General features: G+C 42.2%; 212 protein-coding genes, 3 tRNA genes and 3 pseudogenes. 92 read left to right on the top strand and 126 right to left on the bottom strand.

All coding sequences use genetic code 11. The features are described 5' to 3' along the window. From IEW93_RS02265 to IEW93_RS02255, 3 genes are all read left to right on the top strand, one after another. On the top strand, window positions 1–501 hold a 501-nt coding region (locus IEW93_RS02265), incomplete at its 5' end, for an IS630 family transposase (RefSeq protein WP_188736507.1). A gap of 2 nt (window positions 502–503) precedes the next feature. Beyond that, window positions 504–2,366, top strand: a complete 1,863-nt coding sequence (locus tag IEW93_RS02260) for an ABC transporter ATP-binding protein (protein ID WP_229706555.1) — start codon at window positions 504–506, stop codon at window positions 2,364–2,366. 48 nt (window positions 2,367–2,414) lie between these two features. Continuing rightward, window positions 2,415–2,864 (top strand): TIGR02444 family protein, encoded by a 450-nt coding sequence (locus IEW93_RS02255; protein WP_188736505.1) that lies wholly within the window; start codon window positions 2,415–2,417, stop codon window positions 2,862–2,864. Between the two features lie 31 nt (window positions 2,865–2,895). On the opposite strand, the gene IEW93_RS02250 is transcribed toward IEW93_RS02255, so the two are convergent. Beyond that, window positions 2,896–4,482 (bottom strand): GMC family oxidoreductase, encoded by a 1,587-nt coding sequence (locus tag IEW93_RS02250; protein ID WP_188736503.1) that lies wholly within the window; start codon window positions 4,480–4,482, stop codon window positions 2,896–2,898. 28 nt (window positions 4,483–4,510) lie between these two features. Continuing rightward, window positions 4,511–5,017, bottom strand: a complete 507-nt coding sequence (locus IEW93_RS02245) for a TAT leader-containing periplasmic protein (RefSeq protein WP_188736501.1) — start codon at window positions 5,015–5,017, stop codon at window positions 4,511–4,513. 112 nt (window positions 5,018–5,129) lie between these two features. Here IEW93_RS02245 and IEW93_RS02240 point away from each other — a divergent pair, with 112 nt between their 5' ends. The 3 genes from IEW93_RS02240 (at window position 5,130) to IEW93_RS02230 (ending at window position 7,414) form a co-directional block, all read left to right on the top strand. Then, on the top strand, window positions 5,130–6,134 hold the full coding sequence (locus tag IEW93_RS02240; protein WP_188736499.1) for a hydrolase: 1,005 nt from the start codon (window positions 5,130–5,132) through the stop codon (window positions 6,132–6,134). 2 nt (window positions 6,135–6,136) lie between these two features. After that, window positions 6,137–6,385: a YheU family protein gene (locus IEW93_RS02235; protein WP_188736497.1), complete on the top strand. Its 249-nt coding sequence runs from the start codon at window positions 6,137–6,139 to the stop codon at window positions 6,383–6,385. 132 nt (window positions 6,386–6,517) lie between these two features. Then, entirely contained in the window at window positions 6,518–7,414 is an 897-nt protein-coding gene (locus IEW93_RS02230) for a phosphoribulokinase (RefSeq protein WP_188736495.1), read from the top strand. A gap of 177 nt (window positions 7,415–7,591) precedes the next feature. On the opposite strand, the gene IEW93_RS02225 is transcribed toward IEW93_RS02230, so the two are convergent. Further along, entirely contained in the window at window positions 7,592–8,371 is a 780-nt protein-coding gene (locus IEW93_RS02225; RefSeq protein ID WP_188736493.1) for a tetratricopeptide repeat protein, read from the bottom strand. Between the two features lie 323 nt (window positions 8,372–8,694). Between IEW93_RS02225 and crp the strand changes: the two genes are divergently transcribed. From crp to IEW93_RS02205, 4 genes are all read left to right on the top strand, one after another. Continuing rightward, window positions 8,695–9,330, top strand: coding sequence for a cAMP-activated global transcriptional regulator CRP (gene crp, locus IEW93_RS02220; protein WP_130598440.1), 636 nt, complete (start codon window positions 8,695–8,697; stop codon window positions 9,328–9,330). A 394-nt stretch (window positions 9,331–9,724) separates the two neighbouring features. Next, window positions 9,725–10,072, top strand: a complete 348-nt coding sequence (locus tag IEW93_RS02215; protein ID WP_188736491.1) for a PepSY domain-containing protein — start codon at window positions 9,725–9,727, stop codon at window positions 10,070–10,072. After that, window positions 10,053–10,727, top strand: a complete 675-nt coding sequence (locus IEW93_RS02210; protein WP_188736488.1) for a response regulator transcription factor — start codon at window positions 10,053–10,055, stop codon at window positions 10,725–10,727. The genes IEW93_RS02215 and IEW93_RS02210 overlap by 20 nt, the downstream gene beginning before the upstream one ends. Then, window positions 10,724–12,058, top strand: a complete 1,335-nt coding sequence (locus IEW93_RS02205; protein ID WP_188736486.1) for an ATP-binding protein — start codon at window positions 10,724–10,726, stop codon at window positions 12,056–12,058. The genes IEW93_RS02210 and IEW93_RS02205 overlap by 4 nt, the downstream gene beginning before the upstream one ends. A 60-nt stretch (window positions 12,059–12,118) precedes the next feature. Here IEW93_RS02205 and IEW93_RS02200 read toward each other — a convergent pair whose 3' ends face one another. From IEW93_RS02200 to orn, 25 genes are all read right to left on the bottom strand, one after another. Continuing rightward, a complete protein-coding gene (locus tag IEW93_RS02200) occupies window positions 12,119–12,919 on the bottom strand; it encodes a DUF1338 domain-containing protein (protein ID WP_188736484.1) in 801 nt (266 codons plus the stop codon). Between the two features lie 74 nt (window positions 12,920–12,993). After that, complete coding sequence (astD, locus tag IEW93_RS02195) at window positions 12,994–14,454, bottom strand: succinylglutamate-semialdehyde dehydrogenase (RefSeq protein WP_188736482.1); 1,461 nt, start codon at window positions 14,452–14,454, stop codon at window positions 12,994–12,996. A 9-nt stretch (window positions 14,455–14,463) separates the two neighbouring features. Next, a complete protein-coding gene (gene astA, locus IEW93_RS02190) occupies window positions 14,464–15,483 on the bottom strand; it encodes an arginine N-succinyltransferase (protein ID WP_188736481.1) in 1,020 nt (339 codons plus the stop codon). 118 nt (window positions 15,484–15,601) lie between these two features. Beyond that, window positions 15,602–16,819 (bottom strand): aspartate aminotransferase family protein, encoded by a 1,218-nt coding sequence (locus IEW93_RS02185; protein WP_188736479.1) that lies wholly within the window; start codon window positions 16,817–16,819, stop codon window positions 15,602–15,604. 336 nt (window positions 16,820–17,155) lie between these two features. Then, entirely contained in the window at window positions 17,156–18,298 is a 1,143-nt protein-coding gene (locus IEW93_RS02180) for an HDOD domain-containing protein (protein ID WP_188736477.1), read from the bottom strand. Window positions 18,299–18,399: 101 nt separating this feature from the next. Further along, window positions 18,400–20,910, bottom strand: a complete 2,511-nt coding sequence (locus tag IEW93_RS02175) for a S9 family peptidase (protein WP_188736475.1) — start codon at window positions 20,908–20,910, stop codon at window positions 18,400–18,402. A 434-nt stretch (window positions 20,911–21,344) separates the two neighbouring features. Next, entirely contained in the window at window positions 21,345–21,914 is a 570-nt protein-coding gene (locus IEW93_RS02170; protein ID WP_188736473.1) for an anthranilate synthase component II, read from the bottom strand. Window positions 21,915–21,988: 74 nt separating this feature from the next. Beyond that, window positions 21,989–22,459, bottom strand: coding sequence for a ClpXP protease specificity-enhancing factor (locus IEW93_RS02165; protein WP_188736471.1), 471 nt, complete (start codon window positions 22,457–22,459; stop codon window positions 21,989–21,991). Then, a complete protein-coding gene (sspA, locus tag IEW93_RS02160; protein ID WP_188736469.1) occupies window positions 22,459–23,088 on the bottom strand; it encodes a stringent starvation protein SspA in 630 nt (209 codons plus the stop codon). Before sspA ends, IEW93_RS02165 begins: the two co-directional genes overlap by 1 nt. Window positions 23,089–23,184: 96 nt before the next feature. Continuing rightward, window positions 23,185–23,883 carry a cytochrome c1 gene (locus IEW93_RS02155; protein ID WP_188736467.1) on the bottom strand — a complete coding sequence of 233 codons (699 nt, stop codon included), beginning with the start codon at window positions 23,881–23,883 and terminating at the stop codon, window positions 23,185–23,187. Further along, a complete protein-coding gene (locus tag IEW93_RS02150) occupies window positions 23,883–25,097 on the bottom strand; it encodes a cytochrome b (protein ID WP_188736465.1) in 1,215 nt (404 codons plus the stop codon). The genes IEW93_RS02155 and IEW93_RS02150 overlap by 1 nt, the downstream gene beginning before the upstream one ends. Continuing rightward, window positions 25,097–25,687, bottom strand: coding sequence for a ubiquinol-cytochrome c reductase iron-sulfur subunit (gene petA / locus IEW93_RS02145; RefSeq protein WP_188736463.1), 591 nt, complete (start codon window positions 25,685–25,687; stop codon window positions 25,097–25,099). Before petA ends, IEW93_RS02150 begins: the two co-directional genes overlap by 1 nt. 409 nt (window positions 25,688–26,096) lie before the next feature. Beyond that, window positions 26,097–26,975: a protease modulator HflC gene (gene hflC / locus IEW93_RS02140; protein WP_188736461.1), complete on the bottom strand. Its 879-nt coding sequence runs from the start codon at window positions 26,973–26,975 to the stop codon at window positions 26,097–26,099. 2 nt (window positions 26,976–26,977) lie between these two features. Continuing rightward, entirely contained in the window at window positions 26,978–28,138 is a 1,161-nt protein-coding gene (gene hflK, locus IEW93_RS02135; RefSeq protein WP_188736459.1) for an FtsH protease activity modulator HflK, read from the bottom strand. Between the two features lie 33 nt (window positions 28,139–28,171). Beyond that, complete coding sequence (gene hflX, locus IEW93_RS02130; RefSeq protein ID WP_188736456.1) at window positions 28,172–29,479, bottom strand: ribosome rescue GTPase HflX; 1,308 nt, start codon at window positions 29,477–29,479, stop codon at window positions 28,172–28,174. A 19-nt stretch (window positions 29,480–29,498) separates the two neighbouring features. Next, window positions 29,499–29,756, bottom strand: coding sequence for an RNA chaperone Hfq (gene hfq / locus IEW93_RS02125; RefSeq protein ID WP_188736454.1), 258 nt, complete (start codon window positions 29,754–29,756; stop codon window positions 29,499–29,501). A gap of 82 nt (window positions 29,757–29,838) precedes the next feature. After that, on the bottom strand, window positions 29,839–30,765 hold the full coding sequence (gene miaA / locus IEW93_RS02120) for a tRNA (adenosine(37)-N6)-dimethylallyltransferase MiaA (protein ID WP_188736453.1): 927 nt from the start codon (window positions 30,763–30,765) through the stop codon (window positions 29,839–29,841). Window position 30,766: 1 nt separating this feature from the next. Next, window positions 30,767–32,635, bottom strand: a complete 1,869-nt coding sequence (gene mutL, locus IEW93_RS02115; RefSeq protein ID WP_188736451.1) for a DNA mismatch repair endonuclease MutL — start codon at window positions 32,633–32,635, stop codon at window positions 30,767–30,769. Between the two features lies 1 nt (window position 32,636). Beyond that, complete coding sequence (locus IEW93_RS02110; RefSeq protein ID WP_188736449.1) at window positions 32,637–33,977, bottom strand: N-acetylmuramoyl-L-alanine amidase; 1,341 nt, start codon at window positions 33,975–33,977, stop codon at window positions 32,637–32,639. Window positions 33,978–33,979: 2 nt separating this feature from the next. Continuing rightward, window positions 33,980–34,438, bottom strand: a complete 459-nt coding sequence (gene tsaE / locus IEW93_RS02105) for a tRNA (adenosine(37)-N6)-threonylcarbamoyltransferase complex ATPase subunit type 1 TsaE (RefSeq protein ID WP_188736447.1) — start codon at window positions 34,436–34,438, stop codon at window positions 33,980–33,982. Window positions 34,439–34,612: 174 nt separating this feature from the next. Continuing rightward, window positions 34,613–35,068 carry a hypothetical protein gene (locus IEW93_RS02100; RefSeq protein WP_188736445.1) on the bottom strand — a complete coding sequence of 152 codons (456 nt, stop codon included), beginning with the start codon at window positions 35,066–35,068 and terminating at the stop codon, window positions 34,613–34,615. A gap of 1,225 nt (window positions 35,069–36,293) precedes the next feature. Then, window positions 36,294–36,369, bottom strand: a tRNA-Gly gene (locus IEW93_RS02095). Between the two features lie 128 nt (window positions 36,370–36,497). Next, a tRNA-Gly gene (locus IEW93_RS02090) sits at window positions 36,498–36,573 on the bottom strand. A 206-nt stretch (window positions 36,574–36,779) separates the two neighbouring features. Further along, window positions 36,780–36,855, bottom strand: a tRNA-Gly gene (locus tag IEW93_RS02085). Between the two features lie 274 nt (window positions 36,856–37,129). Continuing rightward, window positions 37,130–37,675 carry an oligoribonuclease gene (gene orn / locus IEW93_RS02080; protein WP_188736443.1) on the bottom strand — a complete coding sequence of 182 codons (546 nt, stop codon included), beginning with the start codon at window positions 37,673–37,675 and terminating at the stop codon, window positions 37,130–37,132. A gap of 112 nt (window positions 37,676–37,787) precedes the next feature. Between orn and rsgA the strand changes: the two genes are divergently transcribed. The 5 genes from rsgA (at window position 37,788) to IEW93_RS02055 (ending at window position 44,758) form a co-directional block, all read left to right on the top strand. Next, complete coding sequence (gene rsgA / locus IEW93_RS02075) at window positions 37,788–38,846, top strand: small ribosomal subunit biogenesis GTPase RsgA (RefSeq protein ID WP_188736440.1); 1,059 nt, start codon at window positions 37,788–37,790, stop codon at window positions 38,844–38,846. A gap of 59 nt (window positions 38,847–38,905) precedes the next feature. Further along, entirely contained in the window at window positions 38,906–39,772 is an 867-nt protein-coding gene (gene asd / locus IEW93_RS02070) for an archaetidylserine decarboxylase (RefSeq protein WP_188736521.1), read from the top strand. Window positions 39,773–39,985: 213 nt separating this feature from the next. Next, window positions 39,986–43,192, top strand: coding sequence for a mechanosensitive ion channel domain-containing protein (locus tag IEW93_RS02065; RefSeq protein WP_188736438.1), 3,207 nt, complete (start codon window positions 39,986–39,988; stop codon window positions 43,190–43,192). Between the two features lie 16 nt (window positions 43,193–43,208). Further along, complete coding sequence (locus IEW93_RS02060) at window positions 43,209–43,943, top strand: glycerophosphodiester phosphodiesterase (protein ID WP_188736435.1); 735 nt, start codon at window positions 43,209–43,211, stop codon at window positions 43,941–43,943. A 623-nt stretch (window positions 43,944–44,566) separates the two neighbouring features. Further along, a complete protein-coding gene (locus tag IEW93_RS02055; protein WP_188736433.1) occupies window positions 44,567–44,758 on the top strand; it encodes a bacterioferritin-associated ferredoxin in 192 nt (63 codons plus the stop codon). Window positions 44,759–44,866: 108 nt separating this feature from the next. Here the strand turns inward: IEW93_RS02055 and parC are convergent, their stop codons facing one another. From parC to nudF, 7 genes are all read right to left on the bottom strand, one after another. Continuing rightward, window positions 44,867–47,164 carry a DNA topoisomerase IV subunit A gene (gene parC / locus IEW93_RS02050; RefSeq protein ID WP_188736431.1) on the bottom strand — a complete coding sequence of 766 codons (2,298 nt, stop codon included), beginning with the start codon at window positions 47,162–47,164 and terminating at the stop codon, window positions 44,867–44,869. Further along, window positions 47,165–48,316, bottom strand: coding sequence for a PQQ-dependent sugar dehydrogenase (locus tag IEW93_RS02045; RefSeq protein WP_188736428.1), 1,152 nt, complete (start codon window positions 48,314–48,316; stop codon window positions 47,165–47,167). Between the two features lie 52 nt (window positions 48,317–48,368). After that, window positions 48,369–50,255, bottom strand: coding sequence for a DNA topoisomerase IV subunit B (parE, locus tag IEW93_RS02040; RefSeq protein ID WP_188736426.1), 1,887 nt, complete (start codon window positions 50,253–50,255; stop codon window positions 48,369–48,371). Window positions 50,256–50,324: 69 nt separating this feature from the next. Beyond that, complete coding sequence (locus tag IEW93_RS02035; RefSeq protein ID WP_188736424.1) at window positions 50,325–50,897, bottom strand: YqiA/YcfP family alpha/beta fold hydrolase; 573 nt, start codon at window positions 50,895–50,897, stop codon at window positions 50,325–50,327. 27 nt (window positions 50,898–50,924) lie between these two features. Next, the gene (gene cpdA / locus IEW93_RS02030; RefSeq protein WP_188736422.1) at window positions 50,925–51,764 is read right to left on the bottom strand and encodes a 3',5'-cyclic-AMP phosphodiesterase; all 840 of its coding nucleotides are present in this window, start codon (window positions 51,762–51,764) and stop codon (window positions 50,925–50,927) included. Between the two features lie 33 nt (window positions 51,765–51,797). Further along, on the bottom strand, window positions 51,798–52,235 hold the full coding sequence (locus IEW93_RS02025) for a DUF1249 domain-containing protein (RefSeq protein WP_188736421.1): 438 nt from the start codon (window positions 52,233–52,235) through the stop codon (window positions 51,798–51,800). Window positions 52,236–52,273: 38 nt separating this feature from the next. After that, the gene (nudF, locus tag IEW93_RS02020; RefSeq protein ID WP_188736419.1) at window positions 52,274–52,900 is read right to left on the bottom strand and encodes an ADP-ribose diphosphatase; all 627 of its coding nucleotides are present in this window, start codon (window positions 52,898–52,900) and stop codon (window positions 52,274–52,276) included. Between the two features lie 400 nt (window positions 52,901–53,300). On the opposite strand from nudF, the gene tolC reads away from it, so the two are divergent. Further along, window positions 53,301–54,599: an outer membrane channel protein TolC gene (gene tolC, locus IEW93_RS02015; RefSeq protein WP_188736416.1), complete on the top strand. Its 1,299-nt coding sequence runs from the start codon at window positions 53,301–53,303 to the stop codon at window positions 54,597–54,599. 69 nt (window positions 54,600–54,668) lie between these two features. Here tolC and IEW93_RS02010 read toward each other — a convergent pair whose 3' ends face one another. Genes IEW93_RS02010 through IEW93_RS02000 form a run of 3 tightly spaced genes read right to left on the bottom strand, consistent with a single transcriptional unit; the run spans window position 54,669 to window position 56,875 of the window. Beyond that, entirely contained in the window at window positions 54,669–55,403 is a 735-nt protein-coding gene (locus IEW93_RS02010) for a TIGR04219 family outer membrane beta-barrel protein (protein ID WP_188736414.1), read from the bottom strand. A 2-nt stretch (window positions 55,404–55,405) separates the two neighbouring features. Further along, entirely contained in the window at window positions 55,406–56,377 is a 972-nt protein-coding gene (locus IEW93_RS02005) for a DUF2333 family protein (protein WP_188736413.1), read from the bottom strand. A 12-nt stretch (window positions 56,378–56,389) separates the two neighbouring features. Continuing rightward, the gene (locus IEW93_RS02000) at window positions 56,390–56,875 is read right to left on the bottom strand and encodes a copper chaperone PCu(A)C (protein ID WP_188736411.1); all 486 of its coding nucleotides are present in this window, start codon (window positions 56,873–56,875) and stop codon (window positions 56,390–56,392) included. 36 nt (window positions 56,876–56,911) lie between these two features. On the opposite strand from IEW93_RS02000, the gene IEW93_RS01995 reads away from it, so the two are divergent. After that, window positions 56,912–57,649, top strand: a complete 738-nt coding sequence (locus tag IEW93_RS01995) for an enoyl-CoA hydratase-related protein (RefSeq protein ID WP_188736408.1) — start codon at window positions 56,912–56,914, stop codon at window positions 57,647–57,649. 37 nt (window positions 57,650–57,686) lie between these two features. On the opposite strand, the gene IEW93_RS01990 is transcribed toward IEW93_RS01995, so the two are convergent. The 4 genes from IEW93_RS01990 to dusA all read right to left on the bottom strand — a co-directional run bounded on the left by IEW93_RS01990 (window position 57,687) and on the right by dusA (window position 59,780). Beyond that, window positions 57,687–57,887: a PspC domain-containing protein gene (locus IEW93_RS01990; RefSeq protein ID WP_188736407.1), complete on the bottom strand. Its 201-nt coding sequence runs from the start codon at window positions 57,885–57,887 to the stop codon at window positions 57,687–57,689. Window positions 57,888–57,969: 82 nt separating this feature from the next. Further along, the gene (locus IEW93_RS22245; RefSeq protein ID WP_263283586.1) at window positions 57,970–58,101 is read right to left on the bottom strand and encodes a hypothetical protein; all 132 of its coding nucleotides are present in this window, start codon (window positions 58,099–58,101) and stop codon (window positions 57,970–57,972) included. Continuing rightward, complete coding sequence (locus tag IEW93_RS01985; RefSeq protein ID WP_188736405.1) at window positions 58,101–58,415, bottom strand: hypothetical protein; 315 nt, start codon at window positions 58,413–58,415, stop codon at window positions 58,101–58,103. Before IEW93_RS01985 ends, IEW93_RS22245 begins: the two co-directional genes overlap by 1 nt. Window positions 58,416–58,751: 336 nt before the next feature. Beyond that, window positions 58,752–59,780, bottom strand: a complete 1,029-nt coding sequence (gene dusA / locus IEW93_RS01980; RefSeq protein ID WP_188736402.1) for a tRNA dihydrouridine(20/20a) synthase DusA — start codon at window positions 59,778–59,780, stop codon at window positions 58,752–58,754. Window positions 59,781–60,257: 477 nt separating this feature from the next. Here dusA and IEW93_RS01975 point away from each other — a divergent pair, with 477 nt between their 5' ends. After that, window positions 60,258–60,728 carry a chemotaxis protein CheX gene (locus tag IEW93_RS01975; protein WP_188736400.1) on the top strand — a complete coding sequence of 157 codons (471 nt, stop codon included), beginning with the start codon at window positions 60,258–60,260 and terminating at the stop codon, window positions 60,726–60,728. Window positions 60,729–60,804: 76 nt separating this feature from the next. On the opposite strand, the gene alr is transcribed toward IEW93_RS01975, so the two are convergent. Together alr and dnaB are read right to left on the bottom strand one after the other, a co-directional pair. Continuing rightward, window positions 60,805–61,923, bottom strand: a complete 1,119-nt coding sequence (gene alr, locus IEW93_RS01970) for an alanine racemase (protein WP_188736399.1) — start codon at window positions 61,921–61,923, stop codon at window positions 60,805–60,807. Between the two features lie 120 nt (window positions 61,924–62,043). Further along, window positions 62,044–63,450, bottom strand: a complete 1,407-nt coding sequence (gene dnaB / locus IEW93_RS01965; protein ID WP_188736397.1) for a replicative DNA helicase — start codon at window positions 63,448–63,450, stop codon at window positions 62,044–62,046. A gap of 130 nt (window positions 63,451–63,580) precedes the next feature. On the opposite strand from dnaB, the pseudogene IEW93_RS21970 reads away from it, so the two are divergent. Then, window positions 63,581–65,761 (top strand): annotated as a pseudogene (locus tag IEW93_RS21970) (S46 family peptidase); the annotation flags it as partial. 1,315 nt (window positions 65,762–67,076) lie between these two features. Here IEW93_RS21970 and IEW93_RS01955 read toward each other — a convergent pair. From IEW93_RS01955 to rpsF, 5 genes are all read right to left on the bottom strand, one after another. Next, window positions 67,077–67,622, bottom strand: coding sequence for a hypothetical protein (locus tag IEW93_RS01955; RefSeq protein ID WP_188736392.1), 546 nt, complete (start codon window positions 67,620–67,622; stop codon window positions 67,077–67,079). A 476-nt stretch (window positions 67,623–68,098) separates the two neighbouring features. Then, the gene (gene rplI, locus IEW93_RS01950) at window positions 68,099–68,551 is read right to left on the bottom strand and encodes a 50S ribosomal protein L9 (RefSeq protein WP_188736390.1); all 453 of its coding nucleotides are present in this window, start codon (window positions 68,549–68,551) and stop codon (window positions 68,099–68,101) included. Window positions 68,552–68,593: 42 nt separating this feature from the next. Then, window positions 68,594–68,821: a 30S ribosomal protein S18 gene (gene rpsR / locus IEW93_RS01945; RefSeq protein WP_006083042.1), complete on the bottom strand. Its 228-nt coding sequence runs from the start codon at window positions 68,819–68,821 to the stop codon at window positions 68,594–68,596. A gap of 12 nt (window positions 68,822–68,833) precedes the next feature. Next, window positions 68,834–69,136 (bottom strand): primosomal replication protein N, encoded by a 303-nt coding sequence (gene priB, locus IEW93_RS01940; RefSeq protein ID WP_188736388.1) that lies wholly within the window; start codon window positions 69,134–69,136, stop codon window positions 68,834–68,836. A gap of 8 nt (window positions 69,137–69,144) precedes the next feature. After that, window positions 69,145–69,540, bottom strand: a complete 396-nt coding sequence (gene rpsF, locus IEW93_RS01935) for a 30S ribosomal protein S6 (protein ID WP_188736386.1) — start codon at window positions 69,538–69,540, stop codon at window positions 69,145–69,147. 215 nt (window positions 69,541–69,755) lie between these two features. On the opposite strand from rpsF, the gene IEW93_RS01930 reads away from it, so the two are divergent. Together IEW93_RS01930 and IEW93_RS01925 are read left to right on the top strand one after the other, a co-directional pair. Further along, on the top strand, window positions 69,756–70,508 hold the full coding sequence (locus IEW93_RS01930) for a DUF481 domain-containing protein (protein ID WP_373284853.1): 753 nt from the start codon (window positions 69,756–69,758) through the stop codon (window positions 70,506–70,508). 84 nt (window positions 70,509–70,592) lie between these two features. After that, on the top strand, window positions 70,593–72,002 hold the full coding sequence (locus IEW93_RS01925; RefSeq protein WP_188736383.1) for an MFS transporter: 1,410 nt from the start codon (window positions 70,593–70,595) through the stop codon (window positions 72,000–72,002). Window positions 72,003–72,065: 63 nt separating this feature from the next. Here IEW93_RS01925 and rlmB read toward each other — a convergent pair whose 3' ends face one another. The 8 genes from rlmB to zapE all read right to left on the bottom strand — a co-directional run bounded on the left by rlmB (window position 72,066) and on the right by zapE (window position 79,970). Then, on the bottom strand, window positions 72,066–72,809 hold the full coding sequence (rlmB, locus tag IEW93_RS01920; protein WP_188736381.1) for a 23S rRNA (guanosine(2251)-2'-O)-methyltransferase RlmB: 744 nt from the start codon (window positions 72,807–72,809) through the stop codon (window positions 72,066–72,068). A 4-nt stretch (window positions 72,810–72,813) separates the two neighbouring features. Further along, on the bottom strand, window positions 72,814–75,270 hold the full coding sequence (gene rnr / locus IEW93_RS01915; protein WP_188736379.1) for a ribonuclease R: 2,457 nt from the start codon (window positions 75,268–75,270) through the stop codon (window positions 72,814–72,816). Window positions 75,271–75,306: 36 nt separating this feature from the next. After that, window positions 75,307–75,924 carry a tetratricopeptide repeat protein gene (locus tag IEW93_RS01910; RefSeq protein ID WP_188736376.1) on the bottom strand — a complete coding sequence of 206 codons (618 nt, stop codon included), beginning with the start codon at window positions 75,922–75,924 and terminating at the stop codon, window positions 75,307–75,309. A gap of 146 nt (window positions 75,925–76,070) precedes the next feature. Continuing rightward, on the bottom strand, window positions 76,071–77,366 hold the full coding sequence (locus tag IEW93_RS01905) for an adenylosuccinate synthase (RefSeq protein WP_188736374.1): 1,296 nt from the start codon (window positions 77,364–77,366) through the stop codon (window positions 76,071–76,073). Between the two features lie 72 nt (window positions 77,367–77,438). Then, window positions 77,439–77,624, bottom strand: a complete 186-nt coding sequence (locus IEW93_RS01900) for a DUF2065 domain-containing protein (RefSeq protein WP_188736371.1) — start codon at window positions 77,622–77,624, stop codon at window positions 77,439–77,441. A 146-nt stretch (window positions 77,625–77,770) separates the two neighbouring features. Next, the gene (gene rpsI, locus IEW93_RS01895; protein ID WP_188736369.1) at window positions 77,771–78,163 is read right to left on the bottom strand and encodes a 30S ribosomal protein S9; all 393 of its coding nucleotides are present in this window, start codon (window positions 78,161–78,163) and stop codon (window positions 77,771–77,773) included. 17 nt (window positions 78,164–78,180) lie between these two features. Next, window positions 78,181–78,609 (bottom strand): 50S ribosomal protein L13, encoded by a 429-nt coding sequence (rplM, locus tag IEW93_RS01890; protein ID WP_188736368.1) that lies wholly within the window; start codon window positions 78,607–78,609, stop codon window positions 78,181–78,183. Between the two features lie 248 nt (window positions 78,610–78,857). Further along, the gene (gene zapE / locus IEW93_RS01885; RefSeq protein WP_188736366.1) at window positions 78,858–79,970 is read right to left on the bottom strand and encodes a cell division protein ZapE; all 1,113 of its coding nucleotides are present in this window, start codon (window positions 79,968–79,970) and stop codon (window positions 78,858–78,860) included. 299 nt (window positions 79,971–80,269) lie between these two features. Here zapE and degQ point away from each other — a divergent pair, with 299 nt between their 5' ends. Beyond that, window positions 80,270–81,619, top strand: a complete 1,350-nt coding sequence (gene degQ / locus IEW93_RS01880; RefSeq protein ID WP_188736364.1) for a Do family serine endopeptidase DegQ — start codon at window positions 80,270–80,272, stop codon at window positions 81,617–81,619. A gap of 175 nt (window positions 81,620–81,794) precedes the next feature. After that, window positions 81,795–82,874 carry an outer membrane-stress sensor serine endopeptidase DegS gene (degS, locus tag IEW93_RS01875; protein ID WP_188736362.1) on the top strand — a complete coding sequence of 360 codons (1,080 nt, stop codon included), beginning with the start codon at window positions 81,795–81,797 and terminating at the stop codon, window positions 82,872–82,874. Window positions 82,875–82,951: 77 nt separating this feature from the next. On the opposite strand, the gene murA is transcribed toward degS, so the two are convergent. The 7 genes from murA to IEW93_RS01840 form a co-directional block, all read right to left on the bottom strand. Then, window positions 82,952–84,211 carry a UDP-N-acetylglucosamine 1-carboxyvinyltransferase gene (gene murA / locus IEW93_RS01870; protein ID WP_188736360.1) on the bottom strand — a complete coding sequence of 420 codons (1,260 nt, stop codon included), beginning with the start codon at window positions 84,209–84,211 and terminating at the stop codon, window positions 82,952–82,954. 14 nt (window positions 84,212–84,225) lie between these two features. Beyond that, the gene (locus tag IEW93_RS01865) at window positions 84,226–84,477 is read right to left on the bottom strand and encodes a BolA family protein (protein WP_160052686.1); all 252 of its coding nucleotides are present in this window, start codon (window positions 84,475–84,477) and stop codon (window positions 84,226–84,228) included. A gap of 67 nt (window positions 84,478–84,544) precedes the next feature. Next, on the bottom strand, window positions 84,545–84,844 hold the full coding sequence (locus tag IEW93_RS01860) for an STAS domain-containing protein (RefSeq protein ID WP_188736358.1): 300 nt from the start codon (window positions 84,842–84,844) through the stop codon (window positions 84,545–84,547). Further along, window positions 84,841–85,455, bottom strand: a complete 615-nt coding sequence (locus IEW93_RS01855) for an MlaC/ttg2D family ABC transporter substrate-binding protein (protein ID WP_373284858.1) — start codon at window positions 85,453–85,455, stop codon at window positions 84,841–84,843. Before IEW93_RS01855 ends, IEW93_RS01860 begins: the two co-directional genes overlap by 4 nt. Before the next feature lie 68 nt (window positions 85,456–85,523). Beyond that, window positions 85,524–85,994, bottom strand: coding sequence for an outer membrane lipid asymmetry maintenance protein MlaD (gene mlaD / locus IEW93_RS01850; RefSeq protein ID WP_188736354.1), 471 nt, complete (start codon window positions 85,992–85,994; stop codon window positions 85,524–85,526). 41 nt (window positions 85,995–86,035) lie between these two features. Beyond that, complete coding sequence (gene mlaE / locus IEW93_RS01845) at window positions 86,036–86,794, bottom strand: lipid asymmetry maintenance ABC transporter permease subunit MlaE (RefSeq protein WP_373284857.1); 759 nt, start codon at window positions 86,792–86,794, stop codon at window positions 86,036–86,038. A gap of 13 nt (window positions 86,795–86,807) precedes the next feature. Then, complete coding sequence (locus IEW93_RS01840) at window positions 86,808–87,632, bottom strand: ATP-binding cassette domain-containing protein (protein WP_373284852.1); 825 nt, start codon at window positions 87,630–87,632, stop codon at window positions 86,808–86,810. Between the two features lie 188 nt (window positions 87,633–87,820). Between IEW93_RS01840 and IEW93_RS01835 the strand changes: the two genes are divergently transcribed. From IEW93_RS01835 to IEW93_RS01785, 11 genes are all read left to right on the top strand, one after another. Then, window positions 87,821–88,783, top strand: coding sequence for a calcium/sodium antiporter (locus IEW93_RS01835; RefSeq protein ID WP_188736348.1), 963 nt, complete (start codon window positions 87,821–87,823; stop codon window positions 88,781–88,783). 43 nt (window positions 88,784–88,826) lie between these two features. Beyond that, window positions 88,827–89,804, top strand: a complete 978-nt coding sequence (locus tag IEW93_RS01830; protein ID WP_188736346.1) for a KpsF/GutQ family sugar-phosphate isomerase — start codon at window positions 88,827–88,829, stop codon at window positions 89,802–89,804. A 14-nt stretch (window positions 89,805–89,818) separates the two neighbouring features. Then, window positions 89,819–90,370, top strand: a complete 552-nt coding sequence (gene kdsC / locus IEW93_RS01825) for a 3-deoxy-manno-octulosonate-8-phosphatase KdsC (protein ID WP_188736519.1) — start codon at window positions 89,819–89,821, stop codon at window positions 90,368–90,370. Beyond that, on the top strand, window positions 90,367–90,927 hold the full coding sequence (gene lptC / locus IEW93_RS01820; protein WP_188736344.1) for an LPS export ABC transporter periplasmic protein LptC: 561 nt from the start codon (window positions 90,367–90,369) through the stop codon (window positions 90,925–90,927). The genes kdsC and lptC overlap by 4 nt, the downstream gene beginning before the upstream one ends. After that, entirely contained in the window at window positions 90,914–91,492 is a 579-nt protein-coding gene (gene lptA, locus IEW93_RS01815) for a lipopolysaccharide transport periplasmic protein LptA (RefSeq protein ID WP_188736342.1), read from the top strand. The genes lptC and lptA overlap by 14 nt, the downstream gene beginning before the upstream one ends. Further along, window positions 91,489–92,220 (top strand): LPS export ABC transporter ATP-binding protein, encoded by a 732-nt coding sequence (gene lptB / locus IEW93_RS01810; protein ID WP_188736340.1) that lies wholly within the window; start codon window positions 91,489–91,491, stop codon window positions 92,218–92,220. The genes lptA and lptB overlap by 4 nt, the downstream gene beginning before the upstream one ends. Before the next feature lie 143 nt (window positions 92,221–92,363). Beyond that, complete coding sequence (locus tag IEW93_RS01805; RefSeq protein ID WP_188736338.1) at window positions 92,364–93,848, top strand: RNA polymerase factor sigma-54; 1,485 nt, start codon at window positions 92,364–92,366, stop codon at window positions 93,846–93,848. A gap of 25 nt (window positions 93,849–93,873) precedes the next feature. Continuing rightward, window positions 93,874–94,161 (top strand): ribosome hibernation promoting factor, encoded by a 288-nt coding sequence (hpf, locus tag IEW93_RS01800; protein ID WP_188736336.1) that lies wholly within the window; start codon window positions 93,874–93,876, stop codon window positions 94,159–94,161. Window positions 94,162–94,163: 2 nt separating this feature from the next. Further along, window positions 94,164–94,607, top strand: coding sequence for a PTS IIA-like nitrogen regulatory protein PtsN (gene ptsN, locus IEW93_RS01795; RefSeq protein WP_188736334.1), 444 nt, complete (start codon window positions 94,164–94,166; stop codon window positions 94,605–94,607). Continuing rightward, window positions 94,604–95,467: an RNase adapter RapZ gene (rapZ, locus tag IEW93_RS01790; protein ID WP_188736333.1), complete on the top strand. Its 864-nt coding sequence runs from the start codon at window positions 94,604–94,606 to the stop codon at window positions 95,465–95,467. The genes ptsN and rapZ overlap by 4 nt, the downstream gene beginning before the upstream one ends. Window positions 95,468–95,486: 19 nt before the next feature. Continuing rightward, on the top strand, window positions 95,487–95,756 hold the full coding sequence (locus IEW93_RS01785; protein ID WP_188736330.1) for an HPr family phosphocarrier protein: 270 nt from the start codon (window positions 95,487–95,489) through the stop codon (window positions 95,754–95,756). A gap of 313 nt (window positions 95,757–96,069) precedes the next feature. Here IEW93_RS01785 and IEW93_RS01780 read toward each other — a convergent pair whose 3' ends face one another. Then, window positions 96,070–96,261 (bottom strand): hypothetical protein, encoded by a 192-nt coding sequence (locus tag IEW93_RS01780; RefSeq protein WP_188736328.1) that lies wholly within the window; start codon window positions 96,259–96,261, stop codon window positions 96,070–96,072. Window positions 96,262–96,516: 255 nt separating this feature from the next. On the opposite strand from IEW93_RS01780, the gene IEW93_RS01775 reads away from it, so the two are divergent. From IEW93_RS01775 to IEW93_RS01760, 4 genes are all read left to right on the top strand, one after another. Further along, window positions 96,517–96,669, top strand: a complete 153-nt coding sequence (locus IEW93_RS01775; RefSeq protein WP_188736326.1) for a hypothetical protein — start codon at window positions 96,517–96,519, stop codon at window positions 96,667–96,669. A 19-nt stretch (window positions 96,670–96,688) separates the two neighbouring features. Beyond that, window positions 96,689–96,940, top strand: coding sequence for a transposase (locus IEW93_RS01770; protein WP_188736324.1), 252 nt, complete (start codon window positions 96,689–96,691; stop codon window positions 96,938–96,940). An 899-nt stretch (window positions 96,941–97,839) separates the two neighbouring features. Then, the gene (locus IEW93_RS01765) at window positions 97,840–98,847 is read left to right on the top strand and encodes an ABC transporter substrate-binding protein (protein WP_188736321.1); all 1,008 of its coding nucleotides are present in this window, start codon (window positions 97,840–97,842) and stop codon (window positions 98,845–98,847) included. Window positions 98,848–98,850: 3 nt separating this feature from the next. After that, window positions 98,851–100,179, top strand: coding sequence for a diguanylate cyclase domain-containing protein (locus tag IEW93_RS01760; RefSeq protein WP_188736319.1), 1,329 nt, complete (start codon window positions 98,851–98,853; stop codon window positions 100,177–100,179). On the opposite strand, the gene IEW93_RS01755 is transcribed toward IEW93_RS01760, so the two are convergent. Next, on the bottom strand, window positions 100,149–100,745 hold the full coding sequence (locus tag IEW93_RS01755; protein ID WP_188736309.1) for a hypothetical protein: 597 nt from the start codon (window positions 100,743–100,745) through the stop codon (window positions 100,149–100,151). The genes IEW93_RS01760 and IEW93_RS01755 overlap by 31 nt on opposite strands. Window positions 100,746–100,886: 141 nt before the next feature. Between IEW93_RS01755 and ubiD the strand changes: the two genes are divergently transcribed. The 3 genes from ubiD to IEW93_RS01740 all read left to right on the top strand — a co-directional run bounded on the left by ubiD (window position 100,887) and on the right by IEW93_RS01740 (window position 103,875). Beyond that, complete coding sequence (gene ubiD / locus IEW93_RS01750; protein WP_188736306.1) at window positions 100,887–102,368, top strand: 4-hydroxy-3-polyprenylbenzoate decarboxylase; 1,482 nt, start codon at window positions 100,887–100,889, stop codon at window positions 102,366–102,368. 112 nt (window positions 102,369–102,480) lie between these two features. Continuing rightward, window positions 102,481–103,179 carry an NAD(P)H-flavin reductase gene (gene fre / locus IEW93_RS01745; RefSeq protein ID WP_188736304.1) on the top strand — a complete coding sequence of 233 codons (699 nt, stop codon included), beginning with the start codon at window positions 102,481–102,483 and terminating at the stop codon, window positions 103,177–103,179. Between the two features lie 117 nt (window positions 103,180–103,296). Continuing rightward, window positions 103,297–103,875, top strand: a complete 579-nt coding sequence (locus IEW93_RS01740) for a nucleoside triphosphate pyrophosphohydrolase family protein (RefSeq protein ID WP_188736302.1) — start codon at window positions 103,297–103,299, stop codon at window positions 103,873–103,875. Window positions 103,876–103,924: 49 nt separating this feature from the next. Here the strand turns inward: IEW93_RS01740 and IEW93_RS01735 are convergent, their stop codons facing one another. The 4 genes from IEW93_RS01735 to uvrD all read right to left on the bottom strand — a co-directional run bounded on the left by IEW93_RS01735 (window position 103,925) and on the right by uvrD (window position 109,159). Then, window positions 103,925–104,944: a hypothetical protein gene (locus tag IEW93_RS01735; RefSeq protein ID WP_188736300.1), complete on the bottom strand. Its 1,020-nt coding sequence runs from the start codon at window positions 104,942–104,944 to the stop codon at window positions 103,925–103,927. Between the two features lie 167 nt (window positions 104,945–105,111). Then, window positions 105,112–106,047, bottom strand: coding sequence for an alpha/beta hydrolase (locus tag IEW93_RS01730; RefSeq protein ID WP_223419288.1), 936 nt, complete (start codon window positions 106,045–106,047; stop codon window positions 105,112–105,114). Between the two features lie 25 nt (window positions 106,048–106,072). Next, window positions 106,073–106,933, bottom strand: a complete 861-nt coding sequence (gene ubiA, locus IEW93_RS01725) for a 4-hydroxybenzoate octaprenyltransferase (protein ID WP_188736298.1) — start codon at window positions 106,931–106,933, stop codon at window positions 106,073–106,075. 36 nt (window positions 106,934–106,969) lie between these two features. Beyond that, on the bottom strand, window positions 106,970–109,159 hold the full coding sequence (gene uvrD, locus IEW93_RS01720) for a DNA helicase II (RefSeq protein ID WP_188736296.1): 2,190 nt from the start codon (window positions 109,157–109,159) through the stop codon (window positions 106,970–106,972). Window positions 109,160–109,359: 200 nt separating this feature from the next. Between uvrD and IEW93_RS01715 the strand changes: the two genes are divergently transcribed. After that, a complete protein-coding gene (locus tag IEW93_RS01715) occupies window positions 109,360–110,232 on the top strand; it encodes a LysR family transcriptional regulator (RefSeq protein WP_188736293.1) in 873 nt (290 codons plus the stop codon). Window positions 110,233–110,321: 89 nt separating this feature from the next. Here the strand turns inward: IEW93_RS01715 and IEW93_RS01710 are convergent, their stop codons facing one another. The 3 genes from IEW93_RS01710 to IEW93_RS01700 are packed head-to-tail and all read right to left on the bottom strand — an operon-like array spanning window position 110,322 to window position 112,701. Continuing rightward, entirely contained in the window at window positions 110,322–111,260 is a 939-nt protein-coding gene (locus IEW93_RS01710) for an SPFH domain-containing protein (RefSeq protein ID WP_188736290.1), read from the bottom strand. After that, the gene (locus tag IEW93_RS01705; RefSeq protein WP_188736288.1) at window positions 111,260–112,189 is read right to left on the bottom strand and encodes an SPFH domain-containing protein; all 930 of its coding nucleotides are present in this window, start codon (window positions 112,187–112,189) and stop codon (window positions 111,260–111,262) included. Before IEW93_RS01705 ends, IEW93_RS01710 begins: the two co-directional genes overlap by 1 nt. Window positions 112,190–112,239: 50 nt before the next feature. Beyond that, on the bottom strand, window positions 112,240–112,701 hold the full coding sequence (locus IEW93_RS01700; RefSeq protein ID WP_188736286.1) for an NfeD family protein: 462 nt from the start codon (window positions 112,699–112,701) through the stop codon (window positions 112,240–112,242). A gap of 375 nt (window positions 112,702–113,076) precedes the next feature. Between IEW93_RS01700 and IEW93_RS01695 the strand changes: the two genes are divergently transcribed. After that, window positions 113,077–113,829, top strand: a complete 753-nt coding sequence (locus IEW93_RS01695; RefSeq protein ID WP_188736284.1) for an outer membrane protein OmpK — start codon at window positions 113,077–113,079, stop codon at window positions 113,827–113,829. Window positions 113,830–113,927: 98 nt separating this feature from the next. Here the strand turns inward: IEW93_RS01695 and udp are convergent, their stop codons facing one another. Continuing rightward, window positions 113,928–114,686: a uridine phosphorylase gene (gene udp / locus IEW93_RS01690; RefSeq protein ID WP_188736282.1), complete on the bottom strand. Its 759-nt coding sequence runs from the start codon at window positions 114,684–114,686 to the stop codon at window positions 113,928–113,930. A 321-nt stretch (window positions 114,687–115,007) separates the two neighbouring features. Beyond that, window positions 115,008–116,183, bottom strand: coding sequence for a type III PLP-dependent enzyme (locus tag IEW93_RS01685; RefSeq protein WP_188736280.1), 1,176 nt, complete (start codon window positions 116,181–116,183; stop codon window positions 115,008–115,010). Between the two features lie 544 nt (window positions 116,184–116,727). Between IEW93_RS01685 and IEW93_RS21965 the strand changes: the two are divergent. Continuing rightward, window positions 116,728–116,871 (top strand): annotated as a pseudogene (locus tag IEW93_RS21965) (helix-turn-helix transcriptional regulator); the annotation flags it as partial. A gap of 63 nt (window positions 116,872–116,934) precedes the next feature. Here the strand turns inward: IEW93_RS21965 and IEW93_RS01680 are convergent. Next, window positions 116,935–117,813 carry a radical SAM protein gene (locus tag IEW93_RS01680; RefSeq protein ID WP_188736278.1) on the bottom strand — a complete coding sequence of 293 codons (879 nt, stop codon included), beginning with the start codon at window positions 117,811–117,813 and terminating at the stop codon, window positions 116,935–116,937. Between the two features lie 208 nt (window positions 117,814–118,021). On the opposite strand from IEW93_RS01680, the gene IEW93_RS01675 reads away from it, so the two are divergent. Then, complete coding sequence (locus IEW93_RS01675; protein ID WP_188736276.1) at window positions 118,022–118,279, top strand: hypothetical protein; 258 nt, start codon at window positions 118,022–118,024, stop codon at window positions 118,277–118,279. Window positions 118,280–118,312: 33 nt separating this feature from the next. Here the strand turns inward: IEW93_RS01675 and IEW93_RS01670 are convergent, their stop codons facing one another. Together IEW93_RS01670 and IEW93_RS01665 are read right to left on the bottom strand one after the other, a co-directional pair. Beyond that, the gene (locus IEW93_RS01670) at window positions 118,313–118,972 is read right to left on the bottom strand and encodes a thiopurine S-methyltransferase (RefSeq protein ID WP_188736275.1); all 660 of its coding nucleotides are present in this window, start codon (window positions 118,970–118,972) and stop codon (window positions 118,313–118,315) included. Between the two features lie 66 nt (window positions 118,973–119,038). Next, window positions 119,039–119,395, bottom strand: coding sequence for a hypothetical protein (locus IEW93_RS01665; RefSeq protein ID WP_188736273.1), 357 nt, complete (start codon window positions 119,393–119,395; stop codon window positions 119,039–119,041). A 193-nt stretch (window positions 119,396–119,588) separates the two neighbouring features. Between IEW93_RS01665 and IEW93_RS01660 the strand changes: the two genes are divergently transcribed. Continuing rightward, on the top strand, window positions 119,589–121,412 hold the full coding sequence (locus IEW93_RS01660; protein ID WP_188736271.1) for a protein kinase domain-containing protein: 1,824 nt from the start codon (window positions 119,589–119,591) through the stop codon (window positions 121,410–121,412). 43 nt (window positions 121,413–121,455) lie between these two features. Here the strand turns inward: IEW93_RS01660 and IEW93_RS01655 are convergent, their stop codons facing one another. The 3 genes from IEW93_RS01655 to IEW93_RS01645 all read right to left on the bottom strand — a co-directional run bounded on the left by IEW93_RS01655 (window position 121,456) and on the right by IEW93_RS01645 (window position 129,273). Continuing rightward, window positions 121,456–123,852, bottom strand: coding sequence for a zinc-dependent metalloprotease (locus IEW93_RS01655; RefSeq protein ID WP_188736269.1), 2,397 nt, complete (start codon window positions 123,850–123,852; stop codon window positions 121,456–121,458). Window positions 123,853–123,923: 71 nt separating this feature from the next. Continuing rightward, window positions 123,924–127,628 carry a response regulator gene (locus tag IEW93_RS01650; protein WP_188736267.1) on the bottom strand — a complete coding sequence of 1,235 codons (3,705 nt, stop codon included), beginning with the start codon at window positions 127,626–127,628 and terminating at the stop codon, window positions 123,924–123,926. A 250-nt stretch (window positions 127,629–127,878) separates the two neighbouring features. Further along, a complete protein-coding gene (locus IEW93_RS01645; protein WP_188736265.1) occupies window positions 127,879–129,273 on the bottom strand; it encodes a PhoH family protein in 1,395 nt (464 codons plus the stop codon). A gap of 351 nt (window positions 129,274–129,624) precedes the next feature. Between IEW93_RS01645 and rapA the strand changes: the two genes are divergently transcribed. Next, window positions 129,625–132,531 (top strand): RNA polymerase-associated protein RapA, encoded by a 2,907-nt coding sequence (rapA, locus tag IEW93_RS01640; RefSeq protein ID WP_188736263.1) that lies wholly within the window; start codon window positions 129,625–129,627, stop codon window positions 132,529–132,531. A 103-nt stretch (window positions 132,532–132,634) separates the two neighbouring features. Continuing rightward, window positions 132,635–133,507 carry a DUF3530 family protein gene (locus IEW93_RS01635; RefSeq protein ID WP_223419286.1) on the top strand — a complete coding sequence of 291 codons (873 nt, stop codon included), beginning with the start codon at window positions 132,635–132,637 and terminating at the stop codon, window positions 133,505–133,507. 65 nt (window positions 133,508–133,572) lie between these two features. On the opposite strand, the gene IEW93_RS01630 is transcribed toward IEW93_RS01635, so the two are convergent. Next, entirely contained in the window at window positions 133,573–134,379 is an 807-nt protein-coding gene (locus IEW93_RS01630; RefSeq protein WP_188736259.1) for a crotonase/enoyl-CoA hydratase family protein, read from the bottom strand. Between the two features lie 389 nt (window positions 134,380–134,768). Here IEW93_RS01630 and IEW93_RS01625 point away from each other — a divergent pair, with 389 nt between their 5' ends. Next, window positions 134,769–135,764, top strand: coding sequence for a response regulator (locus tag IEW93_RS01625; RefSeq protein WP_188736257.1), 996 nt, complete (start codon window positions 134,769–134,771; stop codon window positions 135,762–135,764). 16 nt (window positions 135,765–135,780) lie between these two features. After that, the gene (locus IEW93_RS01620; protein WP_188736255.1) at window positions 135,781–136,737 is read left to right on the top strand and encodes a sensor domain-containing diguanylate cyclase; all 957 of its coding nucleotides are present in this window, start codon (window positions 135,781–135,783) and stop codon (window positions 136,735–136,737) included. Between the two features lie 97 nt (window positions 136,738–136,834). On the opposite strand, the gene rraB is transcribed toward IEW93_RS01620, so the two are convergent. From rraB to IEW93_RS01590, 6 genes are all read right to left on the bottom strand, one after another. Further along, the gene (gene rraB / locus IEW93_RS01615; protein WP_188736253.1) at window positions 136,835–137,248 is read right to left on the bottom strand and encodes a ribonuclease E inhibitor RraB; all 414 of its coding nucleotides are present in this window, start codon (window positions 137,246–137,248) and stop codon (window positions 136,835–136,837) included. Window positions 137,249–137,326: 78 nt separating this feature from the next. Then, window positions 137,327–138,061: a 1-acylglycerol-3-phosphate O-acyltransferase gene (locus tag IEW93_RS01610; protein WP_188736252.1), complete on the bottom strand. Its 735-nt coding sequence runs from the start codon at window positions 138,059–138,061 to the stop codon at window positions 137,327–137,329. A gap of 197 nt (window positions 138,062–138,258) precedes the next feature. Next, window positions 138,259–139,026 (bottom strand): metal ABC transporter permease, encoded by a 768-nt coding sequence (locus tag IEW93_RS01605; RefSeq protein WP_188736249.1) that lies wholly within the window; start codon window positions 139,024–139,026, stop codon window positions 138,259–138,261. Between the two features lie 4 nt (window positions 139,027–139,030). Next, window positions 139,031–139,936, bottom strand: a complete 906-nt coding sequence (locus IEW93_RS01600) for a metal ABC transporter solute-binding protein, Zn/Mn family (RefSeq protein WP_188736247.1) — start codon at window positions 139,934–139,936, stop codon at window positions 139,031–139,033. Beyond that, window positions 139,920–141,128 (bottom strand): hypothetical protein, encoded by a 1,209-nt coding sequence (locus IEW93_RS01595; RefSeq protein WP_188736245.1) that lies wholly within the window; start codon window positions 141,126–141,128, stop codon window positions 139,920–139,922. Before IEW93_RS01595 ends, IEW93_RS01600 begins: the two co-directional genes overlap by 17 nt. A gap of 83 nt (window positions 141,129–141,211) precedes the next feature. Beyond that, window positions 141,212–141,502, bottom strand: coding sequence for an ABC-type zinc uptake system zinc chaperone (locus tag IEW93_RS01590; protein WP_188736243.1), 291 nt, complete (start codon window positions 141,500–141,502; stop codon window positions 141,212–141,214). A gap of 192 nt (window positions 141,503–141,694) precedes the next feature. On the opposite strand from IEW93_RS01590, the gene IEW93_RS22240 reads away from it, so the two are divergent. After that, window positions 141,695–141,820, top strand: coding sequence for a hypothetical protein (locus tag IEW93_RS22240; RefSeq protein WP_263283585.1), 126 nt, complete (start codon window positions 141,695–141,697; stop codon window positions 141,818–141,820). 19 nt (window positions 141,821–141,839) lie between these two features. Here the strand turns inward: IEW93_RS22240 and IEW93_RS01585 are convergent, their stop codons facing one another. Then, a complete protein-coding gene (locus IEW93_RS01585) occupies window positions 141,840–142,163 on the bottom strand; it encodes a hypothetical protein (RefSeq protein WP_188736241.1) in 324 nt (107 codons plus the stop codon). 162 nt (window positions 142,164–142,325) lie between these two features. Here IEW93_RS01585 and IEW93_RS01580 point away from each other — a divergent pair, with 162 nt between their 5' ends. Further along, window positions 142,326–143,942, top strand: coding sequence for a mechanosensitive ion channel family protein (locus IEW93_RS01580; RefSeq protein ID WP_428847850.1), 1,617 nt, complete (start codon window positions 142,326–142,328; stop codon window positions 143,940–143,942). Window positions 143,943–144,008: 66 nt separating this feature from the next. On the opposite strand, the gene IEW93_RS01575 is transcribed toward IEW93_RS01580, so the two are convergent. After that, the gene (locus tag IEW93_RS01575; RefSeq protein WP_188736515.1) at window positions 144,009–144,842 is read right to left on the bottom strand and encodes a MaoC family dehydratase; all 834 of its coding nucleotides are present in this window, start codon (window positions 144,840–144,842) and stop codon (window positions 144,009–144,011) included. Window positions 144,843–145,114: 272 nt separating this feature from the next. Between IEW93_RS01575 and IEW93_RS01570 the strand changes: the two genes are divergently transcribed. Next, window positions 145,115–145,897 carry a methyltransferase domain-containing protein gene (locus IEW93_RS01570; protein WP_188736236.1) on the top strand — a complete coding sequence of 261 codons (783 nt, stop codon included), beginning with the start codon at window positions 145,115–145,117 and terminating at the stop codon, window positions 145,895–145,897. Window positions 145,898–145,912: 15 nt separating this feature from the next. Here the strand turns inward: IEW93_RS01570 and IEW93_RS01565 are convergent, their stop codons facing one another. After that, the gene (locus IEW93_RS01565) at window positions 145,913–146,821 is read right to left on the bottom strand and encodes a TraB/GumN family protein (RefSeq protein ID WP_188736234.1); all 909 of its coding nucleotides are present in this window, start codon (window positions 146,819–146,821) and stop codon (window positions 145,913–145,915) included. Between the two features lie 51 nt (window positions 146,822–146,872). On the opposite strand from IEW93_RS01565, the gene IEW93_RS01560 reads away from it, so the two are divergent. Together IEW93_RS01560 and IEW93_RS01555 are read left to right on the top strand one after the other, a co-directional pair. Further along, the gene (locus IEW93_RS01560) at window positions 146,873–147,181 is read left to right on the top strand and encodes a prephenate dehydrogenase (RefSeq protein WP_188736232.1); all 309 of its coding nucleotides are present in this window, start codon (window positions 146,873–146,875) and stop codon (window positions 147,179–147,181) included. Between the two features lie 239 nt (window positions 147,182–147,420). Then, window positions 147,421–149,142 (top strand): GGDEF domain-containing protein, encoded by a 1,722-nt coding sequence (locus IEW93_RS01555; RefSeq protein WP_188736231.1) that lies wholly within the window; start codon window positions 147,421–147,423, stop codon window positions 149,140–149,142. 50 nt (window positions 149,143–149,192) lie between these two features. Here IEW93_RS01555 and IEW93_RS01550 read toward each other — a convergent pair whose 3' ends face one another. Next, window positions 149,193–149,717: a DUF3016 domain-containing protein gene (locus tag IEW93_RS01550; RefSeq protein ID WP_188736229.1), complete on the bottom strand. Its 525-nt coding sequence runs from the start codon at window positions 149,715–149,717 to the stop codon at window positions 149,193–149,195. Window positions 149,718–149,867: 150 nt separating this feature from the next. Beyond that, entirely contained in the window at window positions 149,868–150,377 is a 510-nt protein-coding gene (locus IEW93_RS01545; protein WP_188736226.1) for a DUF4240 domain-containing protein, read from the bottom strand. A gap of 66 nt (window positions 150,378–150,443) precedes the next feature. Here IEW93_RS01545 and IEW93_RS01540 point away from each other — a divergent pair, with 66 nt between their 5' ends. The 5 genes from IEW93_RS01540 (at window position 150,444) to IEW93_RS01520 (ending at window position 153,591) form a co-directional block, all read left to right on the top strand. Beyond that, on the top strand, window positions 150,444–150,848 hold the full coding sequence (locus tag IEW93_RS01540; protein ID WP_223419284.1) for a hypothetical protein: 405 nt from the start codon (window positions 150,444–150,446) through the stop codon (window positions 150,846–150,848). Window positions 150,849–150,938: 90 nt separating this feature from the next. Continuing rightward, window positions 150,939–151,736 (top strand): response regulator, encoded by a 798-nt coding sequence (locus tag IEW93_RS01535; protein WP_188736222.1) that lies wholly within the window; start codon window positions 150,939–150,941, stop codon window positions 151,734–151,736. A gap of 157 nt (window positions 151,737–151,893) precedes the next feature. Further along, a complete protein-coding gene (gene hbs, locus IEW93_RS01530) occupies window positions 151,894–152,166 on the top strand; it encodes a non-specific DNA-binding protein Hbs (RefSeq protein ID WP_011638950.1) in 273 nt (90 codons plus the stop codon). A gap of 324 nt (window positions 152,167–152,490) precedes the next feature. Continuing rightward, window positions 152,491–153,177, top strand: coding sequence for a TorF family putative porin (locus tag IEW93_RS01525; RefSeq protein WP_188736221.1), 687 nt, complete (start codon window positions 152,491–152,493; stop codon window positions 153,175–153,177). A gap of 237 nt (window positions 153,178–153,414) precedes the next feature. Next, window positions 153,415–153,591, top strand: a complete 177-nt coding sequence (locus tag IEW93_RS01520; RefSeq protein WP_188736219.1) for a PA3496 family putative envelope integrity protein — start codon at window positions 153,415–153,417, stop codon at window positions 153,589–153,591. Window positions 153,592–153,716: 125 nt separating this feature from the next. Here the strand turns inward: IEW93_RS01520 and IEW93_RS01515 are convergent, their stop codons facing one another. After that, a complete protein-coding gene (locus tag IEW93_RS01515) occupies window positions 153,717–154,694 on the bottom strand; it encodes a PDC sensor domain-containing protein (RefSeq protein ID WP_188736218.1) in 978 nt (325 codons plus the stop codon). A gap of 229 nt (window positions 154,695–154,923) precedes the next feature. Here IEW93_RS01515 and IEW93_RS01510 point away from each other — a divergent pair, with 229 nt between their 5' ends. The 4 genes from IEW93_RS01510 (at window position 154,924) to IEW93_RS01495 (ending at window position 159,402) form a co-directional block, all read left to right on the top strand. Further along, window positions 154,924–156,276 carry a flavohemoglobin expression-modulating QEGLA motif protein gene (locus tag IEW93_RS01510; RefSeq protein ID WP_188736216.1) on the top strand — a complete coding sequence of 451 codons (1,353 nt, stop codon included), beginning with the start codon at window positions 154,924–154,926 and terminating at the stop codon, window positions 156,274–156,276. Between the two features lie 84 nt (window positions 156,277–156,360). After that, window positions 156,361–157,320, top strand: a complete 960-nt coding sequence (locus IEW93_RS01505) for an HlyD family secretion protein (protein ID WP_188736214.1) — start codon at window positions 156,361–156,363, stop codon at window positions 157,318–157,320. Continuing rightward, complete coding sequence (locus tag IEW93_RS01500) at window positions 157,317–158,288, top strand: ABC transporter ATP-binding protein (RefSeq protein WP_188736212.1); 972 nt, start codon at window positions 157,317–157,319, stop codon at window positions 158,286–158,288. Before IEW93_RS01505 ends, IEW93_RS01500 begins: the two co-directional genes overlap by 4 nt. A 4-nt stretch (window positions 158,289–158,292) precedes the next feature. Beyond that, complete coding sequence (locus tag IEW93_RS01495; RefSeq protein ID WP_188736209.1) at window positions 158,293–159,402, top strand: ABC transporter permease; 1,110 nt, start codon at window positions 158,293–158,295, stop codon at window positions 159,400–159,402. Window positions 159,403–159,464: 62 nt separating this feature from the next. On the opposite strand, the gene IEW93_RS01490 is transcribed toward IEW93_RS01495, so the two are convergent. From IEW93_RS01490 to metB, 9 genes are all read right to left on the bottom strand, one after another. Then, window positions 159,465–159,863, bottom strand: coding sequence for a hypothetical protein (locus tag IEW93_RS01490; RefSeq protein ID WP_188736207.1), 399 nt, complete (start codon window positions 159,861–159,863; stop codon window positions 159,465–159,467). A 135-nt stretch (window positions 159,864–159,998) separates the two neighbouring features. Continuing rightward, window positions 159,999–161,363 (bottom strand): alanine/glycine:cation symporter family protein, encoded by a 1,365-nt coding sequence (locus IEW93_RS01485; protein WP_188736205.1) that lies wholly within the window; start codon window positions 161,361–161,363, stop codon window positions 159,999–160,001. A 193-nt stretch (window positions 161,364–161,556) separates the two neighbouring features. Next, window positions 161,557–162,093, bottom strand: coding sequence for an SRPBCC family protein (locus IEW93_RS01480; protein WP_188736202.1), 537 nt, complete (start codon window positions 162,091–162,093; stop codon window positions 161,557–161,559). 100 nt (window positions 162,094–162,193) lie between these two features. Then, entirely contained in the window at window positions 162,194–162,445 is a 252-nt protein-coding gene (locus IEW93_RS01475; protein WP_188736200.1) for a cysteine-rich CWC family protein, read from the bottom strand. Window positions 162,446–162,552: 107 nt separating this feature from the next. Next, window positions 162,553–163,437, bottom strand: a complete 885-nt coding sequence (metF, locus tag IEW93_RS01470) for a methylenetetrahydrofolate reductase (RefSeq protein ID WP_188736198.1) — start codon at window positions 163,435–163,437, stop codon at window positions 162,553–162,555. A gap of 306 nt (window positions 163,438–163,743) precedes the next feature. Then, on the bottom strand, window positions 163,744–164,229 hold the full coding sequence (locus tag IEW93_RS01465) for a VOC family protein (RefSeq protein WP_188736196.1): 486 nt from the start codon (window positions 164,227–164,229) through the stop codon (window positions 163,744–163,746). A 215-nt stretch (window positions 164,230–164,444) separates the two neighbouring features. Beyond that, window positions 164,445–165,035 carry a 3'-5' exonuclease gene (locus tag IEW93_RS01460; protein ID WP_188736194.1) on the bottom strand — a complete coding sequence of 197 codons (591 nt, stop codon included), beginning with the start codon at window positions 165,033–165,035 and terminating at the stop codon, window positions 164,445–164,447. 76 nt (window positions 165,036–165,111) lie between these two features. Beyond that, window positions 165,112–167,505 (bottom strand): bifunctional aspartate kinase/homoserine dehydrogenase II, encoded by a 2,394-nt coding sequence (locus tag IEW93_RS01455; protein ID WP_188736190.1) that lies wholly within the window; start codon window positions 167,503–167,505, stop codon window positions 165,112–165,114. Window positions 167,506–167,596: 91 nt separating this feature from the next. Beyond that, entirely contained in the window at window positions 167,597–168,760 is a 1,164-nt protein-coding gene (gene metB / locus IEW93_RS01450) for a cystathionine gamma-synthase (RefSeq protein WP_188736188.1), read from the bottom strand. A gap of 212 nt (window positions 168,761–168,972) precedes the next feature. On the opposite strand from metB, the gene metJ reads away from it, so the two are divergent. The 5 genes and pseudogenes from metJ to IEW93_RS01425 all read left to right on the top strand — a co-directional run bounded on the left by metJ (window position 168,973) and on the right by IEW93_RS01425 (window position 174,256). Continuing rightward, on the top strand, window positions 168,973–169,287 hold the full coding sequence (gene metJ, locus IEW93_RS01445) for a met regulon transcriptional regulator MetJ (RefSeq protein WP_188736186.1): 315 nt from the start codon (window positions 168,973–168,975) through the stop codon (window positions 169,285–169,287). A 65-nt stretch (window positions 169,288–169,352) separates the two neighbouring features. Next, on the top strand, window positions 169,353–170,093 hold the full coding sequence (locus IEW93_RS01440; protein ID WP_188736184.1) for a sulfite exporter TauE/SafE family protein: 741 nt from the start codon (window positions 169,353–169,355) through the stop codon (window positions 170,091–170,093). Between the two features lie 526 nt (window positions 170,094–170,619). Continuing rightward, window positions 170,620–170,949 (top strand): annotated as a pseudogene (locus IEW93_RS01435) (c-type cytochrome). Between the two features lie 144 nt (window positions 170,950–171,093). Further along, window positions 171,094–172,806, top strand: a complete 1,713-nt coding sequence (locus tag IEW93_RS01430; protein WP_188736182.1) for a DUF3373 domain-containing protein — start codon at window positions 171,094–171,096, stop codon at window positions 172,804–172,806. A 55-nt stretch (window positions 172,807–172,861) separates the two neighbouring features. After that, complete coding sequence (locus IEW93_RS01425; protein ID WP_188736180.1) at window positions 172,862–174,256, top strand: tetrathionate reductase family octaheme c-type cytochrome; 1,395 nt, start codon at window positions 172,862–172,864, stop codon at window positions 174,254–174,256. A gap of 73 nt (window positions 174,257–174,329) precedes the next feature. Here IEW93_RS01425 and IEW93_RS01420 read toward each other — a convergent pair whose 3' ends face one another. From IEW93_RS01420 to IEW93_RS01410, 3 genes are all read right to left on the bottom strand, one after another. Then, window positions 174,330–175,295, bottom strand: a complete 966-nt coding sequence (locus tag IEW93_RS01420) for a pseudouridine synthase (protein WP_188736178.1) — start codon at window positions 175,293–175,295, stop codon at window positions 174,330–174,332. Between the two features lie 76 nt (window positions 175,296–175,371). Next, on the bottom strand, window positions 175,372–175,950 hold the full coding sequence (locus IEW93_RS01415) for an LON peptidase substrate-binding domain-containing protein (protein WP_188736176.1): 579 nt from the start codon (window positions 175,948–175,950) through the stop codon (window positions 175,372–175,374). Between the two features lie 215 nt (window positions 175,951–176,165). Beyond that, the gene (locus IEW93_RS01410; protein ID WP_188736174.1) at window positions 176,166–177,224 is read right to left on the bottom strand and encodes a patatin-like phospholipase family protein; all 1,059 of its coding nucleotides are present in this window, start codon (window positions 177,222–177,224) and stop codon (window positions 176,166–176,168) included. Window positions 177,225–177,329: 105 nt separating this feature from the next. Here IEW93_RS01410 and IEW93_RS01405 point away from each other — a divergent pair, with 105 nt between their 5' ends. Both IEW93_RS01405 and IEW93_RS01400 read left to right on the top strand, forming a co-directional pair. Beyond that, the gene (locus tag IEW93_RS01405) at window positions 177,330–177,791 is read left to right on the top strand and encodes a NanQ anomerase/TabA/YiaL family protein (RefSeq protein WP_188736172.1); all 462 of its coding nucleotides are present in this window, start codon (window positions 177,330–177,332) and stop codon (window positions 177,789–177,791) included. Window positions 177,792–178,051: 260 nt separating this feature from the next. After that, window positions 178,052–178,975: a manganese-dependent inorganic pyrophosphatase gene (locus IEW93_RS01400; RefSeq protein ID WP_188736170.1), complete on the top strand. Its 924-nt coding sequence runs from the start codon at window positions 178,052–178,054 to the stop codon at window positions 178,973–178,975. Window positions 178,976–179,088: 113 nt separating this feature from the next. Here IEW93_RS01400 and IEW93_RS01395 read toward each other — a convergent pair whose 3' ends face one another. From IEW93_RS01395 to IEW93_RS01380, 4 genes are all read right to left on the bottom strand, one after another. Beyond that, window positions 179,089–179,493 carry a DUF1850 domain-containing protein gene (locus IEW93_RS01395; protein WP_188736168.1) on the bottom strand — a complete coding sequence of 135 codons (405 nt, stop codon included), beginning with the start codon at window positions 179,491–179,493 and terminating at the stop codon, window positions 179,089–179,091. Next, the gene (locus IEW93_RS01390; RefSeq protein ID WP_188736166.1) at window positions 179,493–181,550 is read right to left on the bottom strand and encodes a TRAP transporter permease; all 2,058 of its coding nucleotides are present in this window, start codon (window positions 181,548–181,550) and stop codon (window positions 179,493–179,495) included. Before IEW93_RS01390 ends, IEW93_RS01395 begins: the two co-directional genes overlap by 1 nt. A 105-nt stretch (window positions 181,551–181,655) precedes the next feature. Further along, a complete protein-coding gene (locus tag IEW93_RS01385; RefSeq protein ID WP_188736163.1) occupies window positions 181,656–182,609 on the bottom strand; it encodes a TAXI family TRAP transporter solute-binding subunit in 954 nt (317 codons plus the stop codon). Window positions 182,610–182,940: 331 nt separating this feature from the next. Next, window positions 182,941–184,218 (bottom strand): glycerophosphodiester phosphodiesterase family protein, encoded by a 1,278-nt coding sequence (locus tag IEW93_RS01380; RefSeq protein ID WP_188736161.1) that lies wholly within the window; start codon window positions 184,216–184,218, stop codon window positions 182,941–182,943. Between the two features lie 177 nt (window positions 184,219–184,395). Here IEW93_RS01380 and IEW93_RS01375 point away from each other — a divergent pair, with 177 nt between their 5' ends. The 7 genes from IEW93_RS01375 to IEW93_RS01345 all read left to right on the top strand — a co-directional run bounded on the left by IEW93_RS01375 (window position 184,396) and on the right by IEW93_RS01345 (window position 191,046). After that, a complete protein-coding gene (locus tag IEW93_RS01375; protein ID WP_188736159.1) occupies window positions 184,396–185,028 on the top strand; it encodes a DsbA family protein in 633 nt (210 codons plus the stop codon). A 159-nt stretch (window positions 185,029–185,187) separates the two neighbouring features. Continuing rightward, complete coding sequence (gene mtgA / locus IEW93_RS01370; RefSeq protein WP_188736157.1) at window positions 185,188–185,865, top strand: monofunctional biosynthetic peptidoglycan transglycosylase; 678 nt, start codon at window positions 185,188–185,190, stop codon at window positions 185,863–185,865. Between the two features lie 149 nt (window positions 185,866–186,014). After that, on the top strand, window positions 186,015–187,340 hold the full coding sequence (locus tag IEW93_RS01365) for a type II toxin-antitoxin system HipA family toxin (RefSeq protein ID WP_188736155.1): 1,326 nt from the start codon (window positions 186,015–186,017) through the stop codon (window positions 187,338–187,340). After that, entirely contained in the window at window positions 187,337–187,657 is a 321-nt protein-coding gene (locus tag IEW93_RS01360; protein WP_188736153.1) for a helix-turn-helix domain-containing protein, read from the top strand. Before IEW93_RS01365 ends, IEW93_RS01360 begins: the two co-directional genes overlap by 4 nt. Window positions 187,658–187,726: 69 nt before the next feature. After that, a complete protein-coding gene (locus IEW93_RS01355) occupies window positions 187,727–189,661 on the top strand; it encodes a B12-binding domain-containing radical SAM protein (protein ID WP_188736151.1) in 1,935 nt (644 codons plus the stop codon). 835 nt (window positions 189,662–190,496) lie between these two features. Then, entirely contained in the window at window positions 190,497–190,739 is a 243-nt protein-coding gene (locus tag IEW93_RS01350) for a type II toxin-antitoxin system Phd/YefM family antitoxin (RefSeq protein WP_188736149.1), read from the top strand. A 7-nt stretch (window positions 190,740–190,746) separates the two neighbouring features. Further along, window positions 190,747–191,046 carry a type II toxin-antitoxin system RelE/ParE family toxin gene (locus IEW93_RS01345; RefSeq protein WP_188736147.1) on the top strand — a complete coding sequence of 100 codons (300 nt, stop codon included), beginning with the start codon at window positions 190,747–190,749 and terminating at the stop codon, window positions 191,044–191,046. Window positions 191,047–191,242: 196 nt separating this feature from the next. Here IEW93_RS01345 and IEW93_RS01340 read toward each other — a convergent pair whose 3' ends face one another. The 4 genes from IEW93_RS01340 to IEW93_RS01325 all read right to left on the bottom strand — a co-directional run bounded on the left by IEW93_RS01340 (window position 191,243) and on the right by IEW93_RS01325 (window position 193,594). Continuing rightward, the gene (locus IEW93_RS01340) at window positions 191,243–191,482 is read right to left on the bottom strand and encodes a DUF4440 domain-containing protein (RefSeq protein ID WP_188736145.1); all 240 of its coding nucleotides are present in this window, start codon (window positions 191,480–191,482) and stop codon (window positions 191,243–191,245) included. Between the two features lie 164 nt (window positions 191,483–191,646). Then, window positions 191,647–191,922, bottom strand: coding sequence for a helix-turn-helix domain-containing protein (locus IEW93_RS01335; RefSeq protein WP_188736143.1), 276 nt, complete (start codon window positions 191,920–191,922; stop codon window positions 191,647–191,649). Between the two features lies 1 nt (window position 191,923). Continuing rightward, window positions 191,924–192,268, bottom strand: a complete 345-nt coding sequence (locus tag IEW93_RS01330; RefSeq protein WP_188736141.1) for a type II toxin-antitoxin system RelE/ParE family toxin — start codon at window positions 192,266–192,268, stop codon at window positions 191,924–191,926. A gap of 567 nt (window positions 192,269–192,835) precedes the next feature. Next, complete coding sequence (locus IEW93_RS01325; RefSeq protein ID WP_188736514.1) at window positions 192,836–193,594, bottom strand: DUF4437 domain-containing protein; 759 nt, start codon at window positions 193,592–193,594, stop codon at window positions 192,836–192,838. A gap of 336 nt (window positions 193,595–193,930) precedes the next feature. Between IEW93_RS01325 and IEW93_RS01320 the strand changes: the two genes are divergently transcribed. From IEW93_RS01320 to IEW93_RS01290, 7 genes are all read left to right on the top strand, one after another. Then, window positions 193,931–194,896, top strand: coding sequence for a LysR family transcriptional regulator (locus IEW93_RS01320; protein WP_188736139.1), 966 nt, complete (start codon window positions 193,931–193,933; stop codon window positions 194,894–194,896). A 106-nt stretch (window positions 194,897–195,002) separates the two neighbouring features. Then, window positions 195,003–195,437, top strand: a complete 435-nt coding sequence (locus IEW93_RS01315; protein ID WP_188736137.1) for a dCMP deaminase family protein — start codon at window positions 195,003–195,005, stop codon at window positions 195,435–195,437. Between the two features lie 485 nt (window positions 195,438–195,922). Then, window positions 195,923–196,285 carry a hypothetical protein gene (locus IEW93_RS01310; RefSeq protein ID WP_188736135.1) on the top strand — a complete coding sequence of 121 codons (363 nt, stop codon included), beginning with the start codon at window positions 195,923–195,925 and terminating at the stop codon, window positions 196,283–196,285. A gap of 508 nt (window positions 196,286–196,793) precedes the next feature. After that, entirely contained in the window at window positions 196,794–197,924 is a 1,131-nt protein-coding gene (locus tag IEW93_RS01305; RefSeq protein ID WP_188736133.1) for a hypothetical protein, read from the top strand. Next, window positions 197,924–199,600, top strand: a complete 1,677-nt coding sequence (locus IEW93_RS01300; RefSeq protein ID WP_188736130.1) for an IMCp domain-containing protein — start codon at window positions 197,924–197,926, stop codon at window positions 199,598–199,600. Before IEW93_RS01305 ends, IEW93_RS01300 begins: the two co-directional genes overlap by 1 nt. Beyond that, on the top strand, window positions 199,581–200,288 hold the full coding sequence (locus IEW93_RS01295) for a hypothetical protein (RefSeq protein ID WP_188736128.1): 708 nt from the start codon (window positions 199,581–199,583) through the stop codon (window positions 200,286–200,288). The genes IEW93_RS01300 and IEW93_RS01295 overlap by 20 nt, the downstream gene beginning before the upstream one ends. 16 nt (window positions 200,289–200,304) lie before the next feature. Next, entirely contained in the window at window positions 200,305–200,922 is a 618-nt protein-coding gene (locus tag IEW93_RS01290) for a protein tyrosine phosphatase family protein (RefSeq protein ID WP_188736126.1), read from the top strand. A gap of 222 nt (window positions 200,923–201,144) precedes the next feature. Here IEW93_RS01290 and IEW93_RS01285 read toward each other — a convergent pair whose 3' ends face one another. From IEW93_RS01285 to IEW93_RS01270, 4 genes are all read right to left on the bottom strand, one after another. After that, on the bottom strand, window positions 201,145–202,104 hold the full coding sequence (locus IEW93_RS01285; RefSeq protein WP_188736124.1) for a hypothetical protein: 960 nt from the start codon (window positions 202,102–202,104) through the stop codon (window positions 201,145–201,147). A 221-nt stretch (window positions 202,105–202,325) separates the two neighbouring features. Further along, the gene (locus IEW93_RS01280) at window positions 202,326–205,010 is read right to left on the bottom strand and encodes a TonB-dependent receptor domain-containing protein (protein WP_188736122.1); all 2,685 of its coding nucleotides are present in this window, start codon (window positions 205,008–205,010) and stop codon (window positions 202,326–202,328) included. Window positions 205,011–205,094: 84 nt separating this feature from the next. Next, on the bottom strand, window positions 205,095–207,911 hold the full coding sequence (locus IEW93_RS01275; RefSeq protein WP_188736120.1) for a beta-helix domain-containing protein: 2,817 nt from the start codon (window positions 207,909–207,911) through the stop codon (window positions 205,095–205,097). A 232-nt stretch (window positions 207,912–208,143) separates the two neighbouring features. Then, window positions 208,144–208,464: a hypothetical protein gene (locus tag IEW93_RS01270; RefSeq protein WP_188736117.1), complete on the bottom strand. Its 321-nt coding sequence runs from the start codon at window positions 208,462–208,464 to the stop codon at window positions 208,144–208,146. Between the two features lie 409 nt (window positions 208,465–208,873). On the opposite strand from IEW93_RS01270, the gene IEW93_RS01265 reads away from it, so the two are divergent. After that, window positions 208,874–210,082: a potassium/proton antiporter gene (locus IEW93_RS01265; RefSeq protein ID WP_188736115.1), complete on the top strand. Its 1,209-nt coding sequence runs from the start codon at window positions 208,874–208,876 to the stop codon at window positions 210,080–210,082. 111 nt (window positions 210,083–210,193) lie between these two features. Here the strand turns inward: IEW93_RS01265 and IEW93_RS01260 are convergent, their stop codons facing one another. Both IEW93_RS01260 and IEW93_RS01255 read right to left on the bottom strand, forming a co-directional pair. Then, window positions 210,194–210,370 (bottom strand): DUF3012 domain-containing protein, encoded by a 177-nt coding sequence (locus tag IEW93_RS01260; RefSeq protein WP_160056019.1) that lies wholly within the window; start codon window positions 210,368–210,370, stop codon window positions 210,194–210,196. Window positions 210,371–210,438: 68 nt separating this feature from the next. Then, window positions 210,439–210,804: a SpoIIAA family protein gene (locus IEW93_RS01255; RefSeq protein WP_188736113.1), complete on the bottom strand. Its 366-nt coding sequence runs from the start codon at window positions 210,802–210,804 to the stop codon at window positions 210,439–210,441. 252 nt (window positions 210,805–211,056) lie between these two features. On the opposite strand from IEW93_RS01255, the gene arfB reads away from it, so the two are divergent. The 4 genes from arfB to IEW93_RS01235 all read left to right on the top strand — a co-directional run bounded on the left by arfB (window position 211,057) and on the right by IEW93_RS01235 (window position 213,515). Continuing rightward, window positions 211,057–211,473, top strand: coding sequence for an alternative ribosome rescue aminoacyl-tRNA hydrolase ArfB (arfB, locus tag IEW93_RS01250; protein WP_188736111.1), 417 nt, complete (start codon window positions 211,057–211,059; stop codon window positions 211,471–211,473). A gap of 100 nt (window positions 211,474–211,573) precedes the next feature. Beyond that, entirely contained in the window at window positions 211,574–212,026 is a 453-nt protein-coding gene (aroQ, locus tag IEW93_RS01245; protein WP_188736108.1) for a type II 3-dehydroquinate dehydratase, read from the top strand. A gap of 3 nt (window positions 212,027–212,029) precedes the next feature. Next, window positions 212,030–212,422, top strand: coding sequence for a DUF3859 domain-containing protein (locus IEW93_RS01240; protein WP_188736106.1), 393 nt, complete (start codon window positions 212,030–212,032; stop codon window positions 212,420–212,422). Window positions 212,423–212,507: 85 nt separating this feature from the next. After that, window positions 212,508–213,515 carry a class I SAM-dependent rRNA methyltransferase gene (locus tag IEW93_RS01235; protein ID WP_188736104.1) on the top strand — a complete coding sequence of 336 codons (1,008 nt, stop codon included), beginning with the start codon at window positions 212,508–212,510 and terminating at the stop codon, window positions 213,513–213,515. 76 nt (window positions 213,516–213,591) lie between these two features. Here the strand turns inward: IEW93_RS01235 and IEW93_RS01230 are convergent, their stop codons facing one another. Continuing rightward, window positions 213,592–215,355, bottom strand: coding sequence for an alkaline phosphatase D family protein (locus IEW93_RS01230; protein WP_188736102.1), 1,764 nt, complete (start codon window positions 215,353–215,355; stop codon window positions 213,592–213,594). Between the two features lie 322 nt (window positions 215,356–215,677). Here IEW93_RS01230 and ohr point away from each other — a divergent pair, with 322 nt between their 5' ends. Further along, the gene (gene ohr, locus IEW93_RS01225; RefSeq protein WP_188736100.1) at window positions 215,678–216,100 is read left to right on the top strand and encodes an organic hydroperoxide reductase Ohr; all 423 of its coding nucleotides are present in this window, start codon (window positions 215,678–215,680) and stop codon (window positions 216,098–216,100) included. A 277-nt stretch (window positions 216,101–216,377) separates the two neighbouring features. On the opposite strand, the gene IEW93_RS01220 is transcribed toward ohr, so the two are convergent. From IEW93_RS01220 to IEW93_RS01205, 4 genes are all read right to left on the bottom strand, one after another. Continuing rightward, window positions 216,378–217,556 carry a tetratricopeptide repeat protein gene (locus IEW93_RS01220; RefSeq protein WP_188736098.1) on the bottom strand — a complete coding sequence of 393 codons (1,179 nt, stop codon included), beginning with the start codon at window positions 217,554–217,556 and terminating at the stop codon, window positions 216,378–216,380. A gap of 89 nt (window positions 217,557–217,645) precedes the next feature. After that, on the bottom strand, window positions 217,646–218,659 hold the full coding sequence (locus tag IEW93_RS01215; RefSeq protein ID WP_188736512.1) for an LLM class flavin-dependent oxidoreductase: 1,014 nt from the start codon (window positions 218,657–218,659) through the stop codon (window positions 217,646–217,648). A gap of 32 nt (window positions 218,660–218,691) precedes the next feature. Next, window positions 218,692–219,216 carry a DUF3087 domain-containing protein gene (locus IEW93_RS01210; protein ID WP_188736510.1) on the bottom strand — a complete coding sequence of 175 codons (525 nt, stop codon included), beginning with the start codon at window positions 219,214–219,216 and terminating at the stop codon, window positions 218,692–218,694. A gap of 190 nt (window positions 219,217–219,406) precedes the next feature. Next, the gene (locus tag IEW93_RS01205; protein ID WP_188736096.1) at window positions 219,407–220,174 is read right to left on the bottom strand and encodes an SDR family NAD(P)-dependent oxidoreductase; all 768 of its coding nucleotides are present in this window, start codon (window positions 220,172–220,174) and stop codon (window positions 219,407–219,409) included. 105 nt (window positions 220,175–220,279) lie between these two features. On the opposite strand from IEW93_RS01205, the gene IEW93_RS01200 reads away from it, so the two are divergent. Continuing rightward, a complete protein-coding gene (locus tag IEW93_RS01200) occupies window positions 220,280–220,615 on the top strand; it encodes a winged helix-turn-helix transcriptional regulator (RefSeq protein ID WP_188736094.1) in 336 nt (111 codons plus the stop codon). 45 nt (window positions 220,616–220,660) lie between these two features. Here IEW93_RS01200 and IEW93_RS01195 read toward each other — a convergent pair whose 3' ends face one another. Then, window positions 220,661–222,124: an MBL fold metallo-hydrolase RNA specificity domain-containing protein gene (locus IEW93_RS01195; RefSeq protein WP_188736092.1), complete on the bottom strand. Its 1,464-nt coding sequence runs from the start codon at window positions 222,122–222,124 to the stop codon at window positions 220,661–220,663. Window positions 222,125–222,574: the final 450 nt, after the last annotated feature.

Raw genomic sequence — 222,574 nt, 5'->3', positions numbered from 1 at the left:
GATGAGGCGCGTATTGGTCAGCAAAATACCACCACCAAACTTTGGGCTGAAAAAGGTACCCGTCCGCTCGCAGTGAGGCAACAGCAATTCGAGTATGTCCATCTTTTTGGTGCGGTTTGTCCGAGAAACGGAGCAACTGAGGCCTTCATTTCACCTTGCATCAATAAAGAGGTAATGCGACAACACTTGGGACAAATTTCCTTGGCGACATCAAGCGGGCGCTATGCTGTCGTGATTATGGATGGCGCGAGTTGGCATGCTAATGATATTGCAGATGATTTTGAGAATCTATCTATCGTAAAGCTACCGCCTTATTCTCCGGAATTAAACCCAATTGAGCAAGTGTGGAGTTGGTTGAGGCAGCATAAGTTAGCTAATCGTTGCTTTGAAGGTTACGAGTCAATAGTTGATGCCTGTAGTGAAGCGTGGAATGCATTCATTGAAGATAAAGAGCGTGTGAAAAAAATGTGCCATCGACAATGGGCAACAATGATCACTTAGTTATGCGGAATGGTATAACCATCTACCCAGGGCATAAAGTGGGATTAGTTGGCGCGAATGGTACCGGTAAGTCATCTTTGCTCGCGCTAATACTCGGTCATTTACACCTTGATAAAGGCGACTTTAGTTTGCCTGCAGGCTGGCAAATTGCCACCGTCGCGCAAGAAACACCAGCGCTTGATGTCTCTGCACTCGAATACGTACTAGATGGCGATGCTGAGTTTCGTCAACTTGAAGCTGAACTCAATCAAGCTCAACATGATAATGATGGCAATGCTATCGCGCTCATTCACGGAAAAATTGACGCCATTGGTGGTTATGCCATTCGCGCACGCGCTGGAGCATTGCTTGCCGGTTTAGGCTTTGGCGAAGCAGAACAAAGCAACCCAGTTAAAAGCTTTTCGGGTGGCTGGCGTATGCGCCTTAACCTTGCCCAAGCACTTTTATGTCGCTCCGATCTATTGTTGCTCGATGAACCAACCAACCACTTAGACCTAGATACCATGTACTGGTTAGAAGGCTGGATTAAATCTTATCAAGGCACGTTAATTCTTATCAGTCACGACCGTGATTTTATAGATGGTATTGTTGATGAGATTGTTCATGTTGAAAACCATAAGCTCAATTTTTACAAAGGCAATTACAGTGCCTTTGAACGTGTAAGAGCAGAGCGCATGGCGCAGCAACAAGTCGCCTATGAACGCCAACAAAAAGAACGCTCACATATGCAATCGTTTGTTGATCGTTTCCGTTATAAAGCCAGTAAAGCCAAACAGGCCCAAAGCCGTTTAAAAGCACTTGAACGCATGGCAGAGTTATTACCATCACAGGTTGATAACCCTTTCCAAATGGCATTTAGAGAGCCAGAAGCTCTGCCAAATCCACTTGTGGTCATGGAAAACGTCTCTATCGGCTACAATGACAAAACCATTTTACAACAAGTACAGCTTAATCTAGTACCCGGTGCCCGTATTGGTTTGTTAGGGCGAAATGGTGCCGGTAAATCAACTTTAATTAAACTATTATCTGGCCAACTGCATGCAAAAACGGGTAAGTACCAACCCAATCCAGGGCTTAATATTGGTTATTTTGCTCAGCATCAAATTGAGTTTTTAAGTTTAGATGACTCCCCCTTACAGCACTTAGTTCGCCTGGCGCCTGCCAGTACGCGCGAGCAAGAGTTACGTAACTTTTTAGGTGGTTTTGGCTTTAATGGCGACATGGCACTTGCCCCTGTTAGACCATTTTCTGGCGGTGAAAAAGCCCGTCTAGTATTGGCATTGTTGGTGTGGCAACGCCCTAACCTGCTGTTACTCGATGAACCCACCAACCACTTAGATTTAGAGATGCGTCATGCATTAACCATGGCGCTGCAAAGCTTTGAAGGTGCCATGGTAATTGTATCCCATGACCGTCACCTGTTACGCCTAAGTTGCAGCGATTACTACTTGGTTGATCAAGGTGTTGTAAAGCCTTTTGATGGTGATTTAGATGATTATCATCAATGGTTACTCGACGCCGCAAAAGCTGCACAAGCCAATAATAAGAGCGAGGCCCAAGCAAGTGCTGGCGATCAAATTGACAAAAAGCAACAAAAGCGCATTGAAGCAGAGCTAAGACAAAAAACCTCACCACTTAAAAAGCAACAAGCCAAGTTAGAAACTCAACAACAAAAGATCTCACAACGCTTAGCAGAGTTAGAAACAGAACTGGCCGATGGCAGCTTATACGAGGCTGAAAACAAAGCAAAAATGACTCAAGTGCTTAATGAGAGAACCCGTTTGACCCAGGATATGGACGAAAGTGAAATGAACTGGTTAGAGCTACAAGAACAAATTGAAGCAATTGAACAAGCTGTTCAATAATACCCACTTTGACTTTGGCGTTTAACCATAAACGCCCAAGGAAACCCAATGCCTACCACACTCAATCGCCCGATGTTCGACCGCACATTGTGGCATCAATGCGAACTCGCTTACAGCCAAAAGCCAAGCGCTTATATCCAGCTGCAAGATAGTTATCAGGTTAATGTAAACATATTACTTTTAGCACAATATCTTGATAAACATGCTTTTATGTTGTCTGTAGAACAATGGCAAAGCATGCTAAGTGTTATCGAAAAATGGGAAGACTCAGTACTAGTGCCTTATCGTAAATTACGCCGTATCGCCAAAAAGCATTTGCCAGAAGATGACTATCAAAAAATGCTTGAAGTCGAATTGATAATGGAGCGAAAGTCACAACAGTTACTATTACAAAAGCTGCATTTAATAAACGGACAACCTCTCACGACAAGCGCAGGAATAAGCAGCAATGTTAATACCTACTTGAGCATTTATGGATTAGATGACAGCGCCATCTAATCCTACCCCTGAATTAAAATTTCGGCATTGTTTATTTTGCTGTCAGCTTTTTCGCTAAGGCTGTCGCATTACGAGCCACAATGCCATAAATAGACAATTGTGGGTTAGCACCAAGGCTCGTCGGAAACACTGAACCATCCATCACCGACAGGTTTTCTAAGTAATGTGAATTGCCAAAGCTATCCACCATGGCTTGGGTTTTATCTTCACCCATGGCACAACCGCCCATCACATGCGCAGACGCAACAATGGTTTTAATTAATCCTAAATCAAGCTGGTTAATACCTTGCTTAGCATCATTCCAAGAATCGAAGAAACTCAGTCCGTCATGCATTGGCAGCACTTTTTTGGCGCCTGCTGCAAATTGTAATTCAGCCATCGATAAAAATGCACGGCGCGCTGCTTGCCAAAAACCGTCAGTTAACGGGTAATCCAGTACGAAACTGTCATCGGTTAAGCGTACTTGTCCACCTGGGCTTTGCTCATTAAAACCGTCGCGGACCAAGGCAATAGTGACTTGCATTTGATTAAAATTGGCCATTAACTGTGCATGACTCACACCATAACCTATGGTCTTTGAAGCGATCAGCACGGGGTGAACAGGGGCAACTTCAAGTTTATATCCCAAATCACCAACAGCGCCATCGCGCCAAACAAACTCATCAGAATAAATCGATTGCGGTGCACCGCTATGGCCATTAATTTGTTCTGCAAATAAACCACCAGACAACAAAGACGGATGCAAAAAGGTTTTACCGAGTTGTTTATGGGGATCTGGAGTATTAGAACGCATCAAAATGCTTGGGGTATGGATAGCACCAGCACTTAAAATATAATGCTTTGCACTAAATGTAATCTGTAAATCTGTTGGTTTAAATCCTTCACTCATGGCTTGTGCGGTAAGGCCAACAACCTTGTCACCTTTATAATCAAGCTTAACCACTTTTGCCCGCGATATTAAGGTCGCGCCATGTTCAAGCGCCCCAGGTATGGTAGTCACCAACATAGATTGCTTAGCATTAACTGGGCAGCCCATTCCGCAATAACCGGTATTCCAACACCCTTTAACATTACGTTTAATGACGGTGTATTCCCAGCCGAGTTTTTCACACCCCTGTCGCAGTGCAGCGTTATTTCGGTTTGCTTCATATTGCCATTGCTCAATATTGAGCCTCTGCTCCATTTTTTCAAACCATGGCTGTAACTCAATTGCAGACAACCCCTTAACAGATTTAGCCTGCTGCCAAAAATCCAAGGTCGGTTCGGGGGTACGAATAGAGGTTGTCCAGTTGATGGTAGTTGACCCACCCACTGTTCGCCCCTGAAATATACTGACACCTTTATCCGCTGTTTTTAATGCTGCGGCCTGTTGGTATAAATTAGGGTATGCATGACGCTCCTCCATGTCAAAATCAGTGGAAGATTTTAATGCGCCGCCCTCAATCATTATCACTTTCAGGCCAGCTTGCGATAAAATTTCAGCGGCAGTACCGCCACCAGCTCCCGTCCCCACAATAACCACATCGGCCTCAAAATGACGGTTCTTTTGCAATGTGCTGGCATCAATATGATGCCAGCCTGAACGTAACCCAGTAATAATAGGATCAATAATAGCCAAGAGAATACTCCTTCACACTGAGTTAATTTTAAGGGCTAACCAAAAAAGTTGGCTTAGCATAACGCAAGTTTCCCCAATGTTCAGGACAAGCATAATAACTGGCCATAATAAGCTCACGCAGCCCTGTGTAGGCTACTTTTAGCATATCGAGAAAGTTGAAGCGCCAAAACTCTAGCATATCGATTAATTGCTGAGGTTCACGCCCTAATAACGGCGTCATACTGCCACTAAGCAACAACAAACCCAAACGGCCTTCAAGCAAATCTAAGAGCTCCATTAGCTCATCTTGTTGGGCTTGCGGTAAATGGTTAATTGATTGCGTAATAGCATCTAAAGTGCGATTAATGGCTATTTCTCTGTGGCTCGGCACCTCAGGTAAACTGCCATCGAGGAAAATAGGGATGAACACACTAAAAAGCACACGATGATGAACATCATCAGGCGTGGTTGTTAATGTTGGCGAATACAGATTAACGCCAAGTGCTAGTGCAGCTGTTCCTGCAAAAGCACCTGTGAGAAAGGTACGTCGCTTCATTTACTTCCCCTTAGGGTTATTGTTGTCAGTAATTTTTATGTGCTAAAGTGGCATGAGCAACATTTAAACACACGTTTAAATATTCACAAACTATTGCAGAAATATGCCTTCTATGAACAAGATGTTTTCTCCACCATGGTGGGCAGCAAGTCCCCACATTCAAACGATTCTACCGTTTATTTTTAAAGTAGCCAAACCAGCAACGTTTAGGCAAAGACAAGAATTACCCGACGGCGATTTTATTGATTTAGATTGGTTAGGCCAAGCACAAAACGGTGAACCTATATTAGTCATTCTACACGGGCTTGAAGGCAACACAGAATCACACTATGCACGCAGAATACTGCTTGAGGCTAAAAAAGCTAAAATAGCAGCTGTTGTACATCATCATAGAGGATGCTCAGGAGAACCTAACCGCTTAGCACGAAGCTATCATAGCGGCGACGTTGACGACCTAGCATATACCTTATTGCAATTGAAACAATACTACCCAGACTCTGCGCTCTATGCTGTGGGGTACAGTTTAGGTGGAAATGTGCTGGCCAAGTATCAGGGCAGCCTGCAGCAAAATAATTTACTCGAACGGGCTGTAGTGGTGTCGGCGCCGCTAACTTTAGGCGCCTGCGCCAAACGCTTAGAAAGTGGATTTTCAACGGTTTATCAGCGTTTTTTAATTAAACGTTTACAGCGAAAAATGCTCGATAAAATCAATACGGCAAATCTCACAGAGCAAATGCCCATCACCAAAAAACAGCTTAAAATGCTCAATACATTTTACTTGTTTGATGACAAAGTCACGGCACCGTTACACGGCTTTACAAGCGCTCACGACTATTATGAAAAATCGAGCGGGATAGCCTATTTACAATATATCACTAAACCGACATTAGTTATCCATGCGCAAGATGATCCCTTTATGACTGACGATGTGATCCCAAGCAAAGATCAATTATCGCCCATGGTTGAATATGAACTCCATCGATTTGGTGGACATGTTGGCTTTGTTGAGGGCGGCTGGCCCTGGAAACCCCAATTCTATTTAGAAAAGCGAATAATCACCTTTTTATTGGCCAGCATCAATAAGCCGTTCACCCTCAAAGACACGCATAAGGAGTAACCATGCTGGTACCATACGATGCATTATTGTCATTACCGCAAGAAACGCTACAAGCAATGATAAAAGAGTATTTACTTTCGCAACTTGAAGATGGCAGCTTTAGTGACGTAGATGAGCAGCAACTGATAAATGCCACTGAACGCTGTAAGATTGCATTAAAAAAAGGCGATTTAGTAGTAGAGTATAGCGAAGAAGATGAGTCGATAGCGATCCGTCAACGAGAGCATGTTGCTGCGAGATTTAATGATTAAGCTGCATGATTACGCAATAATTTGTTATAAATATTAACATTATCACCCGTGAATAATTGACCCAAAGGTGATGATTACCGTATAACTAATGGCTCGATTTTCTTTGGTGAATCACAAACGTAGGCAAATATCATGTCAGCAAAACACCCTATTATTGCTGTAACCGGTTCATCTGGTGCTGGCACAACGACCACAACGACTGCCTTTACGCACATATTCAGGCAGCTTGGTATTAACGCAGCATTTGTTGAAGGCGACAGTTTTCATCATTTCACCCGCGCAGAAATGGAAGTATTAATCCGTAAGTCGCAGGCTGAAAATCGTAACATTAGCTATTTTGGTCCAGAAGCCAACAACTTTAAAAAACTCGAAGAGTGCTTCATTAGTTACGGTGAGACAGGTAATGGCCAAACCCGCAGTTATTTGCATACCTTCGATGAGGCAGTGCCTTTCAACCAAATGCCAGGCACTTTTACTCAATGGCGAGATCTCCCAGAAAACACTGACATGCTTTATTACGAAGGCTTACATGGTGGTGTGGTCACTGACGACGCAGACGTAGCAAAACACGTTGACCTACTCATTGGGATGGTACCTATTGTCAACCTAGAATGGATTCAAAAAATCATTCGCGACACCACCGAGCGTGGACACAGCCGAGAAAAAGTCATGGGCTCTATTGTGCGCAGTATGGATGATTACATTAATCACATGACGCCGCAGTTTTCACGAACCCATATCAACTTTCAACGAGTCCCAACTGTTGATACCTCAAACCCATTTAGTGCTAAAGACATTCCAAGCCTTGACGAAAGCTTTGTGGTTATTCGTTTTCGAGGCATTAATAACGTCGACTTTCCTTATTATCTTAATATGATCCAAGGCTCGTTTATGTCTCGCGTTAATACTCTTGTGGTGCCGGGTGGGAAAATGTCGTTAGCCATGGAACTTATCTTAACGCCGTTAATAAAGGACTTATTAGATAAGCGAATAGAATTGCAAAACATCAATGATATCAAGCCTAGTTAAGCTTAATTTAAGTCAATAACACTACAATTGTTTTATCGTGATTTCAGACGAAATAACGGCAGTTGATGTGCTTGAGCGCTAATTCCCCCTATTTTCTGTTAGCGTATCAAGCACATCAGCGAAAACTCACTCAAACCTCTTCATCGCACTCTTGTCTGTTAAACCATTTTGGCTTTACTACATCAATGGAATAATTTCTCGATATGCTTGGTTATTTTGGTACTGCTTTAATCGCATAATAAACTCATCACTGTGCGCCAGATCTGGGTTGTGTTTTAATGCTTGAATGGCTTTCTTTTGTGCATCAATGGCTGAGGTAAAGTCACCTATTTCAGCATAACCAGCAGCCAGATTGTCTAATACGGTTGGGTCATTTTGATTTTGCTCTAAAAGCTTTAGAGACATAGACACTGCCCTCGAACCATCGCGATACTCTGCCTCTGGACACGTTGCCAAAATCCACGCAACATTACCAAGCGACACATTATCACCAGCTGCATTAAATTGGCTCATCGCTTTACCGCAGTTACGAATGACCCCATCACCACCAGCAGAATAAATAAAACCTAAGCGAAAATTAGCCCATTTATCTCCCTGGTCAGCCATAACCAAATACCATTTTTCGGCTAGGGCTAAATCGCGGGCAAATAATTTACCTTCAAAGGCCAAATCGGCAATAGTTTGCTGCGCTTTAATATGATTTTGCGCCGCGGCTTGATTAACCCAATCCAATCCTAACTGGGTATTTTGACTGACAAATCGTCCAGATAAATGCATTAAACCTAATAAAAACTGCGCGTCTACATCACCTTGTTTCGCTTTTATTTGAATGTGCACCAGCTTACTGGCAGCCAAAGACTCCACTGTGGGGGGTACATAAAATGAATAAGCAGGTAAACTTAACACACTCACTGCCAACAGGCATGCAGCCCTTACTATTTGACTCAATCTGTTCACGCACACCTCTACAACAATCAGTGTTATTAATCACGGGTATTTAATAACAGTATCTAACTCGTCTATCCAATTCAATAGACACCCGCGTCAGCCAATAATTCAATCGGTTAAGCGACAAAAATAAACACAATATGCTTAGGCAAACAAAATAAAAGCTGACCTTGATCACAAACAAAATAAATTTAATCTAAAATTTAACAGGTTAATATACACTACTGACACTTCTAAATACGATCTCTATCAAAGTTTTTACGATTCGAATCGCGTAGAATGCTTAATTAGACATTACTTACTTTCATTTTTAATCAATCGAGGAATATCGTATGGCTCTGATTGGTAAGCCAAAACCTGACCCAACATTAGAATGGTTTCTTTCACATTGTCACATTCATAAGTACCCAGCGAAAAGCACGTTGATCCATGCTGGTGAAGACTCTGACACGCTTTATTACATCGTAAAAGGTTCTGTTGCTGTATTGATCAAAGATGAAGAAGGTAAAGAAATGATCCTCTCTTATCTAAATCAAGGTGATTTTATCGGTGAACTGGGTTTATTCGAAGAACAAGCTGAACGTACAGCTTGGGTTCGTGCTAAACAAGCATGTGAAATTGCCGAAATCTCTTACAAAAAGTTCAAACAGCTTATTCAAGTTAACCCAGAAATCTTAATGAAGCTTTCTGCCCAAATGGCATACCGCCTACAAAGCACAAGCCAAAAAGTGGGCGACTTAGCCTTCTTAGACGTTGCTGGCCGTATTGCACAAACATTATTACATTTAGCAAAACAACCTGATGCAATGACTCATCCTGACGGTATGCAGATTAAAATCACCCGTCAAGAGATTGGTCAAATCGTGGGCTGTTCACGCGAAACCGTTGGCCGTATTTTAAAAATGCTTGAAGAGCAAAACCTGATTCAAGCACACGGTAAAACTATCGTGGTTTACGGTACACGCTAGGGTCTGCTGGTCTTTGCTGGTTGAATTTTGTTCGAGTTAAAAACGTTTTAATCGAGACGAATGGATTGATGCCTAGCAATCTAAGCAACTCTTTATTTCAAAGAATCATTTAACAAAGAGTAAAACGTTTTTAGCCGAACCCTTTGGGCAGCGTTTGTTGGCCATTTTTACTGCGTTATCGACTTTTTATGTAGAGTAACTACACCTCAAAGTCTCTGCCTTGTAGAAATGGCCAACAATTCGCTGCAAAAATAACCTTGAAAGTTCAACAGACCCTAGGACATTTATAAACGCTATTTAAGCGGCAATAATGTCTACTTCAGCTTGATTTAAGCCAAGATATTTAAAGTGGTGTTCATACTCTGAACGCCACTTTTTTTATTTGGGAGCGAACATGAATAGCTTGTTCATCGCCACTATCAGCTTAATGGCCTTATCCATTGACCAACAAGATATTCCTGTTAATGAATTCCCACTTGATCATGATAAAGTCAAAAAATTAGTGACTTCTGGTAATATACGCCCATTAGATGATTATTTGACTTGGGTGTCGCAGTATTGTGATGGTCAGCTTGTTGATGCTCAGCTTTATCAATATCAAGATAAATGGCGCTACGATTTACAATTTAAACTCGCACAAGGGCATGTTATTAACCTGCAGTTAGATGCAGTCAACGGCATGAAAAATCCATTACAGCAATTACCGAGCGAATGTACTAAACATGAAACTGCTACTCGTTGAAGATAACCCATTATTGGTCGCTGAGCTTGAAAAACAACTTAAGCAAGCTGGATATATCACAGATGTTACTGATAAAGCGGTAGAAGCCGATTATCTTATGAGTGAAACCGATTACGATTGCGTAATACTGGACATAGGTTTACCCGACGGAAATGGACTCTCACTTGTGACCAAGTGGCGTGAGCGCGGAGTGAATACGCCCGTTATCATGCTCACAGCACGTAGTCAGTGGCACGAAAAAGTTGAAGGTTTTAACGCAGGGGCTGACGACTACCTTGGCAAACCCTTTCATGCGCAAGAGCTTTTAGCCCGTATTCAGGCGTTAATCCATCGCGCTCATGGCAGAGCAAACTCATCGTCCAAACAGCTGTGTTATGGCGGTATTACGCTAGATGAAAACGAGCAAAAGGTGACGGTTGGTGAGCAAGAATATGAGTTAACTTCAATGGAGTTTAGGCTGCTGAAGATTTTCTTAATGTCGCCCAAAAAATTACTGTCTAAGTCTCAACTTACCGATAAGCTTTACCAATTTGACGATGAAAAAGAAAGCAATGTGGTAGAGGTATATGTTACCCATTTGCGTAAAAAACTCGGTAAAACCACTATTGAAACCCGCCGCGGCCAAGGGTATATCTTTCACGGTCTAGCCCAATGATGTCAATTCGCTTTAAGCTCAGTCTGTGGCTTAGTGGTTTGATTATTATCGCAACTCTGATTGGGTTATTTTTGTTTGAATCCATGTTAAGAGATGCTTTTCATGACTCGATTATTAATCGTTTAGAAGAAGATTTAGAACACATTATCATTGCAACCCGTCTTGATGATGGCGAATTAGTTATCGATCAAAATCAGTTATCCAGCTTTTATCGCCCAGCCTATTCTGGGCGTTATTTTCAGCTAAATCTGCCAAATAAGACCATTCGATCACGGTCATTATGGGATGCTGAATTACACATCGTTAATTTAGAATCACAACAAAAGCGTGTATGGCAAGCCAAAGGCCCCAAAAATAATGATATGCAACTGCTATCAATTGGCATTGGTGCGCCCAATAGCAATAACACTGCAACCTTAACGGTTGCACAAGACCTCAGTATTGGCCGCAGAGTATTTAGCGAAGTCTTTGGCACCAAACTGGCAATTAATATTGGTATGTTATTAGCCATGATAGCCGGTATTTTCATCATTTTGCGTCAATCATTTAAACCGGTAAATCAAATTCAGGGAGCGCTAGCAAAACTTCGCGAGGGAGATATAGCTTCATTAGAAATTGCCCAAATACCAGCAGAAATCCGCCCGCTAGCAGAAACCTACAACCAGCTATTAGATTATACCGCTAAGCAAATTGAGCGAAGCCGAAATAACCTAGGTAACTTAAGCCATGGGTTAAAAACACCACTGGCGGTGATGCAGCAACAGGTCGAGACCTTAGGGTTATCTCACCCAGAGGCAGCATTAGCAATGCAACAACAGTTAGATTTAGTACATAAAATGATAGAACGAAAACTTGCAGCCGCAAGAATTACCGGTGATATGCTACCAGCGGCACAATTAACCGTTCCAAAAGATTTTGACAGCTTAATTAACACCTTACACAAGGTGCACCATAATAGACAAATCCATTGTACAGTAACTAACCCCGATCAAATCAGCAGGATCCCCATTCATCGTGAAGATGGTATGGAGCTATTTGGTAACTTGCTAGACAATGCATTTAAATGGGCTAACGCTCAGGTGAGAGTGTGTATTGAACAAACGCCAAATGGCGAAATATTGCTGCAAATAAAAGATGATGGAAGTGGTGTTGAACAAGACAAATTAGCCTTGTTGACAGCCAGAGGGACACGCCTAGATGAAGCCACCATGGGCCATGGGCTGGGGTTATCGATCGTAAAAGAAATCTGCGATCAATATGGGTTTACTTTACAATTTAGGCGAAGTGACTCTCTTAAAGGTTTAAGTGTCAGTGTACTTATGAGCCAATAAAACAACAATAAAAAAGGCCTAATTGATCACCCAATTAAGCCTTTATATGCATTCAAGACTTTACATCATTGCGTTAGTGCTTTCAAAAATCTTATCTGCCGAGGCAGCAACAAACCCAGTGTATAGCTTGCCGTTTTCCATTGGATAACGTCGAGCAAACTCGTAAAAACAACTCGGGATTTCAGCATCGCCATCAGTAAAATTAACGACCACTTTATCAGCCATGGTAGATGATTGCTCTAGCAACACCTCTGGCGTACCTTTAATTTCGCCGCCTGAAGTATTTAATACAAAACCGGCATCTTTAAGTGCCTGGTTAACATCTTCAATGCGCTCAAACTGCGGTAAATCATTGATCGAAACCGTAAAGTGGTTGGCACGGTACCCTAAAGCTGCAACCCATGCTGCATATTCGCTTTCAGCTAACAGTGATTTATAGGTTGCTTTATCTAATTCCCAGTGACGGCCAGAATAGATAAAGTTATCTGCAGTTGTGGCCGCGACATCCACTTGCTCAATCAAGCCCTGGATAGTTTTTTGCAGCTCTGGGCTAAACTCTTCTACCAATAGCTCAGAAATAAACACCTTAGGTTGTGTAGGATCAGGATGTTCAAAATGCTTAGCCACCAGCTTTTTTTGTTCAAACTTATAATCACCGCAATCTACATAGCCAATAGATGTGAAATGTTTTGCTAATACGCTTAAATTTACCTTTGCGATATTAAACGTGCGCAGTGCAATATGATCATTAATGATCGCCGCACCATGGCCAAGCAATTGATGGATCTTTGCCGCAGAGGGTGTCATCTTAATATAGTCTTGCCATAGCTCAGCAAACAAAGTATTTACGTCAGTATGCATGGTTAAATCCTTATAATAAGGCTGGTAATATCGCTTAGACATTACCAGCTTGGTTCATGCGATTGATTTATCGACTAAATTGATAAACCCGGGCTTAAAGTGGCTGGTAAACTGACGTTGTCAGCTTCCATTGACGCAACAGGATAAGCACAATAATCCGCGGCATAAAAAGCACTTGCACGGTGATTACCCGATGCCCCAACACCACCAAACGGTGCTGCACCAGAAGCTCCCGTGATTTGCTTATTCCAATTCACAATACCCGCACGAATACGCGCTAAGAAATAATCATAATCTTCACGACTGTCAGCAAGTAAGCCAGCAGACAAGCCATATCGAGTTGCATTAGCTAAATGAATAGCTTGGTCAAAATCGCGGTATCGAACCAACTGTAAGAGCGGGCCAAAATATTCTTCGTCTGGTAACTCAGCAATGTTCGTCACATCGATTAAACCTGGTGTAACCATACCCTTACCAGTTTCAACTTGTGTCAACTCAACTAACGACACGCCCCCAAGAGATTGCAATGTAGCTTGTGCTGCAACCATACCTCGAGCAGCGGTTTCTGAGATCATTGAGCCCATAAACGGCTGTGGTTGCGCATTCCAGGGGCCCACCTTAATTTGCTTAATAGCATTAACAAGCTCAGCAATTAATGCATCACCTTGGGCGCCTTCTTCAACATATAAACGACGAGCGCAAGTACAACGCTGACCAGATGAGATATACGCAGATTGAATAATGTCATGCACTGCGGCTTTAGTGTCAGTGACACCCTTGACGATAAGTGGGTTATTCCCACCCATTTCTAGGGCTAATATTTTCCCCGGATGGCCTGCATATTGCTGATGTAAAATGTGACCAGTACGCGAACTACCGGTAAAGAATAACCCGTCAATTTGCGGGTGAGAAGCCAGTGCTTTACCGGTTTCAACTTCACCTTGCACTAGGTTAACCACCCCTTTTGGCAAACCGGCTTTGTCCCAACACTTTAACATCAACTCTGCAACTTTAGGTGTGAGCTCAGAAGGCTTAAATACAACCGTGTTACCAGCAAGCAATGCCGGTACAATATGGCCATTTGGTAAATGACCAGGGAAATTATAAGGCCCAAATACCGCCACAACACCATGTGGCTTATGACGCAATACCGCGCGTCCCGCTGGTAAGTCGCTAGTTTCTGTCCCCGTACGTTTGTCGTGCGCTTTGGCAGATAACGCAATTTTGCCAATCATAGCACCCACTTCAGTGGCCGTTTCCCATTGTGGCTTACCGGTTTCTTGTGCAATTGTTTCAGCGATTTCGTCTTTATTTGCTTCTAGTTGTGAACGATACGCTTCTACAATAGCTAGGCGGGCGTCATAGCCCAGCATAAACCAATCAAATTGCGCTGCACGAGCAGCATCAACCGCAGCATTAACTTGATTTGGTGTAGCGGTTTTACCCTGCCAAATCACCTCTGCATTTGCTGGGTTGCTTGAGTTAACATCATGACCTTCACCAGCTAACCACTGGCCATTAATATATTGTGTCATTTCTTACTCCTACATTGCTAAAACACGGATCTGCTCGCCATCGCTAACCAGTAAACCAGCTGCAATTTCAGGGCTAAGCACAACATTATCGTGTTCGTCAGAGACCAACAGTTTTGCCGCTGATGCACGATAATCAGCAAGCGATGTGTTGGAAATAATAAATTGGTCATCTGTGTGAGGCATTTTGCCCACAGACACAGTTAATAAGCGGCTCTTCTTAACTGAGCGGATTTCACTCAAGGCACACTCTACCGTTGGACCACCATCAAAAATATCGACATAATTGCGGAACTTAAAGCCTTCGGCTTGTAATAAACGCAGTGCCGGCTTAGTATTTTTATGAACTTCACCAATCACTTTCTGCGCTTTTTTAGGCAGCATACAAACATACACAGGGTTGCGAGGCATCATTTCAGCCATAAAGGCTTTTTTGCCTAGGCCGGATAAATAATCTGCTTCGACAAAATCAATGCCTAAGAAATGATTTTGTAACCATTCATAAAATGGTGAGTCGCCTTTTTCATCACTCACGCCTCGCATTTCTGCGATAACTGTTTCACCGAAACGCTTAGGGTGTTGAGCTAATAATAAAAAACGCGAACGAGATAACATGCGACCATTATTGCCTTTGCGGTATGCATCTTTTAAAAACAAGGTACAAACTTCAGCAGCGCCGGTATAGTCATGACAGAGTGTGAGCGTTTCAACTTCATTACGCACAGCGATTTGCGACGAGTGATAAACCTCGGTACCTAAACGGTAATGATAAAAAGCATCTTGCATGCCGACGGCAGCTTCAACACCACAAGTACCCACAACTTGGCCAGTTTTGGTATCTTCAAGCACCATTAAGTAGCCTTCATCAAAAGGCTTATCAATTTGCTTAGTAAAAGATGCTTCTGCCCTAGCTATCTTTGCACGCAATAACTCTTCGTTAACGGGTAAAGATGTGAAACCGTGACCAGACTCAACTGCGATACTATAAAGTGCATCGTAATCACTAGCACGGATAGGACGTATGATTAACATCTTAATCTCCTCATTGCGCCACTAGGTTTGCACGCTGGAGAGCTCCCCCTCCAACGCTAACCAATGTGACGAACCCAAACAACACGAGTACCTGCAAGGCAGGTACTCGTGTTGTTCATTAACCTGCGACTACTTTTGCTACAGCACGTTCAAAACGTGCTAAGCCTTCTGTAATATCAGCTTCAGGGATCACCAATGACGGAGCAAAACGCACCACATTTGCACCTGCGATTAAGCTCATTAAGCCTTCAGAGACTGACGCAACTAAAAAGTCACGGCTACGGCCTTCGTATTTTTCGTTTAATACCGCACCAAGCAACAAGCCTTTACCGCGCACTTCACTAAAGACGTTGTACTTAGCATTAATGGCCGCTAAGCCATCGCGGAATAACTGCTCACGGTGTTTAACACCATCTAATACTTCTTTGGTGTTCACAACATCCATGACCGCGTTACCAACAGCACACGCTAATGGGTTACCACCGTAAGTAGAACCATGAGTACCCACTTTTAAGTGAGCAGCAATTTTGGCTGTTGTTAACATTGCCGCAATGGGAAAGCCGCCGCCTAAAGCTTTAGCACTGGTTAAAATATCAGGCACGATGTCAGTACCCATGTAAGCAAATAGCTCACCAGTTCGGCCAACACCGGTTTGTACTTCATCAAAAATAACCAATGCATCGTGTTTGTCTGCTAAACGACGCACGGCCTTTAAAAACTCTGGATCACCATTAATAATGCCACCTTCGCCTTGGAGTGGCTCAAGCATAATGGCACAGGTTTTATCTGAAATAACGGCTTCTAATGCTGCAATATCATTAAATGGTACGTGGGTTATGCTTTGTGGTTTAGGCCCAAAGCCGTCAGAGTAAGCAGCTTGACCGCCAACGGTTACGGTAAAAAATGTGCGGCCATGGAATGCTTTGTCGAAAGCGATAATTTGATCTTTATCAGCACCGTGATTATCTAATGCATAACGACGGGCTAATTTAAGTGCAGCTTCGTTTGCTTCTGCGCCAGAGTTGGCAAAATAAACACGTTCAGCAAATGTAGCGTTAACTAATTTAGTGGCTAATTCGAGCGCTGGCTCGTTGGTCATTACGTTTGATAAATGCCATAGTTTTTCACCCTGCTCTTTTAAAGCTGACACTAACGCTGGATGACAGTGACCCAAACAATTAACTGCAATACCGCCAGCGAAATCGATAAACTCTTTGCCTTCTTGATCCCATACTCGGCTGCCCGCTCCACGAACAGGGATCACGGCTGCAGGCGCATAATTAGGCACCATCACTTCATCAAATTGGGCACGGGTTAGATTCATTTCTAGACTCATTGCATTTTATCCTTCAGGTTAATTGCGACTTAAAAGCCGCTGTTTCCGCGGTTTGCTTTATATTCTGTAAGTGCATTGGCGGAAGCTTGTGTTATTTATGGGACATTATTAGCGAAAATGTGATCAAAATACCAGTTCTGTACAATTAACTTCTGCAACCGTTGCCACTGTTATGCATAAAGATTGAAAAATATGACCAAAAAAAGCGTTTATTCGGGGGAATGCAAGCATAAATAGTCATAAAAAAAGTTATTTGGTTGAGTTTTGTGTACCTATTCATCAAAAGTGAATAATTACACAATTTTAACATTTACCTCTATAGGGCGATCTAAACACTTAAAGTAAATCAAGTTTACGAAAATTTTGCGCTTTTAATCGCAGTAATTCTTGAGCAGAAAACTCGTAATAATCAAACATGATCCGTTTTTCTTGTGGGTCAATCAACTGCTGCTCTTCTAATAACAGCACTTTGGCATAACAACTTGCTTTGGCCACAATGGCTGCATCAGCAGACAATTCAGAAAAGTGATAATCATGATCAAGCTCTTTTAACACTCGTGTCATTGATGAATCTTCAAATTTGAGTAAATTAAGTAATTTCCAATTCAAAGTATGAGCATGTTGCATGACTTGTTCGAATATCGACTCTGCAGGAAAATCGGTGGCCATAATGGCATCATAAACCTGTTTGTCTCGACTATGGCTTGCCTCACGTAACCAGGTTCCCCACGTTTTATCAAAAATTCGTCCACTTTGGCTAAGCATTATTGACGTGGAAAACTGATACATTAATGAACAAGTATAGGTCAAACTCGGTTCTTTATTGTGCAACACAGCTAGGGCTTGCGCAGCGATGGCACTCATGATGCTATAGCGCCATAACTTTCGAGTAATCCAAAGTAAATTGGTATTGCCTGATGGCAGCCAATTACGCAAACAAAAATAAGGAATTAATAATCGTAGATTTTCTAAACCAATATAATTCAGTACCAATTTTATATCGGTAACTTGCACATCAGAGTTTTTAGGTCGTCTATGCCTCGATGAAGGGCTATTAATTAAATTAATTAAATCACGACATAGCCAGCTATTGTCTTCGATAATTGGTCTTAAACGATTTAAATTAAGATCTGAACTTAACAAAAGATCTAACAGCAATATTTGGCTTTCTGTGATACCAGAAGAATCAATAATCAGCTGCGGAATCGCCAGTTGATGTTCAATTGTATTATTGACGGTATGTGTTAAGTGGGTAGAGACCTCAAGATAAATTTGGCGCTCTTGCACTTGCTTTTCAATGCGTAATTTCAGTGCTTGTCGTTCAATATCAAGTTTGTTAGCACTTTCTTCTATTTCGGCATTTAGCTCATCGAGCATTGAGCTCATAGGCTGTTTACCCACAATAAGCTGATGGTAGAGCCTACGCTCTATTTCAATGACTTTTCCGGGTCTAACACCGCCTGCGACTGATATTGCCACTCAACACATTCCTTAATTTTAATTTGAGGTTAATCATAAAAATTAAGGCTCTCCAAAGAAAGCCTTAATGCCATTTTATTTACTAAATTGGAGCTTGATGGCTATTTTAGTTCTTGCTCAAATAATTTATAGATACGACGATACTCATCTAACCAGCTTGATGGCTGCACAAAACCATGTGGCTCAACGGGGTAAATAGCCGTTTCAAACATCGGTTTTTCCAGCTCAATTAGGCGTTGCACTAGGCGAACACTGTCTTGAAAAAACACGTTGTCATCTAACACACCGGTCATAATCAACAATGGTTTTTGCAACCCTTGAGCATGTTCTATCGGCGAGCTACGCTCATACGCAATAGGGTCGATATCAGGCGTATTTAAAATATTGGCAGTATAGGGCGCGTTATAATGCGCCCAATCGGTTACAGGACGTAACGCAGCGCCTGCTTGGAATAATTCAGGCTCATTAAACAATGCCATAAACGTTAAAAAACCGCCGTAAGAACCACCATAAGTGCCTACTCGCTGATTATCTACGTTGGCGTTTGTTGCAAGCCAGGCAACGCCATCTTTTAAGTCTTCAACTTCAGGATGGCCCATATTGCGATAAACCGCAGTACGCCAATCGCGACCATAACCTTTAGAACCACGATAATCCATGTCCATCACAACATAACCTTGTTGAGTTAATAAGTTATGAAACATAAATTCACGAAAGTAGCCTGAAAAACCATAGTGGGCATTTTGTAAATAACCAGCGCCATGGTTAAACACCACCGCAGGGTACTTATCAGCCTGTTTCGCATCAAAACCTTGTGGCAAATACACTCTAGCATAGATCTGGCCTGCGCCATGATTTGAAGGCACCGCGACAACTTGAGGTGCTTGCCAAGGATATTGCTTAAAGTCATTACTAGTGTAATCAGTCAACTGCTTGATTTCGCCACCAATGGCTTGAACATAAAGTTCATTAGGGCTAGTAGCCGTTGTGGCTGTTAACAATAGCGCACTACCGTCTGGGCTTAAGCTGTAATCTAATGTACCAAACCATTGGGTTAGTTGCTCATTTGTACCTGAAGCAATCTCAACTCGATAAACATTGTAAATCCCAGGATGTTCTTTGTTTGCTCGGTAATATAGGTGTTTTCCATCTGGTGACAAGGTCACATTATCGACCACATATTTACCGCTGGTTAACGCGGTTTTATTGCCTGATGATGACTTAACATACAGGTGTGAAAAGCCTGATTCTTCTGATAAATAGTAAAAAGTATCTGTGCCTGTTACCCAACCAAATTGGTTGTAATTATAATTAACCCAGGCATCATCATGTAAGCGATGCTCGGTGATAAGCTTACCTTTTTGCAGATCGACCCGCGCAATCCAGCGATCTTTATTATCAACCGCTTCAAGCATGACCAATAATTGATTATCGGTATCACGCCATTGCATCGCACTTTGGCTCCACTCCCAGTCTTGCATAAGCTGAATTAATCGTGGTGCATTTTCACTTTTATAGGTTTTACCTTGAGCTTTGGCATTTTCGGCCTTAACACTGGCCAGCACATCTTCATCGAATCCGGTTAACCCTTCAATCGTAATATCTTTTTTAGTGCGTTCAACAAGATCAAGTAACACTAATCGTTGGCCAGGAAAAGCATCTTCAGCAACACGCGCTCGGGCGGGTACCGCATCAACGTAGCCATCTTTACCTAAATAATTAGGCATGATGTCGTGTTCGGCGCGCCAACTGTAGTTTTTGTCGGTTAGAGCAAGCATCACATATCGACCATCTGGCGATAAGCTCATCTCTGAAATCACTTCCGAATCGCCAAGGTACCAGGGTTTTGCAGACAGTGTCGGGTCCGCTTTTTCTAATAACCCGCGGTATTGTTCTCGTTTTTTGTCATTTGTATGCTGCAACGCTACATAATCTATCAATCTATGCTGTTGCTTAGCGATATAACTGCTAGGCTCCTGCACACCTTTTGGCTCATTGCTCATTTCAATTGCAGCAATTTGTTCTGTCATGCCAGTAGCCTGGTGTAAGCGGAAAATATTGTTACCTTGCCAGTAAGCCAAATCACCATTATTTAAAAACCGAATACCATCAATCGCCATATTCTGACGCGTGATTTGAGCTACATCCCCTGTTTGGAGATCTTTTATAAACACGTTACCTTGATAAATAAATGCTTTTTTCGATTTAGCTTGATTAATCACACCATGCTGCTGGTCTGCTAAATGCAGCAGGGATAGGTCGAGTTGGTTAGCCTCACCGGCTGAAAGACTTTGCTGATAATAATCACGAACAGGCGACTGATGAGCTTGACGACTAAAATACACTGACTGACTGTCGTCACTCCAATATGCACCTTGGGCCAATATGCCCATCCAATCGGGGTTAGCCATAATTTGGTTTAAGGTGAGCGGTTTCTCAGCTCTCGGCGGTGTAACTAATGGCACAGAAATATTGGCCGGCGAAGAAATACTTGTCGCTGAGGAAGAAATACTAGGGGTTACTGGAGAGGTCGAATTGGTTGTAGTTGCACACCCGCCCAGCATGGCTAATGAAACTGCACTAATGGTAAAATGTCGCAAAAAGCTGTTCATGTTCATCCTTTTTATTATTGTTAGCGCTATTTTACGCCCTATTATACCAATTCCACTAATTATCTGGTCATACAGCGGGAATTCTGTGCCTTCTAGGCAAGTAATAGGATTGTAGGCATAGTTGCTCTACGTCAAAATACTATTAAGCAGCATAGAAGGTACAGAAACCCGCCTTGCAGGAGACGCTCAGACAGTCCATTTCTTTGTTGCATTGCCTTAGAAGGAACAACCATTATTTCAACAATGCGCCTCAAACTGAACAGTCTGAGCGACTCTGATTGGTCACATAATTAATGGAAATGGTATTATACTTAAGAATGAATGGTGATGAACGCAGAAGTTGTAACATAAAATACCTAGTGTCTGTTGATCTTTGCTGGTTAAATAACCTTGAAAGATAAACAGACCCTAATCAATGACCAATAACTCACGAGCTATTGCTGAAGAAAATTAGCAAGTAACTCATGCCCTTGCTGAGTTAAAATAGATTCTGGATGAAATTGAACGCTGTATATACGTAAATCTCGATGACTCATGGCCATAATTTCCTTGCCATGTTGTGGATCATCAAACCACGCATCTAGTTCAAAACCTGGTGGAATATCATCAATCAGTAGAGAGTGATAGCGAGTAACCTGCAAAGGTAATGCGAGACCTGTAAATAAACCTTGTTGATGGTGTTGAATTAAACTGGTTTTGCCATGCATAACCCGCTTAGCTCGGATAACATTTGCCCCAAACACTTGCGCGATGGCCTGATGACCGAGACAAACACCTAAAATAGGGATTTTTCCGGCAAAATGCGCTATAGCCGCAAGAGATATACCCGCTTCGTTTGGAGTGCAAGGACCTGGAGATATGACAAGGTGGCTTGGTGCTAATGATTCAATTTGTTCAATCGTTATTTCATCATTGCGCTTAACAATAATCTCTTGCTCAAGTGTTTGGAAATACTGAACAAGGTTAAACGTAAATGAATCATAATTATCAATCATCAATAGCATTATCGTTTCTCATGACTTTTTTGAGCTTAAAAAAAACCAGCCTTGCGACTGGTTTTTACCCTAACATAAGTTAATTACTTAACCACAGTTAGGTGACTTCTGCGTTTTGCTTTATCGTCAGAACTGGTCGACTTAGTCGTCTCAGGCGTTGTTGAAGGTTCTTCAACTGACTTCATCGATGAAGGCACTGATGAAAGTTCATCATGTTCATCTTCGATCATGTAAGCATCTTCCATATCAAACACCGTGCCAGCACCATTTTCACGGGCATAGATGGCAACAATAGACGCCATAGGTAAAAACACGTTTTGCGGTACTCCGCCAAAACGCGCATTAAACTCTACAGCATCGTTTGTCATGTGAAGATTAGCCACAGCGCCAGTAGCAATGTTAAGTACGATTTGACCGTCTTTAACAAATTGCTGTGGAACTTGGGTACCTTTAACAAAAGCGTCCACGACAACATGCGGCGTTAAATGGTTATCCATCAACCATTCATAATAGGCACGCAACAAATACGGACGATTAGGTGTTATTGGTTTCATTACATGCCCATGCGCATTTCGCGCTCAGCCTCAGTAAGCGATGCTTTAAATGATTCACGTTCAAAAATACGTGTCATATAAGCATTAATTTCTTTTGCTGTACGAGGATCTAAGTTAATACCCAATACTGGTAGACGCCATAATAATGGGCCTAGGTAGCAGTCAGATAAACCAAACTCTTCGCTCATAAAATATGGCATTTCAGCAAACACCGGTGCTAAAGCGACTAGGCTTTCGGTTAACTCTTTACGAGCTGCATCAGCTTTGTCACCTTTACGTATACGCTCAACAAGCGCATACCAATCAGTGTCGATTCTGTGCATCATCAAACGGCTTTGGCCGCGAGATACCGGGTAAACAGGCATTAATGGAGGATGCGGAAAACGCTCATCCAAATACTCCATAATAATACGAGATTCATACAACACTAGTTCGCGATCAACTAACGTTGGCACTGAGTTGTATGGATTGACTTCAAGTAAATCTTCAGGCATTTCACTTGGGTCTACCTGCAAAACATCAACGGTAACCCCTTTTTCAGCCAATACGATACGTACTTGGTGACTATATAAATCATCGGCACCAGAAAAAAGTGTCATGATAGAGCGCTTGTTGGCAGCAACAGCCATTGATACCCTCCAGAATCTTAAAAAAAACAAAACAAACGAGGGGCTAAGCCCCCCGTTTACAATATGCGGATAATGTATAATAACCGTTATTGATAGCTAGTGTACATCTTTCCAGTACTCTTTCTTCAACAAATACGCAATGATGAAGAAAATAAACAAGAATCCAAGTACCCACACACCTAAAGCTTTACGCTCTAATTGCACAGGTTCTGCAGAATAAACTAAGAAACCCGTGATATCACGAACCGCTTGGTCATACTCTTCAGGCGTCAGCTTACCACCAGTGGTAACAAAAGTGCCGTCTTCTTGTTTAACGGCAAGACCTTGTAAATCTTGCAATACATGTGGCATACCCACTAATGGGAACACTGTGTTGTTTACGCCAAATGGACGAGTCTCATCAGCATAAAAACCTTTTAGGTAAGAATATACCCAGTCTTCACCACGAACACGAGCCACTAATGTTAAGTCTGGAGGCGCAGCACCAAACCACTTAGCAGCATCGGCTGTAGGGATGGCATTTTCCATCAAATCGCCGATTTTTGCATCGTTAAGAATGTATTTACTACGCATATCATCGGTTGATATACCGATATCAGTAGCTACACGCTCATAGCGTTGGTATTGAGTACTATGACAACCAGAACAATACTGTTGAAATAAACCCAAACCACGTTCTAATGATGCTTTGTCATGTAAGTCAACGTTAGCGCTTTCTAAGTGAACATTATGCCCACTTGCTGCCATCGCCAAAGATGGCAACAAAGTAACTAATGCAATTAATAACTTTTTCATTAGTGTGTCACCCTCGTTGGTACTTCTTTTGTTTTCTCGTTTTTACTGTAAACCCATAGGGCTACAAAGAAACCAAAGTAAGTGAAAGTGAAAATACGTGCCGCAATTGTTAGCTCAGGAGTCGCCGGAACCACACCTAAATAACCAAGAATAATGAACGACACAGAAAATTGTGCAATGTTGATCTTGTGGATCATGCTGCGATAGCGAATAGACTTCACTTTACAACGATCTAGCCAAGGCAGAATAAATAATACTGCAATCGACAGACCCATACCTATTACACCCAATAACTTATCAGGAATCGCACGTAAAATGGCATAGAAAGGAGTGAAGTACCAAACCGGCGCGATATGCACTGGTGTCTTCATTGGGTTAGCCGCTTCAAAGTTTGGCTTTTCAAGGAAGTATCCACCGCCTTCAGGCATGAAGAACAACACATAACAGAACACGATTAAGAAGCCCGCTACACCCATAATGTCTTTTACAGTGTAATAAGGGTGGAATGGAATGCCATCAACTGGCCAACCGTTCTCATCTTTGTTCTTTTTAATTTCAACGCCGTCAGGGTTATTTGAGCCCACTTCATGCAGTGCGATTAAGTGTAAAAACACTAACACAACTAACACTAATGGAAGCGCAATAACGTGTAATGCGAAGAAACGGTTTAATGTTGCACCTGAGATAACATAGTCACCACGGATCCACAATGTTAGGTCATCACCAATAACAGGGATAGCACCAAACAAAGAGATAATTACCTGTGCACCCCAGTAAGACATTTGTCCCCATGGAAGTAGGTAACCCATGAACGCTTCAGCCATTAACACAAGGAAAATCAACATACCAAATAGCCATAAAAGCTCTCTTGGTTTTTGATACGAACCGTAGATTAAACCACGGAACATGTGTAAATAAATGACGAAGAAAAACGCCGACGCACCCGTAGAGTGCATATAGCGTAGCAACCAACCGTACTCAACATCACGCATGATGTATTCAACTGAAGCAAATGCGCCTTCAGCTGTTGGCACGTAATTCATGGTTAACCAAATACCGGTAAGTAGTTGGTTAACTAAAACTAAAAGTGCTAATGACCCAAAGAAATACCAAAAGTTGAAGTTCTTTGGTGTCGCATATTGACCCACGTGACGGTTATAAGTCGCCGTCATTGGGATGCGCGCATCAATCCAATCAATAATATTCTTAACCATTACGCCGCTCCCGAGTCTTCACCGATAAGCACGGTAGCATCATCGACATATTGATGAGGCGGGATCACAAGGTTCAATGGTGCAGGAACACCCTGGAACACACGACCAGCCATGTCGAATTTAGAACCGTGACAAGGACAGAAGAAACCAGATGTTACACCTTCAACCTGTTCACCAAATGAATCAGGTAAATAAGTAGGTGAACAACCTAAATGAGTACAGATACCGACTGCAATGAAGAATTCAGGTTTAATAGAACGTACAGGGTTTGCTGCATATTCTGGTTGCTGCATTTCTTCTGAAGCAGGATCGCGTAATTGACCGTCTAAAGATTTAAGATTCTCTAGTACAGCTTCTGTACGACGAACGACCCAAACCGGTTTTCCGCGCCATTCGACACGAATTAACTGACCTGGTTCTACTTTACTAATATTTACTTCGACCGGCGCACCTGCAGCTTTCGCCTTGGCGCTCGGATTCCATGACTTGATGAAAGGAACCGCTACAGCGACGGCACCAGCACCACCTACTACGGCGGTTGCGGCTGTCAGGAATCTGCGACGTCCGGTATCGACTGGCGCATTGCTCATCCACTTATCTCCCAGAGGGTGTTGGAATTTTTATATTTCAATACTTTAGCGAACCAAAAAGGTAGCACGCTAAAATCATAGTTTGAGGCGGTGCTCATTATAGCGAAAAATTAGAAGCAGATCATAGTGAAAACACTCATCTATGTTGAGGATATTCACTTTTTTTTCAAAAAAGCATATAAATCAGCATGTTTTTGACAATCAGCCGAAACAAAATAATAAAAAAACACTACTGATTCTTATAGCTAATCAAATGCTTATATACTTTTTACTGCCAAAACTAATTAAAGCCGCAAGTTCTGATAAAAGAAACTGATAATATGAAAAACTGAATTTGAATTGCAGATACAAAAAAGCTCAGAATAAACTGAGCTTTTTATCATTTATTGACGTTTAAACTAACTTAGGGTTATTTACCGTCTGAAGATTTCATATATTTAAAGAAATCACCTTCAGGCTCTAACACCATCACATCATTTTTGCCGGCAAAACTTTCTTTGTAAGCTTCTAAACTACGTAAAAAGTTATAAAACTCAACGTCTTTACTGTAAGCATCTGCATAAATCTTAGCCGCTAGAGCATCGCCTTCACCACGAATAGTTAATGCTTTACGCTCGGCTTCAGCAACTTTTACTGTGACATTTGCATCAATCGTCGCGCGAATAATTTCAGCTTGCTCTTTACCTTGCGCGCGATGCTCTTTAGCAACAGCTTGACGCTCTGCACGCATACGTTGGTAAATACTGTTACTCACATTCGCCGGTAAGTTGATTTGCTTAACACGCACATCTACCACTTCAATGCCAAGATTTTCGGCACTTTCAGAGGCGTTTTGTAATGCATCAGTTTGCAATTCATCACGTTTACCCGATACGATTTCTTTAATCGTACGACGACCAAACTCAGTACGTAAATCGTTGTTGATTTTTGCTTGTAACAAGCTTTCAGCGTTGGCCTTAATACCACCATTAGTTGAAAGATAATACTTTTCAAAATCACGAATACGCCATTTAACGTATGAATCAACCATTAAGTCTTTCTTTTCAGAAGTCACAAAACGATCTGCTGCGCCGTCTAGGGTTTGAATACGCGCATCTAGATAACGTACTTTATCTACTACAGGGATTTTAAAATGTAATCCTGGCGTAAATACTTTAGTGACGCCATCGTCTTTAAGGACCTTACCGAAACGAGACACAATAGCGCGCTCACCTTCGTTAACTACCATTAGCGATGAAAAACCAACACCTAAAATTACAACCAAAATGATCAGAGCAAATCTACCCATGATTAGTTCCTCCCTTGGCGAAGACGCTCTTCGCGGCTGAGACGCCCATCAGACGACATACTCGTTATAGGTGTATTTACGCTGTTGGTTGATACTGAGTTTACATGGCGTTCAACTTCAGGTTCCGCTTCTTGACGTGAACTGTTAGTCGCATCCATCAGCTTATCTAAAGGTAAATACATCAAGTTGCCATTATTTTTAGCATCAATAAGCACTTTATTGGTATCAGACATCACGGTTTGCATTGCATCTAAATATAAACGATTACGTGTCACTGCTGGTGCAGCTTTGTATTCAGGTAGCAGTTTTTCAAAACGAGCCACTTTACCTTGAGCTTCTAACACTTCACGTTCTTTATATGCATTTGCTTGTTGAACCATACGTTCAACTTGACCACGAGCTTTAGGCTCAATTTCACGGGCATACGCTTCGGCTTCACGAATAAAGCGCTGTTCATCTTCCTGAGCAGAAATAGCATCGTCAAATGCATCTTTTACTTCTTCAGGTGGACGTGCTGGTAAAAAGTTAACGTCACGGATTTGTAAGCCTAGTTTGTAAGGCTCAATAATACGCTCTAACTCTTTCCATGTATCACGACGAATGGCATCACGACCAGTCGTTAAAATGTCGTCCATGCGATTGTGACCAATCACATAACGCAGTGCACTATCTGTTGCTTCTCGTAAACTTTCGTTTGCTTCAACAGCACTAAACAAATACGAATAAGCATCTGAAACGCTGTATTGGACAACCAATTCAACTTTCACTACGTTTTCATCAGACGTCAACATGCTGCCAGAGGCAGGTATTGAACGAAACGTTTCTACGTCTACGGTATACACTTCATCAATGAAGGTGGCTTTCCAGTGCAAACCAGAACTCACTTCACCAATATGTTGACCAAAACGAAGTAACACGCCACGCTCAGCTTCTTTAACTGTGTATAAACCTGATAACCCCCAAATAATTAGGGCGATAACAGCAAACACAATCAATATTGATGCGTTAAATGGTTGGCCAGATGCGGAGTTACCGCCCTTACCCCCAAAACGTTTTGATAAGTTTCGAAACACTTCGTCGAGATCTGGTGGCCCTTTATCGTTACCACCTTTATTTCCCCAAGGGTCTTTATTTCCCTTGTTACCGGGCTCATTCCAAGCCATTTAGCACTCCATAATTGGATGAAATAAATGAGATTAACAAGTGACGTCTATTTCTGAAGATTCAAAAATAAATGCCTCTAATTCCCCCTGACTCTGTTTAGCTAACCGACGCCAATCAGCATCGGATAAACGAACAGATAAAATACAGTTCCCCAGATCGTCATAGTCTTTCTGCTGTATTGCATCCAGTCGATAAAACTGGCCAAGATAATGCCCTGCCGATGCGGGTATCTTCAAAGTAAGCTCGCGGATTACCTCACCGATTAACTCGGTAATCGCTTTTAACAGCAAATCAAATCCAATGCGTTTTTGAGCAGATACCCAAACTCGTTCAGGTTTTCCGTCTTCACCGTAATCAATACGGGGCGCAAAATCTTCAAGCAAGTCGATTTTATTGCATACAACTAATTGGGTGATTTCATCAGCATCAATTTCTTTGAGTACACTTTGTACCTGGTCAAAATTTTCAGCCATATTTTCATCAGCACAATCAACAACATGCAACAGAATTTCTGCTTGACGAGTTTCTTGCAAAGTCGCTTTAAATGCGGCGACTAAGTCATGCGGTAAATGACGAATAAATCCAACGGTATCAGCTAAAATAACCGCACCGTCAGGCAATGCTAACTTACGTAATGTTGGATCTAACGTAGCAAATAACTGATCAGCGGCGTAAACATCCGAAGAAGTCAACGCGTTAAATAGGGTCGATTTTCCCGCGTTGGTATATCCCACTAATGATACAGTCGCTAAGTCGCTTCGATTACGAGCACGACGACTTTGCTCACGCTGTTTGTCTACTTTCTCGAGACGACGATTAATATTTTTAATCCGCCCGCGAAGTAAACGACGGTCTGTTTCAAGCTGGGTTTCACCCGGCCCTCGCATCCCAATACCACCTTTTTGTCTTTCTAAGTGAGTCCAACCACGGATTAAGCGAGTTGACATGTGGCGCAGTTGCGCTAGCTCCACTTGCAACTTACCTTCATGAGTTCTTGCTCGTTGAGCAAAGATATCAAGAATTAGCGTAGTTCTGTCTAAAACACGACACTGACAAACCATTTCAAGATTACGTTCTTGAGCTGGGCTCAAAGCATGATTAAAAATCACGACATTAGCTTGTGTGGCCGCTACCATTGCTGCCAATTCTTCAGCCTTACCTGTACCGATAAAAAATTTACGGTCCGGTGAGCGTCGACTACCGGTTATCACTCCTACAGAGCGAGCACCAGCGGACTCAACTAAAAGCTGTAACTCAAGTAGATCTTCTCGACGTTCCTCGTCAGAAAAGTCGATATGAACCAGTACCGCTGTTTCACCCGCTTCATAACGATCAAACAAAAAGTATGTTCCTTTTCAATTATTCAGCAGCGCCGTCTTCACTATGGCTTGCACCCTGATGACTAGAGACATTGAATGGGCGTGCTGGTACGACTGTTGAAATCGCGTGTTTGTAAACCATTTGGCTTACTGTATTTTTAAGTAGGATCACAAATTGATCGAATGATTCAACCTGGCCCTGTAGCTTAATACCATTCACTAAATAGATAGAGACTGGTACTCGCTCTCGACGCAATGCGTTCAAAAATGGGTCTTGTAAAGATTGCCCCTTAGCCATTTTAATTTCCTTTTTTATTTTAAAATATATTGAATTAAGTTTTATTGTTTAGTTTTAGTATTATACAGCAACGGCTAATAAGCTAGCGGCTTTGTCGCATAAGCGTAACTAAATTCCCTTCCACACCACTTTCAAGCCACTGTAAATCAGGCCAACTCCTCAACCATGTTAATTGACGTTTGGCCAATTGCCTAGTAGCGGCTGTAGCTTTTTCGACCATAGTCGCATGATCAAATTCATTATCAAGGTATTGCCAGCACTGCCTGTAACCTACGCAACGCATTGATGGCAACTCTAAATGTAAATCACCACGGGCTTTTAGCGTAGCAACTTCATCGATAAAACCTTGCTCAAGCATGATATCAAAGCGCTTGGCAATTAAGTTATGTAATACTTTTCTATCATTGGGTGCAATTGCAAATTGCACTACATCATACGGCAAAGCAGCCGACTTTGTTTGCGTTAACTCAGTCATTGTTTTACCGCTGATGCGATAAACCTCTAACGCCCGCGATAATCGTTGCGGATCATTTGGATGAATCCGTTGTCCGGCAATGGGGTCAATTGCACACAACTCTTGATGTAATGAATCCCAACCCTGTGCTTCTGCCTGTAACAGAATTTGCTGTCTTATGGCCTCATTTGCACTGGGCAAAGGCGATAATCCATCTAACAATGCCTTAAAATACATCATTGTACCACCAACAAGAAGCGGTGTTTTACCCTGGGCAATAATATCTTCAATTGCAGCAAGCGCATCTTGGCGGAAATCTGCTGCAGAATAACTTTCACTCGGGTCAAGGATATCAATCAATCTATGTGGTGCAACGGCCAGCTCTTGCGCCGATGGCTTTGCAGAACCGATATCCATACCGCGATAAATTAACGCTGAATCAACAGAAATAATTTCGCAATTATATTGCGTTGCCATGTCGATAGCTAATGCCGTTTTGCCTGAAGCCGTAGGCCCCATCAAAAAGATCACTTTCGGCCTGTTGATGTTATGCACGTTAATTATCTTTCATCCAAGTTTGCCAAGGTAATTCAGTGGCCTGGGCATAAATAGTTTGCTTTGTCTGCTCATTTAAACAACAAAATTGCTGCCATATACTTTGGGCTGATTCAAATTGCACCACACTTTGTTTTGCTAACCAGCCAGCTATAGCTGTGTCGTTAGGTTGCTCTAATGCGATCCAATGTAATAACTCAGGTATAACAATTGCCAATTGGCTTTCCCTCAAATATGGGGGCACTTTTTTAATTATCAACTGTTGATAACGAATACTTAGTTCAATACCCATTTGGCGCAATAATAGATCACGATTGACTATTGTGTCGTTCCAGTCGGGATCGGCAGCAATAGCCACTGGCATCAATAAAGGTTGAGCAACTAAACCATTAACCAACTTAGCAGTAACCTCTGCTTTTCTCACCGCCATTAACACCAACGAAAATGGCAATAATGATAAGGTATCATCTTGGCAGATAACCCAATGTGTTCCAGAAAGCAGCGGTGGCATACTCGTTTGCAAACTGGCTTCACCAATCTGTTTTTCAGGCCGTTCTGACGGTGTTTGCAGTAGCTGACCATAATTTGTTATTGCCGCTTTAGTTGCAGCAGAATGTGCAGTTGCAACAGGCTTTTTATCATAATTTGGCTTAACTGCAGCTGAAGAACCAGCAGAAAATAAACTATTTTTTCCAGGAACATACATAGTGCCGAACTGGCTGGCACTATTTACCGTGTGCTGACGCTGCGGTGGAGGTATTGAATCACCATGAGATAGTGAAAATACCGCTTTAGTTTGGCTAGAATGAATTATAGGCTCATCATTGTCCTCACTATCAATAGCCTCAGCTATTTGAGGTTCGACAAAATCCAATGCAGGCATTTGCGATAGAGCCGATTGTATAGCTTGCAAAATAAAGTCATGAACATAACGTGATTGATGAAAGCGCACCTCGTGTTTTGCAGGGTGAACATTAACATCCACCTGATGAGGATCTAGCGTTAACATCAATACATAACCGGGTTGATGTTCAACACCCTGCTCTGCAAATGCCTGTTTTACTGCATGATTAACCAATCTGTCTCTCACCAGCCGGCCATTTACATAGAAATAACTGGTGTCTGTTATCACGCGATCATGAGGCGATTGTAAATAACCACTTAACGATAACCCATCGTGCTCACATGCAATACTTAAGGCTTGATCGGCAAATGCACGGCCACAAATTTGCGCAAGCCGTTGTTGGCTTTGTATCTCGGTATTGGCTGGCCGATATTGGCGAATCACTTTGCCATTGTGTGTTAAAACAAAATGGATATCACGACGTGCTATTGCGATACGTTTGAGCCATTCGTCAATATGAGTAAACTCAGTTTTATCGCTTTTTAAAAATCGACGTCTTGCAGGTGTATTAAAAAATAAATCCACAACTTCAATGGTTGAGCCTTGCGGATGCGCAGCTGGGGTTACTTTTACCTCCATTTGCGAACCTTCGGCGTATGCCTGCCAAGCTTCTGACTGCTCGGCGGTTTTAGACGTAAGCGTTAATCGTGATACCGAGCTGATACTTGCTAACGCTTCACCACGAAACCCAAAACTTAAAATCGCTTCTAAATCATCTAGGGTATGCACTTTAGAAGTTGCATGACGCGACAACGCTAAGGCCAATTCTTCTTTGGCTATTCCTGCACCGTTGTCACGAATACGAATAAGTTTGCTACCACCTTTATCGATATCAATATCAATACGTGTGGCACCAGCATCTAGGCTATTTTCAACCAGCTCTTTAACCACAGACGCTGGGCGCTCAACCACTTCACCGGCGGCTATTTGATTAGCTAATTGTGGAGGAAGCAGTTGAATTGCCATATTAAGCCCTAGGGATAACTAATGTTTGCCCAATACGAACCACATCAGACTTTAAATTATTGGCTTGCTTAAGGCTACTAACAGAAACGCTGTAACGCTGAGCAATAATTGACAATGATTCACCACGTTTTACGCTGTGCTTAATGCTAGATGAACCAGTTCTTTTAGCCATTTGGGTGTCCGCTGGCGGATTATTTTCAAAATAACGCAGCACCCCTTTATAAATGGCATTGGCAAGCTTTTCTTGGTGGTTACCATTAGATAATAAGCGCTCCTCACCAGGATTTGAAATAAAGCCTGTCTCAACTAATATTGACGGGATATCTGGTGACTTAAGCACGGCAAAACTAGCTGATTCAGGTTTTCTTTTGTGCAAATGGGTGATTGAGCCTAAATCACGTAAAATATCACCCGCGACAGAATGACTAATAGCCATAGAGCTGTTCATCGACATGTCGAGTAACGTCATCGCTAGATACTGTTCGCTGTCGGTATTCTGAATAATTTCGCCCGCTCCGCCTAGCAGTTCAGAATGTTTTTCTTTTTGCTCTAACCAACGACCAATCTCACTGTTTGCGCGGCGCATAGATAACACCCAAACAGACGCACCGCGAGGTTGAGGCGAAGTAAATGCATCTGCATGAATTGATATTAACAAGTCAGCTTTACTGTTACGAGCCAGCTCAGAGCGTTTGTTTAAATTAACAAAGTAGTCACCACTTCGAGTCATCACCGCACGCATACCAGGCGTTGAGTCAACTTTACGGGCTAAGCGTTTAGCTATTTCAAGCACAACTCGCTTTTCATGCATACCTGATGGGCCAATAGAGCCGGGATCTTCACCACCGTGCCCAGCGTCTATTGCAACTATAATATCTCGAGAAGATTGATTAGCCGATCGGCTAACGACCTGCTGCACTGAAGATGAGCTGCCTGTGGCGTCCTCCAAATCAACCACCAATCGATTACCGTATGGTGCCGTAGGTGGCAAGGTAAACAGGTTGGATTTAACTGGCTTGGTTAAATCCATCACTAGGCGCAACATCCCTTTTCTAGGAGGAGTGCTAAAGCGTACTTTTTTTATAATACTGCTGTTGTTGGCAATCGTGTCTAAATTGAATCTTGAACCCGCATCTTCGATATCAACCACTAAACGATGAGGGCCCGTTAAGCTAAAACTGTCGTATTTTGGGGCTTGAGTTAAATCAAATACTACCCGCGTTGATTCTGGCGCAGCCCAAATACGCACGCTATCTAATTGATTTGCAGCCCAACTAGCATTGGGTAGCAAAAGTAACAGCGTGGTCACTAAGGTATAGAAAAATGTATGTTTTAAATTCATTATTATTTTATTTTATTTAAAATTGCCTGCCCAGCAGGGGATAACGCTTGTATTTCGACTTGTCTTTGTGAGTCTTTATATCGCAAATGCAAATGGATGTCAGCCTTAGGTAGCAAACCATGACCATTGTCAGGCCACTCAACTAAACAGACGCTTTTGTCAGTAAAGTAATCACGGATACCCATAAATTCTAATTCTTCAGGATCGCTCAATCGATATAAATCAAAATGATATACATCTAGATCAGGTAACTCATAGGGTTCAACCAAGGTATAGGTTGGACTTTTTACTGCGCCTTGATGACCTAAGCTTTGAATAATCCCACGGCTAAACGTAGTTTTACCCGCACCTAAATCGCCAGTAAGATAAATAGTTAGAGGTGGCACAATCCACTGCGCAATTTGTTGACCAAGGGCAACAGTAGCTTGTTCATTTTCAAGGGTTTTAAGCAGTGATGTCATCTAGAAAGTCAGCTTCCGCATAAAAGAGTTACAAGAATGCTAAATATACCAGAACTTACCTATTAACTCCCACTGTTATGGCGGTTATTTTTTGTTAATAAAAAAAAGCCAGCTATTGGGGATAGCTGGCAAAATCACACTTTAGGAAGATATCTTACAATTTAAACCGTTCGATTAAATGTCATCCATACGAATTGTGCTATGAACAAGGCGTTTTTGTTGTGTTTGAGCCACACGAACTAGGTCCATTAATGCACTTTTTATTTCATCTGTTGGGCTGCTAAGTGCCGTTTTTTCCAATAATGCAATTAATCGGTTTTCTAAATCCAGATGAAGCTCAAGCACCTGATCTTCATGCATGTTTGCTGGCAACGTGGCCTCTGCACAACGCTTTGAAAAATCTTCGAAAGTAATGTCTTTATACCAAGTGTTTAATATTCTTTCAGGTGCATCTTCAATGTAGCTTTCAAGAGTGTCGTATATATGTCTCTGATGTTGTTGAAAATAAGTCAACATCATTTTTACGCGTGAAGAGTCTGCATTACGATCCAAGCGCTTATACAATTTTTCCATATCAAGGTGACATTTAGCGACATAATCTAATAGCTCGCTCAGTTGTTGAATACGCATAGCACTTACCTCGTTTAAAGCTCTAACAGCTTAGGAAAATTTATCTTGGGTTGATTATTGAATATCTCGAGCGCAATTTATTTGAGCAATGTCATATTTTTTGTTCTCTAAAAGCTTCTAATTTAGAGATTCATGAAGAAGTGGGCGATAGATCACGCGTTTTGTTAGATGGACTGTCTTTTTAGATGAATAAACAGAAATAACGCATATAACGCTGACTCTGAAATGCTATTACTGCTCATCGATAACCGATGTCGCTGTTATCTCTTCTAGCTTGGAAAAAGATGGGTATCGACTCTTATAATTAACTCAACTGAGCTAATGTCGCAAATCGCAAAGTTTAGTCATTTTCAAGCTGGAGATTTTAGAGTTTGAGATTTGAAGCAATAAAAGTGATTTGGAGCGACCTTCTCTTAACAAAGAGAGGTTCGAACCGATAACCTATACCTTGGAAAAAGATGGGTATCGACTCTTATAATTAACTCAACTGAGCTAATGTCGCAAATCGCAAAGTTTAGTCATTTTCGAGCTGGAGATTTTAGAGTTTGAGATTTGAAGCAATAAAAGTGATTTGGAGCGACCTTCTTTTAACAAAGAGAGGTTCGAACCGATGACGCTGTTATCTCTTTTAGCTTGGAAAAAGATGGGTATCGACTCTTATAATTAACTCAACTGAGCTAAGTGTCGCAAATCGCAAAGTTTAGTCATTTTCGAGCTGGAGATTTTAGAGTTTGAGATTTGAAGCAATAAAAGTGATTTGGAGCGACCTTCTCTTAACAAATAGAGGTTCGAACCGACAACCTATACCTTGGAAAAAGATGGGTATCGACTCTTATAATTAACTCAACTGAGCTAATGTCGCAAATCGCAAAGTTTAGTCATTTTCAAGCTGGAGATTTTAGAGTTGGGGATTTGAAGCAATAAAAGTGATTTGGAGCGACCTTCTCTTAACAAAGAGAGGTTCGAACCGATAACCTATACCTTGGAAAAAGATGGGTATCGACTCTTATAATTAACTCAACTGAGCTAATGTCGCAAATCGCAAAGTTTAGTCATTTTTAAGCTGGAGATTTTAGAGTTTGAGATTTGAAGCAATAAAAGTGATTTGGAGCGACCTTCTCTTAACAAAGAGAGGTTCGAACCGATGACCTATACCTTGGCAAGGTATCGCATTTTCTAAGAGCGCAACTGAGCTAATGTTGCATTTCAAACTAGGGAAGTGATTTGGAGCGACATATCGGGTTCGAACCGATGACCTATACCTTGGCAAGGTATCGCTCTACCAACTGAGCTAATGTCGCAAATCAAAATCATATTTGGAGTGACCTTCTCTTAACAAAGAGAGGTTCGAACCGATGACGCTGTTATCTCTTTTAGCTTGGCAAGGTATCGCTCTACCAACTAAGCAAATCTAACATCGTCTGTAATTTGGAGCGACATATCGGGTTCGAACCGATGACCTATACCTTGGCAAGGTATCGCTCTACCAACTGAGCTAATGTCGCGTACTGTTTGCTTCATTGGTAACAATCAACAAGGTATCGTCTTTCTACCTGTGCCAACTGAGCTAATGTCGCATTTTCAAATTACCTGAAATTTGGAGCGACCTTCTTTTAACAAAGAGAGGTTCGAACCGATGACGCTGTTATCTCTTTTAGCTTGGCTAAGGTATCGCTTTACTAACTGAGTCTAACTCGCATCAACTAAAATTTGGAGCGACATATCGGGTTCGAACCGATGACCTATACCTTGGCAAGGTATCGCTCTACCAACTGAGCTAATGTCGCGTACTGTTTGCTTCATTGGTAACAATCAACAAGGTATCGTCTTTCCACCTGTGCCAACTGAGCTAATGTCGCGTACTGTTTGCTTCATTGGTAACAATCAACAAGGTATCGTCTTTCCACCTGTGCCAACTGAGCTAATGTCGCATTTCAAATTTTCAAATTTCATTTTTACTTTCTAGGCTCAGAGTTTGGTGCTCTGTAGAAAGTTGAGGCCGCATTATAGGTAAATTTTACTACGCTGCAACCCCCTTTTTTAAAATATTTGTTCGATTGGTTAAATTTTAAATACTTCTTTGCGATAAAACTGCAATTCTGCAATCGACTCTTTAATATCTTCGAGTGCTTGGTGGGTATTTTTTTTGCTAAAGCCATTCATGGTTTCAGGGTTCCAACGACGCACTAATTCTTTAATGGTGCTTACATCGATGTTGCGATAATGGAAATACTCTTCAAGCTCTAACATATACTTGTTTAAAAAGCGGCGATCTTGACCAATGCTATTGCCACACATAGGTGATGCCCCTTTCGGCACATACTGAGCTAAAAATTCAATGGTTTGTCTAATAGCGTCTTCTTCTGTGCATTTGCTGGCACGGACGCGATCAATTAAGCCAGACTCGCCATGATGTTTTTGGTTCCAATCGTCCATTGCTCCAAGCACCTCATCACTTTGATGTATCGCCAATACAGGGCCTTGGGCAATGATATTCAACTCCTGATCAGTCACCAAAGTGGCAATTTCAATCACTCTATCGACATCAGGTTCTAAACCTGTCATTTCTAAATCAACCCATATTAGGTTATTCGCATCAGCAGCCATTTATGTCGCCTTATGTTATCTATTGCCTAAATTCAGGCTTTTTTATAAAAGAATGTGTATCATACTGTTTTTTTGAGACACAAAAAAACACCTATTTAATGAAGATAAGCCTGTGAGTAAAAAGAAACCCCTAAGCCAAGGTCAATTGCGCCGAATGCGAGCCAACCAGACTAAGCGACTCAAACGAAGCGACGATAACGACGCACCTGAATTACAGGACAATTTATTAGGCCCTGAACAATCTGGCGTTGTGATATCACGTTTTGGCCAGCACGCCGACATTGAAACCAGCGACGGCATAGTGTCACGCTGTAATATTCGCCGTGCGGTAACCAGTTTAGTCACAGGCGATAACGTTATTGTACGTTTAGCCACCGAGGTACAAGCAGGTTCAAGTATTGGTGGTATTGTTGAAGCTGTCCACCCCCGTAAATCTTCACTCACACGCCCAGACTTATATGACGGCGTAAAAATTATTGCGGCCAATATTGACCAAATTTTAATCGTGTCATCTGTATTACCCAGTTTTACCACTCAAATTATTGACCGATACTTAGTTGCATGTGAAGACACAGATATTCCGCCGATCATTATTTTAAATAAAATTGATTTACTTAATGATGACAACCGCGAAGAAATCGAACAAGCCTTAGCGCGATACCAAGCTATTGGTTATCCCGTATACCGCGTCAGCAGTCATACGGGTGAAGGTGTAGAAGACATCAAAGCATTATTAAACGAAAAGGTCAGCGTATTTGCAGGCCAATCGGGTGTTGGTAAATCATCACTGATTAATGCGCTGATGCCAGAAGCTGAGTTATTAGTTGGCGATGTGTCAGATAACTCAGGCTTAGGTCAACACACCACCACAACAGCAAAATTAATCCATTTTCAAAGTGGCGGCGATTTAATTGACTCTCCAGGTGTTCGAGAGTTCGCGTTGTGGCATTTAGATGCCACTCGAGTGGGTTGGTGCTTTATTGAATTTAGAAATTTTTTAGGCACATGTAAATTCCGTGATTGCAAACATGGTGATGACCCAGGTTGTGCATTACGTGATGCGCTAGAAGCCGGACACATTACTCAAGACAGATTTAACAACTATCATCGTATTATTGCCAGTTTAGATGAACAACGTCATGCAAGACATTTTCGTGCTATTGACGAATAATAGTCACTAGAAATAAGGCTATCACTATGATGCAACAAGATAAAACAAAGGGAAACACATTGGACTCAATTAAAATTGCTTTGCAATATATGCTGCCAAAACACTTTTTATCACGTTTAGTGGGTAAATTTGCGGCCGCACAGGCAGGCTTTATCACCACAGCTGTCATTAAATGGTTTATCAAACAATATAAAATTGATATGTCTGAAGCTAAACAACCAGCCCCTGAAACGTATAAAACCTTTAATGACTTTTTTACTCGTGCATTAAAGCCAGAACTTCGCCCGATTAACCAAGATGCACATATTATGGCGCATCCAGTCGATGGCGCAGTTAGCCAATGCGGTCCAATTGAAGCGGGCAATATCTTTCAGGCCAAAGGCCACAGCTATACTTCTGAAGCCTTGCTTGGCGGTAATAAGGATGATGCGGCACGTTTTGATGGTGGCGATTTTGCCACGATCTATTTAGCTCCAAAAGACTATCACCGTATTCATATGCCGATCACTGGCACCTTGTCTAAGATGACTTACGTTCCAGGAGATTTATTTTCTGTAAACCCCTTAACCGCTCAAAATGTTCCCGGATTGTTCGCCCGTAATGAGCGCGTTGTAGCCATTTTTGAAACCCAAGCTGGCCCTCTTGCCATGGTACTTGTAGGTGCAACCATTGTTGCCAGTATCGAAACCATTTGGGCTGGTACAGTGACCCCACCTGGTGGCAAACAGGTATTTAGCTGGGACTACCCAACCACAGGACCTGAAGCCCTTACCTTAGAAAAAGGCGCTGAAATGGGCCGGTTTAAACTTGGAAGTACTGTGGTTATGTTGTTTGCTCAAGATGCAATTGAGACATTTGCTGATGGCGTAGAACCTGGCGAGACAACACGGATGGGACAGGCATTTGCTAAATTAACGCAGGCATAATCCGCCCTAAAGTCCGCTGAACGTCATAAAGCCGTATTTTGTTAAGATACGGCTTTCTTTTTTAGCAGCTTGTAGCCTAGAGGTTAAACATGACTTTATTTCATATAATTTCAAACAAAAGCCATGGGTTATGACGCTTTAAAACACTAAAAAAATAGAACATATTTTAGTAAATTTGTTACCATTGCCAGACTCCAACTTGAGCCTAGTATTATGTTACATTTAACGTCTTTTTTACTGTGTTTTATTATTGCAAACATCGTGTCGGTGCCAGGTTATGCAAACACGCCTGTCACACTCGACAAACGTCTTGGACTTAATACTCAAGCAAACAATCAAGCATTTGATATTCAAACACAGATAACTGAACTCGAAAGCAGTATTAACGAGCTAAAAGTTGAGCAAAAAACATACAACAATATTGAGCGTTCACACAGCGAAACCAAACGGTCGTTAAACCAACAATTGCGTGATGCCCAAACCACTCTCGAACTTGATGCCGATATCGATCTAGATCAGCAGGCGTCTATGGCATATTTTCACCTTTCTGAATTAAAAGAAACTGAGTCATATTTAACCCAACAACTCAGATTAATTACCCAACGCCAAATCCAATTACCTGACTTGATTATCCAAGCCGAAAACGCATTAAACCAGCACAATAAAACTCAACAAGCCCCAGCCGATACGCCACTTGGCAAACGCAATATGTTGCAAGCAGAATTACTTGCTCAACACATTACAACCTTGCAAGCAGAGCGTTTAGCTAACCCCAAACAGCTCGAAATAACCCAACTACAGCAACAGGTTAATCGGCTATCATTAAGCCAGCAAGAACGCTTTATTGAGTTAATTAACAAGCATAATATTGAGTTTCGTCAGCAACAAACCGCCGATACAATAGCGAATAATTTAATTGATGAACAAGAATTAGCCGATCCGTTATCACAAGAACTGAGCAAAGCTAACCAACAATATGCCCAACAATTACAAAACTTAACCAGTGAGCATAATTCGGTTATCGAACGCCAACAACGGATTGAAAAACGATACCAATCTCAAAATACGCAATTGTCTAACGTACTTGAGCAAATCACTTGGGTTAAAACGAACTCCGCTTTTGGGGATCGTTTTTTGCAAATGCTTCAATCGTTACCTAAACCACCAAGCCTAGATAAACTGCAAACAGAGTTAGCTGATGCCAGACTAAAACGTTATCAGTTAGAACAACAACAAGCATTAAACGCACAGCAACTTGATAATCAATCACAATACAGTGAAACCCAAATAAAATTACTGCAATCTCAACAAGTATTGCTAGAACAACTGCAACAAGGATACGACCAATACTTAGCCGAGTTTGCCAAATTACGCATTGGATACGAGCAATTAATCCAGTTACACCACACACTAAAAAACACCCTTAATGAACACCTGTTTTGGGTGCCTAATGCGCCTAGAATTGGCGCTTTATGGCTAATCGATTTAACTCAAAGCAGCTTATGGCTGGTACAACCTAGCCAATTAAAAGCCATACAACAAGCATGGACGAATCAAAGCGACTTATGGGCCTGGTGGGGCATTTTATTATTGTGCTGTTTAATGGCACAAGACATGTTAACGCCAAAATTTAAACATGCCATTGGGCGTTACTCCGTGTTTGTGGGTAATGTCACCCAAGATAAATTCAAATACACCATCAAAACACTAATCATCAGTACGGTTTATGCCTTGATAAAACCATTACCAGTCATTATTGCCGGAGTCATTTTTATGCGCTCCGAACAAAATGTGGTTTACGCGCTTGGCTCTGGTATTACGGCAATTGGCATTTGCTACCTTATTTACCGTTTTTTCTATTTATTGACCGTCGACAAAGGGATTTTAATCAGTCATTTCAGACGCCCAAAAGATATTGTCCAACAAGCACAAAAAACCATGGCATCGTTTGTTGCTATCTCAGCCCCTTTGATAGGCTTAATGGGGTTTACTGAAGTACTCGACACATCTCTGGTACGTAACAGCCTAGGCCGTGGAGCATTTATTGTATTTTGTATTGTGCTATTTATGCTCTACAAAGATGTCATGGTGTTAATGGATAAATATCGCAAAGGTAAACCCAATGCGAATAACTTGGACGTTGTGCAAAAATTAGTTTGGGCTACTCTGATTATCACCCCGATATTTAGCGCTATATTAGCCTGTATTGGTTATTACTTTACTGCGTTTCAACTCTTACTCCAGTTACAAATTTCCGTGCTCTTAGGGTTGGGATTTTTACTGGTTTACCAATTAATTAAACGGTGGATGCTGATAGAACGCCGCCTTATTGCTTTTGATCGAGCAAAAGCAAAACGTGCTGAACGCCTAGCCCAACGTGAAAGAGGTGAACTGAATAATGACCCAATTGAAACCTACGAAGAACCCATCGTTGATTTAGAAACCATCTCTAGCCAATCTCTAGGGCTGGTGAGATCAATTTTAATTTTAGCGTTTTTTGCCAGCTTATTAGGTATATTGGCGCAAACTCATACGGCTGTATTTTCATTTTTAGATGGCATTACACTGTGGACCACCAGCAGCACTCTCAATGGCATTGAACAGCAAGTTCCAATTACCTTAAAGTCAGTGCTATTTGGTATTATTTTGGTTGGTTTTTCAGCCGTTATTGCTAAAAACCTACCCGGATTACTCGAGCTAATGCTATTGCAGCGCCTTGATTTATCACCCGGTACGGGTTTTGCTATTACCACTGTTAGTAGCTATCTAGTGGTGTTTTTTGGCATGCTGTTTGGGTTTTCAACATTGGGAATGGAGTGGTCTAAATTACAGTGGTTAGTGGCTGCACTCTCGGTCGGTTTAGGTTTTGGTTTACAAGAAATTTTTGCTAACTTTATCTCTGGTCTGATTATTTTATTTGAAAAACCCATCCGCATCGGTGACACAGTGACCATTAGAGATCTCACTGGTACCGTCAGTAAAATTCAGATCCGCGCGACCACCATTGTCGACTGGGATCGCAAAGAGATCATTGTGCCAAATAAAGCCTTTATTACCGAACAATTAGTAAACTGGTCATTGTCAGATCCCATTACTCGCGTCATTGTCAAAGTATCGGTATCTCGCGATGCAGATCCAACCAAAGTAGAAATGTTGTTACACCAGGCTGTACGTGAATGTGATTTATCACTAACCATTCCTGAGCCCGAAGTCTGGTTTGCCGGTTTTGGTGCACATACTCAAGACTATGAAGTACGCTCATACGCTAAAGACATGTCTGCTCGCTGGCCCTTGCGGCATAATCTTCACAAACGTATAAGTAAAAAGCTAAAAGAAAATAACGTCGAACTTGCTTACCCTCAAATGGAAGTGCATTTAAATCAGGGTAAAAAAGAATCCACAGGGCTATTTAAAGGCTAATTAAGTAGGAGTTGCAATGCTTGTATTTGCTCATCGTGGTGCCAGTGGCTACGCACCTGAAAACACCTTAAAAGCTATGAGTAAGGCTATCGAGTTAGGGGCGAAAGCCATCGAGCTCGACGTGCACTGTGTCGCCGGTGAGTTAGTGGTTTTTCACGATCGCCGCCTTGAAGGCAAATCGAGCGGTCATGGCCTTATCCACCTAAGTACTCAAGCTGATTTAGCCAAGATAACTGTAGCAGGCGAACCGATCCCAAGCCTGTGGGAATTACTAATCCTCCTAGATACCCTCACGGGCGGTGATTGTATCGTTAATATTGAACTCAAAGGTGTCGGTTGTGTTCCCCCTTTTGTGGCTATGTACCCACACATTTTGGAAAAACTGCACTTTACTCCACAACATTTGCTTATTTCATCGTTTAATCATTTATACATAGCTCAGGTAAAGCAACAACTGCCTCAGGCTTTTGTCGCTCCACTACTAGGCGGTATTCCCTTAGATTTAGCCCAAGTGGTTACCGATATAGCAGCTTACTCCCTTCATCTTGATGTTGCGTTTGTTAGCCAAGCCATAGTCGATGACGCTCATCAGCGTGGAGCTAAGGTATATGTGTATACTGTCGATAACAGCGATGATATTCATGCATTAAAAATGATGGGGGTTGATGGTATTTTTAGTAATTACCCAGACAAGGCGATTGCTACCGCCGCATTACCACTGCCCGCTCAAACACAAATATGGTTTGACTGACACTAAGCCGCCCACTTACCATTTATATTAGCTAAGCCCATGGTTGTGCGCCCCCGCGCTGTAAAAACCACTCACTGCAGACATAATACCATTTCCATTAATTATGTGACCAATCAGAGTCGCTCAGACTGTTCAGTTTGAGGCGCATTGTTGAAATAATGGTTATTCCCTTCTAAGGCAATGCAACAAAGAAATGGACTGTCTGAGCGCCTCCTGCAAGGCGGGTTTCTGTGCCTTCTATGCTGCTTAATAGTATTTTGACGTACGACTGCATGGATGCAGGAGGTAGAGCAACGCAGGAGCAGTTGCCGAGAGTAACTATGCCTACAATCCTATTACTTGCCTAGAATGTACAGAATTCCCGCTGAATGACCAGATAATTAGTGGAATTGGTATAAGTACTTCTGCCCTTGCTTAACATCGTAATATTCTCGAACAAGGTTAGCCGGGTTAATGCAAGCTCATTGCTGACATGTATCAACATCAAAAAATATGAGAAGCAGATCAAAGCGTATTAAAAATGATCAATATAATGACAAAAAGTAATTGCCAATGATAACGGTTTTCATTTAGAATTAGATTACATTGTTAAGTTATGATTTTTTGTGTGATGAGGCTTCTTTATGTACGTTTGTCTTTGTAATGCCATTACCGATTCTCAAATCAAAGCAGCTGTTAGCTTAGGTGACAGTTCATTGGCAGATGTAAAGAAACGTTTAGGCGTAGCAAACCAGTGTGGCAAATGCGCACGCATGGCCAATGAAATTATTCAAACACAACTTGAGTTTGAACCTAATTTTTATGAAGTAGCTTAATTTTTATAAGCCGTATCGCATAAAAAAATGCAGCTCCTAGGGGCTGCATTTTTTATGGCATAACATTAATTATTACACTCAATTGTGTTTATCTAAGATAAACACAACCTATTCTTCGGTATTTAACATATCCTCTTGCGAGCCATCTTCTAACAAGGGTTCAACGTCTACACTATCAACACGCTGTAATCCTCTTGGTAATTTAGCCCCACGACGCCCACGCTCACCACGATAATGCTCTAAATCGCTTGGTTTTAAGGTTAGCTTGCGCTTGCCTGCCCACAAGGTAACTGCAGTATTGTGCGGCACAACATTCAAATGCAACAGTAACTCTTCGCGATTTTTAGCTCGCTCGGTCGGAATGCCAATGATTTTATTACCTTTACCCTTAGATAACTGAGGTAACGCATCGACACTAAACATCAACATGCGCCCTTCTGAGGTAATGGCCAGCAAAGACTGTTCACTGCCTTTATGAATAAGCTTAGGAGCCAATGCCAGCGCATTAGTCGGCAAGCTCAATAACGCTTTACCTGCCTTGTTCCGGCTAACCATATCTGAATAAGCACAAATAAAGCCATAACCCGCATCGGTCGCCAACAAGAAAAATTGATCATCGCTGCCCATTAGCACGTGCTGCATGGTCGCACCAGGAGCCATATTAAAGCGTGTGGTAATCGGCTCCCCTTGGCTTCTAGCTGAAGGAAGTGTATGGCTATCGGTTGCAAAAGCACGACCTGTGGAGTCTATAAATACAGCGGCTTGATTGCTTTTACCCATTGCACTACATAAAAAGCTATCTCCTGACTTATAAGATAAGCCTTCTGCATCGATATCATGTCCTTTTGCACAACGAACCCAGCCTTTATCAGATAACACAACAGTTACCGATTCGGTTGGAGTGAGTTCTTGCTCAGTTAAGGCTTTTGCATCAAAGCGTTCAATGATGGGTGAACGGCGGTTATCACCATAAGTCTCACCATCTTGAAGTAACTCTTTTTTTACTAAGGTTTTTAAGCGGCGATCAGAACTTAACAATAACTCTAGTTTGTCACGCTCAGCGGCTAACTCGTCTTGCTCTGTCTTAATTTTAAATTCTTCAAGCTTGGCTAAATGGCGAAGTTTTAATTCTAATATCGATTCAGCTTGCTTATCAGACAAGTTAAAGCGTGCCATGAGCTCTGCTTTGGGCTCATCATGAAAGCGAATGATTTCAATTACTTCATCAATATTTAAAAACGCGATCATCAACGCTTCTAAAATATGTAACCTTGCCAATACTTTATCTAAACGATATTGCAAACGACGAGTCACAGTACTGACACGGTACTCAAGCCATTCCGTTAATAAGGTTTTTAAGCCTTTAACTTGTGGTCGTCCGTCTAAACCCAGCACGTTTAAGTTAATCCGATAACTTTTCTCTAAATCGGTAGTCGCAAACAAGTGCGTCATTAACTGTTCACAGTCAATGCGGTTTGAACGCGGCACAATCACTAAGCGAACAGGGTTTTCATGATCAGACTCATCACGTAAATCAGATACCATAGGCAACTTTTTAGCCTGCATCTGGCTGGCTATTTGTTCTAAAATTTTACCACTACTGGCTTGGTGCGGCAGAGCAGTAATCACAATTTCGCCCTGCTCTTCACTAAATACAGCGCGCATTTTAATTGAGCCTTTGCCACTCTCATAAATCTTAGCAATATCAGCTTTTGGGGTAATAATCTCGGCTTCAGTTGGATAATCAGGGCCGGGTACAAACTCCATTAAGCGTTCAAGCTCTGCCTTGGGATTATCTAAAAGCTCAATACAAGCAGACACTAATTCACGTGCGTTATGAGGCGGAATATCTGTTGCCATACCCACAGCAATACCGGTAATACCGTTAAGTAAAATATGCGGCAGTCTTGCGGGTAAGGTTTTAGGCTCTTTCATGGTGCCGTCAAAGTTGGCGCCCCACTCCACGGTACCTTGGCCTAATTCAGACAATAAAACTTCAGAGAACTTAGATAATCTGGCTTCGGTATAACGCATTGCCGCAAATGATTTAGGGTCATCTGGTGCACCCCAGTTACCTTGGCCATCAACCAGCGGATAACGATATGAAAAAGGCTGTGCCATAAGCACCATGGCTTCATAACAAGCACTGTCACCATGAGGATGGTATTTACCCAATACATCACCGACTGTACGGGCCGATTTTTTATGTTTAGATTGCGCAGAAAGGCCCAGCTCGCTCATGGCATAAATAATACGGCGCTGAACCGGTTTTAAGCCATCACCAATGTGTGGTAAGGCACGGTCCATAATGACGTACATTGAATAATTTAAATAAGCCTCTTCGGTAAAGCGCCTCAAGGGCATTTGCTCTACGCCATCAAGGCTTAATTCAATCGAATCACTCATTTAATTAGATTCCTGTGATTGTTCGGGTGCGTTATAAAACAAGCGGTAAACATTACCTTTTAAGTCATCTGATATATACATTGCCCCATCGGGTGCATTGATAACATCAAACGGACGGGCGACGGGAAACTCTCCATCTAAAAAACTCACCACGGTTTCACGTTGATTAATGTTGTCATTCTTTACATCAAGCATGACGATTTGATAACCCACTTTACTCGACCGATTCCATGAACCATTTTCTGCCACAAAAAGATTATTTTGGTAACGTTCAGGAAATTGCTCTCCACGGTAAAAGCTTAACCCTGTAGGGGCTACATGGGCAGGTAATTCGAACTCAGGCGCAACCACATTCAAGTTTTTAGGCTTATCGTAGGCAGGCTCTACCACGTCACGACCATGCAAATAAGGAAAACCAAAATGGCTGCCTTTAACGTCGATCCGGTTAATTTCATCAGCAGGAATATTATCCCCCATCCAATTGCGGCCTAAGTCTGCAAACCAAAGTTTTTTATTATCTGGAGACCAGTCAAAACCGGTCACACTGCGTAAACCGAATGCAACCTGCTCGCTGGCGCCGGTATCAACATTAATCGCCACAATACTGCCAAAAGGTGATGAAGCTTCGCATACATTACAAGGTGAGCCAATAGACACATATAAGCGACCATCGGGCCCAAAACGCATTGAGCGCGAGTGCTTTTTATCTAAACTAGGCAAATTAGAATACACTTCACGGGCTCGACTAGGGCGACGTAAACGAGACTCTATTTCGTCAAATCGAATAATACGATCTTCTTCAGTCACATATAATGAACCATCATGAAATGCTAATGCCTCTGGGTATTCTAATCCTCGAGCAATGAGATAACGCTTGTCAACTTGACCATTTTGATCACTGTCTACCAGCGCATAAATAGTACCGCTTTTTTGTGAACCAACAAATAAGGTGCCATTGTCACCCAGCGTCATTTGTTTAATATCACCCAGGTCCGATGCATACAGACTAAGCCCAAAACCTTTAGTGACCGTAATCATCACCGACTGGGATGCCAGTGCAATTGATGCAGGAAACACGCCTAAAAGCATTATCCCTAGAAAGGTAAATTGATTGCCCAACTTGAAATAAGATCGAAGTCTGAAATACTGCATGTTAATTCTCTATTGCCTTATCTTAATATCGTTATTGGCATTTAACTGCGTGTTAAAGTAATGCTAAATCACCTTTGCTTTCTAACCAATCTTTTCGATCAGAGGCACGCTTTTTAGCGAGAAGCATATCCATCAGCGACAACGTTTCTTCGGCATCATCTATGGTGAGCTGCACAAGACGACGAGTATTAGGATCCATCGTCGTTTCACGCAGTTGTAATGGGTTCATTTCACCCAACCCTTTAAATCGGGTCACTTGTACTTTGCCTTTTTTATTTTCAGCGACTAAACGATCTAAAATGCCGGTTTTCTCTGCTTCGTCTAACGCATAATAAACGTCTTTGCCAATGTCGATACGAAACAGTGGTGGCATGGCAATATACACATGGCCTTTTTCAACCAGTACGCGATAATGTTTTAAAAATAATGCACACAACAAGGTTGCAATGTGTAAACCGTCTGAGTCTGCGTCGGCTAAAATACAAATTTTTCCGTAACGTAGCTCAGAAATATCATCACTGTCGGGATCGCAACCTATTGCAATTGAAATGTTATGAACCTCTTGCGAACCCAACACTTGTGATGCATCCACTTCCCAGGTATTTAAAATTTTACCTCGCAGAGGCATAATTGCCTGAAACTCACGATCGCGCGCTTGTTTTGCACTGCCCCCCGCTGAGTCACCTTCCACTAAAAAGAGTTCGCCGCGCATTGGATCTTGGCCACTGCAATCAGTTAATTTACCGGGTAAAGCTGGACCAGAAACCACTTTTTTACGGGCTATTTTTTTGGCTGCTTTTAAGCGTCTTTGTGCATTAGTAATACACATATCAGCCAATTGCTCGGCGAGTTCAGTATTTGAGTTTAACCACAACGAAAACGCGTCGCGCACTATACCAGAGACAAAAGCAGAACTTTGACGACTAGAGAGTTTTTCTTTGGTTTGTCCGGCAAATTGCGGGTCTTGCATTTTGATAGACAAAATAAATGCAGCACGATCCCAAATATCATCGGGTGATAATTTAATTCCCCGAGGGATCAGGTTACGAAATTCACAAAACTCACGCATTGACTCAAGCAAACCTTGCCTAAAGCCATTAACATGAGTACCACCTAGCGGTGTAGGAATAAGGTTTACATAACTTTCATTGAGGCTTTCGCCGCCTTCTGGTAACCAGGTTATAGCCCAGTCTGCGGCTTCAAGCTCGCCTTTAAAACTACCAATAAAAGGTTCTTCAGGCAGCATCATCGAGCCTTTAACAGCTTCTTGAAGATAATCAGTTAAGCCACTTTCATAAAACCATTCGTGCACTTCATTTGTGTGCTTATTGGTAAATTTAATCCGCAACCCAGGACACAATACCGCTTTAGCACGTAATAGGTAAATCAGCTTACTTACAGAAAAATTAGGTGAATCAAAATAGCTAACATCAGGCCAAAAATGCACACGAGTACCGGTATTACGGCGCCCACATGTCCCCGTCACGGTCAGTTCTTCAACTTTAAAGCCATTTTCAAACGCCATATCGTACACTTGTGCATCACGGCGCACGGTAATCTCAACTCGGGTTGATAAGGCATTCACCACCGAAATACCTACGCCATGCAAACCGCCCGAAAATTGATAATTTTTGTTTGAAAACTTACCGCCAGCATGCAACTTGGTAAGAATAAGCTCTACCCCGGGAATACCTTCCTCTGGGTGAATATCAACAGGCATACCACGGCCATCATCCGTGACCTCTAACGAATTATCGGCGTGCAGTATCACTTCTATTTTAGTTGCGTGACCAGCCAGTGCTTCATCGACACTATTATCAATTACTTCTTGCCCAAGATGGTTTGGTCTGGTGGTGTCGGTATACATACCAGGACGGCGCTTTACCGGGTCAAGTCCATTAAGGACCTCAATAGCATCTGAAGTATATTGGTTGGTCATAATCCACACATTTGGAGTTAAAAGGAGCCAAAGTTAGCTCAAATTGATCGTTGTTTATAATGTAAAACGTTACAGCTGAATAAAACGACAAATTTTGTCTAATAGTTGTTCATAGCCGACAAAACTGTGGTCACCGCCGGGCTCTAAATGTAATTCGCAGCTGTGGTACTTATGTAATGCTTGCCGATAATCTAACACTTCGTCGCCAGTTTGCAACAGCACTAGAAAACGATCTGGATATCGAACCACTTGCGTATCAAACTGAGCCACATCATCTCGATGTTGTGGCAAGACCTGATAATGCTCGTTGGTATAAGGATTATATTGAGGCCCGATAAACTGTTCAAATAATTCGAAGGGTTTTACCGCAGGATTAACCAAAACGGCCTTTCCGCCATAGGTTTCGGCTAAATACGTTGCAAAATAGCCACCTAACGATGAACCAATAAAACGCAGTGCCTGCCCTTGCGCTTTGGCCTGTTCAGTTAATTCACATAATAGTGTCATTGCCGCATGTGGCGAAGAGGGCAATTGCGGTTGATGGAACGCGACTTGAGGATAATGTTGTTTTATATACTGAGCGGTTTGAACGGCCTTATCCGACTGCGGAGAACTATTAAAACCATGTATGTAAAGCAGCATATTTCCTCGCGAGACACGACAGTTAAATTAGTACCCACTCGCCTCGTTATCAGGTGAAAATCGATTTCCAGGCACACGGTACACGTTAGTACGAATGCTACCATCGCCAGCTAACTCCAGCAAACGATAACCGGGTTGCAGGTGGTCTAAGGCAAAATAAGGTGAAAGTGGCTTAAATTGAATACATGTAGATGGGGTTGCCATTAATGGAATATCACCATGTGGCCCAGTATGCAACTTATCAACCTGTTGATGAACATGTCCCCACAACACGCCTTTAACTTGCGGATAAAGGCTGGTTCGGGCCAAAAAGTCAGCGCCATTCATCATGCAATGTTGATCAAGCCAAGCACAATCCATAACAATAGGATTATGGTGCATCACTAATAATACGTGCTTATTGGGATACGCTTTAATGGCAGCATCAATCAATGCAAATTGTGGCTCACCCATATATCCACCGGGTTTACCACGCACGGTAGAGTCGAGCATTAAAATAATCCACGCGCCAATCACAATCAGCTGTTGCCCAAACACATGCTCACCCTGCATACGAATCGCCATTAAACGCGGGTCATCATGATTACCAGGTAAATAATGGCATGGCAGATTCAGCGCCTCCACTTTATCAACAAAATGTTGATAAGACTCTGGCGAATAATCTTGGCTAATATCACCTGTTGCAAGTAACAAGTCAGCTGGATATTTTGTTGCCATAAACGTATTTAATACGGCTTGAAGGCTATTAGTAGTATTAACCCCTAAGAGCTGACCCTGAGGATCGGCAAAAAGGTGCGGGTCAGTCACTTGGACTAACCGCACAGGTTCATTCGCGGCAACAGAATAATGTACTGCGTCTTTAAGCACTAAAGATCCCTAATACAATAAAAATTAAATAATCTAAGATTGGCAAGCCACTCTCCTAACACCAATCTTCAACAGCTCTTCAAGAAATGCATTCACCTGAAACTTCTCATCACTATGATGCATATGTATATTAGGATAATCATACACTGGCTTTAAGCGATAAATCTGTTGGCTAGTTAACACTTCTGCTAATTGGGCGTCATGGTAGATACGAACAAGTGCTTTTGGGGATTTAAAAAAATGTCCATTTGGTATAGGGCGAGTAATTTCGACTAACTGAGTGTATTTAGTGTTTTCTATAATATTGACCAAAAGCGAGCCAAATTCACCCTCAACTTGCCAAGGCTCGTTGAGGTTAAATTGCTCTGGTAACCATTTTAAAATATGTGCGTAATTTCTACCGCATACCGCCAAAAATGCGCTGACGTTCGGTTGATATTTTTGCTTTTTATTATGGTTCGACACAGTCACTCAATCTTTCCTATCTGCAAATCTTTGTTTCTAAAAAGTTAACATTGTTCACGAATCGTTTGGTAATTCAGCATTAACCACTGAATACCTAATACAGTAGAGGCGTTGTCAATACGGCCATCATTTACCCAATCATAGGCTTGTTGGCGGCTAACGACATGCACGCGAATATCTTCATTCTCATGATCTAACCCATGCACACCAGATGCTTTCGTGGCATCGACATGACCCCAAAACAAATAAAAACGCTCGGTAGTGCCACCTGGGCTTACTAAGTAGCTGTTTATTGGCGTTAAACTTTGTAATGTTAAGCCTGCTTCCTCGGCAAGTTCACGGGTGGCGACTTGTTCAGGAGATTCGCCCGGCTCAATCATACCTGCCACTAACTCAAGAAGCCAGATTGATTTAGTAGTTGCTAATGCAGGAACCCTAATTTGTTCAATTAATACCACTTCATCACGAATAGGATCATAAGGTAGTACCACAACAGCACTGCCGCGCTCGAACACCTCACGGGTCACCACTCCACTCCAACCACCTTTGAATAATTTATGCTTAAAAGTGTATTCATCTAATTGAAAAAAACCTTTATACAGCACTTTTTTAGAGATAAGTTCGAAATCAGAACTTGCATCAAATGCCGACACTTGGAGATTGTTTGACATACTTTTCCTTGCAGATTAAACAAACGCTTAACATCAGCGTATTTTAATAGGTTAAATCACATCATTACCGAGATAAAAGCTACCGCTGTAACGTATACAAACGGATTAAAAAAAATAAAATCTGTTACACTTCAAATTTGACTTGAAAAACAAAAAATCAATACTATTTAGAGTGCATGGTAGATATAAAAATAGTGCACAATGCAATTGGGTAATGCATTTGGTATTGTGAAGTATTTTTACAACATTGAGCACTTAAAACATCGAGCACACAGCTTTGACAGATTGCCACGTTAAGATTGCTTTACTATCTACCCTAACCTTAATCGTGCAGCATGACCAAATTAATCAGTTATTTAACACCTCTCTATGATGAGGCAATGTCTAAAAAGGGCAGCAAATGAAATTCAAAATTGGATCATTATACGCAGCATTAGCATTCGCTATTGCAGCTCCAGCAGCACAAGCTGACGATTTATTACAAATTTATCAGCAAGCACTGACTAGCGACCCTATCGTATTACAAGCAAAAGCGCAGCGCGATGCATTATATGAAAGCATCGAAGAAAACCGCGCGCCTTTACTGCCAACAATTAGTGCTAATGTTGGTTATGCCAAAGCGTGGAACGACCCGACAGTAGACACTGACGGATTAACCGGTGGTGTTAGCCTTAGCCAAGTCATATACGATCATAGTGCATGGGTTGGTTTAAATTTAGCTGAAATGGCGGCATCACAAGCCGATTCTGCTTATGCATCAACATTGCAATCGCTAATTACTCGTGTAACCAGCGCATATTTTGATGTATTAACCGCTAAAGATAACTACGAGTTCCAAGGCGCAGAAAAAGCAGCTATCGAGCGTCAACTAGAGCAAACTAAGCAACGCTTTGCAGTAGGGTTAACGGCAATTACTGATGTACACGAGGCGCAAGCACAATATGATTTAGCCTCAGCACTCGAAATTTTAGCCTTAAACACCCTAGATAACAGCTATGAAGCTTTGCGTGAAATTACCGGCATAGATCATAAATCGATTAATGTGTTAGACACAAACCGTTTCTCTGCGGGCGCACCAATGCCAGCTTCTTCTGCAGAATGGCTAAAAATGGCTGAAACCAACAGTATTGATTTAATGACTCAGCGCATTGCCAAAGATATTGCTAACGAAACCATCAGCCTTTACAAAGCAGGTCATATGCCATCGTTGAGTTTATCTGCAGGATATAACAAAGGCGTAGACCAAACCCCTGGCCCTGATTATGACAACACCAATATCGGCGTAACGTTAAGCGTGCCACTATTTGAAGGTTTCGCAGTGTCTTCGCAAGTTAAGCAAGCTCAATTTGCATATGTAGAAGCAAGTGAGTTGTTAGAACAGACTCACCGCAGTGTGACCAAAAATGTTCGTAATAACTTTAATAACGTTACGGCGTCTATTAGCTCTATTAAGGCATATGAGCAATCGGTAATTTCATCTGAAAGCGCGTTAAAAGCAACACAAGCTGGTTTTGAAGTCGGTACCCGTACGATTGTAGATGTACTAAACCGTACTCGCGACTTGTACGACTCTAAGCGCCAATTGTCTGATGCTCGTTATGGCTATATAAAATCAATCCTAGCACTTAAACAGGCTGCTGGTACATTGAACGAAGATGACATTATATCGATTAACAATGGATTAATTGCCCAGCAGTAATGGCTTGATTAACCATAATCGTAAATAAAAAAACCGCCAATTTGGCGGTTTTTTAGTGTACATTTTAACTTAAAAACGCAACTCAATACCTGCAAACGCACCTTTAAACTGAGTGTTTTGCGACACATCAGAAAAATCGTTTACATCAAAATTAAAGTCACGATATCCGACACGTACCAAGGTATCAACCGCAAGGTTATCAAACTGCCACCCCAAACCCAGGCCGTAGTCATAAACGTTTGACTCATCAACACCAAATAACACATCTGCAAAACCAAACAGTCCTAAACCTGCAACGCCAACCTGGGCACTGGCATAGCCCATAAACACACCACTGTCTATGTCAATTAGCTCAGGGTGGCCGGCATCGGCAACGGTTAATGACCCATTCATTTTTTTGTAAGCAGCACCAAGATCAACAGACACTAAATCGTTGTCTAAAATCTCGTAGTAAAGTACAAAGTCGGTATTATTAAGCTCATTGATAACCGACACCTCACCTTCAAATGCATTACCATTAAATGTAAAGTCCACATTATCTAGGTTTGCACTCGATTCAAGGCGATTTTCAAGGATTTTAATATTAGGCACAAACGGTAAAGGATGCTCAACAGCAATCCACACACTGCCTTGTGACGAGTCATCTGAAAAACTGTGCCCAACGCCATCGTCATCATTAAATGAATTAGTCGTATCTGCGAGCCAATAATCAGCGCCAATTTTAAAACCTACAACATTTGCCGCATGCGCCGATGACATGCTGAGTAACCCCACAACGGCGGTGGCAAGAAGCGTCTTTTTCATCTTTATCCTTGAGAAAGTAAGTTAGTTAAATCAATAACCGCAGCATTAGCACGCGAAATATAATTTGCCATCACCAATGAGTGGTTAGCCACTAAACCAAAACCATTTCCGTTAAGCACTATAGGGCTCCATACGGTTTGCTGGGTTGCTTCAAGTTCGCGAATAATTTGGCGCAGACTCACCTCAGCATTCTTCTTTTCAAGCACATCAGCAAAATCAACCTCAATCGCACGCATAAAGTTTAATAAAGCCCATGCAGAACCACGGCTTTCATAAAATACATCGTCAATTTTCCACCAGCTCGTTTTAATTTCACTGCTCGATAAACCCGGTGTAGATTGACGTGCAGAGCTGTCGCCTGCTAAATCGGTATTAAGTCGTTCTTGTCCCACACTTGCCGACAAACGTTGCGACATACTGCCTAAACGTTTTTGCACTTCTTTAAGCCATTCGTTCAAGTTGTCTGCACGAGCATAAAATTGAGCATTATTGTTGTTAGCATCACTAATCTTAGCGCGATAAAGTTTCAGTAATTTTATCGCTTCACGATACTCGCCTTCAGCGCTAGGAACTAACCAACTGGTGTTTTCAATGTTTAACTTAGAGTGCGCAGCAAGCAAATCATTGTCTGCAGTAGACTGAGATTGTGAACGGCTAAATTCTTTACGCATAATTAAGGCTAAATCACGCACTTGTTCTAAAGCACCAAACTCGAATGCGGGCATGTTATCCATCATAAGTGACGGTGGCATAATATCATTTGACAACCACCCACCTTGTTTATCAAGCAGTGCCTCCATGGTTAAAATCAATGAGCTGGTAGTACTGTAACCGACAATTTTTTGCGTATTATCTGTTTTTGCTGAAATAGGCTCAATGGTGTCAGGTTCAAAACTCCACCAAACGCTAATCACATAGAGCACTAACGAAAATATCCCTAGTACGCCTACTATTTTATTCCTTGAAACTTGCATCAATATCACTCCTTAATGATGGTGATGATGGTCTGCTTGTTCACTACGTTGAGCAGCCTGCTTTAAGACAGGCAACTCAATAATAAGTTGCTGACCATCTTCAAAAATTAATTCTAGTGGTACTTTATCATCTACCACCAATGGGGCCGTTAACGACAATAACATTATATGGTCACCGGTAGGTTGAAGACTTAACGAACCATGAGATGGGATTGAAAACCCTGTAACCTGGCGCATTTTTACCATGCCATTTTCTTCAATAATCGTATGCAACTGTGCCTCTTTGGCTACGCTAGTATTAACGCCAATCAAAGTGACTGCATTTGCAGTATGATTTTCTAACGTAAAATAAGCCGCAGTATTGGGCACACTCGCAGGCATTGCTCTAACATATCCATCAACAAGAACTACGTTAGCTGATGCTGCGAATGACAATGATGATAACACTAAAAAGTTAAACAGGTGTTTGAATATTACTTTCAATGTCTTAAACTCCATGTAAACCCCACTCGCATTCACTATAGGAAGTCACGAATGAGTTATATTCAGGTAAGAGATGATCAAGGTGTACGCATCATCAGTTTTAATCGTCCAGAAAAACGTAACGCCTTCAATCTAAAAATGTATCAGCAGTTAACAGAATACCTGATCCAAGGCGAAGCCGACAATGACATTCGTGCCTTTATGTTTCATGGCACAGACGATTGTTTTACGTCAGGTAATGATATCGTAGATTTCCTGCAAAGTGGTGCATTAGATGATAATCACCCAACAGTTAAATTCTTGTTTTGCTTGGTTGATCTAAAAAAGCCTGTGGTTGCGGCTGTAACCGGTGCAGCGGTAGGGATTGGCACAACATTATTGCTCCATTGCGACTTAGTATATGCAGACAACAAGGCCAAATTCCAAATGCCTTTTGTCAATTTAGCTTTAGTACCAGAAGCAGCATCAAGCATATTACTACCATCGATCGTAGGCCAGCACAAAGCGGCTGAACTCATTTTATTAGGCGACACTTTTGATGCCGAAACCGCAGCGCAATTAAACTTAATCAATCGTGTTGTTCCACACAATGAGTTGATTGATTTTAGCCTAACACAAGCAAAAAAATTGGCGGCCCAGCCACCTTTATCCATGCAAGCATCAAAACAACTTTTACGTCATAATCGAGCTCAAGTAAAAGCTCAAATGAAATTAGAAATTGTACAATTTGCTCAGCGTTTACAAAGCGATGAAGCTAAGCAGCGATTTAAGGCTTTTTTAAATAAATAATCATCTATGCTCACCCCTCTACCTTCCGGGGTGGGCATTAAAAACGTGAGGTTTTTTGGCTCATGACAACGGCCACAATAAAATATGCCGCTAAGCTAATACCTGGATTGGTGATCACTAACCCCATCGTCACAACGCGGGTCCACAGTAATGACCAGCCATACTGCTTTGCTAAATTAGCAGATACACCGCACACTATCCTTGCTTCATCTTGCAATCGACTCATTAAACGACTCATCGTATTCTCCTAGTTTAAAATTGATAACAAGATTGATGTTAGTCACTTGCTTATCAGTATACTCATATTGATTATTGGATTCTTAAGCTTGGTCATTAATGTTAGGCCATTCGAGCTGGCTGACTAACATAGCAAAAAATGCAAAACTGATTACCGGCAATAATAGCAACGACATTAATGGCAGCACCAAGCCCAAATTTAACAGCCAATCCATTACTTATTCTCTGCAGTTTTTGCTGCAATGGCGGTGTTGTTTTCTTCGGTTCCAACTAATGACACTTGCGCCAAACTTGAATTGACCTCGTAAACTTGCTCAGCGATTTGAGTTTGTAACGACAACAGAAACTCTTGTTTAGCCGTTGAAATCATTTCTTGGCTCGCTTGAGCGATGTTCTGCTCAAGTGAATTAAGCGTATTGCTCAAAGAAACCTCATCCGCTTGTGCTGAAACACTTGCCGTAACGAGCACTGCGGCAGCAACAGATAATTGAACAGTACGACGAACGATATTTGAAGTTAATGTAAACATGGTGGCATCCTTTCTTGTGTTGGTTAATGGCAACTAAACACCCGTCTAGTTGATTACACCATGGGTATTACAAGCTACGTGCCAACTTTTAAAAAACACAAAAAACCACTGATTTACCTAGCTATTATTTAAGCGCCCACCCTTTTTTAATGAACAGGACTCACGTACAAAAAACCAACAGGTAGTAAAAATAACCACCAAGTTGGTTAAAATGACCAGTACGTTTAATATCAAAATTATTTACAGGTAAAAAAAATGTCTGTGGAAGGATTAACACTAAAAAAGCGCCTAAATTAAGGCGCTTGGGGAAAAGAATACCTATTGGGATAAAACGTACTAAGCCTGTGACTCAGCAAGAGCCTGGGGCTCAACAAATTCAGCGGCTTTTAAAACCACATTGATATCAGCATTCGGCTTGTGGGCATTTTCACTTAAATGGCGTCGCCAGCCACGCGAACCCGGTAACCCTTGGAACAAACCAATCATATGACGAGTGATATGATTCAAACGACCGCCTTGAGCCAAATGCGCTTCGATATAAGGCAGCATTTTCTCAATCACTTGCTCACGAGTAATGATAGGGCTGCTTGTACCGCATAATTGCTGATCTACCTGAGCCAAAATATACGGATTTTGGTACGCTTCGCGCCCAACCATCACACCATCAAGCTGTGCTAAATGCAGTTGGGCTTCCTCAAGGGTTTTAATACCGCCATTAATACTAATATTAAGCTGTGGGTAATCTCGTTTAAGCTGATACACGCGCTCATAATCTAACGGCGGGATCTCACGGTTTTCTTTCGGACTCAAGCCTTGCAACCACGCTTTACGCGCATGAATAGTAAATGCAGTACAGCCTTTTGCATTCACGATTTCAATAAAATCTGTTAAAAATTGATAACTGTCTTGTTCATCAATACCAATGCGGGTTTTAACGGTTATGGGAATATCAGTAACTTGCTTCATCGCATCGACACACTGAGCAACTAGCTCAGGCTCAGCCATTAAACAGGCACCAAAACGACCATTTTGCACGCGGTCAGACGGGCAACCTACATTAAGATTGACTTCATCATAGCCTCGCTCAGCAGCCAATTTGGCACAAGCGGCTAAATCAATAGGATTAGAGCCACCTAACTGCAAAGCCAACGGATGCTCTTCATCGTTATAAGCCAAATAGTCACCCTTGCCCTGCAATATAGCCCCAGTGGTGACCATTTCAGTATAAAGCAGTGCTTTAACTGACAATAAACGTGCAAAGTAACGGTAGTGGCGATCCGTCCAATCCAGCATAGGTGCTATAGAAAAGGTGCGATCGAGCGTGTCTGGCTTTGGTGTAATATTCACTGAATTATTTATACTCATAATCTACGGCATTGATAAACACATCTTTCGACAGTGTTATTGAATCGAACAACAAATGTTAATTATTACTACGGAGTGTAACTGATGATGGGTCAATATGATTGTGACCTAAAATAGTCTCTTTTGCTGATTGAGCTGATTATATCACTAACCCATCAACGAGAAACACCATCAATTTTTACGCTAGATTTGGTCAGTAACCACAACTAAACCATGTAAGATTTTTTAACCTCTATTCATGTAGCTTGCAAAATTGAAGCTTTCAAGATTGTATTCAATCAAATATTGAGCCACCAACACTAAACCGCCGTATTAAACTATCTGTGCCAGTAATGTCGCTTTCAATTTCATTTTTGTGTTCTAAGCTTAAACCTGTATTTCAGTTTACTGATATAGTGTACATTAATGCTAATAAGCTGATGTGATCATGCTTAATGTGTCTATTGCAGTTTTGAATGTAGAAGGATTGTTTTGCCTATGAACGTTGAATTCATCAACCCATTTCTAGTTTCTTTGATCAATGTGATATCAACAATGGCAACAATGGATCTCAAGCCGGGTAAACCACAATTAAAAAATCATGATCTCGCTAAAGGTGATGTTTCTGGGTTGATTGGGATGGTGGGGCCTAAAACTCGTGGCTCGCTGTCTATTACTTTTGAGCAATCCTTAATTCTTGAAATAATGAACAAAATGTTAGGGGAAAAGCCTGACACCATTAATGATGAAGTAACAGATTTAGTAGGTGAAATAACCAACATGGTTACTGGAGGCGCTAAAAATTTACTCAGCGATAAGGGCTATGATTTTGATATGGCAACTCCCGCTGTCGTGTCTGGTAAAAACCATACCATTTCTCATAAAGCGCGTGGTAAAAAAATTCTGATGCCTTTTACCCATGACCACGGTAATGCTTTTATTGAAATCTGTTTTGAAGATGCGCAATAGCCTAATGAGCTATGCGAAACAAAAATGCCCAAGACACTGAAGTACCTTGGGCATTTTTATTTATTTATATTTATATTTAGTCGAGTAACTCAACCACAACTCTTGGAGTGAGCTTAGTCACTAACTCATATGCAATTGTGCCGATATGCTCAGCGACTTCTTCTACCGCTAAAGCTTTCCCCCAAAGTTGAACACTATCTCCCACATTGTCTTGCGCATCGGCACCAAGATCGACAGTTAACATGTCCATCGACACACGGCCTACAATAGGGACACGGCGGCCATTAATCCAAACTGGGGTGCCCTCTGGCGCGTTACGAGGATAACCATCGCCATAGCCAATGGCCACAACACCTAAACGGGTATCTTGTTTGGCTGTCCAAAATGCGCCATACCCTACGCTGTCACCCGCTTTATGATCGCGTACTGCAATCAAATTAGACACTAATTCCATTGCTGGTATAAGTCGATGATTAACGCCTCTATCACCCACTACAGGTGAAATACCGTATAGCGCAATTCCCGGTCTAATCCAATCTGCTTGGCTTGTTGGCCAAAATAACGTGCCAGCAGAATTGGCTAAAGTACGGTCGCCGTCGAGGCCATCAATAAGCTGCAAAAAGGCGTTCATTTGGTCTTGCGTCATCTGGTTATCAGGTTCGTCTGCACAGGCAAAATGAGTCATTAAATGGATGGGTTTAGCCACTTGTGGGCAGTGAAGTAAGCGTTGATACACCTTTTCAAACTGATCCAAAGTAAATCCAATCCGATGCATTCCGGTATCAATTTTTATCCACACGGTAACGGGCTTATCCAGCTTGATGGTTTCGAGCATGTGCAATTGAGACTCATGGTGAACCACGGTATCAATATTATGAGTAACTAAAGTGGCCAAATCTGATTGACGAAAAAAGCCTTCTAATAAGAGTAGTTTTCCTTTCACTCCACCTTCGCGTAATTGCAGCGCTTCTTCTAATCTAGCTAAACCAAACCCGTCGGCGCCACCATGGTATTTCCCCACGCTTTGGACATAATTTAAAATGCCTACGCTTTCAGCCACATTTAATAAACCATGGCCATAACCATTGGCTTTAACCACAGCCATAATTTTACTTTTGGGTGCAATAAGACGCAGCTGTGCCAGATTACTTTGCAAAGCACAACGGCTGATTTCTGCACGAGGAAACGGTTTCAATAGAGTGCCTTAATTAAACAATAAAAACATAACCCATTTGGCTAGCCCAAAAAGTCATATATCGCTAACGGAAGATCATAAACAACCATAAAATATAATTAAATACAGGATAATAAATAATTAATCTTCCTCGAATTGAGGCCCTGCATAATTATCAAACCGTGAGAATTGCCCCTGGAATACCAAGCGGACACGACCAATAGGGCCGTTACGCTGTTTACCAATAATAATTTCAGCGGTGCCTTTATCTTCAGAGTTGTCGTTATACACTTCATCGCGATAAATAAACATAATTAAGTCGGCATCTTGCTCAATAGCTCCCGATTCACGTAAGTCTGAGTTAACCGGACGTTTGTCGGCACGTTGCTCTAACGAGCGGTTAAGCTGCGACAAAGCAATAACCGGGATTTCGAGCTCTTTGGCGAGCGCTTTTAATGAGCGCGAGATTTCTGAAATTTCTAACGTACGATTATCTTTTAACGAGGGTACCTGCATTAACTGCAAGTAATCGATCATAATCATCGACAAGCCACCATGCTCGCGTGCAATACGTCTAGCACGGCTGCGAACTTCGGTAGGCGTTAAGCCTGAACCATCATCAATGTACATTTTGCCTTGCTCAAGCATAATACCCATGGTTGATGACACGCGCGCCCAATCCTCATCATCTAATTGGCCCGTACGAATTTTAGTTTGATCAACCCGGCCAAGTGAGGCCAACATACGCATCATAATCTGTTCTGACGGCATCTCGAGGCTGAAAATAAGCACGGGCTTATCTTCATTCATTGCGGCCTGTTCGCATAAGTTCATCGCGAAGGTGGTTTTACCCATCGATGGACGTGCCGCAACGATAATTAAATCGCCTGACTGAAAACCTGCGGTCATTTTATCTAAATCGTTGAAGCCACTCGACACCCCAGTAACCCCATTATGTGGGTTATTATAAAGCTGCTCGATTTTATCAACGGTTTTTTCAAGAATGCTTTTGATGTTTTCCGGCCCTTCATTGGCATTGGCACGCATCTCAGCAATTTTAAAAACTTTGGTTTCGGCTAAATCAAGCAAAGCGCTTGAATCGCGCCCTTCAGGGTTATAGCCGGCGTCTGCAATTTCATGAGCGACCCCAATCATGTCTCGCACAACCGCTCTCTCACGTACAATATCCGCGTAAGACAAAATATTGCCGGCACTGGGGGTATTTTTTGCAATTTCACCTAAATAGGCAAAACCGCCAGCATCTTCTAGTTGGTCTTCAATTTCAAGTTGCTCAGAAACGGTAATTAAATCAAGCGGCTGGCCTGACTCCATCAACTTTTGCATTGCGGTATAAATCATGCGATGTGAACGAGAATAAAAATCTTCAGGTACCACCGCTTCAGAAACACGGTCCCACGCTTCGGCGTCGAGCATTAAGCCGCCTAAAACGGACTGTTCAGCTTCAATCGAATGTGGTGGCAGTTTTAATGCATTGACCTCTGCATCTTTTTGCCTATTTCTGGCTTTAAAAGCACCTTGTTGTGACATTCACGCTCCCAATTTACAACGACTTTATAAAATATGGTATAACACCGTGTCTAAGCTTTATTTGCTGTCATTTAGAATGAAAACGACGACTCAGTCAACGGTTAATCAATTAATACATTAAGGAAAATACATGCGTATTGCACTTGTTGCAGCATTAGTGCTGACATCTTGTTTTGCTCTTGCTGATGAAGGACAGTGGCAGCCTTATCAAATGCTGTCTATAGCCGACAAATTACAACAACGTGGTATTGATATTCCAGCATCACAGTTAGCCGATTTAGGTCAATACCCGATGAATGCCGTTGTTAGCTTGGGCTATTGTACCGCCAGTTTTGTGTCGCCCCAAGGCCTAGTTGTCACAAACCATCATTGTGCATATCGCGGGATCCAATATAACAGCAAAAAAGACCATAATTATCTCGCAAATGGCTTTTTAGCTAATACCCAGGCAGAAGAACCGTCGGCAGGCCCCAACGAACGACTTTATATCACCGAAGAAGTCACCGATGTTACCGACCAAGTCATGGCAAATTTAAGTGATGACCCGTTAACGCGTTTTGAAAACATTCAAGCCAACAGCAAAGCATTAGTTAAAGCATGTGAGGTCGACAGTAATTACCGCTGCGAAGTAGACAGTTTTCATCATGGACTTGAGTATTATCTCACTAAAAAGCTCATCATTCGCGATGTACGCTTAGTCTATGCACCACCAGAAACCATTGGCGGATTCGGTGGAGACATTGATAACTACGAATATCCTCGCCACTCTGGTGACTTTACCTTTTTACGGGCTTATGTTGGCAAAGACGGAAAACCTGCAACCTATAGTAAAGACAATGTGCCATACCAGCCTAAAAGCTACTTAACAATCAATGCTGATGGCGTTAAAGCCGGTGACGGTATTTTTGTTGCGGGCTACCCAGGCTCAACCAGCCGCTATAACCTCACGAGCGAACTGCAATTTGCCAGCGACTGGATGTACCCTACATTTGCAAAACGCTATCAATTACAAATTGATACCATCACATTTATGGGCGCAGTTGACAAAAGTATTGCATTAAAATACGCCGGTACTCTGGCCTCTATGTCCAACCGCATGAAAAAGTATAATGGTTTACTCGATGGTTTTAACGCCACCGATATTGTCGGTATTAAACAACAGCGTGAAAACGACTTTTTAGCATGGCTTAAACAAGATCCGAATGCCAATCAAAATATTATTAGTGATTTAGAAGCATTGATTGCTGAACAGCATCAACAAATGCAAACCCATTATTATTATAAAAATGCCCTATCGAGTGAACTGCTTAATGCGGCGAGTAAATTGTATCGATTAGCGCAAGAGAGAAAGAAACCTAACGATCAGCGTGAGCCAGGGTATCAACTTCGTGACATGAAAATGTTTAAAGCAGAGTTAAGACGGATCAGTAGTCGCTTTGATCCTGCGGTAGACAAAACTCTGTGGTTGCAAGATTTACAAGCCTACGTTAGACAACCAAATAAAAATGAAGTGTTTGACAAGGCGCTCAGCATTACCGACAACTTTGAAGCCTTAGAAGCAAAAGTCGAAGCCTTATACGCGTTAACTGAACTAAAAAGTCAATCAAAACGCGTAGCCTGGATGACCAAAAAAGCCATTGACTTTGAAACAAGTGAAGACCCATTTATCCGATTAGCGGTTGCCATTCATGACACAAATATGGCATTAGAAAAGAGTGAAAAAATTCTAGAAGGTAAGCTCTCATCTGCTCGCCCAGAATACATGAAGGCAATCATTGACTACTACAAATCAAATAATTGGCCAGTATACCCTGATGCAAACAGAACATTACGTATTACTTATGGCATGGTAGATGGGTACCTCTCTAAGGATGCAATTTATAAACAGCCATTCACCCGCCTTGAAGGACTTGCAGCAAAACATACGGGTAAAGAACCCTACAATGTCCCCACTAAATTACTCAACGCCATAAAATCAGATGATTTAGGCAAGCACCGTGTCGCATCGGTTTATCGAGACTTCAACAACTGTCAGTTTATGTCTTGCTTAGACAAGCCTGCTGATTTCAATTCTGTACCCGTTAACTTTTTATCCAGTGCAGACACCACTGGTGGTAACTCAGGCTCGCCAGTATTAAACGGCAAAGGCGAATTAGTGGGGCTTAACTTCGACTCTACCTATGAAGCAATTACCAAAGACTGGTTCTTTAACCCTACCATTACTCGAGCGGTACATGTCGATATTCGTTACATTTTATGGATGATGGACAAGGTTGACCATGCGGATAATCTTATCAAAGAGTTACAACTAGATGATAAATCCCATAGCATGCCAACGAGTACTGAAAGTGCAGGCTCAGAAACTAAGCTAAATGAACCAACAGGTTTAGCGCCTGAGTCAAATACCGACGCTGTCCTAGAGTCGACAGAAAACGCGACCGGTGACGCCTTGGAAACGCCGCTAAACAGTGAAGAGCTTGAAGTTCCACAAAAAGTATTAGAAATTGAGGCTGAAGCTAAGTCTTTAAATACCGAATCACATTCTGATACTCAGGACATCATAGATGAAGATGTTATCGATGAGCCAGCCAACACAACGGAGTCTGAAAACCCACTACCAACTGAAGCTGAATTGCCATCTGCAGCCTTATTAGACTCGTCAGTTGACACTAAACAACAACCTCTCAACACAACACCAGCAGAGACTCTTCTTAATAATGATGAATATACATCAGACAATACAGAGGATGTTACCGACAAGGCGACAAATGAGGCTTTAAGCCCAACATCAGCGCAAGCCTCTCAAGCGGCAGAGAACGCTACAACACCAGCTAATGTTGAGCCTAAACCTGCGAGCAAGCAGTTACCAAGCGAGCCGGTAGCAAGCGAGCCGGTAGCAAGCGAGCCGGTAGCAAGCGAGCCACTAGAGAGTGCTGTTGCTGAAGATAACCTGACTAACATTAGCAAATCTGTGCCTGAAACAGAAAATGTTACCGACAAGGCGACAAATGAGGCTTTAAACCCAACATCGCCGCAAGCCTCTCAAGCGACAGAGCACGCTACAACACCAGCTAATGTTGAGCCTAAAAATGCGGCGCCTCAAACAGTAAGCGAGACGCCATTAAACGAGCCACTAGAGACTACTGTTGCTGAGGATAACCTGACTAACATTAGCAAACCTGTGCCTGAAACAGAAAATGTTACCGACAAGGCGACAAATGAGGCTTTAAGCCCAACATCAGCGCAAGCCTCTCAAGCGGCAGAGAACGCTACAACACCAGCTAATGTTGAGCCTCAAAATGCGGCGCCTCAAACAGTAAACGAGACGCCATTAAACGAGTCACTAGAGAGTGCTGTTGCTGAAGATAACCTGACTAACAATAGCAAACCTGTGCCTGAAACAGAGGATGCTACTGTTACCGGCAAGGTGACAAATGAGGTTATCAACCCAACATCGCCGCAAGCAACAGTGCCAAAGGCTGTTACAGACGCGAATGACGCTCTTAAACAAGAACTAAAAACGGTTACAGATCCCAAAGAGGAAGACACACCACAAGCTGTAGTTGATCAAACCGAATAATGCTCTGCAATGCAAAGGTCAGCAAAATCAACTGACCCTAGCTAGGCTATTTAAGCAACTCAACAAACTTGTCTGATCTTACAATATTACCGATCAAATTTTGCACCGCCCCCATATAAGCCTCTGCCGTCTGTTTACAGGCGGTATCTGCAATAAAACCACTTTCAAATTCATACGCTTCAACCATATTTAAGGATGCGCCATTTGATGAGTTTAAGGTTAAATCAATATTCCACTCCCCACCGGTTAAGCCTTTACTCGACGAAAAAACCAAAGAGTTCAAGGTACCGGTTAACGTCACTCTTGGCGAACTGCCATCATTATATAAATCAGCCACTTTTAACTCATCAGCAAAAGCTTCGCGGATATACTGGGCAAAAGTCACTTTATCCGGCGGAGCAATTGGGCCCGCTCCACGACACTGGCTACTCATTTTTGCTGGATCGGTAAAGTTTCCAACAGCAATATCACCCAACTCGATTTTTCTTAATGCTACAGTGTTATCAGCATCGATGGAGTAACGCGGTGGCGTAAAAGTAGAACAACCAGTAAGCGCAGAGATACACAAAATAGATAATAAAAACGTTTTCATTTTAGTCCTTTATTTAACTCAATCTAGTTGAAGGAGCTTGCTTTGAGCAACACTTTACACGCTTTTAAGTAAGGTATTGTGGTTGGTAATGATTATTCCCTTTCCAATATAGCTAAATTAACAAGTGCCAAACCATAAACACGTATAAACTTAACCTTTGGAAGTTTCACAGTTTTCCCTGATGTTACATCAAGAGCACTATTTCGCTAATTTATAAGGTACTTAACATTACCGAGCCAACGCATTTAGCATTAAAAACACGGTGAAGCTCTAAACATGCGTCTTCAGATTGATTGAATATTATTGTTATGAGTATGTAAAAACATGAAGTTAACAATCTATAAACTAAAACGCAATCCCTTTGAAATTTATAATCTAATACCAATATTAAACTCTGCGGTCTCTGAGTATAAACGTGATAATCACCCAAAAAAAACACCGCCCTGAGGCGGTGTTCTTTTTGGAGCTAAAGGTAATTAAGCTTCTGCAACAACAGATACTTTAACTACAGCTTTAACTTCAGCGTGTACTTGTACTTCAACTTCGAAGTCACCAGTAGTGCGTAAAGCACCTAAAGGTAAACGAACTTCAGATTTAGCAAGTTCAACGCCAGCTGCAGTTACTGCATCAGCGATGTCACGGTTGCCAACTGAACCGAATAGTTTACCTTCATCACCTGCTTTAGAAGCAATAACAACTGATTCTAATGCAGTTAATTTTTCAGCACGAGCTGTCGCAGAAGCTAATTCAGCAGCTAATTTAGCTTCTAATTCAGCACGACGAGCTTCAAATACTTCAGTGTTTGCTGCGTTTGCTACAACTGCTTTACCGTATGGTAAAAGGAAGTTACGAGCATAACCAGCTTTAACAGAAACTTGATCGCCTAAGCCACCTAAGTTTGCAACTTTATCTAGCAGAATAACGTTCATTATCAAATCCTCTTTATTCGATTAGGAATTAATACTGCAATATTACTGATGTAAATCAGTATATGGCAGTAGAGAAAGATAACGAGCACGCTTGATAGCGCGAGCTAGTTGGCGTTGGTATTTAGCACTAGTACCAGTGATACGGCTAGGAACAATCTTACCGCTTTCAGTGATGTAGTTCTTTAAAGTAACGATATCTTTGTAATCAATCTCTGCAACACCTTCAGCGGTGAAACGGCAGAACTTGCGACGACGGAAATAACGTGCCATTTTGACAGTCTCCTAAGTTTTCAATTCGACATTTTCAGCATGCAACACTAAACGGTTTTGACCATTTCGTCCTTGTTGTAGTGAAAGAAACCCTTCAACTTCAACTTGCACACCTGCTTGTAATTTATCTGTAACGCTATTAAAGCGTGGGCCACTTAATATCACCTGTATAATGCAATATACGTTTCGTAATAACTCTGCTTCATAACGTTGTGACTTATGCTCTACCGTAATAACCGTATGGTTTATCCCGCTAGGGCTGTTTAATTGTTTGGTCCGGATAACCGTGCCAGACAAAGTTAAGTGGTTATTCACAGAAAAAATTATTCAGCGTTTTCTTCAGCGCTTTCTTCTTCATTGCTACGGTCATCAGAAGATGAACGACGTGAATCACGTTCGTCTCTTGCTTTAGCCATAGGAGAAGCTTCAGTAACGGCAACTTTAGTGCGCATTACCATGTTACGCAGAACAGCGTCGTTGAAACGGAAAGCTGTTTCTAACTCTTCGATAGACTCTGCAGTTGCTTCTACGTTCATAAGAACATAGTGAGCTTTATGTAGGTCTTGAATTGGGTAAGCCAATTGACGACGGCCCCAATCTTCTAAACGGTGAATTGTACCGTTAGCAGCGGTGATGGCACCGGTGTAACGCTCAATCATACCTGGGACTTGTTCACTTTGATCTGGGTGAACCATAAATACGATTTCGTAATGACGCATTTATTGCTCCTTACGGTTAAGTAGCCTCTTTTCTGGCTCAGTCAGACCAATGTGGAGGCAAGGAACGAATTAAAGTGACTGATTTGAGCGCGCGATAATACAGAAACAGAAACAGAAACTCAAGTAATAACTCTCTTTTCACCAAACTTGATTGCAGGTATGATGTCGGCAGTCAAAAACCTTGCGTTTACGCCATCACAAAATAAAGCAATTTAATGATGACCATGAAAAATCTACTTACCACATGCTTTCTCCTCTTATTATCAGCTCCGGCATGGGCGTTAGTTCCACCTGATTATCAAGAACCTGACACCAGTTTTAACGCAGAAGTTGAAGCGGGTTTACAGCTCAACAGCGGTAATAATGAAACCAAAAACTTTAACGGTCGTACATACCTTACTTACGACTCGCTCAAAACTAAGCAAGAAGGGACAGTAAAAGTCTACTATGCCGCCGACGGTAGCGAATCAACTGCTGAAAAGTACGAATTATTTTTGCAGTCTAACTATAAATTAGACCGTGGCTATGTTTTTGGTCGTGGTGAATTTACCTGGAATGAATTTGGTTCATATACTCGAGTCACAACAATTTCAACGGGTTATGGTTTTGACTTAATTAAAAATTATAAAACCAAATTAAGTCTTGAAGCGGGCCCCGGTTATCGTTATGACCAGCCTCAAGCCAGCACCGAAGAGCCTTTTCCAGATGAAAACCGTGATGTCATTCTCCGTTCTGCAGCAAAATACACAGTAAAATTGCAAGAGTACACCAGCTTTAATGCCGATGTAACAGCTGAAACAGGTTTAGACAATAACACCTTAACCCTTGATATGAGTTACAAAAATACCTTTATTCAAGATTGGGCATTTAAAATTGGTATGAACATCAAGTACACTGAGGTAGTTCCTGACGACAGTAGAAATACCGACACAGTGACAACATTCAACTTGTTATATACGTTTCAATAATGATTCAACACAGATGAAATGAAGCGAAACAAGACATTCATTCGGTAAGTGAATATGCTTTACTGAAATTTTAGAGGCGCAGTTATGGACAGCCCACTACGCAGTTTTGCATCATTGTATAGCACCACATTTTTAATGGTGCTGGCTGCAGGTTTACTCACCACCTATTTAGGTTTAAGCCTAACCAATATGGATGTACCACAAATATGGATAGGCGGCATGATGTCTGCCTACTATATTGGTTTGGTGTGTGGCTCTAAAGTAGGTCATAAACTCATTGCCCAAGTGGGCCACATACGTGCTTTTGTTGCTTGTGCAGGCATAGTGACAGCCTCTGCACTGGGGCATGCACTCATTGATAACTTAACCGTTTGGTTGATACTACGCCTTGTTGTAGGTATGGGCATGATGTGTCAATACATGGTGCTAGAAAGCTGGTTAAACGAGCAATCAGAAACCAATCAGCGCGGTACCGTTTTTGCAAGCTACATGATTGTCTCATACTTAGGCTTAATGGCAGGTCAAGGTGCCATTAGCCTGTATCCAGAGCTTGGTATTGAACCTTTACTGTTAATTGCCATTTGTTTTGCGCTGTGTATTGTGCCGATTTCAATTACTCGACGAATTCACCCTGAGCCACTGACTCCTGCCCCGTTAAAAATGGGCCACTTTTGGCAACGCGCACCACAAGCGTTATCAACGATTGCCCTAGGCAGTATGATAGTAGGTTGTTTTTATGGTCTGGCGCCGTCATACGCAACAGCAAAAGGGATAGATCCTGAACACGTTGCGATGTACATGTCATGCACTATTTTGGCTGGCTTATTAGCACAATGGCCTATGGGTAAACTGTCAGATATTATTTCTCGCAGCCTACTGATCAGAATAAATTGTACATTGTTAGGCATATTAGTGTTAATTATTACTCTAGTGCCATTTCACACAGTTTATTCGCTCATTCTCACCAGCTTGTTTGGCATATTAGCATTTACGCTATACCCATTAGCCACCGCATTAGCCAACTCTCGAGTAGAACAGCATGAGCGAGTCGGACTATCAGCTACCATTTTAGTCACCTTTGGTATCGGCGCCAGTATTGGGCCGCTCATCGCATCGGGACTCATGCAGGTAATGGGCGATCAAATGCTTTATGGCTTTATGGCAATTTGCTCCTTTACCTTACTCGCTAGGTTAATATGGGTTAATCAGCGCCAAAAAGCAGAACAGCACTCTAAGGGTGATTATGTTATGGCGGGTGGTGACTTAGTAAGCTCACCTTTAGCGGCATCACTAGATCCAAGGGTCAATGTTGAAATGGTAAACGAGCAGATGATTTTCCCTGCACAGGATGCCTTTGATAGACTTGACGAGCCCCTAGATGATGGTTCTGAAGACGATGAGCAACCCGATTATGATTCGGCATATGCACATGACGACGAAGACACTGCCGATATCGATCTTGAAGATGTTGATAATGAAATAAGACGCCGATAACCAAATAAAAAACGGCGATATCACATCGCCGTTTTTATTATCGCTATTGGGTACTGTTAATACTTAAACACTAAGACGTTGTCTTACCGCTTCAAACAAACAAACCCCAGTCGCAACAGATACGTTCAAACTAGACACACTACCCGCCATAGGGATCGACACTAATGAATCGCAGCTTTCACGCGATAAACGACGCAAGCCTTTATCTTCAGCGCCCATAGCAATCGCTAATGGGCCTGTTAAGTCAGCTTGATACACGTTACCATCAGCTTCACCTGCTGTGCCGACAATCCACACACCTTTATCTTGTAAATGACGCATGGTGCGAGCAAGGTTAGTCACTTGAAACAACGGAATGATTTCGGCTGCGCCACAAGCCACTTTGCTCACGGTTGAGGTTAAACCCACTGAGTTGTCTTTGGGTACAATTACCGCATGCACACCGGCGGCATCAGCATTACGTAGGCAAGCCCCTAAATTATGTGGATCTGTTACCCCGTCTAAAATAAGTAAAAATGGAACCGCTGTGTTTTCTAATAGTGCATCTAAATCATGTTCAGTTAGCGCTTTAGCCGCTTTTACACGAGCAACAATGCCCTGATGTTGAGTACTAGATGCTTTTTCATCTAACACTTTACGCGCAGCACGCTGCAAGGTAATGCCAAACTCTGAAGCGCTATTAATTAATGGCATTAATCGTTCATCATCACGGCCTTGCAACAACCATAATTCAATCACACGTTCAGGACTGTTTTCTAATAAGGCTTTAACAGCATGGATGCCAAAAATAGTATCTTGTTTTTTCATTTAATTACTTTCTCTTGCTGCGCTTGGCAGGGGTTTTCTTTACTGTAGATTTGGTTTTAGCAGCATCCGAGCCTTTGGTTTTGGGTGATGACTTTTTCGCACCAACAGGCTTTTTAGCGACTGTAGATTTATCACCTGAACGACTTTTACGCGCTTTGGGTTTATCCGACTTTTTATTAGATGAATTGCTTGCTAATTTTGCGCCTTCAAGGTTAGCACGCTCGCGAGCGGTCAGCGGTTTATTGCCTGTTCGTGGTTTTTTGCCACGGCCTTTACCACTATCACCTTCCATCAACAGGTCAATTTGACGGTCATCTAAATTCACGGCAGCAACTTTAACCGTCACCTCATCACCCACTTGATACACTTGACGAGTGTTTTCACCAATTAAACGCTGACGCATTGGATCAAACTGATAGTAATCACTCGCTAAGCTTGAAATATGAACCAAACCATCAATAAACAGCTCGTTTAAGCGAACAAACAAGCCAAAGCTAGTGACTGAGGCAATAACGGCATCAAATGTGTCGCCAACATGATCTTGCATGTACTCACACTTTAGCCAATCGCTCACATCACGAGTGGCTTCATCTGCACGTCGCTCTGTTGTTGAACATTCTTCACCGAGTAAATCGAGTTCTTCAAGCTGATATTGGTAGCCACCGTCTGATGTCCACTTATCTTTAATTTCACCCTGTTCTTTTGCGAGTAAATATTTGATCACTCTATGCAATATTAAATCAGGGTAGCGACGAATTGGCGAGGTAAAGTGCGAGTAGGCTTCTAAGGCTAAACCGAAGTGCCCTTCGTTGTCTGGCGTGTAAATGGCTTGGCGCATTGAACGCAACAGCATCACTTGTATCAGCTCAAAGTCCGGCCTATCAGCAATCTTTAACATCAAGTTTTGATAATCTGTTGGCGTCGGTTCTAAGCCACCATCCATGCTCAAACCACGCTCAGCAAGAAACTCTTTAAAGTTTGCCAGCTTTTGCTCAGACGGTGCTTCGTGCACCCGATATAACACTTCACCTTTGTGCTTTTTAACAAACTTAGCTGATGCCACGTTTGCCAAAATCATGCATTCTTCAATAATTTTATGTGCTTGATTACGAGCCCTTGGAACAATTTTTTCAATTTTACGTTGTTCATTGAAAATAAACTGAGTTTCCAAAGTTTCAAAAGCAATAGCTCCACGTTCAGCGCGGCGCTCATCTAACGTAAGATACAAGGACTGTAAGCACAATAAATGCGGAAACAATGCTTCATGCTCAGGAGCAATAGGCCCCCCTTCAAGCATTGCGGCGACCTGAGTATAGGTAAACCGAGCATGAGAATGCATCACAGCAGGGTAAAATTTAGTACCCGATAATTTTCCAGCGGCAGAAATAGTCATCTCTGCAACCATGCACAAACGATCAACATGCGGCTTTAATGAACATAAACCATTAGAGATTTTTTCCGGCAGCATAGGGATGACTTGTGACGGAAAATACACTGAATTACCACGAGCTCTAGCTTCAATATCTAGGGCCGAGTCGGTTCTAACATAATGACTCACATCAGCAATCGCAACCCATAAACGCCAACCACCACTTGGTTTGACTTCGGCATAAACCGCATCATCAAAGTCACGGGCATCTTCACCGTCAATAGTCACCAGAGGTAAGTGGCGTAAATCGACGCGACCTTCTTTGTCAGAGTCAGGCACTTCGTCTGGAATTCGCTTAAGCTTTTTCTCAATCACGGCAGACCAGGTGTGTGGTAAATCGTAATTACGCAGTGCAATTTCGATTTCCATGCCTGGCGCCATCGTTTTCCCAAGCACTTCAGTCACTTTAGCTGCAGCTTTAACAAAACGGCCTGGACGGCGGGTGAGTTCAACTACAACGACATCACCGGCTCTTGCACCATTACGATCGTTGTTATCGATTAAAATTTCTTGAGTGATGCGGCGATCATCGGCGATCACAAAGCCCATGCCACCATCGACATGATAACGCCCAACTAAAGCAGCCGTTCGTTCTTGTACCAAACGAACAATACGTGCTTCACGGCGTCCACGACGGTCGGTACCGGCTTTTTGTGCCAAGACTTTATCGCCATGAAAATACATCAGCATATCGCGATTATTGATAAACAGGTCGTCACCGCCTTCGTCCGGTTTAAAAAAACCAAACCCATCGCGATGACCTATTACGCTGCCTGATAATAAGTCCATTCGCTCAGGTAAGCCGTAGCTTTGTCCGCGAGTAAACACTAATTGCCCGTCACGTTCCATGGCGCGCAAGCGTCGACGGAGCGCCTCTAAAGGTTCTTCGTCGGTAATATTAAGCGCTTCGGCAATTTTATCGCGGCTAACAGGAGACTTTTGCGCACGCAAATACTCTAAAATGTACTCGCGGCTAGGAATAGGGTTGTCGTACTTGTCTTGCTCTCTCTCAAAATGAGGATCGTTGATCATTCAATTTCCAAATAATTCGCTCCATTCTATGGAGCCTTAACGTGTATACAGCTGAGACTGCTGCGCCCTGGCCACAATACTGGCGGGCATTTTTGCAGCTAACACCTGCAATAAAGATGACGCTTTTTTCTGCTGAGCATCATCATCAAAAATACTGTTATATAACCAATGATAACCCATTTCATAGTCAGTCGGGCTACCGTAACCCTCACCAAACAAACGCACGAGCATCATTCTGGCGTCTAAATGGCCATTTGCTGCAGCAGGCAATACGTATTGAACTGCACGGTCAGGGTTTTTCAACACTAGTTTACCGCGATAATAGTAATCCGCCAATTTAACCATCGCTTCTGAGCTACCTTGCTCAGCTGATGTTTGCAATAACCTCATGCCTCTTGACGGATGTGCTTTAACACAAACACCGTGATTGAGCATCTCAGCCCATAAAAATTGATATAAAGGCTGCTTTAACACTTCAGCTCGGGCTTCGATATCTTGTACTAATTGGCACTCATCTGCCTGTACGCGCTGTAAATATTGATTTGATTGAATAAGTGAAATCAGTTGTTTATCGCTATAAATATCGACAGCCTCAGTCAACGCAAAGGCATTTATAGAAAGCAGGCTTAAAAGAACTAACGATATACGCAACATAAGAATTCTCAATAACACTATGATGACTTATCCATCGGCAGTATAGCGCATTTCTTGAATCGCACATGAACCCAATTTATATTTTAATCATCACAACGGCAAATGCACGGCGATAAAAAAAGGCCGCTTAGCGCGGCCTTTTAGTCTTACTTGAACGGATTAACCAAAATCATGGTTTCATTTCTATCCGGACCAGTAGAAATAATATCAACTGGCGTTTCTAAAAGCTCTTCGATACGCTTGATATAATTGATTGCCGCTTGAGGTAACTGCTCAATAGAGGTTGCACCAAAAGTGACTTCACTCCAACCAGGCATGGTTTCATAGATTGGCTTAACCATCTCATAACCTTCAGCAGCTAAAGGGGTTACCTTTGAAACTGTACCATCAGGATATTCATAACCAACACAAATTTTAACTTCTTTTAGACCGTCTAAAACGTCTAATTTAGTTAAACAGAAACCGCTTACGCTGTTAATTTGAACAGCACGGCGCATTGCCACTGCATCCAACCAACCTGGACGACGCTTACGACCTGTTGTTGCACCAAACTCTTGGCCTTTTTCTCCGATGTAATCACCGATTTCATTGGCAAGTTCTGTTGGGAACGGACCTGCACCAACACGTGTGGTATATGCTTTCATAATACCAAGCACGTAATCTAAGTGACGAGGACCAAATCCTGAACCTGTAGCAACACCACCGGCAGTGGTATTTGATGAGGTCACAAAAGGATAAGTACCGTGGTCAATGTCCAACAATGTACCTTGTGCGCCTTCAAATAAAATTGGCTCACCAGCTTTGCGCGCAACGTCTAACATTTCTGTTACGTCAGTACACATGCTCTTTAGGTAATCAGCAATCGCTAATGCATCATCTAGGGTTTGCTGGTAATCAACCGCTTCCGCTTGGTAATACTCAGTTAGCATAAAGTTATGATATTTCATAACTTCTTGTAACTTAGTCGCAAATAACTCTGCATTAAATAAATCACCAACGCGTAAACCACGACGTGAGATTTTATCTTCATATGCAGGGCCAATACCGCGACCAGTAGTACCAATAGCTTTATTACCACGCGCTTTTTCGCGAGCGATATCAAGTGCACAATGGAATGGTAGAATAAGCGGACATGCTTCAGAAATAAGTAGACGCTCTTCTACAGGTACACCGCGCCCTTTTAGCATATTGATTTCTTTCATCAATGCATCAGGAGCCAGTACAACACCATTACCGATAATACATTTTACGTTATCACGTAAAATTCCTGACGGAATAAGATGAAGAACGGTTTTTTCACCATCAATCACCAAAGTATGACCGGCATTGTGGCCGCCTTGGTAACGAACTACGTATTTTGCCTGTTCTGTTAAAAGGTCGACAATCTTACCTTTGCCTTCGTCACCCCATTGGGTTCCGAGTACGACTACATTTTTGCCCATTATTAGCTGCAACGTCTTGTGGTATAAAATAGAATTTTAACAGATTTTAGGGGGTTATAGGCAAGTATTTTATTAAAAAATAATCAATAAAACGACACCTGCGGTAACAAGACTTCCACCTAAGCGTCTGAGAACATTTTGCTTTTGTGTAGAAAGCTCAAATAAATATTTTTGCCATTTGTTAGGAAAAAGTAATGGCCCTAGCCCTTCAATAATTAAAACCAAGCCAAATGCCGTCATTAATAATTCTAAACTCATGCTAATACCTCAAATATAAAAATGTTGGCCATCTTAAGATCGGCTTATTGATATGGATTATGCACAAAAATAAACAATTTATTCAGCTTAATTTTAGGTAATAAAAAACCCAGCATAAGCTGGGTTTTTTGAATCCAATAAACGAATTAACGCTTAGAGAATTGTGGTTTACGACGTGCTTTACGTAGACCAACTTTCTTACGTTCAACTTTACGAGCATCACGGGTAACAAAACCAGCGGTACGTAATGTAGGACGTAAAGCTTCATCTAGTTGCATAAGTGCACGGGTAATACCGTGACGAATTGCACCAGCTTGGCCAGTAATACCACCGCCTTTAACTGTTACATAGATGTCTAATTTTTCAGTCATTTCAACTAACTCTAATGGCTGACGAACAACCATACGAGCAGTTTCACGACCAAAGTACACATCTAAAGGACGTTGGTTTACGATAATATTGCCACTACCTGCTTTAGCGAAAACGCGAGCTGTAGATGTTTTGCGACGGCCAGTGCCGTAGTACTGAGTTGCAGACATTTGCTTACTTCTCCCGTTTAGATATCAAGAACTTGTGGTTGTTGTGCAGCATGGTTATGTTCTGCGCCAGCGTAAACTTTAAGTTTACGGAACATAGCACGGCCCAAAGGACCTTTTGGTAACATACCCTTAACTGCTTTCTCGATGATCATTTCAGGCTTGTGAGCTTGAAGCTTCTCAAAGCTGATTTGCTTAATGCCACCAATGAAGCCTGAGTGAGAGTAGTAAATCTTACCAGCAGCTTTATTACCAGTTACAGTCACTTTTTCAGCATTGATAACGATGATGTAATCACCAGTATCAACGTGTGGAGTGTATTCTGGCTTATGCTTGCCACGTAAGCGAGTTGCGATTTCAGTTGCGATACGACCTAAAGTTTTGCCTTCAGCGTCAACAACGTACCAGTCACGAGTTACAGTTTCTGGTGTAGCAGTAAAAGTCTTCATTATTACAAAAACCCAAAGTTAATTTTCTGTCTCACATGCTGACTGCCGGTTGCAATCAACACAAAATTACCGATTCTTGCCCCTTCGAGCTCGAATATTGGTTTCTAACTTCCGCCCAGATAGGCGGTTAACGCGGGCAGGCCGCAGATTATACGCAAAGAGAACCTAAAGATCACCTGCTTTTTCAGAATATTTTAAATTAATTACTCGAATGACATTTACCAGTAATTTACCCATGAAACTTAGTATTAGGGTAAGTGTTCTAAGGCTAGGTAATCTCTTGATTGCATTTCAATTAAACGAGAACGACAACGCCTAAACTCAAAAGTAAGCTGACCATCGGTATAAATATCTTCTAATTTAATTTGCGCTGATACGATCAATTTTACGTTACGCTCATAAAACTCATCGACCATGGCTAAAAATCGCCTAGCGATATCATCACCCGTTTGTTGGGCACCCATTTGCTCAATACCACTGAGCAATACTGTATGGTAAAGACATGCAATTTCCATATAGTCACGCTGCGAACGTGGACCATCGCACAAGTCTCTGAAGTTAATCAGCAAAACGCCCTGTGATTGTTGGCGAATTTTAATAGCACGCCCATCAATATCAATCGCGGCGGTCTGCACCTCTGATTCTGGCGCTAATTGGGCAAAATAATGCAGTAAATTAATATCTGCTTGCTCATCAAGTGGATAGTGATAAATCTCAGCCTGCTCTAAGGTACGTAAGCGATAATCAATACCAGAATCCACATTCAGAATTTCACAATGTTGATTAATTAATGCGATTGCAGGTAAGAAACGAACCCGCTGCAAACCATTTTTGTATAATTCGTCTGGTATGATATTTGAGGTGGCCACCAAAGCGACACCATGCTTAAACAATTCTTGAAACAAAGTGCCTAGCAACATGGCATCGGTAATATCAGAAACAAAAAACTCATCAAAACAAATGACCTGATATTGTCCAGCCATTTTCTTTGCAATGCTCACAAGTGGATCTTGCACGCCTTTTAAGCCGTCAAGTTCATGGTGGATTTGATGCATAAACCGATGAAAATGCGCCCGTAATTTACGTTTTCCAGGCAATGCATCATAAAATGTATCCATTAAATAAGTTTTACCACGCCCAACTCCGCCCCATAAATATAACCCTTTCACAGGGACAGGCTTTGTTTTTACGCCGACTACAGAAAATAATTTGGACAATCCCGAAGCCGGTTTATTTGCATTAATGAGTTCATCATAAACACGTTGTAATGACTTAACTGCCTGCTCTTGGGCGGCATCATGTGAAAAATCTTCTCGGGTAAGGTCTTGCTGATAATGCTGCCAGGGGGTTAACTGCGACACGATAAAGACTCTCTTACATCAATTAATTGCGGCGATAATAACATTAAATAATCAATACGAGTAACCGGCTTAAACGATCAAATTAAGCTTTGTTAATCAAAATGGAACTAACAATCTGTGCTTTACTCTGAATCATTAACTCAGGATTACCGATTTTATTTTTACATTTAATTGGCGATGTCAATTCATTAGTCCGCCAAACCTAATTCCAAATTGATTAACGATATTTAACTTTGAAATCATGCTTTCAATCCCATATTTTGTGTATAGAGTTGAATGCATCTAGGAGCTACCTAAACATGAAAACAAAATTAAGCTTACTTTCTGCAGCATTATTAACAGCATCGCTAACTATGTTTCCCGCAGTGTCTCACTCTGCGATCCCTCAGTCAGTTGATGGTCAGGCACTACCAAGCCTTGCACCTATGTTAGAACGCACCACTCCTGCTGTGGTGTCTGTTGCAGTATCTGGTACCCAGGTTTCAAAACAACGAGTACCTGATGTATTTCGTTATTTCTTTGGCCCAAATGCACCACAAGAGCAAGTACAAGAACGCCCGTTTAGAGGGTTAGGTTCTGGGGTGATCATCGATGCCGCTAAGGGTTACATAGTGACTAACAATCACGTGATTAATGGTGCAGATGACATTCAAATTGGTCTGCATGACGGCCGTGAAATAAAAGCTAAGTTGATTGGGGCCGACAAAGAGTCTGATATTGCCTTGCTGCAAATCGAAGCCAAAAACCTCACCGCAATCAAACAAACTGATTCAGATAATATTCGAGTTGGTGATTTTGCAGTGGCTATTGGTAACCCGTTTGGTTTAGGGCAAACAGTAACATCTGGTATTGTCAGTGCTCTTGGCCGCAGTGGGTTAGGAATTGAAATGCTAGAAAACTTTATTCAAACAGACGCTGCAATTAATAGTGGTAATTCCGGTGGGGCATTAGTCAACTTAAAAGGTGAGCTCATTGGTATCAACACCGCAATTGTGGCACCTAATGGCGGTAATGTTGGCATTGGCTTTGCCATTCCTGCAAACATGGTTAATAACCTAATTGAACAAATTATTGAGCATGGCGAAGTTAGACGAGGAGTGTTAGGGGTTTCGGGCCGAGATCTTGATAACGAGCTTGCCAAAGCATTTGGTTTAGACACTCAACACGGTGGTTTCGTTAACGAAGTCATGCCCAAAAGTGCAGCCGATAAAGCGGGCATAAAAGCAGGCGACATCATTGTGAGCCTTAACGGGCGCAGTATTAAAACATTCCAAGAACTCCGTGCCAAAGTGGCCACTATGGGCGCAGGTGCAGAAGTTGAGTTTGGTATCATTCGCGATGGAGATAAAAAGACCATCAAAGCGACGCTAGGTGAAGCCGATAAAGTAGAAGCAGAAGCTGGCAATGTGCACCCTATGTTGCAAGGGGCAACGCTAGAAGACACCAAAAAAGGAATTGAAATCACCGAAATTGCCCAAGGCTCACCAGCTGCAATGAGTGGTTTACAAAAAGGCGATTTAATTGTGGGTCTCAATCGCAGCAAAATATCGAGTTTAAAGGTATTAAAAGAAGCATTGAAAGAAAATCAAAGTTCTGTGGCACTAAAAATACTGAGAGACAATAATTTACTCTATCTAGTATTACGATAGTCGCTCATGGTTTAACAGCATGGCGATCCACTGTCAGCTGTTGCGTTGCCAATCTTGAGGTGACAGTGAGTGCAATATAAGTTCAACAATTAAGCATCGATGCCCTAGAGCACCGATGCTTAATTTTTTAAGCTATGTTAGTATAAGCCTAATTTTCTTCAACAAATCCTAGGCCATGAACGTTAAAGACACATGTATCTATATAATAAAAGCTGTGGTATTTGGCCTGATCATGGCAGCTGTATTTTTAGTTATCACCTCTTTATTGCCTAATAATTCTCTCAATACTGGCCTGTCTAACGTACACAACGGCGGCTCAGAATTGTCTTTTGCTAAAGCGGTACGTCGCGCAGCACCTGCTGTGGCGAATATATACAGCCTGAGTATCGATCAACGTAATCCATTAAATTCAAGTTCACTGCAAGGTTTAGGCTCTGGTGTGATCATGAGTAAAGATGGTTATGTACTGACGAATTATCACGTAATCAAAAAAGCCGACGAAATCGTTATCGCGCTTCAAGACGGGCGAAAATTCACCTCTGAAGTAGTAGGTTCTGATCCAGTTACTGATTTAGCCGTCCTTAAAATAGAAGGTGATAGTTTACCTATTGTCCCTTACAACCTAAATAACCCTGCTCAAGTCGGCGATGTCGTACTCGCCATCGGTAATCCTTACAATATTGGCCAAACAATTACCCAGGGCATTATTAGCGCTACCGGCCGCAACGGCTTAAGTTCAGGATATTTAGACTTTTTACAAACAGACGCCGCCATTAATGCGGGTAATTCTGGCGGGGCATTAATTGATACCAGTGGTGAGTTGATAGGCATCAACACCGCAGCATTTCAAGTGGGTGGAGACAGTGGCGGAAATGGCATCAGTTTTGCCATTCCGATTAAATTAGCCCATAGCATTATGGATAAGTTAATTAAACATGGCCGCGTGATCCGTGGGGCATTGGGTATTTCTGGCGAGCCTTTAAATCCTGTGGTTGCACAAATTCTTAATCTGCCCGACTTAAAAGGTGTGCTGGTAACAGGCATAGATCCTGATGGCCCAGCAGCCCGAGCACGGTTATCACCAAGAGATGTTATTACGCAATATAACGGTGAAGATGTCCCCGGTGTTGAAATGTTGCTAGACCGCATTGCGGAAACGCCGCCAGGTACCAAAGTGATTATGACCATTATTCGCGAAGGTAAACAACAATCATTGCCTGTCATCATCGCTGAAAAAGCTAACGATCTAGATTAATACCAACCAACAAAAAAGCCATTCATTACACAATGAATGGCTTTTTTATGTGAGCTCAACTTAAGTAAAATAAAAAATTATTTCACCCGAATGACTTCAGCACCAAGGCCCTGGAACTTAGCTTCAATATGCTCGTAGCCACGATCTAGGTGATAGATGCGATCTACGGTTGTAATACCATCAGCCATTAATCCTGCAATCACTAGACTGGCTGAAGCACGTAAATCAGTTGCCATAACTTGAGCACCGTTTAAACGTTCAATACCATGAATAATACAGGTATTACCTTCTAATTCGATATTAGCCCCCATTCGGCTCATTTCAGGCACGTGCATAAAACGATTTTCAAAAATCGTTTCGGTCACTCGGCCAGTACCTTCAGCAAGCGCATTTAACACACAAAATTGAGCCTGCATGTCAGTCGGAAACGCTGGATAAGGCGCGGTTTTAATATTCACAGCTTTAGGACGCTTGCCATGCATATCAAGCTCAATCCAATCTTCACCAGTAGTAATTGTCGCACCTGCATCTTCAAGCTTTAATAATACAGCCTCTAATGCACTAGGATCTGCTGACACACAACGAATTTTACCGCGAGTTACCGCTGCTGCGACTAAAAATGAACCGGTTTCAATACGATCTGGCATCACACGGTATTCACAACCCGATAAACGCTCTACACCTTCAATGGTCAATGTTGCTGTACCAACACCTGAAATTTTAGCGCCCATGGCAATTAAGCAATTGGCTAAATCAGTCACTTCTGGTTCGCGGGCAGCATTTTCTATAACGGTTGTTCCCTCGGCCAAAGAGGCTGCCATTAATAGGTTTTCTGTAGCACCTACACTGACCATATCCATAAAGATATGTGCACCTTTCAGGCGACCATCAACTCGCGCTTTAATGTAACCTTCTTGCACTTCGATTTTTGCGCCCATTAGCTCTAAACCATGCAAATGCAAGTTCACTGGTCGTGCACCAATGGCGCACCCACCAGGCAAAGACACGTCAGCAGTACCATAACGCGCCAGTAGAGGTCCTAATATAAGGATTGAGGCACGCATCGTTTTAACCAGATCATACGGCGCACAATACTCATTTAAATGAGTTGTCGAAATACGCACCCTGCTGTTTTCAAGTTGTTCAACTTCAGCACCTAAGCAACGTAGGAGTTCACAACTGGTATTAACGTCGCGTAAATTAGGGACGTTAGAGACAATAAAATCTGTTTGGGCTAGCACACCCGCCATTAAAATTGGCAACGCGGCATTTTTTGCGCCAGAGATCACTACTTCACCAGCAAGCGGTTTGCTGGCTTTAATTGTTAATTTATCCACTGTGAATCTCAGTATTACATGTTGAAGAGTTTTTCACGCTTCCACTGGGTCGGCGTAAATGTTTTAATCGTTAGTGCGTGCAATTCGCCACTGGCAATCTGCTCTGACAATGGAGCATAAATAGCTTGTTGTTGCTTGACTCGGCTAAGGCCATCAAAGCATTCTCCAACGGCTACTACTTTATAATGGCTACCATCTGAAGTGACGTGAGCCTCTGTCAACGACAAAGCCTCAGTTAATATTTGTTCAATCACCTTGCAATCCATGAAATCTATTACCTTTACTCTAAAGCTGATGTGCAAAACCATGACTTATCAATCATGGCTTACTACACTAATTTTGGCCAAAAAAAGCATCTAAATCATATAGCTCTATCATTTTCATGAGCTGTTCACTGGGGTTAACCAGCTGACGATATGGGCTTTTATCTTCTGTGCCAGGATGAGTTAATTTAACTAATGCCAGTAATAACGCTACGCCAGCACTGTCTACGTATTCTAAGGCGGCCAAGTCTATCACTTGGGTTGAAGCAGTAAACAACTCTTGGCGTTTAGGCCATAATTGTTTGACTTCAACCTGAGTTAATCGACCGCTCACAAAGCATTGTTGCTCTTGTTGAGTAAACTTAATCACGCTGCAGCTGCTTCTTTTTCGGGTTGACGGTCAATTTTCTGCTTAGTTTTGTCGTTCAACATTGAGATCACCGCTTCGATACCTTGTTGACGGATCAAGTTTGAGATCTCAGATTGCTTTGACGCAAGCAAACTGACGCCTTCGGCCACCAAATCGAATGCTTTCCAGGTATTGTCTTTCAAGCGACGAGCTTTAAATTGAACTTTAATCGGTGGACGGCCTTTTTCGATAATTTGTACGTTAACTTCGACTATTTTTTCGTTTTTAAAATCGGTCGCTGGATCAAACTCAACCGCTTGATTGGTATATTCTGTCAATGCTTGCGCATAGGTTGCGACTAAATATCCCTCAAATGCTTCAACAAAACGGTCACGTTGATCTGGAGTGGTGTCGCGCAAATATTGGCCCATCACTTTATAAGCGGCATATTTGTAATCAACGTATGGCATTAATTCTTCATTAACAATCACTTTTAAGTGACTTAAATCGCTATCAATTAACGCTCTATCTTGCTTAAAACGATCAAAGGTTTTATTCGCAACTTGTTTTATCATTTCATACGGATCATTGGTATTGATCTCGTCATTAGCCGCTATTGTGACAGAACTCATAACAGCGCTACCCACCAAACATAAAGCAATTACACGACTAAAAAGTGCTTTCATTATATAGCTCCTATTTATTCTTTAGACGACATGCTGTACAAAAGCTGGCCGATTAAATCTTCTAAAATTAATGCACCACGCGTGTCATGAACTTTATCACCATTAGCAAGCATAGCGATATCATCGTCCATAAAGCCTGGAGTTAAACCTATAAATTGTTCGCCAAGTAGGCCTGACGTTAAAATGGCTAAACTGCTTGTTTCAGGGAACTGATCATAACGTTTATCCATAGTCAAGGTGACTACCGGGATCAACTTGTTAGCATCAAGCGTAATGTCAGTCACACGCCCCACCACGACACCGCCGACTTTCACCGGTGAACGCACTTTTAACCCGCCGATATTATTGAACTCGGCCACTAATGTATAAGTTTGGTCATTTGCTTTCACTTCTACATTGGCAACGTTAAATACCAATACACAAAAAGCCAATAAACCAGACAATAAAAACACGCCTACAAGTAACTCAATTTTCCGTGTCAACATACTCTTAAACCACTTCAATTAAACTAAACAATGAAAAAACCTTAATTTCCGAACATGATTGCAGTGAGCAAAAAGTCCAGCGCTAAAACAGCTAAACTGGCCTGCACAACGGTTGATGTTGTTGCACGGCTAATACCTTCAGGATTTGGTTGTACCTCATAGCCTCTATACAAGGCTATCCAGGTCACAACAACTCCAAAAATTAAACTTTTAATCAAACAGTTAACGATATCTTGTTCCCACTCTACAGACGCTTGCAGAATAGACCAAAATGCACCGCTATCGATTCCTTTCCATTCAACACCGACCAGATGACCACCAAAAATACCCACTAGGCTAAACATAAGCGCCAGTAGCGGCATACTTATCACCCCAGCCCAAAAGCGAGGTGCAATAATTTGCCTTAATGGGTCAATAGCCATCATTTCTAAACTTGATAACTGCTCTGTCGATTTCATTAAGCCAATTTCAGCCGTCAATGCAGAGCCTGCTCGCCCAGCAAACAACAAGGCTGCGACAACTGGTCCTAATTCACGCAGTAAGCTTAGCGCAACCATTGGGCCTAAACTCTCTTCAGTGCCAAACCCCACCAAAATATTGTAGCCCTGCAACGCCAGTACCATGCCAATAAACAAGCCCGATACCAAGATGATCACCATAGAGCGAACACCGAGCACATAAATTTGCTTGGTAAGTAATGGTAAACCTTTTTTAATATTAGGCACCCTAACAATCGCGCCCCACAACATCAAACCAGCACGGCCTAAACCAGAAACCATTTTTAATGCGTTTTTGCCCATATTGGCAATGTTATCAATTACGCCCACGCAATAACTCCTTTTGATAATCCTCGGCAGGATAATGAAATGGCACCGGACCATCAGGTGCGCCTTGGATAAACTGAATTAACTGCGGGTTGTCAGACAAACGAAGTTGCTCTGGTGTTCCGTGAGCAATCACTTTTTTCTCGGCGATAACATAAACATAATCAGCAATACCTAATACTTCATCCACATCATGAGAGACAACAACAGAGGTTAGTTTTAACGTATCTGACAGCTCACGGATCAATTTAACCAACATCCCCATAGAAATAGGGTCCTGGCCAGCAAAGGGCTCGTCATACAGAATCATTTCTGGCTCAAGCGCAATCGCACGGGCTAACGCAGCCCTGCGTTGCATACCGCCAGATAATTCGTTTGGCATCAAGTATGCTGCCCCACGAAGCCCAACGGCTTGTAATTTCATTAACACAATTGTACGAATAATATCTTCGGGTAAACCAGAATGTTCTCGCAAAGCAAATGCAACGTTATCGAATACATTAAGGTCGGTAAACATGGCACCACTTTGAAACAACATACTCATACGTTTACGTAGTTCAAAGAGATCTTCGCGCTTTAATTTATGAACATCATGGCCATCAAATAAAATTTGACCGCTAGTAGGTGTAAGTTGCCCACCTATCAATTTAAGTAAAGTCGTTTTACCAATTCCACTCGGCCCCATAATTGCCGTCACTTTACCTTTCGGTATCGATAACGAAATGTCTTTATAAATCACTCGTGAACCATGGCTAAACGCCAAATGGTTTATTTCAACCAAAGGGGAATTATTTGAATTACTCATATCAGGCATCGGTGTTGTAGAGATAACAGCCTTCCTTAGAAGAAGATGAAGCGCAAATTGTACTGTAATTGTCCATTAAGCTACAACTATATCCATATAACCAATGCTCATTGCTCATACAATTAATGTGCAATGCTTTCAATTTAGTGAAAATCCAGCGAAAATGCCCGCTAATTACTTACTATTATAGGGATCACATGCTAGTTAATATCTTAATGTTAATTGCAGGCCTTGCAGTGTTAGTTTGGAGTGCTGATAAATTTGTTTACGGCGCAGCGGCATTTGCACGTAATTTAGGTTTACCCCCCATGCTCATTGGATTGACTATTGTCGCAATGGGTAGTTCAGCCCCCGAAATGTTTGTTGCGGCAACTGCGTCAATGGATGGTATGCGCGATACGGCTATTGGCAATGTGTTAGGTTCAAATATTGCTAACATAACATTAATTTTAGGTCTAACCGCCTTACTGGGTGCAATCAGTGTCGGTTCTCAAACCCTTAAACGTGAAATACCTTTAATGTTAGCCGCAACTGTTTTTGCAGGTTATAACCTACATGATGGCTTATTAACTCGTACTGAGGGCATACTGCTCGCGATACTATTTGTTGCAGTAATGGGCTACTTCATTTGGCAAGCCACTGGTAATAAAAGCCCAGACGCAATGGATGAAGAATTGGAATCAGAGATCCCTAAAAACGTCCCAACCTTTCATGCTATCATTTGGATAATTGTTGGTATCATATTGTTACCACTATCAGCAGGTTGGATGGTTGATGGCGCTGTAGGAATTGCAAAATTTTATGGCTTATCAGATTTAGTCATCGGGTTAACCATTATTGCTGTTGGCACCAGTTTGCCAGAACTTGCAGCTTGTATTGCTGGAGTATTGAAAAAAGAAGACGATTTAGCCATCGGCAATATCGTCGGTTCTAATTTATTTAACATTTTAGCGGTACTTGCCATACCAGGGCTGATTGCACCGGGCGTGATCGATGCACAAGCTAGCGGTAGAGATTTCTACATGGCATTAGGTACAAGTACAGCATTAGCCGTTTTAGTGTTATCAACAGGCGCCAAAAAGCAACTAACCCGTTGGCATGGTGTCCTATTATTAGTCACCTTTATTGCGTACCAAATTGCTGTGTTTCAATCCCATTAAGTTGGAGCATAAAGGTTAAGTATTAAACAAAAGAGAGACACGCATGGTAGATCAAACGCAGTTTCGCCTATGGGGCCGCAAGGTCATCGATATCGAGAAAGCAGCACTGGATAATTTATACCAATATGTTGACTCAGTTGAATTTGCTCAAGCCTGTGATCTTATTTTGCAGTGCAAAGGCAAAGTCATTGTTATGGGCATGGGAAAATCTGGCCATATTGGCAATAAAATCTCAGCCACTTTTGCCAGTACAGGAACCCCAGCGTTTTTTGTACACCCAGGCGAAGCCAGTCATGGCGATTTAGGCGCACTCGATAAAAATGACATAGTACTTGCTATCTCTAATTCAGGCGAGTCGAGCGAAATTTTAACCCTACTTCCAGTGATACAACGAATGGGGGTGCCCGTAATTGCCATTACCGGTAAACCTGAGTCTAATATGGCACGGTTAGCCAAAATCCATCTTTGTATTGAAGTAAAAGAAGAAGCTTGCCCACTTGGATTAGCGCCAACCTCCAGCACAACAGCCACCTTGGTTATGGGAGACGCATTAGCAATTACCTTGCTGCAGGCCAAAGGGTTTACCCGTGACGATTTTGCCCTATCTCATCCGGGTGGCGCATTAGGCCGTAAATTGCTATTAAAAGTTGAAGATATTATGCATCTCGGTGAGCGTTTGCCCATCGTAAGCGATGATATCTGCATTACTGAGGCGTTATATGAGATCTCTAAAAAAGGCTTAGGTATGACGGCCATCGTTGATAAATCCAACACCCTAGTGGGTATTTTTACCGATGGAGATTTACGACGCATCATAGATGCTGAAGTCAACTTACGCACCACCCCTATTTCGCAAGTCATGACCAAAAATTGTGTCACCAGTCCAAGCGGCATTTTAGCAGCACAAGCGCTGCAAATTATGGAAGCAAAAAATATTAACGGACTGATTGTCGTAAACCAACATCATCAACCTATCGGCGCACTCAATATGCTCGATATGGTTAAAGCAGGAGTTATTTAACCATGTCAGACACAATGATTCATCAAGGATTTTACGGCCCCATCAGCGACGATATTTGGCAACGTGCTAAAAAAATCAAACTGCTGATTTGCGATGTAGACGGCGTTTTTTCTGACGGCAGAATTTATTTAAGTAATGCAGGCGAAGAATTAAAAGCATTCCACACTCGTGATGGTTACGGCGTACGCTCCGCACTCACCAGCGGTATTCATGTTGCCGTGATCACAGGTCGTAAATCCAAAATTGTTGAAACCCGCATGACAGCTTTGGGTGTGCAACATATCTATCAGGGTATTGATAATAAATTTGAGCCATTTGAAGCATTATTGTCTTTATATAATGTCACGCCCGACGAAGTGGCCTACATTGGTGACGACATGGTTGATTTGCCAGTAATGAAAGCGGTGGGTCTTGCTGTTTGTGTTGCAGATGGTCACCCCTTTGTAAAACAACATTGCCATATGACCACCAGTATCAATGGTGGCCATGGCGCTCTGCGTGAGCTCACCGATCTACTCCTCCTCAGCCAAGACAAATTTGCTGGCGCCCATGGTATGAGTATATGAACAGAGTCACCATAGGGATTACTGCTTTTTTTGGCCTTGCACTTGCGCTGTACTGGCAAACACAAGTGAAACGTAGCGAAATGGATGCGATTCAAGTTGTGGGTGTCGAACGCCCAGACTTTATCGCTGATGACCTTAAAACGACCGAATTCAACGCGCAAGGTTTTATAGAAAGTAAAGTGACTGCAAAACACATGGAACACTACGCTTCGAGTGACATCACCCATTTTACAGAGCCAGTTTATTTAATTTACCCAGAAAATGGCAAAGCCCAATGGCAACTCAGCGCAGATAGAGGTCAATTAAATAAACAAACCAATCAGGTCAGCTTAGAAAATAATGTTATTATCGACGCCATAGATATCGAAGAGCCTTTACAGTCATTAACAACGCAAGCTGTCGCCCTTGATTTATCAACCATGATAGGCAGTTCACAAGATATGGTGTATATCAAAGGTAAAGGGTTTATGATTCAAGGTTTAGGCCTACATGCTGACTTGAATTCGCAAAAATTATCGCTACTAAGCCAAGTAGAAGGAACATATGAGTCACAATAAACGACATCGCGCCAATGCCGCTGTGCTATTGAGTGGTTTACTTTGTATGCTGAGCATGCCAGTAATGGCCAAACAAGGTGATCTAAAGCAAGAGCTAAAAATTGCTGCGGTGAGCCAGTCTGCCGACATTAAAAACAATCAAATCGTCTTTAACGGCCCAGTTACTGTTGTGCAAGGTACAATTAACATTAATGCCGATGAGCTACGCGCTTTTACACCAGAAAATAGCGCGTCAAAACGCCTAATCGCCACAGGCAAACCAGCAACGTTTTCTCAAGAATTAGATGATGGCAAAATCGGTACAGCCAGTGCTAACGAAATCAGCTATGACCTTGCCACAACCACGCTAACCCTAACCGGTAATGCTAAACTCGACCAAGCTGGCAGCCAGGTAACGGGCAACCTGATTAAATACAATATTAAAGCCCAGGAGCTCATCGCTGAAAGCACGGGTAAAGGCCAAGATCGTGTTATCACCATTATTCAGCCTGAAAACTTCCAAGACGAGTCAGCACCTAAACAAAAGCTGCCCGAGATCCCAGTTAACAAGCAGATTAAACCATGACCCAAATTACCCTAACCGCTGAAAACTTAGCCAAAAGCTACAAAGCTCGCCAAGTCGTAAAAGACGTAAGCTTAACTGTTAAAACGGGGCAAATAGTAGGTTTATTGGGCCCAAATGGCGCCGGTAAGACAACAACGTTTTATATGGTTGTTGGATTAGTTAAAAGCGATAAAGGCCGTATTTTAATCGATAACGATGATCTAACATCAGATCCAATGCACCTAAGAGCCCGCAAAGGTATTGGCTATTTACCGCAAGAAGCCAGTATTTTTCGTAAACTCACCGTGCATGACAATATCATGGCCGTGTTACAAACGCGCAAAGAACTCAGTAATGATGAGCGCATTGAGCAGCTTCAACACCTTCTTGAAGAGTTTCACATTACCCATATTCGCGACAGCCAGGGTATGTCGTTATCGGGTGGTGAGCGTCGGCGTGTAGAGATTGCCCGAGCATTGGCTGCCAACCCCAAATTTATTTTACTTGATGAGCCCTTTGCCGGTGTTGACCCTATCTCTGTTATCGACATTAAAAAAATTATTCAACAGCTTAAAAGCCGTGGTTTAGGGGTACTTATCACCGACCATAATGTGCGCGAAACACTTGACGTATGCGAGAGAGCTTACATTGTAAGTCAAGGAAATTTAATTGCAGAAGGCACACCTGATGAGATCTTGAGCAATCAACAAGTTCGAGCTGTGTACTTAGGTGAACAATTCAAGCTATAGTTAAGTGATAAGTCTTTTAACCTATCTAATTCATTGCGTTGAACGATACCGAAATAGCGTTATATGACACCGACGTATGTGGCAATCCACTACAGTTATCGAAATTATTATTTTTATGGAAATCATCTAGGGATAAGCGGTAAATGAAAGCGTCACTCCAACTTAAAATGGGTCAACACCTAACTATGACCCCTCAATTGCAGCAAGCCATTCGCTTGCTGCAATTATCTTCATTGGAGCTACAGCAAGAAATCCAACAAGCATTGGACTCAAACCCACTGCTTGAAATAGAAGATGAATTTTCTCAAGCCAAAGATCCATTAAAAGAAAGCCGAGATCAATCAGACACCGACTTCAGTGACAATAGCAATGTCAGTGTAGAAAAAGACACTTCAACCGTCGACACCACTGAATCTATCAGTAAAGAAACCATGGACGATCTCCCCATGGATACCACATGGGATGAAGTCTACACCGCATCACCCATGTCTGGTTCAGGCAGCGCCAGCATGCGTGACGACGATATGCCTTTTCAGGGTGAAACCACCGAAGGGTTATATGAACATTTAGAGTGGCAAAAAAACTTAACCCCGTTTTCAGACACCGACCTTGCCATTGCAACAGCCATCATTGATGCCATCGATGAACGCGGCTATCTCACCCAAAGTACAGAAGAAATACTAGAAGCAATGGGCGATGAAAGCATTGAACTTGACGAGGTACAAGCGGTACTGAAGCGGATCCAACATTTTGATCCCGTAGGTGTAGCTGCGCGCGATCTCAGTGAATGCCTACTCATTCAGCTAGCTCAATATGCCGACTCAACCCCACATATTGATAATGCGCGCATGCTTATCAAAGACTATTTAGATTTGATTGCTGGCCGCGATTTTAGGTTATTAATGCGTAAAACTCGTCTAAAAGAAGATGAACTACGCGATGCGATTACCCTCATTCAGTCACTTAATCCTCGTCCAGGGTTATTGATTACCGCAACTGAAGATGAATATGTCATCCCTGATGTCACCGTGTTTAAAAAGAACGGTCGTTGGGTTGTTGAATTAAATCCAGACAATATGCCCAAAATTGGTGTTAATCAACAATATGCGGCCATGGCACGTAGCAGCAAAAACCCGTCAGATACCCAATTTATTCGTGGGCATTTGCAAGAAGCAAAATGGTTTATCAAAAGCCTTGAAAGCCGAAATGATACCCTATTAAAAGTAGCCAATTGTATTGTGCAATTCCAACAAGGGTTTTTCGAATACGGCGAAGAAGCCATGAAACCCATGGTACTAAACGACATTGCAGAAGCAGTCGAAATGCACGAGTCGACCATTTCGCGTGTCACGACACAAAAATACATGCACACCCCACGAGGGTTATTTGAACTAAAATACTTTTTCTCCAGCCATGTCAGTACTGACGATGGTGGAGAGTGCTCATCAACAGCAATCCGCGCCTTTATTAAGAAGCTGGTCGCTGCAGAAAACCAGAAAAAACCACTTAGCGACAGCAAAATGGCAGAACTTCTGGCAGAACAGGGCATAAACGTTGCTCGTCGTACGATTGCAAAATACCGTGAGGCAATGCTAATCCCGCCCTCAAACCAACGTAAGAGTCTATAATTTTACTCAACAATGGAGATGTGTAATGCAAATCAATCTATCTGGGCATCATGTTGAAATAACCGAATCTTTACGAGAGTACGTTCAGGAAAAATTTTCAAAGCTTGAACGGCACTTCGATCAGATCAATAATGTTCACGTTGTGCTCAACGTAGAAAAGTTACAACAAAAAGCAGAAGCAAAAATCAGCCTAAAAGGCGGAGAAATTTTTGCCATGTCAGAACATACCGACATGTATGCAGCAATAGACGCCCTGATAGACAAGCTCGATCGTCAGGTAATTAAACACAAAGAGAAGTATACAAAACACTAACGATGGAACTTTGTACCATCCTGCAGCCGGAATGCACCACCTGTGCCACACCGGGCAGTAAGAAAAAGGTACTGGAACTTATCAGCGATATCGTCGCTGCCCAGTACCCGACCCTATCTTCGCAAGAGGTTTTTGAAAGTCTCCTCGCGCGGGAAAAAATGGGTAGCACAGGTATAGGCAATGGTATCGCGATACCTCATGGCCGATTGACAACAATCGATCACCCTATTGGCATTTTTATAAAATGTGAAGAGCCAATCCAGTTTGATGCTATCGATAAACAGCCTGTAGATATACTGTTTGCTTTGTTAGTGCCAGCCGATCAGTGCCAGCAACATTTAAGTACCTTGTCATCAATGGCGCAAAAGCTCAGCGACAAACAAGTACTAAAACAGCTTCGTAAAATCCACGACTCAACTGAACTCTATCAGGTAATCACCGCATGAAACTCGTCATCGTATCTGGGCGGTCTGGCTCAGGTAAATCTGTCGCCTTAAGAGTGCTAGAAGATTTAGGTTATTACTGTGTTGATAATCTCCCGTTGCCACTTATCGGCACGTTACTGGCGCAATTAAAAGGCAGTAATGACTTGGTGGCCATCAGTGTCGATGTTCGTAATATTGCTGAACAAGGCAAAGTGTTACAAGAGCAGCTGGCGATGCTACAACCTGATACCGAGATAACCAGTTTCTTTTTAAACTCCAGCGACAAAGTTTTACTTAAACGTTACAGTGAAACTCGCCGATTACACCCGCTATCAAAGAATCAAATTTCGCTTCAAGAAGCCATCAAGTTAGAAGGCCGCTTATTAGAACCTATCGCCAAAATTGTCGATCACTATGTTGATACATCTGCATTAAATATTTACGAGCTTAGTGACCAAGTAAGACAAATATTGCTTGGCAGTGTAGATAAAGAATTAGTGATTAATTTTGAGTCCTTTGGTTTTAAGCATGGTATGCCCACCGAGGCTGACTTTATGTTTGACGTGCGCTTTTTACCCAACCCACACTGGGAAATTGAACTAAGGCCTTTTACAGGTCTTGATGAGCCAGTACAAGAGTTTCTTGGACGTCAGCCGTTAGTTAATAAGTTTATTTGGCAAATCGAAAATTTATTCGAGACCTGGATGCCACACCTAGAGCGAAATAATCGCAGCTACTTAACGATTGCAATTGGCTGTACAGGCGGGCAACATAGGTCAGTTTATATTACCGATCAACTGGCAAAACGGTTCAGGCAAGGCAGTAAGCACACTGTTAATGCACGCCATAGAGAGCTAAATATTAACGAAAATAACCCTTAGCCCTCGCGGAGCAGCAACAATGTTAGAACGCCAAGTCACTATCTCAAATAAATTGGGTTTACATGCTCGTGCAGCGACAAAACTGGCCATGTTGGCCGCAGACTTCAACGCCCAAATCACATTAATCCAGGCAGATAAACAAGCCAGTGCAGCCAGTGTACTCGGGTTACTTATGCTAGAAAGCGGAATAGGTAAAATGATCACAGTGACAGCCACAGGCCCAGACGCAGAAGCCGCTTTAGACGCTGTGTGCAACCTAATTAACGACAAGTTCGACGAATGTTGCTAAAGCCAAACGCTAAAACCATTAAGTGCTTATTGCGTGGTAAGTTTAACCTCATGATATATAAGGTTAGTATGATTAACTTAATAAAGCCTGTGGTATAAATAAACAAAGATCTTTTATGTTAAGCGGGTTCCAATTCGCACATCTTATACCATCAGGCTAAATAAGTGATCAGAGATGGCGTAGGGAAAATCGCTTAGAATAAGGCATAATTTGCAGCTAGTTAGTTGTTCTACCTTCAAAATTTCTAACGACGCTATAAGCGATGTTAACCAGTAAGAATGATCACACTCTTGTGCTGATTGATATTGGTCGTTCACCAGTAATATTGCCTATGCAAGCAATACAGCGTCATTTCTAAGCCCGCAATCTCTAAGCTCACATTATCTAAGCCCGTAATCTCTAAGCCCGCAATCTCTAAGCTCGCATTACCTAAGCTCACATTATCTAAGCCCGCAATCTCTGAAAACGTCCTTATATTGTCATTAACGTGACCTTTTATTGCCATAAATACCAGCCATACTGCCCCCTCAATTGATACCAATACTTTGTGGTTAATCGATCTGCTCACCAAATTAGTGCAAATGCACCAATTAAATCAGAGGTCAATTTACCCAAAAACACGCAAAAATCAGTAAGCAATTGATATTAATCAATAAAAATATTTTAAAAAAGTTGGCACGAGCTTTTCATATAGAGCTATATACCTACTAAGTAGTAGTTTGTTTTTTAAGCGGTCCATTGTCAGTTGTAGGAGAAAGCGATGAATAAAATAAACCTAGGTAAAAATATCCAATCAGCAAATCACATCGTTGCCAAGCTGGTTGAACAATGCCGTCAAAACATTTTTTTCTTAGCGCATCTTGGTTGCAGCCAATGGGACGAAGTTGAAACTCGTTCGAACAAGTATAAATAAAGCGTAAGGAATGAATCGTATGAATACTTCAACTGCCAGACAATACCCAGCAGACTTTCAACATCAAGTCATCAACGAAGTTAAAGTGCACAATCGCCTGTTATCTGACGTTGCCAAACAATATGGTGTTTCTGCTAAAACAGTTTACAAATGGGTCAAATATAGCGAAAACCATAAAGCTGAAAATCGCGGAGCCATCATGTCAGAAATCGCTCTTTTACAGCAAAAAATTACTCAATTAAGCCAACAACTACAAACAATGGCAAGCTAAACAACAACCGTTTTGGCAAGGATGTATGACAGTGCTATCAGTTTGTTCCCCAGCAGACTGATAGTACAAAGCAAATAGCAACAAAAATCATACTAATAATAAGCGCACAATATCTACATCCTTGCCGCTTTATTTGCTTTACCGTAAGTTGCACCGTTGCAACGAGCATAACAGTTCAGGCGTTATTGGGTCCCCAGACTCTATATCCAATAACGTCATTTTTATTCAAGTAGACAAAGTGTGATTAGTACAACGCTGTTCTACCTAAGTTATGGCAAGGATGTTTGAACGTATTATCAACTCGCCCCCAGCACGTCGATAACACAGCAAAGCAGACTAATAACAATAAGCGCACAATATCTTGCATCCTTGCCGCTTTATTTGCTTTACCGTGAGTTGCACCGTTGCAACGAGCATAACAGTTCAGGCGTTATTGGGTCCCCAGACTCTATATCCAATAACGTCATTTTTATTCATGCCATAGGCTGGATTGAGTTTACGTTACCACTCAAATCTTCTTAGAAAGTTAAGGTGGCTTAAACAAAAGTGTAAACAAAGCACAGACAATGCAAGCAAAAGCCCCAAAGCAGGATGCTGTGGGGCTTTATTTTTCGTGATATGGCTTGATTAAAATTGTTGTGACCCGCAGCGAGTAAACAATCTAAACAAGGTTCGCTGCAAAAATATCCTTGAAAGAGCTATCCCAAAACAACAGAGGTCTCGGCCCGATTTCGACGTTATCAAACCGTAAGTTGTATCTAACTTTATTTTACTAATACTTTATAACTAGCTTTATCGATTGATATTATTCATAAAATCAATTTTTGCGGTTATATCTCTACCAAAAGTTGTTACTATTACTACAATTAACCATACCTAATATTGATTGACAGTAATTAATGGCTAGAGTCCCTAATATGCGTGTCTTGGGCATTTTCTTCGTCAGCATACTCAGTTATGTTGTTGCCTGTGATCACGCCACCAAACCAAACACTAAAGCGGCTAAATCCGCACCACCTATTACCATAGCGGTGTCGAATACGCCCTTATCAGCTCCTTTTTTTATAGCTGAAAAAATGGGTTATTTTACCGAGAATAATCTCAAAGTAGAGCTCGTTAGATTTGATGGTGGCGTAAAATGCTTTGACGCATTAATCAATAAAGAAGTTGATTTTGCAACAGCTTCAGAAACAGTGGTCATGTTCAATAGTTTTCAGCGTACAGACTTTTCAGTACTAGCCAGTTTTGTTGAATCAGACAATGACGTTAAATTACTCAGCTTAACCCCAGAAAAATATCGCCAGTTTGATCATCTCGCGGGAGCTCGGCTTGGCATTATCAAAGGCAGTGCCAGTGAGTTTTTTTTAGACAGTTTATTGATCATGTATAACAAAACTCACTTACCCATAACACGCGTTTACTTAACATCAACTCAACTCATGCCAGCGTTGCTTGATAACCAGGTAGACATTATTTCGGCTTGGGAGCCGCTTGGTTACAACATATCGGAACAAATTGAACAATCACCTGAAATTATAAATAGTCGTGGTCTATATCATCTTTCTTTTAATTTAATTGGGCTTAAACAGTCCAAAGTTGATACCAACCGCAAACTAGCATTATTGAAAGCCATCAGTGATGCCACTATTTACATTCATAAACACCCAAAGCAATCTCAAGAATTACTCAGCCAAGTTCTAGAAATACCATCGTCACAACTCGAATATTCATGGGCAGACTATACTTTTAGACTCTCACTGAGTAACGCCCTTTTTTCTAACATTCAAACCCAAAGTCAATGGGCCATTGATAACCAATTAGTGCCGAAAGAGAACCGTGTCGATTTTAGACAAATATTTGATCGGCAATTACTTGAAACCTTCAACAATAAAGAGGCCGGCTGGTAAGTTATGATGTTATCAAAGCGACTTAAACTCACAGCAATACTGTGCTCAATGTTGACATTAATTGTTGGCTTGTCGCTCATTCAGGTTCATAACTATCAACAACAAATTTATCGACAACTCAACTTTTCAATGAAGCTACAACTGAGTATCGACAGCCTACGAAGCCAGTTATGGCTATACCAAGAATATACAGATAAGCAAGGGCTACAAGAACTCAACAATCGCCAGGCTGAATTGGCTGCAGAACTATCACACGACATCGATTGGGATTTACAACAAAAAATTATCATCCAAAACCTCAACAGACTTAATACCAATGTAAGGGCACTGATTAACGCGCAAAACAATAATCACAATGCACATGTCGACGAATCAGTAAAACTGACAGCAGAACGTTTATTTAAAGCTAAATACAGCATGGTTATTGAAGAAATGACTGAAGAGATGTTTAACTTGCATCAACTTTCAATCAAACAAGCCAAAATTAAACAGCAATCATTATTATGGTTAGTTGGAGCAATATTATTACTGTTAGCAGGGCTCATTACTGTATGGTCATTTATGACGCTAGCCCGATTTAGAAGTGGTCTACATTCATTAAATCAGGGTATGGAAGCACTCGCATCTGGCGATTTAACCAGTCGGATAGTATTTAGTGATGATGACGAGTTGTCTGCATTGGCCAGTAATTTTAATAATATGAAGTACTCATTGACACAAATTACGGTCAAAAAAGACAGCTTAAAACAAGAAGTTGATCGACAAACCCGTAAGCTGATAGAGCAACAAGATAGGCTTGTTTTTTTGGCCGAACATGACGAGTTAACCGGTATATATAATCGACGGGCATTTATTAAAAAAATAGACAATGCCATCGCCAGAGATTTACGCTCAGATGATCAAGCTGCATTATTATTTATTGATTTAAATAAATTTAAACAAATTAACGATACCTTGGGCCACAGTGTTGGAGACGAGGTAATCGTTACCCTCGCTCAGCGTTTAGTAAACAACCTAAGAGTAACAGACATAGTGGGGAGATTGGGGGGAGATGAATTTGTTGTGTGGCTGGATTTACTTGCGGAGCCTGTAAATATTGATCAAAAATTAACACTTCTGCTAAACATTATAAAACAACCAATTGATATTGGCCCCCACACACTACAAGTAGGAGCCAGCATTGGCATTAGCGTGTTCCCTAAACATGGGATCAGTAGCAGAGAGTTGATTAGCGCAGCCGATACGGCCATGTACCAAGCCAAAGCAGACAATAGTATTGAATATTGCTACTTTGCAGGTGATCATGGTGTCTCAGCGTTAGCTAATTCGTAAGTTTGAGTATTCCAGTCAAAATAATATTCTACACCTTGCCACTCATACACAGTGCCGCTTGCACGCTGAATAACTTTGGCATTCTCAGGCAAACTACTTAAACCACGCTTCACTTGGGTGTGAGTGGTAATTTGTTGCGGCGCCGAAACAACCAAAGTAGCACTAACGGGCTCCTCAACCACTCGATGACGCACAGTTGGCGCTATATTGATAGCTCGGTAAGGATACAGAAAAGGATCGTGGCGAGTATAGTCATCCCACCCCCAGCGATAACCATAGCGAGTATTAAAGCTATTATTCCAGCCAATCCCAATATGGGGCCCAAAAGCACTATTGATACCCCAATGAGTATTCCACCCTACATTCCAACGCCAAGGGTCACGATGGCGAGTTCGATGTTCACTGTGGCGCCGACCATCGTGCTGCTTACCCACAGAATGTGATTGCCGATCTAACTGCTCATAATGTAAAGGCTCTTTTGCATTAACGGGCGCACTCACACTCGAAAATATGCAAGTACTCGCGACAACAATACTCAGTAATAATGCGGATTTATCTGTTTGCATCACCCACCTCAACATCAACTTAAACACATTTCATTTTACGCTAAGTCCAGATAAAGTCGATATCCTCCATTTTGGCTTAACCCTAAATTAGAAAAATGCTATAGTGCGCGCCATACAGGATTTGATGTTCAGGCGGTAAACATGAGTTTTAAGGACTTACGCAGCTTCATTGACCATTTAGAAGCAAATGGCGAGCTAAAACGTATTAGCTACCCGGTTGACCCTTATTTAGAAATGACTGAAATTGCTGATCGCGTATTGCGTTCGGGTGGTCCGGCGCTGCTATTTGAACATCCTAAAAATCATACCATGCCGGTATTAGTTAACTTATTTGGTACTCCTAAGCGTGTAGCAATGGCCTTAGGCAAAGACGATCCGCTGGCTCTGCGTGAAGTGGGCGAGTTATTAGCTTTTTTAAAAGAGCCAGAACCACCAAGTGGCTTTAAAGACGCAATAGCTAAAATCCCCATGTTTAAGCAAGCATTAAATATGCCGCCTAAAACCGTGCGCAACCCGCTTTGCCAACAAGTAATAAAAACAGGTGATGAAGTTGACCTAACGGCATTACCCATACAACACTGCTGGCCAGGCGATGTCGCCCCACTGGTAACCTGGGGATTAACCATCACCAAAGGTCCTAGGCAAAAAAGACAAAACTTGGGCATATACCGCCAGCAACTCTTAGGCAAAAACAAGTTGATTATGCGTTGGCTAGATCACCGTGGTGGCGCCTTAGATTTTAAAGATTTTAAACAACAACACCCGGGCGAACGCTACCCTGTAGTTGTGGCATTAGGCAGTGATCCCGTCACTATTTTAGGTGCGGTAACACCTGTACCAGACTCCATGAGTGAGTACGCATTTGCAGGCTTATTACGCGGCGAGCGCACTGAAGTGTGCAAAGCCATCAGTTGCGATCTTGAAGTACCCGCAACCAGCGAAATTATTTTAGAAGGGTATATTGACCCAGACGAAACCGCTGAAGAAGGCCCATATGGCGATCACACGGGTTACTATAACGAAACCGACTCATTTCCGGTCTTTACAGTCACTCATATTACTCACCGTAAAGACGCGATTTACCACAGCACCTATACAGGACGTCCACCCGATGAGCCAGCTATGTTAGGTGTGGCGTTAAATGAAGTATTTGTACCTATTTTACGCAAACAATATCCTGAAATTGTCGACTTTTACCTACCGCCAGAAGGCTGTTCGTATCGTATGGCGGTTATCTCTATTCGTAAACAATACCCAGGACACGCAAAACGAGTAATGATGGGCGCATGGTCTTTTTTGCGTCAATTTATGTACACTAAGTTTATTGTTATTGTTGACGAAGACGTTAATTGCCGAGACTGGCAAGACGTCATTTGGGCCATCACAACTCGCATGGATCCAACACGTGACACCATGCTGGTCGATAACACACCAATCGACTACCTTGACTTCGCCTCTCCAGTGGCGGGGTTGGGCTCTAAAATGGGCTTGGATGCTACCAACAAGTGGCCAGGTGAAACCACACGTGAGTGGGGAACCCCCATTGTGATGAACCCTGAAGTAAAACAAAAAGTAGATCAAATCTGGGATGAACTCGGCATAGAAGACAGACCAACACTTTAGGATACTGCACGCTATGCAGTGCATCAATCCAACCACAAGTGATCCTGATTACATGCTATTAGCTATAATTAAGTGTTTGATAAAAATTTAAAAAGGGCTTAAAGGACGTTAGATGAAAACCATTCGTTGTCAAATTGAAAAAGTCACCCCATTTAATGACGCTGTTTATCAAGTGTTGCTAAAACCAGAAACCGCCTTCGACTTTAAGGCTGGTCAATACTTGTGTGTAGTCATGGGTGAAAAAGACAAGCGTCCTTTTTCTATCGCTTCTGCACCTAATTCAGAGTTTATCGAATTACATATTGGTGCCGCAGTAAGTGAAAGCTACCCAATGCAAGTAGTAGAGCGCCTACAAAGCTCAACACATATTGATATTGAAGCGCCAGCTGGTGAAGCATTTTTACGTAGCGACAGCCACAGACCCCGTATTTTAATTGCTGGCGGCACGGGTTTTTCCTACATAAAAAGTATCGTTGAGCAGCAAATTGCCAACGGCGAAACCGTCCATACAAAACTATACTGGGGTTGCCGTAACGAAGATGCCATGTACTACCAAGAAATTGCGCGCCAATGGCATGCTGAACACCAATGGTTAGAGTTTATTCCGACAGTTGAACAAGCATCTGATACCTGGCAAGGTAAACAAGCTAACCTGCTTGAACAAATTAAGCAGGATTTTATTAGCTTAAACGGTTACGACATTTATATTGCTGGCCGATTTGACATGGTAGGTGCTGCACGCGAAGTATTTCGCGAATTAGGCGTTGAAGAAGCCCACTTATACGGCGACGCATTCGCATTTATTAAATAAGCACTAACCATTGAACGCCCAAAAAAAACCGGCAACCCTTGTCGGTTTTTTTACGACAATTTATCAATACCCATTCAAGTTGAAAATGGGGTAATTATTTACAATTAAGGTAGCCCAATGAGACTCAGCCAATTAAGCCAACCTATTTTTGATCATTTGTACCGCGACATTTTTGAGTTTCGCACAACCTTTGATTTACCCGTTAACGACCCAGCTAGCCTAGATGACCAAGCCGACACACTACACACCTCACTTATCATTGAAGAAATGACCGAACTGGCAGAAGCAGATTCTAGAATTGAACAAGCCGACGCCATTGTAGACTCAGTGTATGTGCTAATGGGCCGCCTAGTTCACTTAGGTGCCTCTCAGGTAAGCGATCGCATCGAGATAAGCTACCTTATCGATTTACTTTTAAACGTAGCCAAAAACCGCGAAATAAACTTTATTCAATGTTGGGACGAAGTCCACTCTAGCAACATGAGTAAGGTTTGCCGCACTGAGCAAGAACTTAACGAAACTATCGCCCATTATGCCAAGCAAGGTGTTGAGATTGTTGGCAGCAAAAAAGGTGAGTTTATTATTGCTAAGTGTGCCAAAGACGTTGAAATGGCAGGCAAAGTAGTTCGTCAGGGCAAAGTGCTAAAATCAGTCTATTATCGTCCAGCAGAGTTAACCTCCCTCGTGCACAGTTAACCCACAAAACATGCGCTGTAACCAGCGCATGTTTTATCGTTAATTTACATTAAGCCGCAATAGATAATTTACTTTGTTTGATTGCAGTAACTAACTTATGCGGCTCATCAACACATAAATGTATCTTACTGATTGGCTCAGGTAATTGCCCCATACCACCGTGATAAATCACCGGACGGGTTAAGGTAATGGTAACATTGCTTGATCCGCGGCCAATCATAATTGATTCAGACTCATCTTTATGTAACTCGGTTGATCCTTGTTCTTCAACAAGATTAATATCGCCAATATTGACCAGCATAAATCCCCATAAGGAATTATTAATCACGAGATTATCTCGCATAAAATACAAGGAGTAATATCGTGACAATCGATGATTAGCCACAATAGACATTAAGGTATAGCCGATAATGCTCGAGACAATAATGGCAGCCCACTCGCTCCACGATACCAATAATAAATAACTGCTACACGATGCAACAATACAAGCGGTTAGCATAAGCCACACATGCCACCGCGCGGCACTATTGAGGTTAATATTGGCAATTGCTGGCGGATGATTGCGGGAAAACCACGGAATAGAATAAAACCAGTTTGTTGCTTCACTAGCCATAATAAGCGCAATGGTTAAGCTTTTTTCATCACCTTCACGATAGGTCTCAACTGCGCCGACTCTTGGGTCGCCTTTAAGCTTACGCACCTTTAATAACCCACGTACCACACTCACAATTAAATACAGCTCAATCACCAGCAACACGGCAATAATCGGGTAGCGCAACCAAGCAATAAACTCAAAATAATGAGCGATTTCAGCAGGAAAACTTAACCGCGCCACCAGGCTGCTTAGACTGAAAATAACAATCAACTTCCACAGTTTTTGCGCCCCCTTGTTAATAATGCAATACCAATAACTTAAAGGTAGCAGCACAAAGTACAGTGCAGAAATAAGATATAGCGACCACTTGTCAACATCGCTAGCTAACGTCTCAGGCGTCCAGTTAACACCTAATACAAAACTCAATATCATTAACACTACAAACACTAACCGATACTTCACTGTCGCTCTCATGCAATACTCATCCTTGGCTCTTCAATCACATTAACGTTAAACATTGATATTGGGGCAATGCAAATTTAAACAAGTTGTTAACACTAACTTAACAACAAAGATCACCACTGAGGAAATTGATTACTGTTTAAGTTGTTACAGGAAATGACCAATATCTAATGCTTGGGCTAATCAGCCCGTTTAAATAACCACGATAAACCGTGAATAGCCGTCGTTGGAAACGCCATTGAATGATCGGCTTCTGGGATCACTAACAATTTTGGTGTTAATGTGCCCGCTTTGGCAGAGGGGTGAGAATGAAGTATTTGATAAAATGCTTGTGCATCTGCCACCATTTGGTGGTTATCGTGTGTATAAGGCGGTCTTTCTAATTCGCCAATACCCACAAATATCTTCGCGGATATCGCTGGTATTTGGCTAAAGTCTTGAATAAATCGCTGGAGCAATTGCTTATTGTCAAACCATAACGAAGGGCTACCCAACACATAGTTGGTAAATAATGTAGGTTGCTCCAGTAACACATAAGCACCAAATAACCCGCCGAGCGAATTTCCCATAAAGGTATTTTGCTGGGCATCAATACGATAAAAATGCTCAACAAAAGGCATTACAGTGTCGCGTATAAAGCGCAGGTGTCGCTTTGCCTCCCCCGTATTAAGCTTCCAGCTAGGGTCGTGACTAGGTGTATAATCGCGGATCCGGCTTGTCGAATCTTTACTGTCCTTTTGATAACCAATTGCCACCAAAATAGCTTGATGCATCACATTACTGTTCATCGGAAATCGCGTCGCACCAGACACAACTTGCATACTGTACATGCCATCGGTCATGTAGATCACAGGATAATGATGAGCGCTATTGTGCTGATAATCTTTAGGTAATTTAACCATCACCTGATAATCACGGTCAGCATCTTTAAGAATAAACTGCTGGGTACGAGGAATATTAACCGCAGCAGCCGACGCATAAGCATCGGCCCATTGGCTTACAACTTGTGATTGCACATTGTGGTTATTTTCAGCACTAATAACTGAACTATAAAGTGATAAATAACTACAACCTAACAAGCCAACTATTGGGTATAGCGCACTCATCTTACTCATGTATTTAAGCCTAAATCAGTAAGCGTTAAATGAGGTAATCTAGCGATAGTGCGATAAACAGTATCATGCCAGCCCAGTTGTTATTTAAAAATGCCTTAAAGCAAGGGGCTCGTTCACGGCCGTTGATTAATGTTTGCTGGTATACTGCAAAACCAATAAAACCGACAATACCTAAAGCGTAAACCACCCCACGCTCGGCCATTAACCCAGCCATCACAAAACAGCCTAAAGCCGCTAATTGAAATAAGCCAATAATGTGCCGATCAAACCGGCCAAATAAAATGGCGGTAGATTTAATCCCCACCTTTACATCATCATCTCTATCAACCATGGCATACATGGTGTCGTACGCTACAGTCCAGCACCAGTTCGCCATAAATAGCCACCATGCCTCAGCAGGCACTTCACCCAATTGCGCAGCGTAAGCCATGGGGATAGACCAACTCCACACTATGCCTAAAAACATTTGCGGCATGTTAGTTACCCGTTTCATAAACGGATACATAATGGTTAATATAATCCCAACAACCGATAGCTGCACCACCAGCGGATTTAGCCAAAGTACTAAGCTAAAAGCGGCCAATCCCAACACTACAAATAAACTAAGCGCCTCTTTAGTGCTTACTTCACCTGACACCAAAGGGCGCATATTGGTGCGCTCCACATGGGCATCTAAATTACGGTCGGCATAATCGTTAATAATGCAGCCATTGGCACGCATGATCACCACACCCACAATAAAAATAACCAATACCGTTAAGTGAGGCATCCCTTGCGCAGCCAAAACCAATGCCATTAAACAAGGCCACAGTAATAACAAGGTACCAATGGGCCTATCTATCCGCATTAACCGTGCGTAAGCACGCAGTTTTTCTTGCATTGACATCTATGTCCTATCTCCATGATTTCGCATGTTGACGATTTAACAACGTTCTAATTTGGCTAGTGACACCAATAGCCATTTACTGCCAAAATCCACAAAATTAACTTGCACGCGGCTTTTTTCGCCCGAGCCTTCAAAGCTAGTCACCACGCCTTCACCAAACTTAAAATGCTTCACTTTAGAGCCCACTTTATGGCCGGTATCATTAAAACCGTGTGCTTTTGTGGTCGCGGTAACAGCCACTGCACGAGCTGGAAAACGTTGACTGATTGATGGCGCCACCTGAGCGCGAATACGTATTTGCTCAACAAATTTTTCTGGGATTTCATTAATAAACCGTGATGGACTCGCATAGTCTTCACGACCATAAATACGACGAGACTCGGCATAGCTGATGTACAATTTTTGCATTGCGCGAGTCATACCCACGTAGCACAAACGACGCTCTTCATCTAACCTATCACCCTCATCTAACGCCATTTTGCTCGGGAACAAACCTTCTTCAACACCCGCCATGAATACCATTGGAAACTCAAGCCCTTTCGCTGAGTGTAATGTCATCAGTTGCACAGCATCGGTAAATGCATCCGCCTGACCTTCGCCCGCTTCTAATGCCGCGTGAGATAAAAAGGCATTTAACTCGCCCATATCCTCAAGCTCTTCAGGCATTTCAAAGCTACGCGCAGCAGTAACTAATTCGTTTAAGTTTTCAATTCGCGCCTGAGCTTTCTCTCCTTTTTCAGCCTCGTACATTGCGCGTAAACCTGAGCGTTCAATCACGCTATCAGCCATACGATACAACAACATGTCAGCGGTATCTGTTCGCAATTGGACAATCAGCTCCATAAAACCACGAACGGCATTAGCGGCACGGCCAGCTAATACTTTTTCTTCAAGTAAACGCACACTGGCTTGCCATAGCGTTAACTGATGTTGTTTGGCCGTTGAGCGCACAATATCCAATGTACGATCACCAATGCCCCGAGCAGGTGTATTCACCACCCGCTCAAAAGCGGCATCATCGTCTTTGTTATTGATTAGACGCATGTATCCCATCGCATCTTTAATCTCTTGGCGCTCGAAGAAACGCAAACCACCGTATATACGGTACGCCAAGCCTTTATGTAAAAAAGCTTCTTCTAAAACACGTGATTGAGCATTTGAACGGTACAAAATAGCGCAATCACTTAAATTACCGCCTTTGTCTTGCCAGTCACTGATCCGAGCAACAATAAACTTAGCTTCGTCCATTTCATTAAAGGCGCAATAAACCGAAATGGGTTCGCCATCTTTATCTTCGGTCCATAATTCTTTACCTAAACGATCAGGGTTATTGGCAATTACAGCATTTGACGCATTTAATATATTCGCTGTTGAGCGATAGTTTTGCTCTAATCGAATGGTTTGTGCACCCGGGAAGTCTTGTAAAAAACGGTGCAAATTTTCAATTTGCGCGCCGCGCCATCCGTAAATAGACTGGTCATCATCACCCACAATCATTACGTTGGCCGTATTGCCCGCTAATACACGGATCCACGCATACTGAATCGCGTTAGTATCTTGAAATTCATCCACCAGAATATGCCGAAAACGCTCTTGATAATGAGCTAACAAATGCGGTTTATTAAGCCATAGCTCATGAGCACGTAATAGAATTTCAGCAAAATCGACCAAACCGGCTCGGTCACAAGACTCTTGATACACCTTATAAATATTCAGTAAATTTTGCTCAATAGGAAACCCACCCGCATCTATATGCTTAGGGCGTAATCCTTGGTCTTTTTTACCGTTAATGTAGCCTTGGGCCTGGCGAGGAGGATATTGCTTCTCATCTAAATTAAGGCTCTTAAGAATACGTTTAAGTAAGCGTAACTGGTCATCAGAATCAATAATCTGGAAGGTTTGCGGCAAATTTGCGTCTTGATAATGGGTGCGCAGTAAACGGTGAGCGAGACCATGGAAGGTGCCTATCCACATCCGTCCCATATTGGTGCCAACGACCTTTTCAACTCGCTCACGCATTTCTGCTGCCGCTTTATTGGTAAACGTTACAGCTAAAATTGAATATGGACTTTGTTGCTCAACTTGCATTAACCATGCAATTCGATGGGTTAACACTCGGGTTTTGCCGCTACCGGCACCCGCTAACACCAACATATTTGAAAGAGGCGCGCCAACAGCCTCACGTTGCTTATCGTTTAGGCCGTCTAATAATGATGATACGTCCATTTTTCCTCCCAGAAATCTGCGAGGCATTATATATCAATCAACGTTTGAAAGCCGTACATTAGTTTACCTATTTAACTTACCTCTAACTTAGTACTATCAAACACATTACGTATCTTACCTTGGCGTATTAACCGCCTAAATTGACAATAACATTGCCGAAAATTACTATACAAAATAAGACACTTACTTAGGCTGACATATTGAACATCAAAGATTTAGAACTGTTTATTACTGTGGCAAAGTTAGGTAGCTTCTCCAAAGCAGCTAAAGCACTCGAGATGCGTCGGGCATTAGTGAGTCGCCGCATTGCAGACCTAGAAATACAACTCGGCGCACCGCTTTTTACTCGTACAACAAGAGTGATGGCTTTAACCGATTCTGGTAAACGCTACTTAGCCCAAATCACACCGTTAGTCAGCCAACTGAATCATGCAGGTGATGTTTTTAAACATCGCCACGACAATGTGCAGGGCAAACTCAGAATTGGCTTACAACCCTTTGTTGATAAGTTAATAGACAAACACATAGCCAACTTTGTGCATAATTACCCACAAGTACAACTCGAAGTGTTTATCGTGCCTGGGCAGCATCAAGATATAAAGCGCTTAAATTTAGATTGCATGATTAACGCAGGTGAAGTCAGCAAAGGCAATATTAGCAAACAAAAGCTCATGACATTTGAGCGAAAAATGTATGCCAGTAGCTTGTATTTAGAAAAGTCATCAGTCATAGAAACCATAGACGATTTACACTATCACTCATTACTTGGTTACCGTAATGCCGAAGGTGTTTTAGAGCATCATTGGCATTTTCAACACACTAATGTAACGGCAAACTACAAGATTATTTGCAGTGATTACAATTCGCTTTATCACTTTTGTTTAGGTGGCGCAGGTATCACTTTATTACCACAAATTATTGCAATCGATGCGGTAGAGAATCAACAACTCATTAATGTGTTGCCCGAGTTAAGCGCAGGCTTTACCGACATTAATATTTTCTCACCTAAAGACGCCGCGCTTTCGGGCGTTGCTAAGGTATTTATTGAACACCTCTGTGAAATGGTTAACTAAATTACAAAGGGTCAGCAATGCTGACCCTTTAAACAAAGCTCAATCAACAATAAGATAACCCATTGTGAGCTACTCAGTATTATCTCTGACTATTTTTTATCGTCCTTCAAGCCAATACTGTCCATCCAGTATTCAAAGTTAACTAAATTACCCGGCAATACAATCCGACTGTCTTGCTTGCTTAATCCATCGAGTTGACGCATATATTGCTCACCAAGTTGCATACGCAATGCACTTTGACCACCTTCAGCTGAAATAACCACAGCCAAGCGCTCAATAGAGTCAGCGGTGGCTTTTGCTAAGGTTAAAATCTCTTGTGCTTTACCTTCAGCTTCGTTTATGCGGCGTTGCATTTCACCTTCTGAGCGGTTAATGGTTTCAGCCATAACCCCTTCTGAGCGGTTAATTTTACTTTGCTTATCCCCTTCGCTCTTTGCCAATAACGCACGGCGCTCACGCTCTGCATTGACCTGCATTTCCATGGCATTTTTAACGGTTTCAGGCGGGGTAATATTTTTAATCTCGTAACGATGTACCCTAATCCCCCACATAGAACCTGCCTCATCTAACACTTCAACCACTTTTGCAGAGATTAAATCACGCTCTTCAAACGTGCGGTCAAGATCTAAAGTACCAATGACAGATCGCGTTGTAGTTTGGGCTAACTGAATCGCAGCATATCGGTAATCGGTAATGCCATAACTGGCTTTAACCGGATCGGTAACCGATATATAAATGACTCCGTCCACTTCAACATTAACTTCATCACTCGAAAAACATTCTTGCGGTGGCACATCGATTGTTTCTTCTTTTAAGTCATGAATGTAAGCCACTTTATCAATAAATGGGATAAGCGCATGAAACCCTGCATCTAAAGTACTGTGGTATTTACCTAAACGCTCAACAATATATGCAGATTTAGTTGGCACTAAACGAATAGATTGAAATAGTTTAAGAACAAAAATGGCAAAAATAACACCCCAAATCACCATTACAATAAAATCAGTATCAATTTCATTAATCGACATTAGCGTGCTCCTTTCGCTGATGAATTGTTAACGGCATGGGTGACTTGCTCCATCCCTTCAAAGAAGCCTTCAAGCTTTGCCATTTCAGCAGGTACAACAGACACTTGAGACTCAGATAAAATTTTACCTACCTGGCCGATAAACTGCTCTTTAAGCAACATGTTCATGGCATCATTGCCACCATTAATGGTCAAAGCTTTACAGATCATTTCCATGCCCTGGGCTTTTGCGTTGGCAACAATGGTAATTTCCTGACCAGTACCAATAGCTTCATTAATCCGTTTTTGTTTTTGGCCTTCAGAAAGATTAATGGCTTCTTGACGCTCACCCTGCGACATATTAATCATTGCCGCCTTTTCTGCATTGGCTAAAGTAATTTCAGCACGTTTACGACGCTCTGCTTCCATTTGTTTTTCAAGGGTATGGATAACATTATGCGAAGGGGTGATATTTTTAATCTCATAGCGTAAAACCTTAATACCCCACGGATCAGAAGCTTTATCGATTTCACGGACTATCGATTCGTTTAAGCTGTCACGCTCAGAAAAAGTTTGCGACAAAGTTAATTTACCAATTTCTGAACGCATGGTGGTTTGAGCAAGGTTAACGGCTGCGCGGCGGTAGTTTTCAATACCATAACTGGCTAGTTTTCCGTCCATTACCTTAAGGTATACTAAGCCATCGACCTCTAGCTGAGTGTTATCTTTTGAGATACAGCTTTGCGGCGGTACATCTAATACCTCTTCGCGAGTGTCGTGTCGATAAGCGACTCTGTCCACAAAAGGCACTAAAAAATGAAACCCTGGAGATAATACAGTACGAAACTTACCTAAACGCTCAATAACATGCACCTCACGCATGGGCACAATAAGCATCAACTTATACAAAATAAAAATAATAAATAAAAATCCAATGGTTAACACAAACATACGCACTCCTTTTTATAATATTACCAATCCCTAAACGATCATTTTTACCGTTACACCGAGTCAATAACGGGTTCAACCACAAAGCCGATATTATCGCGGCATATAATTCTTACTTTGGTACCTACTTTAATTTCTGTACCGTCACCAAGTGCGGTCCAATCAGAACCTAAACAATGAATGCGCCCAGTTTGTTGCCCAGGGCCTATAACCTCTTTAACGATGGCTACCTGATTATACAAATCAATCTCTTCATCGGTATTTGCCACATGCGCATCCCCACCAACTAGGCGTTGAGTTACATGCCGAAAACTAAGCAAAAGCACCATTGAGGCCATAAACCACAGGGTCATACTTTGCACAAACCCGTCAATAATACCGAGCGCCAATGACGATGCGACGATAATACAAGCAGCGCCAAGCAAAATGACAATCCCACCCGGAACAATAATTTCCGATATCATTAATAACAGTCCCAGCACTAGCCAGACTGCAATCGGATTAGAAAGCTCCATAAATCCTCCCCATTAAATGAGTATGCTCTGCATTTACTATATCAGTTGCACCGCCTTAATGCGACATATTATGTCAAAGAATACGAAAGGCAAACTCACTAAAATTCAATGACTGTTAACATAACAGTATCAACAATTTAGTCCAATGTTTCACATCACATCGACACAGTAAAAAGTGTAAAATTAGATTTTTCTGTCTACAAAACGCTGAAATCTGCTTATGTCGCTTTGTTTTGATTGTGCTGATTATCATTTTTGAATATATTGCGCCCCATTGTGCACCATCGAGAATAATAAGCATGAAATGCTGATCTCGATAGCATCAGATTGACCATGACTTTGGCAACACAGCCAACTTGACTATCCGGAACAAAAATGAAAAAAATCTGTATTTTAGCAAGCCTCGCCATTGCTCCAAACGTTTTAGCAAGTGACCTAATTCAATGGTGGGATGCTAGCGCGACTGTCTTACACGGCACAAATTATGATCTTGCCCCCTCTGAAAGACAAACTACAATCACATTAGAAACAGCAGGTGGTTGGACTTACGGCGATTGGTTCGTGTTTCAAGACTTTATTAACTTTAATGGTAATAATGGTGGTGAAAATAACACCACTTATGGTGAAATATCTCCTCGCTTTAGTGCCAGTAAAATCCTCGGTCAGTCTGTAGGTTTTGGTAAAGTATCAGACGTGTCGTTAGCACTTACTTATGAGCAAGGCGAAGGCCCAGTAGAAAGCATGCTTTATGGTGTAGGGCTTGATTTTGACGTGCCATTTTTCACCTACTTACAACTTAATACCTATCGTAGAAATGCCATTAGCAACGGTAACATCAGTGACGGTTGGCAGTTTACTCCTGTGTTTAGAATTGACATGCCCGTTGGCAAGGCTAACATCATTATTGATGGTTTTATTGATTGGGTATTTATTGCAGACAACAATGGCTACGATGAAAACCTGCACTTCAATCCGCAAATTAAGTACGATTTAGGCCAAAGTTTGTTTGGTGAGCACAAAAAGAACACATTACTCGTGGGATTTGAATACGATTACTGGCAAAGTAAGTATGGTGTTAATGGTGTTGACCAGAACACATATTCTATTATTGCTCAATATCATTTCTGATATTAATCAATATGATAAAAAAGGTGCCTAGGCACCTTTTTACTTTTTACGCTACAACACAAGCTCTAAAGAGCATGGTTTGCATTATACTAACAGCATTACGCCAATAGTTTTTTCGCAGCGGCAACTACAATAGAAACTGCACTGACTTCAGTTTTCTTCATTGTAGCTTCATCCGGAATTTCTTGTTGTGTACGGTTAACAATAACACCCGCTACACATGCAGCACGCCAGCCTTGAGTTGCACACATAGTAAATAGTGTTGCAGACTCCATCTCATAGTTCAGTACACCCATTGACTGCCATTCTTTCATCGAACCAACATAGCGCTGAGTTACACGACCAGACACAGTGTCGTAACGTTCTTGACCTGGATAGAAAGTGTCAGAAGAAGCTGTAATACCAATATGAGGCTCAACACCTGCGTCGCGGCACGCAGCTACCATAGCGGTTGTACAATCAAAGTTTGCTGCAGCAGGGAACTCAAGTGGAGCAAAATGTAGACTTGCACCATCTAAACGAACTGATGCTTGGGTTACAATCACATCGCCCACATTAACGTGTGGTTGAATAGCGCCTGTAGTACCTACGCGTAGGAAAGTTCTCACACCCAGTTGTGCTAACTCTTCAACCGCAATAGAAGTCGATGGACCACCAATACCAGTAGAACACACCACAACAGGCTTACCATCTATATAGGCTAAGTAACTGGTGTATTCACGATGGCTAGCAAGAAACGTCGCGTTCTCCATAAGCTCGGCAATACGCTTAACACGCTCTGGATCACCAGGAACGATTGCTAAGGTTGCACCATCTAACATTTTTTTGGTTAATCCTAAGTGAAATACATCGGACATTTTGAAAACCCCTTTCATTTTTGAATATTAAATTCTTATATCCCAGACTTTAACCTAGTCTTTAGGAGGATAAGGTTAACTTGATCACATATAAATTCATAATAGTTAATATTGTTTCGTTAAATTATTACCAATATTTGACCAGAACCCACATAAACCATGGTCTTGATCATAGTTTACTGCCGCTAAAAACAACAAAAATTTTATCTAAATCAAAAACCATTAACGTGATTTACATCAAATTAACCTGTTGAAAAATGCAAGCCTTTCCTCTAAAAACAAAAAAGGACGCTAAGCGTCCTTTTTCTTAGTAAGGCATGATTACAAATAGTAATCTTTTAATGGTGGGAAACCATTAAAACATACGGCAGAGTATGTCGTGGTATAAGCACCAGCAGTTAACCAATACATACGATCGCCAATGGCTAAGTCTTTCGGTAAGCCATAGCTGTAGTGTTCATACATAATGTCGGCACTATCACAGGTTGGGCCAGCAATAACACACTTATCTAACTCACCTTTACGCTCAGTGTAGATAGGAAACTTGATGGCTTCATCCATGGTTTCAATTAGCCCTGAGAACTTACCTACATCGGTAAATACCCAGCGCTCTAACGCTGTATGGGATTTACGTGAAATCAGAACCACCTCAGACACCAATACACCGGCATTTGAAATTAATGAACGGCCAGGTTCTAAAATGATCTCAGGTAACTCATCACCAAAATCTTCTTCTAAGAAGTGCTTAATCTGCTGTGCATAAACACCAAGCTCATTGGTTTTATCCATATAGTTAGCAGGAAAACCACCACCTAGGTTGATCATCTTAAGCACAATGCCGTGTTCTTCTTTTAAACGGTCATAAATGCTTTTTACTTTCCCAATTGCCGAATCCCACGCGCCAATATCACGTTGCTGAGATCCAACATGGAACGAAATACCATGAGGTTGAAGACCAAGCTCTTTTGCTAATACAAGTAAGTCATAAGCCATTTCATTTTGGCAACCAAACTTTCTTGATAAAGGCCAATCAGCTGTATGTGTGCCTTCAGTTAAAATACGCACATATACTTTTGCGCCGGGTGCTTCTTCTGCAATCATACGTAAATCAGCTTCCGAGTCAGAAGCAAACATACGCACACCTTGCTCATAAAAAGAGCGAACATCAACGCGCTTTTTAATGGTGTTACCATAACTGACGCGGTCGGTTGACACGCCAATTGAAGTCACCATTTCAAGTTCATAAATTGAAGCGATATCAAAGTTAGATCCTTTGTCTCGCAGCAATGTTAAAATTTCTTTGGCTGGATTTGCCTTAACCGCATAATATACGTTTGCGAAAGGAAAATTCTTAACCATGTCATCGTATTGTTTCGCAATGATTTGGGTGTCAATAACTACAAACGGCGTTGGCTTATCTTTAGCAAATGCCTCAATGCGGTCAAACGTGTCCTTGTCATAATAGTCTGCAACATCAATCGATTGAAATTGGCTCATTAGGCCAGTGCCTCCTGTTAGTTGGGCAATTAAGGTGCGTTTACAGGGTTGTAAAAACATGCGCAGTAGACGATATTTTTAACCAATACGCAACGAATTTTTATGCAAAAACTCTACTTTTTTATTCCTGCATATATGTCATTAAAACTCAATAACCTATTTAATTTAGTCAACAAAATTAATGCAGAGTTCAACAACCTTAAAAGTATAGACACTGTTAATAAAAATGGATTTAAAAACAGCGAAAAATTTATTAAAGGCACCAGCATTTTTTGTTTTACGGCGACTAGATTAACACAATTATCACATTTACTTTAGGCAAAAAATAAAAAACACAGCCAAAGCTTGCTTTTTCACCCCGTGTCAAAAATTGATTAAGTGGTTGATATTAAAAAATTAAAAACCATCCACGTTGCTTTACCTTTAATGCAAATGAGAGCATAAATAAACGAATCTATACCTTGGACTTCCAAAAAATCACCATAAAAAGTCAAGCACACTTTACACGCTATCACGCTGCCCTATTAGTTGACATTATGACAACCAAACACAACTTGCCGATTTACTTGTTGTCTCTAGCGTCAATACGATCGAAACGGGTAAGTTTGATCCCAGCTTGCCTTTGGCTTTTAAAGCTGCACGCTTGTTTAAATTCCCAATAGAACATATTTTTGAAGACGAACACTAATCAGGTACATACCTAATCAACTGGAAGATACGGATTTAAGCGCATCTTCAGGTTGCTTGAGTATTACAACCCCCGTTGCCATTCGTGCCGTAACGGAATCATCCCTTTCAATGCTTGTTCAATTTGCGCAATAAGTAACGGTTTGTCTTTGCCTAGCACACCTTTAAGCACCAAATAATTTGAGGCATGATCAGAACGAAATATCGTTTTATTTAAGTTAAGGTGGCTCAACAGAGTGTGCATTTCATTAAGCAGGCCGACTTGATCTGGCAGCACAAATTGACCATCAAATGCATTGTCCATTCGTTGTGTACCTAGCGGCAATGTCACTACTAGTGTTGATAAATAGTCAGGTTGTGCGGCATTCATCAGTGCGGCAGATGCTATCGCATGTTGCTGAGACAATTTAACCCCACCAAGCCCCATTAAAATCATTACCGACGATTTGATCCCCGCTTGTGATATTTTTTGTAACGCAGCTAACGAGGTGGTAAAGGTTTCGCCCTTGTTGATACGTCTTAAGACTTCATCATCACCACTTTCGCAACCGACATACAAAATAGACAAACCAAGTTGCTGCAGCTCATATAATTGCTCAACGGTTTTGTTGGTTAAATTACGGGGTAAACAATAACTGCTGATCCGCGTGACTTGGGGTAAATGGGTGTTAATCAGTTCACAGATGGCTTTTAATCGATTAAAGGGCAAACTCATTGCATCGCCATCGGCTAAAAACACTCTTGTAAAAGCGTAGCCCGACTGGGCTGCCGTTATAATATCTTGTTCAATTTTATCCAGTTTTTGTGCTCTAAATTGTTTTTGTGGTTGCGTGTACATATCGCAAAAACTGCATTGATTCCAACTACAGCCATTGGTCACTTGTAATATAAGTGACTTCCACTCTGAAGGAGGCCTAAACACTGGTTCAATATAATCAAGCATGCAAGGATCCATTATTCTAACCAAGTAAATTGTTAACTGACCAACAAAATGAAGATTTTTTATACTAAAAAGGGATAAAAAACTTTCAATCGAAAGTTTTATTGCTATAGTAATTCTAGCTAAAAAAGCAACACGTTATAAACCCAAACGCTTATGTAAGCATTGATATTAATTTTTTAAGCTGATTATAAACTTAGGTATAACAATCATGACTCAAGTTGCATATCAACTAAATGAGCGCCGTAACCAGGAAGCGATCAAGCACGATGAACACTGGGATTTAACCACGGCTGATCAAAAGCTGGCACTCTATGACTTACATCGCTTTGGCTATCGATTACTGTTTGTGCGCCACTTGCCCACCGGGCCTGTTGCTATCATCAGTCAGCAAGACGACATTGCTGCGATATACGCTGATGGCGAAGTCGACCTTCGCCCTAAAATTACGTTACGTAACATGCATTAATAAAAACTACACACATGTAGGTTTTATTATTAGCTAAGATTTACGAGTCAGTTTATATACCGCTTCATTTAACCAAGGGACTTGCTTATTCACAAAACGTGGATTGTCAGCCAATACGTCGACACACTCTAATAGTTCAACCTCAAAATAGGGTGCTAAATGAGTTTCAACCCAATCTGGACTAACAGCAAACGGTGGGCCTTTGAGGGTGTCTTGTGGGTAATCGAGTGTAATTAATAAACCACTCACACTAGCAGGAATTAACTTAGCAAGTGCATTTGCATATTGCTGGCGCATGGTCTCTGGCCAGGCAATCAACGCTGCTCGGTCGTAAAAACCGCCAATTTTTTTAGTAATATCGTGGGGTAAAGTAAAAATATCACCTTGATAAATACACACTTCATCTGCGCTAAACAAACCATGTTCACCCACATTATTAACTTGATACGTTAATTGATTGTAGGTAAAAAATTGCTCAACAGCCAGTGGGTTTAATTCACAACCTAACACCCTATGACGCTGCTCTGCGAGGTAACACATATCAAGTGATTTACCACATAAAGGAACAAAAACTTCAGTTTGTTCTACCAAGCCTAATTGCGACCAATACTTCACTAAAAATGGATTGACTTGTTGCTGGTGAAAACCAATTTGTTGTAATTGCCATTTTTCATGCCAAAAGCTAGGTTCCATGTGTGTCTCTTTTGTCTAATTACCTAAATTGCAGGTTACTTTAAAGACTAAAAAAAACAGATGCAACTACTCAGCTTTGGCTTTACCGTCTAGGGTTAATTGTACCTGCCTTAACCAACGGCAATTTTCGCACTGACATTTACGACGAGACATATGATGCGGACTCAAATTTGAGTCAATAAAATCTACCGCAATAAGTAATTGCTGCTTGAGCTCATCGACTGATTTCATTTCAAGTGCGACCATTTCATCATTATGATTAATCCACAGGCACTCTTCTCCTTGATGACAGGTAATACATTCTTCATCGCTGTGATTGAAAAATACTGCATGTGGGCAGTGAGTGACTTCCATCGATTGTAAAATACGGGCTCGAGGAAAAGTAAATAACTGAATAAGCTCTGCTTTATCAATATTCGGCATGGTGACCTCTGCTAAAAGCGTTAAATGATCTTATGGTTAATACTACCTAGAGTAAATTGATTTTGATTTGATGTAGGTCAAGATTTACATATCGTCTTTTTTTAGCTAGGGATCGAATTTTTTTAGCTAGGAAGCGCTTGCCGCACATAGGCGAATCAAGGTTTAATGAAGATAAACGAAAAGAGGAATCACTTTGCAAACACCACAGCTGCAGCACTTTTACATCAATGAAGAGCAGTCAATCTACTTACTCAGTGCCAATGATGCGCGTAAGCACAAAGCGTGGGTGCGTTTATGTAAACAACAGCTTAGTAAATTGGGATACCAACAAATTGAATTTATTGGTAAAGGTGCCTATGGTTTTGTGTTTGCAGGTATAAATGAATTTGGTCAGTCACATGTGTTTAAGTTTTCGCGCGTTAACTTACCACAAAGCGTCCAAGATAGGCTTGAAGAAGAAGCTTATATGCTCAGCCAGGTGAAACACCCAAATGTACCCAGTGCAATTAAATTTGAACGCGTTGGTAAGCAGGGCATCTTAGTGATGGAGCGAGCCATTGGCGAAGATCTCGATAAAATTTGCCAGCGCTTAGGTGCACTTCCACCGGTTATGGTCGTGAGTATCGCCAGGCAACTCGCCAATATTTTGTATTATTTGCGCAAGGGCAAACCTTTAGTTCACGGCGATATAAAACCCTCAAACTTGGTTTACGACATTGAAACAGACAAACTGTCGTTGATAGATTGGGGGTCAGCCGTGTTTGCGCAGCGTGATGAGCATAACCGAGCAGTCGATGACAACGTCATGTCGTTATTATCGAGTGACCAACAACACACAAATGCTCGCATGGGAGATGTGTATTTTATTGGCGAAGAACAACTTAGCGGAGCATTATCTACCCCAAGGTTTGACGAACAGGGCGCAGCGGCAACCTTATACGCTTTGGCGTCAGGGCAAATCAGTCGTTTTGGGACTAAAGTTATCCCAGCAACCAGCATAGGCTTACCAATCGAACTGGCTAAAACATTAGATGCCATGCTGTGTGACGATGCAGAACGCCGCAATCTTGCCGGAGACTACTTTTTAACGAGTCTTCGCCACAGTCATCGTATGCATTTACCCATATTGCCAGAACCGCCCTTAGTGCCCGACATTCCGGTTTGGGTGCAACCTAGACCTAAAATCGTTGAGACGGTGAGTTATAGTTCGCGTAAGTCTTTTTTAAAAGAACACAACACTCAAGATCCTATCGCCAAAATGGATGATGTACAGTTAGAAAAATATTACCGCAATTTTATGGCTGGCATGGGCGACACAGAAAAAGGATTTATTGCCGCCGTAGGGAGGATCGCTCAATACCCAATCGTAGGCGGCCTTGTTATTCATTGGCAAGAATCAGGCGTATTTATCGACTCAAACCTCGCAATATACGACCCAAACTGTAAGGCTCCGCTCACGCTTGCGGTTAATAATATGGTGACGATGGCACGAGGTATTAAACGCATTGGTGTATTTAAAGCGTGTTTTTTTAATGCTAAAGACACCCTACATTTAGAGCGTAAAACCGCCGAGCACGAATATAAAATAACTGGTGAGTTTCAGCTACCTTTTGAAGTAGGAGATGTCCCTACCTTGGAAGATAAATCGCGTTTGCATTCCTACTTTGAAGATGGAAAAGATCCTGAAGAAAACCTTGAGCTACCGGCAGAGATCATGACAGAGCTTGGCGGGTTAAACCAAATACATCATACTGGTTGTATTATTTTTGAAGCATTACCCAACCACTTAAAAATACACAGTTATTTGCGCTTACTTAACCCACGCAAGCAGGCCGCTTTCAGAGCATGTCTTGACCGTATTATATCCCACGCTAATAAAATACAAGGCCATGGAATTTCAGGGTTTATGAAACTGCCTTATCGCAACACTCGCCAATTTAGCCATCTCGATCGAAGGGCAGATCGCTTCTACCCAAAAAATCCTAAGGCGTTCGATCAACAAGAACATAAAAAATAACAATGCGACTTTTATCGGCCGCATTTTAACGATTTATTTCTGGTTAAATTGGCGATCCAGGAGGCATGGTTGCAGGCTCATTAATGAGCCTAAATTTAGCATTATCCAAACCTGTAACAATCCCTTTATGCAACCAATCATAATGTGCTGATTGATAGTCACTGCCACGGTTACTGCGACGCTTTAGTTGCTTCACAATATAGTCAAATCGCGCTGCTAACTGAGCCTGAACTTCAGGCGCTGTTTTTACATTATGATAAGCCGCTAACATTGCATCGACCACCACGGCATTAACGCGCATTTGTATCGCTAACTCTCGGCCGTTGGGCAACTCTTGATATAGACTTTTTGCAACCAACTTGTCGATCAATTTGACCACCGACAGTTGAGAGCGGTCTTCCATGTAGGCTTGATTCACTCGATTTAAACGTTCAGGAGTCAACAATAAAGTCGTAATATGACGGCTCATCATTTCTGCCATCGTGACGGGATCGATCACCACCCCAAGCTTGGATGAGAAACTTTCGCGAGTTTTGCGGTAATTACCCGCTTTGGGCACCAATACTTGTAGCACATTGGCTGGCATTATTAAGCTGCTACTTTGTAAGCTGCCTAACAAACCATCTAACGCATCAAACTGTTTTTTAGGCGCAACATAACTCCAACGAACCCCAGAACCAACCTGCTGATAGCTATAATCAGTACCACCAATCCATTTAGCAGCTGCCTCAATTTGGTAGCGGGTCAGCAAATAGATTGGCACAACAACATCTGCTAATTCGCCATTAGGCTCACCCGTTAACAATGCATCAGAATTAAACTCATTTAGCGCTTTTAGGCGAACGCTCTCTAAACGTAATAATTCCGCCACCGCATCGTTACCACGATCCCATAAACTGGCATAGGCATGGCTAGCACTGGCTTGACGAGAATCTGCCTCACCAATATATCGAAAGCCTTTTTCTAGTGACGATGCCAGCAACGTTTGCGCTTGTGCCGCAGACCCATAACCATAAGCAATGGTGTATTTATCCCACTCTCCAATCCCTTCGCGATAAGGCTGGCTAATATCAATTTTCTCAGCTTCAATGCTAGCGTAAGGATGTGGGTAATCCATCACAGATGCATTGTCATTGGTCGACGCGGCAAAGTTATGGTCTAAACCAAGGGTGTGACCAATTTCGTGGGCAGACAATTGACGAATACGCGCAAGCGACAATGCCATTGCGGCTTCACTTGCGGCTTCTCTGTCTGGCCAGCCTGCGGTTAACCCTCTGGCAATAAGATGATCTTGGCGCACCCGAAGGCTACCTAAGGTAACGTTTCCTTTAATGATTTCTCCAGTACGCGGGTCGGTCACCGCAGCGCCATAAGACCAACCGCGCGTCGCACGATGCACCCATTGGATCATGTTGTAACGCACATCTTGCGGATCGGCCCCTTCAGGCAATAATTCCACTTTAAAACCATCAATAAATCCTGCTGCGCTAAACGCATCTTCCCACCAGCGCGCACCGGCTAACAATGCACCTCTGATTGGCTCAGGCACACCAGGATCAAGATAATACACAATGGGCTTTACGACTGGGCTGGGCGCGTCACCTGGCACCTTTTTTTGTAATCGATGCTTTAATAGGTGGCGTTGAACTAAGGGCTGATCAACAGCAGTTGAGTAGTCGATGTATTGATCTGATAAATAGCCGCTCATTGGGTGGTAAGCACGCGGCTCAAAACCTTCATCTGGCAACTGTATAAAAGAGTAACGCAATCGAACCGATAAAAACTTACCATCTGGCGTCACTTGAGCCACTTGCTCTCCGGCTTTAGCGGCATTAAATGTCAGGTTAACATCAACGTCAGCATTACGCTCAAACGATTTAATACCCTGAGGTAAAATAACAGAGCGAGTTGAGTCTAGGTGATATTGCCCTTGCTTTGTTGATTCAAGTACATCGGCAACACCGTGTAAATCGTTAATCACTAGGTCATTAATAGCCACAATGGCATTTTTGCCTTCAACTAATTTACCGCGCCACAAAATAGACTCAGCAAAGGCTTGAGTGACAGCTTGTTGCTCTGCGACATTTTCGCTTGAAGCGCGATAATCGGTGTTCAGTTGTTTGAGGATTAAATAAGGGCCATGTTGCTCAAACTGTACCATGCGTGTCCGCCCTAGTTGACCGCGGTCTAAACCGATATCATTAGAACCCACACCATGAGGTAAGCTGGTGAGCATTAAAAAAGGCTGATTGAGTTTATTGGCCTCAAGATACAACTGACCGGCCTGCTTATCATAAAACAGATTGATAAAGCCTTTAGCTGCTTGTGCTTGCTTAATAATGTGTTGTGCAGGATCGCTTGCGGCAATCGCAGCCTCTGAAAGCAATGTTGCCGGTGCGATTGCCAGCAAACATGCCAATGAAATACTGCGATGCATCATAAACTATCTCCCTGTGATGAATATCCTAAAAGCTAAAAAATACAGCAATCTAACAATGTATTATTAATCATTTATTGATGACTATTTTTATAAGAAATCCAATGTGACAATGTTTCAAATAACTCAGTTAACACAATGGGCTTGGTTATGTGCGCATTCATTCCTGCCGCTAGACTTTTTTCGCGATCGCCAGACATAGCGTGTGCGGTCATGGCGATAATCGGCATTTGCTCTTTGCTGTAACGCTTACGTAACTCTGTCGATGCGGTTAACCCATCCATCACTGGCATTTGAATATCCATTAACACAGCATCAAAGGGTTTTGAGTCAATAACATCTAGCGCTATTTGGCCATTATCGGCAATGACAACATCATATCCTGCACTTTTAAGCAGCTCTGAGGCCACCTGCTGATTAATAAAGTTATCTTCAACTAATAGTACCAAACCTGCATGCTGGCTCGGCTCATCAGTTTCAATTGTATTGTTCGAGTTTAACTTAGGCTCTGTTGCAAAAGCATTGATAATTTCATCAAATAAATCAGAAGCTTTAAATGGTTTTTGCAATATGGCATAAACGCTGTTTTTAGCCAGTTCAGCATCCAGTGGCTCAGCCGAGTACGCGGTCATCAGAATCACTATCGGTCGTTTAGCAATAATGCCATCACGTACCATGTCATCTAACCCTTTAATCACATCGCAGCCACTCATCTCAGGCATTATCCAATCAAGCAACAGTAGATCGATTGGTTTTTTACGCAAAATATCGAGCGCTTGTTGGCCGCTATCTGCGGTGTCTACCCCAAAGCTAAAGTCTTGCATTAAGGTGGAATACATCTGCAAAGCACTTGGGTTATCATCGACAACCAAGGTAGTTAAGTTATTGAGCTGCTCTGGCACCACAAGTGGCTCTATGACCTGTTCTTCGGCTATTTCGAAACTAATGGTAAAGCTAAATGTGCTACCAACACCGACTTCAGATTCAACCTGCATAGTGCCACCCATCATCGACACTAAATGTTTACTAATAGATAAGCCTAAACCAGTACCACCATATTTACGTGTTGTTGAGCCATCGGCTTGAGAAAACGCATCAAACAACATGGCTTGTTGATCTTTATCTATGCCAATGCCTGTGTCGCGTACCCAAAATTTCATCGTGATCCGATCATCACGCTCACCCACATCCTCACAACCAAGTTCAACTTCGCCTGCTTGGGTAAACTTCACTGCATTAGACAATAAATTAACTAACACTTGGCCTAAACGTAGCGGATCGCCATTCAAAATTAAACCCGCTGTTACAGGCGCATACAATAGCAACTCAACGCCCTTTTCCTGGGCTTTTATTGCATTGATATCAATAACATGATCGAGCACTTTGTCTAACGGAAAAGCAACTCGTTCTAATTCTAATTTGCCTGCTTCTATCTTAGAGAAGTCCAAAATATCATTAATAATGCGTAATAATGATTGGGCCGAAAAACTCGCTTTATTAAGATAGTCTTGCTGCTGAGCTGTTAACGTTGTGCGCTGTGCCAGCTGGACCATACCAATAATCGCATTCATGGGGGTGCGAATTTCATGGCTCATGTTAGCCAAAAATTCACTTTTGTACATATTGGCTAACTCGGCATCTTGCTTGGCTTCTAACAAGGCGACTTCATTTTTCTTTTGTTTGGTAATATCTTTATGTGTGCCCAAGATACGTTTGCTTCGTCCGTATTCACTAAACTCCACCGCACGCCCACGCGACAACACCCAAGAATATTCGTTATCTCTACCCAACATTCTAAATTCTATTTCGTAAGCACCTTTTGGGTTCTCTACATATTGCTTGCGATACAACTGCACACGTTCGCGATCATCAGGATGGAGTAACTTATCAATTGAGGCCAATAACGGCGGAAAATCATTCGCCCGATAACCTAACATCGAGTAAAAAGCAGGGTTACAAATGATCTGTTCAGAATCGATATACCAGTCCCATAAGCCATCTTCTACCGCATCCATCGCCAGGTGATAACGCTGCTCTGACATACGTAACTCTTCTGCGGCATCATGTTCTTTGGTGATATCACGCCACACTGAAATTAATCCTAATAACTCGCCTCTGCGGTTATAAAACGGTAATTTTAAAGTGTCGAATAATATAGATTTGCCTTCAACGTTAACTCGCTCCGGATAACGTACCGTTTGTTGCTGACTAAGCACTTTTTGGTCTTCTTCGCGAATGGTCTCACCTTTTTCGGGGCTAACAACTTCAGACGAGGTTAATCCAATAATCTCGTTTTCGCTGTAACCTAGCATCCGCTCAGCCGACTTGTTGCAACCTAAGTATTTGCCTTCTTTATCTTTAAATACAATCGCTTCAGGAATAGAGTCAATAAGCGAACGAAGGAGTGCATATTCGCGTTCACGCCGTTCAGTAGTTTCACGCAAGCGCTGTGTCCGTCTTGAAACAAGGTTATCAAGGCGCTTATTTTGCTCCGCTAAATGATGAGTATATTGACGGTTTTCTTCAAAAATGCGGCTTACCAAAGCAAACCAGGGCTCCCAACCCGGCGTGATTTTTTGTGGCGGCCTAATCGGTTCTTGTGAACAAGCTTCTAAATGAGTAAGCAATCTTGACGCAGGACTAACAAAAGCACGCCGGGTTTGCCAATGCACAATGGTGACCAACAAAGACAACGCCAAAACCACCAATAAAAAACTCAGCTGTAACTTGTCCCACGAATCTTTAAATAAATCATCTTCATCTTGTAGGTATAACAGGCGCCATGGCGCGTTATGTAAAGCGACTGAATGTATGTAATAGCCATTGCGTAAAATCCCCTCATGGGCATCGAATAGCTCTGATTCAGACAAAGAGTGTAATGCAGCTGGAATACGCTGGCTGATGTGATACACCTTATTCAATTCATTTGAGTCAAAATCACTGTGCGACAAAATATTATTTTGCTGATCAAGTAAAATCACCGTGCCTTGCATTTTAAAATAAGTACGAATTTGTTTATCAAGTGACGACAAGGTCATATCAAGGTTAATCGAACCAATAAACTCATCTTGCAAATACACAGGTAAACCAAGGGTAGTAATTAAGCCCTGATGAGCCGAGTCAATATAGGCTTCACTCCAAAATACGCTTCGCTGCGGGTTCATCGCAGGTGTAGAAAGTTGGAATTGCTTTTTGTTGAGCAGCTCATCCCTAAAGCGTAAGTCGTTATCGCCCCAAGGATAAAATGACATCATTCTGCGTTTAGAGATGTAATAAATTGATGAGGCTTTTGGCGCAGCTTCTTTAGCAACAGGAAAAGACAGCGATAACTCAAACAGCATTTCAAGTTCTTGATAAAAACTGTCAGAACGCTCACTTAACGAGCCTGCACCGGTAATCCGCCCCATGTTGGTAAAAGGCACGTTACTATTAGCGTAATTTGGCTCTAGGGTGAAATATTGGCCATCTTCGTTAAATCGCTCGTATTGTGGCAGTCTGTCTTTGCGAACAAATTCACCAAGGCGCAAATGATCAACGGCAACATCTCGCAAACTTTTAACCGCACGAATACTCGATTCAAGGAGCAAGTCAATTTGTAACACATGCCGAGCGACTTGTTCTTCACGCTGCTGAATTTGTTGCTCTTTTTGGCGCTCAAACATCATTCCGGCCGATAATAAGGCCATTACAATCACCCCAATATAAGTGTAAAACACCGCCTGGTTATAATTGCGTTGAATGGGAGATTTTAGTTGTAAATCTTGCTCAGTTGGTTTCATTAACAACCCTTGATACAGCGAAAATAATGCGCTGTCGAACCAATAACACCAAAAAAATAGGCAACAAATAAACGAATGATTATGATATCAGGAAGATACGCTCAAGCACATGTAATAATGACCGATTAATGACTTGTCCAACCTCAGAATCGGTAATGTAATAATAGAATAAAAAAAGATAAAAAATAAATAAGGTTACCAAGGCAACCTTACTGTCTTAAAGATATTGTCACTGAACACTGCGCTATTGTTATAAATGCTCTTCAGCAAACTCAGCTAAGCGTGAACGTACCACGCCATTTAGGTAAATATTGGCACTGCCTTCAAAATCTTTAAATCGCTCCACCATGTATGTTAAACCAGAGGTCACAGCAGTTAAGTAGGTCGAATCAATTTGCGCTAAATTACCACTGCAAATGAGTTTAGTCCCCTCGCCCATTCGGGTGATCATGGTTTTTATTTGCGAGGCTGTTAAATTTTGGCACTCATCTAAAATAACCACTGAATTTTGGATAGAGCGCCCACGCATAAAGTTAATCGACTTAAACTGAATATTGGCTTTTTCCATAATGTAATTCACGCTACCGCTTGGGTTAACATCATGTTTATGTAGCACCTCAAGCGTGTCGGTTATTGCGGCTAACCAGGGCGCCATTTTCTCCTCTTCGGTGCCAGGTAAAAAACCAATGGACTCAGCAATTTCTGGCGTATTACGCGTCACAATCACCTTATCGTACATTTTACGCTCAACCACCAACTCCAAGGCTGCCGCCATGGCGAGTAACGTTTTACCGCATCCTGCTGGCCCAGTTAAAATAATCAACTCAATGTCGGGATCAAGCAGAGCATCAAGGGCCATGCCTTGGTAAATATTTTTAGGTTTAACCCCCCACGCTTCATGATGTAACAAACGATCACGGCCACGATCGATAATCTCTAGGTTTTTATCTGTCTTACTGGCAATCCTTGCACAAAAGTCTGAACCTTCATCAATAAGATATTGATTCAAGTAATAGTTTTCACTTCCCAAATGTTCCAAAGGCACCTTGTGTACAGTATGTCGACCTTTTCGCTCAGTCGATACCTTATCGACATTTTGCCAAAAATCACCGGAAAATTGATAAAACCCTTTAGCTAAGAAGCGAATATCATCAATCAGCTGATCGGTGCGATAATCTTCAACACGCTCAATACCGGCTCCTTTAGCCTTTAAGCGCATATTGATGTCTTTAGTGACAAGAACGACTGTGCGTGGCGAATGAATTTTTTGTAAATGCAGTGCGGTATTAATGATGCGGTTATCGTTATTGTCACCGGGAAGTGAGCCGATAATAAATTCAATTTGATGGTCAGGAAATATGGATAAATGGCCAGAGACTTCGGTGTGTTCTTCGCGGGTGGGTAAAGCAACGCCTTTTAAAATTTGCTCCGGTGTTGTCGGGCCGCCAAGAATATCCTCCAATGCTCGTATGGCGACTCGAGCATCGCGACTCACATCGCGCTTTCGGTCCTTAATGCTGTCAAGTTCCTCTAAAACAGTCATCGGGATAATTACGTCATGTTCTTTAAACGAATATATCGCTAAAGGTTCATGCAGTAACACGTTGGTATCCAGTACAAACAACTTTTTGTCGTTTAGTTCCATGGCGCCTCCAGTGTGCTCTCAATCAATTGATGTCAATGTATCGACTTAAACGCTTAACATAAAAGGATAATTTACTTCATTATTGAAAACAGGCAGTCATCTTTAGCAACCGACTTACCTAAAATAACTATGACATTGGCTGCCCAATAACTCAATAAAATATTCACGCCTTATTACCCATAAAAGGTTAGCAGCCCCTAAACACTATGACGTCAATGTGACAGCCAAATGTCACTTTGTTGTAAAAACACCCAACTAACAGATAAATCGATGCTAGAATTTCAATCTGCATGGGTTTGGTTTAACATACGCCCCCTTTTTGTTTCCCCCGCTTCAAATAGAGAATAAAAGATGCCTTTTGCTTTAGGTCAACGCTGGATTAGTGATACCGAGTCGGAGCTCGGATTAGGAACAGTCGTTCAAATTGAAGGCCGCATGGTTACGCTGCTGTTCCCTGCCACTGGAGAAAACCGGATGTTTTCTCGCAGTGAAGCCCCCTTAACTCGGGTTATCTTTAACCCTGGAGACACCGTTGAAAGTGGTGAAGGTTGGAGCATCACCATCAATGAAGTTGAAGAGAAAAACCAACTGGTGATCTACCACGGTATCCACAGCGACACTCAAGAAAACGTTAGCCTGCGCGAAACAATGCTCAGCCATAATATTCGTTTTAATAAGCCACAAGACCGCTTGTTTGCAGGACAAATTGATCGCTTAGAGCGCTTTGGTGTACGTTACCAATGCCAGCTATTACGCCATAAACTAGCCACATCAGATTTACTGGGGCAACAAGGCCCGCGTGTTGGTTTGATTGCTCATCAGCAGTGGATTGCCCACGAAGTTGGCCGTCGTTATGCACCGCGTGTATTACTGGCCGATGAAGTCGGCTTAGGTAAAACCATTGAAGCGGGTTTGATTATTCATCAGCAGTTATTAACCGGTCGTGCTGAGCGTATTTTAGTTATTGTGCCAGACACACTGCGCCATCAATGGTTAGTTGAAATGCTGCGCCGCTTTAACTTGCGTTTTTCTGTATTTGATGAAGACCGCTGCGTTGAAGCCTACGCTGACAATGACAACCCGTTTTATACTGAACAATTGATCATTTGCTCACTTGACCTACTGCGTAAGAAAAAGCGCCTAGAGCAAGCCTTAGATGCAGATTGGGACTTAATGGTCGTCGACGAAGCGCATCACCTAGAGTGGTCTGAAGACGCACCAAGCCGCGCCTATCAAATCGTTGAGTCATTAAGTGAAGTGGTACCGGGTGTTTTATTACTTACCGCAACGCCAGATCAATTAGGCCATCAAAGCCACTTTGCGCGTTTACGTTTGCTCGACCCTGATCGTTTTTACGATTACGACGCATTTTTAGCTGAAGAGTCAAGCTACAAAGACGTCGCCGATGCTGCAGAAGCATTAAGTAAAGACAGCAAATTGCCCGACAGTGCGATTAATAGTTTAACCGAGTTACTCAGCGAAAAAGACATTGAACCAAGCATTCGCTTAATCCAGTCAAAAGATGTCGATAGCGAGTTACAACAAGCGGCCCGCCAAGAGCTATTACAAGAGTTACTCGACCGCCACGGTACAGGCCGCGTACTTTACCGTAACAGCCGCGCCTCGGTAAAAGGTTTCCCTAAGCGTTTCTTTAATGCCTACCCGCAAGAAATGCCAGAGCAATACGTTACCGCCGAGCGGGTTAATGCCATGATGGGCAGCGCGAAAACAGCTCAGGCTAAAGCAATACAAGCCCTAAGCCCTGAAAAGCTTTACCAAGCCTTTGAAAACGACAGTGCCAGTTGGTGGAAGTTTGACCCACGCGTAGATTGGTTAATTGAATTTTTAAAATCGCATCGCAGCAAAAAAGTGCTCATCATTGCCAGCCAGGCAGAAACAGCATTAAGCCTTGAAGAAGCCTTACGTACCCGCGAAGGGATCCAAGCCACCGTATTCCACGAAGGCATGTCGATCATTGAGCGTGATAAAGCCGGTGCTTACTTTGCCCAAGAAGAAGGCGGTGCACAGGCACTAATTTGCTCTGAAATCGGCTCTGAAGGACGTAACTTCCAATTTGCAAGCCACTTAGTGCTATTTGACTTACCGCTCAACCCAGATTTACTTGAGCAGCGTATTGGTCGTTTAGACCGAATTGGCCAACAAAACGATATTCAAATACATTTACCCTACTTACGCGACACAGCGCAAGAGCGTTTAATGCGTTGGTATCACGAAGGGCTTAATTCATTTGAATTAACCTGCCCAAGTGGTCATGTTCTGTTTGGTGAATTTGCCGATGAACTCATCAACGTGCTCAGCAACGATGACGAAGATGCCATGGTGCAATTACTTAACCATACGCAACATCGTTATAAAGAACTCAAGCATGCCATGGAGCAAGGCCGTGATAAGCTGCTCGAAATCAACTCGCATGGTGGCGAGCGTGCTAATGCGTTAATCCAACGCTTGTCAGACAGCGACAACGACACCCAATTAATTGGATCAGTGATCCGTTTATGGGACATTATTGGTGTTGATCAAGAAGATCGCGGTGAAAACTCGATTATTTTGCGACCAAGCGAGCACATGATGTTCCCTACGTATCCGGGGTTACATGAAGACGGTGTCACAGTCACCTTTGATCGAAATACCGCCTTGTCCCGCGATGATATTGCGTTTATTTCGCAAGAACATCCATTAGTGCAAACAGGTCTAGATTTAATCACCGGCTCAGAAACTGGTACCACTAGCGTAGCCATTCTTAAAAACAAAGCACTGCCTGCAGGCACATTGTTTTTAGAACTGATCTACATGGCTGATGCATCGGCACCTAAATCAACACAGTTGTACCGTTATTTACCGCCTACGCCCATTCGCGTATTGCTCGATAAAAACGGCCTCAACATGGCCGATAAAGTCGATTATGCCAGCTTTGATAAACAACTCAGTGCGGTTAATCGTCATATTGCCAGTAAGCTGGTCAATGCATCACAGCCAATATTGCATCCGCTATTTGCAAACGGTGAAGAGCATGCAAAACAAGCACTTGGTGATTTAGTCACCAACGCTCGTGCTAAAATGACCCAGCAATTAACCGGTGAGCTTGAACGACTTGAAGCGCTCAAAGCCGTTAACCCGAACATTCGCGAAGATGAGCTAGACTATATTCGCAATCAAATGGTCGAGTTAACGGGTTACATGGACAATAGCCAATTACAGCTTGACGCCATTCGCATGGTATTAGTGAGCCACGTGTAAACACTTTGATGACAAGATAATATTTAGTGCTTTGATAATGCCCTGTTTTCAGGGCATTATTGTTATTAAATTATGGGTTGTGCTTGCCGTGAGTGAGGTTTTTGTGAACATAAAACATGTTTGCCATATATTCATTATCATATTAGGAATGTGGGCACTGGCACCAAATGCAAGTGCCCAGCAAAAATATGCTCATGTAAACAGTAATGAAATAAAATTTATTACGATCGATGGTAAACAATCTGAAGTACTGGTGCGTTCTTGGCAAAGTAAAAAACAATTTGGTTCTGTCACTATAGTTGGCCCATCTGACACCAATGCTGACGCTAACGGGCTGGCTAGTTATCTGCGCACACACATTAACCAACGTGGCTGGGCCAGTATCAGTTTAACACCAGCAAAAGGACTATATCGACCAAACTACGCCACTAAACCTGAAGATATCAGCCAAGCAGGTAATGAACAAATCACCGTTAACACCAACAAAAGCACGCCTAAATACACGTCAGAACAATTGCTCGAATTACGTAATTTTCAGCAAGCCTCGCTAAGTGAAGCAATCAACCAACTCGGCTCAACCATCAGTTTATTTCCTGGTGCAAATATTCTGGTCGCCATTGATGACAGTGCAGGCATGGTAACTAATTTACTGTACGATAAAAAAATTCCAATACCGGATGTGTTTGTGGTTGTGAATCCTTACCGCGAATTTGAATATTTAATCGATCCTCAAAGTCAGCGCAAATCCATTGCCGAACAACTCGTAACAATGTCACTGCCGATCCTTGATATACAATCTCGCGATGCGCACCCCATTTCAATAACCGAAGCCTCAACGAGGCTGAATTACAACCAAGTCAAGCCTGCGCGCTATTACCGCCAATATCAAATGAGTTTAGACTTTACAAACCAAAGTGGTTGGGAAGAGGCGCTTAATCAAATTGAAGGTTTCTCCAGAACAGTTATTGGCAGGTAATGAGTCATGTAAATACTGAGTGAAACACCTCAACTCATCTGCTGAGCCGAGGTTATGCCATAGCATTACCACCAGGACTGCCTAGACTGATAGGCTTTATCAGGATTTTTGGTTTGCCTAATTGCGGCGATGACACGGTTTTTACCCGCCAACAATCTAATTTGACTCAATGATTCGCGTGCTAACAAACAGCGAATCGACCCCGTCCAGCTTTGATTAATACAGCGCTTTATTGCCGCATTTGCATCAGGAGAGGTCAGCATAATTTTACGAGCTAACGTCACAGCGGTTTCATAAGGCGTTTCACAGACTTGACTGATCAAACCTAGCTCAAGCGCTTGCCCTGCTGTCAAAATGTCTGCAGTGTAAGTCAGTAATAACGCTTTATCTTTAGGCATGACTTGCCGTAAAGCCACTAAACCCGCCATATCAGGGACTAACCCCCATTTCGCTTCCATAATCGATAATTTACAATCAGGACTGGCAATACGAATATCTGCACCAAGGGCAATTTGTGTACCACCTCCGTAGCAGCAGCCTTCGAGCACCGCAATAACAGGGATAGGTAAACGTTGCCAACCAATAGACACTCGTTGCGCCAAATTGGCATTACCAGGAAGCCATTTAAATAATAACTTCATCGCTTTGCTCGGTGAGTTAGCCACACTTTTTACATCTAACCCTGAACAAAAATTACCCTCAGCACCAGACAAGATCACAGCATTAACACCTTTATCGCCCCTCAACTTTTTTATCACTTTATCAATGGCAACAAACATATCGTAACTGAGTGCATTAATTTTACTTGGGCGATTTAAACATACATGCGCAATACCATCTTCGATACTAAGCTTGATCAAATCCTTTTCCATATATGGGTTCCGTCTATCTGGTCAGTCCAGTTTTTAGGTTAACATATCTGGACTATCTGTCGAATAGTAATAACATGACAAATAAACGTCATTGGTCAAAATATTGCCACGATGTGAATGGCTAAATGATGCAAACAGGCTATTTTTGAGTACATGATTATGTATTTTGTTATCGGTAAATCGCCTTTTATTGAGAGTTAGCACGCACTCTGTGTTATAAGATTGTTTTTTTACAGTGCTAAACTGCCAATATTATTAACAATTACGTATAATGAATATTCAAATAAAAAGCACTGTAAAACAGTCCTAATAACGATAACGCCTCGCACCACTCGCGACAGCACTTAAGCGTGCTTTTCCCTAAAGGCGAACAAGGAACACCTGTCACAATGACCATACCAATATTGATATGTGATGACTCAGCACTAGCCAGAAAGCAAATGGCACGTACCCTACCCAAAGACTGGGACGTTGAAATTAGCTACGCCACCAATGGTGCAGAAGGCCTTGATGTGATCCGCGCAGGCAAAGGCGAAATCGTATTTCTTGACCTCAATATGCCAGTAATGGACGGCTACGAAGTGCTTCAAGCTGTTCAACAACAAGATCTTCCTGCGTTGATTATTGTGGTGTCTGGCGACATTCAAATAAAAGCTCATGAACGCGTAAAAGCCCTTGGTGCACTCGACTTTATCCAAAAACCAGTCAGTGCTGACGCCATCAGTAATATTTTACAAGAATATGGCATCTTAACGCTCACTCAAGGCAATAAAACCGAACAAACCCCAATGGTTAAAGTTGATATGCGCGATGCATGTCAAGAAATTGCCAACGTTGCGATGGGACGAGCCGCCGATTTATTAGCTAAATTACTCGATGTATTTGTGTTACTTCCTATTCCTAACGTTAACGTATTAGAAGTTAGCGAGCTTACCATGGCATTAAAAGCCACAGAACGCAGTTCTACAGTATCAGGTCTTTGTCAGGGTTTTATCGGCGCGGGCATTGCCGGTGAAGCGTTGTTACTCTTCCATGATTCGAGTTTTGAAGACATGGCTAAACTAATGGGATTAGAAAACCCAGATGACATCAATACCGAAATTGAAGTCATGATGGACACCGGCAACGTGCTCATTGGCGCTTTTTTAAATGGAATATCTGAGCAGCTTGACATGAAATTCAGTCAAGCACATCCAGTGGTGCTTGGCAGACATTGTAGTGTCAATGAGTTAATCCACGACAATTCAGAAAAGTGGCAGCGCACACTCGCGATGGAAATTAACTATCGTATTGAAGATTACAATATTCAATGTGATTTGCTGCTGCTGTTTACTGAAGACTCAATCCCTACGCTTAACTACAAGCTTGGCTACCTACTCGACTAACGCTGGATAATTTATTATGTCTAATGATCAAAGCGCGATGAATGAACTTCACTGGCTAATCGACATGGTGCAAACCATTGAGGTAGGTTTAGTTGTACTTGATCGCAACTATAATATTCAGCTGTGGAACGGGTTTATGGAAAACCACAGTGGCGTGTCACCTAACTCGATTAAAGGCGAGAATCTGTTTGAAAAATTTCCTGACTTACCTAGCGATTGGCTAAAGCAAAAAATGGAGTCGGTATTTGTACTCAAAAACCGCACCTTTATCAGCTGGGAACAGCGTCCGTACGTGTTCAAATTTAAAAATTATCGCCCCGTTACCGGCCGTGCTGATTTCATGTTTCAGAACATTACCTTACTACCACTGGCTTCATTAACGGGTGAAATCACTCATATCAGCATTATTGTGTACGATGTTACCGACATCGCAGTCAACAAGTTGCAATTAAAGTCAGCCAATGAGCAATTAGAGCAACTAAGTCAAACTGATGGACTAACGCAATTGCACAACCGCCGCCATTGGCAGCTGTGCATGGAAAAAGAGTTTGAGCGCCATTCTCGTTACGGTGACACATCATCGCTTGTGATGATTGATATTGACAACTTTAAGCAGGTTAACGACAAATACGGTCACCCAGCTGGCGATAAAGTGATTCAGCATATTGCGTATCTGTTAAAACAGTCATTACGTGAGACAGATTGTGCAGGACGATACGGCGGTGAAGAATTTGCCGTTGTACTGTCAAAAACCACCGCAGATGAAGCATTATTTTTCACCGAACGTCTAAGAAAGCGCATTGAAGAGTCAGAGATTGCGTTTGAAAACCGCTTAATTAAAGTCACTGTTAGCTTAGGCATTAACGATCTTAGCGTGCAAACCGATAACAGCTCTAATTGGTTATCTGGTGCCGATAAAGCCTTGTATATCGCAAAACAAGAAGGTCGAAATAAAAGCATCGTGTTTAAATAACGTAAATCTAAAATGCAAAAAGCTCATCCTAGATGAGCTTTTTGCATTTAATACTTGCTATTTATGTCGGTATTCCGACATTGAGCAGTTCGTTCAATTAGTGAAAAGAGTCTGCTATATCTTCGTCGTCTTCATCATCTTCGTCAGAATCAGCTTCATCACCGACAAAGTAAGTCCCCCACCCGTCGTAATCAACTTTTTGCTTAGCAGCAAGTTGAATTAATTGCTCGCACGCTTTATCAAGTAATGGCGTTTCAAGTTTATGATAGGCAATGGCGTCAAAACAAAAAATCACCGAGCCATCATCTAGCTCCATTTCTTCAGCATCGTTAACTTCAAAACCAAGCTTAAAGGCATCTACAGCGGCTTTTTCTAAACGATCAAAATTGGTCGCCGAAAAATGATGTTCAATCGTATATTCCGCATCAGGCTCTGAACCATCAGCAAGTAAGGCATCAACAATTTCGCGGTTTTCTGCAAATTGCTCTTTTAACTGACGCTCAACAGACATGGATTACTCCGTTAATAACATAAAAATTATTGTCAATTATACCCAAAGTTACACAAGTTGCGAACTTATCAACTCAGGTTACTTTTTAGCGGCTTGACTCAAAACTAGGGCTTCCTCGTTGAGTTCAGCAAGCCTTATCGACATGGTTTCATGTACTTTGGCACAAAAGGCTTTAACATCATTTTTTGTTAATCCTTCTGTCGGGATAGGCTCCATCATCTCAACAATCACCACACCATTATCCCAACGATTTAATTTTATTCTATTCTGGCAAGATGCTAACACAGGTACCACGGCGACTTGTGCAGCGATTGCAGTATGAAATGCCCCAACTTTAAACGGCAATAAACCACGACCACGTGAACGGGTTCCTTCAGGAAAAATCCACACAGACAATAACTTCGTTTTCATTTTTTCGACCGTTTTCGCCATAGTGTCAAACGCGCTATGACGATTTTTACGGTCAATTAATATATTGCCAGACAACCAATAAATCTGCCCAAACAGTGGCATCCAAGCCAAACTTTTTTTACCTAAACTTACCGTACCTTTAGGCACAGCCGAAGTGTGAGTAAACAAATCAAAATTATTTTGATGATTGGATAAATAAATACAAGGCTGTAGTTTTTCACTAACAGGTTTGCTCCTAGTGATCACTTTAATGCCAAGCACACGGGCAACAGAGGAGAAAATTTTGGCGATAACATGCACATTATCGCGATGCATTGGTCGTATAAGACAAAAAACAATTGCAAATACAAAGGCTAAAAATAATAGCACGGCGAGAATGATTGAACGGGCAACTAGCAGCACAGCATACTCCTGCAAAATAATTGGCGACAGTATAACGATGCAGGTCTAGGGACTCAAATATTTTGTTTACATATGTACGCTGAAATACCCTGCCCTGCTATACAGGGCAGAATAACACGATTTATGTGACAGCCATGCGACATTCAAAGGAGCGAAGAATATCGCAATGGCAAACGATGCAATATCAAGACGATGATTTACGCCACTGTAGTACGAAACTTAAGTAACAGCCTAAACACCAATGCGCTGATTGCTAGGGTAGCGACAATTGCGGCACCACTTGGTAGATCATAATTTGCAGACAATAATAAGCCTGCTGCATAACCCACAACACCAACCGCATAAGCCAAAGCCAGTTTATATTTACCCAAATATTTATTTAGCGCTAATGCCGGTAATATTAACGTGCTGAACACTAAATACACACCAACAAGCTCTACCGACAAGGTGATCACGATAGCAAATAAAAAGTAAAAACTGGCACCGTCGAGAATATTGGGTTTAATGGCAATTAACCCCAATATCGCAACAGACACAACGGCAGGCAGCACAAGCTGAGACCAACTTACCCACAAAATCTGCCCAGACATAAGCTGCTTTAACAACTCAGCTCCATGAGGGTCATTTGCCAGCAAAAGCATTGCCGCGACAGCGCTTAGTACATAAAAGCAGCCTATCATGGCTTCTAACTCATTGGTGAGTCGTTTAGCCATCCAGGCAATCACAGCTGCGCCAGCAAGCGCAAACAATGCCGGCATCCAGATGTGAGCAAAAGGCAGCTCTTCAACCCTATGGTCAATGTGAGAGACTATCGCCCCGAGTGCCGCCACTTGCGCTATCGCCAAATCGATAAAAATAATACCGCGCTTAAGCACTTGTCTGCCTAACAACACATGGGTTGATAACACCAGCAAACCGGCGGCTAGCGCAGGCAATAATATCGACAGAAGCTCAGCATTAAACATCGGCTTATTTCACCCCATTAAGCAGAGCAAATAAACTATCAAATAAGCTAAACAAATCTGTACTTTGCTCATTACCACCTACAGACATTGGCAACCTCACAACAGGAAGATTAGCGCGCTCACCGAGCCATTTTGCACCGCGATCATCTTGATAAGATGACACAATTACCGCCATCACATCACCCTGCTCTGCACGGGTCAAAAGGCTGGCCAAATGCCCGCTGGTTGGCGCCAGGCCAGGTTTAGGTTCAAGGTCGGCAACTTGCTCTATACCAGTCCAGTTAAATAAATAACGAAAACTCGAATGATAAGCGATGACCTTTTTACCCACCAAACCCTTAGCTTGCTCTTGCCACTGAGGGATTTTGGCCTGCCAGCGTTGGCTAAAATCAGCCAGTGATTGCTGATATTCGCCACTGTTTTGCGGGTCGAGTTCACTCATTTTAGCCGCAAGCGCTTGAGCAACGGTTAACATTCTATCTGGGTCTAGGTGTAAATGCGGGTTACCTTTGGCATGTACATCCCCCATAGAACGATCGACTTTTGTTAGCTTGTCTAACGTTTCAACGTGTTCAGATGCAAAAAACAGCCCTTTATCCGTTGACTTAACCTTAGGGTTAGATGCTTTCATTTGCAGCATAGGCAGCCAGCCGATTTCTAAATCGGCACCGGCACATACCACCAAATCGGCTTGGCGCATTTTAGCAATTAAGCTTGGACGTGCCTGCACTTGATGTGGGTCTTGCATTGCCGTTGTTGCTGAATACACATTTGCCGACGGCGCTAATGTTTTAGCTAGGGCGCCGTATTCTGCTTCACAGGCAAATACATTAAGCTCCGCTTTTGCTGTCGCGGTAAACAGCAGCGGCAACATGGCCGCTGCTAAAAGCAATTTAGAATTGATGCGCACCGTGAGCTCCTAAAGACATGACATATTGCAGAGTAACGATATTATCGTCTTCAAAACCATCAAAATTGGTCCCTTTTTGATGAGTATATTGTAAACGTACGCTTGAAAAATGACTGCTATGCCATGCAAGGCTAATGTCGGTCTCTTTTAATGTTTGAGCATCGAGATGATCTTCATGAATTTCATAAGTATCAATTTGTCCGTATCGCACGCCTGCTGACCAACTTGGAGAAAACTGATAAACACTACTTAAATACCAGCCTTCATGGTAATCACTATCACTGATTTCATGGTCATGATCTTCTTCATCAGCGGCATCATCAATGTGACCCGGTTCTTCGCCAAATATATCGGTCACTCTAAAGTATTCACCACTCACTGTGAGGTTTTGATACTTGTAGTTACCATTTGGAGCCCACTTGTAAACAAAGTCAGCTATAAAGGTGTTTTCACCAGTGTAAGACGCGCTATGGCTATGGTCATGTTCATCTTCTTCAACCTCTTCTTCATCTTCGTGCTCTTCAGCATAAGTTAAGCCATTTTCATTACGTAAGTAACTTAAACCTAGCTGCCACGAACTCTCGACACCAATATCGCCACCAATTTTAGTTAATGCGGTATAAACCCCAACATCGTCAAAATCGCGCTCACCATGTTCATCTGCTGCGCGTAAACTGTCACCAGCAAAAGCTTCTAGCCCCATAGTCCAGTAAAGATCAGTTGGCGCTACATAATTTAAGCGAATACCATCATCAAAATAATGGTTCCCTAAAAAGGCACGGTAAGCTGCAGGACGTTCAACAAAAGCATCAGTGTGTAAATGTTGGTTATTTAAATAACCAATATCAGATAAAAAACGACCGGCACGAACAGACAAACCACTCGGTAATGCTAGGGTTTGAATAAAAGCTTCTTCTAGGTTTAATTCTGTTTCGCCGTCGTGAGATTCCACAATGGTAGTGATTTTACCGTAGAACATCTCATCAATATTGGCACTTAATGCTAGCTCTGTTTCACCTAAACCAAAGCCTTCTGCACGTTCTGCCATTGGGCGTTCACCCGTTTGATAATACCCGTCTAATACGGCACTAATATTGGGGTTGGTTAAGCTAGAATCTTCAGCCAACACAGAATAAGAACTAACGGCACAGGCCAGTGCCAATAAAGAAACGCGAGTGTTTAACGCAGACATAATATCTCCAAAATACAACAAGTTGCCGTTATCCGGATTTCAGAAACCGGTAAATAACGGAAAAAATTAATGATAATGTTGGACTAACGAGATAAAGGAGGGGCGCGACTTTGGTAATAAGCTTGAAATGCGCTAACAAAACAAGGCAATAAAAATTGCTGACGTTCAAAGGTTTGCTGACTTGCAATAAACACAAGCTCGCTTGTAGGAATGGCTTTATTTAACTGATGCTGATGAAAACACAAGGTACAATGATTTTGCACCCCATCATCAAGATGACGGACTGAGTGCGCAGACGCAGCAATAGACAACACAATCAAAATGGCACTAAGCCAGATTGTGATAATTTGTCTAATGTGAATGCGAGAACTCAACAACACAACTCCGTCTGGTTTACTATCTGTAGCAATAGTGTAAAAGAGCTAAGCGCAAATGCAACAACTAGATTGTGACAAATCATGACATCTTGCTTAAACACTGGGCTTTTTTATAGTTAAAGACCCATTTTAAGATACACTTAAGCTGTGACTTTTAGCATGTATATCCAAACAATAAAGGAGCACATCATGGCACGATTTATTCGCGAAAACATTGGCATCATTTTAGTCATGGCTATTGTCGGCATTGTGGTATTGGGCGGGATTTATTATGTAGAATCATCCCTTGAAAGTCAGGTTATCGTGGTTGATTAATCAACTTAAGCCAGCAAGGTTATTCATTAGTGGAGTTAACACCATCATCTGGCGCTTCAACCATTTTTAAATGATCCATAATGTGCGATAAACACACCACAATCACCGCCAATATCATTAACGGAGTGGTGATATGTGCAACACCCTCAACAAAATAGGCCACTAGAGCGGCAGTCACACCACTATAAAATCCCACAATTTTAGTAACCGACAAGCCTTTATTGTGCCCAAGCCAGGCGGCACAATGTGGGCATTGAACTTCAACAGATAACCCTTTGCCGCGGCTATTAGTAACCTTAGCAATTGAAAAGTGTTTGTAGCAATGAGCGCATTGCAGTGCCATGTGATATTCCGTAAATCAATAATGGCGCAAGTTTAACAAATTCCCTTCAAAATAGCAGTGCTGCAGCATAGCTCCAACCATGATTTTCTACTATCATCATCGCAACTTAGCCTTATAGGACTCGCGAAGATGTTACGGACTTTACCCACTTTAATTGTATTCATGGCCTCACTGTTATTAACACCTTTAGTTATTGCGCAAGACACGGCCGTTGTTTCTCAACAAACAACCAGTACGGCAATCGATCCACAAACGCTTAATAAAATACAGTTGCTGCAACAGACCATCGAACACGACACTCAGTTGTTAGCTTCAGTCAAAGGCGAAATACGTACCATAACCGAATACCGAATTAAAAATAAATCATCAGAATTACGTGATGAAATAGGTAAATTGATCACTTCGGCTAACACAGAAACTCAATACCTAATCCCCTTAGTGCAGTCGCAATTGGTGTTTTTAAGCCAAGTAACCGATTATTTAGATGCCGATCTTATGTTGCTCAGTAGTCAATTAGGCGGTGTCGATGACAGCCCAGTCATCACAGCAATGTCTGAGCGTGAATTTGAACGAGATCATTACCTAAAGGCAACATTAATCACCTTAACATGGGCAGAAACTTTAAAAATCGATGTTTCCTCTCAAAAACAAACCTTTACCAAGTTAATGTTGCAACGAGCGGATCAATTTGACAGCTTAGTTAATTACACCCAAGACCAACTACAAAAGGCAGTGGCAGAGGCCGCTGCGGCTGGTGCTGATATCAGTACCGAACAAAAAGCAAAAGTACTTACTTTAAAAGAACGCTTAAATAAAAATAGCTCTAGCTTAGCGGTGTCAGCTTCAATACTTGAAAACTTAGGTCAAGATGTCTCACAAATTAAACAAACGTTATTTAGTGTGTCAGGAGATATCACTCAGGATGTATTAAATTTTAGTGTTGCGTCTAATTTACTCCAGGGCTGGGCCAAAGTGATCAAAGATCAAACCATCAATAACGGCCCAAGTCTGACCTTTAAAATATTGGTGTTTTTATTTATTGTGTTTCTCACCAGCTTAGTTGCCAAAATTGTTACTCAAATTATCGCCAAAACGGTACGTGCATCCAAATTACAATTTAGTCAATTATTACAAGACTTTTTCATCTCGCTATCCAGCAAAGTCGTTTACGCCTTAGGCTTGTTAATTGCTTTATCGCAACTAGGCTTCGAACTAGGCCCGTTATTAGCAGGCTTTGGTATTGCTGGCGTCATCATTGGTTTTGCATTACAAGACACGCTGTCTAACTTTGCCTCAGGAATGATGATTTTAATTTATCGCCCCTTTGACGTTGGCGACTTAATTAATGCCGCTGGAGTAACAGGCAGAGTTAGCCACATGAGTTTGGTATCAACTACAATAAAAACACTTGATAACCAACGTCTTATTGTCCCAAATAATAAGATTTGGGGCGACACGATTAATAATATAACCGCAGAGCAACAACGCCGTGTCGACATGACGTTTGGTATTAGCTACAGCGACAATATCGAGCATGCAGAAACCATTTTAAAAAGCATTGTTGAGCAGCACCCAAAAGTACATGCCCAACCTGAACCCATTGTAAAGCTTCATACTTTAGGCGAGTCATCAGTCGACTTTGTTGTTAGACCTTGGGTAAAACCAGATGATTATTGGGAAGTGTATTGGGACATTACTCGAGCAGTTAAAATGCGCTTTGATGCCGAAGGGATTAGCATTCCATTCCCACAGCGCGATGTGCACATATATCAAAAATAATCTCGCCACATTGGCCACAAAAAAAGCTCAAGTCACCGACTTGAGCTTTTTGTTACCAGTCAAAAACTATAGGTAAGTAACGCTGCCCTGCAAATGTGGCCTGCGGCCTTTCACATCACGCATCTCAAAACGCTTACCATTTTCAATACTTTCAAAAGCAAAAGTCACTTCAGATGGCATAAATACGGGCAATTTAAATTCAACATCAACTTGAAAAGGCTTATCGCCAATAAATTGCATCAACTGAGATAAGGCACGTGCTTTAGACCACATCCCATGAGCCAATACGCGCTCAAAACCAAAACGCTTCGACAATAATGGATGTAAATGAATAAGATTATAATCGCCTGACGCTTTTGCGTAACGTCGGCCTAAATCTTCGGTTAATTGCCATTGCTGCACATCACTCCATGCCATTTCAGACGCTTTAGGAGGACGCGCACGACGACCGGGAGCATCGATACGATACAAATAAGTCGATAAGGCTTGCCATACTAATTCATCTGCCACAAAAACCTTAGAAACCAAATCAAACTCAAGTCCTGAGTCTGTCTGACGACTACCAGAAAGCTCACATTGTACGGTTAAGGTTTCATTGACAAGCACAGGTCGATAAACACTAATACTGTTTTTTAGGTGGATCATCCCAAGCAACGGAAACGTCACCGCTTTATGAGTAAAAATAGTGGCATGCAATCGAAATGCCCACACATATAAATACGTTGGCGGTAATGTCACCCCGTCAAACTCAAAGCCACATACCTCAGCATATTGGCGAATTTTTTCTTGCGTCAACATCACATTTGGCGCCTGCACATACATCTTCGGCAGCGGTTGTTTATTCCAGCCAGGCTTACGCCCAAACAGAATTTTGCGATACAAAGATAATAGCGAAGGCATTGCTTTTAATTCGATAGCGTAGTCGTGACTCACAATCTAATACCCTATATAGGCAGCAAAATAAGCTGCAAAACAGTTAATCGAACATTATACCTTACACAGATATTGTTACTACACCGCTAATGGTTAATTGCGATTAATATTGACGGTGACGACACTCGATTAAACTCATTTACTGTGTTGATGACAATAAAACCATTGATGATTTATCTTACCTTTTTTAACCTACAATGAGACAATTATGCCACTCTCTTCCATAACGTGACGATACCGTGCAAGACAAAAACTTCGATAAACTTAGCCTTAAATTTGCGCAAAATATTTATGGCACAACCAAAGGCGAAATCCGTGCGGCGGTGTTATGGCGCGATCTTATTCCTGAACTCGCTAAACTGGGTAAGCCACGTTTACGGATTTTAGATGCCGGGGGGGGATTTGGTTTTTTAAGCCAAAAGCTAGCAGCTTTAGGTCATGACATTGTGCTGTGCGATATCTCAGAGCAAATGCTTACCCTGGCCAAACAACAAATAGCACTTTCAAAGACTCCTTTATCCATCGAATTGGTGCATAGCCCAATCCAGGCATTAACCGCTGCCGAACATGGGCAATTTGATGTCATCCTGTGTCACGCGGTTGCAGAGTGGCTAATCGATGCTAAAACGACACTTCATGGACTTCTCGACATGCTCAAACCAGAAGGCTTGTTTTCGTTAATGTTTTACAACAAAGAAGCATTGCGATTTCATAGCCTTGTTTCGGGCAACTTTGACTATGTAAAACGCGACTTCCAAGTAAAAAAGAAGGTAAGACTCACTCCTACACACCCTCTGTACATCGAGGATGTGCGACATTGGCTAACCCAGTGGCAATTTACCCTGGTGGCTCAATCTGGAGTCCGTGTGATTAACGATTATCTCAAAAAACAGTTACCCGCCGATTTCGACACTCAGCAACTGATTGAAATGGAATTGGCCTATTCGCAACGCGAACCGTATTTATCCCTTGGCCGTTATGTCCATTTTTTAGCGCAATCGCCGGCACAATCACAGGTTTGAAATGTGCTCAATCCACTAACATTGCAACACGGTGCATCGAGTAACGGTAGCACCTTGTTGCCTGAGTAAATCAGGAATAGCCTGCTGACCAACAATATGCCCAGCACCGACAACAATAAACAGGTTTTTATGCGTTTTAGCCTGCAACAACTCCATTATTTTGTGAGTCATTGAATGATTACGCTGCCACAACAATTTCGCTAGAAACTCGTCAGAGTCACCAGCTTGCGACTCCATAATCGAGGCCAAAGCTTTAGCGTCACCTTGACGCCAAGCGTGAATTAAATCGAGCATTTCAGCGTCACTTGCGTTAATGGCTTCGTCAAGCATTTGTAATTGCGTTGCCGTTGAAAAAGATGAAATCAATTCAAACTGAAACTGAATACTTTCAAGCTCAATCAAGTCTTTATCTTGTTTATTAGCGGTAAAATAAGCATCAACACCTTGTTCTGCACTGTAGCCAAGCTCGGCATAACGACTAACACTAATTTGCGTCGACTGTAACCAAGGGGCGTAAGGCGCTAACGCCTGACACATGGCTTGATGAGTCTGACAATACACCCGACGAGTTGCTTCTACATCCGGTGCGATGTCTGGCGATAGTGCACCGTATTGCTGCAACATTGCCCCCGTATCTCCCTGGCTAATATCAGCCTCCACGACCAACGCATCAGACTGTTTAAAAGCAGATTCAATATGCTGCGCTAAAGGATAGAAATTTGGTTGACCAATGTGAATCGACCCTAATAAATAAGCCTGCTGCTGTTGATACTCCACTTTATAAAATATTGGCGAATCTAACGCCGCAGCAGGGAGTGAGACCAAACCCAACATCGCAAACGCTATTGTGTAATAGCTTTGCAGTAATTGACGATAACCAACATTGATAGCAAAATTAAACCGACTTTTCCTTGTTGCCTGCATAGCAGCTCCTTATAATTGTTTTATTGTTTACCCATGCACCATGAGGCACTAATGCCGTATACCAACGTATTTCTACAGATAAAAGAAAACCTGCAAATAGCTTATAGACAAGCCATTGATTCTGATGAGCGTTTAGACGAATTACGCAAAGCTGGTCACGGTAAGTTTGTGGCGATCTTTACTGAAGATCAAGGTTTTACTGAAAGCAGCAACCGTTTTTTGCCTTACGTACAAGAACTGGTTGCCGAATTTGATATCATGCAAAACAGTACTCACGTTGCCCCTGAAACACTCGAAAAATTTGTTAAAAAGCTGGCTACCCTGCTACAAACGTTACAAGTGTTTAAGCTCTCAAAATAAAGGCCAACAAGCATCATAACCGCTGAAGTACTCATCACTCATTGCGTTTATGATGTCATCGTTGGCGCTGTTCCCCTCACGGAGGGGAACACTTATCACATTTCACGTATTGCCGATCGATCCCACCGTAACTGAAATCTTTTTGTCATAATTTCGCCATAATATTGCCTGCCTCAGTAATACTATCGTGCACAAAGCTGCACGAAATTCAACATTGGCAATGCTAAGAGGCCTTAATCATGATCGCACCACACCTTGCCAACGCGCTTGAAGACATTATTGAACAACAGTCGATCGAGGCAGTATTTCAACCCATCTTTAATGTATCAACCAACCAACTTCATGGCTTTGAAGCACTCAGTCGCGGACCAAAAGACACTGAATTACATTCGCCTTTTGCATTATTTTCAACCGCAGAAAAGCAAGGGAAACTAAGTGAACTTGAAACCTTATGCCGCAATATTTCAATACATGCGTTTGATGCGAGACAACTTAACGGTAAATTATTCATTAATATTTCACCTAAGGCATTATTAGACCCAAACCATCCTAAAGGCATCACATTACAGTTAATCAAACAGCTCGGCATAGCCCCTAACAATGTAGTGATTGAACTGTCTGAGCAATATCCCGCAGACGACATTGATTTACTCAAATCATGCTTAAATCATTATCGTAATCAAGGTTTTTTAACTGCGATTGACGATCTTGGCGCTGGTTATTCTGGACTGCGTTTATGGTCCGAACTCGCACCTGATTATGTCAAAATTGATCGTCACTTTATTCATCAAATCGACACAACAGCTGTAAAGCAAGAGTTTGTACGCTCCATTGTCGAACTTTGTCAAAATCTAACATGTAAAGTGATTGCCGAAGGCATAGAAACCAATGAAGAACTCACAACCTTAAAACAATTAGGTGTGACCTATGGTCAAGGCTACTTTTTAGGCAAACCTGCTATTCAGCCTCAACAGCACTTTACCCATGACCAACCCAGTGTGATTTATCAGCCACATACGCGATACTGCGACACAGCAGAAAGTTTATGCATAAATGCAGTAACCGCTTCATCAAATACTCGGCTAAAAAAGCTCAGCTTACAATTTTCAGAGCAACCCGCATTGCAGGCCATTGTAATTGTTGATAACGACCTTGTGCTAGGCCTTGTCAATCGCAGTGCATTATTAGAATTATTTAGCACCCCATATGGCCGCTCACTTCACGAAAATCACCCAGCTCATATCGTCATGGATACTGAAGTACTACAAATAGAAGCTAATGAGCCATTAATCAATGTCAGCCAATTACTGACGTCAGATAGCGTTAACAACGTCGCACAACAATTTATTATTTTGCGTCACCAAAAACTTATCGGCATAGGTCACACAAAAGACTTGTTACAGCGGATAACAGAACACAGAATAAAGATGGCACGGCATGCAAACCCACTCACAAACTTGCCTGGTAACGTCCCCATACAGGAAGAACTTAAACGCCTAAAACTGCAAAATAAATCGTATTATTTAGCCTATTTAGACTTAAGCCACTTTAAACCCTATAACGATGTTTATGGATTTTTTCGTGGAGATGAAGTCATTCAATTATTGGCCCAATTATTACTTCCACATCAAAGCGATCAATGCTTTGTAGGCCATATTGGTGGCGATGATTTTGTAATGATAAGCATGCAAGATGATACGTTATTAACATGCCAAAGTATTATTGAACAATTTGAACAACATAAAATAAGTTTTTACCAGCACACTCATTGGCAGGCTCAATCCATGTCAGCTCATGACCGTCAAGGTCTTCCTTTTCAATATCCTTTGGTGTCATTATCTATTGGGGTGTTACCGCCCCAAATTACTCAGCATGCTACCGAGCATGAAATATCAACGCTAAGTGCCCAAGCTAAAAAACTTGCCAAAAGCGCTAGCAATGGGCTTTATCTATATGAGTAAAAGGCAAGGTTTATCAAAAGTAACCATTGCCTATAAAAAGTAACCATTGGTTATAATTTAGGTTCAACGCTCTTTTTCAACCAATCGTTAAACAAGGTCGTTTCATATTGGAATGGTCTGTCGTTTAAACGGTGCGAGTTATACATAAAGCTCATGTCGGTAATCTTCTCATCACCAGCAAGGATCACCTTATCGCCTTCATTAACGGTGTAACTAAACGTCGCTCTTGGTGGGTATAAATCCTTTACAATACGTAAATCGCCAGGCGTGGCACCAAAGGTTGGTCGCATATCACCGGCTAAATCTAGGTTCGTCACTTGCATATGCAAGGTTTGCCCAGGCTTAAGTGATTTTTCAGCCTGTTTGTTAATGTTTTTAGTAAGGGTGTCAAATAGGCGAGTCTCAAAACGAGATTGACGTTCGGTTGACGTTTTTATATCACGAAAATCCTTTGGACTTTGCCATTCAATTTTTACTACGCCAGCTTCAGTTATAGGATTAGGCTCAACGGCATCTTCAGCCATTGCGACTGGAGCCACAAATACAGACGCTAAAAGTAAATATTTTATATTCATAATTAATCTCCAATATGCCAACACGTTATCCCTATCAATGCCAATGCCGTAAATAGTGCAGTTGAAAAGCGATAGAATAACCTTGATATATCCACTTTAACGCCAACAAGCTGAACCAAGCCTTAACAGAATGGAGATTAAATGTGACACTTAAAATGGAAATCGAGCGCTCAATAAAGGATAGGTTTGGCGCATTATTTTAGGCTTAGTACTGAATTTTTTACCCACAGGCGTGTGTTGTCCTGACGGCACAAAAGGCAACTCTTGCCCTGTTCTGTCCTCATATATTTGCCCTGCGATAAGATCATAATCTTCCACAAAAGGATAGGCGTAATCGTCAACAAGAGGCCATTGGTCTAGTTCGCCCAAAATGTCAGGATTGGCTACTATTTTATCGTACCATTGCGGCCCTAAAGACAATAAAAAACATCTAAATTCAGTAAAAGCATAGTCGCTATCGCACCCAGCAATAATGTAAGCCGCCCCCCAGATTGACCACAAATAACTGCGACGCAATTGTTGACCAAACACTTTATCAAATGCTTTAAGCGACTCATCATCTAACACTTGTAACTTATCACGCAATTGTTGCGCAATTTCATCAGAAGATTGGTCAGGTTGTACACGTGTCACCAAGGCCCAAAAATCAGTTTCTGTCATCAAAATATACCCACATAGCGTGTTTGTGCGATATTCTACCTCAAAATTTCTCGCCAGATGACCAATATGAATCAGATAGTTCAATCCAACATGCCATTGAGAGTAAAAATACTCGTGGGATTGTATGCAATACTCACGCTTGTCGCTTTTTGGCGTATGACCACATTTTATGCTTTTGATTTGCTCACATTAGGTGTACTGCCGCTGTTGTTTGGCATCTTAACTCGAGCTAAATGGACTAAAGTCGTGCTGTTTTGCTACGCAGCCATACAAACTCTTGGGCTTGCCGCAATGACCACGACAGCGATTATTGCTTATCAAATAACGCCAAATGACGTAAACCTAGCATTTCAAGGTTACAATGTTCCGCTAATCCCGCTGTGGGTTCTGCTCGCCTCGCTGATAGGTTTTCAATGGTGGGTTGGATTATCAAAAACCACCCACGTTTATTTAGCGTCAAAACCATCTTAAGTGGCTTAACGGTGGATTATAATCAATGAATACCTTTAGCCCACATGTCCAACACAATAAAAACAACAACACAAAAATGGAACATTAATTATGGTAAGTTTATCTCCAAGCGAGCTGTCCATCTTATTAGTTGAACCCTCTGAAACACAAAGAAAAATTATTATTAACCGCTTACACCAAGAAAAAGTCACCAGCATACAAACGGCGGCCACGATAACCCAAGCTAAAGAGATCATTCAACGCCATAAACCTGATTTGATTGCCAGCGCTCTACACTTTGTTGACGGTGAATCTACAGAGTTATTGCAATACATAAAAAACACTCCAGAGTTAAGCGATATTCAATTTATGTTGGTCTCGAGCGAATGTCGCCGTGAGCAATTAGAAATATTTAGACAGTCTGGTGTTGTGGCGATTTTGCCAAAGCCATTTAACGCTGAGAATTTAGCCACAGCGCTCAATTCTACCGTAGACTTATTGAGTAATGATGAGCTCGATTTAAGCCATTTTGATGTACACAACATTCGAGTATTAGTGGTCGATGACAGCCGAATGGCTCGCAATGTTATTAAGCGTACTATTGGTAACTTAGGCATGCAGGATATCACTGAAGCCGTTGATGGTGAGCAAGCGATTAGCTTGATGAAAAACAACATGTACGACCTAGTTATCACCGACTACAACATGCCCTCGATAGATGGATTAGCCCTTACGCAATACATTCGTAACGAAAGCCAACAGTCTCATATCCCTATTCTCATGGTGTCATCTGAAGCAAACGACACTCACCTAAGTAATGTATTTAGCGCGGGCGTGAATGCATTATGTGACAAACCCTTTGAGCCGCAATTAGTTAAGAAAATTCTCTACCAATTACTCGAAGAGTAAATGACTTCGCAAATATGACGAATGATTTTGGCTTATTTTGCCCTAAAACCATTACAGATACTGAATTTATAAGATAAAGTGCTTTTAAACCTGCATGGCTTGTGGCATGTTAATGAGGTTTTAAAAAACACTTCTATGGAAAGCAGAGAATACCAATATGAACAAAAGTGAATTAATTGCAAAAATCGCAGAAAATGCAGAACTGACTAAAGCTGAAGCTGGCCGCGCACTAAAATCTTTCGAAGAAGCGGTAACTGAAGCCATGAAAAATGGTGATAAAATTTCTATCGTTGGTTTTGGTTCATTTGAAACCACCCAACGTGCTGCTCGTACTGGCCGTAACCCACAAACTGGCAAAGAAATTCAAATCGCAGCAGCGACAGTGCCTAAGTTTAAAGCGGGTAAAACATTAAAAGACAGCGTGAATTAATCTCGCTTATTCTTTTAAACGAAAACCTCCTTGTGGAGGTTTTTTTATGCATAAAATTTAACAAATACCAACAATTCATACCGTTTATAGCTTTATGTAAAATCATTATCAAAGATCCCTCATTGCACAAAAAAAGTGCAACACTGCATCATTAAGCCGCAACCGCTTTGCTGCAAAATGTAGCAAAGCACATTAAATCACTGATAAATAAAGACTAAAAAAAGTGGCACGCGATTAGCTAACTAGTGTTTAGACAAACCGACATTGAGTATGTTTAAACCATAAATAAATGACTCAGTGACAATAAAACATTAAGGGATGAAGATGAAAAAATCACTATATCAAGCAATTGCGTTATCAACAGGTTTACTATTGAGCGGCAGTGCCCTTGCTGAAGTCACTGGCAACATTGGCGCGACATCTAACTACTTATGGCGCGGCACCACGCAAACCAGCAATGAGGCAGCGATTCAAGGTGGTCTTGATTACGCACATGACTCTGGTTTTTATGCTGGAACTTGGGCATCTAACGTCGATTTTGGTGACGAAACCAGCTACGAATTAGATTTTTATGGTGGTTATGGTGGCAACTTCACAGAAGATTTAACTTACGATGTAAGTTACCTTTACTATGCTTACCCAGATGCGGGCGCGAGTATTGATTTTGGTGAAATCGCCATAGTATTAGGCTGGAAATGGTTAGACGTAGGCTACTCTCAAGTGGTTAATGCTGATTCTGATGTGTCTGGCGCATCAGACGAAAAAGATTGGAGCTACTTACAAGCTAACGCAAGCTTCCCTTTAACTGAAAAACTGAGCTTATCGTTCCACTACGGTTACTCACAAGGTGATGTTGTTGAAGACTTATTTGGTGACACCTACACGGATTACAATGTGACATTAAGCGCAGAAACAGATATTGGCACAATATCGTTTATGGCGTCAGATACTGACCTACCAGACAGCGATGCTAAAATTGTTTTAGGCTACTCATACGGCTTTACGCTGTAAGCTATCTTACTGTTTTAAAATAAAAAAATGCCATTGTTAACCGCAATGGCATTTTTATTTAAGCGATTATCATCACACATTTTTAGCAAGAATAAAAAATAATGCTAAGCTCAAAATGAAAGGTAAAAAAAGCTGCCCACAACAGTCAAAATAATTTACTTTTCTATTGGTATGTTTTTAGTTAGAAAGTGCTCATTGAATTTGTTTCGTTTTACCATTCAACTTGAGGGTTTCGTTATGGCTAATCTTACAGATCGAGTGCCAGATGACACAGAAATTGACGCGATGACTTCACCTAGAAACTCAAAATCGGCAGAGTCATTACAACATAAACGTCAAATCAAACGCAGGTTAGAGGACTTTCTCGAACAGGCGCAATTACGCAAAGCAATTGGCGATGACGACTTTTTCTAGTCATAAAAGGGATAATAAATTTATCCCTTTTTAATTTAATGCCACAACGCATTAACCTAACAACTCACGCATCAAGCTAACAGACACATGCTATTTAGTGCTTTTAGCGAATTGCGATTTTGATATCAGGCAATATTTTTAGCTGTTTTGCTACCCTGTCTGTTGGCTTGTGTTTGGGTAAGCAGTAACTCCGCTTTTGCGCCTAAATACACATAAATCCCCAAGCCAACTAACAAGCCAACAACCGCTAACATCATCAAAATTGCAGGTTCAATATATTGTTTTTCACCCAGTGACGCTTTAAACATAGTAAGCAGTGCCTCAATCGAAATCGCAATCAAAATTGTCGAAATAAATCGCGTGATCGTTCTGCGAGTCGAGCTATGCCTAAAAATATCTTTATGCATTAGCACTTCTTCTTCCAAAATGGTCTTACCCAAATCAAAAATAGCCAGTGCCAGGGTTAAAAAAATAATAATACCAAAGGGCTGCAAAGGGTCGTACCGAGCAGACGCCTGACTAAAAAGCGCATAAATATCTAACGTCACTGTCCACATTAATACTGTCACCAATACAAATAAACACAGCACGATTGCGGCATAAATACTTTTGAAAAACGGCGACATTTTACGCCGAGCACTGTCGCCCATCATAAACTCGATTAAACGGGTTAAATTGACATCAATCACTACAATACCAGCCTCACCACTTGATGATGTTAAAATTTGCGAGGCCGACAAACATAATCCACCGCCAGCATTAGACAAATAAGGGCGTGTAATATGAGCGGTGTTCGCCTCTGAAAGCTGGGTAAAATAAGGACGTTGACTCCTATCGGCTTGTTTTCCGTTATTCAGTAGCTTAATTTGTTGGTTTACCACACTAATATTAGGACTAACCTGTATTCCTTTTTCATCAAGTAAATAAATTAACTCCACAAAAGGATAACTGACTGCCATATCTTCAAACACTTTTGCAGATACGGGTTTATCGAATAAATTCACATCTCCCACACCGACCAAAATCGACTCAAGAAGCTCGTGTACCAGGTTTTCATATTCATGGTAGCGTTCAATAACGCTTAAATAACTCATTGCAGCCATATGCTTTCCTTTTTATCAACACGACAATCAAACAAAGCAGTTTTAGCGCCAAAAAGTATTAATTAATATTTACAGTTACTTAAGTAAAACATACAGCGATATTCTGCGACCTAAAAATTCAGATTGCACCAAACTAGGGCTAGGTTGCTTGCGTTTTTTTCATTGCAGTTTTGTGAACAACATCTGCTAATATAAGTAAAATATCAGGTATATAGATTAGGAAAAGACAATGTCTGAGTCTTTATTGCGTTATCAGCAAGATATTCGTCGTTTTTCTGATGAATTAATTCGTATCCAAGCACCGATTAAAATTTTAGATTCGATTAAATGGCCAAAACAAATTGAAGATGACTTCTTAGCAAAACAGACTAAAGAACTACCTAAAGTCAGCAATGATTTCTATCAATCGATTCCACTGTCATTTAATGCCGATCAAACACAAAGTGATTTACAAGGCCTAAAAAGTGCCATTGAAAAAGGCCTGGGTAAGCGCGATAAATTAGGCAAAATTTTGTTGGCTAATATTGACCAATACCGAATCGTAATTGATATGCTGCACAATCGTGGCAACCCTACCTTTGGTAAACTCAGCCAAGAACTCTATGGCAGTGCAAGTCATAAATTGCATGGTGATCGACATACACTAAGGCAGCTTGGCGACAGATTAAGCCATATATTTTCATTACCCGCAGCTCGCCATATGAGCCAGCGTCACCCCAAAATTGTTACAGCTCCCGAAGCTGTAGAAGTGCTCAGCGAGCGCTTAGTGAAGTATTTTCATAACGATGAAATCCACGTTAAATTGAGTGATGGTATAGCCTCAGATGCTGCGGTGGGTGGCGATACCGTTAAACTCAATACCCGCGCCATGTTTAGCGAGTCAGATCTTAATGTCTATGAAGTCCACGAGGGATGGGTTCATGTGGGCACCACGCTAAACGGCCGTGCTCAGCCACATGCTACCTGGCTTAGTGTCGGATCGCCCCGAGTCACCGCGTCACAAGAAGGCTTGGCCGTGTTGATGGAAATGCTCACGTTAAGCTCAAACCCTGGGCGAGCGCGGCGAATTAGCGACCGCGTTTCAGCGGTTGATATGGCAGAGCAAGGGGCCGATTTTATTGAAGTCTACCGCTATTTTAGAAACCTTAACTTAAGCTCAAAAGACAGTTATCGTGTTACTCAACGTGTGTTTCGCGGCGGTATGGTCGGTGGCGGCAGCTTTTTTACTAAAGATATTTCCTATGTGCGAGGCTACGTTGAAAACATTAACTTTATCCGCAGCGCAATAAGCACAGGCCTGCCAGAACTTATCCCAATGCTATTTTTAGGCAAGCTCGCCATTGAAGATATTCCGGTACTGTATCAGGCATTCCAAGAAGGCATCATCGCCAAACCGAAATATTTACCGCCAATGTTTGAAGATATTAGCGGGTTGTACGCCTGGTTTGGTTTTGCTTCAGGCATTGGCAACATCGATCTTAAAGGGGTGCAACGACACTTTGCACGTCAGTTTAAAAATGTGGCCCCTACAACGACGGTCGATTTATTCGAAGACTCTGAATTTGATAACAACTTCGAATAAGTAGTATTGGCTAAGTGTGCTGTACATCACACTTAGCCTGCTCATCAAACGTATAATGTAATCATATCCTTGTATGAGGTCGCTATGAAACATCTGCTATTTGTTGGGTTAATTTTTAGCTTAGCGCTCATCAAGGGTTGCACACCAATTGAGCCCGATGAAGCGCTTGGTACATTAGAACGCGACCGAGTGCTATTGCGTGCAACAGCGGCAGAAATCATCACCGCCCAGCCGATCAAAAAAGGCATGCAGATCAGCACAGGTGATTTATTAGTTCAATTTGATACACACAAACAAGCCGCACGTTTAGCTGTTATGCAAGCCGAGGTAGTAAAAGCACAGGCCTATTTATTAAAGCTTACCAATGGTGAACGCCCAGAAGATATTGCCAGTGCTAACTCTGCCCTAAAAAGTGCCAATGCAGCCAAAATAGAAGCGCAAAAGTCATATCAACGCACAGCCAGTTTATTAACGAAGCGTTTAGTGAGTGAAGCCGAACGCGACCGCGCATTAGCCCTTCGAGACAAAGCCAATGCCGAATACGATGCCGCAAACGATCGATTAACCATTTTAATTAAAGGCGTTCGCCAAGAAGATATATTTCAAGCCCAGGCAGCATTAGATGCCGCGAACGCCAATTTACGTTATGAGCAACAGGTATACAGCGACTTGAGTATCCGCGCAACGCGCAACGGGGTCCTAGACAACCTACCTTACAATGTCGGCGAGCGCGTCCCGCTCAGTGCGGTAGTTGCGGTAATTCAGGCAGACAGCGCCCCGTATGCCAGAGTGTACATTCCTGAGCCTTACGCCGCTAAACTTCAAATCGGTCAAGCCTTGCCAGTAAAAATTGACGGATTCGATAAGCCATTTGCCGGTAAATTGCGTTGGATGAGTACAGAACCTGCATTTACACCTTATTACGCCCTCAATCAAAGCGACCGTTCACGACTAGCTTTTTTAGCCGAAATAAATTTAGATGACTCAGCACGCGATCTTCCGACTGGTATTCCTGCTCAAGTAATTTTACCGGCACCAAAATGAATCACACAACAGACCCGCAATGGGTAATTAAGGCTGATAATCTTACCAAGCGATTTGGCGACTTTATTGCGGTTGAGTCTTTAAATCTGTACGTCCCTAAGGGCCATATATATGGATTTTTAGGCCCTAACGGCTGTGGCAAATCCACCACCATTAGAATGCTAACAGGCCTATTAACGCCAAGTGAAGGCAACATCAATGTAATGGGATTAGCCATTCCTAAGCAAGCCGAAGCGTTGCGCCATAAGATAGGCTATATGACGCAAAAATTTTCGCTTTATGACGATCTCACCGTCAAAGAAAACCTGCAATTTATTGGCCGAATTTACGGCATAGACGCCCAAGAATGTAAAAAGCGCATTGATCAACTGCAAAGCACTTATAAGCTCAACCAATACCAACATCAACTTGCTGGCACCCTAAGTGGCGGCCAGCGGCAACGGCTTGCACTGGCCTGTGCCTGTTTAAACCAGCCCAAATTATTGTTTTTAGATGAGCCCACATCCGCGGTCGATCCACAAAATCGACGTGATTTTTGGGAGCAATTATTCGACTTGTCTGAACAAGGCACCAGTATTTTGGTCACCACTCACTATATGGATGAAGCCGAGCGCTGCCATAAAATAGCCATTATGGAAAAAGGAACAATTAAAGCTGACGACACACCAAAAACGTTAATGGACAATATCAATGCTCACGTAGTAGAAATTACCACAACGGATTTAAGGCAATTAAAACAAGCATTAAGCACGTTGGCAGAAATACAGTCAGCAGCACAATTAGGCCATCGGCTTAGAGTATTAGTCAGTAAGCACATTAACGACCCTATCTGTTGGGTAATGCATCAATGCCAACTGCACCATCGCCCGCTTCAGCAGCAAGACATCCGCCTAGTCACGGCAAACTTAGAAGACGTGTTTGTCAGTCATACCGGACAAAACCCCAACCTACACAAACAGGAGGGTTAATTGCATGCTACACACCATACGCAATAGTTATATGCGGATGCTTGCCATCACAACCAAAGAAATTAAACAGCTGAGTCGTGACCGCATCACCTTTGCAATGGTCATTATGATCCCGCTGATCCAATTATTGCTATTTGGTTATGCTATTAATACTGATGTGCGAGCAATCCCCGTTGCTATTGTTGATCAAAGTGACTCGGCTGCAGGAAGGTGGATAGTAGAAGCCATTAAAGTCACTCAAGTTGTCGATATCAAAAACCACTTCACGACAGCAGAACAAGCCCAGGCAGCCATTCGGCGCGGTGACATAAAAGCCGCGTTAATTTTACCCCCCACCTTAACGGCCAAAATGGCCAACAATGAACCCATTGGTCAATGGATTGTCGATGGGTCGGACACCATGATAGCCGGTGCGATTAAACAGCTCAAAAACATGTCACTCAATGATATTATGCCCAGCATAAGTAGCACTCAATCTCGGTTTGAAGTCAGCCTGTTTTATAATCCTGAACAACGCTCTGCGGTCAATATTGTACCTGGATTGATTGCCGTGATCCTGACCATGACCATGGTGCTATTTACATCATCCGCCATTGTGCGTGAAAGAGAGCGCGGCAATTTAGAATTGCTGATCACCACCCCAATTAAACCGCTTGAACTGATGATAGGTAAAATTCTACCGTATATTGTTATTGGCCTAGTACAAATGACCATTATTTTAGGGCTAGGTAACCTTATTTTTGCAGTGCCCATCAACGGTGCCATCTGCCATTTATTGCTCGGCACATTATTATTTATCACCGCGAGTCTCACACTAGGTTTAATCATTTCAACCATTGCCAAAACTCAGCTTCAAGCCATGCAAATGACCATTTTTATCCTACTGCCCACAATATTACTGTCTGGATTTATCACCCCATTAGAAGCCATGCCAACCGCAGCACAGTGGATAGCAGAAATATTACCCGGCACCCATTTTATGCGGGTCATCAGGGCAATCGTGTTGAAAGGCGCGACCTTAATGGACCTTATTGACGATATTATCTGGCTCGTTGGGTTTACCTTGATAGGGCTAGGGGTGGCTGCAAAACGCTTTAATAAACGATTAGATTAACCTCCTAATACGCTGATGTTTAGGAGGTTAGCAAAGTAAAGCTGATGTTGACGGGGGGGTAATTAAAAATCTCTATTAACAGAATAAGCTTCGCCGTTACATTCTATATAAACGTTACAAGACAAATCTGCAAGCCGGCCACATTGCTTCACCACAATACCATTACCGCCACGCTGCAAAACCTGTAATTTGAGTGTTTTTACCATCGATGACAGACTGGGTAAATAATCTAACTTAGCCGGATCTAGTGAGTTTTCACAATATGATGTTGTCACATCACCTATAAATTGAGCTCTCAATCTCGACAATTCTTCTAAAGTATATGTGTCCACTTTACCCACTTTGACACTATCCAATGCAACCTCGCCGGCATTGGTTTTAATAGACAAATTAGCGCAACCAGATACAAGTAAAATCGCTAACACAGATGTACCCAATGCGGTAAAAAAAACTTTATTCATATTAAATCCTTTTAAAAAAAAGCATGCTCATCACCATAATGAACATGCTTAACACTGAGTATTTATCGGGGATCTGTTACCCTTTTAAGATGCATTTCATCTCTAAAAGTTCAACAGCCCATAATTACCAACACATTAGCTTTGCGCTTTTAAGGCACGCTGCTTAATAAAATACTCTCTTGTTAAACTAAACACTATCGGGCTGAGCAATACTAATGCAATTAAGTTAGGGATCGCCATCATGGCATTTAATGTGTCGGCTAATAACCAGATAAACTCTAACGAACTCACCGCACCTAATGGTACAACTAAGGTCCAAATTAAACGAAATGGCTTAACGGCTTTCTCACCTAATAGGTACTGAACGCACTTTTCGCTATAAAAGCTCCACCCTAAAATCGTAGTAAATGCAAAAATAGCTAAAGCAATTGCCACAATATAATTTCCCATAGGCAATGCATGCGAAAATGCATACGAGGTTAATGCCGCACCATTTTCACCCGAGGTCCACGCACCGGACACAATAATGGCCAAACCGGTAATAGAACACACAATAATGGTATCAATAAATGTACCTAGCATGGCCACTAACCCCTGCTTAACAGGATTGTTGGTTTGTGCTGCCGCATGAGCAATAGGCGCACTACCCAAACCGGCTTCATTTGAAAACACACCACGTGCAACACCAAAACGAATTGCAGCCCACACTGCTGCGCCAGCAAAGCCACCTTGAGCAGCAACCGGGTTAAAGGCACTTTCAACAATTAACATAAAGGCTGCTGGCACCTGGTCGGCATACACCACTAACACAGCAAGCCCTGCTGTGATATAAAACACTGTCATTAAGGGGACTAATTTACCCGCAACCTCAGCAATACGTCTAATGCCGCCCATAAGCACAGCACCCACAAGTAGCATAAGCACCACACCAGTTACCCAGCTTGGCACATTAAAATTGCTGCTTAACGCATCGGCTACAGAGTTAGCCTGTACCGTGTTACCAATACCAAAGCCGGCAATAGATCCAAAAATAGCAAATGCAGTACCGAGCCATGCCCACTTACTGCCTAACCCATTTTTAATGTAATACATCGGGCCGCCAACATGATTGCCGTTAGCATCTGTTTCACGAAACTTGACCGCCAATACGGCCTCAGAAAACTTGGTCGCCATGCCCACAAGAGCAGTACACCACATCCAAAATAATGCCCCGGGGCCACCTATAAAAATTGCCGTTGCAACTCCGGCAATATTACCTGTACCAATGGTTGCAGATAACGAGGTCATCAATGCATTAAACGGGCTCACATCGCCTTTTTCACTGTCGTCGGTCACCTGACGGCCAGACCACAATAATTTAAAGCCTCTGCCTAACTTTAAAATCGGCATCAACTTAAGCCCAATAGACAGGAATAACCCTACCCCTAAAATCATCACCAGCATGGGGACACCCCAAACAATGCTGTTGACCGTGCTGATAATACTTGTGATTGCTTCCATGAAAAACCTCATACAGAGTAATGATTTATGCCCAAAGGTATTGTTATTAGTATTATTGTTTTATTCGTTATTTTTATGATGATTTCAGCGGCCCAACCCCGCCACCATAATGCAATCTTTTAGGTTACCCCGATTACGTCGACCAAGGCAACCTAAGACAATAAGTTATGAAACATCTTCAACTAGCAATAGGTTACGGTTTTTCCAACACCACTTTTAACGTATCTAACCCTTGCTGCAAATCAGCACCAATCATGGCTTCAAAGTCGACAAATAAAAACATCAAGTTCATGGGGTAATCCATATGACCACTAAACCCCCAATCCACTTTGGTTTGCTGAGCATTCAGCTCTTCGGTCGTCATGTATGCGGGCTCTGTTGCTTCAAATGGCGAAATAAAGCGTAATTCAAAGTCGATTCGCTTACCTTCATCAATGGCAATAATCTCTTGCTCCCCAACCCCAACATCGGGGTTTTCACTTGCCCAAGCAGACACAAAACCGACCGTGGCATCTGTGCCTCGATAGGTTTTAACCATTTCGGGGTCCATTTGTGCCCATTTACTAAAGTTATCTTGGTTTTTAAGATGCTTCACATAGTCAAAAACCTCAGCGACAGGCTTGTCTATGGTGACGGTGCGGATTACGGAGTAATTAGTTTTGATAAACAACGCGGCGATAAAAGGGATGGCGATAACAACAGCAAGCCCTAGGAGAATTTTTTTTAACATTATTATTATCCTCAAATTATTGAGGTTTTAGTATACCTAGCAAGCAGTTGTAAACAACAAAAAATTAACAATTGAACGCATACGGGGAAAGACGCATTGATTAAGGAATAAAAATGTCTACCGCAGACGATTGAGCCACCGAGCATTGCGCTATGTCTGCTAAACAGGCAGCACAGACGCACTGTTCAGAACCAATCACCTTATCAGGGTGCGCCTCAACATACTGTTTAACCAACTCAACGGCATGATAAGCAGTGTCAACGCACCAACAACGTGAAATATCTTGTCCCGACGCCATTGCACAGGCATTTCGTTGCTGGCAAATCGGGCAAAGGCTTGCAAGCTCGGTCATACATTACCCCCAATAAGACTGCGCTTTAAAGCATACACCAAAAATAAAAAAGCCTTCTGTAACCATGCTACAAAAGGCATTAAACATAAACACTATTGCTCATTAAATTACTTTGGACGAACACCTAGCGTATGGCAAATCGCATAGGTTAATTCTGCACGGTTAAGGGTATAAAAATGAAAATCCTTAACACCTTCACGAGCTAACACTTTAACCATATCAATTGCTACGTTAGCACCCACTAATTGGCGAGTACCAGGATCATCATCTAGGCCGTCGAATTGACGATGTAGCCAATTTGGAATAGCCACATTGGTCATATCAGCAAAACGTTTGGTTTGTTTAAAGTTGGTCACAGGCAAGATACCCGGGATAATTTCAACATCGATGCCCGCTGTTACGCAGCGGTCACGAAAACGCAAATAAGATTCAACATCATAAAAAAACTGGGTGATCGCACGGTTAGCACCCGCATCAATTTTTTTCTTTAAATTAATCAGATCAGCTTGAGCATTACGAGCATCGGGATGCACTTCTGGATAGGCTGCTACAGAAATATCAAAATCGGCAACAGAACGAAGTAAGCGCACTAAATCATTAGCAAAACGTGTAGGCTTAGGGCTGCCCTCTGGTAAATCGCCACGCAAAGCAACAATGTCTCTAATACCAGAATTCCAATAGTGCTTAGCAAGCTCAATCAGTTCTTCATCGCTTGCATCAACTAGAGTTAAATGCGGCGCTGCAAGTAAGTTTGTTTCTTTTTGAATCCGCTCAATAACACCATGAGTACGGTCTCTTACACCAGAGTTCGCACCATAAGTCACTGAAACGAACTTAGGGTTTAATGGCTCTAAACGACGAATAGAATTCCATAAAATATCTTCCATTTCTGGTGTTGAAGGAGGAAAAAACTCAAATGACACATTAATATCATTTAGCTCAGACAAGCTCTGATTTAACGACTGGGCATGTTGCGCGTGATGAAAAGCCATTATGTATTCCTTCAACTTCTAATATAAAAACTTGGAGTCTATACCAAGCAGCTTAAATGATATCGCCAACTTATCATTTAGCCGTTTGGACGTCTATATGTCCATATACTAGTTTAACTGCATACTAAGTCAAGCTAAAAAAACCACCAATGAAAAGATTTAACTTTCCTTGTCGTAAAAATTCAACTATCACTAGCCTCGAAAAACAAAAAAACGACCTTGAGGTCGCTTTTTATCTTATTAACGCTATTTGATTGACTGCAAACTTACAGATTTAAAATCAATATATTAAATGATTTTAATTGTTTATTCGTAGTCTGAGGCGTAAGTCTCTTCATAGGTATGAGAGTAAAACTCGAATAAGTTACCAAATGGATCTTCTAGATAAACCATTTTTGCTGGTTTACTGTCGTCTTCAGGGTGGTAACGCATAATGTCCATACGTACCTTGCCACCATACTGCTCGGTACGCGCAATAGCGCCTTCAAAGTCATCAGTTTGCAAACAAAAGTGGAAAATACCAAGACGAGTAAAATCAACAATATGACGTTCTTGACGATCAACCATTTCAAATAACTCAACACCAATTCCATCGGTTGTCACTAAATGTGCAATATTAAAGCCTTTAAACCCTTCACCAAATACAGCAATACACATTTTACCAATAGCTGTTTTGCGCTCTTCTAGCACCTTGGTATTACCCATAACCACTCGTAAGCCCAGCGCTTTGGTATAAAACTCAACGGCTTTATCCATATCGCCAACCATCAACCCTACATGATTCATTTTCATAACTTACTCCTAAAACACTCTTGATTAATTCATCATTTGTTTCGATAGAGTCATGTTACGGTACACCTAGTATTAATAAAAATTATCAATTTTTATTAATTTGATAATTTTTATTAATATGTAAATTACGTTTATTCCGTAGTTAAGCTCAGCAGAAAAGAGAATATTAACGAGAATAAAGCCAATTGAGTGTTATAGGCGCCATATTTGTAAGATTATTGCTGCTTCTGTCTTTCAATTTCGAGCTCGATTAATAATGCACAATGAGCATCATTTGCAGCATACTTTTTCTGGTGTTCATGTAGAGGGTATATTGACCAATTTGATTGCTGAGCACTTTTAGATAAGCGTTGTTTAAATAACATTGCGACCGCAACTCGAGCACCAACACGTTGCTTAACATGGGCAAAACGCATCACTTTTAACGAAAGCTCTTCGGTATTAACTAGGCTAATTCCAAATTTTCTCAAGAGAATTTTTTTGTCTTCTTTTAATCCAAAGCCGACTTTTTTTATTTTAGGGTCAGACAGCACGTCACTAATGTCAGTAAAGTGTTCATAAAACTGAGTCGGAAATAAAAACACGTTAGATTGGGTGGCAATTTGAATTAAATGAGGCCCATCACTTACCTCACCTTTTATAAAACAGGGTTTACTCTCGGTATCAAAGCCTAAACAGGAATGCTTTTTTAACTCTGCTACGGCACTCATTGCATCAGCTTTAGTGGTAATAACGATGACATTCTCAAGGCCAACCCCATCATAAAGCGGTAACTCACGAATTTGCGCCTTTGTTGGCCTTTCCATTGGATATCCTTTAAATACAAAGCCGCACTATGAATAGATAAAAAAAAGACCATTTGGCATGGTCTTTTTTATCGTACTACTCTTGCAGTAAATCCTTACAAATATGCACTAGGTCGGATTGCACCGCCGCAGCTGTCACCTCACGCCCAGCGCCTGGGCCACGAATAATCAGCGGGTTTCCTTGGTAAAAGGCACTGCGAATAACAAACACATTATCCCCAGGTGTTAAATTTGCATAAGGGTGATGATTATCAACCCACTGTAAACCAACCTCAGCTTGCAACTTACCCTCAACCCGATCTAAAGAGGCAACGTAACGTAGCACTTTATCTTGTTCTGCAGCCGCAGCATATTGTTGCAACAAATCATCATCAAGCTCGCTAATTCGTGGCAAAAACTCTTCTAGCGACAACTCTGCTAACGCTTTTGGCACCAATGAGTTAAGTGTAATGTCATCAAGCTCAACGGCCAGACCAATTTCACGAGCTAAAATAAGCAATTTTCGCTGCATATCTCGACCCGATAAGTCATCACGAGGATCAGGCTCTGTAATCCCTAAACCGCGAGCCTCTAATACCAATTCAGAAAACGGTTTGCTGCCGTCATAATTTTCAAATAACCAACATAAAGTACCCGAAAATATGCCGCCAACGGCTTCTATTCGATCGCCACTGTTACGCAAATCGTTTAACGCATGTTGAATCGGTAAGCCCGCACCACAACTAGCGTTATAACGCCAAAACAATCGACGATTGCTAAGCTGTTGCTTTAATTCACGGTAAAAAGGTAGTGGGCCTGAACCGGCCAACTTATTGGCACTCACCACATGAATACCGCGGGCAAATAACTCTGGGTACTGCAAGGTTAATGTTGCACTGGCGCTAATGTCTAATGCCACGATTTCATCACAAGATAACTGCGCGAGTTGCGCAAATAACTTGTCATAATCCCACTGTGTACCGTGTTGTTGAAAGTCTTGCTGCCAATGATTAAGGTTAATGCCGTCATTGGTAATAAGTGCTTTTTGAGAACCCACAACACCAATAAGCTCAACAGTTGCTTCTAATTCACGATCTAACGTTGGGCTGGCACGTTTAAATAAATCAATCCAGGCCTCACCGATATTGCCAACACCAAGCAGTAGCACACCAATTCGCATTTTAGGGCCAGCACAACGACGATGGACTTTTTGAGTTAATAAGCTTACCTGTGCTTGTGGCACTAGCGTGACCAAGCTAAGCGAGTCTTGATAAATGGGTTTCGCATCACGGCTTAATAATCGAGCAAAGCTACGTCTAAAATGATGCGCATCTGCACTGACTAACGCAACTAATCCCAAATCTGTTTGTATTGTTAACTCTTCAATGGCCCATTGTTCAGCGTGTTTAGTTAATAGGGCTTGTACTTGTTTTTGGCTTTCTAGGGTAAATGCCAATTCAAACTTATGCTGAGCTAATTCCCAATATGCCAGAGGGGTTAAACCTGCTGCATCGAGAAGACTTAACAAAGGAGCTAGATTGGTGTTCATTTTAAAACTAAACAGCACCACTTCATTTAAGTTGGTGACCACGGGGGCACTGGCTGATGAGCTTAAAGGAGCAATGAGCGTAAAGTCAGTGTGCGACGCATAACTTGAACGTACCGCTAAACTCACTTCGGTATTAAATAATGGTTGTAATGTGCGCGAGTGTAAAACAGGAGAGCCTAAGCGAGCAAGGCGATCTGCTTCTGCTAATGACATGCTTTTTAACAACTTAGCATCGTTGATTTTATTAGGGTCAGCATTAAACACCCCTTCAACATCGGTCCAAATCGTTACACGCTCAATGTCAGCTAAACTGGCAATTAACGTAGCGCTAAAGTCAGAACCATTGCGGCCTAGCAATAAAGTATCACCTTGGCGGTTGGCACAAATAAATCCAGTGATCACTAAGCGTTCTTGTGGGTGCAACGCTAATAATGCCTGAACTTTATCGCGCGACTCTTGCACTAAAATATTAGGCACAGCACCTTCGTCGGCAACCAAAATAGAGCATGCATCAACATGCGTAGCGGCTACGCCAGTTTCGCGCAGTAAAGCCGCCATTAATCTCGCAGACCAACGTTCACCAAAGCTCACAACCTGATTTAATTGATAATCGTTAAGCTGTGCTAACGACAATAGGCTAACAAGTTGCGACTTATCTGTAGATAAACGCTCACGCAAATCACGTGCCTGTTCATTTGACAATAATTGCTCAATTAATGTTTGTTGGTAACTAATTAATACTTGCAACTCTTCTTGCCAAAGTTGGCCGCTATCACGCAAACTCAATAATTTATATAAGAAGTTGGTGGTTTTACCGGCAGCAGACACCACCACAAGATCATCACTGTTACCATGAGTGAGCAAAATATGGGCAACACGGCGATAACAATCAGCATCAGCTAAACTAGAACCACCAAACTTATGTAAATGACCTCGCGCCATTGCGCACTCCTTAAACAACTACGACTTTTAAATGCGGCTGCTATTTTACTTTGTTTCTACAAAACTACAGCTAATATAAACGTAAATTAAGCTATTTTATTGCTGCTACGGCAGCTAAACCGGCGTTAATATCGGCAACTAAATCTTGCGCATCTTCAATGCCGACAGATAGTCTCAATAAAGTGTCTTTAATGCCAGCCTCTTGGCGTGCTTCTGCATCCATTGCCCTGTGGGTCATCGTGGCTGGAACGGCGACTAAACTTTCCACCCCGCCTAAACTTTCAGCAACACTAAACAAAGATAATGCTCCCAAAAACGCCACTACTTCTGCTTCGCCGCCTTGCAATTCAAAACTTAACATAGCACCAAACCCATGTTGTTGTTTTGCCGCAATTTCGTGACCTGGATGGTCTTTTAAACCTGGATAGTACACTTTAGCAACTACATCGCTGGCATTAAGTAGTGCAACAATTTGTTGTGCATTACGTTGATGCTCACGAATACGCACAGCAAGTGTGCGCAAACCGCGTAACGTTAAATAACTGTCAAACGCAGAGCCGGTTAACCCCAAGGTATTTGACCACCAATGTAGCAGCTCGCCTAATTCAGGGTCTTTAGCCACAACCGCACCACCTACCACATCACTGTGGCCATTGATGTATTTCGTGGTTGAATGAATAACAATGTCAGCTCCGAGCAATAATGGTTGCTGCAATATTGGCGATAAAAAAGTGTTATCTACTGTCACTAATGCGCCTACGTCATGGCAAGCACGGCTAATAGCTTCGATATCAACGACACGCAGTAAAGGATTTGACGGAGTTTCTAGCCATACCATTTTGGGTTTTTGAGCAATTGCCCGGCTTAATGCCTGAGCATCGGTTTGATCGACCACCACTAATTTAAATTGGCCTTTTTTCGCCAAATTGGTAAACAGACGGTAACTGCCACCATAGCAATCGTGTGGCACCACTAATAAATCATCTGGGCCAAGTAAACTGGTTACTAAGGTGATTGCAGCCATACCAGTACAGGTCACGACCCCTGTAGCGCCTTGCTCAAGGTTGGCGAGCGCATCACCTAAAATGTTACGTGTTGGATTACCCGAACGGCTATAGTCAAATTCGCGCGGATTTTTATGGCCATCAAACGAATAATTGGTCGACAAATAAATGGGTGGAACCACTGCTCCATGTTGTGTGTCTGATTCAATACCCTGGCGAACAGCCATTGTGGCGCTTTGATACTTAGTCATAATGACTCCTAAAAAATTTCGCAAACACACTCAAGAGATGTCTAGACGTCCAAATTTACCTAAGAGACCTGAGTTCGTCAACCAGTTTTAGCCATTTAGACGTCTAAACATAAAGAAATCTATTTGCAATCGTCAAGAAATAGTAGCAATAATTTGACTAGAGATTGTAAGGGGTTAAAATCTGCCCCGTATTTATCGTTAAGGGTAAGTTAATGACTGAATGGAATGGCGAATATATCAGCCCCTATGCCGAACACGGCAAAAAAAATGAGCAAGTAAAAAAGATTACGGTTTCTATCCCTTTAAAAGTATTAAAAGTACTAACAGATGAGCGGACTCGTCGTCAGATAAATAATCTACGACATGCCACTAATAGTGAACTGCTATGCGAAGCGTTTTTGCATGCATACACAGGACAACCATTACCAAATGACGGCGACTTATCAAAAGATGAGCCTGATAGCATTCCTAGTGAAGCGAAAAAGTTGATGGATGAAATGGGTATCGAGTGGGAAGAGCTCGAATAACACTTACGCTAATCAATAGACTTTGAAACTGCCCAAGAAGCAGTCATGTTTTTATAGAGAATTAAATGATGTCATTTATCGAACCATCAACGTTGATACTGGCATCAGTAATCGTTTTTTTTGGCGCGCTAACCCAAAGCTTAATTGGTTTTGGGTTAGCCGTTGTTGCTAGCCCCTTACTCTATATTGTTAACCCCCAACTTGTCCCCGTTCCCATCATTGTGATGGGATTTGCCATTTCAGCAATGACCTTATTCAGAGAACGCGGCCACCTGCAATTTAATGGATTGCAATATGCTTTACTGGGCCGAATACCCGGTGGATTTATAGGTGCAGGCTTATTACTGTTTGCCCCACAAGCCATACTCGGGTTAATTATTGCGGCCATTGTATACATTGCCGTTATGCTCAGTGTTTACAAAATTACCGCTCCAATTAACCGAATAAGCTTATTTATTGCAGGTATATTCTCAGGCATTTTTGGTAATATCGCCGCCATCGGTGGTCCACCTATGGCCATTTTGCTCGCCGGGCAAGATGCCAACCAATTTAGAGCCGCATTGTCAGCCTTTTTTGTGTTCAGTTCGCTCATTGCGTTTGCAATTTTAGCTGTCGTCGGCCTGGTTGAGATAAAACATCTGTGGTTGTCATTACTGTTATTACCATCCGTGATTGGCGGCTACCTTGTATCCGGCTTGCTCATTAACCATATCGATAAAAATAAAACCCGCATCGCCACATTAGTATTATGCAGTATCAGCGCAACAGTGCTCGCGATAAAATCCATGAGTGCGCTCATTCACTAAAGTGTTCTCATTGAATTTTTAGGGTCTGTTGATCTTTCAAGGTTGTTTTGCAGCAAATTGTTGCCCATTACTCATATATAACTGCGCAGCAGAGACTTTGAGGTGCAGTTATTCTTTATAAAAAGTCGATACCGCACTAAAAATGGCCAATAAACGCTGCCCAAAGGGTTCGGCTAAAAACGTTTTACTCTTTGTTGAATGACTCTTTGCAAATAAAGAGTTGCTTAGATGGCTAGGCATCAATCCGTTCGTCTCAATTTACACGTTTTTAACTCGAACAAAATTCAATCTGCAAAGATGAACAGACCCAAGTACGCCCTATCACTTCGTCAATGCCGAAACAATCGATCCTGATCACACCCTATTCATTAGATTTTTTTCAATTAACTTTTTTTCAATTAGATTTTTCTCATAGATCTGATCTACCTCAAATTAACACTACTCACTTTTAGGTAACATTGTTTACAGCAAAGAAATAGTAACTATTGCTAACGTACAACCTATAAAAAGCCCTAAGAGGATAAAGATGATGAACACTTATATGAAAGTTGGTATCGCGATCGCCATTGCATTATCTCTTGGTAGCCAGGCCATGGCTGCTGATGGTGGCAACCCTAAAAAAGGTAAACACCTTTATAAAAAAGAATGTAAAGCCTGCCACACTGCCAATAGCGAAGGTCCATAACTCACCCCAATGAGCAAAACCATGAGCCAATGGGATCGTTTCTTTACACGCGACAAGCATAAAGCTAAACCAGCTATTTTTGAGGCACTGTCTGAACAAGAACTGAAAGATATTCAACAGTTTTTATATGACCATGCGGCCGACTCTGACCAGCCAGCAACCTGCGGCTAAATACATGCTGACAACCTTTTTTAGATAAAAGCAGACAGCATTTAACAACCCAATAGCACAAACGGTGGGGCTTAGCCTCAGGGAACCTTACAACCAAAATTTGCTTATTTGATTAAATATCAAGCAAATATGGGGAGAAACATCATGAGAACACTTATCTCTATACTGGTCGCCAATGCATTATTTATGAGTGGTGCAAGCTTGGCTGCCGATAACGATGCACAAAAAATTGCTGAACTAGAACAACAACTAGCGGATATTTCTGAAGATTTAGACTATTTAAATTCACGCGTAGACAAAACAGAACGCCACAGCGCATTAGACAGATTAGAAATTACCGGAGATTTTAGAACTCGAGCTCATTCATTACACTATCAAAATGTCACTTGGAACCCAGCCATTAATGTTAACTTTTCTGATTTTGCCGCTAAAGCTATGGCAGGAGAGTTTGGTGATCCAAGCAGTGCAAGCTCGCCTTTAGGGCAAATGATGGCCGCCAACCCAGACTTAGCCACCGCGTTTCAAAGCGGCATGCTTCAGGGAATTATGCCAATGGCGTTAGGCACCCCCACACAGCAAGATATTAATAATGATATTTTTTACACAACACGCCTTCGTCTCAACCTTAATGCCAAAGTGTGGGACAACGTCAGTTTTGCAGGTCGCCTAACCATGTATAAAAGTTGGGGCGACTCTACCGGTGTTAAAGTGTTCGACTCTTGGAACTCTTTCACCATGGATGGCACCAGCAGCGGCAGCACAAGTGGTGACGAACTGAAAGTTGAACGCGCCTATTTCAACTGGAAAGACATCAATGGTAGTGGCGCCTATCTGTCGATTGGTCGTCGCCCCTCAACCTACGGCCCACCAAGCCACTACCGCGAAAATGAATTACGTGGCGGCACCCCTTCTGGCCACCTAGTTAACTTTAACTTCGACGGCGCAACCCTAGGTTATGATCTAACCGATATTACCGGCATTGAAGGTCAAACCGTCCGTTTTTGTTACGGCCAAGGCTTTGAATCACAATACGGCAACGGCGAACTCTTCGGCGACATTATCACCAAAGACACCCATCTAGGCGGATTTAATATCGACGTCCTTAATGACGGTAATCATTTCTTACAGTTCACCTTATTCGGTGCCAAAGATGTTAATGATGGCTTTACTGGCACCATGGCATTCCCCACGCAACTCGCGAGTATCTTTGCCCCAACCATGTACCAAGATATGCAAAAGTTTGAAAACTTTAATTTTGTCACTCGAGTACAACCTAGTGACGTCATTGGCGACATGTATCTTGGTGGCCTAGGTTATGCCTATGAATCAGATGAAGACATGAAATGGTTTGCCTCATTCGGTTGGACCAGAGCAGAGCCTAGCGGTAATACCGGTATGTTTGGCGGCATGCTAAGTGATGCCGTATTTGAGGCTGAGCTTAACAGCACAGGTACAGAAATCATTATGGTACCAACAGAGACTGTCGACAGCGATACAAAAGACGGTTATGGGGTTTATGTGGGTATGCAAATGCCAGCACCTTACGGCAAATTTGGACTTGAATATAACTATGGTTCTAAATACTGGAGCCCGTTTACTCAGGCACAAGACGACCCAATAGGCAGTAAACTAGCCACTCGCGGTCATGTGGCAGAAGCATATTATATCTTTGATATTAATCCAAAAATGTTTATCAAGCTAGCCGGTTTGTATTACGACTATGAATATACAGGCAGTGGTTCTCCTGTTGGCGCACCACAAAAAGTCGACGATGTGATTGCCGGAACGGCCTACTCAATGTTGCCAGTAGTAGACACCGCCTACGACATTAACGCATCACTGACCATCAACTTCTAACTTGAACTTCACATTGGCCCCCCTGAGTGAACGCTCAGGGGTAAGGACACACATCATGAGAACATTCATCGCACTGGCAGCGACACTATTGCTAAGCAGTAGCGCACAAGCTGCCTTTAATCATAAAGAGGCACTGCAAGGTCCCTTTACCAATGGCCCCGAGGTCACCAGCCAATGTTTAACCTGCCATAAAGAACATGCTGAAGACTTTATGAAATCATCTCACTGGACATGGGAACTGGAGCAAAAACTACCGGGGCGCACCGTAAAGCGCGGTAAAAAGAACAGTATTAACAATTTTTGCGTGTCAATTTCAGGGAACGAACCTCGCTGTACCAGTTGCCATGCAGGCTACGGATGGAAAGATTCAAACTTTGACTTTAAAGATATGACCAAGGTGGACTGTTTAGTGTGCCACGACACTACAGGTACATACTTAAAAGACCCCGCTGGTGCCGGCGATCCATTAGCCAAAGTCAACCTGACTCGAGTTGCGCAAAACGTTGGTCAGCCAGTACGTGATAACTGCGGCAGCTGCCACTTTTATGGTGGCGGCGGAGATGCGGTTAAACATGGCGATTTAGATTCATCCATGTCATACCCAGACAAATCAACAGATGTGCACATGGACACCGACGGTAACGACTTTCAATGCCAGGATTGCCACGTAACCGAAAAACATCAAATTACGGGTAATGCCATGGGCGTATCACCAGGCGGAGAAACCAAAATTGGTTGTGTAAACTGTCATGACGGCGCCCCACATCAAAACAAAAAGCTCAACACCCATACTGCAACTGTGGCTTGCCAAACCTGCCATATCCCATCATTTGCCAAAAATGAACCCACTAAAATGCACTGGGACTGGTCAACCGCGGGGCAAGATTTACCTGAAACAACCGACCAATACGGTAAGCACACGTTCATGAAAAAGAAAGGCAGTTTTATTTGGCAAAAAGATGTGCCACCACAATATGCCTGGTTTAATGGCAGCGCCGATGCATACATGGCTGGCGACAAAGTTGACCCAACTAAAACGCTAAAATTGGCTTACCCCTTAGGCGACATTAACGACCCTAAAGCCAAGATCTATCCATTTAAAGTGCATACTGGTAAACAAATTTACGACACTGAGCTCAATATTTTACTCACACCAAAAACCTATGGCGAAGGTGGCTACTGGGATAAATTCGACTGGGCCCTAGCCGCTAAATTGGGGATGGAAGCCAACCCAACCATGATTGAAAAAGGCCTTAAATACAGTGGAAAACATGACTTTATTGCTACAGAAATGTGGTGGCGCATCAACCATATGGTGTCGCCAAAAGAGGATGCATTACAGTGCAATGATTGTCATAACAAAGGCCAGCGCCTAGATTGGAAAGCCCTAGGTTACGAGGGCGACCCAATGAAAAACCGCAAAGGAATTAAACACGCCAAAGCGGAGTAATTTAAAGTGTAATCATCACTATTTTATCACCTAAAGCCAAACTGCCATCAAACTTGATGGCGGTTTTTTTTAATCACACTAACATTGCTGATAAGTCTAATCCCTTACATTGCACATCTTGCGCAATACCACTAATAGGATCGGTAAAACGTAATCGCTTTGCCAATAATTGCAAAGGCTTAGCAAAATTATCAGGCCCTTTAGGCTGTAACACTGGATAAAAGCGGTCATGCAATATCGGCATCCCCAAGCTTTGCATGTGCACACGTAATTGGTGGGTTTTCCCGGTGATCGGGCTCAGCTCAAATAAGCCCAAGCCTTGTTTTACCGCTACCAAACTAATTTCTGAATGGCTATTCGCCTCACCTTCTACTACCTGCATGGTAAAACTGGGGTTGGCTGCCACTATGCGGTTTTTAACCGTCCAACTAAGAGGTAACTTACAAGTGTTGTTGGCTAATTGTGTCAATATCTCAGGCGTTACTTTGGCAATGGCCTGATAATCTTTAGTGATGTTATCGTCTAAAAACAGTTGATGATAAGCGTGTCGCGTATATGGATTGACTGTCATTAACATCACGCCAGCAGTATCTTTATCAAGCCGATGGGCGGGCGCGACCGTCTCTATTTGGGTGGCGATACGTAATCGATGCACTAAACATTCGTTAACGTAATTACCTCCTGGCGTCACCGGTAAAAAATGCGGCTTATAAACAATAATCGTGTCATTGTCTTGAAAAAGGATCTGCTCACTAAACGGCACTTTTGTTTCAGCCTGCACCTCCCGATAGTAATACACTCTAGCAGTGGCTTGATAAGCCGTGTTTTCATTAATCAACTCGCCATTTTGCCAATGCACCTTGCCATCGTTAATGCGCTGTCGCCATACACTAGCGTCAATTTGCTTAAAATGATCGACTAAAAATGCAAAAACGGTTTGATATTGCTTTCCAGCCAACTCACCTTCACGAGGTAATACAATATACGAAGGTTGGGCTGCAATAGCAGAGGTGGTAGGTGAGGCTGGATCATTTGACATAAAAATGGGCAATACACGCTATAAACACAAGGATTAATCACCCTATATTAACAGTGTATCGCCCATGATGCACCGCTTACACATCGACATGAGATTTAAGCAGTTGCAATACAAAATCCATGGTTTTATGACAATTTGGCTGCTCGACTAACACAAGCTTGTCGCGATTATACATAGGTAACACCTCAAGCCAACGCTGACTGACCCATGAAGCATCTTCTAAATGCACTTGCGAATAGAGCTCAAGCAAGTCAGGATTCACTTGATAAAATTGCTCAAGTGCAGCGCTGATTATCTCAAATTCACCGGCGATCGGTTCCTGGCTCCAATTTGGGCAAGGTAATGCGCGAGCAATCCAACTACCATCACGTTGCTGTGCTGCCGATAAAATTTTAACCCGTTGCGATCCTTCAATCACAATACTGAGGCTGTTATCGGCTAATTGGTTAAAATCGATAATATTGCAGCGGGTAGCGCTGTGGTAACAAGGAAGTTCGCTGTTGGCTTTTAGTGCGGCAAATGCAAGGTGATAATGGCCCCTCAACACTTGAGCAACCATGCTTAAATCGCACGGCGATGCGATACGAATTTCGAGTCGTCCGCCGGGCAATAGCACGCCATCTTGAATTAATAACGCCATTTCTTGTGTTTGCATAGCAGCCTCCCACACCATAGGTGAAGTTACTGAACCAAAATCAAATCAATAGAATAAGTGTAGCAGTGGTCAATATTTCAACAAGATTAGCATCATTAAATAATGCTAACTGACGACATTGACCAACAACGACCTATTTAACTACCTATTCCATTAGACCTGATTTAGCCAGGCTGTATTACGTAAAACGACAAATAAGCGAGGTTTACTCAATGTTACAGACGTTCAATACGATCCATAATGTTACCCGAAGCCACAATTTCAGCAAATTCGTCGGCAAGCACCTGGCTTTGCTGCACACTTTGTTTCCAGTACGCAATGCGGCTATCGGCATCGAGGTTTTTAAAGTCTTCACGATCTGGAATTTTACCAAAGGGTAAACTGGCAATAAATTGCTTACTCGGCGCCAAAATAAGCCCATTATGATAGTTCGCTTTTGCTTTACGCCACAATAATGACTTATCAAACCAACCTGGGCTCATATAAGGATAAAAGTGCGGGTACAAACTCAAACCCGTTGCCGCAGGCAGGGGCATATCAAAATGATAATCGGTAATGCCACCATCGTAATAATGGCCTTTAGGCGAACCCTGCAAATCTTTAACTGGGTCAAGCAATAACGGAATAGATCCCGTCGCCAATAATCCATGACGAATATTATCTTCGGTTAATTCAACATGTTTTGTTGGCAAATCTTTTAAGCGTCTAAAGGGCGATGCATCATCTTTATGGCTTAAAATAACTCGCTCAAAATGCCAACCTAAACTTTTACGGTTAACAATATTGCTCACAGCCGCCATCGACAAGCCAACCATTAAACCAAATTTGGCGTGAATGCGGTTTAAATGGCGTGCACGACAAGCCACCATATGATGACGGATCAATGGGTTAGCCAAAATATCTGCGCCTTGTTGTTCACCCAAAATACCATCAACAATTTGCAGCACTTGCGCACTAACTTGCTCGCGCGTCGGCTTAGCCACATCGTAGCGTTGATTAATATAAAAATGCTCTAAACGTTCGTAGGCCGCTATAGGATCTTGCTGCGCCATACAGGCTAATCGCCACGCACCAGAAGATGCTCCCATTGTATAAAGGGGGTCTTCACGGCCTTGAAAAAATTCACTAAATAAATATTTATCTAGCCCAGCAATGGCAAGCCACTTAGGCCCACCTGAAGCTGCAAATAATTGAGTAAATAATGATTGTTGTAAGCCATTCGCTTCTATTTGTTCATAAGCGGTTGGTCCAGCAAGTAAACGTAATGCAGGCAATTTACAATCCTTCTTAATTTTATAATGCTGATATTACTGTAAAACTGTATGCTCTTTAGTTAACAAGCTATCATGTTTTTATGGTTTATATCTTACGGGATTTTTATGATTGTCGATACTCTAGCAAATCGTAACCTCTATACACAACTCAGCCCACGCTTAGCAACGGCACTCGCACACCTTGCAGAAACCGATTTTAGTCAACTCGAGGTAGGCAATTACCCGTTAGATGGCAAAGATATTTTTGTGATCGTTAATGACTATCAAACAAAGCCTAAACACACGCAACCGTTTGAAGCACACCAAAAATACATTGATGTGCAATACGTGGTCAGTGGCGAAGAAGAATTTGGTTATTTGCCTTTAGCAGAGCAAACCCCGTCTAAAGCTTATTTTGCCGACCATGACTATGCTAATTATGATTATGAATCGAATAAGCAAGACGCAGCGTTTATCCCGTTAAAAGCCGGTATGTTTGCTTTGTTTTTCCCGGGGGACATTCACATGCCGGGTACAAGCGACACGCCACAACAAGTGCGTAAAGTGGTTATTAAAGTTCGCGTATAGCAACGTCTTCATTTTACCTAGACGCTACATTTATTTTGCTCCAACATAATGATATTACGCTATGCTTAACACTGTTAGCTCAGTTTGAAATTAATCATATCGCGTCACAATACATGCCCTGAGCAACATTAAAGAAGGCCCCGAGACTCTCCGCTCGGGGCTTTTTTTACGATTTATTGGTGAAAAAAACGCGGTATTATTTGATGCGGTGGCCATTAATCCTTGTTAAAATCAGCACAACTTTATAGGAGAGTCTTTCAATGGCAATGTATGTAGTGGGTCACAAGATCCCTGATTCTGATTCAATCTGTGGTGCAATCGCATTAGCATATTTAAAAAACCAAATCGGCGAGCCTGCAATTGCAGCACGTTTAGGTGAATTATCACCTGAAACCGCCTTTATTTTAGAAAAATTTGGTTTTGAAGCGCCAGAATACAAAACCAGCTATGCTGGCGAAGATGTGTATATTGTCGACCATTCTGAAATCACCCAAGCGCCAGACGATATTGCCCAGGCTACTATCGTCGGTATTGTTGATCACCATAAATTGGGCGATTTAACCACATCTACTCCACTAGAATGTTGGATCCGCCCAGTGGGTTGCAGCAACACCGTCATTAAAATGATGTACGATTTTTACCAAGTAGAAATCCCAGCAAATATTGCAGGCATCATGATGTGCGCGATTTTAAGCGACACGGTTATTTTCAAATCACCTACCTGCACTACTGCTGATATTCGTTGCGTTGAAGCCTTAGCTGAAATCGCAGGTATAGAAGACTTTAAAGCAGTCGGTATGGACATGTTTAAAGTCAAATCAGCCGTTGAAGGCACACCAGCACGTGACCTTGTTATGCGCGATTTTAAAGACTTCAACATGAACGGAAACCTAATCGGTATCGGTCAATTAGAAGTTATCGACTTATCAGTATTTGACGACATCAAAGCCGATTTAGAAGCTGACATCGCCAAACTCAAAGCGGAAGGCAATCGTCACAGCGTGTTATTACTGCTCACCGATATCATGAAAGAAGGCTCAGAAATGTTAGTGATTTCTGATTCAGCTGACTTAACCGAGCGCGCTTATGGCAAACCAACGGTTGATGGCCGTGTATGGTTAGATGGCGTGCTAAGCCGTAAAAAACAAGTTGTGCCTGCACTGCAAGACGCATTTGCAAGCTAAATCGCGCAAGATTAACTACGTGTTAATCTAACCCGTGATGAAAAACAAAAAAGCTGAGTCAATCGATTCAGCTTTTTTATGCGTCACTTATCGGCTCTTAATAGCCCAAAGACCTAATTAGGAATATCACATGCCCACAACTCTATCGAAGGCTGCGCGGTGGTAGGCTCACCCACCCAGTAACTCATAGCATGACATTGCACTTTGTTATTGGCCGATGACACACACAGTTGATAATCTCCAGCCTCAGGAGTACGCCCAAGCCTTAGCGTAGGCAACAGCGGTAACTTAGGTTGATAGTGCCAACTACCATCTTTTAGCACTGCATCTGCGGGGATTTCCATTCCAGCACCACTGCCTTTCACTCTGGCCTGTTCAAGAATAAAACCGTTAGGCAAAATGCGATAATCTTCTGCCCAACGAATTTTTTCAATAGTATGAGTCCACGACAAGGTCATTTGCTCAGCAGGCACCTGTGCCCAAATGCTGCCTGCTAACCCCAAACATAGCCCTAGCATTAGTCTTCCTGCGCCAAACGCTTTAACTTACGAGCACGCCATGCATGTTGCAAAATAAACGCCAATGCTAGACAAAAGCCGATTTCATCACTTAATGGCGTAGCTAATATTAAGCTACCACCAGCAACAAAACCTAAAATACGCTCCCAAATATACAGCTTTTGTAATAAGTAGCCAGTAAACACTACGCCCCAAATACCAATGGCAACCGTGGCTTTTAACACCACAAACACGGTAGCAAGCACGCCGCCACCTTGAAGCATTAATGCAGGGTCATACACCGCCATAAACGGAATAATAAATCCAGCAATGGCAATGCGAATAGCCCATAAACTGATTTTTAAGCCTTTCTCTTTGGCGATGGGCGCTGCGGCAAAACAGGCCAATGCCACTGGCGGAGTTAAATCGGACATGATGCCAAAATAAAACACAAACATGTGCGACACAATTAATGGCACACCTAGGTCTAATAAAGCAGGTGCGGCGATTGAGCTGGTAATAATGTAGTTAGGAATAGAAGGGATCCCCATACCTAATACCAAACAGGTCACCATAGTTAACACCAACGACAAAAACAAATTGTCTTGGCCAATTGCCAAAATATAACCTGCAAATGTCGACGCAATACCAGTTAACGACACAATGCCAATAATCACCCCTACCAGCGCACAGGCAATCCCCACGGGCACTGAATGACGCGCTCCTTCAACCAATGCATGTACGCATAATGTGAGGGTTTCTTTACCGCCTTTCACAAACCAGCTCACCGCCACCAGCAGTGCAATAACGCAAAATACTACGCCAATACCCAATTGGAAAAAGCCTGCACACAACACACCTAAGGCTATCCAAAAAACAATCCGCATCGCCTTAGATGACACATTTAAAATAATCGCTGAGCCTAAAATAACAATCGCGGTTAATGCTAACCCCACAATGCCAGAAAACAGCGGCGTACGGCCCGAAAACAGCAAACCAATTAAAATAAACAACGGGATTAATAAGTACCAACGCAGTTTGATTGCCGCCCAGGGATCGGGGCATTGATCTTTTGGTAAGCCCGACAGTTTTGCGCGCTTGGCTTCTAAATGCACCATCCAAAACACTGAAGAGAAATACAGTACCGCAGGGATCATGGCCGCTTTAGCAATTTCAATAAACGGCACGTTAATGGTTTCAGCCATAATAAACGCCACCGCGCCCATAATCGGCGGCATAATCTGGCTACCCATACTGGACGTGGCCTCAACGCCACCAGCAAAAGCAGGGCGATAACCAAAGCGCTTCATTAATGGAATAGTAAATTGGCCGGTGGTCACCACATTAGCCACCCCAGAACCGGTAATGGTGCCCATTAAGGCCGACGACACCACTGACACTTTTGCCGGACCGCCCACCTTGTGGCCAAATAACCCCATGGCAAAATCGGTAAATAAGCGGATCATCCCGGCTTGTTCTAAAAACGCACCAAACAAAATAAATAAGAAGATATAGGTGGCCGACACATAGGTAGGTGTGCCATATAAGCCTTCAGTACCAAACGATAATTGGTTAATAATTTGGTCAACACCATAGCCTCTGTGCATGAGTTCGCCAGGCAAAAACTCCCCAAATAAACCATAAGCCAAAAACAAACCACAAATAATCGGTAAGGCTATCCCCATCACGCGCCTTGCCGCCTCAAACACCAGCACCACCAGCAAGGTACCAATAATCATATCGGCCTGAGTTAAATCACCAGATCGCTGAATTAAGTCAGCCTCAAATACCCATTGATATGCTGCGGTTGCCATACCCGCTAAACCTAATACCCAGGCCAAAGGTTGCCAGGGTTTGTTTTTACCCCATCCTGGATAACTGATAAACACAACTAGTAATAAAAAGCCCACGTGAACAGCGCGTAAAACCTGGGTTGAAACCGGATGAAACGCTGCTGTGGTTATTTGAAAAATAGAAAAAACCAACGCGACAAAAAATAACGCTTTTGGCCAATTACGTGTGTCGGCACTTAAACCTTGCTCAAACGCAGGGTTTGGGTTGATGGATGGATCGCTCATGATATGCCTCTATACGGACTACTGCTAAAAATCGGTATGTCTAAAAAACAACTTAGCGCTTGCTTGGTCTTAATCCAAACAAGCGCTAACAAAGTAAACTAGGCGTTACAGCGCATTGACTTCTTTGTAATAACGCTCGGCACCAGGGTGCAATGGAATGGGTAAGTTTTTAGTGGCTTTGTCTAAACTAATGTCTTGCGCTGCTGAGTGTGCAGTACCTAAACGCTCAAGGTTATCAAACATTAACTTGGTCATTTGGTAGGCCACGTCATCAGACACCTTACTGTGACTTACCAATAAGTTTTGTATTGCAACCGTACTCACATCTTCAGTTTGACCTTCGTAGGTATTAGCCGTAATCACCCCAACCTGATAAGCAGGGTTATTAATTTTAGCAACGACGTCTTCAGGGATCGCCACAAAGTTAATTGGCATTGTAGCGGCTAAATCACGAATAGCAGCCATACCAAGACCAGATGATTGAAGCGTTGCATCAAGTTGGCGGTTTTTAATTAGCTCGACTGATTCTGCATAAGGTAAAAACTCCACCTTACCCATGTCGTCGTAACTTAAGCCAGCTGCAGCAAAAATAGCACGGGCATTCAGCTCAGTTCCCGATTTAGGTGCACCAACCGAAATACGTTTGCCTTTTAAGTCAGCCAATGTCTTGATACCAGCATCTTTATTGGCCACGATTTGAATAAAGTTAGGGTAAGTTGAAGCAATAACACGAAGTTTTTTCAATGGTGCTTTAAAGCCAGCTTCGCTATCGCCTTCCCAGGCTGCAGACACGGAATCACCCAGCGCGAGCGCTAATTCACCACGGCCAGCTTGCAATAAGTTTAAGTTTTCAACAGAAGCTTTAGTCGCTTGCACTGAAGTTTTAGAACCTTCTATACCATTACTATAAAGCTGAGACAATGCCACACCGATAGGGTAATAAACACCACTCGTACCACCGGTAAGAATGTTAATAAACGTAGGTGCGGCCAAGACCGCAGTACTAATTGATAACGCAGCCGCAGCGCCGATCATACAAAAGCGTTTGGTAAGTTTCATCTGCAATGTCCTTATTTCTTATATGGTTATGTATATTATTTGTTGATACCGTAACACCGACCTTTAGTGTGATCTATATAGACTAAAGGCTAATACCGTGAGCGTAAGCACTATTTATTTCACGATTTCAGTCACTTCGCTAACAGTTCAAAAAATATCTATGAGTAAAAGCCAATCAAAAGCCTGTTTTTTATCCAACAGGATAAAAAAACAATCGAAGCTTGAGTATAGTCGGCTTATTAAAAAGCAATAAAAAAGGTGCCAACAAAATTGACACCTTTCATCATGGTTTTTGTGAGAGTAGATTTAGCAGTAAACCATGGCCTGTTGATTACATTCCCATGCAATTAGCGTAGTAAGTGACAGTGGCGGGCCAATCTGAAAATATCCCAATCACACCCACATCTTTGGCCAACACATCAACTAACTCATAGGTGTCACCTTCATTATCAATCGCATCTGCAATACTTTGATAATACCAACCACCGTTACCTTCGCTGAGTAATCCAGATCGCTCCAGCGACCATGCGATAATTTTTAGTCCTGCGGCATTAGCGGCATTGGCGTATTCAGACGGTACAATGGCGTTATTGTCATCTAAGGTGACTAACATCCACAATGGCGGTGCAATAATCTTCACGCCATCGGCGACCAGCGCGTCCATGCTCGGAGACCATGTCGCACTGTTTTGTGGGTCAAAACCTGCCATATCATAACGGTCGTCTAAATAAACCGACTGAGTAGCAAACTCTGGTGCGTTGGCAATCCAGTATTTCACATCATCTAAATTAAATGATTGCGGGAACACCTGCGATGCATCAACACCCGCAGCGGTGTATTCATCAAGCAATTTTTGTGCGTAATCTTGCTGGCTAAAACCATCAAACGGCATGCTTACATTGGCAGATTTAAGCTCTGGGGTCATTTTTACGCCCGCCGATTTAAACAATTCGATACTTTCGGCATGAGTCATTAAAGTACCGGTACCTGCATATAAATCTGTGCGCCAACTTGGGGTGCCATCCATAAACTCAGCCACTGTTGTCGCATTAGGATTAAAGCCGTCCATCTTGCCTTTTAAGGTTTTAAATTCAGCTAGGCTAATGTCGCTAGTACAGCAGGTGGCTGCTGCGCTAACACCGTTTGCAACATCGGCTGGCGTAAATGGCACCGAGCACTTATTGGCAAGTTCTGGTATTGCTAAAATATTAGTAGTGGTAGCTAAGTCGCACTGAGAATGACGACATACCAGGGCTTTGTCGTTGGTAAAAGTCACATCACATTCAACAATACCCGCGCCAGAATCAATGGCCGCTTGATAAGCTTCTTTAGTGTGCTCCGGAAACTGCATTGAGGCACCACGGTGACCAATAGAAAAGTCGCTACGGTAAAATGGGCCAGACTCGCATTGCGCTAATTGGGTTTTAAGCTCACCCTCTTGCATTTGGTCAACTAAAAACAGTGGTCTCGGGCCCACTTGCGCGCTGACACTTTTATCAACATCGGTTGTTGATGTGTTATCGCTGCTGTTACTATTACACGCTGATATACACACTACACTGCTCAATATTATCAACGCACTCAATACTGTTTTGCTGTTCCTTGCCATTCCATCACTCCTTTACTGTACCCGTTAATTTAACGTGACTGACGATGTGTTGCACCCTTTAACTCAACAAGTACTCGCCACTTATTTGAATGGCATAGAGTGTTGAGATGCCTTAGTCTATTGGTTGTATATGAATGAAATAATGAAGTTATATGACAATTAACACTTGAGGTCACCATGGCTAAAGCAACACTGTATTATGTTCACGACCCTATGTGTAGTTGGTGCTGGGGATATCGCCCTACATGGGACATGTTGCAACAACAACTTCAGCTACAACTGGCAGTGCAACTAAATGTCACCTACCTTGTTGGCGGTTTAGCGCCTGACTCATCAGAGCCAATGCCTGAGTCGATGCAGCAAATGCTTGAACAAACCTGGCAAAAGATTAGCCAGCAATTAGGTACCGAGTTTAATCACGATTTTTGGCGCAACGGTAAGCCGCGGCGCTCAACCTACCTCGCTTGCCGTGCCACTCTGGTCGCGCGCCAATACGGTCAAGAGCAAGCCATGGTCAATGCCATACAACATGCTTATTACCTAAATGCACGCAACCCCTCTGATATAGACATACTGTGCGACTTAGCAGCATCATTAGGTATCAATGCTGAGCAATTTAAGCTGCAATTATCAAGTGAGCAAATTGAACAGCAACTGCAAACAGAGATTCATTTTGCTCGCCAATTACCCATCCAGGGATTCCCCTCTTTAGTGCTCGTCGCCAACAATCACGCTTACCCCATAAAGCTTGATTATCAGTACTGGCAAACCAGTTTGGCAGACATTCAAACTGTATTGGCGAAGATTTAAGTGATGCTAGAGGGATTAGATTCTAGAGGTTGGGTATGGGATTCTAGGTGTTAGAGTCTTAGTGCTAGGCCTAAACTTGTGCAGGCGTTTCGCTTTAATTAGCAATATTCTATACTCTTGCTCGTTAAGCATCACGTGACACCTAACTTGAGGCAATGAATGACAGATCGTAAACGCGGTTTTTTCGGTTGGACATGGTACGTAACGTGGCGTTTTTTAGCGTTATTGGCGCTACTGTTACTGTTGCTCAGGTTTGTACCGCCACCCACCACCTCATTTATGCTGCAAAGCCATTACCCCGTGAGCCATCAATGGATCAGCATTGATGAAATACCGATCCACATACCACTTGCCATGGTCGCCTCTGAAGATCAGCTCTTCCCTCAACATTATGGCGTCGATTTTAATGCTATCAGCAAAGCGATTGAGCAGTACGATGACGGCCAGGGCTTACGTGGTGCCAGCACCATTACTCAACAAACCGCAAAAAATCTTTTATTGTGGCCAGGACAAAGCTTTGTACGCAAAGGGTTAGAAGCCTTTTTAGCGGTGGGCCTTGAGGCTATTTGGGGCAAAAAACGCATTTTAGAAGTGTACCTAAACGTAGCCGAATTTGGTAAAGGCATTTATGGCGTAGAAGCCGCCAGCCAATACTATTTTAATAAGCCCGCAAAGTACTTAAGTAATAAAGACGCAGCCAAACTGGCGGTATTATTACCCAGCCCACGTAATCGTAACCCAAACTACTTAACCCCGTATCTTAGCCAACGCGTTGTGTGGGTTGAGCGGCAAATGCGTCAACTCGGCATGGGTTATTTAACCCCTATTCTTAAATAGCCTGAGCTTAAAGAACGCCTCTTAAAAAGCACAAGATGAGCAATATATTGCTCATTATTCGATTTTTACTACAAAAATGAGCAATATAATTCTCAAAAAACATTTTTAGTGTCTATAATGAGCAATATAATGCTCATTATAGGTTTGTTATGAAAACGCTCACTATCCAAGCTTTGATACAACAACAATGGCTTGATATTGCCTCATTAACCCTAGTGAACCCTAAAAAAGGGCTAAGCAGCCAAACTCGATTAGGGTATGAACTAGACTATGCTGTTGATTGGTTAAACTACAATGATGAACATGCTTGTAGTTTAACCCTGCCAATACAGATCATGATTGAACATGAAGCAGACCGATGGTTCGGTTTTTTAGAAGATATTGCCCCTGCTGGTGCCGCTCGCCGTTATTTAGTTAACTATTGGGGAATTCAATTATTATCGCCTGCAGAGCAAGATTCATTTTTACTTGAAAAAGCAACCATTGCCCCTGTGGGTAATTTAAGAATTAAGCAATCTTTGCCTACTCTACCACCAGACTCAACGCTTCATCTTCGCAAATTCAGTGTTAATGATATCGTTGAGCGGGAGTCAAATTTTCTAGAATATGCTCAAGAAATGGGTGCGATTAGCGGTGGGGCGACTGGCGCCGGTGGCGAGGCTCCTAAACTATTGTTACGCGTTTCTGAGCAAGATGAAATATGGATTGATACTTTTCAAACCCAACACGATATCGCCGATGCACATTATCTAGTTAAGTTCCCCAGAGGGCGTAGAACACAAGATGATTGTGACATTTTACGTGCCGAGTATCACTTCTATCATGAACTCACAGCCATGGGGTTTAATACCATTAGTATCAAGGATATGAAGTTACTTGAAGGCAGTCGCTATCCATCATTATGGTTACCTAGATTTGACACTGCTTGGAATGGAAACCACTGGGAACGCTTCGGACTTGAGTCTATTTTTTCTGTTTTAAATGAACCTGCAGGGAGTTATCTCAATCATTTTATGGTCATTCGATCTGTATGCTCTGTGTTACAAAAGCAGTCAAACACATTTAATACAGCTGATTTTGTCTGTGAATGGTTAACACGCGATTTGCTAAATATCGCCTTTGGTAACTCTGATAATCATGGTCGTAACACGGCGCTTCTTAAACAGCCTAACAACATTTGGTTATCGCCTATTTATGACTTTGCACCGATGAAACTTGATCCAGAAAATGTTACTAGAACGACAAAATGGGATCCTCCTTTTGAAGAAGGTGGCGAATACCGTTGGCAAGCGATTACAGATGAACTCAATGATTTATGTCCGGGTGAAACGTCATTGTTAGCTCTCAAAAAAACAGCTGAGAAACTCGTTGGCTTACAGCAACGTTTACACGCTAGAGGCGTTCCCGAACGCGTTTTAGATGTCATTCAAGTTAAATGGTTAGACACTAAATTAGCACGCTGGGGGCTAATATGAACATGACAGCAGAACAACGTCAGTCTTTGCTGATAACGCTATTACAGCAACACTTATTAGGTGAGGTCAGCCAGGGAGAAATGCTAAAGCGCTTGCGAAAAGAGGTGCTGGGAATGTCTCAAACTCGCTACGCTGCGTTAGTTGGCGTCAGTCGGCGTACCTTAACTGATATAGAACAAGACAAGGGAAGTCAGGCACAAAGTATTATCGACAAAGTATTCAAACCCCTTGGTATGAAGTCTGGGCTGACGCCGATCAATACTCATATCGCCAAATACGTTATGACTGACACTAAGCAAGATGAAAGCCTTAATTAACAGGATTTGAGCCATATTTGCTGCTAGAATGCAGCCTTATTTCTGTAGGCTTTACGATAAAGGCAGGCTATGACCGTTCTTCTGATGACCCCTCCAATGACCCAATTGAATACGCCCTATCCGGCAACGGCGTATTTAACGGGTTTTTTACGCTCACGCGGCTATGAGGCGGTACAACGAGATCCTGCCATTGAGTTGTTTCTTGAAATGATGACAGCGCCTGCGCTGGAGGTGATCCGTCAGCATGTAGAAGAAAACTTTGAGCAATTTGAAGACGATGAATTGCCAGATGTTATTTTTAATTTTTTAGCCGAATTTGATCGTTACCACCTCACCGTTGAGCCTGCTATTCGCTTTTTGCAAGGCAAAGACCCAAGCCTAGCCATGCGCATTAACACCCGTCGCTTTTTACCCGAAGGCCCAGCCTTTGACGCCATAGCACAAATGGAAGCCGTGTCGGGCGACGTACTGCAAGCCGCTTTTGGTAACCTTGGCGTGCAAGATAAAGCTAAATACTTGGCAACGTTATTTATTAACGATCTGTCGAACGTGATCACCCAAGGTGTTGACCCTTACTTTGAGGTCAGCCGTTATGGTGAGCGCCTCGCCGCAGCTAACCCAACATTTGACGACCTTTACAACACCTTAACGGGTGAACCAAGCTTTAGTTCGGATATTTTAGAGCAGCTCGTTGAGCAATATTTAGAAGAAACCCAGCCAAGTGTGGTCGCCTTAACCGTGCCTTTCCCTGGTAATATGCTTGGCGCATTACGCATTGCGCAAACCTGTAAAGCCATTAATCCTGAGCTGCCTGTGGTAATGGGTGGCGGCTTTGTTAATACTGAGCTGCGGGCATTAAAAGACCCACGCATATTCGAATTTGTCGACTTTATTTGTCTCGACGACGGCGAACGTCCACTAATGACGTTACTTGAGTACTTTGAAGGCAAGCGCGAAGTCGATGAGCTAGTACGTACTTACTTTCTGGCAGAAGATGAAAACGGCGAGCCTTATGTTCATCTTAATCAAAATACTGAGCTGCACGACATTCCACAATCTGAAGTCGGCGCACCAATTTACGATGGTCTGCCATTAACTGAGTATTTGTCGTTATGCGAAATGCTCAATCCAATGCACCGCATATGGAGTGACGGTCGCTGGAACAAATTAACCATCGCCCATGGTTGCTATTGGCGTAAATGCAGCTTTTGCGATGTCAGCCTAGATTATATCGACCGCTACGATACCGCAGGCGCAGATGTTTTGGTCGACCGCATCGAGGCCTTGATTGCTGAAACCGGACAAACTGGTTTTCATTTTGTTGATGAAGCCTTGCCACCCAAAACCTTATTTGCTTTTGCAAAACGATTAATTGAACGCAACGTAGTGATCAGTTGGTGGGGCAATATTCGCTTTGAGCGCACCTTTAGCCCAGCACGCTGTCAGCTATTGGCAGACTCTGGTTGTATCGCCGTCAGCGGCGGCCTTGAAGTCGCGTCAGACAGATTATTAAAGCTGATGAAAAAAGGCGTCAGTGTTGAGCGCGTCGCCCAGGTTACCAAAGCATTTAGCGACGCGGGCATTTTGGTACACGCATATTTAATGTATGGCTTCCCAACGCAAACCGAGCAAGAAACCGTTGATGCATTAGAAATGGTGCGTCAGTTGATGCAACAAGGCTGTTTTCAGTCGGCCTACTGGCACCGTTTTGTTGCCACCGCCCATAGCCCAATCGGCATGAACCCGGAAGAGTTTGGCATCACCCTAGATCCACGCCCAGAAGTATTTTTTGCTGAAAACGATGTCGACTTTACCGACCCAACCGGCACAGATCACGACATGCTCGGCGAAGGCCTGCGCAAAGCACTTTACAACTACATGCACGGTATCGGTTTCGACCAACCCATGAGCTTTTGGTTTGACCAACCAGTAACACGCACCACAATGAAAAAAGACATGATATCAAAAGCCATTAGTAATTTTATTTTAAGTCATGAAGAGTAAATAGGCAGGCTTGGGTTAACCCCAACAGTCATTACCTGATTTCGTCATATTCCGGCAATGCTAAGACTCTGCCTTTACGGCAATGCTAAGATCCCGGCTCAAGGACGTTACCGGAAGGAATCCTGCTCTAAGCAGTCATCCTCGAGTGCTTTTATCGGGGATCCAGCTCTACGCCGTCATCCTCGAGTGCTTTTATCGGGGATCCAGGTGTTTATGCTTCGTCAAAAAAAGTAGAACCGTCTAAGTTCACTTTATTGGCGAACCATGACATTCACTCAACGACACGCAGCACTTCTTTTGAAATAAAAAGTCCTTGTAGCTCAGCCGCCCCGTCCATGGGGCGGACGGTCGCCTCGTAAATCAATCATGATTCACCTTATCGGCATAATCTTAATCTGCAGAAACTACAAAGCTCGGTCAAAAATTAACAATGGATGACACGATTAAATTCAACCGACAAACTTACGGCTCATTACCTAACGCTGAAAAATAATAAGGATAATGGCTTAATCAATACGATGAAAAAGTTAATTTAAGATACTGAAATATACTGTTAAAAAATTAGCAAAGAGGCTAATAGGGCTTACTGGCTACAGAAAATTAGCACATCAAACCGCGCATTTTCTAGCGCTGTTATTTACATAATAAAGAGTCATTCTCACGTGTTCGGGCTATTCGCGTTACAAAAGTACACTTAGGATAAGGACGCGGCTTCACACGGCCCATCCTTATTTGTTAGTTAGTTTGCATACCGCACAAATCACACGATTTAATTAAATTGAACATTTCATGCGATCTATTATAATCTAACTGTACCCTCAATTGAGAACTGACCATGCATACATTAACAGCGAATGATGCCAAACGAAATTTCGGCGAACTACTTTTAAGCGCACAACGTGAGCCAGTAAAAATTAGCAAAAACAGTAAAGATACTGTCGTTGTCATGTCCATGCGTGACTTTGAAGAGCTAGAAGCTATGAAAGTTGAGTACCTCAAACACTGCTTTAAGTCTGCGAAAGAAGACTTGGACAATAAAAACGCTGTTGATGGCGAAAGCTTTCTGAATTCGCTATAACTAACTTATGCAAAAGAACAAATACAAGCTAAGTAACTTAGCGCAATATCACTTGCGCAAAGTAAAAAACTACACTGTTGAAAACTTTTCTGAATTGCAGTGGCACAACTACAAAGACTCTCTGCTATCAGGGTTTCAAATGCTAGCTGATAACCCCGGTTTTGGAAGAAGCTGTGACGACATATACCCAAATGGCTTTTACTTCCCGATTGGAAAACACACTGCTTATTTCACCAAAGAACATGACTTTATCTTAGTCGTTGCTGTCTTAGGTCAATCACAGCTACCCCAGAATCATCTGAAATAACACGACTTTCACCCTAAAGATCATAACTGGGGCGGGATTGTATCCATACAAACTAAAACGCCCAATTCAGCTGCTCCGAAGGCGTCAGCTAGAATTGCTTGTTGAGTTGATATTGTAAATGGCTCACAGGGAGTGCCTTGATGAAAAACCATTTGCCAATGCGCCCGAATTGCGCACCCAAATGCCTTTGAAGTCATCACGGCTGCATTACATTTTCTGATAGTACTCTCAGTTCATAGTTTTGTTGAGTAAACTCTGGATTAACTTCATCTGGTATTCGGTTTAAAGCATCAGTTTTATAAAATGGAATGCCTGTGCTTGGAATTTCCATAAAATCGTCAGCTAATAATCGTTCTAGTTCTTCTCGCGAGGCCCTTACATCTGATCTTAATAAGAGTTGCTCAAGCTTTATTAGTTCACACTTTAAATTTTGCATTAACTCTCCAATCACCTTAACGCCTCAAACCGAGCATTTTCTAGCGCTGTTATTTACATAATAAAGAGTCATTCTCACGTGTTCGGGCTATTCGCGTTACAAAAGTACACTTGGAATAAGGACGCGGCTTCACACGGCCTATCCTTATTAGTTAACTGTATTCCTTACACCAAGCGAATTTCTAATTTTTTACCTAATGCAGAGGCAAAGCGTTCAAGGGTTGATAATTTAACATCATCTGAATGGTTTTCTATTCGTGATATAGCACTTTTTTGTGTCTGGAGCTTTGTTGCTAGATCGACCTGAGTTAATCCTGCATCTTTACGCGCTTCTTTCAACAAGGCACCAAATTTAAATGATTGATAACCTTCTTCATATCCGTCAGAAAAATCGATGTCACTTGCTTTACGGTTAGCTAAATATTTTTTTAAGTCACTCATATTATTTCCTCGCTAAATAGTCTTTACGACGGCTTTCTGCAATTTTGATTTCTTTTGGTGGCGTTTTTTGTGTTTTCTTTTGAAAACCATGATTAAGAACAACTAAGTTATCACCATCAAAAAAGCCTAATAAACGAAATATATTCCCACCAACTTGTACTCTCACTTCCCAGATATTGTCAGTATTAACCAGTTTTTTAAGGTATGTTGTTGGAATATTGTCCAATTCTTCAATTAACTGAAGTACCCAAGCTACTTTCTGCGCTTGCTTACCCGAAAGTGAATCTAAAAATTCGGCTATCGGACATTTACCGTCTTCGGTAGTATAAAAGTCTATATTTCTCATACACAAATGTTAACACCAATGTGAACTTTTGCAAGCTGGAATTTTTCGCTTTGTACAGTTAACACCTTAATCAGTCGACACGCTAGCGGTAGGCTGGATTGAATTGTGTACGCCCATCATGGGCATCAACGAATGAGGTGAAAGTCCTCTGCAGGGAGATCACCGTTTAAATAACATGCTGTTATTAAACGTTAACTACTAGCAAATGGAAATTAACAATGGGTGGTACGGTTATATTCTTCGGAATGAATCCAGCTCTACGCCGTCATCCTCGAGTGCTTTTATCGGGGATCCAGGTGTTTATGCTTCGTCAAAATAAAAGTAGAACCGTCTAAGTTCACTTTAGTGGCGAACCATGACATTCACTCAACGACACGCAGCACTTCTTTTGAAATATAAAGTCCTTGTAGCTCAGCCGCCCCGTCCATGGGGCGGACGGTCGCCTCGTAAATCAATCATGATTCACCTTATCGGCATTATCTTAATCTGCAGAAACTACAAAGCTCGGTCAAAAATTAACAATGGGTGGCACGGTTTTACTCTGATTAGGCCATTACTAACAAAAAGCTATTTTACGTTAAACGATCCTGTCGAATTGACATACAGCACCACTTCCGTTTTAGCATCAATCACATGTTTACCCTGTGTATCTGAGCTAAAAAAGCTGCTTGGCGTTAATGCTGTTAACGTTTTTTGATTATCCCATTGATAGGTTGCGCTGCCTTTTACCACTACAGCTTTAAGTGCACTGTCGCTTTCAATCGTGCCTTTAAAACCAGCAGGGAGTTTAACAAAACTGCCATTGGCGGCGTCTGGTTTGCCCCATAGGTAACTGATTTGGGCATTGCCCGCTTTAAGCCAGGTTGCGTCATCTACATTTAACCAAAACAAGTTGTTTTCAGACACGTTAATCGGACGTTCACCATTATCAAATGCTTGATCTACTGGTTTAACCAAATATGGGCCGCTGTCGATTTCGAGGTAAATAAGATTATCGTCGCCATTGGCGGCGGTGATATGGTTCTCACCGGCAGGTTGAGTCCAAAACGATCCGCTTGGTAGCCACATAGTATCGGCACCTGGGTCATCGTTATGCATTAAGCCTTCAATCACGATACCGCGGTAAGTGATGTTATGAATATGAGGTGGAGATGAAAAGCCTTTCTTAAACTTCACCAGCATTCCGGTCGCCACGTCTTTAGTACGGTCACCCCACAGATCTGCCGCTTTCGGGCTGGCGTCACCGCGTGCAGGATTAAGCATTCCCCAATCAATATTGTCGGTAGAAATAACAGTATGGTCATTTGCCATCACGGGTAAAGTCATCGCACCTAAAAGGCCTGCAATAGCGGTCATTGTTAATCTATTCATGAGTTACATTCCATCATATTAAAAGAAAAAGTGGTCTTGCTTTCATCGATGCATAAACAAAAATCAATTTATAACGCCTCAGCGATATTGGTATCTTAGCGGTAAATCGGTATGTGCATCGAAATAATGTAGTCATGATAGTCTTTTATATTTATTCGATAAACGGGGTAATCTTTAATATACTTTCGCGAAAACGTGGATAATCAGATAGCGTTTCGTATTAACATTACGTTGCAAAACTGATGCTCATTAAGCTGCTTTTGGAAGAATAGACATACAACAGGAAGATACATGAAGATTGCTGATTTACGGGTACTGCTTAAAATCGCAGAACTTCAATCTATCACAGCTGCCGCTAATCAACTCGATATTAGCTCTTCTGCTGCAAGTATTGCGTTAAAGCGTATAGAAAATGAAGTCGGGGTGCAGTTATTTGTGCGCACCACGAGGCAATTACGTTTGTCTGCTGAGGGCGAACGTTATCTTCCATTATGTCAGCAAGCACTGGATTTATTGCAGCAAGGCCAGTTCGCGATAAACGACGAACGTCAATCTATCAATGGCGAAGTGCGCATGGCGATGTCGTCGGAGATGGGCCGCAATCTTATGCGAGAGTTACTCAATGATGTGTTAGCGCACCACCCCGATGTGACTTTACGTCTACATATTAGTGATACCCAAGTTGATTTTTATCGTGATGGCGTTGATGTGGCGCTACGAGCAATGATCGCAGGCGCGGCAGACGAGTCGAATTTTTATGGTTTTAAAATCTGTAACATCCCACATTTTTTATGTGCTTCACCTCAGTACCTCGCCAAACACGGCACACCAACTAATCCAAGCGAACTCATGGAACACAATGCATTACTTTATAAGTTGTATAAAGTGACCCATGACAGCTGGTTGTTACTTCATGGCGACCAAGAGCATAAAATTAAGATGACCAGTAATCGGGCATGTAACGATGGCGATCTGGTGCGCCGCTGGTGTGTTGACGGTGTTGGCATTGCAAAAAAATCAGCTATTGATGTCGCCCAAGACATGCTAGCAGGACGACTACAAAGAGTGATGCCAGATTACCAAATCCCAGTGACAGAATTATGGTTAGTATTACCAAGCAGGCAGATGATCACACCCGCTATCCGTTTGATCCGCGATGAGCTAAAACAAAAAATTAATGGGCTGAGAGCTGAACTCGTTGAAAACCATATTCTAGCCGAACACGAGTGGCCAACAGATGAATCAATTGAAGGTTGATTTATCACTGTTCTGCATAGAAAATAGCGCCTAGTTAAAGTAATAGTTAAAGCAACTGTTAACGTGATCGTTAACGTAATAAATAACGCATAGGAACGGCAAAAAGATGATGACAAAATGGGCGATACGTTTTTTACAAATGGCCGAACTCGTAGCATCTTGGAGTAAAGATCCCTCCACCCGAGTCGGCGCGGTCATCACCGAAAACAATCGCATCGTCTCGCTAGGCTTTAATGGTTATCCTCACGGAATATCTGACAGCGCTGAAACCGATAACCGCGAAATGAAACTGCTAAAAACACTCCATGCAGAAGAAAATGCCATATTACATGCCAAGCGAGATCTTAGTAGTTGTGAGATTTGGGTAACTCACTTCCCCTGCCCTAACTGCGCCGCCAAGATTATCCAAACTGGATTACGCGCAGTACATAGCCCAAAACCCAACGACGATTTTCTGTCACGTTGGGGCGACAAAATTAAAGTCAGCGAAGATATGTTTGAGCAAGCCGGTGTTCAAGTCGATTGGATGCAAGTTGATTAACCCTACTTTTCAACGTCGTTCCGGCAATGCAGTTAATATCAATCAGCACAAAATGGTTAATGGGGTGCAAGTAGACTAATCCTATTTTTCAACGTCGTTCCGGCAATGCAGTTAAGCCGGAATCCAGGTGTTTGCTTTTTTTGTACAGCATCATAGAAACGGCAAAAGCGAATAAGGTCAAACCGTTCGATTAAACCGAATACTACTTAGAACAAGTAACAGACCCTGATTGTGACCTCAACAATCTCTTACCCTGACTGGTAAAACAAAGCAAGCATAGTTGCCGGACGCATACAATATAAATGAAGACTTTGACTAGGTTATACTTTAGTTTAGAACCCAACTAAATCCTGCCCCAAAAAAAACCTAATTCTTGATAATTATCAAGTAAATATATAAAATTAAAATAATGTGAACTATTTATAGATTCACTAGTTTAAAAAGTATTTATAGGTAAAACAACGATAGTTTTTTCAAGGATGTTTATGAAATATTTTATTGTACCGATCGCTACCATTATCTTCCTCTCAGGCTGCACTTCTGCTGATATATTAAGGAAACCTGGTGAAGTATCTAAACAAAGCCAATATGCACCTCAAAATGAAACACCTAAAGCTAATAATATTGGTATTATGCGATATCTAAACGAAGGTGCTGAATTCGTTAGAGAAGCAAGACGAGAAGATGCATATAAGAAAATGTATAACCTATGCAATGGCAAGTATGAGCTCGTAGATGAGGCCGATTCAGAAACAACACCTACAACCTTTATAAACGAGACCAGTACAGGTTTTACTGCTCAAACATTATCTTCAACATATACATATATTTATTTTCGGTGTACTTAGTTTTATCTGCAGACTGTATTCGAGTGTGCTTATATGTTAGCTAGCCTTTTTCTGTTTAGGTGACCACTACAAGTAGGGGCAGAATAAATTGTTGTTTTAGCTTAATCAGGCCCCTGCTAAAATCTAAACAAACAGATTTTCCACGACAAAGTCACCATTTGTAAAGCTGTTAAGGCAACCCATACTTATTCAATGAAATAATTGTTATAAAATAGCTATAAAGATATTGAATATAAGCGTAAAAACCAGTTATTGTTTCAGCAAAGAAGGAATGCGTTCAGACGACTTTTTTATGAAAGAGTTAGTCTGAAAGAATCAAATCAGGGATGAATCTATAACCACAGCGCTATCATTTACACAAAGCTATAGCACAGCGCTTATTCCCCCCTTGATCTTCCAAATAAACGATTGGGTAATTAGTTTATATAATAGGTAACGCTGACCCATTCACTTTTAACCCTGACCAAAATTACTTTAAGAGATATTTGAGTTAAAGCGAAGCAGAGAAATGATGAAAAAATCAACTCACGCCCCATTTATTAATAGTTATTTATTAATAGTTATTATCTTCCTATCTACAGGCTGCCAAAATAGCAAGAGTCAACAGAGTAGCACTACGCAAGCGTCTATGACGGTTGAAATTCAACAATCAGAAGAGCAATACGTAAAGCCATTAACCAGTACATTGAAAACGGCTACATCTCATCAAGATGCGACGGCTGAATATCAGCTAAAAAATGATACAAACACAGTTAGGAAGTCCTCAACACCGTCAAAACCAGCTGAGATAACACCAATAGAGACTCAAACAAAACCATTTATGGTTCCCGCAACAAAGATTAGACAACCGTTAGAAGAAAAATACGAGTTGCCAATTTCTGATCCAACGACAAAAGAGTACATGCCAAAAGATACCAAACAAATATCCACTGAAGCAGTGTCTACGCCATCGACAGAGTCTAAACCACAAGTTCCAAACACTAAACGACACCAAAGCTCAGAAAAACACGATGATGCATCTGAAACGACGCAAGTATCGAATATACCGCATGAACCACCATCGCTGCCAAAAATCATGCCTGACATACGAGCCCCGGATAGATACAAGCACCCCTTACAGCATGCTAATAAGATTATATTTATGCTGGGTGAAGATGATAATGGTCACTATCTCTATGGTGAAGGGCCACTTTTGACGGGTGCTCATGAAAAAATGCTGCGTTATATCAACTTTTATAAAGAAAGTGGTATTGAGCTAAAGCGTCTTATGCTCCACAGTCCTGGCGGGTTAGTGAAAGAGGGACTACTGATTGGCAACTACATTCGCCAAAATAACTGGACTACCGACAGTGATAAACATATGCGTTGTTATTCTTCGTGTGGTTTTATTTTTGCTTCTGGTGTAAAAAAACGCATTCAGAAAGGTGCTGAGATAGGTTTCCATCGACCTTATATTCCGACTAAAGAAGACACCCCTGAATTTATTAAGCAAGTTTATGATGAATATCAGCCTTATTGGAGTTACATCCAAGGGGATCATGCGCTCTATGATATTTTTATGAAACAGTATGGTCGTGACGATATGTATATCCTACGCTCCGGCACGATTAGCAAGTATATGCAAGTTGAGGTCTACTAATGGAATCAGTTCAGAATAAGCGCGTTTGGAGTACATTGAACTTAGAATTGCCGCAAGTAAAAAGCTTGTCAATTATGTTTCTCACCTTAATTATGGGCATATTGATTGTCATTTTTAATGTACAAGGCTATGGCAACTTATTCCCCGATGAAAAATGGTTTGGTATAGCAACCCCATTTGCTGCACTACTAGGCGTAACCGAACTTGCAGTGCTATGGTGGAGCTCTCAAGTTATTTATCATTGGCCTAGCACTAGTCGAATTTTAAAATGGGCACTAGGCGCAGTTACATTAGCTTTTTTCGCGTTAAGCTTCAGTGGTATTAACAGCTATCTATCAAATCTGGCAACCAAAGATTTCACTAACGTACAAATTGATAACGAATATAACCGTAATAATGAGCAACTAGTTGAGCAAAGTCGCAATGCACAAGCTGATATTAAGCAAGAGCTTGAACAGTTACGCCAGCAACGCAGTGAAATTATCTCAAGCATGGATCTTAAGAACCAGCAAATTAACCACGCCAATCAACTAGCCAGCGACCGCCGACTTAAAGCACTTGTATGTAATGACGTTCCAGACTGCAAGGCTGCTGTAGATAAATATGAAGACGAAGCAAATCGAATTAGTCAAGATCTTCAAAGCTTAAGTAATCAACGCAACAACCTAGATGCTCGTATCAACCGTAAAGAGGAAGAGTTAGATATTCTATCGAGTACAATCAATCAATCTTTATCTATGACAAAATATAACCGTGATAAAAATGCAGGCACACAAATTGCCTTTGAACAAAAACAAAATATTTATGCCAATATAGTACTAAAAATCACAGGTTGGTTCGGCTGGCAACCTAAAGATCCCTTTGGTGTTTTTATAAATTTCGTCTCAGGATTGATCTACCCAATGTATTTTCTACTAAATCTATATAACGCTCTAAATTCGCCTGAAAATTGTAAAGCTAGAGAAAAACGAAGAAACCAGCTGAGTGAAAAATCTTCGGTAACAAACAAGTTAATCCTTCGTTTAACACGACAACTCCGTGCACGACTATTACGTAAAAAACGAGAAAATGCTAAAAGACATTGCGTGCTTCAAGAGCAAAAAGATATTCGTAGCGTACTAATGATGCGATTAATTCGCTATTTTCGAGTGTGGGCTAATCGACGCACTAAAACTCGAATCAAAGAAGTTGAACGAATAGTTGAGATACCGACTATTGTCGAAAAGGAAGTTGATAAAATTGTTGAAGTGCTGGTTGAAGTTGAAAAACTAGTCGACAAGATTATTGAAGTCGAAGTTATTGTAGAAAAAACAGTGGAAGTAATCAAAGAAATCCCCGTTGAGGTGCGTGTCGAAGTCCCTGTTGAAGTAGATCGCATAGTTAAAGTTGACCAACAGGTCCCAGTTTACATTGATAGAATAAAAGAAGTCCCTGTGCCCTACTTTATTCCTGATCCGCAGATATTGGTGCACGAGCGCATAATCCCAGTTCCTGAAGGCATTACGGGCGAAGAACTTGAAGCAATACTTAAGGCGCAACCAATATTAAATCAAGAAGCTAGGACTCAACAAAATTCAGTACGTGCAGATAATCAGTTGGACACAGTTTCTCAGCCAAAAGATAAGCATGAAGTATTCAATTTTGAGGAAGCCCAGCATGCACAGCCTAGATCTTAGCTACTTAAGGCGTCATGAGATAGCCAAGCTTAATAAACCGAACAAGAGCAAAAACAAGACCAATGACAAAGCTACGAAAGTTGACGCTTCAGATAAACACCCAATCAAAATGGATATCCAGAACAATGCGTCCGATATTACTAAAAGCAACTCAATAAAATCTGAGCCTGTCAAAATAGTCGACCCTAAAGCCGAAAAAGAAGATATCCAAGAACAGATCAAAGTTGAACAAGAACGTAAACGATTAGCCGAAATCCAACTTGAGATAACGAAATTGCAAGATGAGCAAAGAACTGCTCAGCTGAATAGTAAATACAATTATGACCAACGCTATCAGGCACTCGAAAAACAGTCCAAAACAGATAGGGCTGCCCACATTTGGCAGTGGATGAAACGAATATTAATTGTACTATTTTTACTGCTGATGATTACACTACTCGCTCTTCTGCTGTTTCGAGTTTACAGGTGGACAGTGGAAGCCCCACTAATTAAAGAAGTCATCAGAAAAGTTGAAGTGCCGGTAGAGAAAAGAATTGAAGTTCCTGTTGAAAAACAAATTATTCCCGAGGAATGTAGCCAAGTTCGTCGCAATGGGAAAATATACATCAACTGTGATGGAAAAATTATTGATGGAACGCCCACTATAGGGGATGCAAAGATTAACGAAATCCCAGAATTATTAAATTAATAGTAAAGGAAGCCACATGAACACATCTCAAGGTTTTAACCTACTGTCCACCAGCATATTCATATGCAGTTTATTTTTCAGCGTGGAAGTGTTCAGTGCGGAGGTTTTGGGTGCGGAGGAGTTAGGTGCAGAGAGTACGGCAAATATCGACACCAGCAAACTGGGTGATATAAAAGCGGTTAAATTTAATAACCCACAAGTGATGACCTCGGGTTTACCCACAGAGCCGCAATTTGCACAACTTGCTCAAGCAGGTATCAAAACTGTGATAAACCTCATTCCTAACGACAACCCAAATGTATTAGCCAATGAGCAGCAGATTGTTACGCAACTGGGTATGAACTATCACAATATCAGTGTGGACTGGCAAAACCCAACCCAAGAGAACCTAGCGCAGTTTTACAGCCTAATGCAGCAATATGGCGATGTACCAGTACTAGTGCATTGTGCAGCCAATTACCGCGCCTCTGCCTTTTATTATTTGTATCAGACCAGCCAAAATACCGCGCCGTCAATGGCCGAGGCACTGACGCCCTGGGGCGACTTGCAACAAAGCTTTGCAGAGTACCCGCAATGGCAAAAGCTTATTGAAGAAGCAACTCAGCAATCGCTAACTCAATCGTCAGAGGATTAATAAGGCGACCGTTTTAGCCTAAATTTTCGTTAACATTAGCTTATCTGTCGTCTATAGCTCTTAAAAATAGCCGGATCCCAGATAACAACATTCGAGGATGACAGATTGGCGCCAAATATCTCACTGCAATGCTTAAAAAACCAAGTTTCAGCACTCAATAATAGCGGCTTAAAGTTATTCCCTGCCTGTAACTGTATCTAGGGTCTGTGCAAATACCGTTATCTACTGCAGCGTACTAGGCCCATTTAAGTCCATTTTATACAAAGGCGCTGGGATTTTCTCTGAGGTAATATAAATACTCTGGCCATCCTGGCTAAACCCAACAGCTTCGGCTTGTTTTAGTGCGGGCAGTGCAATCTGTTGTGGTGTGGTTGAAAACAAGCTTAACCAGTCACCTTGTGTGGTTTGAGTAAAATAAAACGCGTGGGTATAGGTTAATATCACCGCTGATAAACCATCTGCCGAGATATCCATTGCGGTGGGGGTTCCGGCAAATCCTGCCCAGGTATAAATGCTGACATAGTCGAGCACGGCTGTCGGCAATGGCGCTATCTCGCCTAACCGTTTGGCTTGCTGCTTAATTATTTGAGTAGATGAATTATTTGATCCACTTTGCTGCGCTGGAGCGATTAACGGCAGCTCGTATAACACGGGCGGCGTGTCACGTTTGGTCAGTAACAGTATTTTACCCTTGATGACATCGACTGCGACTGACTCACAATCTCGAGCCTCATCTGGGTAAGTAAAAGTCATACTCCAAACCGGTTGGGCCGATAGGTTTTTTTGGCCTTTAAGCAAGCTTAAATCGGGCTCTTTGATCAAATGTAACTGATATTGCGATCGCCTCGCCTGGTTATCACCCACATCGGCAATCAATAGGTACGACTCGCCTTGGTAAACAAACGAGGCAATGTCTTCCCAATCGGTATTGTTTACACCACGAATATTGACTGTGGCTAACTGCTGCCCCTGAGTATCGATAGCAAAAATTCTTGCGCTGTCGCCGCTGTCGTTGTGCACCCACAATATATTGTCATTAATCCGCGATACCGCTAGGCCGCTGGCTTCGTCAATAGACGGCGCAGTAATGTTGCCTGCTTGGCTCATGCCCGTTGGCATCGCGCAGGCACTGGTTGATAAGGCTAGGATTAAATATAAAAATACAGTAAGGCGGTTAAACATAATAATGACTGACTCAGGCTGCGACTGACAAAAGTAGCGGTATTCTAACAAATATGTATTAAAACGTATCGAGCAATCGTTAATTGTATGGCATTAGAATAAACAAAAAAGGCCACTTTCTTTGTTCCGAAGAAAGTGGCCGTGCACGTTTTCAGTGATTGAAATGATGAGTAAAAACCACTAAAAACCAGTACTCGTTTTAACCTTACTTATTCATGCATTTAGTACTCATAGCTAAACTGTAAGGTGTATTCTGTGCCAGGATCTTTGGCATACACTTGGTAGTTTTGCTGTTCGTACTCGGTGGTTTCACCTAAAAGATTCTTCGCTTTCAACTTGATCGAGGTGCTCAAAGTAGGGAAGAAAGTATAGGTAAAGTCCAGGCTATGAAATGGCTTTTCATACACATCGTCTAGGCCACCACGTCCACCGTAAGCAATGCGCTCACCAAATACGTTATACACTAATGTGGCACTATGGTAGCTGTCTGGCGAGTCGTAACTTAACTGCAAGTTTGCTACCCATTGCGAGTGCCCTGTCATACGGCGCGATTGGTTAGTTGGGTCGATTTCGCCGTTAGGCTCAATATCAATTTCTGAGTCGCCAACGGTTAAGTTGCCGGCTACAAAAAAGTCTTCCCAAATGCTGCCATCACTGCCTAAAAACTCAAGTTCTTGTAAAAACTCGGTTTCAACGCCAAAAATGTAACCAGACTGCGCGTTATAAAACTTAAGCTGACGTCCGGCTTCTGAAATACGTTGAATCGGCTCAATCGGCGCGTCCACATCTTTGTAAAACGCACCAACACTGAAGTTATTACCACTGTCTGAGTAGTATTCCCAACGTAAATCAAGGTTAAGAATGTCTGAACTTTTTAGCTCTGGATTACCAAAGAAATCAAAGCCAGTCACAGGGTCTTGGAAACGCACTGGCGACACTTCACGTAAGTCTGGACGCACTATGGTTTTACTCGCGCCTAAACGCCATTGTGTAGTGTCGGTTTGTTTCCAAGTTAATGATAACGATGGGAACCAACCGTCTTCGGCAATCACATAATCTGCTAAGTCGTAACGGCCGCCTTCATCTGAAATCTCGCCATCAGGGTCAATGGGGAGTGTGACGCGGCGAAAATCTTCATAACGCACACCGGCATAAACGCGCCAAACATCATCAAAGTCGATGTCCATGCTCACAAATACCGCATCATTTTTTTCTGCGGCGATGTAATCTTCGGTGTCGGTCGAGGCGTCTTTAAGCTCTAAATCTAATACGTCGTTAGTGATGTTGCTGTCTGAGAAAATATCATCAAAATCACCGGCTAAAATACTGCCGTTAGGGTCTGTCGGGCTTAAGTTAACGTCCAAGCCTAAACGACTCGCATAGCTTTCTCGAGTGCGTTCAAAGTATTCGTAACCTGTACTTAGCTTAAGCACGGCGCTGTCAAAATTAACGGGATACGTAAAATCCCAACCGTAATTTTGGCTGTCGTCTTGTAGGCGGCTGTATACATATTTAGGCGCATCTTGGGTATTAAGGTTACGCGATAACAGCTCGTTGTTATCGTCTAACACCACGTTATAAGTGTACGACAATTCATTAGGCGCGTAGCGCTCTGAGCGTGCATCCGAAAACTTCCAGTTCACTTCTGAGTCGTTTAAAAACTCAATAAAATGATGCCCTTTAATCTGATTACTGATTAATGTGCGCTCTTCATAGTCGATGTTATAAACTTGCAGCGCATTGGGTTCGTCTAGCGTATCAATGGTTTCTTCAATACCGAGTGACACATCGTCTGAGGTGTCTTGCAAGTATGTAGTGAAGGTTTCGATTTTATGGTTGTAGCCAATCTCTAAGCCAAGGTTAATCATGCCAGACACTTGAACAATAGAGTCGGTACCCACAACGTCTTTTTGGTTTTCTATTTGAACCTGGCTGCTGTCACCGTCTAATTCAACTTCACGCTTGGAGTAGTTTTCGGCTTGTTTTTTATACGACACCGCAGACAATGCACCAAAAATAATGTCGTCGCTTATGTCCCAACGGTCACCAATGGCAATATCACCACGCATTGCAGGGTCTGTGCTTTGGCTTTGCACTGTCATATCGCGATATAAACCAAGGGCTAATTCGCGGTTAATTGCTTGAGCAGATTGATAATTAACATTGCCATTAGAACCACTTACGATATCAATTGGGCTTATACCACCATACTGACCAATGGTGTCATTAATGTTGGTCGGCATAGAGCGGGTGCCATCATCTTGGCCTGTCCAGTCATCGCCACCACCGTTATAGGTGTAGCTGTCATCTGAGTCATTAGTGTTGTAGCGCCCGCCTACAGAGGCTTTAAAAAAGAAATCAGATGGGATGGATTTAGTACGAATATCCACATGTCCACCACCAAACGCGGCTGGCGCATTGGCTGACGCTGATTTTTGCACCGACAATGATTCAATAATCGATGCAGGAAACATATCTAAAGGCACAACGTTACGGGTTGGATCTGGCGATGGCACAGTGGCTCCGTTTAATGAAGTGCTTGAATAGCGCTCACCTAGGCCACGTACATAAATAAATTTACCATCTTTTAAGGTTAAACCTGTCACACGACGAAGCGCTGCGGCTGCGTCACCGTCACCGGTTCTTGAAATTTGTTCTGAGCCCATAATATCGGCTACAGCAATTTGCTCACGACGTTCTTCAGTGGCTTCTGATGCTGAGCTGCGTAAGCGCCCGGTCACTGAAATAACCTCAATTGGCTCAATCGGAATCACTTCACCAGGATCGCGTGCTGGTTCAGGTTCTTGCGAGTATACGGGGGTAGCTGTTAATAATGTCGCCGCAGAAATCACAGAGATAATGGCAAGGCTTAACTTATTAACGGTAAAACTCGGCTTGGTTTTCATACTTATACTATCCTGTATGCGGTTCAGAGATAGCCGCCCTTGCGAGCGGCTATTAATAGGTCACTGATTACTTAATCAAGGTGATTATTGTGGGTCAAAAGCCCAACCTTGACGCCAGTCAGTCTGGCCATCGAATGCACCAATATAGTTGGTTGATTCGAAGAAGCTGTCATCAGTACTTAAGTCTTTACCTGTTCCAAGAAGCGTTGTATCGGTTGCTGCTGGCATACCGTCGGTAATGCTCACAACTGATGTAGAGTTACCTTCCTGACCCATAAACCAGGTTTCAGTGTTAATGTCGGTAGTACCTGATGTTTTGAATGGCTCGTTACAATCAATGATTGAGTGAGTCATTACCAAGGTACCCGCATTCACGTTGTCAACCAGGCTTGATACTGAACCGTCTAGCTCTAAACACTCACCAGATTCAGTTTCAGCTGTGCTACCTTTACGGCCTTGTACTAGCACGTTATAAAGCTCACCTGCAGTACCAACACGTAACAAGATACCTTCGCCGTTGTCGCCACTCGCGTTTGCAGTGTCTGTGCCAGGTAAAATAGTGAAGTTAGCAAGCTTTGGCGCAGACACTGGCGTTGCCGCTGCACCTGAGCTGTTACTGTCAGCTTCGATACCACGGTTTGCGTTGCCATCTTCATGCGTGATGTACACAAACTGCGCTTTACCTGTCCAACCGTTAGTCCAGTCTAATGAGTCATCAAAGTTTTCAGTTAGGTAAACATACTTCATGTTAACCGCGCCACCCCAGAACTCTACGCCATCGTCGCCGTTAGCATGCACCTGGATGTGGTCAACTTGTGTACCGCTACCCACTGCTGCAAACGAGATACCGTTCATTTCTTGTGTGTCATTAACTTTAAAGCCTGCATACTTAACAACTACATAGCTAATTTGACCACTGTTATCAGCGTTGTCATTACCACCGTATGGGAAGTCACCTACCTCAAACGATGCATCACACGCATCTTTATCTGGGCATGTGTTTGTTAAGCCATTACCTAAAATAACCAAACCACCCCATTGACCGCGCTCACCCTCAGCACCTGCAATCACATCTTCTTCTGAAGTCATGATAATTGGGTAATCAGCACTGCCTTGAGCCATAATTTTAGAACCACGGCTAACGACAATGTAGCTGTTTGAGGTAGCAAACAACTTAACACCAGCTTGAATCGCTAAGGTTGCCGATGTGGTTTTATCTGCACCAACAAGTACCGCGCCGCCATCAATTTTGTACATCACGTTTTGACCGGCAAGCAATGTGGTATTGCTAAGCACGTTGCCTTCAAGGGTACAAATTAGTGTGACTGATGAGTCTTTATATAATCCTGCTACTGCATCTGATTGAGTTGTGCCAACCGGACAAGACGTCATTACAGGTAATTCAGCTGGTGTAGTATCTACATCGTCATGAATGGCTGTAGTCCAACCGGTAGTCCAGTCATTTGTACCGTCAAATGCGCCAATGTATTCAGCATCATCTAAACGAGCATCAAGGTTGCTTAAATCTGCTTTACCGCCAGTTAATGCAACTGATGAAGAGTTTGGCATGTAATCGTTAAGATCAGATGCGCCCACTAGGTTGCCATCTTGACCGGTAAACCATGCTTCAACATCTAGCGCTAACGTTGTACCCGCTGTAGCGTCTACTTTGGCATCTTTAAATGGCTCTACGCAGTCAATCAAGCTGTTTTGCATAGTTAACTCTGCAGTGTTTGCATTATTAACGGTGGCATCGTCGTTCACTTCTAAACATTCGCCCGAGTCAACATCGCCTTTAACCAACATGTTATAAGCGTGCGCGCCAGTACCCTTACGGAATAAAATGCCTTCAGCATCGTCACCGCCGCTGTTAGTGCCATTAGCTACCTGGATTGTAAAATTAGCCAGTGCAGGTTGTGACATCGGAGACGCTGATGCATCGCTATTGCTGTCGGCTTCAATACCACGGTTTGAACCGTTATCAGCCTGACGAATATAAACGTGTTGCGCACTACCTTGCCAACCGTTAGTCCAATCTAACGAGTCATCAAAGTTTTCAGTCAATACCACATTTGAAATTGAAACGTTACCGCCCCAAAATTCAACGCCGTCATCATTGTTTAAATGAACTTGTATATGGTCAACTTCGGTGCCTGCACCCACACCCGCAAAGCTGATACCGTTCATTTCTTGAGTGTCGTTGATTTTAAAACCACCAAACTCAACGCGCACATACTTAATAGAACCAGAGCTGTCTTCAGTGTCATCACCGCCGTAACTGTAATTTCCGACTTCAAACGACGCGTCACAGTTAGTTAAATCTGGGCAACTGTTAACAGGTGCATTACCTAACAACACTAAACCGCCCCATTGGCCAGCTTCACCCTCTTCACCTAAACCCGCTTCTACTGACGTAAACACGATAGGTTCTGCTGCGGTGCCTTCTGCCATGATTTTAGAACCACGGTTAATCACTAGGTATGAATCGCTGCTACCTAAAATTTTGGTGCCTGGCAAAATCGATAATTCAATCGAGTTTTCGTTATCACCACCCGCAATAACAGGACCATCTAATTGCCATACAACATCATCACCTAATACGATTAAGTCGCCATCTTGGCCACCGGTTGTAATGGTTGATGCCGCAGTAGAAGGTGCCAATGTGCCCGTTAACACCCAAACTTCTTTGCCATCTACTGTTGTTGAACTTTTAGTTGCAAAGCCACTGTATGATAATTCTTGTGCGCTTTGAGTTGGTGTAGTTGGAGTTGTTGGTGTCGTTGGGGTTGTGGTTTCATTACCTGTGTTGATATTGATATCACCACCGCAACCAGCAAGACCTAACGTGGCAGCAAGTGCTGTTGAAAGAGCAGTCAATTTAAAAAGGTTTTTCAGTTCCATTGTCATCTCCGAAGACGGATGTAAGCGTTTGTGAGTAAATCGGCTGGATGACAAGCTAATGGTTTAAAATGACAAAAAGACTGCGGCAAAATGACAATAACATTTCACTAACATTGCAGAAATATGCAAATCCAATGGTGATGCGGGTTAGCAGGAAGCTTGAGTAAAATAAATTTTTAACAAAAAAGAAAAATTAATAACATTGGTTGGGTATATGACACACTAAGCAGGGTTAAATCACACTGACAAATACAGTCCAAAAGCCAAAGGTTATGGCAACCACTCCTGCGGGCTTAAACCAGCTTACACCGTGTTTAGCGGCGCTAACTGCAAATCTTTTATGGTGTTTTTCTGTCATAAAAACCAACACAATAGCAACAATAAACAGTAAGTTACCAATAAGTTCAAACACCAATGGATAAGCCGTGTTATGGGCATCTAATAATAAAGCAGCGCCAATAGCAAGGCGTGAGATTATCTCAAAATAATGAAAATAACGCTTTCGACTAAACTGCATAATAGCATCAGCAAAGGGCACTGGTTTTAGTAACATAAACAGCCCAAAACAAACAATGCTAACACCCCAAACACTAATTAATATGGCCATGTCGAGTCTGCAATCAAATAAATTTAAGCCATATTAACACCGAACAAATGTAATAAAAAAGTTAATTAAAAACGGTGTAACGCATTAATACACGGGCGAGCAGCAAAAGAAGTAAGCTATTGCTAATTAATTCTACAAGGGTTAATACGTGCATAAAGATTACACATTTACACCGTTAGTAAAAACGCCGTTAGCATAAACATTATGAACAGCTATTAGCTCAGTCAACAAACTGATGGGAAACTCGCTAACAATCGATAAATAAATATTAATAAATGCTCATAAAACAAGTTTAAGGTAACTTTAATGCTAAACTGGCTATAAAATACAATCTTACTCGCCAAGGAGTGCCAATATGCCGCTAGATATTATTATTTTAGGAATATCGATCCTTATCGCTATCGGCATTTTACTCCACCACCCTTCTAAAACATTAGGCTTGCCATCATTACTGATTTTTATGGGTGTAGGTTTAGCTTTTGGCAATGGTGAGTTTGGATTTGTTTACGATGATCTACAATTAACATCGCTAATCGGAACCCTTGCTTTAAACACCATAGTGTTTGTTGGTGGCCTTAACACCCCCATGAAAAACATTCGCTTTGCCTGGAAGGAAGGCGGCATGTTATCGACGTTTGGGGTTATTTTTACAACCATCATTTTTGGTTTTATCTTGAGTGCTTTACTCGATGTCAGCCTCATTACCTGCATGTTATTTGCTGCCGTGGTGTCATCAACCGATGCCGCTGCGGTGTTTTCAATTTTGGAGTCTAAAAAATTAAAATTAAAACAGGGCACAGGCACCATTTTAGAGTTTGAATCGGCCACAAACGACCCCATAGCATTATTAATGGTCATTATGTTAACCGACTATATCGTGAGCAGTGCAGAGGGTGCACCTACGGCATTATCTATAGCCTCAAGCCTAGGGCAGCAAATTGGTGTAGGAACACTTATTGGCCTTATTATGGGTAAATTAGCCGTTTGGGCGCTAAATAATATCAAACTACCAGAATTTGGACTTATTCCTGTATTTATTTTGGCAACATTTGCCATAACAGTATCCAGCACTGAAATTTTAGGCGGCAACGAATTAATTGCGGTATACATTGCAGGCGTCATCATTGGTAACTACTTAAAAAAAGGTGCAGAGGTGAGCAAGCACTTTTTTAATGGCATATCGTGGCTAGCACAGTCATTAATGTTTATTATTTTGGGTTTGCAAATCTTCCCACAGCAATTAATACCTGTCTTTACTGTCTCATTATTGCCAGCAATATTACTAATTGTGGTCGCAAGACCGTTAGCCGTTCAACTTTGTTATTTGCCCTTTAAAAAAGCCAATTGGCGCAAACGATTATTTGTGTCAATGATTGGTTTAAAGGGAGCAACGCCGATTGTTTTTTCACTAATCCCTGCCGCTGCGGGGGTTGAAGGGTCACGTGAAATGATCCACATGGTGTTTTTCATTGTGCTGATTTCGGTCATTGTGCAAGGTTCAGCCATCGAGCCATTGGCCAACAAACTCAAACTAAATTTACAGCCCAAAAAGCCTGATATCTAAAACGTCAACAACCTTAATTGATCAGATTTTTAGCTTGATCGATATGCACCAAATACAAAAAAGCCTCAATCAAATGATTAAGGCTTTTATCAACGGGTTGCGCACTAACGCTTATTTAAATACGCAATGTTTAGCGTAATCAGCGGCTTCGTTTGCTGTCCAATCACCGCTTTCTTTTTCTTTCATTTGCTTACACCAAGCATCGCTGCCCACTTCAGGAGCACAAGCCGTTAAGCTAAGGGTTAATAATAATGCGCTTGACGCAGCAACTAATTTTGATAAAGACATAAATAAGCTATCCTTTTCTATTAAATTTCGGAGTTTGTTGACCCTTTACGGTATCAGCAAACCATAAACTAACACTTTGAACGTTTAGCAATCCACGCAATAGCATCTTGTTTTTGCGATAACGGAAACCATGCTACCTCACCTTGCATAAACGGCCCCATTAAACGTACTGCATTGCCCACCCAATCAGGGCCGCCAACAAACACTAGTGCATCAAATTCTGGTAACTGTACTTCACCACTGCCGGTTAATGAACCAAAGTCCCATCCTTCGAGCAATACATCTGCCTCAATATACAAACACACTTGTCCCCAATCTTTACGATAGGCACGAATAGCTGGCTGCAAACGAGTACGGTAATCAGGCGCAGATAAACGGCCACTAACAAATAAACTAATAACACCCTTGGAAATATCGGGGATTTGACACAACATAATGCTAACTCCAGCCTTATTTAAAGGCTATAGAACAGGCTTTATACGGTGATGCTATCGTGTAAAGCAATAATGGCGCTCATAATAGCAAAAGTCTGCAATTGATGTAATCACTCCACGATTAATCCGTCGTTGAGTTAATGTTCATGTGAAGCAGCGCCCAAGCTGACAAATGCCCGCCGCTGAAATCTATGTCCAATTACGGTATAATGAGTTGATATTGAATAAATTAAAGGGGACAACCTCAACCGAATGATACAAATAACTCAACGAGTCATATTGCAAGATAACGAAATTGAATGGCAGTTTGTTCGCTCAAGCGGCGCTGGCGGTCAAAACGTTAATAAAGTATCAACAGCGGCCCAGCTTAGCTTTGATATTGCCACATCGTCTTTGCCTGAATTTTATCAACAAAAGCTATTAGCAAAGGCCGATCACCGCATTACCAAAAGCGGAAAAATCATCATTAAGTGTCAGCAATCAAGAAGCCAGGACTTTAATCGTCAAACCGCGTTAGAGCAATTTATTGAATTGGTAAAAAGCGTCGGCATTGTACAAAAAGCCCGTATTGCAACCAAAGCCACCAAAGGTAGTCAAACTCGCCGTATTGAAGCGAAAAAACAACGCGGTGCCACTAAAGCAATGCGCCAAAATAAAACCGGCTATTAATGCATTTTAGCCGTTAGATGAACATTTTTAGGTTTACCACGCGCACATCTTCAGTAAGAATGGACTCACACGTTTTATTGCCCACACCACAGGAAGCACCATGAGCAGCACTGCCAAAATTTTAGTGATTAACGGCCCAAATCTAAATTTGCTTGGCCGTCGCGAGCCGGGGCACTATGGCCACCAAACCTTAGCCACAATTGTGAGCGATTTAACCGAAAGTGCTAATCAGCTTGGCGTTGAGTTAGCGCACATTCAGTCAAACGCTGAATACCAACTTATTGATGCCATACATGCTACTGATGCCCAGTTTATTATTATCAATCCTGCTGCATTTACCCACACCAGCGTAGCCTTGCGTGACGCAATACTCGGCGTTGCGATTCCGTTTATTGAAGTGCATTTATCAAATGTGCATGCGCGCGAGCCTTTTAGACATCATTCGTATTTTTCTGACAAAGCCCAAGGGGTTATTTGCGGCCTAGGCGCACAAGGCTATGATTTTGCCCTGCAAGCGGCGATAAAATACCTAAAAGAGCACAACAAAGGATAAAGTTTGAGTAAGCTAAAGGCCGATATCAGCATTATTTATAGCGGCATATTCAGCCAGTGGGACAGCCAGAGTGATGACTTGCCACGTTTTTTAGAGGCGACTGTTCACGTCCCCGCCGTTATTGATACTGAGTTTGGTTTTATTGCTCGGATCAAAAAAGCCAAAAACCAAGTATTAACCTACTGCATATATCATCCAGATATTCCAGACGACAATGGTCATGTGAGACCACCATTTGATGGAGAGGTTTTCATTAAAGAAAACGATTGGCGCTTTTACTTAGGCGATTGCATTTGGGCACCTGTGAGTAATAAGCTTGGTAACTGGCGAATGACACTTGAGCTCAATGGCAAAATTGTTGCCGATAAAACCTTTAAGATATATCTGCCCGAATAAAAGCTCTATCGATAATCACGCCGCCACATTTCAGGTGATTGTTTGCTATACTGCGCGCAAATTGCCCCGCCATTATCGAGTGTCCATGTCTATTCAAGCTGTTTTAACTGATGCGTTAGCGAAACGCGCTGCTTTTTTTGAGCACGCAAAGCAACATAATACCGATTGTTATCGGGTATTTCATGGCACTGTAGAAGGCGAAAATGGCCTTAATATTGACCGTTACGGCGATGCGTGGTTAATCCAAACCTTTCATCAAACTTTAACAGAACAACAGCTTGAAGCTATATCAAGTGTGCTGACCGCTCATGCTGACTTTCATATTGTTTACAATGATCGCTCAGGCAGTCACTCACGTGTCGCTAACACCAGCGGCAATGAAGCCCAGGATTATGCTCAAACGGAACAAGTTATCCGCGAAAACGGCATAAACTTTACCTCTAAGCTACGCCACGAAGGCCAGGACCCTCTGCTATTTTTAGACATGCGCATTGGTCGTGAATATGTATGCGATAACAGCAAAGATAAAACGGTACTCAACCTGTTTTCGTACACTTGCGGTATTGGTATTGCCGCTGCTATGGGCGGTGCGCGTAATGTAATGAATGTCGACTTTTCATCATTTGCATTAGCCGCCGGGCAAAAAAATGCCGAGTTAAATAAGGTTACCGATGTATGTGAGTTTGTGCAAAGTGATGCGTTTCCGGCGCTGCGTCAATTAGCGGGGTTAACGGTTGGCGGACGTCGTAATCAAAAACTGCCTAAATACCCAAAACTGCGGGCCATGCAATTTGATTTAGTGTTTTTAGACCCACCACGTTTTGCCAAAAGTGCTTTTGGTATTGTCGATTTAGTCAATGATTACCAAGGTTTATTTAAACCTGCTGTGTTAACCACTAAAGCAGGCGGTAAAATTGTGTGTTGTAACAATGTCGCTAAAGTGGATCGCCAAACATGGTATGACAGCCTAGTACGCTGCGTTGAAAAACAAGGCCGTAAAGTCACGGCAACACAGTGGTTAGAATGCCATCAAGACTTTCCTGCATTTGATGATAATCATCCACTAAAAATTGTCGTGCTTACTATAGATTAATCGACACTTCATCGATCATTTATAATCATTCAGCCACCCAAAAGGTGGCTGAATAGTTTTGGTTAATCAAAAGTGCTTACGACATTGCCACGATTTGTGGGTTACCCGCAGCGCTCGTCGCGCTGTAATTACGTGCATCTAAACTGGCAAAGGTTGTGTCTAAAATGGTATCGACGTATTGCCAATCGCCGCGTACTTCATCTGCCGTAAAGCTTAGCAACAAATAACCCCGGTCTTTTAAGTTGGCATATTTAAGATCGCTCACTAAGTCCACAATTGCCGCTTCGGTTGCTGGCATTTCAGCATCAGACAAACCTAAGTAATATTCAAGCCCTGGTGATGACACGGAGCTAGTGGCAAATTCAACGCCTACGGTATCGCCATTGGTGTCTGTTAGCTCATTAGCCCACGCATTATGAGTGTCTCCAGCAATAACCACTAAATTGTGATTTAACGATTTCGCTGTGGCATATATTACTTCGCGCTCATAGGCGTAACCATCCCAAGCATCAAGATTGTATGGAATCGATGGCAATTGTAGTAACACCATCACCTCTGGGGTCAACTTGTCTTGGTTAGCTTGCAGGTAAGCCAGTTGTTCAGCGGTTAACGTGGTATCGCCTGCTTGTGCACGAGCAGCTAATACCGCAATACCCGCGAGCTCAGCAAATTGTGGAATACTCATTTGCTGAGTCGCAATAGCAGCAGGCAATAACATTTTACCCATTAACACTTGCTGCCCCAGTACCTGCCACTTAGCAGTAGACTGCAACAAGGTTTGCTGTAGCCATAACAATTGGGTTTGCCCCAATAAAGTACGATTGGTGTCAGTGACTGCGGCTAAAAAATTATCACTATCAAAGCTGCCCGTTGTTGCGTCAATGTAGTCGCTGTACTCTAATTGTTTATCGCGAGCCAGCACACGAGTATCGAGCATGTGCAAATCAACCAAGTTACCGTAATTAAAACTTCTGTAGATTTCTTCATTATTCCCTTCGCTCCAAGGCCTAATGGGTAGCCACTCAAAGTAGGCTTGCAGTGCAGCAGCTTTGCGTTGATCAAAATCACCTTCATCGTCGTTATGATTTTCAGCGCCGTCTTTCCAGGTGTCGTTAGCCACTTCATGGTCGTCCCACACGGTAATAAAAGGCACTTTGGCATGCAGCTTTTGTAAACTACTGTCACTGCGGTACTGGCTGTAACGTGTACGATAATCGGCTAATAGAAACAGCTCACCTTCAGGCAAGACTTCACGGCCTAATGCAGCGGCATTTTCGCTGGCGTATTCACCACGAGCATATTCATAAAGGTAATCGCCTAAATGCACCACAGCATCTAAATCATCTCGCTGAGCAGCCATTTCGTACACATTAAAATAACCCGCTGGGAAATTAGCACACGACATCACCGCAAGCTTAACTGAGTCAACACTGCCCTGGGGTAACGTGCGGGTTTGACCAATCTCAGATACGTTTTCACCTGCTTTAAAACGATAAAAATATTGCTGACCTGGCGCTAAACCCACCGCATCAACTTTAACGGTATAGTCACGACTGTCATTGGTGACGGTTTGTCCATTAGTCACCAAATCAGTAAAGTTACTGTCGGTGGCGACTTCCCATGACACCGTTATATCGCCTTGTATATCAGGCGTAACGCGCGTCCATAAGATCACGGCATCAGCTGCAGGGTCGCCACTGGCAATACCTTGTAAAAACTGACCAGAAATAACCTCATCGTCATCACTATTGCAGCCCATTAGTCCGTAAGACACCACAGCAGCACCAACACCTTTAGCTGACATAGCCAAAAAATCACGACGAGTGACAAACCGTTTCATATCATATCCTTATTTTTATCGTTAACGGATGGCCATGATTTGCACGGCCTAAGAGGTCTAATGAGCGGTTATTGTGAGAGTGTTGAGTGACATTACAGTGACAAAAGCATGACAAACCCGACTTGCCTGCAGCCTTAATAATTGTCAAACCAAGCCTGCTGATGTAACCCCCCTTTTTATAGGCGAAACAAATTAACTAAATTAAATTGTGCGCAATATAGTTGCATTTTATTTTTTGCTTAGTTATAGTGAACACAATTAGATTGCGCACAACTTAAACTGTGCGCAACTTAGAATATTTTACTTTTACACGAGGTTTACTATGTCAACGTTATACACCACTTCAGCAACCGCATTAGCAGGCCGTAATGGTCAAGTTTCTACCGACGACAAAAAAGTCGACTTACAATTAAGCTACCCAAAAGAAATGGGCGGCAGTGGCGAGTTTACTAACCCTGAACAATTATTTGCCGCAGGATATGCAGCCTGTTTCTCAAACGCAATATTGCACGTAGCAAGCCAAGGTAAAGTGGCCATCAAAGCAGCTCCCACCACAGCAACGGTAGGCATTGGCCCCAACGATAATGGCGGATTTGCACTTACAGTCGCCCTTGCGGTTGAACTTGATTTAGACCAGCAATCAGCAGAAAAACTGGTTAAAACCGCGCACCAAGTTTGCCCATATTCAAATGCAGTACGTGGCAACATTGATGTAAAATTAACTGTAAATGGCCAAGCGATTTAACCCAAAAGATTGCGACATTAGCCAACAAAAAAACCAAGACGCGAGTCTTGGTTTTTTGCTGTTATTTATCGTTTAGGTTATTTAACCTGAGTTCGGGATAAGGGAAGATCTTATGTTATTTAAAATCAACACGTTACCCACTCTCACTTTCAAGCTTGTCATTTGTTCTGCTAACAAGGCGAATTGACGCATCAATAGCTAGCCTATTGCAAGTCGATTCAACGCAGTTAGCAGGGCAAAGGACTGTTTGAAAGGCGTTTATTATCCCGATCTCAGGTTATTTATCTTTAAGCATATTAAGCTTAGCTAAATAATTGCGCTTACTGGCGGGCATGTCAGTTAACGCTATCGCCTGTTGTAAAATATCTTGTGCTTTTTTATGCTGCCCTAAACCAACGTGAGCACGGGCAAGTGCATAGTATGCAGGATGAAAATACGGTGCACTGTCGATAAATTTTTCTAAAAATATCACGGTAGTTTTATAGTCTTTAAACTCGAGCGCTTCAATGCCCAAACTGTAATAGCTGTATGGATTACTCGACTCTATTGCTAACAAATGTTGATTAATCTTCTGTGCTTCCGCGGTTCTAGTTTGCAATTCCAACAACAAACGATAATTGCTTAAAACACTAATCGAATTTGTATTATTAGCTAAAGCGTAGCGATAAAGTTTTTCAGCCGTGTGTTCATCGCCTAAACGACGGTGAGCAATGGCCATCATATTGATTAATGCCTCGTAATCTGGGGCCAGCGTTAACCCTTTATTGAGCAGTAAAAACGCTTGTTGATATTGTTTCTCAAGCATGGCATCTGCCGCTAAATTACGATAAAACATCGCTAAAAATTGTTCTTCCGATACGATTGCGCCCGTTCTATCAAAGCGATCGGGGAAATAATCAATCACCGTCGCCAAGCTACCACTCAAAAAGTGCCCTTCAGGTTTTTCATCGTACAAAAATATACGAACATGATCCGAGGTCACTAAAATATCAGACGTAATATTGGTCAATATTGGCGCGGCATGCACTACTTGAAACACCGTATGCACGTTAAGCTCTTTTGCTACCGAATAGGTTAATAGTGCCAATGCCATACAATTACCAGACTGGTTTTCCCAGGATTCTGTACTGGTATAATTTTGCCCTTCGTAATTAAAATTCATCATTTTATGATTGATAAATGCGGCTACTTTTAATCGGTTTGGTAATGCTTTAATGCTGTCCCTCAATACAAAAGCCGCTAACTCATCTCGCTGCGATAAGGTTAAATGCGTTAAGCTCGAAATGGCGGGTACATCATTAACCTGCTCAGCTGACACTAGTGAATAATTAAACGAAGGCAACGTCGTTGATTGTTGGTTATTGGCAGGATGCAGTGAACAAGCACTTAATAACACGGTCATAAGGCACAACATGATATTGCGCCAACTCAATAGCAGATGACTTGATAAGGGCATTAACAACATTCCATGTAGTTGATTCATTGCTTAAATATGCAACAGATATCCCTCTATGGCAAGGTTGTCTATCTTAGTCCCTATAACGATTACGATTCTTTAATGCTCATTAAAATATCGAGTGCGCGCAGGCGATGTTTATGGCTGTATAAATCGTTAGTAAACATCACTTCATCTACGCCAAGCTGTTCAACAAACACTGCTAAACGATGTTTAATGGTCGCAGGGCCGCCGCAAATAGATAAGCTTAAAAAACTATCGACATAGCTTTTTTCTTGCTCACTCCACAACCCATCCATACTATCGACAGGCGGTTTTAACCACATTTCTTGACCACGAATAAGCGCTAAAATGCGTTGTTTTGAAGTGGTGCTAAGGTATTGCGCTTCAGCATCGGTAGGCGCTGCCACTAACGGTAGCCCAACCATCACATAAGGTTTGGCGAGCACTGCTGACGGGACAAACTCACGGCGATATAACGCAATAGCCTCAGATAAAAACCGTGGTGCAAAATGGCCCGCAAACACATACGGCAAACCACGTTGAGCCGCGAGTTGCGCACTGAATAAACTTGAGCCTAATAACCAAATCGGCACATTGGTATTTTCGCCCGGAATAGCTCTTACCGCTTTAGTCTGCCCTATTTGGCGAGCTTCACGTGGGCCAAGCAATGATTGCAGCTCACTGACTTCATTCGGAAAATGCTCCGCCCGCTGGGTATCACGATTAAGCGCTAAGCTGGTTACCGGATCACTGCCCGGCGCACGGCCTAGGCCTAAATCAATTCGGCCTGGGTACAAGCTAGCTAAGGTGCCAAACTGCTCAGCCACCACAAGCGGTGCATGATTAGGCAACATAATGCCACCCGCACCCACTCTAATGCGCTCTGTGCCACCCGCAATATAACCGATTAAAATCGAAGTGGCCGAGCAAATAATGCCCGGCATATTGTGGTGTTCGGCAAGCCAAAACCGATTAAACCCCAAGCTTTCTGCATGCTGGGCATAAGCTAGACTGCCCTGCAATGTTGATGACACTGTCGAGTCTTCGCGCATTGGCGCAAGTTCAAGTAACGAAAAAGGAATATCTGCCAATATTGACATCATGGCTCCTTATTTGAGGAATAAAAACCAACTTAAAAAGCTTGTAGCATCTCTGGAGTGAATTCGTCTGTGTCAACTGTAAAACCTGCAGCTTCAATAGCTTGCTGTAGTTTATCCAGTTCATTATTGACGTTTGACATGGTTAAGGTGTTGTTGTCTAACTCGTAAACCAATGCCAAACTTTGATAATAAAAACTCAATACCACCAAAGCATCACGGTTATTGTCTTTGGCCGCTTGTTGCACCGCTTTGAGTTTACGGTAAATTTTGTTTTGCAGCTGCTTAAGTTGCCACACGTAATACACTTCATAAAACTTGGGCTTTTCACGCAAGTTACGCACCAGCAGGCTGCACACCATTAACGCCAAAATAACCCCAGTAAAGTTTAGATGAAAATTCCCAGTAGACTCGGCACCAGGTAATGGCTTAACGCCAAAGAAATAAATCATTAACTGACCGAACACCAACGACAAAATGGCCAGTATCACCACTAAGCCAATCTGCACCTGATTGTTAACCGAACGGTACTGGCTTTTATCTATTTTAACTAACTTCATCACTCTACTCGCCAAAACACACAACAAATTAATGCATAGCTTAACGCGCCCTAATGGGAGAACAAAAGAGTAAATCGCTTTATATCAGAATAAAAAGGCACAAGCCCTTAAATCATCAATCATTTAAGGGCTTACCGTAATTACAACAATGAGCTTATCAATCTACTTGTAACCCAATTTAGGGTTTAGCTTAATTACGGCCTGCCATTACGCCGCCATCAACATCCCAAATTGCGCCCGTCACCCAGGCCGCATGTGAAGACAATAAAAACTTTACGCTATTGGCAACATCAACAGTTGTACCAATGCGGCCGATAGGGTGGAATCCATTAAAACCTGCTAATGCGCTTTCAACGTCATTAGGCTCAATAAAGGCTTCATAAATAGGCGTGTGCACTACCGCTGGCGACACGGCATTAACACGGATATTATGCTCTGCTAATTCCATCGCCATATGCTGAGTCAGTGCATGTAACCCCGCTTTTGCCATAGAATAAGCACTCGATGGAGTTGCTTTAATGGCTTGCTTCGCCCACATAGAACCAATATTAACAATGCTGCCACCGCCATGCTTAATCATGTTTCTGGCAACCGCTTGCGAAATTACAAACATCGCTTTGTTTAGCTCCATATAGATGTCGTAGTCACTCAACAGATGCGCTAAAAATGGCTTAGGGTTGAAATAACCTGCTGCATTAACTAAATAATCAATACTACAATCCATTGCATCAATCATTTCAACCACACGTTGCAGATCTTGCGCATTGTACAAGTTTGCTTGAACGCCACTGGCCTCGCCCAATGCTGATAACTGCGCAACCGCTGCGTCGAGCTTTTGAGTATTGTTACCCACAATAATGGTAGCGACACCTTGAGTAATTAATTGCTTAGCGGTTTCAAAACCAATACCACTGCTGCCACCAATAATTAATGCCGTTTTTTGGGTTAAAGTTGTCATTTGTTCACACCTAAGTTACGAGTAAGTGTGATAAGCTTATTGATAAACTATCTGATTGAATAGTAAGTACAATTTAGTTCCATAGGTACTTTTAGGTACATATTGATGAATACAAAAGAAAAATTATTTTCACGAAAGTCTGCACCCGAAAAGTCAGCCCGTATGGTCGAAACCATTTACGGCTGCAAATGGTCGTTAACCGTGTATCAGCTGCTCGCTAATAATATTAATCGTCCCGGTGAGATGGTTAAATCGGTTGATGGACTCAGCACTAAAGTGCTCAATCAATGCTTAAAAAAGAACCTCGAATTCGGGATTTTAAATAAGATAAATTATCCCGAAATTCCGCCTCGGGTAGAGTATGAGGTGACAGAGTTTGGCCAAAAATTTATGCGGATTTTAGACGACATTGAAAAGCTGCAAAATGAAATTGATGCTTAACCCGTAGGCTAAGCATCATCAGTTGAGTTCAAGTTAATTAACCTTTTAAGTTTCAGATGTGTCACTGGCGGCATTAAGCCATACAAACTCTGGCAATGCGGTTAAATCTAAGCAATCGCCCCACTGAGCAATGGCACTACTTTTGGGTTGGGTTGCCTCATCTTGATTAAGCGCTTCCATTAATACTTGTTGCGCCTCAGGCTCACCATGCACCAATATAATGGCAGGTGAATCTTCAAAGTGATGATACCAACGCAACAACTCAGCTTGGTCAGCATGGGCAGACAAACCGCCAACGGTGTGAATACGCGCAGCCACTTTGACACTTTGGCCATGAATGGTCAGCTCTTCTGCGCCATCCACCAATAAGCGCCCCGGAGTGCCTAACGCCTGATAACCACAAATAATAATGTTGGCTTCTTTACGCCATAAATTATGCACAAAATGGTTACGAATACGGCCGCCATTACACATACCGCTCCCCGCAATCACAATTAATCCTTCGTGTATGTCATTAAGTGCTATCGACTCTTCTGTGCTGCTTACAAACTCAGCACACGATAGTAATGGATGATTGCCGGGCGACATCCGAGTGAAACGCTTAAAATCATCGTCCAATATGGGGTAATTGTTAACGTAAACCTCAGTAGCTTTAATCGCCATTGGACTGTCTAAACAAATACGCCAACGCGATAAGTCCCATTCTTTGGCATATAAATGGAACAAATACAGTAATTCTTGCGCACGACCCACTGAAAAAGCGGGGATTAAAATATTGCCGCGACTTTGGTTAATGGTCGCTTTAAATATCGATTTAAGCTCCACTAGTGTTTCATGCCAGCTGCGGTGTAAACGGTTGCCGTAGGTACTTTCCATTAGCACTAAATCAGCTTTGTCGACAAAGGTTGGATCACTTAATATCGGCATGCCTGCACGACCTAAGTCACCACTAAAAACTAGTTTTTTCTGTTCTGGCTGTTGCCCTAGCCACAACTCAACTATCGCCGAACCGAGAATATGCCCCGCATCCGACAAGCGTACTTCAAGAGCGTCTGCCACTTGGACACGCTGGCCATAATCGACCACCACAAACTGAGCCAATACCTGCTCGACATCTTCTTCAGTAAAGAGTGGTTCAAGTGCTTCTAAATCATTTTTAACACGCTTTTTATTTTTTCTTTCAGTGTCGCGCTCTTGCAGCATTGCCGCATCACGCAGCATGATATTACATAACTGCGCGGTGGCTCTTTGGGTGTAAATGGGGCCTAAAAACCCTTGCTTAACGAGACTGGGTAAACGTCCTGAATGGTCAATATGCGCATGGCTTAAAACCACGGCATGAAGCTGGGCAGGATCAAATGGGAAAGGATCATGATTGCGCAACTCGTCGGCTTTTCCGCCTTGAATTAACCCACAATCTAATAGTACCTGCTTGCCATCAATAGTCAGCAAATGGCAGGAACCCGTCACTTCTTCTGTCGCTCCGAAAAACTGTAAAGTCATTTGCATAAAATCACCTTTATCGCAATGAGCCATAAACTAAGCGTATGACATTTTCAGAATTAAATAGCGATCCACATCAAATAAACGACTAAAAATCCTCACCCAAAAATGCTACATAAAAAATCATTTTTAATGCATAAAACACCAATTGTTAACATTCACCCACACTGCATAACCTATTGTTAACACTTATTTTAACTAAATCATTGATGATTAATTTTTATGATCAATATCGCCATTTTGAGCATATTTCACTTTGTGAGTCGATAAAGGTTTTGCTACTCTCCGCTTCTTCAATGGAAAGATGTATTAATGGACTAAGCTGTGCACATACACTGGACCTTAAGCATTAAGGCCTGCAAAAACTCCATCTAACGTTATGTCTTTTCTAGATTTTCTTTGTTGTGACTTTTTTGCGTTTATTGTTATATAGCTGACCGCCCAGTCTATCTTTTC

Source organism: Shewanella inventionis (genome assembly GCF_014641855.1).
GTDB classification, from domain to species: Bacteria; Pseudomonadota; Gammaproteobacteria; order Enterobacterales; family Shewanellaceae; genus Shewanella; species Shewanella inventionis.
This window is presented reverse-complemented; position numbering and strand designations above follow the sequence as displayed.

Coding starts and splice junctions, on each gene's coding strand:
- IEW93_RS01520 (WP_188736219.1), top strand. CDS start 153,415: ATGGCTAATCTTACAGATCGAGTGCCAGATGACACAGAAATTGACGCG.
- IEW93_RS01930 (WP_373284853.1), top strand. CDS start 69,756: ATGATGACCATGAAAAATCTACTTACCACATGCTTTCTCCTCTTATTA.
- metJ (WP_188736186.1), top strand. CDS start 168,973: ATGACTGAATGGAATGGCGAATATATCAGCCCCTATGCCGAACACGGC.
- IEW93_RS02165 (WP_188736471.1), bottom strand. CDS start 22,459: ATGAAACCAATAACACCTAATCGTCCGTATTTGTTGCGTGCCTATTAT.
- IEW93_RS01275 (WP_188736120.1), bottom strand. CDS start 207,911: ATGGAACTGAAAAACCTTTTTAAATTGACTGCTCTTTCAACAGCACTT.
- IEW93_RS01735 (WP_188736300.1), bottom strand. CDS start 104,944: ATGAGAGCGACAGTGAAGTATCGGTTAGTGTTTGTAGTGTTAATGATA.
- rplI (WP_188736390.1), bottom strand. CDS start 68,551: ATGAACGTTATTCTGCTAGATAAAGTTGCAAACTTAGGTGGCTTAGGC.
- rlmB (WP_188736381.1), bottom strand. CDS start 72,809: ATGAAAAAACAAGATACTATTTTTGGCATCCATGCTGTTAAAGCCTTA.
- IEW93_RS01830 (WP_188736346.1), top strand. CDS start 88,827: ATGGTAGATCAAACGCAGTTTCGCCTATGGGGCCGCAAGGTCATCGAT.
- IEW93_RS22240 (WP_263283585.1), top strand. CDS start 141,695: ATGGCACGATTTATTCGCGAAAACATTGGCATCATTTTAGTCATGGCT.
- IEW93_RS01350 (WP_188736149.1), top strand. CDS start 190,497: ATGCATACATTAACAGCGAATGATGCCAAACGAAATTTCGGCGAACTA.
- IEW93_RS01310 (WP_188736135.1), top strand. CDS start 195,923: ATGAAATATTTTATTGTACCGATCGCTACCATTATCTTCCTCTCAGGC.
- mlaD (WP_188736354.1), bottom strand. CDS start 85,994: ATGTTGACACGGAAAATTGAGTTACTTGTAGGCGTGTTTTTATTGTCT.
- IEW93_RS01805 (WP_188736338.1), top strand. CDS start 92,364: ATGAAAGCGTCACTCCAACTTAAAATGGGTCAACACCTAACTATGACC.
- degQ (WP_188736364.1), top strand. CDS start 80,270: ATGAAAACAAAATTAAGCTTACTTTCTGCAGCATTATTAACAGCATCG.
- IEW93_RS02110 (WP_188736449.1), bottom strand. CDS start 33,977: ATGAATTTAAAACATACATTTTTCTATACCTTAGTGACCACGCTGTTA.
- nudF (WP_188736419.1), bottom strand. CDS start 52,900: ATGTCAAACAATCTCCAAGTGTCGGCATTTGATGCAAGTTCTGATTTC.
- mlaE (WP_373284857.1), bottom strand. CDS start 86,794: ATGGGCAAAAACGCATTAAAAATGGTTTCTGGTTTAGGCCGTGCTGGT.
- IEW93_RS02010 (WP_188736414.1), bottom strand. CDS start 55,403: ATGAAAAAGACGCTTCTTGCCACCGCCGTTGTGGGGTTACTCAGCATG.
- metF (WP_188736198.1), bottom strand. CDS start 163,437: ATGGCTTTTCATCACGCGCAACATGCCCAGTCGTTAAATCAGAGCTTG.
- IEW93_RS01580 (WP_428847850.1), top strand. CDS start 142,326: ATGGCCTCACTGTTATTAACACCTTTAGTTATTGCGCAAGACACGGCC.
- IEW93_RS01655 (WP_188736269.1), bottom strand. CDS start 123,852: ATGATGCATCGCAGTATTTCATTGGCATGTTTGCTGGCAATCGCACCG.
- IEW93_RS01995 (WP_188736408.1), top strand. CDS start 56,912: ATGAGTTATATTCAGGTAAGAGATGATCAAGGTGTACGCATCATCAGT.
- IEW93_RS01525 (WP_188736221.1), top strand. CDS start 152,491: ATGAAAAAATCACTATATCAAGCAATTGCGTTATCAACAGGTTTACTA.
- IEW93_RS01905 (WP_188736374.1), bottom strand. CDS start 77,366: ATGGGCAAAAATGTAGTCGTACTCGGAACCCAATGGGGTGACGAAGGC.
- IEW93_RS01760 (WP_188736319.1), top strand. CDS start 98,851: ATGATGTTATCAAAGCGACTTAAACTCACAGCAATACTGTGCTCAATG.
- IEW93_RS01770 (WP_188736324.1), top strand. CDS start 96,689: ATGAATACTTCAACTGCCAGACAATACCCAGCAGACTTTCAACATCAA.
- IEW93_RS01395 (WP_188736168.1), bottom strand. CDS start 179,493: ATGCTAGGGCTATGTTTGGGGTTAGCAGGCAGCATTTGGGCACAGGTG.
- IEW93_RS01290 (WP_188736126.1), top strand. CDS start 200,305: ATGAACACATCTCAAGGTTTTAACCTACTGTCCACCAGCATATTCATA.
- IEW93_RS01740 (WP_188736302.1), top strand. CDS start 103,297: ATGAGACTCAGCCAATTAAGCCAACCTATTTTTGATCATTTGTACCGC.
- IEW93_RS01455 (WP_188736190.1), bottom strand. CDS start 167,505: ATGGCGCGAGGTCATTTACATAAGTTTGGTGGTTCTAGTTTAGCTGAT.
- IEW93_RS01515 (WP_188736218.1), bottom strand. CDS start 154,694: ATGGCTGCAATGAGTTATTTAAGCGTTATTGAACGCTACCATGAATAT.
- IEW93_RS01755 (WP_188736309.1), bottom strand. CDS start 100,745: ATGCAAACAGATAAATCCGCATTATTACTGAGTATTGTTGTCGCGAGT.
- IEW93_RS01785 (WP_188736330.1), top strand. CDS start 95,487: ATGTTAGAACGCCAAGTCACTATCTCAAATAAATTGGGTTTACATGCT.
- IEW93_RS01385 (WP_188736163.1), bottom strand. CDS start 182,609: ATGAAACTTACCAAACGCTTTTGTATGATCGGCGCTGCGGCTGCGTTA.
- IEW93_RS01430 (WP_188736182.1), top strand. CDS start 171,094: ATGAGAACACTTATCTCTATACTGGTCGCCAATGCATTATTTATGAGT.
- IEW93_RS01775 (WP_188736326.1), top strand. CDS start 96,517: ATGAATAAAATAAACCTAGGTAAAAATATCCAATCAGCAAATCACATC.
- mutL (WP_188736451.1), bottom strand. CDS start 32,635: ATGGCAATTCAACTGCTTCCTCCACAATTAGCTAATCAAATAGCCGCC.
- tolC (WP_188736416.1), top strand. CDS start 53,301: ATGAAATTCAAAATTGGATCATTATACGCAGCATTAGCATTCGCTATT.
- IEW93_RS01195 (WP_188736092.1), bottom strand. CDS start 222,124: ATGCAAATGACTTTACAGTTTTTCGGAGCGACAGAAGAAGTGACGGGT.
- IEW93_RS01340 (WP_188736145.1), bottom strand. CDS start 191,482: ATGCAAAATTTAAAGTGTGAACTAATAAAGCTTGAGCAACTCTTATTA.
- IEW93_RS01280 (WP_188736122.1), bottom strand. CDS start 205,010: ATGAAAACCAAGCCGAGTTTTACCGTTAATAAGTTAAGCCTTGCCATT.
- dnaB (WP_188736397.1), bottom strand. CDS start 63,450: ATGTCACAACAAGGTGCTTTTAAAGCCAGAAATAGGCAAAAAGATGCA.
- IEW93_RS01990 (WP_188736407.1), bottom strand. CDS start 57,887: ATGAGTCGTTTAATGAGTCGATTGCAAGATGAAGCAAGGATAGTGTGC.
- IEW93_RS02255 (WP_188736505.1), top strand. CDS start 2,415: ATGCCTACCACACTCAATCGCCCGATGTTCGACCGCACATTGTGGCAT.
- hflK (WP_188736459.1), bottom strand. CDS start 28,138: ATGGCTTGGAATGAGCCCGGTAACAAGGGAAATAAAGACCCTTGGGGA.
- petA (WP_188736463.1), bottom strand. CDS start 25,687: ATGAGCAATGCGCCAGTCGATACCGGACGTCGCAGATTCCTGACAGCC.
- IEW93_RS01605 (WP_188736249.1), bottom strand. CDS start 139,026: ATGTTTAATGCTGAGCTTCTGTCGATATTATTGCCTGCGCTAGCCGCC.
- IEW93_RS01900 (WP_188736371.1), bottom strand. CDS start 77,624: ATGAGTTTAGAATTATTAATGACGGCATTTGGCTTGGTTTTAATTATT.
- IEW93_RS01865 (WP_160052686.1), bottom strand. CDS start 84,477: ATGGATTGCAAGGTGATTGAACAAATATTAACTGAGGCTTTGTCGTTG.
- IEW93_RS01265 (WP_188736115.1), top strand. CDS start 208,874: ATGCCGCTAGATATTATTATTTTAGGAATATCGATCCTTATCGCTATC.
- IEW93_RS01540 (WP_223419284.1), top strand. CDS start 150,444: ATGAATCAGATAGTTCAATCCAACATGCCATTGAGAGTAAAAATACTC.
- rplM (WP_188736368.1), bottom strand. CDS start 78,609: ATGAAGACTTTTACTGCTACACCAGAAACTGTAACTCGTGACTGGTAC.
- degS (WP_188736362.1), top strand. CDS start 81,795: ATGAACGTTAAAGACACATGTATCTATATAATAAAAGCTGTGGTATTT.
- IEW93_RS01975 (WP_188736400.1), top strand. CDS start 60,258: ATGAACGTTGAATTCATCAACCCATTTCTAGTTTCTTTGATCAATGTG.
- IEW93_RS01650 (WP_188736267.1), bottom strand. CDS start 127,628: ATGAAACCAACTGAGCAAGATTTACAACTAAAATCTCCCATTCAACGC.
- rpsI (WP_188736369.1), bottom strand. CDS start 78,163: ATGTCTGCAACTCAGTACTACGGCACTGGCCGTCGCAAAACATCTACA.
- metB (WP_188736188.1), bottom strand. CDS start 168,760: ATGACTAAGTATCAAAGCGCCACAATGGCTGTTCGCCAGGGTATTGAA.
- IEW93_RS02155 (WP_188736467.1), bottom strand. CDS start 23,883: ATGAAAAAGTTATTAATTGCATTAGTTACTTTGTTGCCATCTTTGGCG.
- IEW93_RS01285 (WP_188736124.1), bottom strand. CDS start 202,104: ATGTTTAACCGCCTTACTGTATTTTTATATTTAATCCTAGCCTTATCA.
- uvrD (WP_188736296.1), bottom strand. CDS start 109,159: ATGGACGTATCATCATTATTAGACGGCCTAAACGATAAGCAACGTGAG.
- IEW93_RS01210 (WP_188736510.1), bottom strand. CDS start 219,216: ATGAAGTTAGTTAAAATAGATAAAAGCCAGTACCGTTCGGTTAACAAT.
- arfB (WP_188736111.1), top strand. CDS start 211,057: ATGATACAAATAACTCAACGAGTCATATTGCAAGATAACGAAATTGAA.
- IEW93_RS01955 (WP_188736392.1), bottom strand. CDS start 67,622: ATGAAAACGTTTTTATTATCTATTTTGTGTATCTCTGCGCTTACTGGT.
- IEW93_RS01355 (WP_188736151.1), top strand. CDS start 187,727: ATGACCGTTCTTCTGATGACCCCTCCAATGACCCAATTGAATACGCCC.
- rapZ (WP_188736333.1), top strand. CDS start 94,604: ATGAAACTCGTCATCGTATCTGGGCGGTCTGGCTCAGGTAAATCTGTC.
- IEW93_RS02005 (WP_188736413.1), bottom strand. CDS start 56,377: ATGCAAGTTTCAAGGAATAAAATAGTAGGCGTACTAGGGATATTTTCG.
- ubiD (WP_188736306.1), top strand. CDS start 100,887: ATGAGTTTTAAGGACTTACGCAGCTTCATTGACCATTTAGAAGCAAAT.
- IEW93_RS01500 (WP_188736212.1), top strand. CDS start 157,317: ATGAATCACACAACAGACCCGCAATGGGTAATTAAGGCTGATAATCTT.
- astD (WP_188736482.1), bottom strand. CDS start 14,454: ATGACACAATATATTAATGGCCAGTGGTTAGCTGGTGAAGGTCATGAT.
- IEW93_RS01780 (WP_188736328.1), bottom strand. CDS start 96,261: ATGGCAATAAAAGGTCACGTTAATGACAATATAAGGACGTTTTCAGAG.
- hpf (WP_188736336.1), top strand. CDS start 93,874: ATGCAAATCAATCTATCTGGGCATCATGTTGAAATAACCGAATCTTTA.
- IEW93_RS01545 (WP_188736226.1), bottom strand. CDS start 150,377: ATGACAGAAACTGATTTTTGGGCCTTGGTGACACGTGTACAACCTGAC.
- IEW93_RS02200 (WP_188736484.1), bottom strand. CDS start 12,919: ATGCATACTGACGTAAATACTTTGTTTGCTGAGCTATGGCAAGACTAT.
- IEW93_RS01295 (WP_188736128.1), top strand. CDS start 199,581: ATGCACAGCCTAGATCTTAGCTACTTAAGGCGTCATGAGATAGCCAAG.
- IEW93_RS01460 (WP_188736194.1), bottom strand. CDS start 165,035: ATGGAAAGGCCAACAAAGGCGCAAATTCGTGAGTTACCGCTTTATGAT.
- IEW93_RS01765 (WP_188736321.1), top strand. CDS start 97,840: ATGGCTAGAGTCCCTAATATGCGTGTCTTGGGCATTTTCTTCGTCAGC.
- IEW93_RS01505 (WP_188736214.1), top strand. CDS start 156,361: ATGAAACATCTGCTATTTGTTGGGTTAATTTTTAGCTTAGCGCTCATC.
- IEW93_RS01405 (WP_188736172.1), top strand. CDS start 177,330: ATGATTGTCGATACTCTAGCAAATCGTAACCTCTATACACAACTCAGC.
- mtgA (WP_188736157.1), top strand. CDS start 185,188: ATGACAGATCGTAAACGCGGTTTTTTCGGTTGGACATGGTACGTAACG.
- IEW93_RS01205 (WP_188736096.1), bottom strand. CDS start 220,174: ATGACAACTTTAACCCAAAAAACGGCATTAATTATTGGTGGCAGCAGT.
- IEW93_RS01475 (WP_188736200.1), bottom strand. CDS start 162,445: ATGACCGAGCTTGCAAGCCTTTGCCCGATTTGCCAGCAACGAAATGCC.
- IEW93_RS01330 (WP_188736141.1), bottom strand. CDS start 192,268: ATGAGAAATATAGACTTTTATACTACCGAAGACGGTAAATGTCCGATA.
- IEW93_RS02230 (WP_188736495.1), top strand. CDS start 6,518: ATGTCAGCAAAACACCCTATTATTGCTGTAACCGGTTCATCTGGTGCT.
- IEW93_RS01585 (WP_188736241.1), bottom strand. CDS start 142,163: ATGGCACTGCAATGCGCTCATTGCTACAAACACTTTTCAATTGCTAAG.
- IEW93_RS02045 (WP_188736428.1), bottom strand. CDS start 48,316: ATGCAGTATTTCAGACTTCGATCTTATTTCAAGTTGGGCAATCAATTT.
- IEW93_RS01575 (WP_188736515.1), bottom strand. CDS start 144,842: ATGCCTTCGCTATTATCTTTGTATCGCAAAATTCTGTTTGGGCGTAAG.
- udp (WP_188736282.1), bottom strand. CDS start 114,686: ATGTCCGATGTATTTCACTTAGGATTAACCAAAAAAATGTTAGATGGT.
- IEW93_RS02000 (WP_188736411.1), bottom strand. CDS start 56,875: ATGGAGTTTAAGACATTGAAAGTAATATTCAAACACCTGTTTAACTTT.
- IEW93_RS01425 (WP_188736180.1), top strand. CDS start 172,862: ATGAGAACATTCATCGCACTGGCAGCGACACTATTGCTAAGCAGTAGC.
- IEW93_RS02185 (WP_188736479.1), bottom strand. CDS start 16,819: ATGAGTCTAGAAATGAATCTAACCCGTGCCCAATTTGATGAAGTGATG.
- IEW93_RS01315 (WP_188736137.1), top strand. CDS start 195,003: ATGATGACAAAATGGGCGATACGTTTTTTACAAATGGCCGAACTCGTA.
- IEW93_RS01680 (WP_188736278.1), bottom strand. CDS start 117,813: ATGCTTGATTATATTGAACCAGTGTTTAGGCCTCCTTCAGAGTGGAAG.
- IEW93_RS02175 (WP_188736475.1), bottom strand. CDS start 20,910: ATGAACAGCTTTTTGCGACATTTTACCATTAGTGCAGTTTCATTAGCC.
- IEW93_RS02170 (WP_188736473.1), bottom strand. CDS start 21,914: ATGCTATTGATGATTGATAATTATGATTCATTTACGTTTAACCTTGTT.
- IEW93_RS01465 (WP_188736196.1), bottom strand. CDS start 164,229: ATGAAAATGAATCATGTAGGGTTGATGGTTGGCGATATGGATAAAGCC.
- IEW93_RS01710 (WP_188736290.1), bottom strand. CDS start 111,260: ATGTCGATTAATGAAATTGATACTGATTTTATTGTAATGGTGATTTGG.
- IEW93_RS01260 (WP_160056019.1), bottom strand. CDS start 210,370: ATGTCTTTATCAAAATTAGTTGCTGCGTCAAGCGCATTATTATTAACC.
- IEW93_RS02240 (WP_188736499.1), top strand. CDS start 5,130: ATGAACAAGATGTTTTCTCCACCATGGTGGGCAGCAAGTCCCCACATT.
- IEW93_RS01415 (WP_188736176.1), bottom strand. CDS start 175,950: ATGCAAACACAAGAAATGGCGTTATTAATTCAAGATGGCGTGCTATTG.
- ubiA (WP_188736298.1), bottom strand. CDS start 106,933: ATGTCAATGCAAGAAAAACTGCGTGCTTACGCACGGTTAATGCGGATA.
- IEW93_RS01390 (WP_188736166.1), bottom strand. CDS start 181,550: ATGAGCGATCCATCCATCAACCCAAACCCTGCGTTTGAGCAAGGTTTA.
- IEW93_RS01700 (WP_188736286.1), bottom strand. CDS start 112,701: ATGGAGCTTTCTAATCCGATTGCAGTCTGGCTAGTGCTGGGACTGTTA.
- IEW93_RS01495 (WP_188736209.1), top strand. CDS start 158,293: ATGCTACACACCATACGCAATAGTTATATGCGGATGCTTGCCATCACA.
- IEW93_RS01675 (WP_188736276.1), top strand. CDS start 118,022: ATGACTCAAGTTGCATATCAACTAAATGAGCGCCGTAACCAGGAAGCG.
- lptB (WP_188736340.1), top strand. CDS start 91,489: ATGACCCAAATTACCCTAACCGCTGAAAACTTAGCCAAAAGCTACAAA.
- rpsR (WP_006083042.1), bottom strand. CDS start 68,821: ATGGCACGTTATTTCCGTCGTCGCAAGTTCTGCCGTTTCACCGCTGAA.
- IEW93_RS01485 (WP_188736205.1), bottom strand. CDS start 161,363: ATGGAAGCAATCACAAGTATTATCAGCACGGTCAACAGCATTGTTTGG.
- rnr (WP_188736379.1), bottom strand. CDS start 75,270: ATGATCAACGATCCTCATTTTGAGAGAGAGCAAGACAAGTACGACAAC.
- IEW93_RS01325 (WP_188736514.1), bottom strand. CDS start 193,594: ATGACTTTACCCGTGATGGCAAATGACCATACTGTTATTTCTACCGAC.
- IEW93_RS01555 (WP_188736231.1), top strand. CDS start 147,421: ATGATCGCACCACACCTTGCCAACGCGCTTGAAGACATTATTGAACAA.
- IEW93_RS02210 (WP_188736488.1), top strand. CDS start 10,053: ATGAAACTGCTACTCGTTGAAGATAACCCATTATTGGTCGCTGAGCTT.
- IEW93_RS01910 (WP_188736376.1), bottom strand. CDS start 75,924: ATGTTGCGTATATCGTTAGTTCTTTTAAGCCTGCTTTCTATAAATGCC.
- IEW93_RS01490 (WP_188736207.1), bottom strand. CDS start 159,863: ATGAATAAAGTTTTTTTTACCGCATTGGGTACATCTGTGTTAGCGATT.
- IEW93_RS01855 (WP_373284858.1), bottom strand. CDS start 85,455: ATGAGTTCTGTCACAATAGCGGCTAATGACGAGATCAATACCAATGAT.
- parC (WP_188736431.1), bottom strand. CDS start 47,164: ATGAGTGATTCGATTGAATTAAGCCTTGATGGCGTAGAGCAAATGCCC.
- IEW93_RS01375 (WP_188736159.1), top strand. CDS start 184,396: ATGGCTAAAGCAACACTGTATTATGTTCACGACCCTATGTGTAGTTGG.
- aroQ (WP_188736108.1), top strand. CDS start 211,574: ATGAGCAGCACTGCCAAAATTTTAGTGATTAACGGCCCAAATCTAAAT.
- IEW93_RS02205 (WP_188736486.1), top strand. CDS start 10,724: ATGATGTCAATTCGCTTTAAGCTCAGTCTGTGGCTTAGTGGTTTGATT.
- IEW93_RS01840 (WP_373284852.1), bottom strand. CDS start 87,632: ATGCCTGATATGAGTAATTCAAATAATTCCCCTTTGGTTGAAATAAAC.
- IEW93_RS01695 (WP_188736284.1), top strand. CDS start 113,077: ATGAAAAAAATCTGTATTTTAGCAAGCCTCGCCATTGCTCCAAACGTT.
- IEW93_RS01595 (WP_188736245.1), bottom strand. CDS start 141,128: ATGTCTGCGTTAAACACTCGCGTTTCTTTATTGGCACTGGCCTGTGCC.
- IEW93_RS02260 (WP_229706555.1), top strand. CDS start 504: ATGCGGAATGGTATAACCATCTACCCAGGGCATAAAGTGGGATTAGTT.
- parE (WP_188736426.1), bottom strand. CDS start 50,255: ATGACCAACCAATATACTTCAGATGCTATTGAGGTCCTTAATGGACTT.
- IEW93_RS01550 (WP_188736229.1), bottom strand. CDS start 149,717: ATGAATATAAAATATTTACTTTTAGCGTCTGTATTTGTGGCTCCAGTC.
- fre (WP_188736304.1), top strand. CDS start 102,481: ATGAAAACCATTCGTTGTCAAATTGAAAAAGTCACCCCATTTAATGAC.
- IEW93_RS01560 (WP_188736232.1), top strand. CDS start 146,873: ATGCCGTATACCAACGTATTTCTACAGATAAAAGAAAACCTGCAAATA.
- kdsC (WP_188736519.1), top strand. CDS start 89,819: ATGATTCATCAAGGATTTTACGGCCCCATCAGCGACGATATTTGGCAA.
- IEW93_RS01665 (WP_188736273.1), bottom strand. CDS start 119,395: ATGCCGAATATTGATAAAGCAGAGCTTATTCAGTTATTTACTTTTCCT.
- ptsN (WP_188736334.1), top strand. CDS start 94,164: ATGGAACTTTGTACCATCCTGCAGCCGGAATGCACCACCTGTGCCACA.
- hfq (WP_188736454.1), bottom strand. CDS start 29,756: ATGGCTAAGGGGCAATCTTTACAAGACCCATTTTTGAACGCATTGCGT.
- IEW93_RS02035 (WP_188736424.1), bottom strand. CDS start 50,897: ATGCTGCTTTACATACATGGTTTTAATAGTTCTCCGCAGTCGGATAAG.
- IEW93_RS01565 (WP_188736234.1), bottom strand. CDS start 146,821: ATGCAGGCAACAAGGAAAAGTCGGTTTAATTTTGCTATCAATGTTGGT.
- IEW93_RS01320 (WP_188736139.1), top strand. CDS start 193,931: ATGAAGATTGCTGATTTACGGGTACTGCTTAAAATCGCAGAACTTCAA.
- IEW93_RS01645 (WP_188736265.1), bottom strand. CDS start 129,273: ATGGAACTAAACGACAAAAAGTTGTTTGTACTGGATACCAACGTGTTA.
- IEW93_RS01420 (WP_188736178.1), bottom strand. CDS start 175,295: ATGTCAAATGATCCAGCCTCACCTACCACCTCTGCTATTGCAGCCCAA.
- IEW93_RS01510 (WP_188736216.1), top strand. CDS start 154,924: ATGTCTGAGTCTTTATTGCGTTATCAGCAAGATATTCGTCGTTTTTCT.
- ohr (WP_188736100.1), top strand. CDS start 215,678: ATGTCAACGTTATACACCACTTCAGCAACCGCATTAGCAGGCCGTAAT.
- rpsF (WP_188736386.1), bottom strand. CDS start 69,540: ATGCGTCATTACGAAATCGTATTTATGGTTCACCCAGATCAAAGTGAA.
- IEW93_RS01255 (WP_188736113.1), bottom strand. CDS start 210,804: ATGTTGTGTCAAATCCCCGATATTTCCAAGGGTGTTATTAGTTTATTT.
- hflC (WP_188736461.1), bottom strand. CDS start 26,975: ATGGGTAGATTTGCTCTGATCATTTTGGTTGTAATTTTAGGTGTTGGT.
- IEW93_RS02055 (WP_188736433.1), top strand. CDS start 44,567: ATGTACGTTTGTCTTTGTAATGCCATTACCGATTCTCAAATCAAAGCA.
- IEW93_RS01705 (WP_188736288.1), bottom strand. CDS start 112,189: ATGTTTGTGTTAACCATTGGATTTTTATTTATTATTTTTATTTTGTAT.
- rraB (WP_188736253.1), bottom strand. CDS start 137,248: ATGTCTGTTGAGCGTCAGTTAAAAGAGCAATTTGCAGAAAACCGCGAA.
- tsaE (WP_188736447.1), bottom strand. CDS start 34,438: ATGACATCACTGCTTAAAACCCTTGAAAATGAACAAGCTACTGTTGCC.
- crp (WP_130598440.1), top strand. CDS start 8,695: ATGGCTCTGATTGGTAAGCCAAAACCTGACCCAACATTAGAATGGTTT.
- IEW93_RS02235 (WP_188736497.1), top strand. CDS start 6,137: ATGCTGGTACCATACGATGCATTATTGTCATTACCGCAAGAAACGCTA.
- IEW93_RS01335 (WP_188736143.1), bottom strand. CDS start 191,922: ATGAGTGACTTAAAAAAATATTTAGCTAACCGTAAAGCAAGTGACATC.
- IEW93_RS01480 (WP_188736202.1), bottom strand. CDS start 162,093: ATGTTAAAAAAAATTCTCCTAGGGCTTGCTGTTGTTATCGCCATCCCT.
- IEW93_RS02065 (WP_188736438.1), top strand. CDS start 39,986: ATGTTACATTTAACGTCTTTTTTACTGTGTTTTATTATTGCAAACATC.
- IEW93_RS01230 (WP_188736102.1), bottom strand. CDS start 215,355: ATGAAACGGTTTGTCACTCGTCGTGATTTTTTGGCTATGTCAGCTAAA.
- sspA (WP_188736469.1), bottom strand. CDS start 23,088: ATGGCTGTTGCTGCCAACAAGCGCTCTATCATGACACTTTTTTCTGGT.
- IEW93_RS01620 (WP_188736255.1), top strand. CDS start 135,781: ATGTCTAATGATCAAAGCGCGATGAATGAACTTCACTGGCTAATCGAC.
- IEW93_RS02100 (WP_188736445.1), bottom strand. CDS start 35,068: ATGCGTATTCAACAACTGAGCGAGCTATTAGATTATGTCGCTAAATGT.
- IEW93_RS02245 (WP_188736501.1), bottom strand. CDS start 5,017: ATGAAGCGACGTACCTTTCTCACAGGTGCTTTTGCAGGAACAGCTGCA.
- IEW93_RS22245 (WP_263283586.1), bottom strand. CDS start 58,101: ATGGATTGGCTGTTAAATTTGGGCTTGGTGCTGCCATTAATGTCGTTG.
- IEW93_RS02215 (WP_188736491.1), top strand. CDS start 9,725: ATGAATAGCTTGTTCATCGCCACTATCAGCTTAATGGCCTTATCCATT.
- IEW93_RS01305 (WP_188736133.1), top strand. CDS start 196,794: ATGATGAAAAAATCAACTCACGCCCCATTTATTAATAGTTATTTATTA.
- orn (WP_188736443.1), bottom strand. CDS start 37,675: ATGGCTGCTGATGCGAATAACCTAATATGGGTTGATTTAGAAATGACA.
- rapA (WP_188736263.1), top strand. CDS start 129,625: ATGCCTTTTGCTTTAGGTCAACGCTGGATTAGTGATACCGAGTCGGAG.
- IEW93_RS01220 (WP_188736098.1), bottom strand. CDS start 217,556: ATGCCCTTATCAAGTCATCTGCTATTGAGTTGGCGCAATATCATGTTG.
- IEW93_RS01400 (WP_188736170.1), top strand. CDS start 178,052: ATGGCAATGTATGTAGTGGGTCACAAGATCCCTGATTCTGATTCAATC.
- IEW93_RS01535 (WP_188736222.1), top strand. CDS start 150,939: ATGGTAAGTTTATCTCCAAGCGAGCTGTCCATCTTATTAGTTGAACCC.
- IEW93_RS01235 (WP_188736104.1), top strand. CDS start 212,508: ATGTCTATTCAAGCTGTTTTAACTGATGCGTTAGCGAAACGCGCTGCT.
- hbs (WP_011638950.1), top strand. CDS start 151,894: ATGAACAAAAGTGAATTAATTGCAAAAATCGCAGAAAATGCAGAACTG.
- IEW93_RS01685 (WP_188736280.1), bottom strand. CDS start 116,183: ATGAGCCAATTTCAATCGATTGATGTTGCAGACTATTATGACAAGGAC.
- IEW93_RS01440 (WP_188736184.1), top strand. CDS start 169,353: ATGATGTCATTTATCGAACCATCAACGTTGATACTGGCATCAGTAATC.
- IEW93_RS01270 (WP_188736117.1), bottom strand. CDS start 208,464: ATGTTACTAAAACCAGTGCCCTTTGCTGATGCTATTATGCAGTTTAGT.
- IEW93_RS01670 (WP_188736275.1), bottom strand. CDS start 118,972: ATGGAACCTAGCTTTTGGCATGAAAAATGGCAATTACAACAAATTGGT.
- IEW93_RS01835 (WP_188736348.1), top strand. CDS start 87,821: ATGCTAGTTAATATCTTAATGTTAATTGCAGGCCTTGCAGTGTTAGTT.
- IEW93_RS02060 (WP_188736435.1), top strand. CDS start 43,209: ATGCTTGTATTTGCTCATCGTGGTGCCAGTGGCTACGCACCTGAAAAC.
- IEW93_RS01730 (WP_223419288.1), bottom strand. CDS start 106,047: ATGAGTAAGATGAGTGCGCTATACCCAATAGTTGGCTTGTTAGGTTGT.
- IEW93_RS01200 (WP_188736094.1), top strand. CDS start 220,280: ATGAATACAAAAGAAAAATTATTTTCACGAAAGTCTGCACCCGAAAAG.
- IEW93_RS02150 (WP_188736465.1), bottom strand. CDS start 25,097: ATGGTTAAGAATATTATTGATTGGATTGATGCGCGCATCCCAATGACG.
- IEW93_RS01380 (WP_188736161.1), bottom strand. CDS start 184,218: ATGGCAAGGAACAGCAAAACAGTATTGAGTGCGTTGATAATATTGAGC.
- IEW93_RS01360 (WP_188736153.1), top strand. CDS start 187,337: ATGAACATGACAGCAGAACAACGTCAGTCTTTGCTGATAACGCTATTA.
- astA (WP_188736481.1), bottom strand. CDS start 15,483: ATGTTAATCATACGTCCTATCCGTGCTAGTGATTACGATGCACTTTAT.
- IEW93_RS01925 (WP_188736383.1), top strand. CDS start 70,593: ATGGACAGCCCACTACGCAGTTTTGCATCATTGTATAGCACCACATTT.
- lptA (WP_188736342.1), top strand. CDS start 90,914: ATGAGTCACAATAAACGACATCGCGCCAATGCCGCTGTGCTATTGAGT.
- IEW93_RS01365 (WP_188736155.1), top strand. CDS start 186,015: ATGAAAACGCTCACTATCCAAGCTTTGATACAACAACAATGGCTTGAT.
- dusA (WP_188736402.1), bottom strand. CDS start 59,780: ATGAGTATAAATAATTCAGTGAATATTACACCAAAGCCAGACACGCTC.
- lptC (WP_188736344.1), top strand. CDS start 90,367: ATGAACAGAGTCACCATAGGGATTACTGCTTTTTTTGGCCTTGCACTT.
- IEW93_RS01630 (WP_188736259.1), bottom strand. CDS start 134,379: ATGGAAAAGGATTTGATCAAGCTTAGTATCGAAGATGGTATTGCGCAT.
- IEW93_RS01625 (WP_188736257.1), top strand. CDS start 134,769: ATGACCATACCAATATTGATATGTGATGACTCAGCACTAGCCAGAAAG.
- IEW93_RS01300 (WP_188736130.1), top strand. CDS start 197,924: ATGGAATCAGTTCAGAATAAGCGCGTTTGGAGTACATTGAACTTAGAA.
- IEW93_RS01215 (WP_188736512.1), bottom strand. CDS start 218,659: ATGTCAATATTGGCAGATATTCCTTTTTCGTTACTTGAACTTGCGCCA.
- IEW93_RS01345 (WP_188736147.1), top strand. CDS start 190,747: ATGCAAAAGAACAAATACAAGCTAAGTAACTTAGCGCAATATCACTTG.
- IEW93_RS01985 (WP_188736405.1), bottom strand. CDS start 58,415: ATGTTTACATTAACTTCAAATATCGTTCGTCGTACTGTTCAATTATCT.